Genomic DNA, 221,624 nt, shown 5'->3' with positions numbered 1-221,624 from the left:
GATATATTTCTATATTCCCTAAAGTATTTACAGTGGGAGGTTGATATATACATCCATAATCGGGTACCGTAAAATATCCATCCATAAATGAATAATCTCCACATTTTAAAAGATTATCGAAATCTGCATCTGAATAATAATTACTCGTTTTGACACTCTCTACTTCTTTTTTTAGATTCTTTGAATTATTATTTTCAGTTTTTTTTGAATTACAAGAATTAAAAAAAATGATAATAAGAACTAGAATAAGATTTATTAATTTCTTCATAATTTCTATTTTTAAATTCTCCTAGCTAACAAAAGCCTAAAGCATTTGCTAGCTGGGGCTTTTCTTTTCAATATGTCAAGGAGCATTGTTATTTTTTATGTTATTTATATCATTCAGCTTTTATCTTAGTTTTATATACATACCCCTTTTTACCCTCTTTCGTTTGTACTAACCACCAATCACCTAAATTTTCTAAAATTTGAATTTTAGTTCCTGTAGTTATTTTCTGAAGAATTTCAGAAGATGTGTTTTTCTCTTTTCTTAAATTTGTAAAACCGTCAGGATCACTTATTTTATTTAAATTAAATTTTTCATGAAGCAAATTTATTATTTCATCAATTTTGGAATTTGAAACAATATAACTTTCATAACCATCTTTTTTATTTTCTTGAATTTTATTTTCCGATTCTTGTTTAGTCTCAGAAGAAATTTGTAAATCTATTTCCGAAACAACATAATGATTATTTATTAATGTTTTAACAGCGTTATAATCTTCTTGCTTTATTGCTTGACTCATTAAATCATTTAGCAGAGTAACATCTATCTTGTATCTAGTAATAAAATACTGTAGCCAAGCACTATTTGTATAATATTGTAAATCAAAAAAAGTTTCATTATTTACTAAGTATGATAAATTTTCACTATCAAAATCTTCTGGCAAAGGAATCTCATCAAAATATATTTCAAGCTTTTTCTTGAAATCTTTAATTTCTGGAGTATCCTTATTTAAATCCTTAGGGTCAAAATTAATATTTGTACCTTCATTAAATAAATCAGTGAATTTTATTTCATTTTTCATCTCATTTGTTTGTTTTTGATTAATACAATTTAAAAAATCACTAAAATGGTCTTGTTTAGTTTTTATTTTTTTAAAATTAGGTTCAATAGGATCCAAAGCATTTAATGATAAATATAATGCGTCCCTTTTTGGAGGAATGATAAACCAACCGACAACACTTTCTACGATTTCTTGAGTTTTAGGATTATCTGATAAATTGTTTCTGGTAAAAGCTTTTATTATAATAGTATCATTTCTGATATCATCAATCCTAACCTCATACTTTTCTTTTTTTTCAAAATCACTGGTATAAAAAAGCTGAAAAAGTTTTTTTTCACAGTCTGACTCTTGTCTGGTAGAATTTAAAGAAATTTTATTTTCATTAGATTCCTTTTTTTTTGAACATCCTATTATCGATAGCAAAATGAATAAATATAAAACGATATTGATTTTTCTCATATTTCTAAAAACTATTAACAATTCTCGGAATTGTTGTATTAATAATTGTCACATAATTAGATTGTTTACTTACATCTCTTGTATGCCACCTTCCTACATTTCCATTATGTCTAACCAAAAACTCTGCAACATAAACCATTCCCGCTTCTACAGATGGAAACTTAATATATCTTTTTTTGGAATCAGTTACTTGTGTATTCCCTCCTCTTCCACTCATTCCTTCATTTTCAAATTCTTCCCATATGCCAATTGGAGTGTATTGTGGAAATTTATTATACACTTCACCATCCCAACCATAAGTTGGATGATTATTGTTTGTTGCTTCCATCCCTGGTCCTCCACAATGTTTATATTGTCCTGATTTAAAATGAGAACATTCCCATCTGTACATCATTTCTACATTTTTAGCAATTTCTTCACCATAATTATCATAGATCAATCTTAAAGCTCTTCTAGCATCTTCCAAATTAAATAATTTGTCATCTTTGTTTAATTCTGGTAAATTATCTATCAAAGCAAAAACTTTTATTTCTTCCTTATATTTAGATTCTTTTACTACAATTCGCTCATTACTGGAATACCCTCGTCTTCCATATACTCCTGTAAGTTCAGGAATAACATTTTCTAAGTAATTATTTAAAGCGTGGTAAATAAATTTATAATTTGATGCACTTAAGTCTCCCATTTCACTTCCACAACTAGAATGATTTGTTCCATCAGAATTTCTTATTCCTAAACAACCTATTAAGTCTTTAGATTTCCATGGATCTATAGAAATTGAACTTCTACCTTTTAATGTCATTGCGCCACTCGAAACCTCTAATCTTAAATTTTCTAAAGGTCTCAAATTAGAAACATTATCATCAACAAACCTATATCTAAAACTCTCTTTTCCGGAATGATTCCAAGCTTGCATATATCTTATTCTATATAAACTATTTAAATTATTAGGAGGAATAGGACCTTTACTTGCATAATTCTTATTATTTGATTGTGTATGTCTTGCAACTGTTAAAATAGTAGACTCTGCATTTTCATAAGATTTGTATTTTATATCTTGCTTAAGTTTTTTTATAGCTTCTCCTGTTTTATTTCCTCTATAAACATACATTTTATATAAAGGAAATGCACTTTTACCATTTGGTAATTTTTTGCAATAAATTTTCCCCGCTTCTTTATATTCATTCATCCCATTAAAACCACCATAATCAGGATATGTCTCTATTCTCCCATTCCTATCTACTTTTATTTCGGTAGCAATTTCACTAGTTATATATAAAATAGCTTCTTTTCCTAGTCCTATAACTTTTTCAAATTTCTCTTTCTTCTGCTCCCCGCCAACTTTCGCAACCTTATTAGTAGACTCTACAGGGTCTGGTTTAAAAACTTTGGTATCAACATTAACAACTGCGCTTTTGCTAAAATCATGTGTCTGCAGAACTTCGATTTCAGCAAATAGTTCCTGCTCGTTTCCTTCTGCCCAATTATCTCCGCCTAGACTTCTAGGTATTGAGTCTAATGATACAACTATTGCATGAAGATCTGACTGTATCGTGAAGTTATGGGTAAAAAGAAGATCATTGCTAACCAAATCTTCATCATACAATTTAAGACGAACTTCTTTTCCAACTAACCCCGTTGAATTTATCCAAACTTTAATTTGTTTTTCTTTAAACTTACCTTTTATTTTATGCCCAGCGATGTCAGTCAGATTCACTGAATTGATTTTTCCTTTTACAGCTTTAGGAATTTCAGATGCTTTTGTTTTGGGCTGCTGTACAGGCACATTACTTTTAACAGCCTCTTTTTGAGTTGTTTTGCCTTTATAGGGTGGTACAGGTGTCTCAGTATCTTTAACATCAACATTATTACTCGATATTTTGCCTTTTTTTAAGCCTGTGGTAACATAGTAGGTATGTATTTTGTTTCCCATCGAAGCAATATTGCCAACACTGGGTTTTAATAAAAAGTCAATATCTGCTTTACCATTTTTTACAGCTCCAGAACGGGTCTCAATTATATTTCTCGGGTTGGCATTTCCATGTCCTGCTTTTCCGTTAAGATCTTCTTCCCAAAGTGTTACGTAAACGGTACGTTTTTCCATATCTAAACAATGAACGCGTGCTTTTAGGTTTTGCCCATAAGACAAGGGTTTTGTTAATTTTTTCCCGCTTTTGTCCAATAACTCTATATCCTCAACTTTTGGGTTTTGAGCCGTATGTGTTTTAATATCAAGGCGAGCTGTTTCTTCGCCTCTTTTTACCAAAATTCGAATGCCATTTCTGGTCAAACTCTTTTGAAAGAATGTGTAGGATATTCTCTTGCCTGTTTTATCATTTTCTTTGGTTTTACGCCATCTTCTATTTTCCAGTACATACACTTCCCATTTTACAGGACGCTCAAAATTGGCATTGCCAGCAGGTGCCGTATTTTGATAAGGCAATACCAAAGACATAGCATCACTTACTGTGTAAAACTCTTCAACTCCCACAGCAGGATTAGGATTTCCAATTATTTTAAAATCTGACATACTGTTTTATTTTATTTACAAATAGAATCACTCTCCTCTAAACTCTCCTTAAATTTTGCTGTATCAACCATTGGGTTTAACTGATTGTTTACTTGTGGCTTTGCTTTCTTGGCATTTTGTTTGCTCACTTCTGCTTTTTGACCGTGTTTATCAACAGTAATGCAATCGGCTCCTCCAATAGGACAAGTGGCTTTGCTGTCTTCCAGTAAAATTTTTCCTATATTAGATAATGTTACTTTTTCATAGAAACCGCTCCATTTAGTAATTACTGCCTGACATGGCAAATAATCACCATTTCCGTTTGGCTGCATTTTACATTTCCCAAAGGTATTTTTCTCTAATGTCTGCCCAATTTCTTTGTCAGTAGCAAGGAGTTTTTTATCTGCATCTTTATCATTAGCATAATGCTTTTGCTGCGATTTTACTTTTAATATATCAATTTTTGGCTCTACGCTAAATTTACATTTAAGAGAAGCTCCCTGAACTACTGCATGTTTCTCACTCATTGCCTTACATTTTTGAATATTACACTCGTTTGACTACTCTGCTTTTATTCTTTACTTTTGAGTTTCTTCTTTCTTTAAAGATTCAATTTGTATCATAACTTTTATTGGCTCATCATACTCTATATTGCATTCTAAATTTAATTTTTCGATACAATAGCTATCTTCATCAAGAAAATACAAAGCTTTAAATTTTCCTTTCCAAGGATCAAATCCTAAACTAGTTTTGAATCCAGTATCTATATAATCTCCTTTTTGCTCCACTTTTACCAGATTTGATTCATCTAAAACCAGATCTATCTTTTGCTCCACTACAAACTTCGATTCTTCTCCTTTTTCTAGTGGAAAAACAACTTCATTCTCAAATGAATAGCTCGATGTATAGCTTACATGAATTCCGTTAAAAAAAGCTCTTAAAAAATAATCTGAAGCAAGAGAATCAAATAATGTTTCAGAACTATCTAAAGTATATTCTGTCTGTTGAATATAATTTTCTGCTACCTCTCCCTCAAAATAATCTAGAACTGCTTCTTTTGTATCCTTCCATCGGTTATCTATTTCATCATAATTGTAAATGTCGATCCAATTCCCTGATTCATCTACCACAATTTTTAATGGGTAAAGAACTTCTCCCGTTTTGGCTTCTAATTCAGCCACAACAGTATCTGGCACCTCATTGTTTACCTGAACATTTCTTCGGTCTATTTCAAACAAATGATACTTGTTTCTATCTGTAGCAAGCCATTTTACGCTTACTTTCATTTCAATTGTATCTACTTCATCTCCAAAAACAGTTGTATAGTTAACTTTGTACTCTTTATTAATTTTGTCTGCACCAAATGGCAGTGTATAATTACTTGCTAAGCTTGCTTTTTGAGTTTTTTTCTCGGTCTCTTCCTTTCGTTCTTCAATAGCTTTTTCAGGAGCCAGAATCAAGAACTCTAGGTAACTTTTAAAATCAGCTTCTATTAAATCAGGAATTTCACAGTACATATTATGATACCATCTAAGCTTCTCAGCTTCAATACCAAGATCACGAGCTACACTTTCGAGCGTATCTCCTTTTTTGATTTTATAGGTGCGAAACTTGTCGTAAGACGACTCTTCAGGTTTTTCTCTGTAATACATCTCAAAAAATATTAAACTTTAACCTCTTTCTCTTTGTTTTCAATCTTAGGCTCAAACATAAAACCTTCTTTATCCTTATCTTTTTTATTTATTTTGATTTCTTCTTTCTTCTGCCTTTTACAGATAATTACTGAATTTTCAGTTATTCCATTCATTCCTAAAGTATATTTTGCATCAACATACTTTGCAGCTTGATACCATTTTGGTTGTAAAAAGAAAACCCAGCTGCAGTTTTCTCTGTCCTGCTTTAAATCAATTTTACTATCGGCATTGTGTTCATTATAACCTGAAACGGTATGGTAAAACAAAGCTCCAAAGTCAATTCGTACTGGACCTTTAGATCTTATAGAGGTATATTTTGTGTCACTTTCCTTTTTCTGGATTAATAATGTTATCAGCAATAAATCTTTCATCTGAACATTTTCAATTTCTGGGAAAGGCTCTTTTCTTTCTGGAATTTTCCAAGTGACATATTCTCTTGCAGGTATCTGCATCATATACTCAAAAACAATATAAATTCCAGTTGGAACAAAAAATAAGATAAAATGTGAGCACATTATAAATGTCATTTCAATCCCATTTAATGCTGTATAAATGATCGCAAATAAAACACATGAATAAAGCACAACCAATACCGAAAACAAAAGTTCTACAGCTACAGTTTTTACATTAAACTCTTGAAAATACCATCGATACAGCCATACATGTAAAATCCCAAATAATAAAGTAGCTATTTGGTAAAACATAAACTCATCCGAGAGTTCATTGAATAGTTTATTATATCCTAAAAATGCCACCAAGGCATAAATGAGTGCAAAAGATAAAACATATATGTAAAATTGTTTTTTGTACTTCGTTGCAAATTCTTTTACTTTATCACTAAACAATAAAGTAAGTATACCGCAAAGTGCAATAATCACAACTAAAAAAACAATGAGTTTTACATCGATGAGTGCTAATAAATGTTTTTTAACCATTTTTATATTCGTGTTGTATACCCTAACACAGGTTGTTTGTTAAAATTAAATTCTTCAGTTTCATGATTCAGTATCAAAACTGTTTTTGGCTCTACTTCCATCGGGAAGAAATGCTCATAAAAACAATCTATAAATCTTTTTATTGATCCGTTGTGTATATAATTCTCAAAGGAATTATTGGTGATTGGACCAATTTTTATTGTTAAGTTCATCGAATAATCCATGTATTTGTTCCCACAAATAAAATCGACTCCTAATCTGTTTTCTCCTAAATTAATCTGTTCATTTTCTTCGCTGTACTCTTTTGAACTTGTACTTATATATTCAACTTTTTCCTCGATAATATTCTCCAGACAGCGGCAGGAAAGTTCAATATCTCCAACAATTTTATAAGCGTAAGGGAGTAATTGAATAAACTTTGAAACCAAAACGGCAGGATAATTTTTTGATAATCCCCAGAAATCATAAAAAAAGTCAAGAGGTTTACTCCCATTTAGTTTATACAAAAAGCTTTTCTCAACACTTTCAATTTTTGTTCGGTAATGAAAAATTTCATTTTCAAAAGGATCAAAAAAACTTCGTGCTTCATTCTCCTGATTTTTCTGATGTTTATGTTCTTTAATCATCTGACGAACAGATTTGTCAGCCTTATTCTCAGACAGACTATGCACAAATCCCTCAGGCAAAGAATCATACATGCTGTCACGAGATAAAAGCATTGTGACATAATCATGCCTAATGTAATTATCATCCTGAATTACAGCACCTAAAACATCTTTTCTGAAAGCTCTTGAAAATTGTCCCCGATTTGAAATAGTAATTTCATCAGCAGAAACTTCATGCTTTTCGATTAGTTCATTAGCAATAATTTCTGCACGGATGTCGTACGAAATACTTTCAATTTCTTGTACTAAATTTTCAAGACTTTTTTTATTTTTTTCTTGTGTCTTCATTTATTCGTCCTGCTCCTATATATCGTAATTGAAAATATTCATCATTAAAATTATAAATCCCTAATCCCTTATCTGTACAGGCTAAAATTCTGTCATTATGCAGATATAAAGCCACATCTGAAATGGGATGATCTTTGTCATATCTAAAAAAAACTAAATCTCCCTCACTCAAAAATGCACGTCCTGTAAAAATTTGAATCGATTTTGATTTCCACATTCCAGCTGGATCTTTAGGCAGCGTTACTTTATAAACATCACTGTATAACGATTGGAGAAAATAAGAACAGTCAATTCCTTTTTTAGAAAAACTCTTTTCTTTGTAAGGCGTATTAAGCCAAGAATCAAAATAAGAATAGAGCTTATAATTAGTAATCTTATTGGGCAATACTGCCAGCACAATTGAGTATTTCTCTTTTAGGTATAAAACTTCGTCACTTAGATTTTCAGAATTATCATTTACAATCGTTTTGTTCTTTAAACTCGTTTCTTCCATTTCGGCCTGCTTTTTCAACAGTTCTAAGGAATAATCATATTTAAAGGGAATTTGCGAAATGTACTTTTTACTGGTACATCCAAAACATATTACAAGAATTATCACAACAAATAGCTGCTTCATATAATTTTAATTAGTCGGTTTTTGTAAAACTTAAAAGCCTATTTTTTTAAGGCTAAAAAAAGAAACTGAAATTGAAGTGGTATTTTCTCAGTCTGTTTTAAAATACTATGCAAGTATATCTTTACAAATATAAAATAAATTTCAAAAAAAATATAAGATTATTCATATATTATTAAAAATATTAAACTTATTTTTGCTCACTTACATAATAACAAGTAAAATGAGTATAAAAAAAATAGATATCAGGATTGTACTTTTTTTCACTATCCTTTTAGCAATTGGGATTATTTCCCTTTTCATACAACTCTTTAAGCATGTTGATTGCGATGATGTGAAATACTATATTTTATCAGACCATTCGCAAAGTGAGGAACCAATTGAATTTTATGACAAGACACATAATGCGAAATCATGGAAATGGGATTTTGGGGACGGATCAACTATTGATACTCGAAGACATACTTTTCATACCTATAAAAAACCAGGGAAATATATTGTAACACTTACTATAAATGGTGAATGTATTCAAACAAGGGAACTTGTTCTTAATGACAAATATTTACTTGATAAACTGGGAACTCCAAAAATCATCACCTCAAAAATAATTACTGTTGGGCAGCCAACTTATTTTAATTCTGTATCAGAAAATGCTAAAACTTGGGAATGGGCATTTGGAGAAGGAAGAGGAATTAATGAAAACTCCTCTAATCCGGTTTATACATTTTCAACTCCAGGAGAAAAAACAATAACTCTTGTTATAAATGGAGATTTTAGCCGTGTTGCGAAGAAAGTTATTTATGTACATCCAAAAGCAATAAAGAAGACAAACCCTCTGAACGTTACATCATATGTTTATGAAAAAGATGCTGAGTCTTTTAGTCTTCCAAGAGGGGCTGTTAAAAAAGATCCACTTGAGGATATGCTCCAATATGTGCCCGTTGCTCCAAAAAACAAAACGCAAAAAGACAGTATTCCATCTCTAAAAAAAGCACCAAAGATATCTGAGGATCAATTTGAGATCTTATTAAACAAAGTAGCAGAAGGCAGTAAAGTAAAAGATGATTTTGCAGAATTTTTATGCGATGATCTCGATGTACCAATTGTTAAAAACGATAAGGATTTGATAACTTTTTCGCAATTATGCGCTTCTTTGAAAGGAAAAAAAATAAAAATAGAATCAATACGACTGAACAAAGACAAACAAACTAATTGCATTAAAGGGTTGAATATTAACTACAAAGTTAAAAAATACCTAATATGGACTAAAGATTAAATTGATATGGAGGAAGAAAAAAACATTTTTAGTACTGAGCTTATAAGTGCATTTGAAATCGCAAAAAAAATTGCAAAAAATAATGTAAACAAATACTACTCTGCTTCTCATTTACTAAAAGCCATTTTAAACAGGGATTTGTCTCTATTGAAACGTCTTGAAATCATGGGGAAAGATGTTTATTATCTAGAGGAATGGGCAGAAGTACGCATGGAAGAAGAATCGAAAACAACTAATGTAATCGATACAGAACCAAGCGATTTGATTGATGAAATTATCCAAGAAGCAGAATCAATAAGAATTGTTTTAAATGAGGATGAAATAAGTCTTTATGCAGTTCTAATAGCTATAAGCTCACCTGGCGTAGGCTTTAGTTTTGACCAAATGAAAACGTATCCTATTTCAAGAAATGAATTGTTGGAAAATGAAAATCAGGAATTACCCGAAATCGTAGACATACAAAAAAAAGCAAAAAAAGGATTTCTAAGCAAATATGCCATTCATAAAAATCTGCAAAAAAAATCCAATAAAATAACTGCAATAGGTCGTGAGGCAGAACTCAATACTATTAAAGAAATTTTGTGTCGTTTCTCTAAACCAAATGTTTTATTAATTGGCGATCGAGGCATTGGAAAATCAATTTTGATTGAAACATTAATTCAGAATATAATTGATAATCAAGTTCCTGATATATTAATCAAAACACAGCTGTTTGAATTAGATTTATCTTCGTTAATTGCCGGTGCATCATATAAGGGTGAAATTGAGGATCGCTTAAAAAACTGCATTCAGGAATTACAGCAGTTTCCAAAGGCTATTCTTATTATTGAAGAAATTCATACTTTATTGGATAAAAATGGCGGAGACTCTGGAGTGTCTAACATTTTAAAAAGTGAGATGACAAAAGGTTTAAATATTATTGCAACCTCGACGATTGATGAATTTTCAAAAAGAATAGAAAAGGAACAAGGTCTTGCAGGAATGTTTGAAATTGTAAAACTGACAGAGTCAAATGATGAAACATTGTTTCGAATGATTCGTGAATCAATCAAGATTTATCAGGAACATCACAAGATTCAGATTGACGACGAAACCATTTCAGAATCAATACGATTATCCAGAAGATATTTAAAAGAAAAAAGTCTTCCGGAATCAGCTATTAATCTAATTGATCATACAATGTCCGTTTTAAAAACTTCGGGAGAAACTTTTTTAAAAGGAAAAGAGACACTTCAAAATAAATTAGCGGTTTTAAAAAACAATGATGCCAATTTATCCGAAGAACAATTAATTAAAAAGTGTCACTGGTTTTTAGCAGATATAATACAGAAAACGACTTTTTTAATGATTACCGAAGAAGAAAATGAAACGAAACAATTAGAATCTTCTGAAGCATTAATTAGTCATATAACATTACTTTTAAATACGCTTGAAACGAGAGCTTTAGACAAAAGGAGTCATATTGAAGCTTTTGATCTTTCATTAATTATTGCCCAGAAAACGGGTATTCCCGCTGGTAAACTAAATGAAGAGGAAAAGCAAAAACTAAATAATATTGAAGAGGTTTTAAACCAAAGAGTTATTGGTCAGGATCATTGTATTTCGACCGTTGCAGGTTCAATTTTAGAATCAAGATCAGGATTGAGTAAAGCGGGACAGCCTATTGCCTCTTTCTTTTTTTTAGGTCCAACAGGAACGGGGAAAACAGAATTAGCCAAATCTTTGGCCGAATTTCTCTTTCAGGATGAAAATGCAATTATTAGATTTGATATGTCTGAATTTAAAGAAGAACATTCTGCTGCATTGCTATATGGCGCACCTCCTGGATATGTTGGCTATGAAGAGGGCGGCTTACTAGTAAACAAAATCAGACAAAAACCCTACTCCATTGTTTTATTTGATGAAATTGAAAAAGCACATCCTTCAGTTTTTGATGTTTTTTTACAGATTATGGACGAAGGAAAATTGCATGATCGTTTAGGAAAAGAAGGAGATTTCTCGAATGCAATTATTCTTTTTACCTCGAATATTGGTGCAGATCATATTGTGACCACTTTCAATAACGGTGAAATTCCGACTTCAAATTCCTTAATGGAAATTATGGCAAATTATTTCAGACCTGAATTTTTGGGGCGTTTAACCGAAATTGTACCTTTTGCGCCTATCAGTAAGGAAAATGCTTTGAAAATATTTGAAATTCATCTTAAGAAAGAGTTCATAGATTTATTGAAAAATATCAATATCAAAGTTGAAATTCCGATTGAAACTAAACTTTATCTTGCTGAAAATGGTTACAATGCCAAATATGGAGCAAGACCAATTAAAAGTATTATTAGAACACATTTAAGAAGACCTTTAGCTAAAAAGATAATTTCAGGTGAAGTAATAGATGGAGATACTATTTTTGTTAGTATCGAAAACAACGAAGTGAAATGGGCTAAGGAAGAAATTCATTCTCCATATCAAAGTTAAACAGATTTAAAAGATCATAAAAAAACGCTAAGAAATTAATCTTAGCGTTTTTATTTTTATTCTAAAATCAAGCCAATCTGGCCATCATCTTCTAATTCTGTTTCGACCGAATCATCTTCTGGCAATTCTGGTTTCTCTAGAATTTCTTCAACAGGCTCTTCATAAGGAAGCGGATCTAACAAATTAACTTGTTTTAATTTATCTGCTGTTAACTGGTTTCCTAAAGCTTTAAAACCTTTTACAGCAATAAAATCTTCTACATCAATATGTAAATCTTCTTTCTGAACTCCTTTTACTTTCGCAAAAACTAACTGCGCCAACGGACGATAATCTGTTGATACAATTTCTAATTGCGAATTAGGATGATCAGTAATAAAACTTTCTTCTTTCCCTTCATTTTCAACAAGGAAACGTTTTAAGAAATAACGCTCTTTTTCTCCATCATAATAAATTGCAGAAATAGGTTTTTTAGGCTTCCACTTCTCCAATACAATCATATCTTCCTCAAAATGAGTTGATAATTCAGGAATAATAACTTTTAATTTTCCAGTCTGACTGATTACTAAAATTTTATCACTTGGTTTAAATTCTCCAAGCAATTCCCCTCTAGCATCAACATTTAAACGTTTCACCGTATCATCAAACCAAACTTTTCTTGGCAGTAAAGTCGAAATCCCTTTTTCTTTTAGTTCAATTTTTTTGATTGGATATTTCGTCACTAAATTTCCTTTAGAACTACGTCCTTTAATCGCCAATTTAGCAAAATCAATATCGAATTTCAGTTTTTTAATAGTTCCTATTTGACGCAATAATATCGTTACAACCTCAGCTTCTCCGTTCGGGTTATGTGAAAAATACACCACTTGCGAACCATTTGTTCCGTTTGTTAAATCATAAGCTTTATCGCGCGTTACACCCGAAACATTGAAACGTTTAATATAGGATGGACCTGATTTACCATCACGATACATCATATTGTAAATCGTACGTTTATCGCTCTTGTCAAAAACAGCAGCGTGTATAATATCTTTTCCAATAAAGGTTTTAGCATCTACTTTTGTTATCATTAATGTTCCGTCTCGTAAAAACACAATAACATCATCAATATCAGAACAATCACCTACGTATTCGTCTTTCTTTAAACTTGTTCCTACGAAACCTTCTTCACGGTTTACATATAATTTTGTGTTACGTAAAACAACTTTTGTAGCTTCAACGTTGTCAAAAACACGAAGTTCTGTCTGACGCTCACGACCTTTTCCGTATTTCTCTTTTAATTTGGTAAAATAAGCAATTGCAAAATCGGTTAAATGTTCCAAATTATGCTCTACTTCTTTCATTTCTTCCTCTAACCTAGAAATCAATTCATCGGCTTTATCAGAATCGAAACGTGTAATACGAATCATCGGAATTTGAGTCAAACGCTGTAAATCATCATCATTAATTTCTCTGACAAATGATTTTTTGAAAGGCTCAAAACGATCGTATAAATATTTGTAAAGTGATTCTCTATCTCCATACAATTTGAAGTCGATATACATTTCTTCACGAATGAAGATTTTTTCTAAAGTAGAAAAATGCCACTTATTTTTTAATTCTTCTAACTGAATTTCTAATTCCTGACGAAGTAAATCAACTGTTCTGTGTGTTGAAATTTTCAACATTTCAGAAACACCAATAAACAACGGTTTATTATCTTCGATAACACAACCTAAAGGTGCTACAGAAGTTTCACAAGCAGTAAACGCAAACAAAGCGTCAATTGTTTTGTCTGGCGAAACGCCTGGAAAAAGATGAATTAAAATTTCAACATCGGCAGCAGTATTGTCTTCAATTTTCTTGATTTTGATTTTACCTTTATCGTTGGCTTTCAAAATACTATCAATTAAACTCGATGTATTGGTTGAAAACGGAATTTGCGTAATCACCAATGTATTTTTATCTAATTGCGAAATTTTAGCACGCACACGCACACGTCCGCCACGAAGTCCGTCATTATAATTGGACACATCGGCAATACCTTGTGTCATGAAATCAGGATATAATGTAAAAGCTTTTCCTTTTAGAATTTTGATTGAAGCATCAATTAATTCATTGAAGTTATGAGGTAAAACTTTTGTCGAAAGTCCAACTGCAATACCTTCCGCTCCTTGCGCTAAAAGTAATGGAAATTTTACCGGAAGATTGTTTGGTTCTGCACGACGACCATCATACGAAACGCCCCAATCTGTAATTTTTGGAGAATATAAAACCTCCAAAGCAAATTTGGATAAACGTGCCTCAATATAACGCGAAGCTGCTGCTCCGTCACCTGTTAAAATATTTCCCCAGTTTCCCTGACAGTCAATCAATAAATCTTTTTGACCAATTTGCACCATTGCATCACCAATACTTGCATCTCCGTGTGGGTGATACTGCATAGTGTGACCAACAACATTGGCAACTTTATTGTAACGACCATCATCCAGCTCTTTTAAAGAGTGCATAATACGACGCTGAACTGGTTTAAATCCGTCCTCGATAGCAGGAACTGCACGTTCCAGAATTACATACGACGCATAATCCAAAAACCAGTCTTTGTACATTCCCGTTACTTTGGTAATAACGTCTTCTCCTTCTTCTTCCTGATTTTCGTAAAAATGCTGTCCTTCAAAATTTTTAGCATCTACATTTATAATCTCATCTGAATCATCTTGATTTTCATCAAATTGATTCTCATCTTGATTATTCTCGTCGTCGTTTGGAATTATGTTATCGTCTTCTTCGTCTTTCATATATTTTGTTCAGTATAACTACTAAAAAATTCTTCTATAATTCTTTTATCTTTTAAGCTTCTTCAAGTTCATCAATCTCAACTTTCAAATTCTTGATAATAAACTCTTGTCTGTCTGGCGTGTTTTTCCCCATATAGAAAGATAACAACTGCTCAATCGAAGTATTTTTATCCATCATAACTGGATCAAGACGGATGGTATCTCCAATAAAGTTTTTAAACTCATCTGGCGAAATCTCTCCCAAACCTTTAAATCGAGTGATTTCTGGTTTTGGTTTTAGTTTTTCGATAGCATCTTTTCTTTCTTCTTCAGAATAACAGTAAATTGTTTCCTTTTTATTACGAACCCTAAAAAGCGGTGTTTGTAAAATATACAAATGTCCTTCTTTGATTAACTCAGGGAAAAACTGCAAAAAGAAAGTAATTAATAACAAACGAATGTGCATTCCATCGACATCGGCATCGGTTGCAATTACGATGTTGTTGTAACGCAGTTTTTCTAATCCGTCTTCTATATCAAGTGCAGCTTGCAATAAGTTGAATTCTTCGTTCTCATACACAATTTTCTTCGTCATTCCGTATGAATTCAAAGGCTTACCACGTAAACTGAAAACCGCTTGTGTATTTACATCACGCGATTTTGTAATTGATCCGGAAGCCGAATCTCCCTCGGTAATAAAAAGCGTACTTTCTAAGTTTCTTGGGTTTTTGGTATCTGGAAGATGCGCTCGGCAGTCTCTTAATTTTTTATTGTGAAGATTGGCTTTTTTAGCACGATCTGTTGCCAGTTTTCTAATTCCTGATAATTCTTTACGCTCGCGTTCTGCCTGAAGAATTTTACGCAGTAAAGCTTCCGCAGTTGTTGGATTTTTATGCAGGTAATTATCCAGTTTCGTTTTAATAAAATCGTTAACGAAAGTACGAACAGAAACCGCTGGTGTTCCATCGTCAGAACCCATATCTGTAGAACCCAATTTTGTTTTGGTCTGAGACTCAAAAACCGGTTCCATCACTTTAATACTAATCGCACTCACAATCGATTTACGGACATCTGATGCTTCGAAATTCTTATTGTAAAACTCACGAATTGTTTTTACAACAGCTTCACGATAAGCCGCTAAGTGCGTTCCTCCTTGTGTTGTATTTTGTCCATTGACAAAAGAGTGATATTCTTCGCTGTATTGCGTTTTACTGTGCGTAAGTGCAACTTCGATATCATGCTCTTTTAAGTGGATAATTGGATATTCTAAATCATCTTCGCTGATTGTTTCTTCTAATAAATCACGAAGTCCGTTTTCTGAATAATATTTTTCTCCGTTAAAAATAATAGTCAAACCATTGTTTAAGTAACAATAGTTTTTAACCATTTTGATAACGTACTCTAAACGGAATTTATAGTTTTTGAAGATTGTTTCGTCTGGCGTAAAAGTTACTTTTGTTCCTTTACGTTTTGTAGTTTCAATTATGTCTTCTTCTGAAACTAAATTTCCTGCCGAAAACTCTGCTGCTTTTTGTTTATCATCACGAACAGATTCTACACGAAAATAATTCGAAAGCGCATTTACCGCTTTTGTCCCGACACCGTTCAAACCAACCGATTTCTGGAAAGCTTTAGAATCGTACTTTCCTCCTGTATTCATTTTCGAAACTACATCAACCACTTTTCCTAACGGAATTCCACGTCCATAATCACGAACCGAAACCGTTTTATCCTTGATAGTCACTTCAATAGTTTTTCCAGAGCCCATTACGAACTCATCGATACAGTTGTCTAAAACCTCTTTTAATAGAATATAAATACCATCATCTGGAGAAGAACCATCTCCAAGTTTTCCGATATACATTCCGGGACGCATACGGATATGTTCTTTCCAATCAAGTGAACGAATATTATCTTCGGTATATTGATTTTGCTCTAGCATATGTGAATTTAGGATTTTTTGCTAATGTACCATTTCTTAACAAAAAATGAAAGCGTATTTTCTTTTTGTTATGAATAATAACAGTTTAAATTCTATTTAAATTGATTTTAAAATAAAACAGAGGCTAAAAATATTAAAAAACTGCTTTTTCAGCAAAGAAATACTATTTGATTCCTAGTACTTCCTTCGCTAAAGCAATCATTTCGGGCGTTCCCGTATTTTTGTTTTTTTCATCAGAAAGTTTTACAACGCCCTGCCAATGTAAATTATCAGGTTTTGTATCCGTCAATTTAATTACCATATTCATCGCAGGAAGACCAACATCATTCGTGAAATTCGTTCCAATACCGAAGGACATTTTTATTTTATCCTGACAAAAATCAACGATCGCTTTTACTTTTTCGTAATTAAGAGAATCCGAAAAAACAATGACTTTCGATTTCGGGTCAATTCCCATTTTGGTATAATGCGAAATCACTTTTTGAGCAAACTCAATTGGATCGCCGCTGTCATGTCGAACGCCATCAAAAAGTTTGGAGTATTTTTTATCAAACTGATTGAAAAATATTTCTGTAGTATAAGTATCTGTAAGAGCAATTCCGAGGTCTCCGCCGTAAACTTGTGTCCAATGTTCCAAACTTATCAAATTGGCCATTTTAAAACCATATTGTGCAGCATGAAACATAAACCATTCGTGTGCATGAGTTCCCAACGGACGCTTATTATTGAGCATTGCAAAATGCACATTACTGGTTCCCATAAAACTCTGACCTCCAAAAGTATTCAAGGTTTCATTTACAAGAGCATGAACATCATAAGAATGACGACGTCTTGTACCGAATTCTAAAACGGAAACACCTAGTTTATTGTAATTGTCAATTTTATCCTTGGTAAGATCTTTAATTGCTTCATCATTTAAGCGAATTAAATGATTTGATTTGTAAAACAACTCCGAAATTAAAGACATTAAAGGAACTTCCCATAAAATTGTTCTGTACCAAAACCCTTCAATGGTAACTTTAATTTCTGAACCTTCCTGAGTAATTTGAACTTCAGAAGGATCAAAACTATATCCTTGCAAAAAGTCTAAATAAGTAGGATCAAGATATGGACAATAATGTGACAGATAATTTTTTTCTTCTTTTGTTAAACGAAGATCAGCCAAAGCGTCAACAGAACGTCGAAGCAAATCTGCAAAACCTTCTGGAAAAACATGTTTTCCTCTATTTATAAATCCATAACGAACTTTTGCCTTTGGAAAAAGCCGTATTACAGCATGCTGCATTGTGAATTTATAAAAATCATTATCTAAGATTGATTTCAAAAAAGTAGTCTCCATAGGTTATTAATTCAAATCCTGAATTGCTAAGATACGGCAATTCGATAAAAGGAGAAAACACTGCTAAATAAACCTTTTCAGGATTTACTTTTTAACTATTTTAAATGAAACAATACTGCTGGTATTTACATAAATAGTAATATAATCTCCTATGTTTTTGTCGTAAACTATTTGAAATTCTAAACTGCCTCGTTTTTCTCTTGAGTTTTGAATTTTAACGGGCTGATTTTTTTTATTGAGATAAAAAACTTGATCGGATTTTGAAACATTTTTAATTTCGAAAGTAATTTTATCGCCAAACTTTGCATCAATAATTCCAGAATCCGGTGATTTAATTTTATAATCTTCTTCTATTGTTTTATTGTAAATTAAAGGCCCGTTAAGAAAATCTTCTTTACTTAGTTTATTTCCTAAATATGAGCCTGAATCAGGAAAATGTTTCGCGAAAAAATAATCAGGATTAGTATCAAAATAAACAGGAGTAAAATCATTAACCATTCTTCCTTTGTTACTGTCATAATATCCTTGTCCCCAAGTCACATCAACTAAGCGCCATTTTTTATCAATCAAAACAATATTCCAAGCATGATTTGAAGAAGTTGTTTTTCTTCCAATATCAACTAATCTGGTTTTAGAATCTCCCCGAATTATTTCAGACTTAAGACCAACTAATTCAGCCAAATGTTGGTACAAAGCTGTAAATCCTTCGCAAACTGCTATTCTAGAAGCAAAAGCTTTTTGAAGTATTTTATCATTCAACGCTTTAATTTTTCGTTGCTTTTCTGCTTCTGTTGAATATGAAAAACCTTGTGATTTGGGCGGATTTAAAAAAGTACTGTAATCGTACTTTATATTAAAAGCCATCCAGCTGTAAATTGCTCTCGCTTTATCATAATCAGAACTAAAGTCTGTTTCAATTCTTTCCGCTAGTTTTTCTGTTGACGCAAATTTGTTCGGATATTTTGCAACTATTTTATCAACTTCACTAATTTTTTGAGCAAAAGTGTAATTCAAAAAAATACTGTTTAACAGTAAGAATATAAAAGCAATCTTTTTTTGCGGCATTGATTAAAAACTTGATTTGATAATATCTTTAAGTTCTTTATCTAACTCTGCATTTGAGATTTTATTTTCTTCTAAATCAAAATTCGCATTAAAAGCAGGCAATGAAAAAGTCGCTTTTATTTGTGCTCCATATCTTGGCAAAGCGTTATTTGCAATTTCTAAAACTGATGCACCGCCTCGAACTCCAGGTGAAGTCGCTAATAATAACATTGGTTTATGCTGAAAAATTTCTTTCATTATCCTTGAACACCAATCAAAAAGATTTTTAAATGCTGATGAATAATTACCATTATTCTCTGCCAAAGAAACCACCAAAAGATCTGCACTTTCTATTTTAGCCAAAAAAGCTTTTGCAAGTTCATGCTGGCCAACATGTTTCTCTAAATCAACGCTAAACAAAGGCATTGCAAAATCATTTAAATCTAAAACTTCTACATCAGCATTTTCAAATAGACTTGATGCATAAGTTGCCAAATGTTTATTGATCGACTGTGTACTGTTACTTCCTCCAAAAGCTATTATTTTCATATCGTAGTATTTTTATTTTTTTTGAAACCATATAAGTTATATAAGTTCATTTGAAATTCTTTTTCTTCAATTTATGAAGTCAAACTTTAATTTACTTCTATAACTTACATGGTTTATTTTTTAGACGTTTTCAATTTCAAAAATCTCTTTTTGTATTTCTACAGAGTATTCATTTGGAGAAATACTGCCTCCAAAAGTTTTCGCATAAACCTTAGTGAATTCAGCTCCAAAATATAAAATAATAGCTGAGTAATACACCCAGACTAATATTATTATTACAGAACCAGCTGCACCATATACACTGGCAATTGTCGAATTTCCTAAATAAAGTCCGATCGCAAATTTACCTATCATAAATAAAATTGCGGTGCAGGAAGCGCCAATAAAAGCATCTTTCCATTTAATAACTCCGTCAGGTAAAGTTCGGAATATAATCGCAAAAAGCAACGTAATACTTGCTAAAACAATTACTAAATTTATAATATAAAACAAGTAAACAGTAGTATCTGGCAAATAAAGCTTTAATCGCGCATTTAAAACATCAAGTGTCGCATTGAGCATCAAACTGACAAGCATTAAGAATCCAACAGTTACAATCATCGAAAATGACATTATCCTATTTTGAATAAACTTTTTCAGACCTTTATTGGGTTTTGCTCTTAATCCCCAAATATAATTGATTGAACTCTGAATTTCAGCAAAAACTCCCGAAGCTCCAATTAAGAGCATTATAACCCCAAAGACCGTTACAAATACATTACTGTCTGATAATTGAACATTTTTAATTGCTTCCTGAATTTGTACCGCAGCATTATTTCCAACCAATCTATTGATTTGACCATACAACTGTCCTGTAACTGCTTCTTCTCCAAAAAAAACGCCGCAAATAGTAATTATAATTATCAATAAAGGAGGTAATGCAAAAATGGTATAATAAGATAATGCTGCACTTAACTTTATAGCATTGTCATCATTAAATTCTAAAAATGTTGTTTTTAATAAATACCAGGATTTTGAAAATACATTTTGATTTTTCATCTGCTCATTCTTTGAGATTCTCTCAAATTTAAGCATTTATGAAAAAAAATCAATTCTTGTATTGTGATAGAAATTTATATTTTTTCCATGTCTCAGTTCGAGACTTTTTTATATTCTTGATCGTAACCTAGATTTTTAATTTTCAAAATATTTTTAAATTCCTTTCTTGTTGGTTGTATTAAATAAGAAAGTGAATCTATCATTTTTGCTTTTATCGAAGTAACTGAGTCTAATTTCTTCAAGTCATCTGGCAAATAAATACTCTTAATTTTAAGAATACTCTTTTCTAATGACATTATTTTTATTCTCCAAAAAACAGAATCTCTTGTACTTAAAACTAACTGCCCATTTATACGTTTTATTTTCTGATTATACGACAATCTAAATAATGTATCAACTTCTTTTCTAGACAATTCAATTGAATCACCTTTTTTAAACACATCAAATTTATCTTGTGTATCCTTAGAAATTAACTTTCCGTCAACAAGATCAAATTCAGATTTTAAAGAATCTAGTTTTTGTCTGTGAATCCTGAACTTAAAATAATATTCTTTAGAAATTCTATAATCGTCAATTCTTAAAAGTGTAGAATCTGTTTTAATATATAATCCTTTAAATTTAGAAGGAAAACTATTTAGTTCAGAATCATGAATGGGTTGAGGGTTCTCAAAATAAAATGCTAAACCTCCATATTCTGCTGCTGCATCAGCTTTTTTGCAAGAAATACTTATCGACACTATCGCTAAAAATAAAATCAGCTTTTTCATAACTCATTTATTTATAATGACAAAAAATCCCCTTATCATAAACTGTCCATAAACTCGCTTTTTGATTTGCTGCTTTCAAAGCGCAGTTTGCCCAAGTATTACAGGTATAAAAAAGACTATAACTTCCTTTTGCTTCATAAAAGGCGTCCTTTTTTCCATAACTGTGACCTTCAATCCATTCTGGTTTTGTTGAATTATTAAAACTATCAGAGATATAATTAACTAAGTTTTGATAATTCTCTTTCGAAATTAAAATACGTTTGCAATCCTCTCCTTCTCGCAATTGCTTATAAAATGTAGTATGCATCGCTGATGAACTTACTCCAAATGCAGCCTTTAATGCTGTGCTCGCTTTTAAGTCAGACCATTCTGGCGTATCGAGATAAAAACCTTTGTCGCCCCAGCCAAAAGCAACAAAATTCATTATTGAATCTTTTGATTGGGTTTGACTAAATTGAATTTCATTTCGCCAGTCTTTGATTTCATTTTTTATCGGAACGACAATGTCAGTATGAACTCCGTTTGAAAGTATGTAAATAGGAACAGCATTTTGCTCTTCAACTTGAGCAATATCTGAATTTACGGTTATTTTAGAAATCAGATAAACTGAAAGTATGTATAAAACAAGAAAGCTGAAGATTCCGAAAAGTGTCCAGCCTAGAAATTTGAAAGTTTTTTTTAGCATTTTGATTGGTTTTTAGATTAGTTATTGGTTAATTTTTCTGTAACCAATTTTTGAGCCAAAAATTTAATTGCTGAAATTTATCTAGCAGATTTTGAAGATCGAGCAGATTTATTCTCTTTTTTTTGTCATTCTTAGCGATCCCGAGGCTTCGGGAGAAGGACACGTAAGTAGCTCTATAATGTAAATCTCCAATCCTTGTATAGGCTTCTCCCCAAGCCTAGTGATCGCTCAGCCAGAGAATAGAAACGTAAATAAAAAAAACTGCTGAATTTCTCCAGCAGTTTTAATCTATTCTCTTTCTTCTTTATTCTATTTTCTTAAAAAAAAACTAAACGTTGAAACGGAAGTGCATTACATCACCATCTTTTACAACATATTCTTTTCCTTCAACTTTAAATTTTCCAGCTTCTTTTGCTTTTGCTTCAGAACCGTATTGAACGTAATCTTCGTATGAAATCACTTCTGCACGGATAAAACCTTTTTCAAAATCAGTGTGAATAACTCCAGCCGCTTGTGGCGCTGTAGCTCCAATATTGATTGTCCAAGCACGAACTTCTTTTACTCCAGCAGTAAAGTAAGTTTGCTGTTTTAATAATTTGTAAGCTGCACGAATTAAAACTGATGCTCCCGGCTCAGTTAATCCCATATCTTCTAGGAAAACCTGACGCTCTTCGTAACTTTCTAATTCTGTAATATCAGCTTCTGCTCCTACTGAAAGAATAATAACTTCAGCTTCTTCATCTTTTACTAATTCGCGAACTTGATCAACGTATTTATTTCCGTTTACTGCTGAACTTTCGTCAACATTACAAACGTATAAAACTGGTTTTGCAGTAATTAATTGAAAAGCTTCCATAAGAACTTCTTCATCATTATTTTGAGGAATAATTGTTCTTGCAGATTTTGCTTGCAAAAGAGCTTCTCTAATTCTGTTCAACAAAGCTTCTTCAGTTTGAGCTTCTTTGTTTCCAGTTTTTGCAGCACGTTTTACTTTCTCTAAACGTTTTTCGATCGTTTCTAAGTCTTTTAACTGCAATTCGATATCGATAGTTTCTTTATCGCGAATTGGGTTTACATTTCCGTCAACGTGTACAATATTATCATTATCAAAACAACGCAAAACGTGAATAATTGCATTACACTCTCTAATGTTTCCTAAAAACTGATTTCCAAGACCTTCACCTTTACTTGCACCTTTTACCAAACCTGCAATATCTACGATATCTACCGTTGCCATTTGTACACGCTCCGGTTTTACCAATTCTTCCAATTTATTGATTCTTGGATCTGGAACGTTTACAACACCAATATTAGGTTCGATTGTACAAAACGGAAAGTTAGCACTTTGCGCTTTTGCATTAGATAAACAATTAAATAATGTTGATTTTCCAACATTTGGTAATCCTACAATTCCTGCTTTCATCTGTTGTTTCTATTTATTTTTATTAGACTCCAAATTTCTAGAGTCAAGCCACTAAGCGGTATTACTTAATGGATTATAATTTTAAGTTTTTCTTTCTCTTTATGCCAAATTGATATTTTTGGACTTTAAAATTTTGCAAATATAAGATTTAATAGCTCTTAAGCGAAGTAAAAATGTTTATTAATAAAATTACTTTTATTCAGCAGCTTAATTTTTTTCAAAACTCGAGAAATCATGCTTCTAAATAATAATTTTACACAAAAAAATCCTGAATGAACTTCAGGATTTTTTTGTCATTTTAATCAAAACTACATTTTAAACTCTAACGAACTTACAATTGCTTTTTCTTCATCTGTTGCAGTTAATCCTGAAATATCCCAATAATTGGTCAGGATTTTGTTCTTTTTATTAAAAAGCGATTTCTCTTTAAAAACATCGCTTTCCTTATAAGTAAAATTTTGTTTATTAAAACTTGTTGTTGTAAAACTATTACGCACTTGAATCTTTTTAACTGCATCTTTTAAAATAAGATTATAAGCTATTTCCTCGTTTGAACTCAACAAATAATAATTCTTGCCATCAAATCTATAATCTACTTTTACAAAAGACCTCGTAATATTCTTTGAATTTACTGTCGTCTTTTCTTCTATTTTATCAATATTTTTCGGCGTTGCATCAATTGTGAACTCTAGGATAAGTTTCTTTTCTGGATCGTAAATAATTTCAAAACTATCAATCGCTTCTTTTGCTTTATCTAAAGGTGTAATTGTCATTACATAATAATCTTTATTGTTAGAATGGCCTTTTATAATAAAATCGTACTCCTTCTTTGCTTTTGGATTTAAAAGTGGTTCAAAATATTTTAAATTCGAATAATTTTCCATGATATTATTCAAATTATATCCTTTTAAATCTGCACTTACATCTGTATCTAATATCCCGTAAGATCTATTTTGCTCTACCAAAAGTGTCGTTACCGCTTTTTTCTGATCTCCAACAAACTGAAAATTCACAAGTCCGTCATTATAATAAGAATACTGATTGTCAAGCATAAAAAACTCCTTAACATATACTTTCAATCTATAAGATGCTGCCAACATATGCACAGAATTGGCAACTATTTTTTGAAGTACTTTTTGAGGAGACTGTTTAGACAAAACAACTTCATCTAGTTTATTATCCTTACTGTTTAAGTAAATTACAAAATCACTTTCTTTTATGGAAGCCCATCGAATGGTCAGGCTCTCATAATTAGTTTCAGAAACCTGTATATTAGATCCTCCACTTAACATAAAAACAGCTTTACCATCTTTATTAGTTAATAAAATCTGTTTGGTTTTCAAAACAACAATCGTTGCATTTTCAACAGGTAACTGCGTTTCTACATCTTTTACAATTATTGAATGTTCCTCATTTTGTGCAGAAATACTAGTACCGAATAATACAATACATAGAAGTATAATTTTCCTCATAGGCAATCTTAAATTTTCAACTAAAGTATTAATTTTATTCTTACAAATTAAAAAAAATAAAAACCAAAACACTAAAAACCAACAAAATAGCCCATTTACAAAACCTCAAATTTTGAGCAAAAAAAATCCCAAACGTAATGTTCAGGATGTTTTTTTTTCATTTATTCAGAAAGATTATGCATCTCCGTGTAAAAACGCTTGTCTGTTTAACAAGGTTTCTTCATCTTCTACATGATTATCATCTGGTACACAACAATCAACAGGACATACAGCAGCACATTGAGGTTCATCATGAAAACCTTTACATTCTGTACATTTTCCTGGAACAATATAATAGATTTCGTCAGAAATTGGAGTTTGTGCATCTTCTGCATCAACTTCAGTTCCGTCTGGTAAAATTACTTTTCCTGAAAGACTAGTTCCGTCTTTATATCTCCAATCATCAGCTCCTTCATAAATTGCTGTATTTGGGCATTCTGGTTCGCAAGCCCCACAATTAATACATTCGTCTGTTATAATTATTGCCATTTTATTCTTGATTTCGAGTTAAAAGTTATCAGATTTCCATTAAAAATGTCAAACATTTTATTCGGCTTTGCCTTATAACTTAATATAGCTTATTTTTGTGCAAAATTACAATCAAAACCTTTCATATACAAACATTATGACATTAGAAACAAAAAAAAGTGTTTTTGTTGAATTAGGAAAATTTTTAAGTCAGTTTTCTGAAAAGGAATCCGTGAAAAAATCTGACGTTTTACACAATGAAACTTTTTTTAATGATTTTGAAAAACTAATAACATTATCACAATCTCACAATGGCTGGTATACTCCTGAACAGGTTTTCTTTGCCATAAAATCATGGGCAGATGCTTTAACGGAGGAAAACATTGAAAAATGGCTTTCTAATTATTCGTCTGAATTTGCTCAAAACGATAAAAAAGAAAAAACTGTTGCCTTAATTCTAGCCGGAAATATCCCGTTAGTTGGTTTTCATGATTTTTTATCTGTTATAACTACTGGAAACAGAGCTTTAATAAAAACGTCTTCAAATGATCAGCATTTATTGCCGTTTTTAGCCAAATATTTAATTGCTGTTGATGAAAATTTAAAAGATAAAATCACTTTCGTTGAAGGAAAATTAGAAAATTTTGATGCTGTAATCGCTACAGGAAGCAACAATACAGCACGATATTTTGAGTATTATTTTAAAGACAAACCTTCAATTATCAGAAAAAATAGAAATTCGGCTGCAGTGCTGAATGGAAAAGAAACTCATGAAGAATTAGAAGCTTTAGGTGAAGATATTTTTAGATATTTTGGTTTAGGATGCCGCAATGTTTCTAAACTTTTTGTACCTAAAGGCTATTCATTTGATGCTTTCTTTCAAGCTGTTTTTAAATATCAGGATGTTATTCATTATGAAAAATATGCTAACAACTACGATTACAACAAAGCGGTTTTTTTAATGAGTAATTTTAAATTGCTGGACAATGGCTTTTTGACTCTGAAAGAAGATTCTAGTTATGCCTCTCCTATTTCGAGTGTTTTTTATGAATATTATGAAGATCTTGAAAGTTTACAAAATCGACTTGAAGCTGACGAAGAGCAAATACAATGTATTGTAAGTAATAATTTGATTAAAAACAGTACTGCATTTGGTCAAACTCAAAATCCGCAATTGTGGGATTATGCAGATAACGTTGATACTATAACGTTTTTGTTAACAACAAAGTAATAAAATGTTCAAATATTTCGAATAATTTATCGCTTTTTCAGCTCCTATTGCCGAAATTTGCGTTTTTAAAATTTCGACTATTAACAACAACCATGAAAAAACACAACTACAGCGCAGGACCAAGTATTTTACCTCAGGAAGTTTTTGAGAAGGCATCAAAAGCAGTTTTAAATTTTAATGATTCAGGATTATCGATTCTTGAAATTTCACACCGAAGCAAAGATTTCGTTGCTGTAATGGATGAAGCTCGTTCGCTTGCTTTAGAATTGTTAGGACTTCAAGGAAAAGGATATCAAGCCTTATTTTTACAAGGCGGTGCAAGTACAGCATTCTTAATGGCTCCTTACAACTTGATGAAAGAAAATGGAAAAGCAGCTTATTTAGATTCAGGAACTTGGGCAGCGGCAGCGATTAAAGAAGCTAAGTTTTTTGGAGAAACTGTTATCGTAGGATCTTCAAAAGAAGAAAATTACAACCATATTCCAAAAGGATACGAAATACCATCTGATGCAGATTATTTTCACTGCACAAGTAATAATACCATTTTTGGAACTCAAATGAAAGACTTTCCAGCAACTAACGTTCCTGTTGTCTGCGATATGAGTTCTGATATTTTTTCACGCCAATTAGATTTCTCAAAATTTGATTTAATTTATGCTGGAGCTCAAAAAAACATGGGACCTGCAGGAACTACTTTGGTAGTAATTAAAGAAGAAATTTTAGAGAAAAACGGAAGAGCAATTCCTAGTATGTTAGATTACGCTAAACATATTAAAGCAGAAAGTATGTACAATACTCCGCCTGTTTTTGCAGTATATGTTTCGTTATTAACTTTACAATGGATTAAAGAAAAAGGCGGAATTGCAGCTGTTGAGAAATTAAACGATGCAAAAGCAGCTTTACTTTATGCTGAAATCGACAGAAACCCATTATTCAAAGGTGCAGCTGCTCTAGAAGATCGTTCTAATATGAATGTAACTTTCTTATTGAACAATGCTGATCATACTGCAACATTTGATGCTTTATGGAAAGAAGCAGGAATTTCTGGATTGCCAGGACACCGTTCTGTTGGCGGTTACAGAGCTTCTATTTACAATGCGATGCCAATTGAAAGCGTTCAGGTTTTAGTTGATGTAATGAAAGCATTAGAATCTAAGGTTTAATTTTTTTTCGGTTAATCGTTAATTTGTTTAACTGTTTAATCGTCAAAAAATACTTCCTTTAAAATATCAAAAAAGAAAAATCAAATAGCTGGTTTATCGATTAAACAATTTAACGATTAACCAAATAAACACACAACACACAATGAAAGTATTAGCTAATGACGGAATTTCTAAAAGTGGAATTCTAGCCTTAGAAAAAGGTGGTTTTGAAGTTATAACTACAAAAGTAGCACAAGAACAAGTAGCAAATTTTGTAAACGAAAACAATGTAGACGTAGTTTTAGTTCGTTCTGCAACTAAAGTTCGTAAAGATATTATTGATGCTTGTCCTGGTCTAAAAATTATTGGCCGAGGTGGAGTTGGTATGGATAATATCGATGTTGACTATGCTAAAAGCAAAGGAATTCATGTAATTAACACTCCTGCTTCATCATCAGAATCTGTTGCTGAACTTGTATTTGGACACTTATTTTCTGGTGTGCGTTTCTTGCATGATTCTAACAGAAATATGCCTCTTGAAGGAGATTCAAACTTTGACGGTTTGAAAAAAGCTTACGCAAATGGAACTGAATTAAGAGGTAAAACTCTTGGTATTGTTGGTATTGGACGTATTGGTCAAGCTACTGCAAAAATGGCGCTTGGTTTAGGTATGAAAGTTATCGCTGCAGACAGTTTTATTCCGCAAGTTGATGTAAAAGTTGAGTTTTTTGATGGACAATCTATCACGACTACAATCGTTTCTCAATCATTAGAATCATTGTTTAAAGAAGCTGATTTCATTACATTACACGTTCCTGCTCAAAATGGTTATATCATTGGAGAAAAAGAACTTGAAATCATGAAAGATGGTGTTGGAATCGTAAACTGTGCTCGCGGTGGAGTTATCGATGAAGTAGCTTTAGTAAAAGCTTTAGATTCAGGAAAAGTTGCTTTTGCTGGTTTAGATGTTTTCGAAAGCGAACCAAAACCAGAAATGGCAATTTTAATGCATTCTAAAATTTCTCTTACACCGCACATTGGTGCTGCAACAGGAGAAGCGCAAGACAGAATTGGTACTGAATTAGCTTCACAAATTATTACTTTATTAAGCTAATTAATTATATCTAAATTATTTAGGAGGGATTTATTAACATCGTTTAATAAATCCCTTTCTTTTTTTGATTAAATTTGAGTTCTAATCTAAATTCTTTTAATCATGTTTGAACAATTAACACAATTAGTACAGCAATACGGAGGTAACGCTGTTGTTAACAATACAGCAATCCCAAATGAGCACAATGAAGCAGTAATAAGCGAAACAAGTACTTCAATATTTGCAGGCTTGCAAAAAATTGCATCTGAAGGCGGCGGTGAGCAGCTTGCAGGTTTGTTTAACGGAAGTTCTCCAATAGACAGTTCAAATCCTGTAGTACAGCAAATCACGCAGCAATTAACTGGGAGCTTGGGCGAAAAATTCGGTTTAAGCAGTGCCGATTCTTCTGGTGTTGCTTCAAGCATGATTCCGCAAATCTTAAATTCGTTAGTAAATAAAGCAAAAGATCCAAACGACAGTAGTTTTCAAATTACAGATATTATCAGTTCAATTTCTGGAAACAGCGGACAGGCTTCAAATATTATGGACACTATTTCTAAATACGGAATGCAATTTGGCCTAGACCAAAATAACGATGGAAAAGTAGACATTGCTGATGCTGCAGCTTTAACCAAAAGCGGCGGGTTTAGCGGCTTACTTGGAAAATTATTTGGAAGTAAATAAGACTTTTTGGTTCCAAAATCACAAAGGAACATCGGTTTAAAAGATAAATTATAAATGCTGTTTTGCTAAAAGTAAAACAGCATTTTTTAGTAAAAAACACTTCTAAACATTTACGGCTTCAAGGATCTTTACCTCTTATACAAAAGTTAAATAACAAGCTCTTCTGCTGATTTATTCGTAAATTTAGGTTACAATTTCAGATACCATGAAAAAATATATTTCCATATTCATTTTTATTCTTACGATAGTTGCATGTTCAACGGCATCAAAAAATGTCGCTGTCGCTGACAATCCTGTTAAAAAAGGAAATGATACTGTTAGAATTGCAAATGATTCGTTAGAATATGAAGTTATAATAATAGACAACGGCTTTAATACCTGGCTTGCTTCTAGAGCTTATCCAAGAAATTATCTTTCCTTATCGTATTTAGAAAATAAAAATTATTTATATGTAACTGAATGGAATAACAGAGTTCTGCAGCCGCAGCGTTACAATCCAAATTTATACGAAATGACGATCGATTATCGACGAGATATACATTATGGCTACGAAGTAAATTATCTTATCTATAATTATATGATTTATTTTCAAAATACTTACAAACAAAAGCTTTGGGGTTATGTCCCATCAAGATAATATAGTATATTTGTAATCATTACAAATAGCAATGAATAGATTAAAGAAACGTTGGGGAATAACCTCAAATCTACAAGCCATTATTATACTTATAGTTTTTGCCATTACAGGATCGGCATCTGCTTGGCTCTCTAAGCCTTTTTGCATTTGGTTAGGTATTACCAAAGAAGATTTTGGCTTTTGGTTTAACTTAATTCGTCTTATTATTATTTTTCCAATTTATCAAGTTTTATTGGTCGCTATAGGAACCATTTTCGGGCAATTCAAATTCTTTTGGAACTTCGAAAAGAAAATGCTCAAGAACATGGGACTAGGTTTCTTGTTTAAAGACTAAATTTTCATACGTTCCTTCGAAAAGAAATACGTATAAATCCAAGTAAGTGTAAAAGAAGGAATAATGTCTGTAAACGGAATTATTTCTTCAAGAAAAGTCAAAACTCCAGCCACTTTTCCAATACGTCCTTTATACATTCTGCTCATAATAAGAGCCGCAATTGGTGCCCAAATAACATCTGAAAACTCGCCGATTAAAGGAATTGAAAATGAAATCATACCAATTCCATCCAAAATTAATCCAATTATTAATTTTGACATTCTGTTATCTTCTACAATTGTTGTTTCTTCTATTTCCATCATATCCACAATTATTTTTTTCTAACTACTGCAAATAATACACCAAAATTTCCGTCAGTTTGAATCCACTTTTCCAACGGAACATAAGCTCTCGATACAAAACCGTCTAAATACAGCGCATTTCTACATCCTAAGCTTTTAAAATAAGCCGCAAAATCATAAAAATTTATTTCATTTTTAGACAAAACAAAAACTACATTTCCATTTGGCAGAATCCCAACTCCGTTTCTAATATTTAAGTTAGACGAACCTTCTTTAAATTCTGGATGTATTTTTCCATCAATAATCAACATAGGACCTGATTGCGTTGCATACTTTACTGTTGTATTATTTTTAAACTGTTCCGTTTTACAAATTACAGGTACATTTCCAGTCGTTAAATAAAATACTCCATTAGGTTTTAAATAAAAATTTCCAACATCGTTTGTTGTATCTAATGCTGCCAATGTTTTTTGCTTCTCAATATAAAGTCCTTGAGGCGAATTCTCTTTATTATACATTCCTGCATTCATCGCAAAATCTAAAACCAGATTTTGTTTTTCAATCCAGTCTTTTAAATTCTGAATACTTTTAAATTTTTCACCATTCTCGTTTTTCCAAAACAATCTTAAATCCTGCTTTTTAGCATCAATCGTATACACAATAAAAGAATTTCTATCATAAACTTTTGCACTTATAAAAATGATCAATATTGCCACTATAAGCAGCAATAACTTTAATTTTATATTTAGTAAAACCTTCATAGACACCTTATAAAATTTCATCACTAATTTATATTCTTTTTTGCACAACCCACCTATTTAGTACGTTAAAAATGTTATTCATAAAATTCTGTTACAACCCATTTTTATATCGATAGATTCTTTGTTTCTTTGTAAAAACAGTTTCACTACATGATACACGCAAAAAACATACATAAATTCTACGATAAACTTGAAGTTTTAAAGGGAGTTGATTTACATATTAAAAAAGGCGAAATTGTTTCGATCGTTGGAGCTTCTGGTGCAGGAAAAACGACTTTATTACAAATTTTAGGAACTTTAGACAAACCTGACAGTAATCCTGATTCATCATTAACGATCAATGGCGAAAATGTTTTGAAACTGCAAGATGTTGAAACCGACAATTCAAAAGAAGAGAGAACATTTAAAATCATTACTTGGACAAGTTCAATTTATATCATAATTCTAGCTGTTTTTTTACTGTTTTTCAGAACTAAAATTTTCGACGAAATAATACGATTAATTACAATTGGCGCTTTATTTTTACCAATAGTTTTAATGCTTGTTTATTATACTAGATATTTCAAAAAGAAAAGCAAGAAGGACAAAATACTATCCGATTTTAGAAATTTAAATCTTGGATTTATTTTTCAGTTTCATCAATTATTACCAGAATTTACTGCTTTAGAAAACGTTTGTATTCCAGCTTTTATGGCTAATAAACCAAAAGCCGAAACTGAAAAGGAAGCTAAAAGAATCCTAGAATATCTTGGTTTATCGCACAGAATCAACCACAAACCAAACGAACTTTCGGGCGGAGAGCAACAGCGTGTTGCGGTTGCAAGAGCTTTAATCAATAAACCAGATGTTATTTTTGCCGATGAACCTTCTGGAAATTTAGACACACATTCGGCAGAAAATTTACATCAATTGTTTTTTCAGCTTCGTGACGAATTTGGACAGACTTTCGTAATCGTAACTCACAACGAAGAATTAGCGAATATGGCTGATAGAAAATTAATTATGGTCGACGGCCAAATTAGTAATTAGGTTTTCTAATTATTTGAATATTTCATTTCAACATGAACCAAAAAGAACTTAAAGAATTTCTTGACGAAAAAGTCATTCAATATAATAATCAGGATTTTATTGAAAGTGATCCCGTTCAGATTCCCCATTTATTTACTCAAAAAGAAGATATTGAGATTGCAGGTTTCTTGAGCGCTTCAATTGCTTGGGGAAATCGCAAAATGATTATCAAAAATTCGCATAGAATGATGGAATTAATGGGCAGCACGCCTTACGATTTCGTCATGTCACATTCTGAAGACAATTTAGCCGATTTAGAAACTTTTGTGCACCGCACTTTCAACGGAAAAGATTTTGGCGGATTTATTAAAGGTCTACAGCACATTTACAAAAACCACAACGGACTTGAAGCTGTATTTGCTAAAAATCAGGAAAAAGACAGTTTACAAAAAAGTATAAGCGAGTTCAAAAAAATATTTTTCGAAATCGATCATCTACCTCGAACCCAAAAACATATTTCAGATCCGCTGAATAATTCGGCAGCAAAACGAATTAATATGTATTTACGCTGGATGGTTCGCCAAGACACAAAAGGTGTCGATTTAGGAATTTGGAAATCTATTTCTCCATCCGTATTATCTTGTCCGCTTGATGTTCATTCAGGAAATGTAGCCAGAAAATTAGGTATTTTAGAGCGAAAACAAAACGACGGTAAAGCGCTTGCCCAATTAGATCAAAAATTACGCGAAATGGATGATCAAGATCCTGTAAAATACGATTTTGCTTTGTTTGGTCTGGGGGTTTTTGAAGGGTTTTAGCTGCTTAAATTATTGTTAGGCTAAGTGAAGTCGAAGCAAATAAGCGCTCTTCGACTTCGCTCAGAGTGACAATCAAAGAGATAATACAACATCAAAAATTACAAATTCTACAAAAAACCATCATTTTAACGTACATTTGCACAAAATTTAATGCAAATGAGCACTTTCGAAAAATTCAATCTTCCAAAATCTTTACAAAAAGCAATCGACGAACTGGGATTTGTTACACCAACTCCTATTCAGGAAAAATCTTTCTCTGTAATCATGTCTGGACGCGATATGATGGGAATTGCACAAACCGGTACTGGTAAAACATTTGCCTATTTACTGCCTCTTTTAAAATTATACAAATTTACAAATACCAATACTCCAAAAATTGTTGTACTAGTTCCAACTCGTGAATTAGTAGTTCAAGTTGTTGAAGAAGTAGAGAAACTAACCAAGTATATGTCAGTTAAAACACTTGGAATTTATGGAGGTGTAAACATCAATACACAAAAAAAAGCCGTTTACGAAGGTGTCGATATTCTAGTTGGAACTCCTGGTCGTACAATGGATTTAGCTTTAGACGCTGTTGTTCGTTTTGATGATACTCAAAAGTTAGTAATTGATGAGTTTGACGAAATGCTTAATTTAGGTTTTCGTACGCAATTGACAGCACTTTTGGCAATGATGAAAGCAAAACGTCAAAACATTTTATTCTCTGCAACAATGACAGATGAAGTAGATGATATTTTGAATGATTATTTTGATTTTCCAGAAGAAGTTACGCTTGCAGCATCAGGAACACCACTAGAAAAAATTACTCAAATCACTTATAATGTTCCAAATTTCAATACAAAAGTAAATCTTCTAAAACATTTGCTTCAAACTGATGAAAGTATGGATCGTGTTTTAGTTTTTGTAAACAATAAAAAGATCTCGGATATGCTTCATACCCGAATCGAAGAAGATTTTGAAGGACAATTTGGTGTAATTCACTCTAATAAATCTCAAAATTATCGTTTGAGTACAATGGCTGAATTCCAAGAAGGAAATCTTCGCGGTTTGATCACTACAGATATTATGGCGAGAGGTTTAGATATTTCTAATATTTCTCACGTCATTAACTTCGAACTTCCAGAATTACCAGAATTATACATGCACAGAATTGGTCGTACAGGTCGTGCTGATGCAACTGGAACCGCAATTAGTTTTGTAACTCCTAGAGAGGAAGAATTTAAAATTGAAGTCGAAGTTTTAATGAACCAAGAACTTGAAATTACTGATTTCCCTGAAGAAGTTGAGATTTCGTCTAAACTAATTGAACCTGAAAAAGACAAGCAGCCTATTAAGTTTTTAATGAAAAAAGTAAAACTTGAAGGTGACGGAGCTTTTCACGAAAAATCTAAAAAGAATAAAAAAGTTAATCTTGGCGGACCTTCAAAAACAAAAAAGAAAACGCACGGTTCTGTCAATCGAAATATGTTGAAAACGAGAGACAAAAAGAGAAAAGACAGCAACAAATAAAATTTTAGACGCTAAGGTGCTCAGGGACTAAGGCGCTAAGTTTTGTTTCAAAATTATAAAAGGCTCAAAAGATTCAAAGTAAAACTATGAATCTTTTGAGCCTCTTTATCTTAGTATCTTAGAACCTTAGCTCCTCAGAACCTCAAAAAAACTATATCTTTGTAAAAACCAACCCAACAGGCGAACACAATTGCATTCTTCTTCCTGTGTCAGTAATTTTTCCAGTTGCAATATCTCTTTTAAAAATTACAATATCATTGGTGTACTGATGTCCTACTAAAAGGTAATTCCCAGTTGGATCAATTGCAAAATCTCTCGGTCCTTTTCCTAAAGTACTTTGCTGTTCTACTAATTCTATACTTCCATTTTTTAGAATCTTATAAACCGAAATTGCATTAACATCTACACGATCTGAAACGTATAAAAAATTCCCGTCAGGCGAAATCTTTATCGCTGCAGCACCAGTACCACCTTTAAAACCTTTTGGCAAAATACTAGTTTCCGCAATTACTTTTAAACTTCCTGTTTTGTTGTCATAACTAAACGTTGTCAATGTTCCGTCTAATTCCTGAACCAGATAAACAAATTTACCATCTTTACTAAAAGTCAAATGTCTTGGACCACTTCCAGGCTTTACGTCTATACTTCCTTTTAATGTTAATATTTCATTCTTAGCATTTGGATTGTATTTATAAATAAAAACTTTATCTAAACCTAAATCATTCGCTAAGACAAGTTTTTTATCAGGCGAAAAACAAACCATATGTACATGAGCTTTTTCTTGACGTGCTGCATTTGGTCCTTTTCCCTGATGCTGAACTAATTGTTGCGCCTCAGAAATACTGCCATCAGCATTTTTCTTAAAAACAGCAATGCTTCCACCAGAATAATTCGCTATAATCACATTTTTATCATCATTAATCAAATGACATGGATCTGCTCCTAAAGCATCATTTTTATTCAAAAAAGTAACCTTACCTGAAGCAGCATCATAACCAAAAGCGCTTACAGCACTTTGAGCTCCATTTTCATTTACGGCATAAATAAACTTATTATCTGCAGAGACTGACAAATAACTTGGACTGACCACGTTTTCTGAAGAACCTTTTAATTTAAATTCTCCCGAATCAGCATTAAATTCATAAACGTAAATTCCATTACTTGGGCAGGTATTCGTATAAGTTCCTACTAATAAATTAAATTTATTTTGAGCCTTAGCAGCTGTAAATACTAAAGCTGAAAACAATACTAGATATATTTTTTTCATACTTAATTTTTTGAATACGCTAAAATACGCATTTATATCATTTTTGTTATTACAAATAGAACCTTAAAAGTTACATTTTTCAAAAAGATCTTCCACCATATAAGTGATATAAGTTCATTTTAGAACGCTTAAATATTTTTTACATATAATCTCTTACATGAACTTATATGGTTCAACTAAAAAATTTGTATTTTTGACCAGCATCTTCGCGAAAAACAAAACGTAGTGAAGTAAATCGAAGCCAGAATGCATTTTAAACACCCCGAAATTCTATACTTCCTTTTTTTATTGATCGTTCCAATTTTGGTTCATTTATTTCAATTACGACGTTTTAAAACCTCTTACTTCACCAATGTTCGTTTCTTAAAAGAGCTTGCCATTCAAACTCGTAAAAGTTCGAAAATCAAAAAGCGACTATTACTGGCAACTCGTCTTTTATTACTTACATGTATTATTACGGCCTTTGCTCAGCCTTTTTTTGAAGCCAAAGACAGTAAAAATGCTTCAAATGAAATGTATATTATTCTAGATAATTCGTTTAGTATGCAGGCAAAAGGAAAAAAAGGAGAATTGCTAAAACGAGCTGTTCAGGAATTATTAGAGAATACACCCGAAACGGCTCAATTTTCATTGTTGACAAACACTGAAAATTATTGGAATACTGATATTAAATCGTCTAAAAGTGCTTTACAAAATTTAAAATACAGTGCAACGCCTTTTGAGCTTTCATCGATTATAGCAAAAATAAAAGCACATAAATCAGCGCATAAAAAGGACATTGTAATTATTTCTGATGCTGTTGGTTTAACCGAAAACGACGTTAAAAATATTGATCAGGAGGAAAAACCTTATTTCATAGTTCCTGAAGCAGAACAAAAAAACAATGTTTCAATCGACAGTGTTTACATCAATCAGACATTAGAAAATTTTTACGAAATAACCGTTGACTTATCAGGCTACGGAGAAGATTTTAAACCTATTTCGACTTCTTTATACAATCAAAACAAATTAATTGCTAAAACAATTATCAATTTTGATGCGAAGAAAAAGAAAATCAACTTCACGATACCAAAAGAAGCCTTTCATGGTTATGTTTCTATTGAAGACAATGGTTTAACGTATGACAACAAACTGTTTTTCAGTATTTCTAAAAACAAAAAAACTAACGTAATCAGTATTGGAGAACCTGAAAAAAGTAATTTCTTATCTAGAATTTATACTTCTGCCGAATTCAATTATAATAATTATGCAATTGGTTCTCTAGACTATAATAGTTTAGAAAAACAAAATACAATCATCTTAAACGAATTAATTGAGATTCCGCAAGCCTTGCAAACCACTTTAAAAGCTTTTGTTTCTAAAGGCGGGAATTTAGTTGTAATTCCTTCCGAAAAAAGCTCAATTTCAAATTTAAATTCGTTTTTAGGAAATTTTGGAAAGGTTCAATTTAATACGCTAAAAGCTCAAAATAAATTAATTACCAAAATCAATTTTGATCATCCTTTGTTTTCAGGTGTTTTTGAGAATAAAATCACAAATTTTCAATATCCAAAAACAAACAATTCATTTGATATTTCAAGTCCTTATCCAGCCGTTTTATCTTATGAAGATCAAACTGCATTTGTAACAGCAATTCAAAATCAAGTTTCTGGAATTACCGTTTTTTCAGCGCCAATAAACACAGAGAATTCAAATTTTCAGCAATCACCATTAATTGTTCCGTTATTTTATAAAATGGGACAAAATAATCAAAAAACAGGCGTAAATGCTTTAACCATAGGAAATAATCAACCTTATTTTGTTGATGTTTTACTAACAAAAGATGCAATTCTAGAAGTAAAAGGAACTGACGATTCTTTCATTCCGATTCAGCAGATACTAAACAATAAAGTAAAATTGACTTTTAACGATTTTCCTGAAACAGCTGGAAACTACAGCATTTTTGACAAAAAAGAATGGGTTGAAAATTTAAGCTTTAATTACAAACGGTCTGAAAGCGATTTAAGTCAGGTAAATACCAATATAGTTTCTAACTTTAAAACTGCAGATACGATTTCGACCATTTTTAATACCTTACAAACTGAACGCACAGACAGCCAAATTTGGAAATGGTTTGTTATCTTTGCACTGTTATTTTTAGCATTAGAAATGGCAATCATCAAATTTGTAAAATAGATTAACGACAATTTAAAGGCGTTTCACTTTTTACAAAAATCATTTTACGACAACAAAATATCTACATATGAAAATAATCATCAAAAGCGCCAAAATTATCGACTCAAAAAGTCCGTTTCATAACCAGACTGTTGATCTTTTAATTGCAGATGGTTTAATAGAAAAAATAGGCGTTTCACTTCCAAATGATAATGCAACAGAGGTAAAATTCGATAATCTTCATGTTTCTCAAGGATGGTTTGACAGCAGTGTTTCACTTGGAGAACCAGGTTATGAGGACCGAGAAACTATCGCAAACGGATTAAACGTTGCGGCAAAAAGCGGTTTTACAGCAATTGCTCTTCAGCCAAACTCCTTCCCTATTATTGACAATCAGTCTCAGGTAAATTTTGTAAAAAATAAAGCAAATGGTTTTGCAACAGAAATTTTCCCAATTGGAGCTTTAACAAAAGCCAGTGAAGGAAAAGATATGGCAGAATTGTTTGACATGAAAAAAGCGGGCGCTGTTGCTTTTGGAGATTACAACAAAAGCATTGATAATGCCAATCTGCTAAAAATTGCTTTGCAATACGTTCAGGATTTTGACGGTTTGGTAATTACTTATTCGCAAGACCCAAACATAAAAGGAAACGGCGTTGCAAACGAAGGAATTGTTTCGACTCGTTTAGGATTAAAAGGAATTCCTGATTTAGCCGAAGAACTTCAAATATCTCGAAACTTATTTTTACTGGAATATACAGGCGGAAAACTTCATATTCCAACAATTTCTACAGCAAAATCAGTTCAATTAATTAGAGAAGCTAAAGCAAAAGGTTTAAACGTAACTGCAAGTGCATCTGTGCATCATTTAGTTTTAACAGATGAAAAACTAGATGGTTTTGACACTCGTTTTAAAGTTACTCCGCCTTTACGTACTGAAGTTGACAGACAGGCTTTACTTAACGGAATTGCTGACGGAACTATCGATATCATTACTTCAGACCATAATCCTATTGATATCGAATTCAAGAAAATGGAATTTGATACGGCAAAAAATGGAACTATTGGTTTAGAAAGTGCTTTTGGAGCTTTATTGACTGTTTTACCTTTAGAAACTATAGTTTCAAAACTAACTTCTGGAAGAACTATTTTTGGACTTGAAAACAATACAATTGCCGAAGATTCTATAGCAAACTTAACTTTCTTTACGCCAGAAGGAAAATCGACTTTTACAAAAGAAAATATTCTTTCAAAATCTAAAAATTCTGCTTTTTTAGGAACTGAAATTAAAGGTTCTGTGTACGGAATTTTAAATCAAAATCAACTTGTTACAAAATAATACAATGAACAATACAATTGAAGAAGGAAAATCTATCGCTATTACCAGTTATATTTTAATTATTGGCGTTTTGATAGCGATGTCTATGAATTCTGAAAACAAAAACAGCTTTGCTTCTTTTCATATCCGTCAAGCTTTAGGATTATCGCTTACTTTTATTTCTTTTGGAGCAATTATCAGCAATTTTGACAGCTTTTTTATCACTTTTCCAATGTGGATCTGCATTTCAATTCTTTGGACTTTTGGCATTTTTAATGCGATACAAGGACAGACAAAGCCTATTCCGTTAGTGGGAGCACTTTTTCAAAAATGGTTTAAATCTATCGGTTAACTTAAATTTAAAAAAAACAAATTCGTTGAGATCAGCGTTTTCGCTTTAACGAATCTGTTTTATCAGCGTATAAAATTTGAACTCGGATGATGCAGTTTTGCATGCAGAACGCGGATAAAAACAGATTTTCTACAGTAACATCACCAACAAACTTTGCCAAAGTTGAAAACTGAAAACTGAGACTAAGAACTAACAATTCACAATTAAAAAATGAATCTATCTTTAGAATATAAAATAAGAGAACCAAAAGTTATTTTAGACAAAAACCCTCTTTTGCTTTTATTACACGGTTATGGCAGCAATGAAGCCGACTTATTTTCGTTTGCAACTGAACTTCCTGATAATTATTATATCATTTCAGCAAGAGCGCCTTATGATTTACAATATGGTGCTTACGCGTGGTACGCAATCAATTTTGATGCAGACCAGAATAAATTTTCAGATAATGAACAAGCAAAAACTTCAAGAGATATCATCGCCAATTTTATTGACGAATTAGTTGCTAATTATCCTATTGATGCTAATAATGTGACTTTGATTGGTTTTAGCCAAGGTTCAATCTTAAGTTACGCGACAGCACTTTCTTATCCTGAAAAAATTCAGAGAGTTGTGGCGATGAGCGGTTATTTTAATGAAGAAATCATCAAAGAAGGTTTTGAGAAAAACGACTTTAAAAACTTAAAAATATTCGCTTCACACGGAACTGTAGATCAAGTTATTCCAATTGAATGGGCTAGAAAAACTCCAGCGATTTTAGAAAAGCTAAATATTCCTGTCACTTACAAAGAATATCCTGTTGGTCACGGCGTTGCGCCACAAAATTTCTTCGATTTTAAGAATTGGCTTTCGGTATAAAAGAAAAAAGTGAGATGTAAAATGGTAATACCAAAATACATCTCACTTTTTTACTCTTTATTTTTTTACTTATTGTCCTGTATAAACAATCTTTCCAGCTTTTTTCAAGACATAACCTTTCCACGGAATTAGCTCTAGATCATCTTTTTTCCAAGAATCCCCTTCGGATTTTCTTTCTAAGATGATAGATTCTTTTTGAGTATCAAGAAAAAGCTCTGCTTTGTTTCCATCAAAAATAACATATGCAGCTGTGGTGTATGTTTTTCCATCTTCTGCATGGTTCAATCTTGTACCTTCAAATATTCGGATACATTCTTTTTTTAATGTTGACCAAGTGTAGCCGGCAGAAGCTTTACATCCGTGAGAATCTGAATCTCCACCTACAACTGTTTCTTTTTCTGTCTCTTTAGAAGTTACTTTATCCTGAGAAACCTTTTTTGCACAAGAAAATGTTCCGGCAATAATCAAAAACAAAAATATTTTTTTCATAATCCTATTAAATTTAAATTGATAAAAAAACAGGATAACACAATCCTATTTTTGATACAACCAAGTTTGGTTTACTTCAAAGGTAATATTATCATCATTATCAACAAAATACTTTAACAAGACTTCTCCCCATAATTCACCATTGCTGTAATCAGCAATAATCCAACGGTGGTTTAAAATTTTTACTTTATTGATAATAAATTTGTTTGGTCCTATTTGATCTTGTCCTGTATACGGATTCCCTTTTGGGTTTGCGTTAAAATCTAATAATTTCTCAGTTACAACTGGAATCAATTTTTCAAATAAAATTACTTTTCCACCAGAAGCACTGTTATCAAAGTAATTTTGTGCATTTTCATTATGTTCAAGAGAAAAATAATTTGCATCAGCCAATTGCGTTTTTACCAATTGAATACTGTCTCTTAGCTTTTTAGTCGTTTTATCATATCTTTCCTGCCCGAATTTTACTTCGCTGCTATAAAACATATACGTAAAAACATTCATTAATATCGCAAGGATAAAAAGATAAAGCATTAAGGATTTTTTCATTTTTATGGAATAATTAAATTGTAATTTCTAAGTTATCGTAAGCCAGGAATACATTTTCGGGCAGTTGTTTCTGTACTTCTTCATGAAAACCTAAAACATGGCTGATATGTGTTAAATAAGCCTTTTCGGGTTTTACGAGATTAATAAAATCAAGTGCTTCTTGTAAGTTAAAATGTGTATCGTGAGGCTCAACACGTAAAGCATTCACAACTAAAACTTTTAATCCTTTAAGTTTTTCGACTTCGGCAGTTTCAATTGTTTTTACATCTGTTAGATAAGCAAAATCATCGATTCTATATCCAAAAACCTGCAAATCACCGTGCATTACATTTATTGGAATCGCTATTTTATCACCAACGGCAAAAGGTTTGTCATTTTCGACTTCGATAGTTTTAACGCTTGGTGCGCCGGGATATTTATTTACCGTTTCGAAAACATAATCAAAACGGCGTCTTAAATTACCTAACACACGCTCATGTCCGTAAATTGGAATTTCGCCCTGTCTAAAATTAAACGGACGAATATCGTCTAAACCTGCAGTATGATCTGCGTGTTCATGCGTAAATAAAATAGCGTCGAGTTTACGACATCCGCAGGAAAGCATTTGCTGTCTGAAATCAGGACCGCAATCGATTACAAATGAGTGCTCGTTCCAAGTAATCCAAATGGATACTCGGAGCCTTTTGTCCTTAGCGTCAGTGCTTTTGCAAACAGGATGATCCACTCCGATAATCGGAATGCCTTGAGAAGTACCAGTACCTAAAAAATAGACCTTCAATTGAACTTAATTTTTTTACAAAAATAGGATTATTTCTCTTTCATTAGAAGCCTAATTTACTAACTTTGTAACAAATCTATTTAAAATAAAATGGGTACAGAAATAAAACTCAAAGGTGACAAGGTCATCGAACAGATTCCCTCTATAAAAGACAAAGCTTTACGCATTAATTTAAACGAAAACATTTACGGAACATTTGCAGAAATTGGCGCTGGACAAGAGACAGTTAGACATTTTTTCAGATCCGGAGGTTCTTCAGGAACTATTGCAAAAGCTATGTCTGCCTATGACAAAGATTTTAGTGATGCTATTTACGGAATTGAAACTGACGGCCGTTACGTAACCGAAGAACGTTTAAAAAAGATGTTAACTCTCGAAGGACAAATCATCGAAGAGCGTTTAAGCAGAGAAAAACATCCCACAAAACTTTTCTTTAGTTATGCAAATACAGTTGCAACTATAGATTTTGCGAAACAATTTAAAGGACACGGCTGGGTAGGAATTAGATACCAAATTGAACCAGACGAAGCTTATAACGAAATTATTCTTCACATTCGTTTTAGAGAAACTGACGCTAGATTACAACAAGAAACACTAGGAATTTTAGGTGTAAACTTAATTTACGGTGCTTTTTACAAATATAATGATCCAAAACGTTTACTTCGATATTTATACGATCACTTAGACAAAGATCAATTAGAAATCGATACTATCAATTTCTCTGGTCCTCGTTTTGCTGATGTTGACAATCGTTTGATGAGCTTACAATTGGTTAAAAACGGAATGACTGACGCGGTTATGTTTAATCCTGAAGGAAAAAACATTTTGCCGGCTGCCATTTTGTACAAAAAGAACCTTTTAGCTTTAAGAGGAAGTTTTCGCCCGGTTACAAAGGTAAACATGGACATGTACGAGAAATCGTTGAAGATGTTTCTTGAAGAAAACAAAGTTGAAAAAGATAATACATTGGTTATTTTCGAAATTACACTTTCGAATTTACGTTCTGACGGTGAAATCGACGAACGCGACTTTATGGACAGAGCCGAATTACTTTGCTCACTTGGTCAAACGGTAATGATTTCGAATTTCCAAGAATACTATAAAGTGGTTGAATATTTTGCTAACTATACCAAAGCTCGTATGGGATTAGCAATGGGTGTAAATAACCTTGTCGATATTTTTGACGAGAAGTATTACAGACACTTAAGCGGTGGAATTCTAGAGGCTTTCGGAAAATTATTCTACAGAGATATGAAAGTTTTCCTTTATCCAATGCTGGATGAAAATGGAGAATTAATGAATTCAACTAATTTAAAAGTACATCCTAGAATGAAAGAACTTTACAAGTTCTTCAAATTCAACGGAAAAGTGGTTGACATTACAGATTACGACCCGCACAACTTAGAGGTTTTTTCTCGCGAGATTTTAAAAATGATCAATCAAGGCAAAAAGGGATGGGAACATATGCTTCCGCCGGGTATTGCAGAAATTATAAAAGAACACCACTTGTTTGGATATCATCCTCAAACAGAATTAGAACAAAATGCTTAATTAAAAAAGTCCCTTATTGGGACTTTTTTTTGTTCTAGCTTTTAATTTTACCACAATAATACTATTTCAAAATCTGTGCAGCGTGTTCTTTTGTTTTTACTTTTTCGATTACTTCTTCAATAATTCCCTGTTCATTAATTACGAAAGTTGTTCTGTGAATTCCGTCATATTCTCTTCCCATGAACTTTTTTGGTCCCCAAACTCCAAATGCATTGATTACCGATTTATCTTCATCTGCCAATAACGGAAAAGGAAATTCGTATTTATCTTTAAATTTTAATTGTGCTTTCTGACTATCTGCACTCACACCCAAAAGCTCATAATTATTAGCTTTAAAACGTTCAAAATTATCTCTCAAATCACAAGCTTCAGCCGTACATCCAGGTGTACTTGCTTTTGGATAAAAGAAAACTACTAATTTTTTTCCAGTATAATCTGCTAGTTTATGTAACTTCCCGTCTTGATCTATTCCTGAAAAACTTGGTGCTTTATCGCCGGCTTTTAATGTTGTCATATCTTTTTATTTTAAATTTTAAATTTCAGATTATTGATTAAACAAAGATAACGACAACTCTTAACTCATAACTTATAATTCATTATTTTTACGTCTTTAAAAATAAGGAAATGAATAAAGAAGCTCGCGTGCAATTTGTTATAAACACTTTAAAAGAACTCTACCCTACTATACCTGTACCGCTTGATCATAAAGATCCTTATACTTTATTAATCGCTGTATTACTTTCGGCACAATGTACTGATGTTCGTGTCAATCAAATTACTCCTCTTTTGTTTGCAAAAGCTGACAATCCGTATGATATGGTAAAAATGTCTGTAGAAGAAATCAAAGAAATCATTCGACCATGCGGTTTATCTCCAATGAAATCTAAAGGAATTCATGGTTTGTCTGAAATTTTAATTGAAAAACACAATGGTGAAGTTCCGCAAAGTTTTGAAGCACTAGAAGAATTACCAGCTGTTGGTCATAAAACAGCGAGTGTTGTAATGTCTCAAGCTTTTGGAGTTCCCGCCTTTCCTGTAGATACACATATACATAGATTGATGTACAGATGGAATCTTTCGAATGGAAAAAATGTTACGCAAACTGAAAAAGATGCTAAACGATTGTTCCCTAAAGAAATATGGAATGATCTGCACTTACAGATTATTTGGTATGGACGTGAATATTCGCCTGCTCGAGGCTGGAGTTTAGAAAAAGACATTATAACAAAAACAGTTGGAAAAAAATCGATTATTGAAGAAATGACAAAAGTGACAAAATAGAAAAAGGCACAAAGTTTAAAACCTTTGTGCCTTTTTTATCTTTATTTCTTTACACCTTAAAAATTACATACTGCCTTTTAACGCATTATATTCTTTTGTCATATCAAGCGATCTGTAAACTCCTAAAAGCGTTTTTGTAGCTTCTGAATTTTTTGGTTCAATAGTAAGCACTTTCTTTAAATACGGAATCGCACTGCGGGTTACATCATCTTTTACAGCACTCAATTTATCATATTTCTTCATTTCTGCAGGCGTGGTTCCTAAAGCCGATATTTCATCAGATAAATCTTTTTTCTGCTGCAATTTTAAGTAGGCTAAATTTATATAAGCGTCGATATAATTCGGATTCAATTCCAAAACATAATTATAAATCATTTCAGCTTTAGAATAGTCTTTCTTTTCGAGATAAGAATAAGCCAGGTTATTATTAATTTCAATCTTTTTTGATGGAACAGATTCTGTTCTTGGCTTTTCGTAAACTCCTTGCTGAATAGCGGCTTCTCGGGCTTTTGGCGAAACAAACATATCTTCTTCTTTTGTTTTCTTGTTTGTTGCGTAGTACAAAACTCCTTTTCCTGAAAAGTTAATTTTTTTTAGCTGCTCGTAATATCTTATCGCCGAATCAAAATCCTTGGCATTTACTGATGAAGATGCTGCATTAAATAAGTTCAGTGTATCTTTTTTATCAAACAAATAAACCTTATAACTTTTCTCTGCACTTTCTTTAAATTTACCGGCATTAAAATCTGTCATTGCTCCATTGACCAAATTAGATTTCATTTCTTTTAGTGCCAAATTTGCTTTGATAGTAAACTTAAATTTGCCTGATTCGTTTTCATACAAAAACACATCCTGATAAGCTTGTGATGCCAATGTAAAATTATTAGCTGCATCAATGTTTTTTCCAGCTAAATCCTTTAATACATTTCCTTTTAAAAAGTAATAATCAGATTTATCTTCATCAGAAGCATTGAGTATAAGATATTCTGTTTTATTTAAAATAGTCAAAGCTTCTTGGCTTTTTCCTTTCTCATACAAGGACTGCGCTTCTTTTATTCTATCTTTTTGAGCAAATGCTCCAATTGTTATCAATAGCAAAGTTGATAACATGATTAGTTTTCTTTTCATTTTTGGTTAGTTTGGTTTGGTTGTTAAATAGACTTAATGGCTGTTTATTAAAAGAATGAGCATCAAAAAAAGACACTAAAACTTTTATTTAATACACTCTGGTACGCATATTAAAAAAACAAAAAACTCTTCTTCCATCAAAAGTACAGCAGAAATCAATTAATAATTCTGCCATTATCTACCTGACTTACAACAAACAAAACAACGAAGCGTAATTTTTTTCCATAGATTATTGGTGATTTGGGTTAAACTTTTTTCTTAAATATTAACATTTCTATTTAAAAACCAGCTTTTGAACTTTAATAATAAAAACTTGATATTTTAATAATAAAAATGAAATAAACAATACTTTTTAACTAAACTAAAATTAAATCTCGAATAAATAAACAAAACCCGATCAAAATATGAAATTTTAACAATACCGAATAAAACTATACAAAAAATCTGATATTGTTTATGAAGTAAAAGAGACTTAAATAGCTTTTTTGTCAATTAAAATTTAGAATCTTCAGGTTGATTCAATCAATTAAAGCTAAGTTTTATAAAATAAAAAACTCACTATCTGTATTTACATACAAATAGTGAGCTTTCAACCAAAACGACCATTTGGTTTTCTTTCGAAATAAACATCCGACTGGGCAAGCGGGCTGTTTAATTTGCTATAATTTCAAAACTTTTATTTTCAATTTTCACAACAGTTAAAGCTTGTGAATAATTCAACAAAAAAGAAATTACTTCTTTTTTAGGTTTTAAATCTTTAGCAGCTGCTGCTTTTTTTGAGTAAATTTTCGCCATACCAATAAAATGTTTTATAATAGTATAACGAGCTTATATTCAAAATAGTATTAGTTGGTCAAAATAATTTGATGTTTATCGATAATTTTTCTCAAATTCATCAATGCATAACGCATTCTTCCTAATGCAGTATTAATACTTACATCTGTTAACTCGGAAATTTCTTTAAAACTCATGTCCTGATACATTCTCATTACCAAAACTTCTTTTTGATCGTCAGGCAGCTCCTCGATTAACCTTTTTAAATCTACTTCAACCTGATCTAAAATCATTTTGCTCTCGATGTTTAAGGAATCATCAGACATAATTGAGAAAATCGAAAACTCTTCGGTTTCTCTATACATTGACATTTTTTTAGTTTTGCGAAAATGATCTACAATTAAGTTGTGTGATATACGCATAACCCAAGGCAAAAACTTACCTTCTTCATTATATGAATTGCTTTTTAAAGTTTTGATAACTTTAATGAAAGTGTCTTGAAAAATATCGTTTGAAATATCTCTATCAGCAATCTTCGAATATATAAAACCATATATCTTAGATTCGTGTCTTTTTATCAATGTCGCAAGAGCACCTTCGTTGCCTTCGACATAATTTTTCACTAATAGAGCGTCTGGAATATGCAGATCAGCCATAATACTTACTTTTTTAGGTTCTATAATTTTGGAGTAAATTTTCTAAAAAGTAATTTTATTGTATAGGCGTATCTTTTTTATAATGTTAATATTGTGACCAAATTTAACAAATTATTATTTTAAAAAGCAAACAAATGCAATAATAATTAACATTTTACCGTTAAGTTTTTTAACACATCGTTCTATTTTGTTTTAAATCATTAAAAAAAATGGAAATTTTAGTAAGTTTAATGCTTTTCAAAAACAAGCGTAAATAACTTACAATTAAATATTTACACTGCTCAAATCTGCATTATTTCTAAATTTCGCGGTTAGTTTTTTATTGATATACTCTTACGTAATCTATATAAAACTTTTGCGGAAAAATAGCATCGTCTACTTCTGGGCCTCCAAAATTTCCTCCAACTGCCAAATTCAAAATAATATAAAATGGATTATCAAAAGGCCAGGTATCTTCATTTTTTATAGAAGGATTAAAGGTATAAACTAAAGTTTTATCTACAAAAAATTCAATTTTATCTTTATCCCACTCAATAGCATACACATGATAACCTTCTTCAATATTTAAAAACTCAGTTCTTTTGGTATTAATTGTATTTCCGTGACTGTCTTGCGTATGAAGCGTTGTGTAAACCATGTGAGGATCTCTGCCTATATATTCTAAAATATCAATTTCACCGCTTTTTGGCCATTGCACTTCGTCAATATTAGCACCAAGCATCCAGAAAGCAGGCCATATACCTTGTCCTACGGGCAATTTTGCCCTTGCTTCTATTCTGCCGTACTTAAACTCTTTTTTACCTTTGGTTGTAATTTTTGTCGAAGTATATTTATTTCCCTCTTTTCTGGCTTCGATTACCAAATTACCGTCTTTTATTTCATGATTCGTTTTAGTATAAATCTGCCTTTCATTGTTACCAAAACCACATGAATTTGGACAGCCGTCTCCAAGCTCAAAATTCCAAAATTTTTCATTTATCTTTTTCTTATAAAAACTTTCTTCCCATACCAATTTTCTTTTTACTTCTTAAACTGCAAAAGAGCATTAATAGAACTACTTTATTCATAACTATTACTTTATAAATTTTTAAAACTGTTCTAAAATAGAATATTTCGTAAACAATAGCAGCTTTATAATCGAAAAACTTTGCGACAAAAATTCGGAGCTAACAATGTGATTCTGTTAAAATTTGGAACAATATCCTTAACTAAACTCAATTCAAAATTGATTACTTTTGTAAAAATTGACATTTTTTATGCAAATCGATCTTTCTACACTCGACCCAAAACAAAATATTATAATAAAAGGAGCACAAGTACATAATTTAAAAAATGTAGATGTTGCTATTCCGCGAAATAAACTTGTTGTAATTACCGGTCTTTCAGGATCAGGAAAATCAAGTTTAGCATTTGATACTTTATATGCCGAAGGACAACGTCGTTATGTAGAAAGTTTATCTTCATACGCACGTCAGTTTTTGGGACGTTTAGACAAACCTAAAGTAGAATACATTAAAGGTATTGCGCCGGCAATTGCAATCGAGCAAAAAGTTAATACTACAAATGCTCGTTCTACTGTTGGAACCTCTACAGAAATCTATGATTATATTAAACTTTTGTTTGCCAGAATCGGACGCACTTATTCTCCTATTTCTGGTCAGGAAGTTAAAAAAAACACTGTTTCTGATGTTGTTTCTGATGTAAAAACATTAGAAATCGACAGTAAATGGCTGCTTCTTGCTCCTATTCATCTTGAAGAAGGACGACAGCTAGAAGATAAACTTAAAGTATTATTACAACAAGGTTTTGCTCGTATTCTGGTCGAAAATGAAATGGTGCGTTTGGATGAATTTTCTGCAGAGAACCTACATCAATTAGACAATAAAGATATTTTATTAATTATTGATCGTATTGTTGTAAAGGAAGAGGAAGAGTTTTACAATCGTCTTGCTGATGCTGTTCAAACTGCTTTTTTTGAAGGAAAAGGAATTTGTTATCTTCAGGAATTGGGCTCAGATAAACGATTTTCCTATTCTAATAATTTCGAATTAGACGGTATTACTTTTCTTGAACCAAATGTTCACTTATTCAGCTTTAATAATCCGTATGGCGCTTGTCCTGTTTGTGAAGGTTACGGAAATATAATTGGCATCGATGCCGATTTGGTTGTCCCTAATACTTCGCTTTCTATTTTTGAAAGCACAATTTATCCTTGGCGAGGCGAAAGTATGAGCTGGTACAAAGATGAATTAGTGAAACATGCTTACAAATTTGATTTCCCAATTCACAAACCTTATTTCGAACTTTCTGACAGTCAAAAAGACTTAATTTGGACAGGAAATCAATACTTTCAAGGTCTAAACAGCTTTTTTAAAGAACTTGAAGAGAAAAACTATAAAATACAAAATCGTGTAATGCTGTCGCGTTACCGCGGAAAAACGAAATGTCACGCTTGTCGCGGAAAACGTCTTCGCGAGGAAGCTTCATATGTAAAAATCAACGGAAAAACGGTTTCAGATTTGGTTGATTTACCTATTAAACATTTAGTTACTTTTTTCAAAAACATCGATTTAAATACTTACGAGCAGCAAATTGCAAAACGTTTGATGGTCGAAATCAATAATCGTTTATCGTTTTTAACCGAAGTTGGTTTAGATTATCTTACCTTAAATAGAAACTCTTCGACACTTTCGGGAGGAGAATCGCAGCGTATTAATCTAGCTACTTCGCTAGGAAGCAGTTTGGTTGGATCGATGTACATTCTAGACGAACCTAGTATTGGACTGCATCCAAAAGATTCTGAAAGGCTAATTAAGGTTTTACTTTCGCTTCGTGATTTAGGTAACACTGTAATTGTGGTAGAACACGATGAAGATATCATGAAAGCGGCAGATATGATTATTGATATTGGTCCTGAAGCAGGAACTTTTGGAGGAAAACTTGTAGCTCAAGGAACTTATGAAGAAATCCTAAAATCAGATTCGCTTACTTCTAAGTATTTGAATGGAGATTTAGAGATTTCAGTTCCACAGAGAAGAAGAAAATTCAAAAATCATATTGATATTATTGGTGCAAGAGAGAATAACTTAAAGAATATAAATGTTACTTTTCCTTTAGATATTTTAACTGTTGTAACTGGAGTTTCAGGAAGTGGAAAAAGTACTTTGATTAAGAAAATTCTATTTCCTGCCATGCAGAAAAAACTGGAAAATGCTGCAGAAAAAGCAGGACAGTTTAGTGAAATTAAAGGCTCTTTCTCGCAAATAAAACATATTGAATATGTAGATCAAAATCCGATTGGAAGGAGTTCCAGATCAAATCCTGTGACTTACATAAAGGCTTATGATGATATTCGTGATTTGTATGCTAAAGAAAAATTATCAAAAATAAGAGGTTATCAGGCGAAACATTTCTCTTTTAATGTTGACGGCGGACGCTGTGAAACATGTAAAGGAGAAGGTTCTATAAATGTTGAAATGGTATTTATGGCCGATGTTTCTCTGCCTTGTGAAACCTGCGGAGGAAAACGATTCAAAAAAGAAATTCTAGAAGTTGCTTTCGACAGTCAAAACATCAACGATATTCTTACGATGACTATTGATGATGCTATTGCTTTTTTCGAAAAAAACAAGCAGACAAAAATCACGCAAAAATTACAGCCTTTACAAGATGTTGGTTTAGGATATGTTCAATTAGGACAATCATCTTCTACTCTTTCGGGTGGTGAAGCACAGCGTATTAAATTGGCTTCATTTTTAGTAAAAGGAGCAACAAAAGACAAAGCTCTATTTGTTTTTGACGAACCCACAACCGGACTTCATTTTCATGACATTAAAAAATTAATGGCTTCATTTGACGCTTTAATCGAAAAAGGACATTCGATAATTGTAATTGAACATAATCTTGATTTAATTAAATGTGCGGACTGGATTATAGATTTGGGACCTGAAGGCGGTGAAAATGGCGGTCATTTATTAGCAGCAGGAACTCCTGAAGAGATTGTTAAAGTAAAAGAATCGGTTACTGGAATTTACTTGAAAGATAAACTGTAGTTTTCGACAGTTCAAAAAAAAGCCATAAATTATATCAGCTTATGCTATAATTTATGGCTTTGTTATTTTAAAATTAGGAATGTTTATGCCAATAAACATTTTTCTTCAAAAGGAAAACCATCTTCATCGATGGCAACTAGTACTTTTTTCTGTTTTGAGGCCTCGATTGTAAGATACAGCCATGCAAATGACCATAATCCGAGGGTTAAACAAAAAATAATAAAATTCAAACCGTGGTTAACTGCTTTTCCGCCCTTTGAAAGAACTGCGAAAAGTAATTCATCATTTCTCTCTTCTAATACAAATCCGTTATGAACTTTGTTTGAAATCATATTCGAAAACACCTGTACACTTTGTTCCGGACTGAGCTGATTGTTTTTCATAATCCTTCATTTTGGTTTAGTCTGTATGCGAAATTTCCTAAATTCTCAACAATTCCCAATTAAGTACTGCATTCAAAAACAAACATCAGCAGAGCCTTTTATATTTTATTAAACCATTTAGTTCTTTTTCAATAAACTGGAAAGCCAAAAATTTAACCTAAAATTATATTTTAAAATTAAAACTACAAAATAAACAACTGTTAAAATTAATTCTTTAAAACAGTATATCAATACATTAACAATAAATTAATCTTTATTTCTAATATTGAATGATGAAGGTTTATAATCACTCTTTAAATAATTTTCTGGTATAGTTGTCGTATTACCGTCTCGTAAAGCACTATAATGTGGAGACATAATTTCGATTCCGGCTTCATTAAAGGAGTCTTGAATATTTTGATGTAATGAAGAATAAATCAATGGCTGTTTTGTAGGTTCTTTTGTATAAACGTTTATCTGATACGACACATAAAAGTCATCTAAACTAGTTTGTAAAACAAACGGCGGCGGTGTCTGCTCAATCATTTGTGTTTTTAACGCCGCATCTATTAAAGCCTTATGAATGTCTTTCCAAGGAACGTCATACCCAATTGTAACTGTAGTATGAATTAATAAGCCATTATTAACTTGTTTCGTGTTTGACGAGTAATTGGTTGAAGTACTTGATAAAACTGTTGAGTTTGGGATTGTAATGTCTTCAAATTTAGGCGTTCTAATTCTAGTAACCAGAGCTGTTTTCTCGATTACTTCACCGCTTACATCTCCAATTTTTATAAAATCACCAATTTTAAACGGACGCATATAAGTAATTACCAAACCTGCAACCATATTGGCAATTGCATTTGAAGAACCTAATGAAAATAAAACCCCGACAAATACAGATACTCCTTTGAAAATTGGTGATTCTGAACCAGGTAAATACGGAAAGATAATAACGACCATAAAGGCAAGCAATAGGAATCTAACGATATTAAATGTCGGCATTGCCCAATCATTATAGAAACCGTCAATTTTAATATTCTCTTTTTTAATTTCTTCAAAAAAGAACTTAATCACCTTTATAGCATATCTAAAAATAACAACAATAACTATGATGGTAACTAAACTTGGCAGAAAATCAATAAAGCCCATAACGGCCAATTTTGCCGGCGTTAGAATCCAGCGCAGTAATGTTGTAGTATACGCTTCTGTAGCCGGAAAAATACTAAATAACAGCGGAAGTGAAAGGTAAACTATTAAAACAAGAACAATTCCTTTTACAAAACTATACAACTGCATTACGAGTGCCTGTTGCTTTTGAGGCGATAAAATTTTAATATTATTATAATTAAAGCCTTTAAAATACTTGTCGCTATTTTTTAGAATATAGAGTTTTACTCGGTTAAAAAGTTTACCAACAAAATACAAGATACTTCCAATAATCAAAATCAACAAAGCTGTGTACCCAAGTCTTTTTGGCAGCATCGAATAGTTCTCATTTTGATAAATTATCGCCTTTTTTATTATAGATAAATTACGTTTTGCAATAAACTCCTGTGTTTGATTTTCGGCCTTTGCATCAACGTCAAGAATTGACATAATGATAAAATCATCTTTGTATACTATATCTTGTGAAATATCTGAAGGACTGATTACAAGCGAATCTGAATCAAAAAGCGAATCTTCGTAAAGTTTTCTTATTTTTTCGGTAATCGCTTTCGCTCTGCTTTCGGCAGAAAAAGAACCTACTTTATTATAAACAAAGAATAAAGTGTCCTTGAAAGGATTTACAGGATATTTTACTTGTTTTAGTTCAACTTCAGCATTTTTTGATGTATGCAGGCTGTCTTTTTGAGTAAAAGCAAATGATGAAAATAAAACAATGAAAATCGCTAAAAAACAAAGTAATTTCTTTTTCATATGATGTCAGCTGTAAATGAATATCCTTTCTAACAAATATAAAAACAAAATAGATTCAAATTTAAATTACTTTGCTGTTTCGCAATAAAATCGCGTTAAATTTTAATTCCTATTTTCTTTAAAATCGTATCGATTACTTTATTAATATCCGGTGAAATATTAAACTTATAATTCAGGTATACATATAAAATGGTTACCAAAATTGATTTCAAAGCAATACTAATCAATTGATAAAATGGAAATTCCCAGAAATAAAACAATAGAAACAGTACAAAAGTTAACACAATTGATGAAACTGTTTCTTTTGTAAAAGGATACAAATGAAGTTTCTTTACCACAAAAAGCAGTTTTGCTAAACTATATAAGGTGATTGATAATAAAGTTGCAAAAGCAGAACCGAAGATTCCAAAAATTGGAATAAAAATCATGTTTAAAATGACAGTAAGAACTACAAGCATCAATCCAAGATACAAAACCATTCGGTAGTATTTTGTATTAAAAATAATGGCGTTATTGTTTCCTAAAATCAGGTCGAAATATTTTGATAAACCAATCATAAATACAACTGAAATTCCTCCGCTGTATTCTTTAGGCACTAATTCGTAAAGCTGATTAATGTTGACGAAAATACACAGCATTACAAATCCGCCTACCATTTGTAAATTGATAGAAGTTTTTTTATAAAGTATATTCAATTCATCATACTTATTTTCATGCATTAATTTTGCCGTTATCGGATAAACAATTTGATGCATCGCACGACTTGGCACCGAAATTACCAAAGCAATGTAAGTCGCTACAGAATAGAAAGCAATATTTTCAATCTGCATATATTGATTCAACATCATTTTATCACCATCTAAAAGCAAATTAGCAACACTTCCTGATAAAATAATATAAAAGGTATATATTAATATTTCTTTCGTATTTGTTGGTATTGTAAACTGAAAGGTTGGTTTCTGAATGCTGAATGCATATAACATGGTTATCAAGAATGCCAAAAAATATAAACCTGCTGTTGCGTACACAAAACCTTCTACGCTAAGCCAATCGTAATAAACGCCTATTAACAGAAATAATGAAAATAATCGCAACCCAACTTCTTTTACAAAGTTTCCAAAAACAGAATGCATATTTACTCGCAGCCAGGCATAAAAAATTTCAAAGTATGCCATACATAAGCCTATAAATGGTATTAACCATATATAACTTTTTACGATTGCGTTCTTTTTTGACACGAAGAATAAAATCTCATCATAAAAAACAAGACCAATCAGTAAAATTGGAATTATTAACAGCAAAGGAAATAAAACAGTAAAGGATAAAAAACGGGATTTTTCTTCTTCAGTTTTATATTGCGAATAAAATTTGACTAAAGTATTTTGCATTCCAATCGCAAACAAAGGCATAATTACATTAGCACAAGATGTCACATAATTAGTCAAACCATAAAAGGTTGCCCCCAAAAAAACAGGATACAAATAAAGCGTATTAATGGCTCCAATTCCGAAACCTATATAGGTAATAATAGTGTTTTTGAAAGACTGATTTAAGACAATACCCATTTGCGGATTTATGAATTTAGATTTTAAATTTAGCGTACTATGATTCTTTAATCAACTGTGCTAATTGTTTGGTAAGGTTTTTTCTTGAATATTGCTGTAAACCAACACCATAAGATTGTAATTTTCCTTCCAAAAATTGATTATAAAAGTCCAAAATTACACTTTTTAGTTTCACTTTTTCAGAATAATCAAAAAATACTCCTGTATTGGTTTCTGTAATAATAGCTGCAAAATCAGAACCTTGCGGACCAATCGCAATTATTGGTCGATTTGAGACCATGTATTCAAACAATTTTCCTGGTATAATACTTTTAGTGTCCTCTGAGTTTATTTCGATTAAAAGTAAAACCTGTGACTTTTTTTGATGTGCTATAGCTTCGTGATGCGAAACATATCCCAAAAGATTCAAATAATCATTCAGTTTAAATTCTTCAATCGAATCTAAAACTTCCTGACTTACGGCGCCAATTAATTTAATTTCTAAATGCTTTTTAAAATCAGGTATTTCGTTAACTAGTTCAACAAGACATTCCCATAAAAATTTTGGATTTCTCTCTGATAAAAATGAACCAATGTGTGCTAGAGTAAACTTCGTGTCTAGTGGTTCTTTCTCTACTTTCTCAAGATCATAACCATTTGTAATTACCGATATTGGTTTATTAGTAATAGCCTGAAATTCTGTTTTTGTAGTTTTACTTGTTACAATAATAGTGTCTGCAGTATTAAGAACTTTATGTTCTAAATTTTTGTGCTTTTTTGCAGCATAATTTGACAAACGAAGTGATTTGTGATAACCAATCGTTGTCCAAGGATCACGAAAATCTGCAAACCATTTTACGTTTAGTTTTTCTTTTAATTCTAAACCAATTAAATGCAAACTATGAGGCGGTCCAGATGTTACAATTGTATCAATATTATTCTCTTTAATATATTTTTCAAGATAGGAAACAGAAGGTTTTACCCAAAAAACACGAGCATCAGGAATAAAAAGATTCCCACGAACCCAAAGAAAAGTCTTATCTAAAAATGTCTGCTTTTTTTTATGCGGAAAAATTCCCGAGCTTATCTTCTTCGTTTTATTTTTTGAAAAAATAGAAGCCAATTGATAAGGCTCCCAAATTTTATTCTTTAATACAATTACTTTATCAGATATTTCACTTACCAAACCTTCATCTACAATTGGATAAGTTGGATTCTCTGGAACATAAACAATAGGTTGAACATCAAATTCAGGAAGATATTTTACAAATTTCAACCAACGCTGTACTCCCGGTCCTCCTGCTGGTGGAAAATAGTACGTAATAATTAAGAGCTTCTTTTGTTCCAAGGAAAATTGTTTATTGTTTAAAAGTGTAAATATTTAGACGTTATTTCAAAGCTAATTTCTTAAATACTCTATAAATGATACAAAGGAAAAGCAAACAATTTAAAACTATCCACAAGTTATAAAATGTCCAGACAATTTTATATTCCGTTTTCATACTTGAAAAACTAAAATATTCTCCTTGACTTTCATCATAAAAATCATCATAACCCATCATATAGATTCCGCAAAAAATATATATTACTAAATCAAAAATGAGAAAAAGAACAATTTTAAGAATCTTAGAGAGTTTCATTTTAAAACCAAAGCCTATTACTTAGATTGTTCACGAGACTTCTTACGTTCAAAATAAATTCCGCCAATTAAAAGCAATATCATTCCTATTGAACTAGCTAAGTTAATTACTCCTCCAGTTTTTATAACCTGAGGCTCAAACTTAAACTCAATTGTATGTTTTCCTGCAGGAACTTCCATAGCTCTCAAAACATAATCAACAGGAAAATGATCTGTCAATTGACCATCAACATAAGCATTCCAGCCATTTTTATAATACATCTCAGAGAAAACAGCCAAAGCATCGCCTTTACTATCTGATTGGTATTTAATATAGTTTGGTTTATATTCTACTACTTTAATTGTTCCAGTTGTATCCCATTGTTTTTTCAATCGGGCATTTCTAAATTTACCTTCATGTTCACGAACATTGAATACTGCAACTTTTTTAGTATCAATATAATTTAAAGCTTTCATTACATCGTCTGGTTTATTTACAAGTTTTACTGAACTTACAAACCAAGCGTTTCCATTTGCATCAGGATTAATCGTAGGAATTTGATTTCCATCTTTATCTGCTTGAATAACATACTTAACATTCAACATATTAAGTATCTCTAAATTATTTTTGGCAATTTGGTAATCATATAACTGCTGCATTCTTCTAGGTCTTACTGCACTATATCCACCAATTGTTTTATGAAAATAAGATGATCTTCCCTGCAATTGTCCTTGCGGATCAAAAACACGATATACTGAAGTATCTTTTAAAATTTGTGTATCTGTAGGTGTTTCCTGAAATGGAGCTGCAATTTGAACTGGACTAACAAAATCTTTAGCCGAAACATATTTTTTATCTACAAAGAACAAGTCAAAAATCATCAATACGGCAACAATGATTAAAGCTGTAGTCTGTGAAAATTTATTTTTTATAAATAACCATAAAACTCCAAATGTAACTACAATAAAAAATCCTGAACGAAGTAAATCTGCTGAATACAGAGACATTCTATCTTCTTTTAAAGCATCAACAAAAGCAGGTCCATAACTGTCTAAGAAGTATTTGTCATTCATTCCTGTAAAATGGAAAGAACTTTTTGCAATTACTAAAATCGCAATGATCCCTAAACCAAAAACACCTGTTTGAATTAAAGCTTTTTGCTGTAGTTTCGGTTCTTCTTTAGCTTTAAAGAAAGATTGTAATCCCATTACTGCAAGTACAGGGAAGCATAATTCTAAAATTACCTGAATAGAAGATACTGCTCTAAACTTATCGTACATTGGAACATATTCGATAAAAAAGTCTGTCAGCAGTGAAAAGTTTTTCCCCCAAGAAAGCACTAATGTAAATAATGCTCCGGTAAGGAATACATATTTAATTTTTCTCTCATCAATAAATAAAGCTAAAACTGCCAAAAAGAAAACTACAACTCCAATATAAGCCGGAGCAGAAACGATTGGTTGATCTCCCCAATACGTCGGCATTCCTGACACAAAATCTTCTGCCTGACTAGCTGGTACTCCCTGCTCTAGCATAAACGAATACATTCTGCTGTCGACACCAACATTTTCATGACTGGAACCACCAAAAATTCTTGGCGCAATTAAGTTTAAACTTTCAGCAATTCCATAACTATATTCCGTAATATAGTCTGTTGTCATTGATGCAGTTGTTTCATTTTTAGATCCGTCAGGATTAAAAGTTAACTCGCTTTTATCACGAATACTATACTTTGCATATTCGCTGGTTGCCATTAAATTAGCGGCATTTGCTCCAATAGCAAAAATTCCCGCTACAACCAATGTACCAATTGAAATTAATAACGGTTTATATTCTTTATTCTTTATAAAAGTAAAAGCAAAATAACCTGAAAGTATCAATAAGAAAATCAATAAATAATAGGTCATTTGAAAGTGGTTGGCATTAATTTCTAATGCAACCGCAAACATGGTGAGCAATCCTCCCCAAATATATTTTTTTTGAAAAACGAGTATAAATCCAGCAATAACCAGCGGCATATATGCAATTGCATGCGCTTTTGCATTATGACCAACTCCAAGGATTATAATTAAATAAGTTGAGAAACCAAAGGCAAGTGCGCCTATAAAAGCTTTTAATGGATCTGTTTTTAAAACCAATAACAAACCATAAAACCCAAAGAAATATAGAAACAGATAATCTGCAGGACGCGGTAAAAAACGTAAAACGTCATCAATTTTGCCAATAAAATCATTAGGATAATTTGCTCCTAACTGATAAGTAGGCATTCCTCCAAAAGCAGAATTTGTCCAATAAGGTTCAGTATGTTCAGCAGCCCTGAAGTCATTCTGCTCTTTTGCCATTCCGGTATATTGAGCAATATCTGACTGAAAAATCTGTTTTCCTTGCAGAACTGGATAAAAATAAACTAATGATACAAGAATAAAACCCAGAATTACAAGGGCATGCGGATAGAACTTATTTACTATTTTCAATTTTGGCAGGTTTGGTTAAATGATGAATCCTATTTTTTAGGATACAAACTTAATCTATTTCTTCGTAATCAACATAGTCCCCAACCTTTTTGGTTTCACGAGGATTTTTTGCATTAGCGGTATCGATGATTATCTCATCTTTTGTAGTGTTACGAGTTTGCTGCCAAGAATTATCTTGACTATATTGTTGTTGTCTCTGAAAATTTTCTCCTGCTTTTTCAACTGCTTTTTTTACCAATACTGGCAAAAAGATTCTAGCTAAAAATTTAAAAATATAATAAAATGCTATTATATAACATATAGCTTTTATTAAACCTGAAAAAGATGCTTCTTGCATAATTGTATAATTTTTGTCAAAATTAATAAATCCATTGTTTAAAATTAAAATATCAATCTTAAATAAATAATAAAATATAGTACATTTGAAATGCGTTATAGCTTTTTAATCAAAAAATACATTTATGTTGAAAATTAAAAACTTACTTTCTACATCTCTTCTTTTAATACCACAATTTTTCTTTGCTCAATATACTGATGTAATAAACTCAAATAGACCTGGCGAAACTATGTCTGCTTATGCAGTTGGAAAATCTGTTATTCAAGCAGAAATTGGTGTTTATGGCATTAAAGAAAAACATGATTTACTAAACTACGACGCGAGTGGTTTTGGCACCGATTTTACTATTAGATATGGTGCTTTTCTGGAACAGTTAGAATTTATTGTTGATTTGCAATATCAAATGGAAAACTTTGATACTCCATACACCAGCTACAAAAAAAATAATTTCAGACAAACTGTTTTGGGAGCCAAATATTTGATTTATGATCCTTACAAGAACTACAAAGACGAAGTAAACATCTACAGCTATAGAGCTAATCGCAGTTTTAAATGGCGTGAATTAATTCCAGCAGTTTCTGTGTTTGCAGGGGCAAATTTTATTGGCGCAAACAATCCTTATTATTTCTCTCCTAACAGCGAAATTTCGCCAAAAGTAGCTTTGGTAACACAAAATCTTTTTGGAGGCGGAAGATGGGTTTTTGTAACCAATATTATTGCAGATTATATTGGAACTGATTACCCAAGTTATGGTTACATATTAACCTTAACACACGGATTTAATGCTAAATGGTCTGGCTTTGTTGAAAATCAAGGATACAAAAGCGATTTCTACAGCGATGCAATCGTTCGCGGCGGTGCGGCGTATCTTTTATCGCCAAATATGCAGATCGATGCTTCGATAAGTACTAATTTTAAAAACACTCCATCCGTTTTATATGGCGGTGTAGGTTTTTCTTGGCGTTACGACGGATGGTATAAAGAAAAACAAATCGAGGTTAAAAATAATGAAAGAGCTAAAAAGAATCCTGACAATGAAAAAGAAATCGATTATCAGGCAAGAGAAAGAAAACGCAAAGCTAAATACGAATAAATTTTAATAACCAAACTCTCTAACTAAGGGATTTTTTATAATACCACCTTAATGATTACAATTAAAGAAGCTAAAACTAAAAAAGAACTAACCGAATATATCAAATTTCCGTTTTCATTATACAAAGACAATCCATATTGGGTGCCGCCTATTATTGCTGATGAACTAGAGTCTTTTGATAAAACAAAAAATCCTGCATTTGATAATGCCGAAGCTTACTTTTATCTTGCTTATAAAGACAATGAAATTGTGGGAAGAATTACAGCAATTATCAATTGGACCGAAGTAAATAATCAACATAAAAGAAAAGTTCGCTTTGGATGGTTTGATGTAATTGATGACATAGAAGTTACAAAAGCACTGCTTGAAAAAGTATATGAGTTAGGACGAAAACATAATCTTGAGCATACAGAAGGTCCGATGGGTTTCTCTAATTTAGACAAAGTTGGTGTTCTTACAGAAGGTTTTGATCAAATGGGAACGATGATTACTTGGTACAACAATCCGTATTATGTAACTCATTTTGAGAAACTAGGCTTTCAGGTTGAAAAAGAATATATCGAAAGCATATTTCCTTTTTCGAATGTAAAACCAGAATTTTTCCTTAAAGCACAGGCTTTAATTAAAAAACGTTATGAACTTAGGGCTTTAAATTTCACTAAAACAAAAGATATTATGCCGCATGTCGACAAAATGTTTGATTTGTTTAATGAATCATATGCAAAATTAGCTTCATTTGTTGCAATTTCAGATGTTCAGAAGGAGTATTTTAAAAAGAAATACATCAGTTTTATCAATCCTGAATATATAAAATTTGTAGTCGATAAAGATGATAATTTAGTAGCTTTCAGTATTGTTATGCCAAGTTTTACTGAAGCTTTACAAAAGGCGAAAGGAAAACTTTTTCCTTTTGGTTTTCTTCATCTTTTAAAAGCAAGAAAGAAAAGTAAAGATGTAGTCTTTTATCTTATCGGCGTTCATCCTGATTACCAAAATAAAGGAGTTACGGCAATTATTTTTGATGAATATTTCAAAACTTTCTCTGAAAAAGGAATTGTAAATTGCATCAGAACTCCAGAATTAGCTGAGAATACTGCCATTCATTTACTATGGAAAAACTTTGATCCAAAAATTCACTGTCAAAGAAAAACATATTTGAAATACCTTTAAAGATCTTTAGTTACAAAAATCAATATCTGATTTGAAACATAAAAAAATCCATTCGCAATAAACGAATGGATTTTTTGTATCAATAACATTTTACTATTCTACTTTACAATCTGTCTTAGTCAATGTGTTTTTTTGATCAAACTTCAGTTTGGTTTTATCCTTAAAAGTCACTTTATCATTAGCTTGAATAACATCTCCAAATCCTTCTATTAACGCTCCGTCTTTTTGCAGGAATGCAACTTCTCGCACAGATGAAACTCCTTCTGAAGTAAAAGTATAATCAGCGATAAGCGTATCGCCTTTCATGTTTCCAATTAAAGTTCCTTCATTTTTATCTTTTCCAGATATACTGTAATGTAATTTTCCATTTACCTCTTGGTGCGAGTTTACATTAAAACTCAATTCAATCACATTGCCATTTGCTCTTAAAGCATAACATTGATCACCTGCAGGTTCTTCTATTTGAACCTCTTTTGGAGCGTTTGGAGCAATTTGAACCGGCTCTGTATCTGCTGTTTTTTTACAAGAAACAAAAACAATCAAAATTAGAGTCGTTAGTATAAGTAGCTTTTTCATAATTATTCATTTTATTTTCTGATTACAAATTTAAAGTTACTTCAAATAAAAAAAATCCATTCGTATAACGGAATGGATTTTTTTACATAATTTCCATTTAAGGAAATATTATTTTTTAAATTAACTACGAAACGTCAACAGTTGTACGCTCTGCAATTTCTTTATAAGTTCCGCTAACTAATTTTTCACGAATCGCTTCAAATGCAGTTAATGTTTCTTCAATATCAGCTAAAGTATGTGAAGCTGTTGGAATCATTCTTAACAAAATAATTCCTTTAGGGATAACTGGATAAACAACAATAGAAAGGAAAATACCGTAATTTTCTCTTAAATCGTTTACCATTACCATTGCTTCAGGAATACTTCCTTCTAAATAAACTGGTGTAATACAAGTGTTTGTATCACCAATATTAAACCCTTTATCTTTAAGTCCGTTTTGCAATGCATTTACATTTTCCCAAAGTTTATCTTTGATTGAAGATGAATTACGCAATAATTCTAAACGTTTCAATGAACCAATTGTTTGGATCATCGGAAGCGCTTTAGCAAACATTTGCGAACGTAAGTTGTATTTTAAATAATCAATAATATTTTTATCTGCTGCAACGAAAGCACCAATATTAGCCATTGATTTTGCAAAAGTCGAGAAGTAAACATCAATATCGTCTTGAACTCCCTGCTCCTCACCTGCTCCAGCACCTGTTTTTCCAAGAGTACCAAAACCGTGTGCATCATCAACTAATAAACGGAAATTGTATTTTTGCTTCATCGCAACAATTTCTTTCAATTTACCTTGTTGTCCACGCATTCCAAAAACACCTTCAGTAATAAACAAGATACCACCGCCAGTTTCTTCGGCCATTTTTGTAGCGCGCTGCAGGTTTTTCTCCATACTTTCAAGATCATTGTGCTTGTAAGTAAAACGTTTACCCATATGCAAACGAACTCCATCAATGATACAAGCATGTGAATCAACATCATAAACAATGATGTCATTTTTAGTAACCAATGCATCAATGATAGAAACCATTCCTTGGTAACCAAAATTTAATAAATAAGCAGATTCTTTCATTACAAAAGAAGCCAATTCATTTTCTAATTGCTCGTGGTAAGTTGTGTGTCCAGACATCATACGAGCTCCCATTGGATAAGCTGCTCCAAATTGAATTGCTGCATCAGTATCTGCCTTACGAACTTCTGGGTGATTTGCTAAACCTAAATAATCATTTAAACTCCAGTTTAGGATATTTTTTCCGTGAAATGTCATTCTAGGACCTAACTCTCCTTCTAACTTTGGGAAAACATAATAACCTTCTGCTTGAGAAGCCCATTTTCCTAAAGGTCCTTTATTTTCTTGAATTCTTTCGAATAAATCTTTTACCATAATATAGTGTAGTAATATTTTTAACTTAATCAGCGAGCAAAAATAATCATTATTATTCTAAAATTCAGACAGTCATTTATTTTTATTTTAAAAAAAAGACATGATTCGTAAATAAATTTGCTCCCATTTGAATTCTACAAATCAAGAAAAAAAACTCAAAAACCAAAGTTATCAAGATTGTAGTTTATAGTATTTTTTTTATATTTGATACTCAAAGTATTCTTTTATATATTTTTTCAACAGTCTGATTTAGTTTCACTGCTGTATTTTATTTCTGTTCTTTACCCCCAAATAATTGCCTTTTTTTTGAATAGTATAAACATTTTGAGTTAATATAATTTTACCAAAAAATGATCATTCTACAATTAATTAAGCGAAATATTAGTAACCATTCTATGACTTTTATCATAATAAAAGACAAAATAGTCTTTTATTTTTGATTAAAATTTAAAATGAAAACAAAACCAATTACTTATGGAAAAGAAACATACCATTCAGATTAAAATGAGTCTCTTTTTGAGCTTACTTTTTATTGCTCTTTTTTTAGGAAGCTGCAAAAAAGAGGAAGCTGTAAACTATGCAGATATCATGACCGAAGGAGAAATGAATGCAGAACTTACTGCACCTCCTCTGGTTCCAAAACCAGTTGGAAACAGAACTGCTATGAAGCTAAAACTTAACATGGAAATTAAAGAACAAGAAGGTACAATGACCGATGGCGTAAAATATACGTATTGGACTTTTGGCGGATCTGTACCGGGAAGTTTTATTAGAACGCGTGTTGGAGATGAAGTTGAATTTCACTTAAAAAATCACCCAGACAACAAACTGCCTCACAATATAGACTTACATGCCGTAACTGGTCCTGGTGGTGGCGCAACCTCATCACTTGTAGCTCCGGGACATGAAAAAGTCTTTAGTTTTAAGGTAATTAATCCAGGTTTATATGTTTACCATTGTGCTACTGCTCCAGTAGGAATGCATATTGCAAACGGTATGTATGGTTTAATTCTAGTAGAACCTGAAGGCGGACTTCCTCCTGTTGACAAGGAATACTACGTTATGCAGGGAGATTTTTATACGCAAGGAGAATATGGCGCTAAAGGATTGCAAGCATTTGACATGAACAAAGCTGTAAAAGAAACTCCTGATTATGTAGTATTTAATGGAAAAGTGGGGTCTTTAACAAACGGCGGCGAATTAACTGCTAAAGTAGGCGAAACTGTTCGTTTATATGTTGGTAATGGAGGTCCAAACTTAGTTTCTTCTTTCCACGTTATTGGCGAAATATTCGACAGTGTTCATGTTGAAGGTGGAAGTACAATCAATAAAAATGTACAAACAACCTTAATTCCAGCGGGTGGAGCTGCCATTGTTGATTTTAAAGTCGAAACTCCAGGAACTTTTATATTAGTTGACCACTCTATTTTTAGAGCCTTTAACAAAGGTGCTTTAGGAATGTTGAAAGTGGAAGGAAAAGAAAATAAAAACATTTATTCAGGAACAATTCAAGAAGGTATTTATTTACCTGAAGGTGGAACAATTCAGAAAATGCCTGGAAGCTCAGCTGCAAAAACAGCCATTCCAAAACGTTCTGTTGCTGAAAAAATTAATATTGGAAAAGAAATTTTCGGAACCACTTGTTTTGCTTGTCATCAATCTGAAGGGCAAGGAATTCCCGGAACTTTCCCTCCTCTTGCAAAATCAGATTATTTAAATGCAGATCCAAAACGTTCTATCAATACTATTTTACATGGTTTAACGGGTGAGGTAACTGTGAATGGTAAAAAATACAACAATGTAATGCCGGCTCAAAATTTATCTGACGATGAAATAGCAAATGTTCTTACTTACATTTATAACAGCTGGGGTAATAATAAAACCGAAGTAACGCCAGAAATGGTAAAAGCGCTAAGATAACAGCAACATTTTTCGCATGAAAAAAAACATTTTCATTCTTATTCTTTTCTTGATGCTTACAGGATTAAAAGCTCAAGAATCTGGAATGGTTCCGATAAAAGAGGGCTCGTTTGTCCCTCTTTACGGAGCCACCACCAAAAAACCTGTAGTTGTAAAATCGTTCTACATGGATATTTATCCTGTTACCAATAGTGAGTTTTTAAACTTCATCAAAAAAAATCCTTCGTATACAAAATCTAAAATAAAAGGGATTTTTGCCGACAAAAGTTATTTGTCGTATTGGACTAATGATTTTGATTTTGGAAGTGCAAATCCTAAATCACCAGTAACAAGTGTTTCTTGGTTTGCTGCCAAAAAATACTGCGAATGCCAAGGAAAACGATTACCTACAATGGATGAATGGGAATATGTGGCTATGGCCGATGAAAAAAAAGTCGATGCCAGAACTAAAAAGCAATTCAATGAATACATCTTATCTTGGTATGAGAAATCGAGAACTTACGAAAATCAAATTGGAAAGACTTTCAAAAATTATTGGGGAGTTTACGATATGCATGGTTTAGTTTGGGAATGGACATCAGATTTTAACAGCATTTTTTTGTCTGGAGAATCGAGAAAAGACAAAAGCAGCGACAAGAATTTATTCTGTGGAAGCGGTTCTGTAAACGCAACAGATTTAATGGATTATGCTGCATTTATGCGTTACGCTTTTAGAGGAAGTCTTAAAGCACAGTATTCTACTCGAAATCTAGGTTTTAGATGTGCCAGCGACACAAACCCAAAACGATAACTTAAATTACTTTCAAATGAAAAAAACAATTATAGCTGTATTTATTCTATTATTCTTTTTGCAAAGCTGTAAAGAATCTGACAAAAAAAAGGATTCAGTACCTGTAAACAAAGAGATTAGTGATTTATCTATTTACAATTTGCCTTCAAAATGGACAACTCAGGACGGAAAAGATATTGAATTGAAAAGTCTAAAAGGAAATGTTCTTGTTATGGTTATGATTTACACCAGTTGTAAAGCTGCCTGCCCAAGATTAGTGGCAGATATGAGAGATATTGAATCTAAACTTGATAAAAAAACCAAACAACATGTAAAACTTATTTTGGTGAGTATTGATCCCAAAACTGATACTCCCGAAAAGCTAAAAGATTTTGCAATTGCTAATAAAATGAATCAAGATCCCTGGTTGTTTTTACGTTCATCAGAAGAAAATACTCGTGAGTTTGCTGCAGTTTTGGCTGTTAATTACAAGCAGATATCTCCAATAGATTTTTCGCATTCCAATATTATAAGCGTTTTTAATCCGGATGGAGAATTGATATTCCAGCAAGAAGGTTTGGGCGTAAACAATGATAAAACCATAACAACGATAAATCAAGAAGCAGAAAAAATTTAGAAATAGTAAATAGGTTGATTAGTAGAAAAACAAGAGTAGATTTTAGGAATGGATCGGCTCTTGTTTTTTGTTTACAAAGCTTTTTGATAGATGTCGCCCCGCTGGGGCTCTTACATATCACAGACAAACATTCTATAAATATATTGTCCCTCTGGGGCTTTTTTGTTTTACGAATGATCTTTTCTTATTGAGATCATCATTAAAATATATGCCTCTGATCAATAGCTTCAGAGAAGCTGCATATTTATAGACAATATTATAGTCCCGTTTTAAAGTTCCTGCGGAGCGATCTATAATTCCAAGATGTTGCTACGTTGAAGCTTATACATATCGCAGACAAACATTCTATAAATATATCGTCCCTCTGGGACTTTTTTGTTTTACGAATGTTTTTTTCTTATTTGGATCATCATTAAAATATATGCCTCTAATCAATAGCTTCAGAGAAACTGCATATTTATAGACAATATTATAGTCCCGTTATAAAGCTCCAGCGGAGTGATATATCCTATTCAATAAATTCCAAGATGTGTTGCCACGTTGAAGCTTATACATATCTCAGACAAACATTCTATAAATATATTGTCCCTCTGGGACTTTTTTGTTTTACGAATGATCTTTTCTTATTGAGATCATCACTAAAATATATCCGTCTGATCAATAGCTTCGGAGAAGCTGCATATTTATAGACAATATTATAGTCCTGTTTTAAAGCTCCATCGGAGTGATATATCCTATTCAATATAATTTCAAAATGTGTTGCCACGTTGAAGCTTATACAGATCGCAGACGAGCATTCTATAAATATATTGTCCTTTGGGACTTTTTTATTTTACGAATGTTTTTTTATTATTGAGATCATCATTAAAACTAATCCCAAAACAAGAAGCAAGCTAAATATCAAAATACCTTGATAATAAAATGATATCGTGCCTTTTCCAAAAAAGAAAAGTCCGCCTTGAAAAAACAACAAAACTTCTGTAGCAATATATCCTAAAATAAAACACTTTGCTCCATTTTTCATTACAGAAGAATCACCTGAAAGCATCTTATTTTGGACTAATATTCCAAACAAAAAACCTGTTATAATTCCTAAAGTTGTTAAGTGAATAAAACCAATTACAAAATTTCTAATTTGATGTGAAACTTCGGCAATATTTGGGAAAATTGTCAACAATTGAATTCCTATTTTCAGGAATAAAGAACACAAAGCCAAACTATAAAATAACATTGCGGTTCGATTCAAATTAGCTTTAAAATTGATTATTTGAGGTTTCAGCATTTTGCAGAAGTAAATAAAAGCAAGTAATTGCAATACAACTCCAAGAGTATTAATCCAATTCAAAATGTTATTTTCTACAAACCATCGAATAGGAAATGCAAGTGTTAAAAAAATCGAAACAACCAAAAGAGAGTAAAATATCTTGAACTTTCGTTTATCAATTGCATCTTGAAATTGTTTTAAAAACAAAGCCAAAACGGCAAATAAAAACCAGCCGTTAAACTGAAAATGAAGAAAAAACTGAATAGCTATTTGATAAAATGCACTTTGTTTGCCAAGCGTGCTAACTGCAGGACCTAAACACCAAACTCCAAAAGTGGACAAAACCATAAACAAAACCGACGTTTTTAAAAATCTAACGGCGGGAGTTTTGTCTTTAAAGCTATCTTTCCAAACCAATCTGCAAAAAAGATAACTCAATAAAATGTGCATTGTCGAAAAAATGATCGAAAACAATGCATACCCTTGAACAGGAAAAGTAACCATCATTCCGATAACCGCAATTTCGGTACACCAAAATAAACGACCGTAAATAGGCTTCTCACTTTTTTCTTTCGGAATAAAAAAGTGTACAATTAAAACATAAACCATCATGTAAACCCAGCCCAGCATCGCCACATGAGAATGTGCATGAAGCAGAAAACTATAGTTTATGAAGTTTAAAGGAAAAAGATATACATACCGCATTAATAACCCGAAAATACAAGCAATCAAGAAATTAAAAAAGCAGCAAATAATCCAGTTTTTTTGAGAATACATTTTAAAAAATTCCATTTTAAGAATATTAAAAGTAGTAAATAGTTGCCATAAAAAACACCGATAATACTCAATACTTTGACATTTATCGGTGTTTTCGACTATTAAAATTTAATCGTTATTCGACTTCAACAAATTCTTTCTCTAGAGCAACAGCTTTAGGAAACAGGATATTGTTCTCTAAATGAATATGTTTATGTAAATCTTCTTCAAACTCTTTAAGCATTGCAAAAGTTACTCTGTACGTTGTACAAGCATCTGCAGGAGGTGTATAGTTATTTGTCAAACTCGCAATTTCTCTAAAACGTTCTCCTTCATTATCATGTTCATGCATCATCATTGCAATTGGGTTTGATACAGTTCCAAATGATGGTTGCGATAAAACTCCATCAGATTCTTTTGTTTTAACCATTCTCTTTACAAAAGGAAATAAAACTAACTCCTCTTTTTTCATATGCTGTGACAATTCTCCTGCACAACCTATAAACAACTCATTTATTCTAAATAATTCAGGATGATTTGCTCCGTGTACTTTGCATAATTTATCTAAAAAGGCAAGAAGTGTCTGTGATTTTTCCTCTACATAACGATGATGTGTTTTCTCTATATAATCTGCCAATAAATCTAAAGGCCAAGAATTAAAATCTATAGAACCATTATTTTCTGATTGTAAAACCTCATAAACACTTTGCAGCAAAGCATCAGAATCTATTTTTTGTTTTTCGCATACTTCAGTAACTGTTCTGTTTCCTTTGCAGCAAAAATCAATTCTATATTTTGAAAATACTGCAGCTGTTCTAAAATCCTGAGCTACAAAAGATCCGATTGTTTTATTTTTTAAATTTTCCATGATAATCAATTTTTAATTTTTATTTGTTTTTATTTTTTAAGGTCAGGTCAAATACAAACCAAGCCATTGTTATAAATCCGATTCCGAATATAGAATCTCCTATTGCACGAAGCCATTTTAAGGTAATCATTGCCGGCTGCTGCATTAATTCTGATGAGCGAGCATACCACATACCGTGATCGATACTTTCGATTGCCTGCCATACTCCTATTGGAAGCAAACTCAATATTGCCATCAAGAACAAACCAATATTTAAGCTCCAAAAAGTAATTTTAAGCAGTTTAGTATTCCAGTTTACATTTCTGTATAAACTTCTCAATACAAATAATACTAAACCAATTCCCAGCATTCCATAAACCCCAAACAAGGCAGTATGTCCGTGCAATGGTGTAGTATTTAAACCTTGTACATAATAAAGTGCGATTGGAGGATTGATAATAAATCCGAAAATTCCAGCTCCGAGAAAATTCCAAAATGCTACAGAAATCATAAAATAAATCGGCCATTTGTAATCAGCAATCCATTGTGTTGATTTTGAGATTTTATAGTTTTGATACGCTTCAAATCCAATTAAAGTTAAAGGCACAACTTCTAATGCGCTGAAAGTAGCTCCTAATGCCATAATTGCAGTTGGAGTTCCTGAGAAGTACAAATGGTGAAAAGTTCCTAAAATACCTCCCGACATGAAAATAATCGTTGCAAACAAAACATTCAATGTTGCTGTTTTAGTTTTCAATAATCCTAATCGAACAAACAAGAAAGCAATAACCACCGTTGCAAATACTTCAAAGAATCCTTCAACCCAAAGGTGAACAACCCACCATCTCCAATATTCAGCAATAGCCAGATTCGTTTGTCTTCCCCACATTAAACCGGCTCCATAAAACATTGCAATTGCCGTACAAGAAACCAAGAACAAAATGATTAGATTTTTTTCTTCTGTTTTTTTCTTTAAAACTGGTATTAATGGACGAATCATTAAAGCAAGCCATAAAAACAACCCAATCAAAAGGAAAATCTGCCAAAAACGACCTAAATCAACATATTCATAACCTTGGTGACCAAACCAGAAGTTTTGTACTAAATTCAGTTTCTGCATTACGCCAAACCATTGTCCTGCCATTGATCCCAAAACAATTATCAATAAAGCAACGAATAAGAAGTTTACTCCAAAACATTGAAATTTAGGATCTTTCCCCGAAACTGCAGGTGCAATATAAAGTCCAGTTGCAAGCCAAGCTGTTGCGATCCAGAAAATAGCCAATTGTGTATGCCATGTTCTTGTTACTGCATAAGGTAAAATTTGATCGATTGGAATACCATATAAACCATTTCCTTCAACGCCATAATGAGCCGTTATTATCCCGAACACCATTTGTAAAACCATTAACAAACTAACGATCCAGAAATATTTTGTAACCAATCCCATCGATGGAGTTTTACCTTGTTTAATGATTGGATCTTCTTTTGGAAGCGGAAATTCTTCCTCTTCACCCGATTTTGCATGATAGAACACTAAAATACCAACACTTAAAATCAATAAAATAATACTGACACCAGACCAAGCTAAAAGTTCTTTTGTTGCTTTATTACCTACTAATTCATCTGCAGGCCAATTGTGTGTATACGAAATATCTGAATCAGGACGATTTGTAACTGTTGCCCATGTTGCCCAAAAGAAAAACGCATTCATTTTATGCATTTTCTCTTCATCTTTAATAGAGTTTTTAGGAATTGCGTACTCCTCTCTCAGTTTATCAAATTTTGGATCATTGGTAAAAAGACCTTTATAATATTCGCTCAAACCTTCAATTGCCGCAACACGGTTTTCAGATATAGTAAGAACTCCTGTGTTTGGATCATATCGATTAGTTCGTACATCTTTTTGCAAACGAACTTTTAACGCAGATTGTTTTTCCTCATCAAGTTCATCAAACTTTTTATTGAAGTCTTTTTGGGCAAATTTATCCAGTATAAAAACTGCTTCACGATGCAGCCAATCTGCCGTCCAATCTGGTGCAACGTAAGCACCATGACCCCAAATTGAACCAACTTCCTGTCCGCCTATACTCTGCCAGATATTTTGTCCGTCCTTAATTTCTTCTTCAGAAAAAATAACTTTACCGCTATCAGAAACAATCTCTTTCGGTACCGGCGGAGCCTGCTGATAAATTTCGTAACCGTAATAACCTAATACAGAAAATGATATAGCCATTACAAGAATAAAGACTATCCACAATTTTTTTTCTCTTTTCATTTCTATTTAATTCAATAAAAGACATTTTTATCTTTTATTTGTTTTTAAAAAAACTCCAAACCTTGTTTAAAGGATTCGGAGTTTTGGTTATTTACTCAACAATCAATACACCTTTCATCATGGCCACGTGACCAGGGAAAGAGCAGATAAATGGATATGATCCTTTTTTATCAATTGTAAACTCAATTGTATCTTCTTCTCCTCCTCCTAATAATTTAGTATGAGCAATAATTGAAGCTTTTTCAGATTCTGGAATAAAATCAGTTGCTTTAGCATCATTCGCTTTCAAAGCAAAAGCAGCTTGATCTGTACCTTCTTGAAGAATAACTAGATTATGTCCCATTGCTTCTTTTGGAATTTTACCAACATGTTTTAAAGTAAGCGTGATTGGTTTTCCCGCAACTGCTTTCAATTCATTGGTGCTAAACTGCATTTGGTCGTTTCCTTCAATAACTAATACATTTTCTGCAGTTGAAGTTACTGGAGCAGCTTCTCCTTCAGTAGAAGTATCATTTACTTCTGTAGATTCTTCAACTGGAGCAGTTTCTTTTTTACCGCAAGAAGTTATTGTTAAAAATCCCATTAGGATCAATAGTGAAATTTTGGTTTTTGTATTCATTTTTTACGTATTTATTTAATATTTAATCGTTTATATTCAATGTTTTTAAAAAAAAGTCTCCTGATTTTACTCCTAACGCCAGCTGTTCTAGAGTTGTTTTAGTAAGCATCTCTAAAAGTAAACCTCTAATCTTTTTAAAATCATGATGAACTGGACAAGGATGCTCTTCAGAACATTCTTTTAATCCAATACCGCAGCCTCTATAAATTTTGTCCCCATCAATAGCATCTACAATCTGAATTAATTTTATCGTTTTTAATGCCTCATTCGAAACTTCAAATCCGCCCCCAACTCCTTTAGCAGAATGGATTATTCCGCTTTTAGTCAAAATCTGCATAATCTTGGCCGTAAACGGTTCCGGAGAGTCAATCTCTTTCGCTACATCTTTTATTCCAACCCTTATTCCTTTAGAAGATTTCGTTGCAATAAAAATAGAAGCCCTAATTCCGTACTCACACGCTTTTGAAAACATATCTGATTAATTAATTCCATACAAAATTATTTAATTTTATTATAAAAGACAAATTTATCTTTAATTAATTTTCTAAAACAAAAACTTATTTATAACCAAAATAATTTAGAACCGCTAAAACACTTATTTGACCTAAAATTCAGATAAAAACGAATTTTAATTTTAACTTTGAGAATACTAATTTTTCTAATATTGAAATAATGGCTTTAAGCAACTCAAAAGATCTAAAATTAGCTGTTCTTATCGATGCAGATAATGTACCTTACAGCAACGTGAAAGGCATGATGGAAGAGATCGCAAAGTTTGGCACACCAACTACAAAACGTATTTATGCTGATTGGACAAAGCCAAATGCAAACGGATGGAAATCTGTATTATTAGAGCACGCAATTACTCCTATTCAGCAATACAGTTATACGGTTGGAAAAAATTCATCAGATTCCGCTTTGATTATTGATGCAATGGATTTGCTTTACTCTGGAAAACTCGATGGTTTTTGTATCGTTTCGAGCGACAGCGATTTTACCCGTTTGGCAGTACGTCTTCGAGAATCTGGCATGAAAGTAATTGGTATAGGAGAAAAGAAAACGCCAAGTTCTTTTATTGCTGCCTGCGACAGATTTATATACATTGAGGTTTTAGACGGTGCAATTCAGAAAAAGAAACCTAAAACAGTTGCCGCGGCAGATACTAAAAAACTAGTTGAAAAACCTGCAGAAAAAGCACTTCATAAAATTGACAAACAAACCATCGAACTTATCGAAGCTACTATTGAAGATATTGAAGATGATGACGGCTGGGCGTTTTTGGGAGATGTTGGAAATCTGATCGTAAAAAAGAAACCTGAATTTGACCCAAGGAATTACGGATTTTCTAAGCTTACACCAATGCTAAAATCACTTACAGATATTCTAGAAATCGATGAAAGAGAATCTGACAAAAAAGGCATTAAACACGTCTATGTTAGATTACGATTCAACTAATTAAAATTTTACCTTATTAATACTTTAAAAACATGAGAAAAAAATTCTTTATCTACGGATTCTTATTGTTTCTAATTGTTGCAGCAATTTACTATTATACTGGACGTGGTTTTTTATTAGTAATAATTCTTCCTGTATTATTACTTGTTGGTGCTTACAACGCATCTCAAGAAAAACATGCCATTTTAAGAAATTTCCCGGTTTTGGGATATTTCAGATATTTATTTGAAATGATCGCACCCGAAATTCAGCAATATTTTATTGAAAGATCTACAGATGGAAAACCTTTTTCCAGAAATCAGCGCTCATTAGTTTACCAAAGAGCTAAAAATATTGACTCGAGTACTCCTTTTGGAACACAGCAAAATTTAAACACTGAAAGTTATGAGGGAATAAAACATTCTATTTTTCCTGCTAAAGTTAACGAAGAATTACCTCGTGTATTAGTAGGCGGAAAAGATTGTAAACAACCTTACTCAGCTTCTTTATTTAATGTTTCTGCGATGAGTTTTGGTTCGCTTAGCGAAAATGCAGTTCGAGCTATAAATATTGGTGCTCAAAAAGGGAATTTTTATCAAAATACGGGAGAAGGCGGATTAACGGAATTTCATCTTGCCGGCGGAGGTGATATTACTTGGCAAATTGGTACAGGTTATTTTGGCTGTCGTGATGCTGAAGGAAATTTCAGCCCAGAAAATTTCTCTGAAAAGGCAAATCTTCCAAATGTAAAAATGATCGAAATTAAACTTTCTCAAGGTGCAAAACCTGGACATGGAGGCGTACTTCCGGCAAAAAAAAATACGGAACAAATTGCAAAAATTAGAGGAGTTCAACCGCATACAATGATTCTTTCTCCTCCAGGTCATCATGCTTTTTCTGATTCTAAAGGTTTGATTCGCTTTATTGCACAATTACGAGAGTTATCTAATGGAAAACCTATCGGCTTTAAATTATGTATTGGTAACACAGCTGAATTTGAAGCAATCTGCCACGAAATGATTACCGAAGACACTTATCCTGATTTTATAACTATTGATGGTGCCGAAGGAGGAACTGGCGCCGCGCCTTTAGAATTTGCTGATGGTGTTGGAATGCCATTTGAGCCAGCCTTAATATTCGTAAACAAAACATTGATTGGATTAAATATTCGTGACAAAATACGCATTATAGGAAGCGGGAAAATTATTTCTGGATATTCTATTCTTCATGCAATTGCTTTAGGTGCTGATATGTGTAACAGTGCTCGTGGTTTTATGTTTTCACTTGGCTGTATTCAAGCTTTACGTTGTCATAATAACGAATGTCCAACAGGAGTTGCTACACAAAACAAAATGCTGATGAAAGGTTTGGTCGTTACAGATAAATCAGATCGTGTTTATCATTTTCATAAAAATACACTTCATTCTGCCAACGAACTTTTGGCCGCAGCAGGAAAAACCTCTTTTGCCGATGTAGATATTAATATATTTATGCGTGGTGATGAATTTACAAATTTATCAGAGTTGTATTTCCCAGATAACCTGACAAATGTTACCAAAATAAATTAAACAAAAATGCCTCTTTATTATTAAAGAGGCATTTTTATTATAACTCAAATTTTACCAAAATTATTATTGAGTGCACTCAATAATAATTTTATAAAACACATTGAATAAGTTTAATTCAGTAATTCTGGCAACGTTTCTTTATTTATAATCTGTTTTACAAAAACGGTATTATCATCTGCCAAAAAATAGGCATCAAACTGAATCCCTTCTTCTACCAGATCTTTAGGAATTTGATTTTTCTTTATCATTTCCTTCAATAATTTATCAAACGCAATGCCTGCCGCTAATTTATTAGGAGCATTTTGTTCTAAATTAGTTTCAAATCGCAGTTCAATTTTATCATCATTGATATATCCTCGAGCTGTTGTCAGTGTAACATTTTCAGCTTTAAAAGCTGGCGCTGCAGCATTATAAGAAGTTACAAACTCTTGAAGTTTTTGTTTTGCATTTTTACAGCTTACAACCATTAATACCATTATAACTGCAAGCGAGATTTGAGTGATTTTCTTTAACATAATCTATTTTATTTAATTTTTTGAAGTCTTAAAAGTGCTTCAAGATAGTAATAATCTGCGTAATTTATCGAACAATCTACTTCGCTGTCTGCTGGTTTATGACCTGTTGAATGCAATAAAAAGGCTGAATTTACATCATGGCTTTGGTAATTATCAGAAAGCGAAACAATCATTTTTTTAGCTTTAGTCAAATACTCCTTTTTCAAAATAGGATCTTTTGTATAAGAACTCAATTCTAAAAGAGCCGAAGATACAATTGCTGCTGCCGAAGCGTCTCTTGGTTCATTTGGAATATTTGGCGCATTAAAATCCCAATACGGAATTAAATCTTCTGTTGTCAATTTATCTAAATAAACACGAGTAATTTTATGAGCAAAATCTAAAAATTTTGGATCTTTTGTTTCTCTATAAACCATTGCGAACCCATAAATTGCCCACGCCTGCCCGCGCGCCCACATACTTTCATTACTATAACCTTGAGCTGTTTGACCTTTAATTTTTTTTCCCGTTTCAGGATCATAAATTACCACATGATAAGATGTATAGTCAGGTCTAAAATGGTTGTTCATTGTTGTTTCAGCATGTTTTACGGCAATATCGTATAACTTTTTATTACCTCCGTTTTTAGAAGCCCAAAACAACATTTCCAAGTTCATCATATTATCGATGATCGTATTGTGCCCGCCCATTTTATTGTGCGGCCAAGATTGAATTGTACCTACTTTAGGATTAAAAAGTGTTGCCAGCGTGTCAGCTGTTTTTAATATGATTTCTTTGTAAGCAGGATTTTTAGTCAATCGATATCCATTTCCGAAACTATTAAAAACCTGAAATCCTAAATCATGATCAGCCGCTTTACTTACAGATAAAGGTGTTAAGAGACGTGTAAATTTATCCGCTTCCTTTTCCCATTTTTTGTCTTTTGTAGTTTCATATAAATACCAAAGTTCGCCTGGCCAGAATCCGCTTGTCCAGTCTTTATAATTTACAAAATTCCATTCCTTGCTTCCGTTTGGAACTGTTCTGGGCAAAGTTCCGTTATTCGGAATCACTTTTAATGTTTTTGAAGCCTGCACTTGGCAATAATCAAGCTGTTTTTTTATGTCAAAAGAATCTCCTTTTTGTGCATTACAGTAATTTCCAATAAGAAACAAAGCAAAAAACAAAGCAAAAGTTTTTAAATTCATGTGATTAACTTTTATAGATGGTTTATCGAATAGATAAATTTATAAAATAAAGCAGGTGATTTTAATGTTTGTGCTTTTCTATTTATAAAAAAATCTCACTGCCTCCTATTTCAAGTTTCTCTTTATCAAAGTTCAAAATTTCAACAAAAGGAAATAACTTAAAAGATTAATTGTAATTTTGCTTGAAGCAAAAAAAAAACTTGAACAAAACCAGAATACAATATTCCGTTTTATTTCTGACCGTTATTCTTCTGGGAATTCTTTCAAGGAAAATCTCATTTGTTCCGTTATGGATTGGCGATTTTCTATATGCGATTATGATCTATTTCCTAGTTCGAATCTTGTTTACCCATAAAAAAGCCATTTTTATAATAATCTATTCTCTACTAATATGTTATAGTATTGAGTTCTTGCAGCTTTATCAAAGCGACTGCATCACAGCACTCAGAAAAACACTTTTTGGAAGATACGTTTTAGGACAAGGTTTTCTTTGGAGTGATATTCTTGCTTATACATTTGGAATCACTTTTATCTTTTTAATCGAAAAATTCACTTTAAAATATAACACTCATGAAACTCGTTTTCGCTTCAAATAATTTAAATAAAATCAAAGAGATTCAAAGTATTCTTAACGGATCTATTCAGCTTTTAAGCTTAGAAGATATTGGCTGTCATGAAGAAATTCCAGAAACGGCAGATACTATTGAAGGTAACGCGATTTTAAAGGCTGACTATGTAACTGAAAAATATGGTTACGACTGTTTTGCAGATGATACCGGTTTAGAGGTAAATGCTTTAAATGGAGAACCGGGCGTTTATTCGGCTAGATATGCGGGTGAACAGAAAAATGCTGATGATAACATGAATAAACTTTTGGATGCTCTGAAAAACGAAGAAGATCGCAGTGCACAGTTCAAGACCGTTATTGCATTAAATTTAAATGGCGCTCAGCATCTTTTTACCGGCTTGGCAAAAGGAGTTATTACTATGAATAAAACTGGAAATCATGGTTTTGGATATGATCCGATATTTCAACCCGAAAATTACAGTGAAACTTTTGCTGAATTATCGGCTGAAGTTAAAAATAAAATCAGCCATCGCGCAAAGGCAACGGAGCAACTTATTGATTTCCTGAATAGAACAAAATAATTGTTCAAAATACAACATTTTAATGAACAAAATTGATATTTAAAGACGTTTTTTTTTCGATTTCTTTCCAAAAATCATTTTACACTAAACATAACTTTTTGATAATCAAATCATAACAAATACATAATTCTTAAAAATGCATTAGTTTATCTGAATAATTAACAGTAATTTTGCACCCTATTTTAAAAACACATATGAATAAATTTGAACAATTAGGATTGAATGAATCGTTACTGAAGGCGATTTTAGATCTAGGATTTGAAAATCCGTCAGAGGTACAGGAAAAGGCGATTCCCCTATTATTGGAAAAAGACACGGATATGGTTGCGTTGGCTCAAACAGGGACAGGGAAAACGGCAGCTTTCGGTTTTCCGCTAATTCAAAAAATTGATGCCGACAACAGAAATACACAAGCATTAGTTTTATCGCCAACACGCGAGCTTTGTTTACAGATTACTAACGAACTTAAAAACTACTCTAAATACGAAAAAGGTATTAATGTGGTAGCAGTTTACGGAGGAGCTAGTATTACAGAGCAGGCAAGAGAAATAAAAAGAGGAGCACAAATTATTGTAGCTACTCCAGGAAGAATGCAAGACATGATTAACAGAGGTTTAGTTAACATTAAAAACATAGATTACTGTGTTCTTGATGAGGCTGACGAAATGTTAAACATGGGATTCTATGAAGATATCGTATCTATTTTATCAGATACTCCAGACGAAAAAAGCACATGGTTGTTCTCTGCAACAATGCCGCAAGAGGTTGCTAGAATTGCAAAACAATTCATGAGCGAGCCTGTAGAAATTACTGTTGGAGCTAAGAACTCTGGTTCATCTACAGTTTCTCACGAATTTTACTTAGTTAATGCTCGTGATCGTTACGAAGCTCTAAAACGTTTAGCAGATGCTAACCCAGATATTTTCTCTGTAGTTTTCTGTCGTACAAAAAGAGACACTCAAGCTATTGCTGAGAAATTAATTGAAGACGGATACAGCGCAGCTGCTTTGCACGGAGATTTATCTCAAGCACAGCGTGATGGTGTAATGAAATCTTTCCGTGGAAGACAAATTCAGATGCTTGTTGCTACTGACGTTGCTGCACGTGGTATTGATGTTGATAACGTAACACACGTTGTAAACTACCAATTACCTGATGAAATTGAAACTTACAACCACCGTTCAGGACGTACTGGTAGAGCTGGAAAATTAGGAACTTCTATTGTAATCGTTACAAAAAGTGAGTTACGTAAAATTTCTTCTATCGAAAGAATCATCAAACAAAAATTCGAAGAAAAAACAATTCCATCTGGAATTGAAATCTGCGAAATTCAATTATTACACTTAGCTAATAAAATTAAAGATACTGAAGTTGATCACGAAATTGACAACTATTTACCAGCAATCAACAATGTTCTTGAAGATTTATCTAAAGAAGAATTGATTAAGAAAATGGTTTCAGTAGAATTTAATCGTTTTATTGCTTACTACAAAAAGAACAGAGATATTTCGTCTCAATCTTCAGGAGAAAGACGCGAAAGAAACGATTCTGAACCAAGAGAATTCAATAATAATGGAGCAGTTCGTTATTTTGTAAACATTGGTTCAAGAGACAATTTCGATTGGATGTCACTTAAAGATTACTTGAAAGAAACATTAGATTTAGGTCGTGATGACGTTTTCAAGGTAGATGTAAAAGAAGGTTTCTCTTTCTTTAATACAGATCCTGAGCATACTGATAAAGTAATGGAAGTATTAAACAACGTTCAATTAGAAGGACGTCGTATTAATGTTGAAATCTCTAAAAATGACGGAGGCGGAAGACGCGACCACAATAACCGTGGCGGTGGAAGAAGTTCTGGACCAAGAAGAGAAGGAAACTTTGCTCCAAGACGTGAAGGTTCTGGCGGAGGATTTAGAAGCGACAGAAACTCTGCTCCTAGAGAAGGTGGTTTTAGAAGCGACAGAAACTCATCTGCTCCTCGTAGAGAAGGCGGTTTCAAAAGAAACGAAGGTGGTTCTGATAGATCTCCAAGACGTTCTGAAAGCTTTGGTGATTCACCAAGACCAAGAAGACCAAGAAGAGATTAATTCTTCAATATCTTAAAATACAAAATCCCAAATTCCAGACATAATTGGAATTTGGGATTTTTTTTACTTTAAGAATTTACGTTCTAAAAATGCGTTTTTTAATCTAAAACAATGTATTTTAAACTTCCTCATCCTTTTTTAATTAAATACTAAAAGCAACACTGCTGTCTTTGTTAATTTTCTTATAATTATATTCGAAGACTGCGAAATATTTAATCTCTATTTACTACTTTTAGTGCTTTAAATCAGGATATGAAATATTTCGCAGTTTTCTTTTTTATGCTATTCTCTACCGTTAGTTTTGCGCAGGACATCGAGCCTACAACCCCGCAAAGAGTTTCGGGTTATATTATAAACGACGATAGTAAACAACCTCTTTCAAACGTAAACATCATCAACACTAACAAAGTACGCGGCGCAAAATCTGATGCTAAAGGGTATTTTGAAATTGATGTACAGCCTAATGACACTATTCACTTTTCTTTATTAGGATTTCAATCTCTTAGAATTAGAGTAACAAATGACTGGATAAAAAATAAAGTTACCCGCATTCAGCTTACTGAAAAAGCGATCGCGCTTGAAGAAGTTATTATTGCTCCTTTTACTTTAACAGGATATCTTGAAGTCGACTCAAAATTAATTCCTACAAAAGAAAATTATCGTTACAGTATTTCTGGCCTTACACAAGGTTATGAAGCGGGTGAATATTCTCCAAATGCTTTCGGAAAAGTATTAGGTTCTATTTTCAATCCAGCAGATATGCTTTATAATTTCTTTGGAAAAAACGGAAAAGAGCTCAAGAAACTGAAGGACATGAAGAAAGACGACACGATTAGAAACTTATTAGAAACTAAATACGACCGCGAAACTATTGCTGTACTTTTAGGAATAAGTAAAGATGAAATCCCTGAAATTATGCACCGTTGTAATTATTCAGATGCTTTTATTCAAACAGCAAATGACCTTCAAATTTTAGATGCTATCAGCGGTTGTTACGAACAATATAAAGTACTTAAAAGGAATTAAAATTTTACTCTTACCATAAACACAAGAATCCTCAATTTTAAATTGGGGATTTTTTTTTGCTCTTTAGGATTTTAAAAAAACTATATTTACTTATTAATCAATTAAAAACAACTAAAATAAAAATCTAATGGCAAAAGGTCAGGATGCTAAAAAAACAGCAAAAAAAGAACCGCTAAAAACGGCTAAAGAAAAGAAAGAGGAAAAAAGAGAAAAGAAAAACTCTCCTAAAAGAGACTAGAAATTAGTGGACAGTGGACAGTTTTTTAGTAATCAGAGTTAAAAAAAGTGTTCAGCTTTTGAGTTTTCAGATAACTGAATACTAAAAAACTGAACACTAAATTACTATTATTTAACTGGAATATTAGAAAGAATTTCTAACACAAATTTCCAATATTTTTGAGCAGATGAGATACTAGCTCTTTCATCCGGCGAGTGTGCTCCATGAATTGTTGGCCCAAAAGAAATCATATCCATATCTGGATAATTTGTTCCTAAAATTCCGCATTCTAAACCAGCATGACAAGCAACAACTTTTGGCTGTTCACCATTTTGCTTTTCGTAAATTTCTTTTAAAACTTCTAAAATTTCCGAATTAACATTTGGAGTCCATCCAGGATAAGATCCTGAAAGTTCTACTTCGCATCCAACTAATTCAAATGCTGAACGTAAAGAATTAGCCAAATCAAATTTAGAAGATTCAACAGAAGAACGAGTTAAACATCCTACCAATATTTCCCCGTCTTTTATAATTACACGAGCAATATTGTTTGATGTTTCAACCAAATCATCCATATCAGCACTCATTCTGTAAACACCATTATGAGCCGCGTAAATCGCTCTAATAATCCCTTCCTGAACACCTAAATCCATAACTTTTTCAGGAAGATCAGTCTTAACGATTTCTATAGATAAGTTTGGCTCAGTAGTTTTATATTCGGCCTTAATATCATTAATGATTTCCTGCATATCAAAAAGATATGCTTCATCAAACATTTCAGAAATAATCACCTTTGCAGCACTTTCTCTTGGAATTGCATTTCGAAGACTTCCTCCGTTGATTTCTGCAATCTGTAAACCAAAGTTTTCAAAAGCATCAAACAACAAACGATTCATAATTTTATTAGCATTCCCTAATCCTTTATGAATATCCATTCCTGAGTGACCTCCATTTAAACCTTTTACAGTTATTGAGTACCCAACAGAACCTTCTGGAACTTCTTCATCATGATATGTTCTTGTAGCCGTCACATCAATTCCTCCTGCACATCCTATATCAATTTCGTCGTCTTCTTCAGTATCTAGATTCAATAAAATCTGACCTTGCAGAATTCCTCCTTTTAGGTTTAATGCTCCAGTCATACCTGTTTCTTCGTCGATTGTAAACAAAGCTTCAATTGCAGGATGTGCAATCGTTATACTCTCTAAAACCGCCATGATTGTAGCTACTCCAAGCCCATTATCTGCACCAAGCGTTGTACCGCGAGCGCGAACCCAGTCACCATCTACATACATATCAATTCCTTGCTTATCGAAATCAAAAACAGTATCTGCATTTTTTTGGTGCACCATATCAAGATGTCCCTGCATTACGATTGCTTTTCGATTTTCCATTCCTGGAGTTGCTGGTTTTCTAATGATTACGTTTCTAATTTCGTCTTCAAAAGTTTCTAAACCTAAGCTGTTTCCAAAGTTTTTCATGAACTCGATTACACGCTCTTCTTTTTTTGATGGACGTGGAACTGCATTTAAATCTGCAAATTTGTTCCAAAGTTCTTTTGGTTCCAGATTTCTTATTTCCTGACTCATTATATTTTGTTTGATGTTTAACAATTAAGAGCCTCAAAGTTACAAAGTTTAAAAGTTATTATTATCAAGAATTGCATGAATTAGCACAAATTATAATGACTCTAAAATTAATCAAATTAGTAATTAATGAAAATTCGTGCAATTCACAACGAACTTTTTTCAATCAGTCAAAATTGTAATTATATTTACGTATTCAAAATTTAAACTGTGAAATCAAAATACATTCTGCCATTATTTTTACTCTTCCAAATTATAATTTTAAAGATTCTGCCTTATTTTTCAGATTATATTGAAGGCTTTTACAGTAACAATTTATTTGTTAGGATTTCGCGCTTCTCAAGAACACTTTTAGGAAAAATTCCCTTTTCTGTGGGCGATTGTATTTATGCAGTTCTAATTCTTTCTGCAATAATTTGGTTTTGGAAAATACGAAAAACATGGAGAACAGATTGGAAAGATCATATTTTAACCATTTTAGGTAAAATTTCAATTTTCTACTTTTTCTTTCATCTGTTATGGGCTTTCAATTACTATCGTGAGCCTCTTTTTGCAAAAATGGAAATCAAAAGAGAATATACTGATGCTGATCTTTTAGCTTTTACAAAACGATTAATCGCTAAAACCAATGAAATTCAGTATGAAATCACTAAAAATGACAGCTCAAAAATTGTTTTCCCATATTCTCAAGAAGAATCTTTTAAAATGATTTTAAACGGCTATAACAACTTAGCAAAAAAGCATCCTTACTTTAAATACGAAATTCTGAGCGTTAAAAAATCACTTTTCAGCATGCCATTAACCTATATGGGTTTTGGCGGTTATTTAAATCCTTTTACTAACGAAGCTCAGATTAATGATTTACTGCCTATGTATACCTTTCCGCAAACGACAGCTCATGAAATGGCACATCAGATTGGTTATGCAAGTGAAAATGAATGTAATTTTATTGGAACCTTAGCTTCATTAAATAATGACAATCCTTATTATCAATATGCTGGTTATAGCTTTACATTACGTTACTGCTTAGGAATTTGGAAATATAAAAATGAGAAAATTTTTAATCAATTAAAGAAAACTGTCCATATCGGAATCTTAAAAAACTATCAGGAAAGTGATGATTTTTTTAAAAAGTACGACACTTTTATAGATGAAGGTTTTCACTTTCTTTATGACAATTTCTTAAAATCAAACAATCAGAAAGACGGAATGGATAGTTACAGTAAATTTATAGATTTGATAATTAATTATTACAAAACAAGACCGCTGTAAAAATTCAAGGCAAAAAAAAGCTGAGTCTTGTAACAAAAGTGATTTCAACACTACTAATACTTTTATGACCGAAAACCTAGAACAATCATTTGTTGCGCAATTGCAGGCAAATCAGAATATAATCCACAAAATTTGTCGATTATATACTGCCGGCGAAGATGCACACAAAGATTTGTTTCAGGAAATCACCATTCAACTCTGGAAAGCGTATCCAAAATTTAGAGGCGACAGTAAATTTTCGACTTGGACCTATCGCGTTGCTTTAAATACAGCAATCACTCTCTATCGCAAAACCAAAAGAACTATTTCTACCGTAGATTATGAAAGTCATCAGCATTTTGTAAAAGATGTTGACTATAACTATGAAGAAGAAGAGCAGATTAAACTAATGTACAAAGCTGTTTACCAGCTAAACGATATCGAAAAAGCATTGGTCTTTATGTATTTAGAAGATAAAGACTATCAAGAAATAGCTGAAACTCTAGGAATCAGCGAAGTGAATGCGCGCGTGAAAATGAACAGAATTAAAGGGAAACTTAAAAAAATATTAAATCCTTAAAAATTATTATGAAAGAACTGGATTTACTAAAAAAAGACTGGAAAAAGAACTCGGATTCTTTTGAGCAAATTTCTGAACAAGAAATCTACAAGATGATTCATAAAAAATCTTCTTCTATAGTGAAGTGGATTTTAATTATAAGCATTTTGGAAATTTCCTTTTGGACTTTCTCCAATTTATTTATCAATACTGATGATGTTTTACGAAAAATAAATCATCCAGAAATTGTGGTTACACTTGAATACTTGACTTATTTGAATTATTTAGTAGGATTAATTTTTGTCTATATTTTCTATAAAAACTATACGACAATTTCGACCACAGTCGCTACGAAATCTTTAATGAGCGCCATTTTAAGAACTAGAAAAACGGTTCAATATTATGTTTGGTACAATCTAGGAATGATCGTTGTAACGTCAATTTTAAGTTTCTTTATCGCTTTTGTGTACAATCCCGACATGGCTTTTTTAAGAGATAAATTAGCTCTGAACGGAAAAGCAATGGTGACCACGATAGGAATCTTGATCTTGGTAATACTTGGTTTCTTTGGATTATTCTGGTGTTTCTACAGATTACTGTACGGAACTCTTTTGCGAAGATTGTATGCGAACTACAAAGAGTTGAAGAAAATTGATTTTTAGCTGAATAGCAAAATCTCAAAGCGCCAAAGGTTCAGAGTTTTTTCTCTGTAACTTGTTGTAATCTGTAAAGTTTTTTGAATTTAGACTGGGAGCAAAAAATTAAAATCTAATATTCATTTTCTGGTCCTTTATAGCTCCATCTTCTCATTTCATTAAGCTCTTCCTCGACTTTAATCTCTTCGGCTGGAATTACTTTTAAAAATGACGGATGTTGTTCGATTGCATATTCAACTTTTTCTACAATTTGTTCAATTGTATCGTTTTCATAATCAATCTCAAGCGGTTCTTTTATGATAAAAGACTGCAGTATATTTTTCTTTTTCAAACGAAGTCCTTTTTTATCAAACGAACGACGGAATCCATCAATTACAATAGGAACTACAATAGGTTTATGTTGTTTTATAATATGCGCTGTTCCTTTACGAACTGGCTTAAATGACTTAGTTGTTCCCTGCGGAAATGTTATAACCCAGCCATCTTCAAGAGCAATACGAATATTTTCGGTATCGTTTGGATTAACATCACGTTTCTCAGTAACATCAACTCCTTTTGAACGCCAAGTTCTTTCAACTGTAATTGCGCCAACATAAGCTAAAATTCTTGGCAGTAAACCAGCCTGCATTGTTTCTTTGGCAGCAACATAATACAAATTCATTTTAGGCTGCCACAAATAACCAATGTTCTTAATAGTGTCTTGACGTCCGCTTAAACTTGCGTTAAACACATGAAACATTGCTACAACATCGGCAAAATAAGTTTGGTGATTAGAAATAAACAATACATTATTATCTGGCAATGTTTTAATGATTTCAGATCCTTCAATCTGCAATTCATTAAAACCTCTGTATCTTCGGTGCGTCATAGCTCCCAAGATTCGGATTAACCATTTCTTGATAAATAATATATGTCCGAAAGGATTTCGTTTAAACAATCCCATAACTTTATTTTCTGTTTTCGAGGTTAGGACGCAAACATACAAAAATAAATCGTTTAGCAGTGCTTTTAGGCAATTTCAAAAATAAACTACTATAAATATGAATATCAAATTGTTAAATTAAATATCTCCTATTTTGCTCTCAAAACCAATTTTCAAAACATCTCTCAATTCACTTAAAATCATTGCAGTTGCTCCCCAAACAATATGGTTTTGAATGTTAAATGCCGGAACTAAAACGTCGTTTGCATAAGAAGTTGATAATGTGGCATCGATTATAATTTCGTCGCTTAAAAAAACGGACAATGGCAATTCTATAATTGCAGCGACTTCACGAATATCAGGATAAAATGACAACTCTTCATTTGAAATTCCTAAAAACGGATGCACCAAAAAATTACTAGGTGGAATATACATTGGTGTAAAATCCTTGATTACTTCTATTTTCTCTGGAGCTACACCAATTTCTTCATGCGTTTCTCTTAATGCAGTTTCTCGAAAATCTAAATCTGTATTTTCATATTTCCCGCCAGGAAATGCAATTTGTGACGAATGCACACCATTATAGGCATTTCTAACAATCAAAACTAAATGTGTTTTATCCTTTTTTGGATACAACAGCATCATAACGGCCGCTATTCTAGGATTCTTTGCCTCTAGATTACTATTTTTTAAAGCTTCAAGACGTTCTTTTGGAGCCATTTTCATGTGTGCTAATTCAGCCGGCAGTTCAATCGGAATTAAATTAGGAACAAATTTCAAAAAGTCTTGAAAATCCATATTCAAAGTTTATTTTTGTATTATTAGATTTTATATCTCATTTTTTCACTGATTATTTCTCGCTACATTTCGTTAAATTAATAAAAAATAAATTCATTATTCTTTCTAAATTTGCCTCATCTATCAAGAGATAATCTCATAAAAATTCTGATATATAAAATCTAAACAGAATCTCAAATAAAATATAAATATACTCTAGAAAATGCGGTTCTACAAGTTTTCTAAAGTAAAGCCATAAAAATAAAATGTACAGTAAAGAAGAATCACAAAGAATAAAAAGAGAATTTTGGGTGGCTTTTGCCGAAAAATATCCAAGAAAATGGGTTCTTTATGACACCAAGATAAAAGATTTCTCTTTTAAGTTTTATGTAGACAATAAAAAAGCTCAGGTTTTAGTTGACATCGAACAACGAAGCGACGAAAAACGAAATGCTTATTTTGAAAAATTAGAAGCCTTAAAAAATATTCTTAATGAGGAATTTATCAAAGATTTAGTTTTTGAAAAAAACTACACTTTAGAAAGTGGTAAAACTATTAGTAGAATCTGGGTTGAGAAAACCGGAGTCGGTTTTAGTAATCGCAATAATTGGGATGCTATTTTTGATTTCTTCAACGAAAACATGCATGCTCTAGAAATGTTTTATCTAGAATATGATGAATTTATTAAAGATATTGATGCTTAGAAGCGCTAAAATATTGAGTTCTATTTTTTCTATTAACAAACCTCACAGTTTTTTTAACCTGTGAGGTTTTTTTATTCTTACATCGAAATTGCTGGCATTTGCGCAGAAGTCATCATACTTAACAATTCAGGACGATCAGTTTTCAAATTTTTAAAAAAAGGAGTGATTTTATCATCGTAGCTTCTTTTTGAATATGCATAGATAAGCAATGCTTTTTTATTATTTTTTAATTCAATTTGTTTGTAACGATAAATAATAAACTCTACAATATCAACTTTATCGTTACTTCCAGAACTCAGCACACAATCTATGATACTCTCTTTCCCATCGGGGCTTTTCATTATACTAAAATTACAGACCTTATCAGTTTCTTTTCTCTTATTTAATTCATTCGCTTTCTGCTCTACAGCACTATCTACAGAAACATCCATAGTAAATACGTGAACTGTTAACAGTTGATTAAAATGCTCTACTGTTTCATTTTTAGGAAGATATTCTTGCACATAATAATTCTCATTTGGATGTGCCGTCCATGCTAAAGAAAAATTTGTTTTATTAAAGACTAAAGGTCCTTTCAACCCAATTCTTTCAACGGGTTCTTCACCAATAGTCGAAAAAGACATCAATGAAATTGCGAATAAAAAAAGTATCTTTTTTATCATTATCTAAGGTTTAAAACAGTTACACATTAAAAATATTGTAAACAATAATATGATCATCATAGTTTATATAAAGTTGTTTACGATAATCTTGCTTTTTACGGGTAATTATTGAAAGTTTGCATTCCTTTCCGTCATTGTCTTTACACATAAATGAATACACAATATCAGTATCATTTTCTTCGCGTTCGATATAATCTAATATTTTAAAAAGCTGTATTTCTTGTGAGTACACAACAATCCTGTGTTTGTCTGTATCTAAAACAACCGAAAGATTTACCAAGTCAAGATTGGACCACTCGCCCCATTTTCCTTTTTCTGTTTTTTCTAAGACACTAAAACCCGAGGTTTTAAAATGATAAGACTGACCTTGAGCATAATGCATTCCAAAACCTAAAAACAATAATACTAAATAAGTGCGTATAGAATTCATATAAATTTCTTGCGGGTAATTAAAACTCAAATGTAGCTTTTTCTTTGCGGGCAGATTCAAAATCGGCTATCATTTCTTGAACAATTTGCTCTACAGGCAAAACTTCATGAATTAATCCCGCAACTTGTCCAATCTCTAATTCACCTTCTTCAAGATCACCTTCAAACATTCCTCTTTTCGCTCTAGCTCTTCCTAATAACTGAACCAATTCTTCTTTAGATGGACATTTTTCATACAAATCCTGAACGTCTTGATAGAATTTATTTTTCACTAGTCGAACAGGAGCTAATTCCTTCAATGTCAATTGAGTTCCTCCCTCTTTTATATTAACTATCGTTTGCTTAAAATTATTGTGAGCAGAAGATTCTATTGAAGCTGCAAAACGGCTTCCAACCTGAACGCCATCAGCACCCAAAATCATTGTTGCAAGCATTCCTCTTCCCGTTGCAATTCCGCCGGCAGCAATAATTGGAATCTGTACTTTTTCTTTCACCATCGGGATCAAAGTCAAAGTTGTCGTTTCTTCACGTCCATTATGACCTCCGGCTTCAAAACCTTCAGCAACAATAGCATCAACGCCGGCTTCTTGGGCTTTTAAAGCAAAAACACTGCTGCTTACTACATGAACTACCGTAATTCCTTTTTCTTTTAAAAATGAAGTCCATGTTTTAGGATTTCCAGCAGAGGTGAAAACGATTTTAACGCCTTCTTCGACCACAATATTCATTATATCTTCAATATTAGGATATAACATAGGAATATTAACCCCAAAAGGTTTGTCTGTTGCTTTTTTACATTTTTGAATATGTTCTCTTAAAACTTCAGGATACATTGATCCAGCGCCTATTAAACCTAAACCGCCAGAGTTACTAACTGCCGAAGCCAATTTGTAACCGCTGTTCCAGATCATGCCGCCTTGTATTATTGGGTATTTTATATTGAAGAGTTTGGTAATTTTGTTCATGCAGATTGGGCTGTTATTGTTTGATTATTTTTCCTGTTTTATGCAGACCTTCACTATCAAAAGTATAAAAGTAAAGTCCGCTGGTTAGAGTTTCTACAGAAAGTAATGGATTTTGATTTGTGATTTCTTTTTCTATCAATTTCTGCCCTAAAATAGAGTAAATTGATACTGATGCTTTAGGATTATCGAATGAAAATGAAATATTAGTTTGAACTGGATTTGGATAGACCAAAAAATCAGTCGCAGATTGAAACGTTTCTACACCCAAAGTTGAGCCAAAATTTGGAATTCCGTACCCATAATTATTATCAGGATTTGTATAGCGATCTGCCGACTGCAGTATCATTTGTCTAATTTCTTTGTTATTTTTTGATGGAAAAGCCTGCCATAAACAAGCTGCCATTCCTGCCATTATTGGACAAGCGAAGGAAGTTCCGTTTGCTGTTCCAATATTTCCCGCAGCATTAGATACAACTGCTGCAACACCTTGTGCCATCACATCCGGCTTAATTCGATTATCAAAACTTGGTCCGATAGAACTTGAACCAGCTTTAACTTTTGAAGCATTAACAGAACCTACGGTAATAACTGAAACTGCATCTGCTGGCCCGCCAATGTGCGGTTCGGCAGTTGTTCCTTCATTTCCAGCTGAAGCCAGCACAATCATTCCTTTACTAAAAGCTATTTCAGCACCTCTTGAAATAAAATTTGTCGTGCCATTCATATCGTTGTAAGTATGACTATAACTTGGATCGTCATATCCAAAATATCCTAATGATGTTGTAATAATATCAACTCCAAAAGCATCTGCCTGCTCTGCCGCTTCAACCCAATACGATTCTTCAACAGGATTTTCGCTGGCATTATCTTCTGTAATAAACAAATAATAAGAAGCATCTGGCGCAGTTCCCACCAAAGAATTTTCCGTATAACCGCCCATTGTAGATAAAACTGAGGTTCCGTGACTATTACCAGAATAAAAATCGGCATTCCTGTTTACATAATCGTAACCGCCTAAAATCAAATTATTATCTCTTAAATGCTTAAAAGACTGCGCTGTATTCACTCCTGGAAAACCTCCATCTAAAACGGCTATTATTTTACCTGAACCTGTATAATTTTGCTGATGCAATACTTGTCCGTTCAACATTTGAATTTGATTTGTCGAATTTCCGTAAGCATAATCAATTGTAGTCTTAAGCTTTTCTTTTGTTTGCGTAATAGATTGCACAGCTGCTGGTTTTGCTGTTGTGTTCAAAGCTTTATCAGCAAAAACTATTTTATCAATAAAAACAAAAGCTTTTAATGCTGTAATACTTGCCTGCGTTCCTCTAACATGAAGTGCATTGAGCCATTTTGACTGCGCCATTACAGAAATTCCTGCACTTGCTTTAACCTGATTTACATAAGTTATTTCAATGGGAGCATCTGAAATATTTAAGGCAATATTTTGGTTTGTACGACGGTCTAAAGCTCGTTGTGATAATGTTTGTGATGGATTATTAAAAAAGTCCTGAGAGTTTGGTTTTCCAGTAAAGTAAACCCATGCATCTTCTCCTTGAGCAAATGTCAAAGTAGAAATGAATACTAAAAGAAAAGTATAACAATATCTCATAAATACTTTTTTAAAAGGAAAACCCCGTAAAAAAGTATAAAGCTAAGAAATTACTCCCGAACCAACTAATTCATTTTCTAAATACCAAGCTACAAATTGACCTTCGGTAATAGCAGATTGAGGCTCTTCAAAACGAACATACATTCCGTCATCAAATTGATGCAAAGTGGCTTTTTGTAAAGGCTGACGATAACGAATTCTAGCCATTATTTCCATCGTTTCACCAGTTTTCAAAGTCAGATCTGTGCGAATCCAATGTATTTCAGATTTCCCAACAAACAAGGCTTTTTTAAACAAACCTGGATGATTGCTCGTTAATCCTGTATAAATAGTATTGGTATCAACATCAGTCGCAATAACAAACAAAGGATCTGTGGTACCGCCAACATTTAAACCTTTTCTTTGTCCGTTAGTAAAGTAATGTGCGCCTTGATGATTGCCCATTATTTTTCCCATTGTTGGAAGATATTGCGGTTTTTGAGCTTCTAATTTTAATTCCTCTTCAAGTGATAAACCAGCAGGTTTTTCGATATTGTAAATTGGATCGTTTTTATCAATCTGAACAATTTTACCTTCTTTTGGCTGTAATTTTTGTTGCAAAAATTCTGGCAGACGCACTTTTCCAATAAAACATAATCCTTGCGAATCTTTCTTTTCGGCAGTAACCAATTCCATTTCAGCAGCAATTTCACGAACTTCTGGTTTGGTTAATGCTCCAATTGGGAATAAAGCTTTTGATAATTGTTCTTGCGACAATTGACATAAAAAGTAAGATTGATCTTTGTTAACATCATTACCGGCAATTAATTGATATACCGTTTCTCCATCAACTTCAATTTCGCTTTTTTGGCAATAATGTCCAGTTGCAACATAATCTGCACCAAGACTTAATGCAATTTTCATAAAAACATCAAATTTGATTTCGCGGTTACAAAGCACATCAGGATTAGGAGTTCTCCCTTTTTCATATTCATTGAACATATAGTCAACGATTTTTTCTTTGTATTGCTCGCTTAAGTCAACAGTTTGAAACGGTATGCCAAGTTTTTCAGCAACTAATAAAGCATCATTACTATCTTCTAACCAAGGACATTCATTAGAAATAGTAACTGAGTCATCGTGCCAATTTTTCATAAAAAGCCCAATAACTTCGTATCCTTGCTGCTGTAATAAATAAGCTGCAACACTAGAATCTACTCCACCTGAAAGACCAACAACTACACGTTTCATTTTAAAATGTTTATATTTTACAAGGGTGCAAAGGTAAGCCAAATTATAGATAATTGCAGTAGTTTTAATTGGTTTATATAATCCTGCGGTAGATAAAACTTATTGTTTAATTAATTACTTTTATTATTCAATAAAATTGTCATGCAAAAATACATTTACAGTTTGTTATTCTATTTTGTTTTGATGTCTTTAAGTGCTCAAAAACACTCGCCAACACTGCCCGATTATGAAGCTTTTAAGGCATTTAGAGGAAAACCTTTGTCTGACAAATTTTCGAATATCGAATCTGTTAAAGTCATCTATGATTTACGAAAACAAAAAATGTATTATTTCAACAGTACATTGATTCCGCTTCATTATGATTTTGCACTGAATTATCTGCATTACAATCAAGATTTAGAAGTCTTTAATAATGAAAACTACAGCAATACTCAAAAAGACCGTGATTTTTTACTCGGAAATTTAAACCATATTAAAGGAACTGATAAATGGATTTTTGAACTAGCTGCTTCAGACCACATGCCGATTCCGCTTATAGAACGTTTCTTTAATCTTGTGACAAATTCAACTTTTATTGGAAAAAATTTAAAATTCTATTTGAACAATCCCGAGCAAATGGAATGGTTTCAACAAAATAAATTCAAAATCCCCTGTGTAAAATCTGATTATATTTTTAATGAAATTACATATCAAGAAGTTGTTTCGGGAAGTAATGTCGGGATTCTAAAACAATACAAAATCAAAGATCTAGAAAATAGAAAACCAAACTCGAACGAAATTGTAATTTTAGACGGCACGCCCGATGTTTTACCCAATGTAAGAGGAATAATTGTAAATGAGTTGCAAACACCGCTGAGCCATTTGGTTTTATTAGGCAAAAACCGAAAGATTCCTATTATGGCTTATACTAAGGTTTTTAAAGATGAAAACATCCATAAACTGCTTTCAAAAAAAGTGGAATTAAAAATCGAGGTTGATACTTTTTTCATCAAAGAAACCGATAAAAAGATCGTAGAAAAGGTAAATTCTAAAAAGAAGAAACTTACTATTGACAACACTGTTACTGATCTCGTTGATTTATCTAAAATTCCAAAAAAGGGAGTGAATTATATTGGATCAAAAGCTCAAAACATGGCTTATTTGATTGCTGTTTCGAAAGAAATTCCGTTTAAAACACCAGAAGATGCTCATGCAATTCCGTTTTATTTTTATACAAAACACATTCAGAAAGAATCCATTTCGCCATTAATCAATGAACTTTTAAATTCCACAAAAAAAGATTCAACAGTTTGGGCAAACAAGCAATTGAAAAAAATTCGAGATGCTATTAAAAAAGAACCTGTTGACCCTGAATTAATAGCAAAATTGAATAAAACATTTAAAAATGCTGCTTTTAAAAACTTTAGATTTCGCTCATCGACTAATGCTGAAGATCTAGATGATTTTAATGGCGCAGGATTATACGATTCTAAAACAGGAATTTTAGGCGACAGCATTAAAACTTTCGAGAAAGCTATTAAACAAGTCTGGGCAAGTGTTTGGAACGAGGCTTCGTATAACGAAAGAGAACTTTTTGGAATCGATCAGCATAATATCGCTATGGGAGTTTTAGTGCATCGGTCTTTTCCTGACGAATTAGCCAATGGTGTCATCATTACAAAAAACATCTTTAGAGAAAACTTTCCTGGTATTACGGTTAATATTCAAAAGGGAGAAAACTCGGTTGTAAAACCCGAAAAAGGCGAAATCTGTGAGCAATTTGTCGCTTATCATTTTAATTCAGGAACTAATGATGACGATTTTGATATTGATTACACCTCAATTTCAAATTTAAACAATAATCAGCCTTTACTGAGCCGAAAAGAGATGAGCAGGCTTTTTCTTGTAAGTAGTAAAATCGAAGAAAAAATGTATCGCTACTGGAGAAAAAACACTTATCACCCAGTTGATATTGAATTTAAAATTGTGGGAGAAAACAGGGATCTTTATATCAAACAGGTTAGACCTTTTAACGAATGATCAATAAAAAACCAACAAATCGATTTCGTTTGAAACGGTATTAACCAAAACAATTTTGAAATCGAAATCTTCAATATTAATTTTTTCCTGAATTGCTTTTCTGATATTTCGATTTTCTAAGGAGAAATCATTAATAAGAGGGATTTTCACATCGACAGTATTCAAATACTTTGAAGCCTTTTTATTGACTATCATCGAAGCAGCGATATAAAAACCGATTATTATAAGTTGAAAAAATAAAAGAATCTCTATTTTTTCGAAAGGATACATAATATCTAAAATCGAAAGTGTGATGGTCGCAAAAAGAAAAATTATTGCATTTACTGTAAACGATTGTGTTCTAAATCTTAGAATTGAAAATATAGCAAACAAGCCAAAACCAATTCCTACACCAATTTCAATTTTTGTAAACAAATAACAAAGTGAAAAAGTACAAAGTCCCACGATAACCATCAATGGGTTTATGGTTTCATTATCTTTTCTATTGGAGAAAAAATACAAAAGCAGAATTGAAAAAAACAATAATAAAAATCGTCCAACAAGTTCGTTTAAATCCATTTACTCAAAGTATTAGTAAATCAAATTTAGAAAAAAGTTTGCTACAAATTTCCAATTATATTTTAAACAAAAAAAGTCAGCCACAAATTTCGCTAATTTCTACAAATTTTCATTAAAAAAAATAATTCGTGCAAATTAGCGGAATTCGTGGCAAAAAAATTCTTTATTCTTTTATTGGTTTTGAATCAGCCTGATAACTACTTTTAGGATCACTCATATTTACTTCTTTCAGTAACTTCCCATTAGTATAAAACTGCCACATTCCGGCTTTTTTTCCATTCACAAACTTCCCTTTTGAAGCTTCAGCACCATCAGAATCATAAAAAACAGCGTCTCCGTTATACAAATTATCTTTATAAGTTGTTTGCTCTAGAAGCTTTCCATTTTGTCCATATTTTTTATAAACGCCATCTTTCGATCCATTCTTATAGCTCATTTCTTCGGCAATTTTAGAATCAGGATAATAAATTAATTTTACCCCTTCCAGCTTTCCGTTTTTATAATTTTCAAGCATCATAACTACTTTAGAAGCTTTATGATAATACTTCCATTCTCCCTCACGTGCTTTCCCTACTTCTTTCCCTTCACTTACTTTATTTTTATTCTGATCAAAAAATGTAGTGTAAGAACTTCCATTATTTGCTGTAAAATCGCGTGTTGCAATAACATCGCCTTTTTTTGTATCATCAAAAAATTTAAAAACACCAGTCTCTTTTCCGTGATTAAAAGTCCCTTCATAACGCGGGCGTTTAGAAACTTCATAAGCTCCTTTCCAGACTCCGTCCTTTTTTCCGTTAGAATCAACTTTATTAAAATCTTGAGAAAAAGCTGCTGTACTTATTAAAAATAAAATCCAAATTTTTTTCATAAACTGTTTTTCATTATAACACTAAAAAATGAGTTTTAGTATTGCAAAAGTATAACCATTTTTACTTTTATACTGACTTTTAAAATCTTAAATAGTATTTTAAATTTTGTTTAATCTTTATTAAACAAAAATTCTAGAGAATAAAACATAAAAACACCATAAACAAAAGTCAAAATACTAAAAATCAAAATATTACAACACTAAACAACATAGTTAAATGTATATTAAATTTAATATTTGTTTAATTTTTTAACAAAAAAATTAAACAAAATAATTAATTTAGCAGAACAAACGAAAAAAAACAATATCATGAAAACAATTAAAATTAAATTAATTGCTTTTTTAGCGTTAATTACTTTCGTCACTGTTTCCTGCAACAATGATGACAATTCAAGTCAGAATCCCCAAACAATTGTATCGATTGCGCAAGCAAATCCAAATTTAAGCTCTCTGGTAGCTGCTTTACAAAAAGCAGATTTAGCCACAACATTGAAATCTTCAGGCACGTTTACTGTATTTGCACCCACAAATGCAGCTTTTAGTGCTTTTTTAACAGCAAATGGTTATGCTGATCTAAGTGCTGTACCCGCTCCCGTGCTCAAAGAACTATTACTAAATCATGTTTTGAGCACTACAGTAAAATCAACCGAAATTACAACAGGTTATGTAAAAACATTAGCTAAAGGAGGTGCATCAACCACAAACACGATAAGTATGTATCTTGAAAAGGGAACTGGTGTTGATATTAATGGTGGAAAAGCAAATGGAGGCGCAACAGTTACCATTGCAGATATTCCAGCTTCTAATGGCGTTATTCATGTTGTAGATGGCGTAATTGGACTGCCAACTATTGTGAATCATGCAATCGCCAACAAAAACTTCACTACACTTGTAGTGGCGTTGACCTATAATCCAGCATCTGAATTTGTGGGAATATTATCTGGCACAGCAAGTTCGCCCTTTACCGTTTTTGCCCCAACAAATGCTGCATTCACAAGTTTTTTAACCGAAACTGGCTATTCAGGACTTGCTGCCATTCCCGTTAATGTTCTACAAACAACATTAAAATATCATGTGGTTGCAGGTGCAAATGTACTTTCAACTTCTTTAACAAACGGTCAAATCGTAAGTACTTTTGCTGGACAAAATTTTACTATTGGCTTGACTGGAGGACCTAAAATCACTGACGCAAACAACAGAGTCAGCAATATTATTGCCACAGATGTTCAATGTTCAAACGGAGTCATTCATGTCATTGATAAAGTTTTATTACCAAAATTTTAAGCACAAAAAAACCGCTGTTTAACAACAGCGGTTTTTGATATTAAAATAAAAATTATTTCTTTTTATTCTGAGCTTTTGCAGCTTCTTGTTGTTCCATTACATCTTGAAGGCGCTGTTGAAACTTACTTGGTTTCTTTGGCTCTCTCAATTTGTTTTCTTGAATTTGAGCATGAATTTTATCGCTGTCTACAATGTAGTTTTTAATTACAAACATAATTCCTATTGTAATTAAGTTAGAAATAAAGTTGTACAAACTTAAACCAGAACCATAATTATTGAAGAAAATTAACATCATTAATGGCGAAACATAAATCATGATTTTCATCATTTTTGCCATGTCCGGCATACCTTCTTGCTGAGGCGCTGCCATTTGTTGATCCCCTGAAGTCATTTTCATGTAGAAGAAAATTGCGATTGCAGCCAAAATTGGAAACAAACTAATATGATCTCCATACATTGGAATAGTAAAAGGCAACTTAGCAATTGCATCAAAAGATGATAAATCGTCTGCCCAAAGGAAGCTTTTTTGTCTCAACTCAAATGCAGCTGGGAAGAATTGAAACGATGCATACATAAACGGAAGCTGAATCAATGCCGGAATACATCCTGCCATTGGGTTTACTCCTGCTTTATTGTAAAGCTTCATTGTTTCTTGTTGTTTCTTCATTGGGTCTTTTTTGAATTTTTCTCCCAACTCTGTAATCTCCGGACGTAAAACTTTCATTTTAGCCTGCGACAAGAATGACTTATAGGTAATAGGCGACATTGCCAATTTGATGATTATTGTAAAAATGATAATCGCAATCCCTAATGATAATCCCATTGTTGAGCTTAAAAATCCGAACAACGGAATAAAGATCCATTTATTAATCCAACCGAAAATTCCCCATCCTAACGGAATGATCTTTTCGAAATTTTTATCGTATGATTTTAATATTTTATAATCTGCTGGACCAAAATATAAACTCATTTTATAATCAACCTCTCCATTTGAAAAAGCTAAAGGAAGGTTTGCTCTAAATTGTTTTGTAAAAACCGTATCTATTTTTTCATCTTTAACTAAATCATCTGATTGTAGTTTAGATGTTGCAAACGGTTTTTCTGAAGATAAAATAGTAGTAAAGAAATGCTGTTTAAAAGCAATATAACTTACTTTTTCTGGAGTATCTTCTTTACCTTGACCATGATTGCTTACAGAACTGTATTTAGAATCATCATATTTATAATCGATCTGTGCGTAACGATTTTCATAAGAAATACTTTTTTCATTTCTGTATGTTTTCAAATCCCATTGCAAATTCAGTGGCTTAGCAGAATTTAAAACTCTATTTAATCCTTGTGAACGAATATCAAAACCTACTAAATAATCATTTGGTTTCAATACATATTTATACTCTAAAAACTCATTAGCTCCCGCTTTCAAACGCATCGATAAAACCTGATCTGCACCAACTTTTTCTAATGTTGGTTCAAAATACAAATCTTTAGAATTTAATGTTCTGTTATCTGTCGTAAGAAGTTGTAAATTTAAGTTTGAATTATTATTCTTGATTAACTCAACTAATTGACCTGAACCTTTTTTAAGTCTTTCGAATTCTTTAAGCGTAGCTTCAACTATATAACCTCCTTTATTAGCGATTTTAAGTTTAATCTTTTCGTTTTCAATTGTTGTAAAAGACTCTTTTGCAGAAGGAAGTGTAGCTGAATATGCGAAACCACCTAAAGTTTTTTGCAATTGTGCTAATTGTACAGTATCACCAGGAGTTGCAGCAACGGTTGATGCAACAGCAGTTTTTGCTTTATCAACCTGAGCTTGAGCTTCTTGTTTAGCAACTAATTCTTTCTTGGCTTTCTCAGCAGCAATTTCTTTCTCAGAAGGCTGATTTTGATACATAATCCAAATCAAAATTCCGAATATCAATACAAAACCAATGATTGAATTAAGGTCTAATTTTTTTTCTTCCATTATAATTTAAAAAAGTTATTCGTTGAAGCTTATTAGTAATGAGTTTCACTCAAAAGTTACATCTTCTAGAATATTAATTATTATTTTTTATGTGCATTTACTGCTGCTGCCACAAAGTTTACGAAAATTGGATGTGGGTTTGCAACTGTACTTTTATATTCAGGATGGTATTGAACACCAATAAAGAATGGGTGATTTTCAAGCTCTACAATCTCTACTAATCCCGTATCAGGATTAACTCCAGAAGCTTTTAAACCTGCTTTTTGTAATTCATCAGCATACTTATTATTGTACTCATAACGGTGACGGTGACGCTCTGAAATTGTTGTTTCACCATATATTTTATGTGCTAAAGTATTTGGTTTAATATCACATTTCCAAGCTCCAAGACGCATTGTACCGCCTTTGTCCGTAACTGTTTTTTGCTCTTCCATTAAATTCACAACTGGATGAGCCGTTTTATCGTTCATCTCTGTTGAGTTGGCATCAGCATAACCTAAAATATTTCTAGAATATTCGATAACAGACATCTGCATTCCTAAACAAATTCCGAAAAACGGAATGTTATTTTCACGTGCGTAACGAACTGCTTCAATTTTTCCTTCAATACCTCTTTCTCCAAAACCTGGAGCAACCAAAACTCCATCAAGAGTTCCTAATTTCTCCTCGATATTATCAGAATTAATATGCTCTGAGTGAATAGAGATTACGTTAACTTTAGTTTCATTTGCAGCTCCTGCATGAATAAACGCCTCTAAAATAGATTTGTAACAATCCTGCATTTCTACATATTTTCCAATCAAACCAATATTTACGGTATGTTTTGGATTTTTTAATCTGCGTAAAAAAGTATTCCAGTTTTTTAAATCTGGAGATGCTTTTTTAGGTAAATCTAATTTTTTCAAAGCCACAACATCTAATCCTTCTTCAAGCATTAAATTTGGAACTTCGTATATTGTTGAAGCATCGATCGATTGAATTACGGCTTCTTTTTTAACATTGCAAAACAAAGCTAGTTTTTGACGTAATTCTTGAGACAATTCATGCTCTGTTCTACATACTAAAATATCAGCTTTGATACCGCTTTCCATCAACGTTTTTACAGAGTGCTGTGTTGGTTTTGTTTTCAATTCACCTGCAGCAGCTAAATAAGGAACTAGTGTTAAATGAATAACAATTCCGTTATTTTCACCTAATTCCCAAACTAATTGACGAACAGATTCTATATAAGGTAATGATTCAATATCACCTACAGTTCCACCAATTTCAGTAATAACAATATCGTAATCACCAGATTTACCCAGCAATTGCATTCTGTCTTTAATTTCGTTTGTAATATGAGGAACAACTTGAACTGTTTTTCCTAAAAACTCTCCTCTTCTTTCTTTTTCAATTACCGAAAGATAAACTCTTCCTGTAGTTACGTTATTAGCCTGAGAAGTAGGAACATTCAAGAAACGTTCGTAGTGACCTAAATCTAAATCTGTTTCAGCTCCATCATCAGTAACATAACATTCTCCATGCTCATACGGATTCAAAGTACCTGGATCCACGTTAATATACGGGTCAAATTTTTGAATTGTTGTACGATATCCTCTTCCTTGTAACAATTTTGCTAAAGATGCCGCGATAATACCTTTTCCTAATGAAGAAGTCACACCTCCTGTAACAAAAATATATTTTGTTTGATTCATTCTGTTGTTGTTTGTATGTAGTTGTGTAAAAAACTTGGCAAAAGTACAAATTTAATTAGACAATTTATCAATTCGAGAATGAGATAATTTGCAAATTTTTAAACAGAACGATTACTTGGTTTTGTAATCGATAATTTTAACTTTTTATTAGATATTTTTTTGAGGATTATCTCTAAAAAGACACAAAGGAGTTTATTTTATATAAAATTCGATTTTAATAAGGCTTGCTTTTGTTATGAAGCGAATGCACTATTCTAAAAACTTAATGGAATAGCCCATTTTTCCCATAAATCTACATTTACACCTTTATTTTTAGCTGAAATATAGCTCGCCGCGTTTTTAAAAACAGCTATGACTTCATCTTTGACAGCTGAAACATCTTCCTGATTTCCTGTAACTTTAAGCACTTCTATATTTAAACTATCAGCCTTACTTATTCCTATTAGAACATATACCTTTCGACCTATTGCTTTCTTTCCTAACACCCTAGAATTCCTTAATTCCTTTGCCATATAATCAACGTATTTTGAACTTAACACTCCTTTTTCACAAAGTAAATACTCTTTATCTTTATAAATAAATTTAGGCTTTTCGTCAACATCGTTTACTGCCATGATTGAACCATTTCTAAAATTCGGACAATTTTCTTTTATTGCATTTAATGCTTCTCCGTCATTCAATAAATAAGCTTTATAAAAATGCTCACATGCGTTTTCGCGCTCTCCCAGTGCTAGCTCAGAAGCCGCTAGATTGTACCAAAAATTTCTGTTTTTTTCATCCAGCTTTACTGCTTGTGAATAAATATCTTTTGCCAGTGTAAAGTTATTTTCTGAAAAAGCTTTTTCGCCGTCAATCATAACTTTCTTTTCATCACTAGTCTGAGAAAAAGAACTTTGAGTAAATAAAAGAAAGAGTAAATGCAACTTTAAAAAATTTCCAACATTTCTTTGCTTTAATTTAAAAACTGATATTTTCATTTGTCTTTTTTTTAATAACTCTTTTCATTTCCAAATTAACAAAGACTATTTCAATTTATATCTCAAGTTATCAAAAAATCGTTCTATTAATCTTCTATCTTCCGTAACAATTTCTGCAGTTCCTTTTGCTTCGGCATGAAAGTTTAATTCTACTCCATAATTAGTTTTCAAACCTGATGGCAGAATAACATCGACAAGATAAGAATTGATTTTATTCTGGTTATCTGAAAGCGTTTGTTGATTTGTTGCAAGCGAAATCCTTTTCACCTTTCCTTTTATTGAGCCATACTCATTATACGGATAATTATTCAACTTAATAATTACACCTTGCCCAGCCTTTACTTTTCCTGCACCATTTTCTGGTAAATTAACTTGACCTATTAATTGGTTATTATCTGGGACGATTTTAAACAATTCTTGCCCTGATTGAATATAGTCGTTACTTTTTATAAAATTCAAAAAATCAACTTTACCATTAATAGGAGAGACAAAAACATAAGTACGTTCCCATTTTTTTACTGCATCTATCAAATCATAGTAACTGTTGAACAAATTAATAACTAGTTCTCTTTCTTTTACTGCTTTTTCAATAGCGATAACTTGAGTTTTGTTTTGGGTTTCCTTTATTTGATAATTTGCATTATTAATTTCTTTGTCAATAGCATTGTAATCTAAAATACTATTGGCTTTTGCAATAATAGATCGCTCAATATCTGCTTTTGAAGTTACTTCTTTTTCAAACAAAATTGAATCCTTTTTAAAAAGACTCTGTGAAATGTTATATTTGATTTCTTGATTTTTAAAATCGCTTTTTAATTGAGAAAACTTACTTTGCTGTAACTCTAATAACTTTTGATTTATCTGTTTTTGAAACTCATAAGGCTGTTGTACTGAATAATCTAAATATTGATATAATGAATTTAAAAAATTAAAGTATTTGTTATTTATTTCACCTAAAGATAAATTTTCAGGAAACAAATGACGATGTTCATTGTAAGTAATCTGATGAATATTAGTTACATAAAGTAATTTATCCAATACCTGAACATCATCTAAATTTGCTTCATTCTTTATATACGCTAAATATGTTCCTGCATTTATTTTTACTCCTGATTTGTTTTTTAATAAAATAATATTTCCTGAAGTCGAAGCAATTAGCTTTACTGGAGCTTGTTGTGTATTGATAACAATCTGCCCGGATAAAATTGATGGATATTTAATTAACCAACCAAAGAGAAGTAAAAGTAAAACCAGCCCAATAACAATTCCAGTGATTGTTGCACCAAATTTAGTTGGCATTCTTTCGATTATTGAAGCAACTTCTTCTGTTCTATTTTCATTAAGTGTTTTATGGAATCCTTTACTAGCCATTTACTGTATCTCCTATTTGCGTTTTAACTAATTGATAATAGTGCCCGTTTTCGCGAGTCATTAACATATCATGATTTCCTATTTCGGTGATATACCCATTTTTCAATACTATAATTTGATCTGCTTTGCGAATTGTACTTAATCTATGCGCTACAACAATTACAGTTTTATTTTTAAATATTTCTTCCAATGCAACAACAATTTTTTGTTCATTAATGACATCAAGTGAATTAGTTGCTTCATCAAAAAACAGGTAATCAGGATCTTTATACAAAGCTCTTGCAATAAGAACACGCTGTTTTTGCCCACCGCTCAAGCCTCTTCCATTTTCTCCCATCATTGTTTGATAACCTTTTGGCATTGCTTCAATTTCAGTTGCTATATTTGCAGCTGTTACCGCTTTTTTCAATCTTTCATAATCAATATTTTCATCGTCTAAAACAATATTATTTTGAATAGTATCACTAAAAATTTTACCATCCTGCATTACTGCACCACAACTTTCTCTCCATTGTTTTAAATTAATATTCTGGATATTTAAATTTCCCATCGAAAGTTCTCCATGAGTGGGTTTGTACAATCTTAGAATTAACTTTAACAAAGTGGTTTTACCACTTCCGCTGTCACCAACAATTGCAGTAACCTTACCTTCAGGAATCATGAGCGATAGATTGCTTAAAATATAATCACCATTACGACTATACTGAAAACTTACATTTCTTAAAAACAAACTTTTATTCTCTGGCAGTTTTATATTATTATTAATATCATTTTCTTCTTCGTTCTCTAATTCATGAATTTCATTTAAGCGTAAGAAACTTATCTTAGCATATTGCCCTGATTGGATAAAAGAAATAAACTGCATAACGGGTCCATTTAACATTCCAATTATAAATTGAGTAGAGATCATTACCCCAAAAGTTATATCGCCTTTGATTACAGATTTCGCACAATAAAAAGTAATTACCAAATTGGTTAATTGATTGATAAATTGCGCTCCCAGATTTTGGGCATTTGTAATTCGTAATATCTTTTGATCAATTTTAAACAATTGAACCTGCAAGGCTTCCCATTTCCATCTTTTCTGCTTTTCGTAATTATTGATTTTAATATCCTGAATACTTCCTATCGTTTCTACCCAATAACTTTGATTTTTAGTATGAACATCAAAATACTCCCAATCCAGTTTTTTTCTAAACCTCAAAAAGAATAAGACCCAGCTAATAAATAATATACTCCCAATGACATAAATCAAACATAAAATAGGGCTGTATATAAACAAAATAATTCCAAAAATGAAAAAGGTTAAAATGGAAAAAATAAAATTGAGAGAATTATTCATTATAAAATCACGAATACGTTCATGATCTTGTGCTCGCTGTAAAATATCTCCAATTAATTTATTCTCGAAGAAAGTAATTGGCAGTTTCATTAATTTAATTAGATAGTCTGATATTAATGAAATATTGATTCTTGAGGTTAGATGAAGCAAGATCCAATCACGTATCATATTGCTTAGCAGAATACTGACAATGATTGTGATATTAGCAATTAGAACAAGATCAATAAAATCTAAATCGTTAGTCTGAATTCCAACATCTATAACAGCTTTTGAAATAAAAGGTAAAAAAGCCTGTAAAACTGTTACGATCAGCATTACCACAAATAAGTTTATAAAACTTTTTTTGTAGGGGGTAAAATAACCTAAGAAATTTTCAAATGTTTTGCGGCGTTCTAACTTGTCATCGATAGATCGCTGTTTAAAATCAGCCATTGGCTCTATGGCTAAAACCGCTCCGGTTTCAGATTCTTTCAGCCAGCTATTCTTAAAATTTTCATAAGAGTATTTCAATAAACCCTTTGCAGGATCTGAAACAAATACTTGTTTATGGTTTATTTTGTAAACTACAATAAAATGATTGTCTTGCCAGTGTACAATACAAGGCAGCGGAATTGTTTTTAAGGTATTAAAATCTATCTTAATACTCTTAGTACGCAAACTAATTTTTTCGCAGGCATCACTTAAATCTAAAAAACTAACTCCTTCTCTAGTAATACCGCATAAATCGCGTAAAAAAGGCAGGCTGTAAAACCTGCCATAGAATTTAGCAATTATTTTTATACAAGATGGACCACAGTCTTTGGCATCAAGTTGATACTCGTGGGGAAAATTAAACATTTATATATCTTATTTTTTTAGTAATTCAAAAATCTCTCCGCCATGAATTCATATCTGATCAAGCCCGCTTTCTTATCCCAATAAAAAGATTTCAAAAAATTACTGCCATAACTATTACAATTTAATTTATCTTCAAAAAAATAAACATCTGAATATTCTAGTTTTACGTGATCAAAATTTACTTTTTTAGTTATCATTTTATTTGCCCCTGAATTAGGGGAAAATTCTAATCCAAAAATTCTAAAAAAAGGCAGTGCTTGTTGATTTGGCTGATCTTTACTAATCATCATAATCCCTTCACAAAAATCTTTACTTTTACAAGCCTTTGACCTTAAATTAAGTTTTAACATATTATTCTGAATAGTCCCTATTTCAACCCACTTACAATCTTTATTCCCAAAAGTTTCAGACTTATCTGTTACTACAAGAGAATCAATATTACCTAAATTGCTTTTAAAAACTATAGTTTGATCTTTTTCGTAAACAGAGAACCACGCACGCTCTTCTTTTGTCAGGTTGGTTTCCACACATTTACCACAAGAATTTATAACAATAGAAAACAGAATAATGAATAAAAAAAATCTTCCTCTTTTGAGAATAATCATTTTATAATTTTTAACAATTCGAAAATCTCTCCCTCATTTGTATCATAACGAATCAAACCTTCTTTTTTGTCCCAATCAAAAGATTTTAAATAGTTGTTACCTCCATTACTCGCATTTATATTATCTTCAAAATGATAAACTTGACTACATAGAATATTTGTTGTAGTTAGATTAATTTTTCTGAACTTTGAAGCATCTTCTGTTAGCTCACCTTTTTGATTTAAACCGAAAAGACTGAAGCTTGGTAAATAGCTTACGTCAATTTTATCTTTACTTATATATATTTCTCCATTACAATATGGGGCATTATGACAAACTTTAGATTCGATAGTGATAAACATTATATTGGGCTGCATAGGGCCTATACCATAATAATTGCAATCTTTATTATTATGCGTTTCAATTTTTTCTGATACTAATAAAGTATCCAAATTACCTAAATTACTCTTAAAAACTATTGATTGACCTTTTTCATAAACAGAGAACCACGCACGTTCTTCTTTTGTCAGGTTGGTTTCTACACATTTACCACAAGAATTTATGACAATAGAAAACAGAATAATGACTAAAACAATTATTCCTCTTTTTAGAATAATCATTTTGTAATTTTTAACAATTCAAAAATCTCTCCCTCATTTGTATCATAACGAATTAAGCCTCCTTTTTTATCCCAATAAAAAGATTTTAAAAAAACGAGTGTAACATTTTTTGCATTTAAACCATCCTCAAAATGATAAACTTCATTATATATAGTCTTTACTGTAGACAACTTAAAGTTTGTTACTTTCGAACTCTCATCTTTAAGATTACCATCCTGGTATAAACCAAAAGCATAAAAACCTGGAAAACATTTTTCATTTTCTTTGTTTTTACTAATTGATATACCTGCATTACAATTTGATTCGTTTTTACAATTTTTACGTTTAAGTGTAATATTCATTATGTGTGGTTGAATTGGGCCTATACCATAATAATTACAATTTTCATTACCATGTCCTTCATTCTTTTCATGAACCAGTAAGGTATCTAAATTACCCAAATTACTTTTAAAAACTATGATTTGCCCTTTTTCATATGCTTTGAACCATATACGCTCTTCATCTGTTAAATGTGTTTCTATGCATTTACCACAAGAATTTAAAAAAAACAAAAATGAAATTGAAAACAAAATAATTTTACTCTTTATCATCTTAATTTTAACTGGACAATACTTTTAAAGCTACTATCATCACACCTATTCTTAGCTCTTTAATTATATCCATTTACATCCTTTATTTCTTCTATCCTTCTTAAAACATACTTTATATCAGCATCATTAACAATTCCTGTACATCCTGTCGCTCCATCACATCCTAACCTTACATTCTCTGAATTTAACAATCTCATTTTTCTCCACAATTCTTGAGATTTTATAAGATTTTCTTTTTGCGCAATATTAACTTTTAAGGCGTTAACAAAAAAAGAGTTATTCTTTACTTTTAAGACCATATCTCTATCTACCTTAATATATTTTTCCAACATTCCAATTTTATCTTTTACTACCTTATTTAAAAGACTATCAGCAAACTGAAGCCTCTCACCAGTATTCATATTATAATCATAACTTGTATATCCCGTATCTCGAGAGAACTTATGAGTATTATATATATAAATGGGATCATTTTTGTCTACTATCCTAGCAATTTCTTTATTTTCGCGCTTAATTGAATCTGTTTTTTTGTAAATTTCAAATTCATTTCTAACTTCAAAATAATTATTAAATAATATAATTAAAGTAATAAGCAAAATTCCATTCAATATTATGGAAATGATTGTGTATTTTTTCATATTTTTTTTCTTCTGGAACATATTCAAAAAAAGACATAACTGCCTCATATAAATATTAATAATCATTGTAATCTTACTATTTAAGCCCCAAATTTATTAATTCAGTTTTAGATTCTTCAGGAGTTAACGATCTTCCATAAATAAAAGCTTGTGCTTCGAAATACCTCCTCTCCATTATTCCTTTTTTAGGATCAGCATTTCGATACGCATCTTCTATGACTTTATTTGCCATCTCTACCCCACCTGACTTCATACCATTAAGAACTGCTGTTAATATACTATCTGATGAATTTCCTCCATTGTATGCCATATCAAACAATGCAAAATACTGACTTCTATTAAACATTCCTGTCAAATCCATATTTTCAATTTTTTGATTCAATACATTTTCTGTTTTAATAATATCTTGAGCAAAATAAGATATTGCTTGGTCAAAAGTAATTGTTTTTGGATCTGTGGACGTTATTAATCCAGGATGTAATTTATGACCAAAACCAATTGTAGCAGTACCATTTATAGACCCATCGTTATCATAAACAGATAATGACAACTGTTCATACAAAGCTATAGCTATTGCTCCTTCAACATTAATCTTCATATTTGGCTGAAAAGGATTGTTGTAATCATATTCTTTTTTGATTGGATCCCAATCTTGAATTGGATCCAAAATCATTCCCGAAAAATCAATTTTATTAAAACCATTTACTACTTGATCTCTTGTAAAAGCACTTAAAATTGCAGATGTACGAGATTGAGTTGCGCCGTATGAACCTCCACCATTATTTGTAGTGCCAGAATTATAATACGAATAGTCAAGTTCTAAAATACCATTATTATAAACAACTCCTTGCGGAATAGTACTTGGTCCCTTATAGTTATTAATTACGGTAACATTGTTTAGCAAAATAGCACCATAAGCTGAATCATTTAGAGTTCTCCCCAAAGGAGTCAATTCATTAGATAAAAATGCACTAATTGTATTCCAAGAAAATTGAGGGTTTGTTGCAATACCATCAGTTACAAAATTTAGAAACCTATAAATGTCATTTGGATTAGCAGTTACTAAACTATTTGTGTCTGAAATCCAACCCGAATAATAATTATTGTTATTATTATTTCCTGAACCACTCCCATAAGAGCTGCCGCTATAAGATGAGTTATTATAAGAAGAACTTCCATAAGAACCTAATTGGGAAAAATTATTAGCACTTCCGCTGACAAAAGGACCTTGCCCAAACCCAGTCATCCCAAACCCGCCGCCGCTGGAATAATCAAAATCCGTATCATCTGAAGGTCCTAATTGATCCAGTGTATTAGCACCACCTCCAAGAATATGCATTTTTTCTTCTCTTTTCATATTATTCTCTAATTCTGAAAAATTTACCTTTCTAGTTTTCATATAATATTAATAAAGTGTTAATTCCTACGAATATATTATTTTTTGGATATAAAAAACAATAACTGTATTTTTTTTCTTATTTTATTAAATAATAACCACAATATACCAAATCAAAAGAAATTATAAAATGACAATTAATATTATTCTAAAACAAAAAATCTCATCGTACTTGATGAGATTTTGAAAAACTAAATTTTACTTTAAAGGCTTAGGATACTGCTTCTTAATATTACGAATCAACTCTTCCAAGCCATTTAATTTTAACTCATAGATCAACTGAAGCTGCTGCCCTAATTCTCCTTTTGGAAATCCTTTATTATGATACCAAACGACATAATATTCAGGTAAATCTATTAAAAAACGACCTTCGTATTTTCCGAAAGGCATTTTGGTGTGCGCTAATTTTATAAGAAGTTTTTTGTCTTGTTCCATAGTTTAGAAGAAAAAAAGAAGCAAGAAGAAAGAACTGATCTTTCTTCTTGCTTCAATTATATGCAAAGCTATTCTATTTTTTTATTTTTCTTCTGCCACAGATTAAAAAGATTTAAATGATTTTTTTTCGCTACGAATTACACGAATTAACTTGTAAAAATTTGTATCAAAAACAGAATAATAAAATCTGTGCAAATCCTTTTAATCTGTGACAAAAAATCTAATCTTATTCTATAAAACTTAGTCCTGATAACTATTAGGATAGCCTCTCAGTCCCGAAGCTTCGGAATAGTCTCTTAGTAATGCCATCTCACAAATGCTTCCATAGCCGCGTAAGTAGCCAAACCTAATTGGTGGTACAAAGCTGCTGTTTCTGCATTTCTGTCTTCAGCTCTCTGCCAGAACTCTCTAGCATCTGTTCCTTGAAAAACAACTCCATCTTTTTGAGATTGGTGTTTGAAGATTCCATGACGTTTTGCCAAAACTTGGTCTGGACTCATTGGCACGGCCATTTCAACCTCGTCAATTCCCCATTCTTGCCAAGCTCCACGGTATAACCATAACCAACAGTCATCCATGAATGATTTTGGTTTTAAAGCTTTTACTGCTTCAAAAATAGCATCTAAACAAACTTTGTGTGTTCCGTGTGGATCTGCTAAATCTCCTGCTGCATAGATTTGGTGCGGTTTAATTTTTTCAATCAAATCCATTGTTAACTGAATATCTTCCTGTCCAATTGGTTTTTTCTCAATTGTACCTGTTTCATAAAACGGAAGTTCCATGAAATGAATCTGCTCATCTGGTAATCCAACAAAATGACTTGTTGCTCTCGCCTCACCTTTTCTGATCAATCCTTTAATATAACGTACTTCAGGAATATCAATTTCACTATTCTTTTTATTCTCTAAGAATGTTTGTGCTTTTTTGTAAATGTTATCGGCTTCTTCGCTTTTGATTCCGAATTTCTCGTTGTAATCAATTACGAATCTAGCAAAACGCAGTGCTTCATCATCAGCAACAGCAATGTTTCCAGAAGTTTGATATGCTACATGCACTTCATGTCCTTGCTCTTGCAAACGCATAAAAGTTCCTCCCATACTAATGATATCATCATCTGGATGCGGACTGAAAATCAAGACACGTTTTTTAGCAGGCTCTGCTCTTTCTGGACGATTTGCATCATCTGAATTTGGTTTCCCGCCTGGCCAGCCTGTAATTGTATTTTGTAATTTATTAAAGATCTTAATATTAGTATCGTATGCCGGACCTGAATCAGCTAATAAATCGCTCATTCCGTTTTCGATATAATCAGCATCTGTAAGCATTAAAATTGGTTTTTTAAGATCTAATGCCAATCCTAAAACTGCTTTTCTTGTTAATTTATCAGTCCACTCAATTTTCTCAACAAGCCAAGGTTTGTTGATTCTTGTCAGTTTTGAAGAAGCTTCTTTATCTAAAATAAAAACGGCATTATTGTGTTCTTGTAAGAAAGAAGCTGGAACACGATTTGTAACTTCGTCTTCAACTGATCTTTTTACAATATTTGCTTTTCCTTCACCCCAAGCTAATAGGATAACTCTTTTAGCTTCCATTATTTTTTTAACTCCAAGCGTAATTGCAGTTCTTGGTGTGTTGTTCAATCCAAAAAAGTCTTTACTTGCAGCTACTCTAGTAATATGATCTAAAGCTACTAAACGTGTTTTAGAGTTTTGAAGCGAACCTGATTCGTTAAAACCAATGTGTCCGTTTCCTCCAATTCCTAAAATCTGCAAATCGATTCCGCCTAAAGCTTCAATCTTTGCTTCGTATTCGTGGCAATAGTCAGCAATTTGTTCTTTAGTTAAAAGTCCATCAGGAACATGTGCGTTCTCTGGTAAAATATCGACATGATCAAAAAGTAATTCTTTCATGAAACGAACATAACTATTGATAGAATTTGGTTCCATCGGGTAATATTCATCTAAGTTGAAACTGATTACGTTTTTAAAACTCAAGCCTTCTTCTTTATGCAATCGAACTAACTCTGCATATAGTCCTTTTGGAGAAGAACCTGTTGCAAGACCTAGAATACAAGGTTGATTTTCTTTTTGTTTCGATTGAATTAAAGCTGCAATTTCTTGAGCAACTGCTTTTGAAGCTTCGTTTGAATTTTCAAAAACAACCGTGTTGATGTTTTCGAATCGCTTTTCGAAACCTGTTGCTTTGTCGATTTTACTTTTTAACATGATATAGTAGTTTATTTTAATTTCTCATTAATTTACCAACTTCTATATTTATGACCTTTTACTGCATAAAAAAGAATCATTAAATAGGATGGCAGCAGCATTAAATAAGCAATTTGGTTTCCGCTTTTAGAAACCGCCTGCGTTCCGTCTGCTATATTTGATGCATTTATAGTTTCTGTAATTAGACCGTAAAACAAAGGAAAGATTGCACCGCCAATGATACCCATAATCAAAATGGCACTTCCTATTTTAGTATATCCGCCTAGATCTTCAAGCGCCATTGGCCAAATTGCAGGCCAGCAAAGTGCATTTGCCAATCCAAGTAATGCTACTAAAAGTATTACAACTGGCAAATTTGGAACTCCTGGCAATTGTACCATTATATTTGGTGAGATCAAAACGATTGCTAAAACCAAAATTATACCTAAAACCCCTGAAGCTTTTAAGGCAGTTACCTGAGAAAGGTATTTTGGGATTAGTGATATTCCTAAAATATATCCTACAACCATTGCCGACATTGTAAATGAAGTTAACTTTAAATAAAAATTTCCTTCATCACCATAAACTCCCAATTGTTTTCCGAAACCTCCGATAGAATCTCCGGCTAAAACTTCAGCTGCTAAATAAAGCATCAAAGTTACAACTCCTAATACTAATTGTGGGCGTTTGAATGCGTTTTTAATTTGCTTAAAAATACTCAAATTTGTTATATTTCCATCTTCATCAAGATCAATTTCAGGAAGCGGAGACAATTTTACCAATATTGCAAGAACAACAATAATCAACCCCATATAAATATATGGTGTCTGTAATTGCAATGCGAGCGCATTTAAAGCATTTGCTTTTGAAACTGAATCGAGCAGCGCAATTTTATCTGCAGTGAAATCCTGCATGTTTGACAACACTAAAGCTGTTAATATAATAGGTGCAACAAATCCAGCAAGTTTATTAGCAATTCCTAAAACACTAATTCTTGCTGCCGCACTTTCTCTAGGTCCAATTACGACTACGTATGGGTTTGCTGCTGTTTGTAATATAGCCAAACCAGTTCCCATGACAAATAAAGCGATTAAAAACAGTAAAAAAGTTCTGCTTTCTGCTGCGGGATAAAACATAAATGCTCCGGCAGCAATGATGAGCAAACCTAATGAAATACCATTTTTATATCCTACTTTTTCAATTACCCAAGATGATGGAACTGCCATTACAAAATAAGCTATATAGAAGGCAAAAGTTACAAAATAGGCTTGAGAAGAGGTTAATTCGCAAGCTAATTCAAAAAACGGAATTAGTGGTCCATTTAACCACGTTACAAATCCGAGAATAAAAAATAAAGCGGTCAGTATGACCATCGGAATAATTGCACTCCTTTTGTTTATTTGTATGGCACTTTCAATGTTTGACATAATACTTTTGGGTTGATAGTTAATAGATTTTTATATTTTCAACCTAAATTTAGTACCAACACTCACAATCGGTATGCGTATTTTATGCATTTTTATGCATTTTTTTTGCACTGCAAAAGTAATCTAATATGTTGTATTCTGTCCTAAATTAGATATGAATTTTTTGTTAATTTTTATTCCCAGTTCAAAACTGGATAATATTTTTTAAGATATTCTTTTACTTCTGCAATATCTTCTTTTGCGGTTAAATCGGGAACATGTTCTGAAAATGGAATTCCTAATGTTGTTCCTGGGTTTTCTTTTACTGAGTTCAAAAGTACTGTAGGAAGCTCTTTCTCATCACGTTCTGGATTTACCGGACAATTTTTAAGATGCGTATATAAAGTACTTCCGTTAAATTTAAAAGCATTCATACTTACTCGTATTTTTCCATCAACATCTTTATAATTTTCTAAATCTGCTGCTGTTGGTTTCTCTAGAATATCTAATAATTGATTATTCTCGTCTAGTTTGGCGATTGCGAAACGCGAAATTCTTTCAAGCGGAAAATCAAGTGCATCACGATCGTAACTGATAAATGCGTTTGGACTATTTGTCTCTCTAAGTGCTCTCAAAGCTTCTGCAGAATATAAATTATCGCTGTTACAAACTGAATATTCTTGCAGGTTTAATTCAGGAAACTGCATTACAGCTTGAAACAAAGCATCGGCAGTACCAAATGGTTTTACTCTTCCTTCAGGAATATACTGTACTGCAAATGAAATATTGAGTCCATGAAAATCATTATCTACATTTTTACTTCCGTAAAACTCTTTAAACAACTCTCCCTGCTCTCCAATAATAATATAGATATTTGTGTAACCTGCTTTTTTTGCATTTAATAAAAGATAATCTAATAAAGGTCTCCCGCTAGAGCCAACACCAATTAAGCCTTTACTTCTCTCGTTGGCTTGTGCTATTTCTTCGGGTGATAAATTATCTAAAACTGCTTCTTTTTTCATGCGGGATGATGCTCCGCCCGCAAGAATAACTAAATTGTTGTGCATATTTATTTTTTAAATTTCGATATTTTCTATAGTTCTTACTCCTGGATCTACATTTACAGCGTAGGCTTCTTGAGCTCCTGCACTTAAAATAGCTTCGATTACTGAGTCTTCAATTTGCGGATCTGCAATTACTACAATGCTTCCGCCGCCGCCAGAACCTACAATTTTAGCTCCGTAAGCACCTGCTCGCAAGGCAGCATTAATCATAGCATCAATTCGAGGAACTGTAATTTTCAATAAATCACGCAAAACTTCGTGATGCTGATTCATTAATTCTCCAATTTTTTTAAGATCTAAAACTGGTTTTTCAAACTCTTTTAAAGCTTCTTTTGTGTAGTGATAATTTTTAAGAGCGGCTTCAAAAAACGGAATTAAACGATCTGGCAGACAATTTCGATAACGATCAAAATCTTCAATTTTTGAGGCATGAAGATCAAAATCAGGGAAATTTTGTTTGACAATACCTATAGACATCAATGCATTTCCTTTTATTTCTCCAATCAAACCAATTGTTTCTTTAGGAACACCTGAAACTCCTGTAATTAACCCTTTTAATCCTGTTCCGATAATTCGATAAGAGAAAGGTTCTTTTGTATTAATATACACGATATTCCCTACTCCAATACTAAAATGATCCATCATTCCGCCCGGTTCGCCATGTTCTAAAACTTCAGATTCGTATCCTAATTTCGACAGGAATTCAGGAGTTACTTCATGATCAACTCCAAAAGCATCGATTAAAAAACGAATCCAAGCCATCAATAAGGCTGACGAACTTGATGTTCCAGAGTTTATAGGAATATCACCGGTAATTGTAATATTATAACCTGTGTTTGGCACACAACCGTATCTGCGCAATACGCGCAGCGACGAAGCAAAGTAATCGCGAGGCTCTAATTTCTCAAAAGCTGCGTTAATATCAATAGTTCTAACTTCATCAATGTCGATCATGTTTAGAACAAAAGTATTGGTGTTATTTTGTTCTGCGGTTAGTTTTATATTTCGATCTATTGCACAGGCAATAACCGGTAATCCTAAATAATCTTGATGATCTCCAAAGAGACATGTCCGACCTGGGGCTAATGAAGTAATTTTTTTCATTTAAAAAGAGTCATTAAGTCATTACTAAACAATAGTTTATAATGATTTCTTGGTTATGGATATTTTTTTGATTTTCAATTTTAACTCCACGAAACTATAGATTATATTTTTATAAAACAAGTAAAATTAAAAAAATGTGCTCGAACACACCGTAAAAATGTCCTCGAGCACACTAAATAATTATGAAGTCCTATTTTAAATAATCAAATCAAAGTTTCTATATTTGCTTATATGGATAAAAAGTACACAATTAAGGATATTGCAAAAATGGCAGGAGTTTCTAAAGGAACTGTTGACAGAGTCTTGCATAACAGAGGGAAGGTTTCTCCTACAGCGCTTGACAAAATAAACGAGGTTTTGAATGTGATTAACTATGAACCTAACTTAATTGCTCGTAATTTAAAAAATAATAAGATTTATCGTATTTGCGTTTTACTGCCTGATCCGGGAATCGATCCGTACTGGCTGCCTTGTGTAAATGGTATTCAGGATGCCAAAACGGAGTTTAAAGCTTACAGTGTTATTATTGAAACACATTATTTTAATCCAGAAAGCACTAAATCGTTTTTAAGTACTAACGAAAAAATCATCAATCAATCGCCTGATGCTGTTTTAATAGCGCCTTTATTTCATAAAGAAACTCTTGAAATTATCAAGCAGTACGACGAATTGAATATTATGGTTAATACTTTTAATAATCAGGTTGAATCTTCTTCTATTAAAAGTTTTGTTGGGCAAGATTTGTATAAAAGCGGTCGTGTTGCTGCGAGTTTAATGAATTTGATTTTACCAAATGGTGAAATTGCAATTATACATATTGATGAAAGCCTTAAAAATGCAGTTCACATGCAGAAAAAGGAACAAGGTTTTAGAAATTATTTTGAAGAGAAAAATCTTTCCGATTTCTCTTTAACGACTTTAAAACTAAAACACTCAAATATCGAAACTAAGTTTACCGCTTTTCTAGAAGAACATCCTAATTTAAAAGGCATTTTTATCACGACTTCCAAAGCGTATCAAATTGCTTCTCTATTAACTTCTGCAAAAGACAAAAAAATTGCAATTATTGGTTATGATTTAATTGAGAAGAATGTAAACTTCTTGAATCAAGGATTAGTTCATTTTTTAATTCATCAAAATCAAAAAAGACAAGCTTATTTAGGTGTCAGTACTTTGGTTGAACACTTTTTATTTAGAAAAGATATTCCTGAAACTATTTTACTTCCTATCGATATTATTAATGTCGAAAATGCTTCGTTTTACGCTTAATCCGTTTTGTTACGAAGACAGTAGTTTTCTTTTAAAATCATATATACACTAAAAATCTAATCTGCTAAATCCGCAAACCAAAATGGCACGCAAATTTAGCAGATTAGATTTTTTTATTTAAAACCTCCCAACCTCTGCCTCTTTGAAGCTTTGCTCCTAAAAAAAACTATTTCATCAAAATAAATCTGCCAAAAGAAGAAGCGGTATGAAAATTAGGCGTTTCAGTATTTGGATTCACCCATGAAATCCAGGTTGGCTCGTATGCTCCATTTTCTGCTTTAGAAAATTTAGCTCGGTACACACCGGTTTCAATTGTGTTATTTTGAATTAAATCTAATTCTTCAAGTGATTTTACACTGATCTTACCTTCAACAGTAAAAGACTTTTCATCTTTTGAAGCTTTTAAATGTAAATTGTCTTTGGGCCAATTCCAATTAAAATCAAATTTTCTGTCTGGATAAGCCTCAAAATCCATAGTTCTTGTTTCAGTATCCATTTCGAGACAATAATAAGGAGTTAGTTTCTCATCTTTTCTAAAAAAGAGTTCTACTCTATCTGAGTTTCCGATACTATCAATACTATCATCTTTTTTATCGATATAAACATCAGTATCAAAAACTCTAAAATTAAAAAAGAGATTTTCTAGATCCCAGCAAGCTCTAAATTCAATTTTAGAAATAGAATCACTTTTCCAAGGAGAGCAAAAATCAGTCAAACAGTTTGCTTTTTCCCAAGTATTAAAATCTAAAATTTCATCAGAATTTCGCCCTTGTTTCTCTACTAAAATTACTTGATATTCTTTCACAATTACATTTCTTAAAATTTGTTAATTTTTTATTTCTTCAAAAACCAAAAATGAAACAAAAAAACGTCATTATTTTTTGCTTTTTTCGAGATCACTAAAGTAGTTTAAAATTCAAGAAAAAAACACACCACAAATAAAAATAAAATTGCCTGAAATTATTTTAAAGCGATAAGAAAAGCCTGATGAATTATCATTTAGCTCATATTATCATTACGAATTTCATAAAGTTTTAATAAAACAACACCAACAATACATACAAACAACTGTTTCAAGTAAAAAACCCTCAATTTTACTGATCTTTTTAATCGCTGCTTAATTTATAGATATTCCATCTTTTTAAGTAAAAAAAAATGTTTTATGTAATTTTATGTGCTCGAGAACATTTTTTTTATGTGTTCGAGCACATTTTTTGTGTTTTTTCTTGTTTAGTAAAAATATAATCGATAGTTTCGTTATATAATAATCTTAAAAATAAGTTAATTAAAGTCTTTTTCAAGCATTTTTCACTCTTATAAAAATGACCAAAAACGGGAAAAAACTCTAAAATTAGGTCAAAAATAAAGGGGGTATTTATAGACGAAAAACGACTCAATTATAATTCGGAAAAAGAGGAAACCTAAATTTAAAACCAAGTAAAAAGAAAAGAAAACCTACAAAACAAAAAACACAATTTTTATTAACCAAAAAAACCAATTAAGAGTATGAAATTATTAACCCAAAAAAAACCTAGAGACTTTCGGATTAACAATTTATCCGGGAAAGAAATTAAACTCACGATTCTTTCGTTGTTAGTTTTCACATTTCAAGCTTCGGCAGCGACTTCTGTAAGTGTGTCTTCTAAAAACAATACTTCGTTGTTTTTTGAAAAAACGGTAAAGGGTAAAGTAACAGATCAAAACGGACTTCCCCTGCCAGGTGTAAACGTGACAATAAAAGGCACCAAAACGGGTGTACAAACTGATGTTGATGGAAGTTTTGCTATTACAGTTCCAGATAATGCTACTAAACTTATTATAACATACATTGGTATGGAAGATCAGGAAGTAACAATAGGAAGCGCGCCTCTAAAAATTGTCATGAAAGAAGCTGGTCAAAAATTAGAGGAAGTTGTTATTGGATATGGAAAAGCCAGAAAAAAAGACCTTACAGGTTCTGTGAGCTCTGTTGGAAAAGACAATTTAAATTTAGGAGGAACTATTGCTAATGTTGGACAAGCTCTTCAAGGTCGTGCTTCTGGAGTTCAAGTACAACAAAACAGTTATGCTCCTGGAACTACTCCAAATGTTGTTATTAGAGGAGGAAACTCCATTAATAATTCAAATGGACCTTTATATGTTGTTGATGGTTTTATTACAAGTTCAGGAGGTTCTATCAGTCCAAACGATATTGAAAACATTCAGATCTTGAAAGATGCTTCTTCTACTGCTATTTATGGTTCAAGAGGAGCAAATGGTGTAATCTTGATTACGACTAAAAAAGGAAAATTAGGTAAAATGCAGGTTGAAGCAGAGATTTCTGATGGTTTTCAGAACATCATTAATAAGCCTACATTACTAACAGGTCAGCAATTTGTTGATATTCAAAATGCAATTCAACTTGAAAACGGAAGACCTCCTCTTTTTCCAGCGAGTCTTCCTGTAGCGAATACGAATTGGTTTGATGCAGCAACACGCCCAGGTGAAGTACTAAACAGATCTCTTACTTTTAGCGGAAGCGATCAAACATCTAAATTTTTTCTTTCTGGAAATTATATCAAACAAACCGGAGCCATTGAAAATACTGATTTCGAAAGATACAGTGTGAGAATGGGAGGTGAAAAAAGATTTAACAGCAAATTAAATATGGGTACCAATTTTTATGGTGCCGCGACAGAAGGAAACAATAGTGACTTTGGAGATAATATTCTATCGCCAATGTTTTCAATTCAAACTGCCTATCCTAATCTCCCGATCTATAATGCAGACGGAACTTACAATAAATACTTAGGTAAGGATAATGCATTAGCCCTTTTATTAGAGCCAACCGATCATGTTATTAATAGAATGGTTAATGGTAATATGTTTTTAGATTATGAAATCATCAAAGGTCTAACGTATCATTTTGGTGCGGGTGCTGAATGGCAGGAAAACATTCAAGGAAAATATACGCCAAGAACATTAACTGCAGGAGCTGCTTTGAAAGGAACTGGTTCTGAAGAAAATAAAACTTATTTTAGATGGAGTACTGAACAATATTTGACTTATAAGTTTAATATTAAAGAGCAGCATGCGATAACAGCAATGATTGGTACTTCGAATCAAAAAGATACTTACGAAAGAATGAAAGCTTCTGGATCTGGTTTTTCTAGTGATGTATTGACTTACTATAACCTGCAAGGTGCTGAAGTGTATTTGAAACCAGAAACACAAAAATTGGAGACAAAATTAACTTCTTATTTTGGAAGGTTAAACTATGCCTTTAATGATAAATACTTGGCTTCTTTTACGTTGAGAAGAGACGGTTCTTCTCGTTTTGGACCAAATAATAAATACGGAACATTTCCTTCTGGTGCTGTTGCATGGAAAATCTCTAACGAATCTTTTATGCAAAAATTAGATAAGATTTCTGAACTTAAATTAAGAGTAAGTTACGGTATTACAGGAAATGATGGTATTGGAGATTATGCATACATGAACACACTAAAATCTTGGGGTGCAACAATTGCTCCTGATAGTTTCGTAGGTGCCAATGAACCTGAAAATTTACCAAATCCTAATTTAAAATGGGAAGAAACAGCACAAACCAATATAGGTTTAGATATGGGATTTTTAGACAGTAAAATAACTGCAACTATTGATGTCTACAAAAAGAGAACTACTGACGCATTGATCAGAGTACCTGTTGGCGGATGGTGGGGCTTTGAAAACCAAACCATGAACTCTGGAGTTATTGACAATAAAGGTATTGAACTAGGAATTACCACTACAAACTATAGAAATGATAAATTCCTGTGGACAACTTCCTTGAACGTTGCTTACAATAAACAAGAAGTTGTATCTCTAGCTGATAATGTAAAAATTATTAGTACTAATACTTCTAACCCAAGCGGAACGGTTTCTGGAAGAGAATTTACAAGATTAGAGCCAGGAAAAGAAATGGGAGTATTGTACGGATTTAAATATGCCGGTGTAATCAAAACTGGAGAAGTTTATGCTCCGCAGCCTTTGTCTAAACCAGGAGATCCAAAATATGAAGATCTAGATGGAAATGGTTTAATTACAGCTGAAGACAGAACATATTTAGGAAATTCTACACCACATTACATCGCAGGTTTCAACAATGATTTTAGATTTGGAAACTTTGACATGAATATCTTTTTCCAAGGAGCATTTGATTATTCTGTTTATAATATGACAAAAATGGTTGGAGAATCCAGTACAAGTACAGATGCTTTAAATCGCTGGGTAGCTGGAACTAATGAAAACACAGACATTCCGAGAGACGGTTACTACAAAAGTACTTATGGCAGTTACGTAAATTCAAAATTTGTTGAAGATGCATCTTACGTTCGTTTGAAAAATGTTTCTATCGGATATTCTATTCCAGAAAGTGCATTAAGACAAGTAAAATTTATAGATAATATTAGATTGTATGCTATAGGACAGAATTTATTGACCATAACAAATTATTCTGGAAACGACCCTGAAATAAATGGACATACAAGCAGCTCTACAGCACAAAACATTGGTGGAGGAATTGATTTTAACTCTTTCCCAGCTTCTAGAACGTTTATTTTAGGCATAAAAGTGACTATTCACTAGTCTAAAAAGCTTTTTTAGTAACATTTAAATTTATTAAAATGAAAAAACATACAATATTATTACTATTACTAGCTGCTGGAGTACAATTTTCCTGTAATCAGGATCTTGAACCCACGGTATATAGTAGCTTGACTAACACCAATGGGTATCAAACAAAATCAGATGCTATTGCTGCAGTCAACTCCGTTTATGGCAGATTAAAAGGACCTTCGGTAGGCGATAACTTTTCGTACTGGGCAACTAGACACTTTGCTTTAACAGATATTGCTACAGATTTAGGTCATTGCCAATTTGGTGGAGATCCGGGACAATTGTCATTAGGAACTTGGAATTCCAGTAACGGATTACTTAAGGAAGATTGGCTTGCAATGTACAAATTGATTGCCAATGCAAATAATGCGATTTTTAATATCGCAAAAATGTCTGGGATAACTGCTGCCGAAAAGGCTCAATTTATCGCTGAAGCCAAATTTTTGAGAGCATCTTCGTATATGGACTTAACAGATGCTTGGGGACCTGTAGTTTTAATTACGGAAGCTAATTTAGGAAACCCAGGTTATCTAGAACAAATAGCTCCGTCATCAGTAGAAGAAATAGATGCTTTCCTGATCAAAGAATTGAATGAAGCTGCAGATGTGTTACCTTTAAATTATATGAATAATCCAATTTATGGTACAAACGATGTAGCACGTGCTACTAAAGGCGCTGCACTTACATTATTGGCGAAGTTATACCTGCGCAGTCACGATTGGCAAAAAGTAGCAACACTTACACAGCAAGTAATGAACTTGAACCAGTATAGTCTTTATCCGTCTTATCTAGGATTATTTAAAGAAAGTAACAAATGGTGCTCAGAAAACATCTTTTCTTCGCTGAGTGATGCTAATGTAAATGGAACAGAATTATTGAACCATTTTGGACCAACAGATCATCCAGTTGTACAAAACAGATGGCAGTATTACACTGTAAACTGGGATTTCTTCAACACTTTTGGTGATGAAGATGATAGAAAAAAATGTTTCTTTCCAGAGTTTATGGGATCAGATGGCTTATTGCACAAACAAGCACCAACTTTGGGCGCACAGCCGCCTGCAGGTGTACTTTATATGCCGGATGTAGCAACTAGAAAATATGCCGATGATGAAACTACAACGTATTATGACGGTCATAGTGTGAACATTTTACGTTATGCAGATGTATTATTGAGCAGAGCTGAAGCCTTAAACGAAATTAGTGGTCCAACTGCTGAAGCTGTAGATCTGATTAATCAAGTAAAAGGAAGATCACATGCAAAACTTTTAATTTTGGCTAATCATACTCAAGCCTCTTTAAGAGATGCAATTTTACAAGAAAGAGGATGGGAACTTTTCTATGAAGGGAAACGTCGCGCCGATTTAATTAGAATGAACAAATATGATGTTCTGGTAAATGCTTATCACCTTAGAGTTGGCGAAGCAGCGTTAGTTAAAATGCCGCAAAACAAATATTACACATATCCGCAAAGTCAAGTTGATCTTAATCCAAAATTGAGTAATGCTGACAGGCAATAAATAAAATTTAAATCAGGAATAGACAGCATAATCGCCTGTCTATTCTTGATTTTTTTACACAAAAGCACTTTTCTGTTTCATTCAAAAAAGCCTTTATAATGATCAAAAAACTAATTTTAAAATGGAGCTTTATTTTTGCAATACTTGCATTAGCAAGCTGTTCTAAAAAACAAGGTAATTATATCACAAATATCAATATTGGGACTCATAGTAACAACGAATTGAAAATTCAAATCGATGTTACTACGAATGACGATGTACAGGTATATGCCGAATATTGGACTGCTAAAAATGGAAGTAAAAACAAGATAATTTCTCCACTTTCAAAAAAAGGTCTCTCACATTCTTTAGTGCTTCTTAACATTATTCCTGAAACTGATTACAATTTTAAATTAATTACAGTACAAGGAAATGAAAAAGACAGCAGTAAAGTGTACAATTTTAAGTCAAGAAAACTGCCGGAATGGCTTCAAAAGAAATTCAAAGCAAATAGTCCAAAACCAGAACTTTTACCGCAAAACTTCAAAAAAGGTTTTATGCTTCTGGCAAAAAGAGAAACTCCGGGAACAGCATTTATTGTTGATTACAAAGGAAATATAAGATGGTATCATACGGTAGAAAATACTGGTTTTAAAGTAACGCATTTCACCCAAGATCAAACCATAATTTCTATTCTAGGAACCAATGATGAACCTACAAGTTATGGCAGCGAAATTCTAGAAATTAACCTGCAGGGCGATACCTTAACACATATTAAAAAAGGACAAGGCGATCTTAAACAAGTTATTCACCACGAAATCATAAAAAAATCAGCAAATGAAATCGTTACTTTATTTGTTGATGCTAGAATAACAGACTTATCTTCAATTGGAGGAAAAAAGAAAGACACTATTAATGGTGACGGAATCCTGATTTTAGATAAAAAAGGAAAACAAATTTGGAAATGGAGCGTTTTCGATGATCTCGATCCAATGAAAGACAAAGCTTTATTGAAAACTAAAAAAGACTGGATGCACGCCAACAGTCTAAACTATGATAAAGACGGTAACTTTTTAATCTCTTTTTATAACAACGGACAGATTTGGAAAGTCGATTCTAAATCTGGAAAAGTAATTTGGAAATTAGGAAGAAACGGCAATATGAAAATGGCTAAGGATAGTGATTTCTCGCAAGCGCACGCGGCACACATTAATCAAGATGGAAGTTTAATGTTTTTTGATAATGGAGTAGACAAAAAACAATCTTCGGTTTTTGCACTGAAAGTAGACGAAAAAAATAAAGCAGTACAACTTGATTTCCATGTAAACCTGCCAAAAGATATTTACAACGATAGAATGGGAAGCGCCTATATGATCAATAAAGATCTCATATTGGTTTGCTGTTCTAAAAGACATATAACGGTTTTAACCAACAAAAAAGGAGTATTACTTTGGGCTTTAGAGTCGGAAATACCTCCTTACCGTGTACAATTTATTCCAGAAGAAAACATGAAACCTTTTCTTTTAAATTAAAAATTTTAGTCATGAAAAAAATAATTCTTATTGGACTCTTTTCAGCATTGCCAATTGTTGTTTTCAATTCCTGCAATACTTCAAACTCTCAGACTTTGGCTGCCAAGACTACAGCTGATGATGAAGGTTATATTACTATTGATACTTCTAAAATTCCAGATGATGAATTTGGAGAATCTGTACGTTATGGCCGTGAATTGATGCTAAAAACTGCTTATTATATTGGTCCAAATGGTATAAAAGGGAAATATTTAGGCAATAAAATGAATTGTACCAACTGTCATCAAGATGCAGGTACAAAACCTTATGCTTTCAATTTAATGTCATCACATGATAATTATCCGCAATATCGCGGGCGCGAAAACAAAGTGCTTACGCTTGCTGAACGTGTAAATAATTGTGTAATGAGACCGCACTCAGGGAAACCGCTTCCGCTTGACGGAAAAGAAATGGTTGCCTTTTTATCCTATTTTAAATGGATAAGTAAGTTTGTTCCAAAAGACGGAAAATTTAAAGGTGCTAAAAACTTAGAAATTGAATTTCCAGATGTAGCAGCAAGTCCGGAAAGAGGAAAAGCTTTGTTTGCTGAAAATTGTTCTCGTTGTCACGGAAATAATGGTGAAGGCGTTTATAATGCCGACAAATCTAGTTACACCTACCCGCCTCTTTGGGGAAAATATGCTTATCAGCCCGGCTCAAGTATGCACCGCGTTATCAAACAAGCACAATGGCTAAAAAGCAATATGCCGTATGATAAAGTAACTTTAGGAAAACCATATCTTACTGATGCCGAAGCACTAGATATTGCTGCCTACGTAAATAATGATGCTATTCATGAAAGACCAAATCCTAAAACATTTGATTATCCTAATAAAATGGGAAAACCTATTGATTATGCACACAGTCCATTTAGTGATAATTTTTCTGAAGAGCAGCACAAATACGGACCATACAAACCTATTATCGCCTATTGGAAGAAAAACGGATGGAAAGCCGTTTACTAAATATCAAAGCATACTTTTTAACTTGAACATAAAAACACAATGAAACTAAACCTAAAAAACAGACAAATACTAAGCAGTATATTGATTATGTGCCTTTTCATTTTCAGTATTCCTTTGACTGCACAAATAAAATATACTGACGGAAACGACAGCTGGAATCCTAATTTACTAGGAAATCATCGTGTTCTTGTCAACTTTTCCGGTACAGGAAATATCGCTAAAACGACCATAGAATGGCGTAGAAGAGATGAAAAACCCGAACTTAAAAAAATTATTGTTCAAGATGCCGCAGGCAAAGAAGTTCTTAATGTAAAAACGGAAAACATCAACCGCGAAAACGGAACAATTTATTTTGAACCAATTTCAGGTAAAGGAACATACTACGTTTATTATATGCCTTACATTGACGAAGGCACAGCCAATTATCCAAAAGGAATTTATGCTAAGGCTGAAAACAAAGCAGATGCGCAATGGATTTCTAAAATAAAAACAGGTTTAAAAGACAATTGTACTGTTACCGAAATTCAAAGTGTAAATGCTTTTAACAGCTTTTATCCAATGGAAGTAATTGCAACAGCTGCCGAAACATCAGCAATTATTGCTAAAAATAGCGGCAGTACATTTCTTGTTTTCCCTGAAGACAGACTGCATTCCATCCGAATGAAAAGTGATTTACCACAACGCTGGATCGAAAAAGGAGTACAAAACAATTTTTCTGATACGGCAAAGAAAGGCGAATATTTAGCTTTTCAATTAGGAGTATATGCCCTTGAAAACTTAAAAAATGTAAAAGTATCTTTTACTAATTTAGTGAGTACAACTGGAGCGACAATTGAAGGTAAAGACATCAGCTGTATCAACACTGACGGAACAAAATATGACGGCACTCCTTTTACTAATACTGTTTCTGTTTCAAAAGGAAAAATTCAAGCAATGTGGTGCGGCATTGATGTTCCGCAAACTGCTGCTGCCGGAAATTATACAGGAAAAGCAACAGTTACCGCTGACGGAAAGTCTACATCAATCACACTTCAAATAACAGTAACTAATGAAGTTACTAAAAACGGAGGCATTGACAGTCCTGAAAAAATGACGCGTTTAAAATGGTTAAACTCTACATTAGCTCAAGAAAATACTGTAATTGCACCTTATACTCCACTAGTAATAAAAGATTCTGAAATCTCTTTGTTAGGTCGTAAACTGGTTTTGGGAGCAGATGGTTTTCCTGCTCAAATACAGACTTTTTTCACGCCGGAAATGACAACAGTCACTACAAAACCAAACGATATTTTAAGCGCTCCAATAACATTCCATTTTGTAGATGCAGCAGGAAAAGAATCATTACAATGGAAAAATAACGGTTTAAAATTCACTAAAAAAGAGGCTGGAACTGTAGCTTGGGAAAGTACATCTACTTCAAAATCACTTCAAATGGATGTAAATGCTTCTATAGAATTTGACGGTTTTTTACACTATTCCGTTAAAATTACTGCTTTAGAAGACGCTTCATTTAACGATATTAATTTTCAGCTGCCAATGCAGCCGACATCTGCAAAATATATGATGGGACTTGGTCAAAAAGGCGGAGATCGTCCTGCATCTTTTGACTGGAAATGGGATGTAACGCATAAAAACCAAGATGGTGCATGGATAGGAAGTGTAAATTCTGGATTGCAGTTTTCATTAAGAGATGAAAAATACAGCCGTCCGTTAAACACCAATTTCTATTTACAAAAACCATTATTATTACCAACTTCTTGGGGTAACGAGAACAAAGGCGGAATCACCATTACACCAAATCAAAAATCTGTTTTAGTAAACGCATACAGCGGCGCTCGCAGCATGAAAAAAGGAGATGTTTTGTATTACAACTTTACTTTATTGATCACTCCGTTTCACACCATAAATACCGATTTTCAATGGGATAATAAATTTTATCATAAATACAGCCCAATCGATTCTATTGCTCAAACTGGTGCAACAGTAATTAATATTCACCATGCAAATGCAATCAATCCTTACATCAATTATCCTTTTATCGAATTTAAAAAGATGAAAGACTATGTTGATGAAGCACACCAAAAAGGTTTAAAAGTAAAAATCTACAATACTGTTAGAGAAGTTTCGAATAAAGCTTATGAAACTTTTGCTTTAAAAAGCTTAGGACATGAAATTTATTCTCCAGGAAAAGGCGGCGGATTCTCTTGGCTTCAAGAACACGTAGGCGATGATTATATTGCTGCTTGGTTTGTTCCTGAAATTAAAGATGCTGCAATTGTAAACAGCGGGATGAACCGTTGGCATAACTACTATGTAGAAGGAATGAACTGGTTAACGCAAAACGTTGGCATTGACGGAATTTATCTTGATGATGTTGCTTTTGACAGAATCACTATGAAACGTATTAAAAGAGTATTGACAAAAGATGGTCACCCAGGAATTATCGATTTGCACAGTGCTAATCAATACAACAAAAGCGATGGTTTTAATAACAGCGCCAATTTATATATGGAACACTTTCCATACATCAATAAACTATGGTTTGGAGAATATTTTGATTATGAAAAAGGACAACCTGACTTTTTCTTAACTGAAGTAAGCGGAATCCCTTTTGGATTAATGGGTGAAATGCTTCAAGACGGAGGAAATCCATGGAGAGGAATGGTTTACGGAATGACAAACAGACTTCCGTGGAGTAGTAATGCTGATCCTAGAAATATTTGGAAATTATGGGATTCTTTCGGAATCAAAGGTTCTGAAATGATTGGATATTGGAGCGAAAACTGCCCAATAAAAACAAGTAATGATAAAGTATTAGTAACTGTTTATAAAAAGAACGGAACAGCTTTAATTTCTATTGCAAGCTGGGCTGATACTGACGTAAATGTAAAACTGAACATTGACTGGAAAAAACTAGGAATAAATCCTGCAAAAGCAACAATTACTGCTCCAGAAGTTGAGAATTTCCAGCCTGCAAAAACTTTTACTGTAAAAGATGAAATTCCAGTAGCAAAAGGAAAAGGATGGTTATTGATTATTAAATAATCAATAACTCAGATTTTAAGCTCCAGCGGAGCGTAATATTTATAGCGTTTTTCTACAATTTAATTAAAAGTTCCAGCGGAGCGATATATTAATTTGATTACAAAAAATATCACCCCTCTGGGGCTTATTTGAAACAAACACTAATTTCTATAAATATAACGTCCCGCTGGGACTTCGTAATATTATAAAAACTAAATAAATAGCTCTCCATATGAAACTAAGGCCATTTTTATCGATTTTGCTTTTTGGAAGCCTGTTTGTCAATGCACAAAATAAACCAACTATCAAGGAATATAAAAAGGTGTTTACAACCTATCCTTTTTCAGATCCAGATCCAATTCCCAAACCTGATACAAAAGTTTATCCGTACTATCGTTTCGATGGTTTTACAGATAAACCTGTACAAAAGGAATGGAAAGTTGTTGAACTTGAAAACGATTACATTAAGCTGACGATTCTGCCGGAAGTAGGTGGAAAAGTTTGGTCGGCAATAGAAAAATCGACTGGAAAAGATATTGTTTACAACAACCATGTTATCAAGTTTAGAGATATTGCGATGCGCGGTCCGTGGACAAGCGGAGGCGTTGAAGGTAATTATGGTATTATCGGACATACTCCAAATTGTGCAACTCCTGTAGATTACACCACCATAACTAGAGAAGACGGAAGTGTAAGCTGTATTATTGGTGTTTTAGATTTACTAACCCGCACCTCATGGAAATTAGACATCAATTTACCAAAAGACAAAGCTTATTTTACTACTAATTCATTTTGGTTTAATTCGACCGAGTCCGAACAGCCTTATTATACTTGGATGAATACTGGTATAAAAGCGGCAGGAAATTTACAGTTTATATTTCCGGGACAAAGCTACATTGGTCATAATGGGGAACATAACGAATGGCCAATTGATAAAAAAAATGGCAAAGATTTATCGTATTATAAAAACAATGATTTTGGCGGTTACAAATCGTATCATGTTTTTGGGAAATACAATGATTTCTTTGGAGGTTATTACCATGACGAAGATTTTGGAATGGGAAGATATGGCAACTATGATGATAAACCCGGCAAAAAAATCTGGATTTGGGGATTGTCTCAGCAAGGAATGATTTGGGAAAAACTACTTACAGATACTGATGGTCAATATGTAGAAGTACAAAGCGGCCGATTATTCAATCAAGCAAGTGAAGGCAGTAATTTAACTCCTTTTAAACAGCGTTCTTTTGCACCGTATCAAACCGATTCTTGGACAGAATATTGGTTTCCAGTAAAACAAACTAAAGGTTTTGTAAAAGCTAATAATTATGGCGCCGTAAACGTAAAAAATGAAAACGGATGGTTAAAAATCTACTTCTCCCCGCTTCAAAAATTAAATGAAAAATTGGAAGTTTTTGACAATGGAAAAAAAATCTATTCCAAAGATATTTCCGTTAATACCTTACAAGTATTCAAAGATTCTATTCAAACTGCGGTTGATCAAAATAAATTAAGATTGACAATTGGAGGCAATAAACTGGTTTGGAATTCGGCACCAGAAGACGGCAACCTAAACCGTCCTTTAGAAGTCCCAAAAGATTTTGACAACAATTCAATTTACGGATTATATCTGCAAGGCAAAAACTACATCAGCTTTAAAGATTATGTAAAAGCTGAGGAAAAACTAAACGAATGTCTTAAAAAAGATCCTAACTATGCTCCTGCCCTTTCTGATCTTGCCTTATTGCAAATTCGCAAATTTCAATACAAAGATGCAATCGCTTCAGCCAGTAAAGCCTTATCTATAAATACTTACGATCCTGCTGCAAACTATTATTATGCATTAGCCAATATGCATTTAGGAAATAACATTGATGCAAAAGACGGATTTGATATTGCTGCCGCAAGTGCTGAATATCGAAGCGCCGCATATACTGCTTTAAGTCAAATTTATTTCGGTGAAAATGAGCTGACAAAAGCTGCTGAATATGCTGAAAAAAGTCTACTCAACAATCAAAACAATCTAGAAGGATTACAGCTTTTGGCCGTTATATATCGTTTACAAAACAATAAAGACAAAGCGGTTAAAATCTTGAATAAAATAACCAATGTTGATCCGTTAAATCATTTTGTGGGATTTGAAAATTTCCTTTGGGCAAATTCAGATACTGCAAAAACACATTTCACTTCATTGATAAGAAACGAAATGCCAGAGCAAACTTATCTTGAATTAGGAATCTGGTACCAGCATCTAGGCCGTAAGGACGAAGCTTTGAAAGTTTTCTCGACGGCGGCTCCAAATGCTGAAATTATCTATTGGAAAGCATATTTAGAAAACAAAGCCGTTGATTTAAGTAAAATTCAACCCGGAATCAGTTTTCCGTTTCGACATGAAACCGCAGTTATACTTGAAGATCTTATTCAAAAAAATGACCAATGGCAGTTAAAATATCACTTGGCTTTAATTGAGTGGAATCGCAATAATCTTTCAAAAGCAAAAGAACTTTTTAATCAATGTGGTTCTAAACCTGCTGATCCAGCTTTTTATGCTGCAAAAGCATCTTTAATGAAAGACAATCCTGAAATCGTAACAGCAAGTTTACAGCAAGCTCTAAAACTAGATAATCAAGGATGGAGATACAATAAGTTATTAGCAGAACATTTTATCAGTCAAAAACAATATGACAAAGCACTTGCCATAACAGAACCTTTTTATAAAAAGCATAAAGAGAATTATTTAATGGGAATGTTGTATGCTAAAACTTTGCTTCTTAATAAAAAATACAGCGCAGCAGATGCCTTTTTGACCAAACTAGAAATCCTTCCGTTTGAAGGTGCAACTGCAGGAAGACAATTGTATCATGAAGCTAAACTGATGCAGGCTTTAGCCGAAATGAAAAACAAACAATACAAAAAAGCATTACAATTAATTGCCGATGCTAAATTGTTTCCAGAAAATTTAGGTGTTGGAAAACCTTATGACGAAGATATTGACGAAAGGCTTGAAAACTGGCTGGATTATCAATGCTATACAAGCTTAGGTAATTCGGATAAGGCCAAAGAATCGTTACAAAAAATTGTTGCTTTTAATCCAAAAATTGACAATACTGTTATGAACTTTTTACCTGCAAATCAGCTTATTTCAGCTTGGGCTGTCGAAAAAACTTCTACATCAAAAAAAGCAGAAGAATGGATTCGAAATCAAGCTAAATTATACCCTGAAAACAAAATTGTTCAATGGAGTTTACAAATGTACACTCAAAAACAATCCGATATTTTAACAGCCGACGAAAAAGACGGAGAAGTTAGAATTATAGAAAAGCTCTAAAAAACATATAACTTATACAAAATGAACAAGCTATTTTTAAAATGCACCCTTTTTAGTATTGCTTTATTAGCGTGCCAAAACATTCAGGCTCAAAATGCTGAGAAAGATAAAGATCCTTTATCTATTTACAGAGCAACTCCAATAAAAGTTCACGATTTGGTACACACAAAATTGGAAGTGTCTTTTGATTATGGAAAAAGGCATTTGTACGGAAAAGAATGGCTTACTTTAAAACCGCATTTCTATGCAACAGATTCGCTTACTTTGGATGCGAAAGGGATGGATTTTAAAGAAATTTCGATCGTAGAAGGAAAGAAAAAAACACCTTTAAAGTACACTTACGACAACGAACAGCTTTTTATTAAACTGGACAGAAAGTATAAAGGTTCTGAAAAATATACCCTTTTTATTGATTATACGGCAAAACCAGCAGAACTGAAAAGTAAAGACGGCGAATCGATTACAAACTCAAACGGATTGTATTTTATTAATCCTGACGGAAAGGGAGATAAACCAACACAAATATGGACTCAAGGCGAGACTGAAGCTTCGTCTTGCTGGTTTCCGACAATTGACAAGCCAAATCAGAAAACAACATCTGAAATTGCTATGACAGTTCAGTCAAAATATACCACTTTGTCAAACGGTAAATTAACTGCACAAAAAGTAAATAAAGACGGTACCAGAACGGACACTTGGAAAATGGAACAGCCAAATGCACCTTATTTGTTTATGATGGCTGTTGGTGATTTTAAAATCTATAAAGATTCTTATAATGGTAAAGAAGTCAGCTATTATTTAGAGCCAAAATATGCACCTTATGCCAAACAGATTTTTTATAAAACGCCAGATATGATGAATTTTTACAGTAAAATGCTTGGCGTAGAATATCCTTGGGCAAAATATTCGCAAATTGTTGTGAAAGATTATTTTGGAGGTGCTATGGAAAATACTTCAGCAACAGTTCATGGCGAATATGTACAAAAAACAGAACGAGAATTATTAGATGATAATCAAGAAAGTACAATTGCTCACGAACTTTTTCATCAATGGTTTGGAGATTATGTAACAGCTGAATCATGGTCAAACTTAACCATGAATGAATCATTTGCCACTTTTGGAGAAGTACTTTGGCACGGTCACGACGCTGGACAAGATGCGGAAGACAGATCCCGTTATGAGAAACTTCAAAATTATTTTCGTTCTCAAAAAAATGGCAACAGTCCTATTTTAGCACGTTTTCATTACAAAAACGCAGACGATATGTTTGACAATATCAGCTATTCTAAAGGTTCTATTATTTTGTATGCCATGAAAAATCAAATGGGTGATGAAGCATTTTTTAAAGGATTAAATCATTATTTAACAACTAATGCTTATAAATCTGGCGAACCGCATCAGCTGCGTTTATCGATGGAGGAAGTGACTGGAAAAGATTGGCTGCCTTATTTTGATCAATGGTATTATAATGCTGGAAGTCCGATTCTGGATGTGAATTACAAATACGTTAACGGAAAAATCATCATTACTATCACTCAATCTCAGGATAGTGCTGTACAAACCTTTACATTGCCTTTAAAAGTTGATTTTTATGTAAACGGAACTAAAACAAGAAAGGATATTTTAATTCATAAAAGAGAACAAAGTTTCAGTTTTGACCTTCCTTCAAAACCTGAATTTATAGATTTAGATCCAGATAAAATCTTAGTTGGTGAAGTTAATGTAGATAAAAAAACTGCTTCTGATTATTTGTATCAATACAAAAATGTTCCTGTTTATTACAACCGAATTGAAGCCATAAAATTTGCCTCAAAAGATAAAAGTCGTGATTCGCAGCTTGTATTATTGGCAGGTTTAAAAGATCAGCAGGACGACTTGCGAACATTAAGCATCAAAGGAATTGATTTAGGTGATCGCGATGTAAAAGATGATGCTGTTAAAACTTTGCTTGACATTGCAAAAAATGACAAAAAAACAAACGCCAGAGCAGCTGCTATTGTAAAATTAGCTTCAACAGGAGATTCATCTTATAAAGGGCTGATGATTGAGAGTACAAAAAATCAATCTTATAATGTAATTGCTGCTGGAATTTATGGCTTATCAAAATTCTCAACTCCAGAATCAGATCAAGCCTTAAGCTCTTTAGATGATGATACAAAAAATCATGTAACACCAATAATCAAGAAATATAATAACCAAAAATAGACTTCATAAACCCTTTATTAAATTAACTCAAATTGCATATAAAGTTGAGATATTTAATGATCAGAATTTTGAAATAACATAAAAAAAACATGCATAAACTTTTTCTAACATACGCCTTATTCTCGATAATAACCATTTGTACCGCGCAAAACAAAGTCAAAAAAATAAATGTAAAAGACTACGGAATTACGGCTGGTACGAAAGAAAATCTAACTTCAAAAGTTAACAAACTTATTGAAGGATTAGGAAGCGAGGCTGTAGAAATTATTTTCCCAAAAGGGCGATATGATTTTTATCCAGATAGCAATTATTATAAAACCTACTACGAGAGTAATACTTATGATGCAGCCGTTAGAAAACTAGCAATACTTATAAAAGATAAAAAAAACATAACCATCAATGCACAGCAGTCAGATTTTGTTTATCATGAACACATGCAGCCCTTTACTTTAGACAATGCCGAAAATATTACGATTAAAAATGTAAATATCGATTGGGATGTTCCTTTAACTTCTGAAGCCGAAGTTATAGAAGCCGATGAAAATCATATCGTTATGAAGATTGATATTACGCAATCTCCATACAAAATTCATGAAAAAGGATTAACGTTTGTAGGCGAAAATGCCAATGAAAATTGGGCGTTATCTGGCGGTTCATGGTTAATTGAATTTGATAAAAACCACATAATTCCAGCAAATACAGGTGATAATGGCTGTGTGAAAGGAGATCTAAAAAATGTAAAATACAGCGAGATCAAACCTGGCTTGGTACTAATGCAGGGAAAATTTACAAAAACTCCCGCAGTTGGAAATTTTCTTATACTAAGACATGGTACAAGAGATCATGCAGGAATATTTTTATTTCATAGCAAAAACACCAAATTAGAGAATATCAATGTGTATCACACTTCTGGTTTGGGTATTTTATCTCAATACTGCGAGAATATCGAAATGCGAAATGTGAACATGATTCCAAACCCGCATAAAAATCGCTATTTGAGCGGTCACGATGATGGATTACATTTTATGGGATGCAAAGGAGAAATCGTAATTGATAATTGTGATGCACAGGGCTTAATGGATGATCCTATTAATATTCATGGAACTTACGTACCAGTGATACAAAAAGTTGATGACTATGCTGTAAAATGCAAATTTGGGCAGGATATGTCGCACGGATTATTATGGGCAGTTAAAGGCGATAAAGTAGGTTTTATACAGAAGAAAGAAATGGGAACTTTAGCTTATGGCACTGTTTCTAGTTTTGAACCTTTAGATGTTGATCATTTCATTATTAGATTTAAAGAAAAAATTCCAACTGATCTCGATACTGGTTTTGTTTTAGAAAATCTGAGCTGGACTCCAAATGCTACAATTACAAACTGCTTTGTTGGCAGTAATCGAGCTCGAGGTTATTTAATTTCAACTCCAGGAAAAGTAACTATCGAAAATAATATTTTTGAAACAAGCGGTTCAGCAATTCTTATTGCGGGAGATGCTAACTATTGGTACGAAAGTGGTGCTGTAAAAGACATTACAATCAAAAATAATGAATTTAGATATCCTTGTAATTCTTCCTATTATCAATTCTGTGAAGCTATAATTAGTATCTATCCTGAAATTCCAAAGCCAAATGAGTCACAGCCATTTCATAAAAACATAAAAATAGAAAACAATAGTTTCAATCCGTCAGACTATCCTATTCTATATGCTGTATCTGTAGATGGATTGACCTTTAAAAACAATACCATTAAACGCAGTTTTGCATTTACACCTTGGTATCCTGAAAAGTATAATTTTAGAATTGAGGCCTGCAAAAATGTCGAAATCAGCGGTAATAAAATAGGAAAAGAGGTTTTAGGAAAAAATATTCTTCTAAAAGGAATGAAACGAGAAGAATTAAATCTAAAAAACTCGGAATTGAGTGTTGAAATCGCAAAACCAATTTAAATTTTCATTTCCGAATTTAGAATAAAATAGACCATACAGTACGTTATAATTTACCACTTAAAAAAAGAGATTAATTCTGAAAAAGAAGAAGTCTATTATTATCTGCAGAAATTATGACACAGCTGCTCAATTCAATTAATAGAAAAATAAACGTATCGTTTTTATATAAAACCTTTTTATGGATAGAAAACATACTATTAAGGATATCGCTAAGATGGCAGGAGTTTCAAAAGGAACTGTTGACAGAGTATTGCACAAACGTGGAAAAGTTTCACCGCTTGCCCTCGAAAAAGTAAATGAAGTATTAAACGTAATTAATTACGAACCCAATCTCATTGCCCGAAATTTAAAAAACAATAAAGTTTATCATATTTGTATCCTGCTTCCCGATCCAAAAATAGATCCATATTGGCTTCCTTGTTTAAAAGGAATTAAAGAAGCTGCACAGGAATTTAAAGCCTACAATTTACTTATTGAGACTTTTTATTTTAATCCAGAAAAGACAAGATCTTTCTTGAGCATCAATGAAACTATTATCGAAAAATCGCCTGACGCAGTTTTATTGGCTCCGCTTTTCCACAAAGAAACACTCGATGCGATAAAAAAATACGAATCCTTAAATATTATTGTAAATACCTTTAACAATCAGGTCGAATCGGCTGCGGTCAAAAATTTTGTTGGACAAGATTTATATAGAAGCGGTCGTGTCGCTGCAAAATTGTTAAGCACAATTCTTGACAAGGGACACATTGTTATTATACACATTGATGAAACCTACAAAAATGCAATTCACATGCAGGAAAAAGAAAGAGGATTCAAATCTTTTTTCAGTCAAAAAAGTAATTTAGAATATAAGCTTACCACCTTAAAACTAAAAAACCCAAATCTAGAAGTTACTTTAAAAAACTTTATCAATGAAAATCCTGACTTAGCAGGCGTTTTTATAACTACTTCTAAGGCTTATCAAGTTTCTAAGATTATCAGTAAAATTAAGGACAAAAGAATACGTATTATCGGCTATGATTTGGTTGATGAAAACGTAACCAACCTGAATCAAGGTGTAATCGATTTTCTGATTCATCAAAATCAAAAAAGACAGGTTTATCTAGGCATTATATATCTTATAGAGCATTTTCTGTTCCGTAAAGAAACGCCGGCAGTAACATTATTGCCAATCGATATAATTAATTCTGAAAATGCTGAATTCTATCGCGCATAATTTTCGTTCAAACTGAAATTCCAAAATAAACTTTCAGTTTGAACTTCATTTTTAAATACTGATTACAAATATTCTATTCCTGTATTAAAGAATTTTTTAATCAACCTCGTTCCAAATTACTCTTCACAATTACTTCTAAAACAATCTATTTTTACTATAGATCAGTCTAAAAATTTACCATCTTACTTTACATTTTAATACCGACAAAATCAGACTGAAAACATCCAAAAATTCATCTCTGATTTTAGTAAAATTTCAATGCAAAACAGAAAAAAAATCAGGTCATTTCCTAAACTCAAAAAATTAGAAAATACTCGATATTCTATCCTTTTAAAAAACTACTGGCATTCAAACTTTTATTTTGGAATTAACCTTGATTTCAGGTCCTTTTTCATTTATAATAAAACCATAATTATGCAAAAAAACACATAATTCAAACTAATAAAAAGTTTAGTTTATTAGTAACCTTTTTAATTCATAATTGCGATATTCTCATAAATACAAACATCTATTTTTCATTTTTTAAAGATTAAATATTTAGACTGAAAATCTGACTAAAATTAAGAACTCAGCTTGAAGGCTGTTTTCTTAAAAATATCGTATCTATTTAAGTCAAAAAAAACAGTTTGCATAATTTTATGTGCTCGAGAACACGAATATTGTGTGTTCGAGCACATTTTTTGTGTTTTTTCTTGGTTAATAAAAATATAATCGATAGTTTCGTCAAATAATAAAGTTTTTAAGCGATTTTTTTCGCTCTTTTTTAATCTATTTAATACTCTTTTTAGTCCTTAAAAAACACAAAAAATAAAGACTAAAAAACTTAAGTAATTAAAATAAAAACGACCAGACAAAAAACACATTTAGTAACCAAAACCAAATCAAGAGTATGAAGAAAGTATTCTCAAAAAAACCTGAAAATTTCAGGTTGCATACTGTTCTTGAAAAAACTTTAAAAACAACATTGTTATCTCTGTTGTCCTTAAGCTTTCAAATCACAACTGCGGCACCTGCAAAAGAAATTTCGACAAACGAAACCAGTTTTCTAGCATTTCAAAAAATTGTAAAAGGTAAAGTTGTAGATGAAAAAGGAATTCCTGTTCCTGGAGTGAATGTTAATATAAAAGGCACAACAAAAGGAGTACAAACTGATATGGATGGAAGTTTTGCCATCGATGTTCCTAATGACAGCGCTATTTTGATCTTTACCTTTATGGGAATGCAGGATCAGGAAGTTCCAGCTGGAAACGGTATTCTGAAAATTGTTATGAAAGAAGCCGGCCAGCAAATGGACGAGGTTGTAGTTGTAGGATACAGCAAAGTAAAAAAAGAGAGTTTGACTGGTTCTTTGCAAACTTTAGACAATAAAAAAATCGTTGACGTTACAACACCAAATGTTGAAAACATGCTGGCTGGAAAAGCTACTGGTGTATTTGTAAACACAGGCGGCGGACAGCCGGGAGCGGCAGCAAAAGTTATTATTAGAGGTAGAACCACAGTTAACGGAAGTACAGATCCTTTATGGGTAATTGACGGAGTTATTGTAGGGAATACTTCTGCAAATGTGAATCCTGCTGATATCGAAACTTTAACGGTTCTTAAAGATGCAGCTTCTACTGCAGTTTATGGATCACAAGGAGCAAATGGTGTAATTGTAGTAACGACAAAAAGTGGAAAAAATGGAAAATCTACGATTAATTTTTCTGCTAAGACCGCGATGACTTCTATAAACAATGGAAATTTCAAAATTATGAACGGCGCTGAATTATATGATTTATATGATTCATTTGCTAACAAAGAAACTTTTCAAAATGTTTGGTGGTGGAAACCTGAATTAAGAAACAAAAACTTTGACTGGTGGGATAATGCAACTCAAACGGGAATTGCACAGGATTACAACTTATCGTTCAGTGGTGGAAGTGAAACTTTTAAAAGCTATGTTTCTGTTGGACTTTACAATGAAACTGGTGCTATAAAAGGATACGACTACAAAAAATACAACGGTCTTATGAAGTTTGAATACAAACCAAGCAGTTGGTTTACTTTAAGACCTCAAGTTAATTTAACTAGAGAATCTGTTTTAGACAAACAACATGATGTATATGCTTTATATGCAAATATGCCTTGGGACAGTCCTTATTTAGCAGATGGCTCTTTAGTAGGAAATGCACCAAACCCAACTTGGGTAAACACAACTGGATCAAATTATTTATATGATTTACAGTGGAACAGCAATGAATCTGAAGCATACACAGTACGAACTAATCTTGATTTTGATATTAAGTTTACAAAATGGTTAACTTTTTCATCTGTAAACAATTACATATTTGGTAATTCAAATGCAAGTTATTATACTGATCCAAGATCAGCAAATGGAGTTGCTGTAAAAGGAAGAATTGAAGACAACTTCGATACCTATAACAGAATTTACACCAATCAATTATTAAAATTCAACAAATCATTTGGCAGCCATTCGTTTAATGCTGTTGCTGGTTATGAGTGGAATGAGTACAATAAAAAATTCAGTCAAGCAGTTGCAACGGGAATTCCTCCAGGAATTGTAGCTCCTGATGCTGCAGCGGTTCCTGAAAAAGTAGCGGGTGGAAGATCTCAATGGGCGGTTCAGTCTTTATTATCAAATGTAAATTATTCGTATGATAATCGCTATTTAGCACAAGTGTCTTTTCGTCGTGATGGAGCATCAAACTTCGGAAAAAATGCACAATATGGTAATTTCTATTCTATAAGCGGTGGATGGAACATTCATAATGAATCGTTCTTTCATGCAGATTACATCAATAACTTAAAACTTAGAGCAAGTTATGGTTCAGTAGGAAACAGACCTAACAGTTTATATCCTCACCTGCCTTTGTATTCTTTCTCAAAAAGCAGTTATAATGAAAGTCCGGGAGCTTTAATCTCACAGTTGGCTAATCCTGATTTGAGCTGGGAAAAAACTTTTACCGGAGGTGTTGGTGTAGATGTAAGCTTCTTTAAACGTGTAAATATTACTTTAGACTACTACAATAAAAATACTTCTGATTTATTATACCAAGTGCCTCTTCCAGGTGTAATTGGAGTGAACAGTATTTGGAGAAACGTAGGAGCTGTAAACAATAGAGGTTTTGAGGCTTCTGTTAATGTTGACATCATCAAAAATGAAAACTTAAACTGGTCGATAGATGCCAATATTGGTACTAATAAAAATAAGGTAACAAAACTTTACGGTGATAAACAAGAAATCATTGTAGGTGACGGAAGTGGTGCTGCAGGTTCGGCAAACAAACTTTTAAAACCAGGAAACGATGTCGACAGCTGGTACGTAACAGAGTGGGCAGGCGTTAATCCTGAAAACGGAAAACCACAATGGTATACTACAAATACTGCGGGCGAGCGTGTAAAAACAAGTGATTATGGTGAAGCTTCTAAATACAGAAAAGTAGTTGGAGCTTATACTCCAGACTTTTTTGGAGGATTCTCTACAAGTTTAAACTACAAGAAATTTGATTTTGCTGCTATTTTCAGTTATTCAGTTGGCGGCGAAATTTACAATTATGCGAGAGCAGAATTTGATTCAGATGGTGCTTATAATGACAGAAATCAAATGCAACTTCACAGCGGATGGAGCCGTTGGGAAAAACCAGGAGATATTGCGACTCATCCACAGGCACTTTATGATAACAACAGCCAATCAAATAAAGCATCATCACGTTTCTTAGAAACGGGTACGTATTTAAAAATGAGAAGTATCACTTTTGGATACAATATGCCGATTGAGCGTCTTAATATTTCAAATTTAAGATTATATATAGCTGGAGAAAACTTGTTTACCATCAGTCATTATTCTGGTGTTGACCCTGAACTCCCTCCTACTTACAACTCAGCAAATCAACAATATACTATTACAGGTGTAGCAACACAAGTATATCCTTCAACGCGCAAAATTGTACTAGGACTTAACGTAACTCTTTAAAACAAAATCATGAAAAAAATATTTATATTATGTATGGCAATTAGTTTTCTGTCCTCATGTGAGTTAGACAGAGAGCCATTTGGTTCCTACACAAAAGACAAAATCGAAGAAGATAAAGTAGCAGCTGTAGAAGTTTTATTAAACGGCTGTTACGCACAATTAAAAGGCTGGTCTGATGTTATGCACAGAGTTGGAGAATATCCAAGTGACAACATCATGATTAGAGGAACATCTACAGATTCATTTTACTCTTTTATTTCCTATCAACATATTCCAGACAACGATAGATTATCTGTTTTTTGGAACAACAGTTACAAAATTGTTTCGCAGTCAAGTGATTTAATTAAAATGATTAAGGAGGGAGAAAGCGCAACTGTTGACCAACAACTTGGTGAAGCGTATTACTTAAGAGGAATGATCTATTTTTACTTATGTCGTACTTATGGAAGACCATATTCTCAATCGCCTGAAACTAATTTAGGTGTGCCAATTGTAAATGGTTTACCTGCAGATGTAATTAATCTTGTTTTACCAGATAGATCGACTGTAAAAGATACTTATGCGCAAGCAATCAGTGATCTAAAAAAAGCAGAATCTTTAATGACTGTTGACAGATCAGCAGCTTATGCAACAAAAGAAGCTGCTCAGGCAATGCTTTCAAGAGTATACTTATATATGAGTGGTACTTATCAAAATCCAAATCAAGATTATGCAACACTATCTATTGAATATGCAAACAAAGTAATTGCTAGTGGAAAGTATAAATTATTGAGCCGCGAAAGTTTCATGAAATCCAATACTTATGCACCAGATTCTGATGAGCAGACAGAGACTATTTTTGCTGTTAAACGTGTAGCTTCAGAATTTTCAGGTTATGATCATTATTATGGAATTGGCGGTATGTATGCTAATATTCAAGGTCAAGGATGGGGAGAAATGTACGCAAGTGCAAAATACTTAGATCTATTAAGAAAATCGGGTTTAAAGAAAGATGCTCGTTGGGCTTTTATTGATCCGCAATACGATACAGACGATGCTGGAAACAAAACTCAAGCATTCCGTTTTATCTACGACATTAAGAATACTGCCGGCACTCAAACTGGTTATAACTATATGCAGCAGCCTCTTAAAACAAATTCTAATGGTTCATATTATATCACCATCGGAAGTACAGATTACAACTTAACGGTAGTAAACGCAGCCGAAAATCAGTATTCAATTGTGTACGAAGGAAAAACATATACAGGTGAAAAAGATTATATGATGTTGTTAAACAGAGTTTATCCTATGTATTATGTCACAAAATGTTCTTTGCAAAACAATGATTCTCACTTGTACTCTCCTCCTATTTCAAAATTAGATGAGATGTATCTGAATATGGCAGAAGCTTATGTTAAAAAAGGAGATTATAACAGTGCATTGACGAACTTAAACATTATTCGTTCAAGATCAATCGTTGGCGGCGGCTATACTTCATTAGACAATACAAATGCAGTACAGCGTGTAGACGAAGAACGTCAATTAGAACTAGCTTTTGAAGCACACCGTGGTTATGATGTTTATAGAAACGGACAAACTATGACACGTCACTATCCAGGACCGCATTTACCAATGGTTGAGTGGCCGGCTTCAAGCCCTAGAGTAGTACAATATATTCCGCAGTCAGAAATAAATGCTTACCCAGGAACACTGACTCAAAACCCATAATTGTTTAGAATTGTTTTTGTTTTTGAAGCCTCTCTAATTTGGTTCATTAGAGAGGAGCTTCAAAAAAAGAAAAACCTAAATTACCTATAACTATGAAAAACATATTCTGCTTAATTCTTGCTTTAGCCGCTTTTTCCTGCACAGCCGGCAACGACGCTTTTAGCGAAAAAACAAGTTTAGAGAATCCAAAAACAAAAATTTCATTACCGCTTGCTGGTAACGCATACAGCTCTAAACATGTAGACGAAAGCAATACAATTACGGATAACGGTATTGAAAACTGGACAAATTCTGATGAGTATTTCACCGCCTATTTTAGAGTTTCAAAACCAGGAACTTTTCAAATTACTATAGAAGAATCTGTACAGGTTTTTGGAAAATCAGAACTTGAATTTTCAATTAATAATGAAGCTAAAAGAGTCAAATTTACGGCATCTAAAAAAGCAGTTACAGCGGGAACTTGGAAAATAAACCAAGAAGGATATGTTGCAGTCAAAATAAAAGGAATCAGCAAAACAGGTGATCGTTTTCCATCGATTAATCGTTTAACGATTTCAAGTGATGATTACGATGCGAAAATTGCTTTCGTTCCTAACAACGAAGGAAACTTCTACCATTGGGGGCGTCGCGGTCCATCTGTTCACTTAAACTATCAAGTTCCAGAAAACACGAATGCAAAATGGTATTACAATGAACTTACTGTTCCTGAAAACGAGGACAAAATTGGTTCTTATTTTATGGCAAATGGTTTTGGAGAAGGATATTTTGGAATTCAAGTAAATTCAGCTTCCGAAAGAAGAGTTCTATTCTCGGTTTGGAGTCCGTTTACCACAGATGATCCAGCCAGTATTCCTGAATCACATAAAATTAAAATGCTTAAAAAAGGTGAAAATGTACATACCGGCGAATTCGGAAACGAAGGTTCAGGAGGACAGAGTTACCTAAAATACAACTGGAAAGCAGGAACTACTTATAAATTTTTATTACAAGGATTTCCACTAAACAACAACACAACAACTTATACCGCTTACTTTTACGCGCCAGAGCAAGGAAAATGGCTTTTGATTGCAAGCTTTAACCGTCCGCAAACCAATACATATTTAAAAAGATTTCATTCATTTCTAGAGAATTTTGTTCCAGAACAAGGTGATTTTTCTCGTAAAGTCTTATTCAACAATCAATGGATCTGCGACGAAAAAGGAGTTTGGTCCGAAATTAATTCAGCTCGTTTTACAACTGATAATACAGGTGCAAAAGAATACAGAATGGATTTTGCAGGCGGACTTGACGCTAACTCTTTTTATTTAAAAAATGGAGGCTTTTTTAATAACTATACAACACCAAAAACAATTTTTTCAAGACCTTTAACAAATAAAAAGCCGGAGATAAATTTTGAAGCTTTACCTTAATTGGTCTTAAAAAATCACAAATACAAAAACAATAATTCCCGATAATCAGCATTTAGATTATCAAACATTTTCAAATCAAATTAATTCAAATTATGAAAACTAGTATTTTAAAATTCATGTTAGCTGCCTGTCTTTTGTTTGGATGCACAATCGCGTCAGCACAAATGATCAAAACCAAAACGCCGGCTCGTGCAAAAGGACAACAAGATGTACTGCAATTAGCAACTACTCCAATTCCAACTGTTCGTGTAGCCTTTATTGGTTTAGGAATGCGTGGTCCCGGAGCTGTAGAACGTATGACACATATACCAGGTGTCGAAATTGTAGCACTTTGCGATATGCTTGAAAAAAACACACAATCGTCTAACGAAATTTTAACCAAAGCTGGTTTTCCAAAAGCACAAGAATTTTTTGGAGATGAAAATGCTTGGAGAAAAGTTACAGCATTACCAAATGTTGATTTAGTTTACATCGCTACAGATTGGAAACACCATGCACAAATTGGAGTTCAGGCAATGAAAGACGGAAAACACGTTGCTATCGAAGTTCCAGGTGCTATGACAATGAAAGAAATCTGGGATCTTATCGATACTTCAGAAAAAACTCGTAAGCACTGTATGCAGTTGGAAAACTGTGTGTATGACTTCTTCGAGCTTACCACTTTAAACATGGCACAACAAGGTTTATTTGGTGAAATTCTTCATGCTGAAGGTTCTTACATTCACGGATTACAACCATTTTGGGGAGAATACTGGAATAACTGGAGAATGGATTACAACATTAAACACCGTGGAGATATCTACGCAACACACGGTATGGGACCAGCTTGTCAGGCATTAAACATTCACCGTGGAGACAAAATGAATTTCTTAGTTTCTATGGATACTAAAGCAGTTGGAAATCCTGCTTACATCAAAGAAAAATCAGGTAAAGAAATTAAAGATTTTAGAAATGGAGATCACACTATGACTATGATTCGTACTGAAAACGGAAAAACAATCCAAATTCAACACGACGTTACTTCTCCTCGTCCGTACAGTAGAATGTACCAATTAAGCGGTACAAAAGGTTTTGCAAACAAATATCCATTAGAAGGATACGCTTTAGACGGTGCAGCATTAAGTGATGATGTAAAACCAAATCACGAAAAATTAAGCGCTCACTCATTCGTACCAGAAGATGTAAAAAAAGCATTAATGGAAAAATACAAACACCCAATTGTAAAAAATATTGAAGAAAAAGCTAAAAAAGTAGGTGGTCACGGCGGAATGGACTTCGTAATGGATTACCGTTTAATTTACTGCCTTCAAAAAGGACTTCCTTTAGATATGGATGTATATGATTTAGCAGAATGGTCTTGTTTAGGACCTTTGACAGAAATTTCTCTTGATAACGGTTCTGCACCAGTTGAAATTCCTGATTTCACTCGCGGCGGATGGAATAAATTAAAAAAATTAGAATTCGCGGAATAAATTTATTGGTTAGTTAGTAGAAGCAAGAGGGCGCAATTTTATAGCGCTCTTTTGTTTATTAAAAAGATTTTTAATTACTTTGAAAAATGAAAAAAGTTTACTACACCCTCCTATTTGCCTTTTTTACACTGCTCTCTGCATCAGCACAGCAAAAACAAACTTTCGCTATAAGCGGAGGAGATTTTTTATTGAATGGAAAACCAATACAGATTCACTCAGGTGAAATGCATTATTCGCGTATTCCACAGCAATATTGGCGTCATCGTCTAAAAATGATGAAAGCCATGGGATTAAATGCCGTTGCTACTTATGTATTTTGGAATTATCATGAAACTGCTCCTGGTGTATGGGATTTTAAAACAGGAAATAAAAACTTAGCCGAATATATAAAAACAGCTCAAGAAGAAGGCTTATTTGTAATTCTTCGTCCAGGTCCATATGTATGTGCTGAATGGGAATTTGGCGGTTACCCTTTTTTCTTGCAGAATGTTCCTAATATGGTTATTCGCGGTAACAACGCAGCATATTTAGCAGCTACAAAAGCTTACTTTACACAATTGTACAATCAGGTTAAGGATTTACAAATTACTAAAGGCGGTCCTATTATTATGGTTCAGGGTGAAAACGAATTTGGTTCGTATGTTGCACAGCGAAAAGATATTCCGTTAGAAGAACATAAAAAATATAGTGCAGCTGTATTTCAGCAATTAAAAGACCTTGGTTTTGAAGTTCCTTTTTTCACTTCAGACGGAAGCTGGTTATTTGAAGGCGGTGCATTGCCAGGTGCATTACCAACTGCAAATGGTGAAGGTGATATTGCAAAATTAAAAGAAGTTGTAAATCAATTCAATAATGGTCAAGGACCTTATATGGTTGCCGAATTCTATCCAGGATGGTTAGATCATTGGGCAGAACCTTTCCCAACGCAAAAACCGGAACAAACCGCTCGTCAGACTAAAAAATATTTAGACAATAAGATATCGTTCAACTATTATATGGTTCATGGCGGAACTAATTTCGGATTCACTTCTGGTGCTAATTATGACAAAGAACACGATATTCAGCCTGATATGACATCATACGATTATGATGCTCCAATAAGTGAAGCAGGATGGGCAACTCCTAAATACAATGCTTTAAGAGAATTGCTTAAAACAAGCGAAACTCCTGCAGTTCCAGAAAAAATGCCAATTATCGAAATTCCGAAAATAGCATTAACAAAAACGGTTGATTTAGCTGATTTAAAAGCAAAAATAAATCCAGTATACGAAGATACTCCACAAACTTTTGAGCAATTAAATCAAGGCGATGGATACGTTTGGTACAGTAAAAAGTTCACGCAGCCAATCAGTGGAAAACTAGAATTAAAAGGATTACGTGATTATGCGATCGTTTATGTTAACGGTAAAAAAGTAGCAGAATTAAACCGATACTATAAAAAATACGATTGCGAAATCGAAGTTCCTTTTAACGCTACTTTAGATATTGTAGTCGAAAACATGGGACGTATTAATTATGGATCTCAAATCAACGAAAACAACAAAGGAATTATAAGCCCTGTTATTATTAATGGTCAAACTATTACCGGCGATTGGGAAATGTACAAATTGCCTATGAGCCAAGAACCAGATTTGACAGCTTACAAAAATTCAGGTAAAGCAAACCGTCCAACTTTATACCAAGGTACTTTTACGCTTAGTAAAACAGGAGATACCTTTTTAGATATGCGTGATTGGGGTAAAGGGATTGTGTTTGTAAACGGAATCAACATTGGCCGTTATTGGAGTGTTGGACCACAGCAAACTCTATACCTTCCAGGATGCTGGCTTAAAAAAGGCAAAAACAATATTGTAATTTTTGAGCAAAAAAATGAGACGCTGCAAAAAGAACTTAAAAGTATTGCAACTCCAATTTTAGAAGATTTAAGACCTGAAAAAGGACAATAATCTAGAAAACAAAAAAAAGCCATTCAAACAAATGAATGGCTTTTTTAATACCTATATAAAATTACTTCCAGTTAAAAGTAACTCGTTTTTCAATGTCAGGATTTAAGCTTAAAAAAACTGGACAAGTCATCGCAGCGCGCTCTAAAATTGTTCTGCTTTTCTCATCAGCAACACCGTTCATTTCAAAAACAATTTCGATTGCACCAATGCGTCGCGGTTCAGCGTTCATAATTTTAGTCACTTCAGCAGTCGAATCGATTAGATTAACTTCCATATCGCGAGCTTTAATTCCCATAATCGTCATCATGCAGCTTGCCAAAGCATTTGCTACAGTATCTGTTGGAGAAAACGCCTCTCCTTTTCCGTTATTATCTAAAGGTGCATCAGAGATAATTTCACTTCCTGATTGCACATGTATTGATTTTGTTCTTAATTCACCTAAATAAGTTACTTTTGATGTCATAGTATTGTTTTACAATTATTTAAATTCTTTTTTTATGTTTTTAGTTATTGTGGAGATTACTGATCTAATCCTAATTTAAAAAGTTTTCCATACGCCAATGCTGCTTTATGAACCTGAACCAGCCAGTCTTCTGCAGCATTATCATCTGCCCCATCCGAAATGTATTTTAAACATAAAAACGGAATATCTTCTTTCATCGCAATCAGTGCTAATGCATAAGCTTCCATATCTACGACATTATATAAGACTTCAGAATGCCCCATTTCAAAACTATCTCCAGTTCCGCAGATTCCTTCCTGTAAACCATCCATTTTTAAACCATATTCAAAAACGGTCGGCAGACCAGAAAATGGAGTCTCATAGAGCTCATATCCTAAACCTCGAACATCCATATCTCTTTGTATAAATTTAGTACAGCAGACAATATCACCTTTCTTAAAAAAATTACTTCCAGCAGATCCAAGATTAACTATTAATGAAGGCTTTTTATGCTGCAAAACTTTCGACAATTCGTAAGCAGCATTCACCTTCCCAATTCCGGTCATAATCGTATTACATCTTTCAAAAACCTCGGCAGCTTCGGCTTTCAAAGCAAAAAAAAATAATATATCCTCTATTAAAAATGACTGTTCGTGGTTTATTTTTACCATCAATTTATTTTAATTTTTGAGATACAAAAATACCATTTTTAATCTGTCACGATAATCTATATCACTATTCTTTTAAAAAATCACAAATAAAAAATCCGTGTTGCAAAAAAGCAGCACGGATTTTTTATTCTATATCCTAAATTAAATAATTAGTAAACTTTCACATCTAATTTACTGGATTAATACTAGTATTAATTTGCAGTTTTTAAAGTTAAATCAGAATCATAATATAAAATATAGACCCCTTTATTAGCATGTCCGCCATCTTCTTTTTTATAAAACTGAAACTTATTCTCCACTTGTTGTGTAGTCATTAAATCTGCTGTTTCTTGATATGTTTTTCCTTGAACCAAACGCATCATCGTATCAAAAGTCACATCAAATCCTCTTGTAGCATATGTATTTGGATAGATTTTATTCTTCAATCTATAATCCTTCTTAAAGATTGAAACCGCCTGATCATCACTGTCACGAGTAACTGAAGGATACATCAATTTAAGTTTCACCAAATTATCAAAACTAATCTCATCTGTATCAAGCGTACTGTTTGGTTCTAAAATTACCAATTGCACCTGACATGTTTTCTGTGCATCCAGCAGCGCTTTTATCGTTGTTTTTATCATCGCCGTATTTGCCGTTTCCATCACCACATAATTCATTCGGTTTGGCAGTAACAAGCTTTTCAAATTAGCAGCGTCTAAACCTCCTGCCTCAGTCAAAGCTGCAAAAACAACTCCTTTTTGATTTTGTTTAATATAACTAATAACTGATTCTTTTTTCTTGTCTACAACGGCAACAATATTACCATTTTTACCACGCATATAATCAAAAACAGTATTTCGAACAACCTCATTTGATGGTATCGTCTGGTATAAATTTTCGATTGGGTTCGCCGCATCTTTTGATAATGGCGAAATAACCGGAACATTATACAATCTTAATGTATTTGCAGTAGATTCGGCATTATTTTGATAAAATGGCCCAACAACAGCATCAGCATCTTGCAGTTTTGGAATTAAACTTGAAATATTCGACGTTGTTTTTGTTTCCTGCGAATCATAAATCGAAACATCAATTGGAAGTTTTAAAACTTTAGCTGAATCGATCGCCATCATTGCTCCTGAGTAAAAATCAAGAGTCATATTCAGAAATTTATCCGTTTTCAAGCGTGAAGCAGTTCCAGTTGTATCGCTTTGCAATTTAGCCAAATTAAACGGAAGCAGTAAAACCACTTTTTTACGATCTCCCTGTCCTCTTTTTTTACTAAGTTCTACTATTTCAGGATTTACAGAAACAGTTTCAGATTTTACTTTGTCTACGATTTGTATTCCTCCAGGGCTTTTATTTTCCAGCACTTTTTCAATAGGCTGCTGTTGCACAATGATTGGTGAAGGTGCTAAATATCCCGTTGGAACTTTTAAAACCATTCCTTCTTTTACACCTTCTGAAAGCGCAGGATTAAGTGCCGTTAATTCTTCTTGCGATAAATGAAACGTTCTAGATAAGCTGTAAAAAGTTTCTTTTGGTTTTACCTGATAATCCATGTAGCTGACTGCTTTTTTTGCAGGTTCAGCAGTTTTTTTAACTTCTTCATGCTTCGTAACATTTGCCGCAGTACTTTCCGTTTTAGGAGCTGTTCCTGTAATCGTTAATCGATATCCAACTGGCAGATTTGAAACGATATCCGGGTTTCTTTTTTCTAAATCTTCAACCGTAGTTTTATATTGTTTTGCAATAGAATATTTAGTTTCTTTCGGCAAAACATCATGGTATACAAACTTTTCCTGTACTTTCTCTTTTGTTTTTTTATCTGCTGTCAACATTGCTTTTGAAGCAGATCCTTTTGCCGGAATTACTAATTTCTGACCAATTTGCACGCCCGTTTTTTCAAGAAACGGATTTGCTGCTTTTAATGCTTCATCAGAAATATTATATTTTTTTTCAATGCTGTAAAACGTCTCTTTTGGCTGCACTTCATGAATAATCTCTTTTGAACTTTCGGTCGTTTTTACCGCAGCAGTTGTAGTTTTTGCCGCACTTTTAACAGCAGTTGTAGGAATTAATAAAACTGAATTGGGTACTAAACCTCTTCTTGCATCTGGATTTAATTCGTAAATATCAAAAGGCGTAACCTTAAATTTCTGCGCAATCTGATTAATTGTTTCTCCATTCGAAACAGTATATTTTACTACCTTCTCCTGAGAAAAAGCAGAACAGGTTACAAAAAAAACAAGGAATAATAAGGTCGAAAAATACTTCATAATATGGCTTAAAACAATTTAATTTCTAATTCAATTAACAAGATAATAATTTCTTTTATACAAGATTCAAGCCACTTGTCGAAACTTGCGTTTATTATCTAAGATCAACTTCTAATTTTGCAATAATAATGTTCTTATATAACTCATCTTCCTCTTTTTTCTTGCATTGATACAAAACTTCTTCCATATTTTTAAACTTATCTGAGTAAACATAATATGAAAGACTGTTTATATTAAAGAAAAAGCTGGCATTAAAATCGCCAGAATCAATGAGTTTCATGATGAACTTATCACGCAGCATTGAGTCTGTAAATATACCTAAAACTAAGTAATAGCCGTTTGAAACTTCTCGAAGATTATCATAAACTTCAACTTTTACAGTTTTGTCGCTTTTAAGCGGGTTTTCTTCTAATTCACGCTTCATTTCTTCTAATGAAACCACCTTTGACACACCTGCAAAATTTGACTTTTTAACTGCTTCATCCTGATACTTTTTCAATTTTACAAGCGCCAATTTATCATCAAATTTTCTGGCTTCCATACTATAATAAGCAGCTTTACTAATGTGACGCTTTACTTCTATTTTTTTCTGAGTATCCAACGAATCTATTTTTGCAATCAGCAATTGATTTTGTACATCTCCTTTTTCCTGCTCAATCTTATAGCGCTTTACTTCTTCAATCGAAAGTCTTTGCTGTATCGATGTTAGATTGTTGTTTTTTTCGCTTTCGCGGATTTTCTTTTTGTATTCCTGATTTTCTTCAACGGCAATTTTCTCCACTTTGCTCATTAAACCAGCATAAGCTTTTCGATTTTCAGCCAGTTCTTTTTTCAACTGCGACGATAATTCACTTGTTTGCGAAATACTCGCATAAGACTGCTTTTCTAAACGTTTTGATTCATCAACATTTAAAATATCCATTCGCTTTAATTCTACCAAATCACTATTCATTGTATTTACCAACGAATCTAACTTAGCCATTAAAACATCCTGTACATTTTTATTAGCCTCCAGAACCAATCGTAATTTTTCGACTGAATTTTCTTTTGAACCATTCATATCATTCAAATTAACCTTTAAATCATTAATTTTAATAATCTTCTGATTCATCTCTTTCTGAATAACAAGTCTGTCTTTCAAATCAGTAATTTCTACCGTTTTAGCTTTAGTTTTCTCAACCACAACTTGTTTTTCGGCCAAAGCAAGCATCAATTCCTCATTTTCATTTGTTGGCTTAACTTCTTTTGTATTAATCGCTAATTTATTACCAACAACTAATCCGTTTACAATTTCAGGATTTTGCGATTCTAATTGATCAATTGAAATACCGTATTTTTTAGCAATCGAAAATTTAGTTTCTTTTGGCTCAACCACGTGAAATAAAGTTTCCTGATTGATAACACGAACTCTTCCGTCTAAAGTTTTGCGCTTGTTCGGAATTATAATTGACTGTCCAATCTGTAATCCGTTTTGCAATAAATCCTTGTTTTCATTTTCTAAATCTGAAACCGATACATTATATTGTCTGGCAATACTGAACAGCGATTCTTTGGCCGCAACCAAATGTGCAGCTTTTGAAGAGTTTGCATTCTCTGTTTTAGAAATATTTAAAGGATTTGGAATACTTAATTTTTGACCAATTTGAAGTCCGTTGGCAAGAATTGGATTTGCATTTTGAATTGCTTCTACAGAAACATGATATTGTTTTGCTAAGCCAAAAAGAGTTTCTTTTGCGCCAACAATATGAGTAATCTGCTGGTCTAGTTTTGTTTTTTCTGCAGAATGAACTAGAATCTTAATAATCTGATTGTCCTGAATTCCATTTTGCGATTCGGGGTTGAGTTTGTAAATCTCATCTATAGAAACCTTATACTTTTGGGCTATAAAATAAGCAGTTTCTCCCTTTTGAATTTTGTGCTCAATAATTAAGTCTTGTGCAGTTATTTTGTTAAAAGACAAAACAAACACAAGAGAAATCGTTAAAAATTCTCTCATAAATAGTAGGTTTAAAAAATTAAGGCGTTACAAATGTAACGCCTTAATTTGAAAAACAATACTATTCCCACTCAATTGTTGCTGGTGGTTTTGAGCTGATATCGTAAACTACGCGGTTCACGCCTTTTACTTTATTTATAATGTCATTTGACACTTTCATCAAGAAATCGTAAGGTAAATGAACCCAGTCAGCAGTCATTCCATCTGTTGATTCTACAGCTCTAAGCGCTACTACTTTTTCATAAGTACGCTCATCACCCATCACACCAACACTGTTTACAGGAAGCAAAATTGCTCCAGCCTGCCAAACTTTGTCATATAATCCCCAAGATTTTAATCCTTCGATAAATACTGCATCTACATCTTGTAAAATTTGTACTTTCTCTGGAGTAATATCTCCTAAAATTCTAATTGATAATCCTGGTCCTGGAAAAGGATGTCTTCCTAACAATTCAGGATCTATACCTAAAGTAGCTCCAACTCTACGAACTTCGTCTTTAAACAACATTCTAAGAGGTTCTACAATTTGTAATTTCATATAATCAGGCAATCCACCTACATTATGGTGTGATTTAATAGTTGCAGATGGTCCTTTTACCGAAACAGATTCAATTACGTCTGGGTAAATAGTTCCTTGTGCTAACCATTTTACATCTTCGATCAAATGTGATTCATCATCAAAAACTTCGATAAATACACGTCCGATAGTTTTACGTTTCGTTTCAGGATCGCTGATTCCTGCTAATTCAGAAAGAAAACGATCTCCTGCATCAACACCTTTTACATTCAATCCCATTCCTTTGTATTGATCTAATACACTTTGGAATTCGTTTTTACGTAAAAGTCCATTGTTTACGAAAATACAGTACAGATTTTCACCAATTGCCTGGTTTAATAAAACCGCCGCAACTGTAGAATCTACTCCACCAGATAATCCTAAAACAACTTTATCGTTTCCTAATTTCTCTTTTAATTCTCCCACCATTTCTTCAACGAAAGCATTTGGTGTGAAGTTTTGAGGAACTTCGGCAATTTTTACTAAAAAGTTCTCCAGCATTTTCGATCCATCAGTAGAATGGAAAACTTCTGGATGATATTGAATTCCGTAAGTTGTTTCGCCTTCAATTTTATAAGCGGCAAATTCTACGTCATGTGTGCTTGCTAATTTTACACCATTTGTTGGAAGTGCCTTAATACTATCACTGTGGCTCATCCAAACTTGGCTGTTTTCTGAAACGCCTTCAAAGAAAACTTCATTCTCTTTTATATAAGATAAATTAGCTCTACCATATTCTCTAGTGTTTGAAGCTGCTACTTCTCCACCGCTGAAATGAGCTAAATACTGCGCTCCGTAACAAACGGCAAGCATTGGAAGTTTACCTCTAATTTGAGATAAATCAGGATGTGGAGCATCTTCTGCACGAACAGAAAATGGGCTTCCACCTAAAATTACTGCTTTATAAGCTGATAAATCACTAGGAAAGTGATTGTATGGGAAAATTTCGCAGAATATATTTAATTCGCGAACTCTACGCGCAATAAGCTGAGTATATTGCGATCCGAAATCTAAAATAAGTACGTTGTGTTGCATGCGCAAAAATACTTTTTATATTCGAAATTGAAAAATCGGAGCGTTGAAAAATAAATATTTTTTTTCAACGTTCCGTTTTTTGAACGAAAAGACTCAGAGTAACAGAAATTCAGAGGTTTATAAATTCACAAAAAAACATTTGCTTTATTCCTTTGAACCTTTGCATCTTTGAACCTAAAAAAAGAGAAATCCAAAAACCAAAATATTTCGTATCTATCGAAAAACCCAAACTAAATTTAAATATGAAATCAAAAATTATTGCAATCACCCTTTTACTAGCAGCGTCACTAACATCTTGCGATGCTGTTGACGATTTACTAAGTTTTAATATCTCAAATGAAACTTCTATTAAAATCAAAAGTACATCTCCAATCAATCTTCCTTCAGAAATAATTACTCCAGATGTAACCACAAATTCATCGGCAGAATTTGAAAACAATAAAACAAAGGCAAGTTTAGTAAAAGATGTAAAACTTCGATCTTTAAAATTAGCTATTGCTGATCCTTCAGATAAAACTTTTACTTTTCTAAAATCTGTTCACTTATATATTTCAACAACAGATTCTGATGAAATTGAATTAGCTTATCAGGATAATATAAATGCAACAACAAACACGATTGATTTAATTTGTACGGATAAAAAATTAGATCAATACATCAAAGCAGATAAATACAAAATCAGAACTAAAGTTACCTTAAAAGAAACGCTCACAAAAGATGTTACTGTAAAAGCCGAAATGAAGTTTAGAGTTACGGCGGATCCATTTTAGAAAAAGATTCAAATGCTCAAAGCAGCAAAGGTTCAAAGGCAAACGAAGTATAAACTTTGTCCCTTTGAACCTTTGCTGCTTTGAATCTAGCGCTTACGGCGCTACTCTTTCGTAACAATAATCGAAGCCTTAAAACCAGCTGCAAGATTATCCCAATAATCATTGGTTACTAATTGTCCTTTATCGTCGTAAACTCGAATTTCGGCAGTATTTCCTCCCAAAGTACCTATATTTAAAGCTTCGAAATCTAATTTATTAAAACCGTTTACCAAGTCTATTTTAACCTCTTTAAAATTAGAATCTAAAAATATCTGACTTCTAATAACACTATCATTAGACGAAACTTTTACTAAATCGCCGTCAATAGCTCCAAAATCACGTAATTTCACGATAAAATACTGCGATTTGGTTCTAAAATCTCCTAAAGAAATATTTTTCTTAACCAGCGTGCCACGGCCTTCTCTTAAACCAGCATCTTTTAAAGCTTTGTTTATATCTTTTTCCATTTTTGCTACATATTGATCGCCTGGATTGGCAAAATCAGTTTCTGTAGACATGGTGAACTTACTTTTTTCCTGTCCGATCTGGAATTGAGATGTTGGCGTTATACTTTTATTTTCAAAAATATTTGGTGCTTTTATACTTGGAACATCTGCGGTTTCTGCCTGCGGATTTTTGACTTGCGGAATTGGTTCTTTTTTCTTTGCGCCAAACTTAGGTGCCGGAATCGGCTTCATCTTGCCTCCAAATTCAGTTTGCGCTGAAACTGTTAGAGCTGTAAAAAATAATATGAAAAATAAAAGATGCTTCATTGAAAAAGTGTTATCGAATCGGCTTTAAAATTTTTATAAAATCGTAAGTCAAGCATCACAAAAATAGCATAAATAAGTTTGGCGCGACAACTTTAAGACTATTATAACAATATATTAGGCTAATTTTTGGAAGCAAAAAACCTGCCAAAAATCTCAAACAAATATTCGGCAAAACATTCATAACCAAAATTAATCCTACATTTCACAAATAAAAACTAACATTATTTCTTTGATAGTAAACAACTTATTACTAACTTCAAAACTTAAAAAAAGTTATTCTAAAATTTCAAAAAAAATAACTTCTTCCTAAATAAAAACCAGACGGCTAATTCTTTTAATATTATAAAATTCTAAAAAATGGATTATATCGATTATTATAAAACATTAGGTATTACCAAATCTGCTACTGATGCCGATATCAAAAAGGCATATCGAAAACTGGCACGAAAATATCATCCCGATTTAAATCCGAATGATAAAGAAGCGGAACAAAAGTTCAAGGAAATAAACGAGGCAAATGAAGTTTTAAGCAATCCCGAAAATCGCAAAAAATACGATAAATACGGAAAAGACTGGAAACATGCCGATGAATTTGAGAAAGCAGGTTATGACCCAAATCAGCAGCAATATTCGAGACAGCAGCAAGGCGGGAATCAAAGTTATACTGATTTTGGCGGAGGTAATTTTTCAGAAAGCGATTTCTCAGATTTCTTTAATTCTATGTATGGCGGTTCTGGAAGAGGTTCAAGAGCTCAGGCAAAATATAGAGGACAAGATTTTAATGCAGAATTACAGCTTGATTTAGCATCTGCTTATACCACTCACAAACAAAACTTAAATGTAAACGGTAAAAATATCCGAATTACAATTCCGGCTGGTGTTGAAAACGGACAGATTATAAAAATTCCAAATCATGGTGCGCCTGGAGCAAATGGCGGACCAAACGGCGATTTGTACATTACTTTTATAATTAATAACAGTTCTGATTTTAAACGTGAAGGCAATAATTTATACGCCGATGTCGATCTGGATTTATACACGGCAATTTTAGGCGGAGAAATTTATGTTAATACTTTTGATGGAAAAGTAAAAATAAAAGTAGCACCCGAAACTCAACCTGGGACCAAAGTAAAACTTAAAGGAAAAGGATTTCCTGTTTATAAAAAAGACAATCAGTTTGGTGATTTATATATAACGTATACTTTAAAATTACCGACTAAATTATCTGAAAAAGAAAAAGAATTATTTGCAGAATTAGCTAAACTAAGAAATCATGAATAACAAAAGCTTAATCTTAATAAAACAATTTTGTTTGTATAACGAAATTGAAAATACTTTTATAAAAGAGCTGCATAATTATGGCTTAGTCGAAATTGTTGTCGAAGAAAACGAAGAATATTTACAGCCTGAGCAACTGCCTGCTATAGAAAAAATGATTCGTATGCACTATGACCTAAAAATTAATTTTGAAGGAATTGATGCGATTTATCACTTACTTAACAAAATCGAAATTTTACAGCAGCATCTTACCAGCACACAAAATAAACTTCGAATTTATGAAGAGCATCAAAAATCATAAAATTTAAAAGTTATAACACTTTGGGCATAATTAATTTTAACACATAGAAACATGGTCTATGATTTATCAAAAAAAAGGCGTTTCACTTATTTAAAACACACATAGTACAGCTATGTAAGAGAAATGTGTTTCTTTTTGTATTCTTTTTAAAATATAAAATCTACCCGATAACGATCGAAACTATGTGTTTAAATATTTTTTTAGAAATTACACCCAACAGGTAAATTATACTTTTAAAATATCACAAAAAACAATAATTATCAATGGGATTTCAAACAATTACGACTCTTTTTACCAAGCATATTTTATAAATTGCAACACATTAATTAACCTGAATTTGTTTTTAAAAACTCTAAGAACAATTCAAAAAAACATACAAAATGAAAAGAGAAAACATCTTAACAGGATCACCGTGGGAAGACAAAATGGGATATTGCCGCGCTGTAAGAATTGGCAATATCATTGAAGTTTCCGGCACTGTTGCAATTGTTGACGGCGAAAATGTTAAAGCAGACGACGCTTATGCACAAACCTATAACATTCTTGAACGTGTAGAAAAGGTTTTGCAAGATTTGAATGTTGGAATGAAAGATGTTATTAGAACTCGAATTTTTACTACCAACATTTCTACTTTTGAAGATGTTGCCAGAGCACATTCTGCTTTCTTTAAAGATGTAAAGCCAACAACTGGTTTTTATGAAATAAGTAAATTAGTTGCTCCTGAATATTTAGTTGAAATTGAATTTACAGCTGTTGTACAATAGTTTTTTTGCCGCTAATTTCACGAATTCCCACTAATTATTTTTTTGTTTTGCCACTGATTAAAGGATTTTAAAAAATTTCTTTTGTTTTCTTTAATAAAAAAAACATTAATTCGTGAAAATTCGTGAAATTCGTGGCAGAGAAAAATTCAAACACAATTAATGATTTCCCAAAACCTAAAACAATTACCGCTTTACATTCTAAAATGGATTTTTATCTGCGGTTTAATCGGTATACTTTCAGGATCTGCATCTGCTTTCTTTTTAGTTTCCTTAGAATGGGTTACGCAATTTAGAATACAGCACTATTGGATTATTTGGCTTTTGCCTTTTGGTGGATTTTTGGTAGGCTTGAGTTATTATTATTGGGGAGAATCTGTTGTAAAAGGCAATAATTTACTACTTGAGGAATATGAAAAACCAAAAAAAATAATTCCTTTTAAAATGGCTCCTTTAGTACTTTTAGGAACCTTAATTACACATTTATTTGGAGGTTCAGCCGGCCGCGAAGGAACTGCAGTACAAATGGGAGGCGCGATCGCTGATCAATTCACCAGAATTTTCAAATTAGACAATTCTGAACGCAGAATTCTAATAATCCTGGGGATCAGTGCAGGTTTTGCTTCTGTTTTTGGAACACCTTTGGCAGGCGCAATTTTTGCGTTAGAAGTTTTATATTTCAGTAAAATCAATTTTAAAAGCATAGTCTTATCATTTCTTGCAGCGTATGCTGCTTATTTTACGGTAGAATTTTGGAAAATTAAACATACTCATTACAGCATTCCTATAATACCCGAACTAAGTATCTTGAACATCTTTTACACTTTATTAATTGGCCTTCTTTCAGGTTTTGCAGCTTTACTTTTTTCAAGAAGCACCCATTTTTGGAGTTCGCTTTTTTCAAAAAACATTAAATATCCTCCGCTTCGTCCTGTTATTGGAGGAACAATTTTAGCCATTGCAATTGCAGGATTTGGTTTTACTAAATTCTCTGGATTAGGCGTTCCTATAATCGTTGAATCATTTTCAAACCCAAGTCAGTGGTATGATTTTTTACTTAAAATTTTATTCACAGGATTCACCTTAGGAGCAGGTTTTAAAGGCGGCGAAGTAACTCCATTATTTTTTGTAGGAGCAACTCTAGGGAGTGCTTTATCTTTAATTATCCCGATGCCTATCGCACTTTTAGCAGGAATAGGATTTGTATCTGTCTTTTCGGGAGCGACCCATACTCCTATCGCCTGCACCATTATGGGAATGGAATTATTTGGCATTGAGCCCGGAATATTTATCGCAATTGGCTGCACAATTGCTTACTTTTCTTCAGGTTCAATTGGTATTTATAAATCGCAGATTGTTAAAGGAGCTAAATATAAGCTGTACCAAAAATGGCTTTAATTTAGTCTTTATCAACATTTTCAATTATCATTTGTAATAAAAAATAGGATCAAAAACTAACAATTGATAAAAGTGTGTTAATCTATAAAATGATTTCAACATTACATTAAAAAAATGTAAATTCGCACACTATGAAAATACAAGATATTCAAGCAATACAATTGTTGCTTGCCGCTCCAAAAAAAATCGCAATAATTCCACATAGAGGCCCAGATGGCGATGCTATGGGATCTACATTAGGTTTATATCATTTTTTACTCAAAAATAATCATCAGCCAACTGTAATTGCGCCGAATGATTTTCCTGATTTCTTAGCTTGGCTGCCAGGCTCAGAAACCGTTAAAATCTTTGAAAAAGATACTGAAAACTGCACCAAAATATTAGAAGAAGCCGAGTTAATTTTTACTCTTGATTTCAATGCTCTGCATCGTGTAGGCGAAATGGAACACACTTTGGCTCGATTAACTGCACCTTTCATTATGATTGATCATCATCAAAAACCTGATGATTATGCAGCTTATACTTATTCTGATACTTCATATGGATCTACTTGTGAAATGGTTTATAACTTTATTTCCTTTTTAAACAAAAAAGAAGATATTGATAAAACTATCGCAACTTGTATTTACACTGGAATTCTGACCGATTCTGGCTCATTCCGCTTTCCGGGAACAACAGGAAACACACACCGAATTATTGCAGAATTAATTGATTTAGGCGTAGAGAACACTCAAATTCCAGTTTTATTATTTGATAACAGTTCGTACAGTCGTTTGCAATTATTAGGACGTGCACTTCAAAACATGAAAGTTTTAGAAGAACATCAAACATCATATACATCACTTACACAAGACGAATTAGATTCGTTTAATTATGTAAAAGGTGATACTGAAGGAATTGTAAATTACGGATTAAGTATAAAAGGTATTGTTTTTACAGCTATTTTTATAGAAAATAAAGACGAAAAAATCATCAAAATTTCATTCCGCTCACAAGGAGGTTTTGATGTAAACCAATTTGCTCGCGACCATTTTAACGGCGGAGGCCACAGCAACGCAGCTGGCGGAAGATCTGAAACAACAATGGAAGAAACGCTTAAAAAGTTTGAAGATTTAGTAAGTAAACTAAAAATATAACCCCGTATGAACTACTTAAAAATTAGTATTTACACACTGCTTTTTACTGTTTTACTGGCAGGCTGTAAACATCACGAAGAAGCTCGAAAACCAATTTCAAGAGCTTCGGGTACTTTTATGAAAAAATCAGCCGATAGAAACAAAAAACTGGTTGCAAATGAAGAAGATGTTATCAAAAAGATCATAAAAACAAATCCAAAAGTAAAGTACTACGCTACTAGAAAAGGATATTGGTTTTCTTATGATGAAAAAAATAATACTGATACGGCTACACCAAAAAAAGGAGACATTGCCTATTTTAATTTAGAAGTAAAAGACATCAATGGCAAAATCATCTATTCAGAAGCTGATCTTGGCCCGCAGACTTATTATGTAGACAAACAAGATATTATGATGGGATTACGTGACGGAATCAAATACATGAAAAAAAATGAAACTGTTACCTTTTTATTTCCATCACATATTGCTTACGGATATCACGGCGATAATAAAAAAATAGGACCAAATCAGCCTTTAATCTGTACTGTTACACTTCGTAATTTTGTTCCTGATCCAGCAGCCGCTCCTGCGACTGCCGCCACACCAAGACAAGCTGTAAAAAGTACAACACCAGTTCCAGCAGCTTCACCAAAAAAAGACACAATAAACCCATAAAAAACATTAAAAAAAATGAAAAAAAGTATTTTAGTTTTATTACTAACAGCTGCTTCGTTTTACTCTTGTAAAAATGAAAACAGCAGCCTTCCTGATGGTTTATATGCCGATATTGAAACGAACAAAGGACATATAATTGTTGAATTAGATTATAAAAAAGCGCCTGTTACTGTGGCCAACTTTGTAACCTTAGCTGAAGGTAAAAATGAGTTTGTTACCAAAGATTACTTAAAAAAGAAACATTTTTATGATGGTTTAAAATTTCATAGAGTTATAGAAAATTTCATGATTCAGACTGGAGATCCTGAAGGAACTGGTTCTGGAGATGCTGGTTATAAATTTAAAGATGAAATCTCAGATTTAAGATTCGACAAAGCTGGTGTTTTAGCAATGGCAAATAATGGTCCTGGCACAAACAGCAGTCAATTTTTTATTACTCATACTGAAACTCCTTGGTTAGACGGAAAACATACAATTTTTGGCCATGTTGTTGACAAAGGTCAAGAAGTAGTAAACAAAGTTGTACAAGGTGACAGTATTGTTTCTGTTACTATTGTTAGAAATGGAGAAGCTGCCAAAAAATTTGATGCAGAAAAAGTACTTCACGATTATTTTGCAGAAGCTTCACAAGAAAAAAGTAAGTTTGCAGGAGTTCAAAAAGAAAAAGTAGATTATTACGCTTCTATAAGACCTAAAGCAACAAAAACACACTCTGGTTTAGAATTCATAATCACTGAAAAAGGGACAGGTAAAAAACCAGCAACTGGCGCTCACATATACATTCATTATGCAGGTTTCTTAGAAGATGGAACTTTATTTGATTCAAGTATTGAAGACGTAAACAAAGCTTTTGGAAAATTTGATGCAGCGAGAGCTGAAGCAAAAGGTTATCAGCCAATTCCTTTCACTGCAGGTCGTAAAGATGGTATGATTCCTGGTTTTATCGAAGGTATCGAGCAGCTTTCTTTTGGAGATAAAGCAGTCCTTTTTATTCCTGCTCATTTAGCGTATGGAGAAACTGGAGCTGGCGGTGTTATACCACCAAATGCAAATATTATTTTTGAAGTTCAATTATTAGAAAAACCATAATTATAAAACTTGTAATTATTATTTCTTGACTTAAATTTAAAATGCAATGAAGTTTAAACTTTTATTTTTATTTTGTTTAGCGGTTGTAAATATTCAAGCGCAGACTACTAAAAAACCAGCCGCAAAACCCGCTGCTAAGCCAGCAGTAACAACTGCAAAACCTGCAGCTAAACCTGTCGCAAAACCAAACCCTGATGAGGGAATCTTTGCTACTATCTCTACAACAAAAGGAGACATCGTTCTTTCATTAGAATATGTTAAAACTCCTGTAACTGTAGCTAATTTTATTTCTCTTGCAGAAGGAAAAAATCCTAATGTAAAAGTGGAGAGACTTAAAGGAAAACCATTTTACGATGGTTTAAAATTTCATAGAGTTATAAATGATTTCATGATTCAAGGAGGAGATCCTGACGGAAATGGTTCTGGAGGTCCTGGATATTCATTTAAAGATGAATTTGTCGAAGAATTGAAATTCGAAAAAGGCGGTATTCTTGCAATGGCTAATTCTGGACCTGCAACAAATGGCAGCCAGTTTTTTATTACCCACAAAGAAACTCCATGGCTTAATGGTAAACACACTATTTTTGGACATGTTGTATCTGGAATGGATAATGTAAATAAGATTGTTCAAGACGATATAATGACAAAAATTACCATTACTCGTAAAGGTGCAGCAGCTAAAAAATTTGATCCTGTAAAAGTCCTTACGGATGATGCTAAAAAACAAGAAGCTAAAAAAGCCGAAAGTCAAAAAGTAATTAAAGACAAAGCTGCTTATTTTGCTGCAAATAAGGCTAAAGCAACTACAACAGCTTCTGGCTTAAAATATGTGATTACACAAAAAGGAACTGGCGTAAAAGGTACTGAAGGTTCTTCAATTTACTTTCATTATGCAGGTTATTTTGAAGATGGAAGTCTTTTTGACAGCAGCATGAGCAGTGTAGCAAAAGCTTATGGCAAATACGACGCAAGCAGAGACGCTCAAGGCGGATACAAGGCTTTTCCTTTTACAGTTGGTAAAAAAGATGGTATGATTCCTGGATTTATCGAAGCTTTAGATATGATGACAGACGGAGAAAAAGCAATCTTCTTCCTTCCTTCAAACCTAGCTTATGGTGAAAAAGGAGCTGGAGGCGTAATTCCGCCAAACGCAACTTTGATTTTTGAAATTGAAACGTATCAAAATCAACCAACAAAATAATACTTTCAAATTCCTTTTTTGAAATAACAGTTAAAGTTCCCAAAAGTTCAAATCTTTGGGAACTTTTTTTATTCCTGCCAAAAACATTCTTCTGCAAAATCCTTAAAATAGCACTAAAACACAAACCTAAAACAAGTACAATGATAACGTTTGCGTATATTTTCTATTAATTCCTAAACAAAATACCTTACCTTTGCCCGCTTAATTTTTTCAAAACAAATCATAAAGATGTTACAAAACAATGTATTAAAAGGAGTGTTTTTAGTTGCTTTAGGAGCTACAACTTACGGAATGTTAGCTACTTTCGTAAAAATGGCTTACACTGAAGGATATACAACAGCCGAAGTTACAACTTCTCAATTTATACTTGGTATACTTGGTATCTTACTTATAAATGCTTTTCAAAAAGTAAAAAACAAAGGAACCGCTGTAAAAGCTTCATCAAAAAACATATTCAGTTTAATGCTTGCGGGAACATCATTAGGAATGACAAGTTTGTTTTATTATCTCGCAGTAAAATATATTCCAGTTTCTATAGGTATCGTATTATTAATGCAAACTGTTTGGATGGGAGTTTTACTTGAAATAATTTTAGAAAAAAAACTGCCTTCGAAACAAAAAGTTGTTGCGGTTTTAATTGTTCTTGTTGGAACAGTTTTAGCTACTAATATTATCAATAATGATGTTGCACTAGATTGGCGCGGAATTGTTTGGGGTGTGTTAGCTGCTGCATCCTTTACTACAACAATGTTTACTGCTAATCGTGTCGCTACAGAAATTTCATCGGCTCAACGAAGCTTATATATGCTTTTGGGCGGTGCAGTAATTATATTCTCCTTTGCTTTTTTTACGCAAACTGGTTCTTTCAATCTTGATATTTTCTTTAAGTGGGGAATTATTCTAGCTTTATTTGGTACAATCATCCCTCCTATGTTACTGAACTTAGGTTTTCCGTTAACGGGAATTGGATTAGGCAGTATTGTTTCGGCATTAGAATTACCTGTTTCTGTAATGATGGCTTATATTTTATTGAATGAAAAAGTGATTTTTTCTCAATGGATTGGAATAGTTTTAATTATTCTGGCGATCATTATTATGAATGTAAATTTTAAACGCGGCAAATAAGCTTCTAACTCTCTGTTAAAAAAAAGCACCTTGTAATGTTATAATTGTTAATTTTTTTATAAATTCGTGATAAACTACTATCTATCATGAATTTACCTTGGCATTTATATTTGATGGCGATTCTTTATATACTTGCAGGACTAAATCATTTTAGAAATCCTGGAATGTATATTAAAATTATACCTCCTGTATTCAAAAACCCCAAAGTAATAAATATTTTAAGTGGAGCAGCCGAAATACTATTAGGCATACTTCTAACGCTTTCTTTTTCGACACATTTTGCTGCTTGGGGAATTATTGCATTATTAATTGCAGTTTTTCCAGCCAATTTGTATATGTATCAAAATAAAAAAGCAAGTTTTGGTTTACCAAAGTGGATTTTATTTGTACGTTTGTCCTTACAGATCGTTTTGATTTTTTGGGCATTCCAATACACCCAATATTAATCAAATCTATTAATCTAAAATTATTTAATTATGAAAAAATTATTTGCAGAGTTTTTTGGAACTTATTGGCTTGTTTTTGGTGGTTGTGGAAGCGCGATTTTTGCTGCAGGAATTCCTGAACTAGGAATTGGATTTGCGGGTGTTGCTTTAGCATTTGGTTTAACTGTACTAACAATGGCTTACGCAGTTGGTCATATTTCTGGCGGACATTTTAATCCAGCTGTGTCTTTCGGATTATGGGCTGGCGGTAGATTTCCTGCAAAAGATCTTATTCCGTATATCGTTGCACAATGTGTTGGCGCCGTTGCTGCAGCTGGAACATTGTACACAATCGCTTCTGGAAAAGCAGGATTTGTAATTGATAATACTAAAGCGGGAGCTTTTGCTTCAAATGGTTTTGGAGCTTTCTCACCTGATGGATATTCACTGCAATCTGCTTTTATAGCTGAGTTTGTTCTAACATTGTTTTTCTTATTAGTAATTTTAGGTGCAACAGATAAATTTGCAAACGGAAGATTTGCTGGTATCGCAATTGGTTTGGCTTTAACTTTAATTCACTTAATAAGCATTCCTATTACAAATACATCTGTAAATCCTGCGAGATCATTATCACAAGCAATTTTTGTTGGCGGCGAGCCTCTTTCACAAGTTTGGTTATTCTGGGCTGCTCCAATTTTGGGTGCAATTGTAGCTGGATTTATTTATAAATCATTATTGCAAAATCACGACGCTGCATAATTTAACTCGTATAATTATTAAATCTTAAAACTATGGAATTTTTATATTTCTTACTTATAGGAGCAATTTCAGGCTGGCTTGCGGGTCAGATCTGGAAAGGTGCCGGCTTTGGATTATTTGGTAATATTATCGTTGGAATCATTGGCGGCTTTGTTGGCGGTTGGATTGCCGGCAAACTCGGTATTGGCGGCGGCGGACTTTTATGGCAGATTATTGTTGCTGTGGGAGGTGCTTGGGTATTACTTTTTATAATCAGCTTGATAAAAAAAGCTTAAAACAGCATCGCTTAAAAATAATATTTAAAGAGGAAATCAGATATACAAGTATTTGATTTCCTCTTTTTTTTTAAAGGAAGAACACTTCATATCTATTAAAACCAATTTGTTATGAACGAAATTATTTCTTATTTCAGCACCATTCCATCATCACATCGCAGTTTAATTTTAGTGGGAGGCATTGCTTTTTTTTGGATAATAGAGAATACTTTTCCTCTCTTTCAAATGAAATACCATAAATGGCAGCATGCAGGAATCAACTTCTTTCTGACATTTACGACTATAATCGTCAATTTTGTACTGGCTTTTATTTTAATAAAAACTGCGAGTTGGACAACCGAAAATCATTTTGGCATTCTACAATGGCTGCCCGAAATCCCTATTTGGCTTTATACCATTATTGGACTGCTCTTATTAGATTTAATAGGCGCTTATTTAGTTCATTTTATTCAACATAAAGCAAAATTCCTGTGGCGCTTTCATGTTATACATCACACAGACACTTGGATAGACACAACAACTGCAAACAGACATCATCCTGGAGAAAGTATAATTCGATTTGTATTTACGACTCTTGGCGTTCTTATTGTCGGCAGTCCTATGTGGATGGTTTTCCTCTATCAAACATTATCTGTAATTGCAACTCAGTTCAATCACGCCAACATTTCGCTGCCAAACAAATTAGATATTTTCTTAAGTTACTTTATAGTTTCTCCAAATATGCACAAAGTACATCATCACTATGTATTGCCTTACACAGACAGCAATTATGGTAATATCTTCTCTGTTTGGGATCGATTATTTGGAACTTTTACCACTTTACCAAAAGAAGAGTTAATTTACGGAGTAGATACGCATATGCAGCCCGAAGAAAACAATCAATTAAAGAATTTATTAAAAATTCCGTTTCAAAAACTGCGATCCTTTAATTCCGAAAAAAAACAGTAAAAAAAACATACTTGATCGAACCAACTAATTATTTTTTTTATTAATATTGATACATAAAATGAAAATCAATCTATTAATCATTAACCTCTATTTTTGAATTAATTTTCACGAGATGAAAAAGAGTAACCGCAAAGAATTGAATTGGGAACAAACCGAGAAGCTTGTTTCATTAGCCTTAGAAGAAAAAAATCCATTTGAAGTCATAAAAAAAGAATTTGGGTTGGCAGAAAAAGAAGTTCTTGAAATCATGAAGAAGAAAATGCCTCTTGAAAAATTTGAGATGTGGAAAAAGAAAGCCATTGCCAATAAACCAAAACCAAAACCCGTTAAAATTGATGATTTTGATGAAGATTTAGATGGTAAATACTATATAAAAAACAAATTCGACTAAAATTAAAACTCCTGTGCGTCAGGAGTTTTTTTTATTTATTTTTAGTCCGTTCTATTTTATTTCTTTCATCTATTCGCTTCACTTAGATCATAAAAAATATTTAACACGTAGAAGTATCAATTTTATGTCTGAAAAAGATACCAAAGAGAAGTATTTTTCTTTCGCAGCTATGTCTATTTTAAATAAGTGAAATACCTTTTTAAGCGACCAATAACTACGTCTCTATGTTAAAAATAATCTCAACATTGGGTTATTTTTATTTTATTGTAACATTTTTACTTTTTTTTAGTCAAATACGTATAACTAAACTTAAACAAATGAAAAAAATACTTTACACTTTAGCTCTTGCTATAACACTTTGGAGCTGTAAAACAGGAAGTTCCTCTGCCGCAAAAAGCAATGTTGTAGACGTTAACATAAATCTTGTTGATGTAAAAGACGACAAAGTTTTAGTAACGGTAACTCCGCCGCAAATCAAAACAGATGAGATCGTTTACAGTATTCCGAAAACTGTTCCAGGAACTTATTCTACTGATAACTACGGAAAAAATTCAGAAGATTTTAAAGCTTTTGATGCAAAAGGAAATGCTTTAACAGTTAAGAGAATCGACGATAACTCATGGTCTATTTCGAATGCAAAAGCGTTAAAAAAAATCACGTATTTAGTTAATGACACTTTCGATACTGAAAAAGGAACTGGTTTTGGCAATGACGATATTTTCTCGCCTGCAGGTACTAACATCAATGCAGGAGTTAATTTTCTAGTAAACACACATGGATTTGTAGGGTATTTTCAAGACAAATTAGAGATTCCTTATAAAGTTACTATTACGCATCCTGAAACACTTTGGGGAGCAACTTCTATGACAGATCAGGATCCGAGCAAAACAAGCGATGTTTTTACAACTCCACGTTATGCTGTTTTAGTCGAAAATCCTATTATGTATTCTAAACCAGATTATACTGAGTTTAATGTAAATGGTATGGATATTTTAATTGCGGTTTACTCGCCGACTGGAAAATTTACTGCCGAAAGCATCACACCGGAAATGAAAACAATGATGACGGCGCAGAAAAACTTTTTAGGAAAAGTAAATGCGAATAAAAAATATACTGTTTTATTGTATTTATCAACCTTAGCAAAAGATGATGCACACGGTTTTGGAGCTTTAGAGCATCCAACAGCAACTACTGTAGTACTGCCAGAATCAATGCCTAAAGAAAAACTGGTAGAATCAATGAAAGATGTTGTTTCTCACGAGTTTTTTCATATCGTAACCCCATTAACTATTCACTCAAAAGAGATCCAGTATTTTGATTATAATGCGCCAAAAATGTCTGAGCATTTATGGATGTACGAAGGTGTAACAGAATATTTTGCCAACCTTTTTCAAATCAATCAAGGTTTAATTAACGAAGGTGAGTTTTACTCTCGTATTGCTGATAAAATTGAGCAGTCTAAAAGTTTAGACGACACAATGTCTTTTACTAAAATGAGTGCCAATGTTTTAGAACAGCCTTATAAAGATCAATACTTAAATGTGTACCAAAAAGGAGCTTTAATTGGTATGTGCATTGACATTATTATTAGAGAAAAAAGCAATGGAGAAAGAGGAATTCTTGATTTAATGCATAAATTATCTAGTGAATATGGCGTTGATAAACCATTTAATGATAATGAATTGTTCGCTAAAATCACGCAGTTAACTTATCCTGAAGTAGGTGAATTTTTAAACAAATATGTAGCAGGAACTACTCCTATTCCTTATGATTTTTATTTAGCGAAAGTTGGTGTAACTAAAGCTGTTGAGAAAAAAGCGGCGCCAGTATTTATTAAAGGACAAACTCCATACATTAGTGTAGATAAAAAGACTAAAGAAATTGCAGTTCGTTCTGATGTTGGAACTAATGAATTCTTTAAAAATTTAAATCTAAAAGGCGGTGATATTATTCTTTCAGTAAACAACAAATCTTACTCTTTAGATAATATCTACGATCTAATAACTGAAAGTGAGAACTGGAAAGAAAACGATCCAATTACTATAAAAATTAAGCGCGGCGGCAAAGAAGAAACTATAAAAGGAACTGTAAAACTACCTTACGAAGAATCTGAAACTTTTAAAGCTACTGATGCTTCAAAAGAAAAACTTAAAAATGCTTGGTTGAAAGGTTAATTTCCTTTTGACTGAAAACAAAAAAACCGACAAGTGATTGTCGGTTTTTTTTATACTGTAGTTTGCCAGGTTTGTCAGGCTGAGCGGAGTCGAAGTCATCGCAAGTTAAATTAGCACTGAGTTGGAGTTGGAGTTGGACTTCGACTCCGCTCAGCCTGACAAAAAAGAGTTTATTTCTTCACTGGAAATTTCCAAGCAAATTCATCTTTATCATTGATGATTGCTCCAATTTCGAATTTAACAACTTCATCAAATTCTGTTTGAAGAATAAACCAATTGTCCTCGTTGAAATAATTCTCAAACGTATCAAAAGTTTCTTGGGTATATTTTGTTATTCCTTTTGCTGCAAAATCTTTCTTTACATCAGCAATTTTTCTTCCGATTAACTTGAAGCCAAAAACTTCTAAATCATTACTAGAAGCTACTATATAACCTAACTTCAAGTCTTCTTCTTGATAAAATGTTAATCTCATTTTGTATGCGTTATATACAAAAATCACATTATCATCTTCGTCGTTATAGTTTTTATCAGGTTTTCCTAAAACAGCTGTTACATCGTTCTGCTTCATACCGAAAAGCAGTTTATCAATTCCTGATTTTAAATTTATTTTCATAATGATTTTTCTAATATTTGAAATGCAAATTTCGTGAACTTTTTTACAAATCAGTAGTTTTTCTTATTTATTAATTTCATTACTTTTTGACAAGCTAATTTTCATTTAAAGTAATCGTGATTCGTTGGGGTAATTATTCAAAATTAAAAGTTCATTGAACTGTAACTTAGAATTTAAATCAGGTATTGCTAAGAAACATGAAGGGAAATTTTTTAAAAAAAAATCCTTTAAAAAAGCAGACCTGTTTCTGGTTTCAAAATTTGATAATGGTATTATTCAATTTTCTTAAAAACTAAAATTTGAGTACAATTGTCATCGAGACAATGAATTTCCAGCGTTGAACCAATAGTTACAATTGCATTTTGTAAACTATTTTTTGGATTACCAATAAATCTATTATTTGAATTAATACTGAAGCCAAGGTCTGTTGTAAATTCATGAATAGTATTTAACTCCTTGATTTTATTATAACCAAGTCCTGTTGTATTTTTATGATAATTTGTTTTGATATTTAAAATACGTGTTTTTATTACCCACTTACTTTCTTGCTTACTATTTTTATAGGATTCTATATAAAAAGGGACAACGTATTTGATAAAAAAAAAGGACGGAAAAATTACAAATGCAGATCCGAAAAAAAACATGAAATCATAATTAGATGACAAAATTTGATCAATCAAACTCTCAATTATACAAAATAGCAAAATGCACACGGGAAGAACTACAAAAATAATTGCAAACATATGTGTTCTAAATCTGCTCTTAAGAATAACTTTATCATCTTTTGTTAAAGGAATTTTTTGAATGCTCATTTGCAAATAATCTTAATTTATACAAATGTATTATTCTTTCGCCAAAAAATTCATTTTATTCAACGTCAATTCTACTCCCCTAACCTTTCGAATTACCCATAAAACTAATACTATTTGTAATCAACGAGTTAATAGTAAACATATCAAATAATGAGAGCTGCGCAGGATAGCAAATTCCGTTGAAATTTTTGTCTTTATTCTGACTTTATCTAGATATCTTTACTTTTTATAAAAATCAATGTATGAAAAAAATATTCTTTATATTCTTTGTTTTAAACTCTCTTTTTAGTTTCGCTCAAAAGGTTGAAAGCAGCAGATTATCAAAAGAACAAATAATTCAAAAGGAACTAAACCAGCTTTCAGATTTCCCAATCTATCGAGCATTTGAATATAAAGATAAAGGTGGTGTTTATGGTTTGGTTTTAACCGAAAATCAACAAGCTGTATCTAAAAAAGACACATTAAATACAAAAATAAAAGCTATTTGTGTACTTAATGATCATGGCGGATTTTTAGAAAAATGGAGAATCAACGATTTGCTTGAAGATTACGATCCTAAAGAAACCAATATTTGGTTCTGGACAAAATACTGCAGTACAAAAGATCTTGACGGCGACGGATATATAGATCCCGTTATTGTTTACGGAACAAGAACGGAATATGATGAAATAAGACGTGTAAAAATTATTACAGTTTACAATAACAAAAAGTATGTGATTCGGGCTGTAGAATGTGATCTAGATGATTGTAGAAGTTTTAAAAAGGATACGAACTGGAATTTACTGCCTCAGAAAATAAAAACTTACATTGATCAATTAATAGTCAAAATAAGAAAAGAGCAAAATTTATTATTAAAGGATGGATAGGATTAAATAATCAATTTTTAAAATTCCAAATTCCAATAATGATGGTCAAGATTTTAAAGGAATCAAATCTATACTTCCTTTTTTCTTCTGTATTTTTTAGAAGGAGATAAAATCCAACCCTGTACTATTTTGTGAAGCTAATGGCTCTTTTTAAAGCTTATTCTTTAAGTTTTCTTTTACCTCATTAAACCATTCGTTTCTTAAAATACTTAAAACAATAGAATCACGGCGAACATCGCTGTTTACTGTTGGCATATGACTGCGCAAAACGCCTTCGACTTTACAGCCAATACTTTTCATTGCCGCCACACTTCTTTCGTTATTATTGTCTGCACGAAATTCTACGCGCTCCATTCCTAAAGTTTCAAAAGCAAATTGAAGCAGTAAAAACTTGCAGTGTTTATTAAGTCCTGTTCCTCTAAAAGCAGAACCGTACCAAGTGTAACCTAATTGAAGTGTTTTGTATTCGAGATTAATATCGTAAAAACGTGTTGAACCTGCGTATTTTTGAGTTTTTTTATCAAAAACTATAAAAGGAAATTCTTTTTGATTTTCTCTAGCTTTTACAGCGGACTGAATGTATTTGATCAAATTTTCTTTTCCATCAGCACCAACTAAAGAATATTTCCATGTTTCAGGTTCATTAATTGAGATTTCTAATAAATTTTCAACATCTGATTCTTGAAGTGATCGTAATAAAACAACCTCATCTTCTAAAATTATAGTATCTGAAAAAGAAAAATTGGATACGGCCACGGTTTGCTTTTTGGTTATTCTTTATAAAATCTTCGCGCTTTTAGCAAAACTTTTATCGCGAAGAAATTCATAAACATATTGAACTGAAAAATTTATTCACTCATTTCATCATAACGCTCCGGAACTTGCGGATCGTACAGCGGACATTTAAATTCCAGCATCAAATCGACCAATTGATTCATGGTTTTTCCTTCGGTGCCATAACAATCTATTTTGACACTTTGCGGAGTTGTAATAACTTGGAAAGCTCCTTTTCCTGCATTATTTTTCCAGCTGTTTTCATCAATTCTTTCCCATTTTGAAAAGACAGAATTAATGCGATTTATAATTACCTCAACAGGAAGTTTTTCCAGGCCGATAACTCCTTCTTTTTCAACAAGAGCTTCGTAAACCTCATGATGGTTTAAGTAAATTTCGTCTAAATATCTCCAAAAAAGCAGTTCGTACATAATATCAGTATTTTATAAATTACAGAAACACAACACAATGTGTCTAAGATGACAAAAGACGCACTGTAGTGCGTCTCTATGATTATTTAATATTTAAAAATTCAAAACCTTTATAAACAGACGCACTGCCGTGCGCCTCTACGATTATAATATTCAAAAAAACTTTATAGCTCTGAATCTTTGCCTCTTTGAATCTTTGAACCTCAAAAATCTAATATTCGAATGTTCCGTATTCGCTGGTAATTGTTAGTTTTTTAGCATCAGCTGCTTCTACTCTACCTACGATTTGTGCATCAACATTAAATGATTTAGAGATGGCAATAATATCTTGTGCAATATTTTCAGGAACATAGATTTCCATACGGTGACCGCAATTGAAAACCTGATACATTTCTTTCCAATCTGTTTTTGATTGTTCTTGAATTAACTTGAACAATGGTGGAACTGGAAATAAATTGTCTTTTATAATGTGTAAATTTTGAACAAAATGTAAAATTTTAGTTTGCGCGCCTCCGCTGCAATGTACCATTCCGTGAATATCGTTTGGTGTATATGTATCTAAAATTTTCTTGATAATTGGTGCGTACGTTCTAGTTGGCGAAAGCACTAATTGACCAGCATTTATTGGGCTGTTTTCAACTTCATCAGTTAAATTAATTTGACCTGAATAAATTAATTCTTCTGGAACTGCCGCATCGTAACTTTCTGGATATTTTTTAGCCAAATATTTCCCGAAAACGTCATGACGTGCAGAAGTTAAACCATTGCTTCCCATTCCGCCGTTATAACCTTTTTCGTAAGTTGCCTGACCAAAAGAGGCTAAACCAACAATTACATCACCAGCTTTAATATTAGCATTATCAACAACATCGCTGCGTTTCATACGAGCGGTAACAGTTGAGTCTACAATTATTGTACGCACAACATCTCCAACATCTGCAGTTTCACCACCAGTTGAATGAATAGTAACGCCAAAAGATTTTAATTCGTTGATTAATTCTTCTGTTCCGTTTATAATTGCCGAAATAACTTCGGCAGGAATTAAGTTTTTGTTTCTTCCAATGGTAGATGAAAGCAAAATATTATCTGTAGCTCCAACACATAATAAATCATCAATATTCATGATTAAAGCATCCTGAGCAATTCCTTTCCAAACAGAAATATCTCCAGTTTCTTTCCAATACATATATGCCAAAGATGATTTGGTTCCCGCTCCGTCTGCATGCATAATCAAGCAATGCTCTGAATCTTGCGTTAAGTAATCTGGTACAATTTTGCAAAATGCCTGTGGAAACAAGCCTTTATCAATATTTTTTATAGCGTTATGTACGTCTTCTTTTGATGCCGAAACACCTCTTTGTGCATATCTTTTGCTAGAATCTGAACTCATGAAAATTAGTTTGTGTTGATGTGGTGCAAAGATAATCCCTTTTTTTAATTCTTTGACTTATTCGATTATATGATTCACAAAAAAAATCGGCAGAATCTAATTTCTGCCGATTTCCCCTGATTAACTATTTTGAAAAAATTGGTCTTTTAAGTTTATTTCCAATCCGGCATTGCAGCGTTTTGGAATAAAGTCGTCCTTGTTGAACTATCAGATATACTTGCTGTTTGAATGTTTTTAGCAGATAATCCATCATTCGACGTATTTACAAAGATGACTTTTGCTTCATTTGGTGAGAATTTGACATCTAAGTCATTAAAACCATTCTCTTTTTGAGTATCTAATTCTGCCGAAGTATTTGTTGATACTGTGTAAATAAATATTCTCGAATCTAATCGTCGGTAGGTCGAATTTTCGAAACCAGAAACGTCTTTGGTATAAACTACTTTATTATTATCGATCGTAATACCAAGACCGCTTGCTGCACCTTTTTCACCAGAAAGTATTTGATACAAGACATCTCCAGCCATATTTATAGCATATATTTCGACATTATAACCTGAAGCATCATTTACTTTTAGTACAATCTGACTTCCGTCCTGACTCCATTCGCACTCCGAAATAAACTTACCATTTGGTGTTTTAAATATCTGGACTAAACCTGAACCATCTGAGTCTATACGGAGAAGCTGATCAAAATTAGGATAAATTATCTGCCTTCCGTTTGTGCTCCAGCAATAATTAACATGATCCATATTAAATCCGGCAATTGGAATAAAGTTGGTCACTTTTTTCACATCTGTACCATCAGGATTCATGGTAAAAATTTGATTTAATGAACCATCAGAACTTATGTAAGCAATTCTATTGATACTCAAATTTTTTCTCGGTCTGTAACTATTAATTGATGATGGTGACAGTTGAAGTTCATTTCCAGCCTCATCTGCAGTATAAATAACATTATTATTTTTTACTTTTTTAACATACAAATATCTCGGATTTGGAAATGCCAATGTTGTAAAAGAGGTTATTGCACTATTTGTAGGTTTATTGATTCCGTCATTTGCCGACACTTGCCAATAGTATTTTGTACTATAATCTAAACCTGTAATTTTTAAAGTTGTAGCCTTAAGATCAGAATAGGTTTTAACTTCATCAGTCGTTCCGTTTTTAACAGTAACTTGAAACGTCATTGGATCTTTTTCTGGATCAGTCGAAGTCCAAGTCAAGTCTAAACTTAAAGCCTGAGAGGTTGCATTATCCAAAGGAGCTGTAAGCGTAGGAATTTCTGGTGGTTTATTATTTGCTGTCGATACTTCTAACTCAAAAATAATTTCTACCGGAACATCTTTTTCAACTGTTGCGGGTTGAAATCTGGCAATAAATCCATCTTTCTGCGCTTGAAAAGAATATTTTCCTACTGGTACTTTTTCCATAATAAAGTAACCATCTTTATCTGAGAATACAGTGCTTGTTGTTGGGCTCGATAAAACTCGGGCATTTGCGATCCCTTCGTAGGTTCGAATATCAACAACTCTTCCTTTTACTACTGCTGTTCCTGTGTCGTCAACTTGTTCTTCACTACAAGACATCAAAAGAATAAAGCACGCCAAAATTTTTAATCCTATTTTCATTTGAGACATAATTTTATTAAACTTATATTGTATTTACTCCTGTAATCATTTTATAAAGAACCCGGAAATATCACGAGGTTTTATTATTTCTTCTTGTACTTATAACTTTTTGGGAAATAATAGGTCAATCCTAAACCAAACCGCCAGTAGTAATCATCTCGAACGCCGCTGACTAAGTAATCTACATTATCGCTAAAAGGGACATTAAACTCTCCAAAGGCTTTTATTCCCAGATAATTTGTTGCGAGATATTCGACTCCGCCGCCAAACTGAACTTTACTGGCTATATTTTCGTATTTTTTATTGAATTCAACCCCGGTTCCAGCAAAAATATAAGGGGTAAATACATCACGAGGTAAGATTAAACATTCTAAATTGAGGTCTAAGGAAAGATATCCTGCGTCGAGCTTATTTTTGTTTGCCAGCCAAAAAGCATTTGATGAAGCACTTAATGCAAATGTTGGTGTAAAGAAAAATTTCGCGGCACCTCTAATCAGCGGTTTCGGAACTGGATTTGCATAATCACCCTGCATTAAGGCAACTCCGCCAGAAGCTTCCAATCCAAAACGAGCTCTTCTTTCACTTAAATTTCTATTGTATAATTGTGCCAAATCGGCTTCACTTTTTTCTTTATCATATTCTGCTACAAAAGAATCAACTTGATTTTTAGGCGCATTTACTTCCCATAGTTTATCTTTAATTCCGTCTACAATAAGACCTTCAACGGCTTTTTCGATTGCTTCGGTAACTGCCAACTGAATAGGTTCGTTTCTAGTAAAACCAGTTTCTACTTCTAAAAGTCGGTTTAGATTTACATATCTAAATAAACTCGCGTCTACACTTTGAGACAAAATAGTTTTAGACACATAAACCGTATTTAAGATTTTTCCGTTAGAAGTTGAGACTAATCTTAAATACACTGTAACACGATCTTGTCTATAACGAGTAGAACCACCCGCACCAAAGTATCTTGCACCAAAACCACCTGTTATAATATTAGTATCATAAGAAATAATTCCGCCTTCGAGCAAAACTCCCGCAAATAAAAGCGGTGTCAAAACGGATTCATTAGCTTCTGTTTTTGAGGCATATTCCTGACGTGTGGAACGGATAATGTTTCGTTCATTTAAAAGGTTACCCAGATTCTCACGTTCTATGGGTATAAACCACTTAGAGTCTTCCAGCGCTTTAATTAAAATTGAAGTTGCACCTTGAGTAACCGCAGTACTAAAAGTACTTCCTAACTCAGTAGCTTTATACTGCCCGGTCTGATCTTTAAATTTGTAAACCCCAACAACAATTTGTTCTTTAGGTTTAGGCATATCGACTAATGCGGTAGTTGCAGGAGTATTTTCTCCAAATACTGCCTTTTGAACTCCTACAGGCTGGTTAAAATAAGCTCCACATCCTGAGAATAGGCAAGTTATTAAAAGTATAAAAAGGGGACTTTTATTCATAATAAGTTATTTACAGTAAAACATGAACCTAATTGACGTATAAGAAAAAAAACAAGGAACCACAATCTATCGAGGTGGTATAATTACTTGTGTTTGTTCGCCTGTATCGATATCTAAAATATCTACTACCATTCCTAAATTAGAATTGTAAATATCAACAGACAATGTTCCAAAGACATATGTTCCTGGTTTTAGTCCGCCGCCAGTTCCTGTTCCAGTACCTGTGCCTGTCCCCGTTCCTGTTCCTGTTCCGGAACCTGTTGGTGATCCAAATTGATCATCGAATAACGAATTTGAAATCCTGTTTAAAAGCTGATTATTCAAAGTACTTTTAAAACGTTCCAAATCAGTCTGTTGTTTATATCCTGACGTTGGATCTTCTTTAAAATCATTTTGTGCTTGGGCAGAACTAAGCAGCCATTGATAATTAAAAGTATCGCCACCACTAAAAGCAGGATTAATAGGTTTATAAGCCAGATCTTGTGCATTTGAGACCGCACTAAAACCTGCTAAACAAACTAGTAAAGCTAAAGTTTTCATATTGATATAATTTTATTTCCTACATTAAAAACACAACTCTTCTTGACACAAAACGTTCCTCAATTTTAGTATTGAGTTATAATTTTGCTTTGTTTTTCGAGATCCTTAAAATATTTAAATGCTTTAGAAGCGGCTGTATCAGCCATATATTTCAAGAAATCTTCATCTGGACGTGAAATAAATTCTTCAATTATTTCGCCATCCACTAAAATCGTAATTTTTGTTGTGCGCCCAAAAGTCAACTCCTCTTGAACAGTTACGATTTTACTGGTATTAATTTTTAGTTTCGAATATTGCGAATAAAAATAATCGTAAAAATCATTTCCCAGTTTTGTTTTAGTGTCATTAGCAACAATTCCAATCATTTCGATTCCGTCTTGTGGAATAGCTTTTCCGGAATCTGATTCTTTTTCATCTCCAAAAACAACTCTGTCTTTACCTATAATGGCATTATTTTCATCATAAATTAATAACAGTATTATGATCTCATCCTCTTTTGTAAAATTGACCTGCGTTTTTGATAGTTCAACTTTTTGAATGGGTTCTAATGTGACTCTGCCGTCTTGTCCGTTATTTGATTTATTTGAACCTGATTTGCTTTTTTTGAATACTGTCAACTTATACGAGATATTCTTGAACTCAGATTTTAAATTCTCTACGGTTCCTGTAATAGCAAGAAGATTTTCAATTTCTTTTACTTCTATCTTAGCTTTTACTTCTTTATAAACTACCTGCGAGAATCCTGATTCAGAAAAAAAAAGGGCAAAAAAAACAATTCCTATGTTCCAATACTTTTTCATAATTCTAACGATTGAATATAAATATTGTTCCTGAATTTCCAGATTGATTAATAATCAAATCTTTAGATATAGAATTTGAACCTGAATTAAAAACCGTTAAATTACTGCCGTTCTGATTTATTGACATTGAAGCGACTCCTCTTGTGTACAAGGAATAATCGCTTATATAATTATTGTTGCCTGTCTGCGTGTAGGATTGATTGATTTCGTCAGCTTTTTTGTAAACATTCATATAATTGGTATTGCCTGTTTGCTGAGCGATTACATTAGCATTATTGCTGATAATGGTTAAATTGGCCTGATTGTAATTTCCAATTTGTGAAACCGTTACAATATTTCTGCTTTTAATGTATTGGTTTATTTGATTTTGATTGCGATTGTTCATTTCATTTAAAACGTAATCACTTCTATTCCCATCAATTGATTGAGAGAATAAAATTCCTGTAATGGATAGGAAAATATAAGTGGCAAAACGTTTCATAATTGTGGTATTGTGGTAAAAAAGAATTCTAATAAAAAAAGGAAGAATTTAATAAATCAAATTCTTCCTTTTCTTGGTTCTATTTAGTTAGATTGGATTACTATACTTCCGTTTAGGAATCCAGTTTGAGTAACTGTACTAATATGGTCATTTCCAAATTGAGCAGTTGCTGCAAAGTTTCCAATTCCATATTGTTCAATACTAGAGTAGTTATCCCATCCTAATTGCAATGTAGCGGCATTGTTGAAGAAACCTACTTGAGTAGTTGCTGCAGTGTTGTCATCTCCAAATTGCAATGTTGTTGAATTATTAAATGCTCCAAATTGAGTAGTGTAAGCATCATTAAAATTACCTACTTGTAATACATCAGAATTGTTGTAAGCTCCGATTTGAGTAGTAACTGCTAAGTTTCCAACCCAGATTCCTTGTGCGATAGTTGAACTGTTGTCGTCTCCAATTTGAGTTACTACAGCAACGTTTCCTGCTCCTAATTGTGCAACACTAGACTCATTATCATCTCCGTATTGTCCAACAATTGCAACGTTTGCAATACCTATTTGATCAACATCTGAATTGTTTGATGCTCCTACTTGGATTACCAACGCACCATTTAACAAACCTAACTGATCTACATCACTCACATTACCTTGAGCGAACGCTACACCTGCAAATAGCATCGCGGAGATGCTTAAAATTACTTTTTTCATAATAAATATATTTAATTGGTTATTAATACAAATTATTATGTAGGTATATGCAATTTGGGGAGAAAATCTGGGGATTTTAACCTTCATTTGAGAATAGTTTTTTCTGCTAATTCTCTCATTTTCATATTCAAAATTAGAAAACTTCTCGATAATCAAAACAGGTATAAATACGTATTTTACAAGATCTTAATCTGTTTTCGATGAAATGCGAAACTATAACGACGAACTACTCTATTTGAATTTTACCTTAATAAGAAAAAAGTTACTTTTTACATTTTCCTTACATTTATGCCAAAACAAAAGATATACTTCAGTCCAAAAACAGTTATATTAACATAATCACAAAAAAAGCCTGTCTTTTTACAGACAGGCTTTAACTTAATGTTAATGAAAGTTATTTAGTAAACAACAATTCTCTGTATTTAGTTAAGGTCCAGCTTTCATCATCAACCAAAAGCTCCAATTTATCACAGTGGTTACGAATGTCTTCAAAATAAGGTTTTACTTTATCACAATAAGCTTCTGCCGTTTTTTGTGCATCAGTTAAATGATTTGCTTTCTTTCTTTCGTTTGTCATTGCTAATACTTTAGAATTGATTCCTTCTATATGACCCGAAATTTCTTTTATTAAAATAATCTGCTCTTTAGCAATCGTTTCAAATTCCTTTCCGAAGATCTCTTTTAAACCTTTTACATTTTCGATTAATGTATTTTGATAACGTATTGCAGTAGGAATAACATGATTTCTAGCGATATCACCTAAAACTCTACCTTCAATCTGAATTTTCTTCGTGTATTCTTCTAATTCTATTTCGTAGCGTGCTTCGGCTTCAACATGGTTAAAGATGCCTAATTCAGCAAATAAATCCAAAGCTTGCTTAGAAACTTTAGCTTTAATAGCTTCTGGAGTAGTTTTAAAATTACTTAAACCTCTTTTTGCTGCTTCTTTTTCCCAAGCTTCGCTATATCCGTCACCTTCAAAAAGTATTTTTTTAGATTGTTTGATGTATTCTCTCAAAACATTAAAAATAGCATCATCCTTTTTCATGTCTTTAGACTCGATCAAAGTTTCTACTTCATTTTTAAAATCTATTAATTGTTTTGCCACAATAGCATTTAAAGTAGTCATTGAATTGGAACAGTTAGAATTTGAACCAACAGCTCTAAATTCAAACTTATTTCCTGTAAAGGCAAAAGGCGAAGTTCTGTTTCGGTCTGTATTATCTAATAATACGTCTGGAATTTTACCAACTACATTTAATTTAAGATCTGTTTTTTCTTCTGGAGATAATTTTCCAGTTGTTACACTTTCTAATTCTGACAGTACTTTTGTTAACTGTGCACCAATAAATACAGACATAATTGCCGGCGGCGCTTCATTTGCACCTAATCTATGATCGTTACTTGCTGTTGCGATAGAAGCACGAAGCAAAGTTTCATTATCATTAACTGCTTTGATTGTATTAATAAAGAAGGTTAAAAACTGTAAATTGCTCATTGGCGTTTTACTCGGACTCAATAAATTAACTCCTGTATCTGTTGCCAGCGACCAGTTATTGTGTTTTCCTGAACCGTTTACTCCTTTAAAAGGTTTTTCATGAAATAAAACTTTAAAATCATGACGTTCTGCAACCTTTTGCATTACATCCATTAATAAAGAGTTATGATCTACCGCAAGATTTGTTTCTTCAAAAATAGGTGCAAGCTCAAACTGATTTGGCGCAACCTCATTGTGACGAGTTTTTACAGGAATTCCTAATAACATACATTCTTGCTCTAAATCTCTCATATAAGTAAGTGCACGAGTTGGAATAGAACCAAAATAATGATCATCTAACTGCTGTCCTTTTGCCGAAGTATGTCCTAATAAAGTTCTTCCAGTCATCATTAAGTCAGGACGAGAATTTGCCAAAGCTTTATCAATCAAGAAATACTCTTGCTCCCAACCTAAAGTTGCTGTTACTTTTTTTACGTTTTTATCAAAATATTTACAAACTTCTGTAGCTGCTTCATCAATTGCAGATAAAGCTCTTAATAAAGGTATCTTATTATCTAAAGCTTCTCCTGTATAAGCAATAAATACAGTTGGAATACATAAAGTTGTTCCATATATAAAAGCTGGCGAAGTTGGATCCCAGGCTGTATAACCTCTGGCTTCAAAAGTATTTCTGATTCCGCCGTTTGGAAAACTTGAAGCGTCTGGTTCTTGTTGTACCAATTGTGCACCTCCAAATTTTTCTACAGGGTCACTGCCATCATACGAAGTTTCAAAAAATGCATCATGCTTTTCAGCAGTTGTTCCTGTAAGAGGCTGAAACCAATGCGTATAATGTGTAACACCTTTTGCCAACGCCCATTCTTTCATTCCCATGGCAATATAATCTGCCAGTTTTCTTTCGATTTTAGTTCCATGCTGAATAGCATCTCTTACTCCCTTTAAAGCATCTGAAGTTAAATATTGCTTCATGGCTTTTTCATTAAACACATTTGAACCAAAAAGATTAGATTTTCTACCAATCTCTTCAAAATGTACCGGCTTTCTTGTAGAAGCTTCTTGCAAAGCTTGGAAACGTAATGTTGACATGTATATAATTTTAAAAATTCGTACTAATTTTCATTGAAAAATGATCGACAAATATAAACAATAAAATCCCCTGTTTTAAACATAAATTCGAGAATTTTGAACAACGATTTCTCAACAGAAGACACTTTTTTCAAAGAATAATGAATCTGTTATAAAGAATTGTAACAAAAAACAATAGTATTACTCAATAAATAAACATTTTTTCATAATTCCTTAACCTTAAAATTCAAAAAGAACCCCAAATTATTACGAATTTATTTTTTTAAGGTGTTAAAAATTGCTTTTTTAAAAATATACCCCTCTCAAAATTGCGCTTCTCAAAAAAATTATAGTCCGATAAACAAAATAGCCCCCTAATTTTTAGGACTAAAAAAATAAATCTATATTTGACCCAGCGAAAAAACAAAAAAACAAAATTATATTATTATGGCTAAAATTAAGTTAGAGTACATTTGGTTAGATGGATACGAGCCAACTCAAAATCTTAGAAGTAAAACTAAAGTTGAAGAGCATGAAAATTTCAAAGGAACATTAGAAGAACTTGGAAATTGGTCATTTGATGGTTCGTCAACAAGACAAGCTGAAGGTGGATCTTCTGACTGTTTATTAGTTCCTGTTGCAATTTACCCTGATCCAACTCGTATTAACGGATATTTGGTAATGTGTGAAGTTATGTTTGCTGACGGAACTCCACATCCTTCTAACGGAAGAGCTACGATTGATGATGATAATGATGATTTCTGGTTTGGTTTCGAACAAGAGTATTTCATCATGGATACTAAAACTTTATTGCCATTAGGTTTCCCTGTTGGAGGTTATCCTGCTCCACAAGGTATGTACTACTGCTCTGTAGGTGGAAAAAACACTCACGGAAGAAAATTAGTAGAAGAACATGCTGATTTATGTATCGCTGCCGGAATTAACTTTGAAGGTATTAACCAAGAGGTTGCCTGCGGACAATGGGAATTCCAATTATTCGCTAAAGGTGCTAAAAAAGCTGGAGACGAAATTTGGGTTGCTCGTTACTTATTAGATCGTTTGACTGAAAAATATGGTTACTATATTGAATACCACCCAAAACCACTTGGAGATACAGACTGGAATGGTTCAGGTATGCATGCTAACTTCTCTAATGAAGTATTAAGATCATGTGGAGACCAAGCTACTTACGAAAGAATTTGTGAGGCTTTCCGTCCTGTTACTGCTGAGCATATCGCAGTTTACGGAGCTTACAATGACCAACGTTTAACTGGTAAACACGAAACTGCTTCTATTCACGATTTCTCTTATGGAGTTTCAGACAGAGGATGTTCTATCAGAATTCCTTTAATGACTGTTCAAAAAGGATGGAAAGGATGGTTGGAAGACAGAAGACCAGCTTCAAACGGAGATCCATACAAAATTGCTGCTAGAATTATCAAAACTGTTAACTCAGCGCTATAATTCAAAGCTTACATTATATTCTAAAAAGTGCCTTCGTAATTGTTGGCACTTTTTTTTATTAATCCGTTTACGCAATATTGTCAGTTCGAGCGGAGTCGAGAACCCGTACAGTATTTCGACTTCGCTCAATATGACAAAACCATAAATTTGAAAGTAACTTTTCAATAATTAATTTTCAAGTTAAACTTCAAAACTTATCTTTGTAAATCATTTAAAAAATTCATCATGATAGTCTGGACTTTCTTTTTGTTAGCCGTAATTTTTATTCTTGCTTTAGATTTAGGTGTATTCAATAAAACACCCCATATCATCAGCACCAAAGAAGCCAGCAAATGGACCTTAATTTGGGTTACTTTATCCTTTCTTTTTTCAGGAGTTATTTATTGGCTGTACACTACAGACTATATCGAAAACCCTGATAATTTAAAACCAACCGTAGCCGCAATGAAATTCATTACCGGTTACTTAATTGAGTTATCCTTAAGTGTAGATAACATTTTTGTAATTGCTATTATTTTTGCTTCATTCAAAATTCCGCAAAAATACCAGCACCGCGTATTATTCTGGGGAATTTTGGGCGCAATTGTTTTCCGTGGTCTAATGATTTTCTTCGGAGTAATGTTGATCAATAAATTTACTTGGACGACTTATTTATTTGGAGCCTTCTTATTATTTACAGCAATAAAAATGTTGTTTTCAGGCGAAGACGAAGATTTTCAACCTAAAGATTCTTTCGTTTACAAAGCATTAGGAAAAATCATTCCGATTACCTCTCATATGGAAGGCGAAAAGTTTTTCATTTCGACAAAAACAGCCAAAAGAGCCGCAACACCATTATTTGTTGCTTTGATTGTAATTGAAGTAATGGATGTTTTATTTGCTGTTGATAGTGTTCCTGCAATTCTAGCCATTACATCTGATCCGTTTTTAGTATTTAGTTCTAATATTTTTGCTATTCTTGGACTGCGTTCTATGTACTTTTTCTTAGCCAATATGCTGGCGAAATTCAGTTATTTAGAATACAGCTTAGTTGCTATTTTAGCCTTTGTAGGATTAAAAATGTTACTGCACGATTTTATCCACGTACCAGAATGGGCTTCTTTAGGATTTATTGCACTTTCGCTTTTAGTTGGAATTATGGTTTCACTTAAATTTGGTAAAGAAAAAGAACTTACTGATAACAGCGAAGAATAATACTTTTCGAAACATATAGATATAAAAAAAAAAGGAAATCTTACGATTTCCTTTTTTTTATAATTAACTAGTTTAACTTCTTAATATTACTATCATCAATGTTGTACTTCTCAATGACGTTGTAATAATTTGAGGAATCAAATTTGTTTACAGATTTAGCAGTAATAATAGGATCTAACCCAGGAACAACTACAATACGAAATATTTGCTTAACAACTAAATCTGGCGGAATAGGATTAGTATTCAATCCAAAACCTTCAGTATACAACCTAACATTATCCTGAGTAAAATCAAACTTGTAAGCAAAATAAAGACCTCCATCATTGTAATAATGCGATTCAGGAAGAGGAACCCAAATATCACGACCAGTTTTAGGATCGGGTCCACCGTATCGGTATACCAAAACAACATCACCTAAGTAAATTTGTTTCCTAAAATTAAAATAATTCTCCGAATTAGCAGTCGCACTAAAATTAACATTTTCAATTTCAAAAACATCAGCAACTATTGCATCTCCCGGAGGTCCCGGAGGCCCTTCTGGTCCTTCACAACTTGTAAAAGCGATTAATCCAACAACCGCAAAAAGGGTAAGTATCTTTTTCATAATTTTTATTTTTTAGATTTATAAAGGTATTCCAAAAACCAAACCAAAAAAAGTTTTTAGTTGGCTTTGAAACGAGATTTTCATTTATTTTTTTGCAACAACCTGATTTTTAAGCAGTATTTTATTAAAAAATAATACATGATACGGCAGCGAATTTTCCCAATATTCCCAAGTATGTGCTCCCGGGCGCTCTGTATAATCGTGTTCTATTTTATCGTAAACCATTCTGCGATGCAATTCTCTATTCGGTTCAATTAAAAAATCATCAACACCGCAATCAATTATTAACGGCAGTTTATTGTCTTTTATTTTATCCAGCATTCCCATAACAGCATGCTGTGCATACAATGCCGAATTATCGCTTTTATCTCCAAAAACGGGCTGCATCAATTTTACCACTTGTGCCGAAGATTCTCGATTAAGCATTGTACCCATATCTACTGCCCCGCTCATGCTTCCCGCTGCACAAAACAAATCAGGATGTTTGGCAGACAAATACAAAGCTCCATGTCCGCCCATTGAAAGTCCTGTTATTACTCTACCGCTTCTATTGTTGATCGTTTTATAGGTTTTATCCACTTTCTGAATTACTTCCTGCGTAATAAACGTTTCAAACTGACTTCCTGGATTTACAGGACTGTCTAAATAAAAACTAAACGTTTCGCCCTCTGGCATTACAATAATTATATTGTATTGATCTGATAAATTTTGAACTAATTTTTTATTTGGAGTATTTTTTAACCAATCACCAAAATGTCCGTAAGCGCCATGCAGCAAATACATTACCGGAAAAGCCGATTTACTTTTAGCATACGAATTGGGCAAAACTACAGCTGCTTTGTACGTTTTACTCATTGCTGTGCTGGCAATTTGCAGTGTGTCTACTTTTGCCGCGTACGACATTGACGAAACACATAAAAAAACGGCAAAGACCCAAATTTTAAAGTTTTTCATTTTTATCATTTTTCGATTAAGGAATGTAAATATACCTTTTTTCAAAATAATTATATGAAAAATCCGACCAGTTTTCACTAATCGGATTTATTTTCTTTTGCCACAGATTGCACAGATTTAATAGATTATTTTCTCTTAAAGCTGGTCTGCTACTAATTACACAAATTTTCGCGAATTTATTTTTTGCGTGACTTATATAAAGATTCTAAAAATCTCTATAATTCTTTAATCAGTGGCAAAAAGTGTTAAGCATTCTCTACAAACTAATTCGTAAAAATTCGTGTAATTGCTTCGCCTATTCGCTATCGCTCGGGTCGTTGCAGCAAAAAACTAACTAATTATAATTTTATGCTCGTGACGATATTGCGAAGCACTTTTACCTGTGTATTGTTTAAACGATTTACTAAAGTGACTGAAATTATTAAAGCCGCTTTCGTAGCAGACTTCGTTTATACTGATTGCTTTTTCGGCCAATAATTTTGAAGCATGAACCAAACGATATTCATTCACAAACTCCGTAAAAGTTTTATTCGAAATCTTTTTAAAATAACGACAAAATGAAGGTGTAGTCATACTCACCAAATTCGAAACTTCGTCAATAGCAATCGATTCTTGAAAATGATCTTTTACATAATTAAAAATTACATTCATACGATCACTATCTTGCGTTTGCAGTTCTAACGAAAAACCATCTGCGTTTAAAATGGTGTATTCTTCAGAAGATTCAAGTTCATCCAAAACACTCAAAAGTGTCAGCAAACGTTCAAACGGAAGCTGATGTTCCATCATTTCTATTTTCTTTCCAATTTGTTTTTTAGTCTCACCGCCAAAAGCAATTCCGCCTTTAGACTGACTTAAAATATTTTGGATTTTCTTCATCTCTGGAACTACAAAAAAGTCATTTCCTAAAAATTCAGGTTTAATATGAATGACTGTTTCGTTTGTATTTCCCGTATTTTCATTTGTAAAACCGCAATGCGGTAAATTAGAGCCTATCAGAATCAAACTGCCATTTGTGTAATAAGAAACGTGGCTTCCTATTTGTCTTTTTCCTGCTCCGCCGTTTATATAAACCAACTCAATTTCTGGATGATAATGCCATAAATGAGCTTTGCTATTGGTCTTTTCGGCGTGTTTAGTATAGGTAAAAGAACTTCCGTATGAGCTAGTTATCACTTCAAGAGCTGGGGCAATTGTCTTCATGATAAAATCTTTAAAAAATAATAGCAAATTTAACAAAATCACCTAAAATAATTTAAATTTTAACCTATAACGGTTTCGTAACTGAGGATTTTGCACAAAAACACTCAAAAACGAAAGCTTGAAAATAAGAGAAAATCACCGTTTTTTTCATAACTGATATTTTTCTGAATGTTTTTTTTCTAAAATCGTATTTAATCAAACGTTTTTATGGTCATCTAGTATTTTTTGTAAGAATACAGGAGTTTGTAAAAAATATTAACAATCTTAAATCTTTAAAAAATAACAACTGAATTAACAAAAACACCTACAATAATTCAAATTTTAACCTATAACGGTTTCGTAAATGAGAATATAGCATATAAATTGGAAAATAGAGTAAATAAAAAATAAGCATCACTGAAGTAATTTTACATCAGAAAATTAGAGATAACAATTTAAAACGAAATACTATGAAAGCGATTTTAAAATTAAGTTTAGTGTGTGCGGTACTTTTATCAGGAATCAGTACTTATGCAATTGATGGAAATGAGGACTTTAATCTTCATGTATTGAAAAACGGAAAAATGATCACTTTTGGTCTTAACCAAGTACAAAAAGCAAAATTAGCGATATACGATAAAGAAGGAAATTTGTTCTACTCTGAAAACGCTGCTGGTAAAGATGGAATTTTAAGAACTTTTGATTTACAAGATTTTCCAAACGGAACTTACTTTTTAGAAGTTGAAGACAATTCTAAAAAAGTAAGATATGAAATTATCGTAAACGATGATTTAACAACATTATCTTCAAAAGCAATTTCGGCAGTTTACAAATCAGATTCTTCTGCAAAAAATACAAGCGTAGCAATACGCTAAAAAAGTTTATACTCTCATACAGTATAAAAATGAGGTTAGATAGTTAGTAAAGTTAAAAAACGTAAGTTTTAAAAACAGCTCTTTGTGGTTACTGAGCTGTTTTTTTTGTGCCTAATTTAATTTTAACCGCAAAGTACGCGATGCTTTTATCATGATGATTTTTATAACAAACTCCAGTAAATCAACACTATCATGTTTTTAAACAAAACATTAAAGAATAACAAGCGAATTAACCAAAACATAACAAATAGCGCAAAATTTAACCTATAACGGTTTCGTAAATGAGAATATAGCATATATATTGGAAAACAGAGTGGATAGAAAATAGCAACCGAGAGCCTAATTTTACATTCAGAAATTTGAGATAAATAATTAAAACTAAATAGTATGAAAAAGATTTTAAAATTGAGTTTAGTATGTGCAATACTTTTATCAGGAATAAGTTCGTATGCAATTGACGGAGGTAACGCTTTCAATTTGCACGTATTAAAAGCTAATGGAAAAGTAATCACTTTTGCTTTAAATCAAACTCAAAAAGCAAGCCTTAGTATATACGACAAAAACGGAAGTTTAATTTATTCTGAAAATGCTTCTGGTAAAGAAGGAATTTTAAGAACTTTTAGCTTAGAAGAATTTCCTGCTGGAACTTATTTCTTAGAAATTGAAGACAGCGTTAAAAAAGCAAGACATGAAATTACAATAACAAACGAAAGTTCGCTTTTATCTTCAAAAGCTCTTTTGACTGCTTATTAAACAAAAAATAAGCGCCGAAATGCGCTGTAAAATTTATACTTTGTTTAAAGTATAAGGTTAGATAGTTAGTAAAGTTAAAAAACGTGATTGTTTTAAAACAGCTCTTTGTGGTTATTGAGCTGTTTTTTTTGTGCTTTATTGAAATAAGATTTTAACCACTAAGAATCAACCGCAAAGTTCGCAAAGAGTTTTAGACAAAGCTTTGCGAACTTTGCGGTTTTATAAATTCAGCATTTTAAAAATCATTGCGTGCTTTTCGGCTAAACTCACATAATACATGTAAATAAAATCTTAATTCAATGTAAATTCAAAATCAAGAAAAACATTGAAAAATAATAACCAAATTAACAAAAACAGTAAACAATACTCATATTTCAACCTATAACGGTTTCGTAAATGAGAATACAGCATCGAAATTGGAAAATAGAGTTGTTAAAATAAGCGTACTCCTGTAGTAATTTTACATCAGAGAATTAAACTAATAATTTAAAACTAAGTATTATGAAAAAGATTTTAAAATTGAGTTTAGTATGTGCAGTACTTTTTACAGGAATGAGTACGTATGCAATCGATGGAAATGAAGACTTTAATCTTCATGTAATAAAAGCTAACGGAAAGCTTATAACATTTGCTCTTAATAAAGTGCAAAAAGCAAATCTGGCAATTTACGACAAAGACGGATCTCTAATTTATTCTGAAAATGCTTCAGGTAAAGACGGAATTTTAAGAACTTTTAATCTTGAAGAATTTCCAGAAGGAACTTACTTCTTAGAAGTTGAGGATAATGTAAAAAAAGTAACTCATCAAATTACAATTACAGATGATGCAACTGTATTATCAAAAAAAGCAGTTTCATCAGTTTACAAAGCAGGTTTTTCTGCAAAAAATACAAGCGTAGCAGTACGCTAAAAAAGTTATACTTCTCATAAAGTATAAATCAAGGTTAGATAGTTAGTAAAGTTAAAAAACGTAAGTTTTAAAAACAGCTCTTTGTGGTTATTGAGCTGTTTTTTTTTGCTTTAAACTCAAGCAAAACTCATTCTTTATTTTTTTTTGAAAAACTATTCTTAATAAATGTATAACACTGGTTTTTATGTCATTAAAAAAATGACGTAAAAAAACATCCAAAACACCAGTAATTACGTATATAGTGTAAACAAAATACAGAAATAGTTTTAAATCAGCATTTTACACCATCAAAAAAGAGCTTTTTTTGCATAAAATTAAATTTGTATTTGTAGTTTTGCGCGTTCCACATTAGTAATAAACATTAAAAAAAACATGACAAGATTTACCAAAACAGGGTTAGTTGCGGCCTTTTTTTTAGCAACTGTATTTTCTTATGCCATTGATGGAAAAGGAGATTATATTTTGAACATTAAAACCGGAGACGGAAAAGTAGTAAGTTTTACTTTAGACACTGTTCAAAAATCATCATTTTCTATCTACGACGAAAATCACAATTTACTTTATGCTGGAGAATCTGCAGCAAACAAATTAGAGGTTTCAAAAACAATAAGTCTTGAAGGTTTTCCAGCCGGAACTTATGTTCTTGAAGTTAAAGCAAATGATAAGGTTGCAAAACATGAAATTAAAATTGCTTCTAAAAAAGTAAAAACCGTAAAGTTAGACGAATCAGTAAATGAAAGTCCATCTTTTCGCCGCTAATTTTTTGCCCTAAAAATTAGAAAGCATCAGCCGCGGCTGATGCTTTTTTTATTTATTCACTTTCTTGGTTTCGCAAAGTATTCCCAATTTGAACCAATTTCCAAAACACATTAGAATCTATAGGAATTGGAATTTTTTGAGTTTCATTTTTTAAATCGTCCTCATAAATTGACGAATGCAAAACGGCATAACATAAATCTAATAAATCTATTGCAGTAAAACTTTGCTTAAACTCAAATCGCAATTCTTCGCTGTTTGCAAAACACACATTTCCCGTTTCTTTTTTATCGAGAAAAAATAAACCATATCGATTTGCAATTCGTTTTACTATTTCAGGATTTAATATAATAGCTTCATTCGAGGTTTTCTCAAAAAGGGTGTCAAGCGTAAAATAAGTTTCATTTCCGTCTAATGAAATTTTTAAAATAAGCCTTTCCAAATCAGCGTTGCGAAGGTCTTTTTCGCTGCTTTGTTCGACACTAAAATTAATTATTTTGTCAAAATATTGTTGAACTGTCATAATATTCTTAACTTTATATCTCTAAAATTATAATTTATCTTTTGTATAAATGAAATATTTATTCTGATAAATCGTTTTTCATTATAAGAAATTTTCTATTTAATACGTTAATTCGTTTTCGACAACAAAATAAAACCGATAAAACTAAAAAAAACATCGACAAAATACACGTTATATACTTGATTTAGATATATTTGCAAAAATAAAAAATTAGTAACCAAACCATTCATTTAAACCAATATTCATGAAAGAAAAACTAGCTGTTCTTGTGCTATTGACTGTTTTTTCACTTCGTGTTTCTGCTCAAAATGAAAAACCTTTCATAACAGATAAAATAAGCGACAAATATGCTTATGTTGATGTGATAAAAACATACGAACGAATTGCGGCAAAAGGCTACAAATCTGTCGACTTATTTCAAAAACTAGGAAATTCATCTTATTCTAACTACAAACTAGATAAAGCTGCTGCGTGGTACGGTGAACTTTTTGCCATAACATCTGACCTGGAGCCCGTTTACTATTATCGTTATGCAGAATCTTTGCGATTTATTTGTCAAAATGAAAAAGCCGATGCTGTTATCGAAAAACTAAATAGTAAGCCAAAAGTTATTACAAGAAAAAAGGTTTAAAACAGTAATAGTTTATAAAATACAAAAGCACCCATTTATAGTGGATGCTTTTTTTTCTATTTACTTTTTTATAATCTTTTTAGTAATCTCGGTTCCATTAATTTTAGCTTTCAAAATATAGGTTCCTTGATGCAAATTGGATATATCAATTTTATCACCATTCAAATCAGATCTACCACTTACTAATCGGCCATTTAAATCAAAAATTTGAATATCTTCAATTTCGCTGTAATCTTCAGTATAGAAATTCACAAAGTTTTTTGAAGGGTTTGGGTACAGATTTAAGGATTTTCTTTGATCTACGGAAACTGTGCTTAAATTTTTTGCAAACTTATACAGTTTATTATCTTTAGAATAATATAAATAATCATTGTAAGCAAAAGGTTCAAGAATATTGTCTAATGAACTAATATTTTCCGTAGTTTGTAGAGTATTATTTAAGATCCATCCTTTCCTTTCAGTATTTTTCTCTCTTGAATTCATAATAAAATATTCATCCTTATTAATTTTCAAAATACCCCCTCTATTAATGTCACGGAATATCACGGGTCTTTCTAAATCATTCGCCAATGATAATTCTTTAACATTAGACACAACATTTGTAGATAAATCCATCGAAACCAAGGATGTTCCTCCTGTTGAATTGAATGAACTAAAAAGCAAAGAATTCTCTGTTTTCACAAAATTAGAAGGAAAAAAGTATTGCATACTTGTCTTATCATAAATAGGAAAAATATCATGGCTTTCTGAATTAAATTTCAATAGCGTCAAGTTATTAATACTTGAAGTAAAAAACATTAAATAGAAGCTACCATTTACTTCAATAATATCGCTAAAATCAACCAGTTTAGAATCTTTATTTTTAGTATTTCCAACACTTTTAGTATTTGCAAGAGTTCCATCAGTTTCAAACAAAAAAAATCTACTAACAAAATATAATTTATTTTTATATTCTATATATTGACTCAAAATAGAAGTTCCTCCGTTGGTCGATCCACCTTCAGTAGATTTTCCGGAACCGTTTCCATCAATTTCTTCTGTTATTGGAAATGTTCCACCAGAAGTTCCATCACTTCTCCAAACTCTTGAATTATTACTCCCTTGCGGCTGAAATGTAAATATAAAAGTATTATTACACTTTCCTTGAAATGAAACTCTGTTCCAAATAGAGAAATCATTCTTTATCATTACAGTACCAACTGCTGTTCCATCTGTTTTCCAAAGTTCTATGGTATTATCTACGTTTCTAATGATAAAAAAAATTGTATTTCCTACAGTAGTCAATCTTGTCACTCTGCCATTGAGAAAAGTTGTTATTTTTTCAGGAACTTCTGTTTTACCATTTATTTTCCATATTTCTCCATTAGAATCTACATCTTTGGCAATAAAATATAGATCATCATTTAAAATAGTTGATGTCTGTTTTAAATTTGCAACCGTCGAATTACCACTTCCTACATTAATATCTTTTAACAAGCTTGTATTAGAAGTTGTTCCGTCACTTTGCCATATTTCTTTCCCCGTACCAGTTTCATAACCTTCAAAAAAAAACTTTTTATTAAAGTGAACTGAACTCATCGGAGTACCAGGAGAAAAATTATAAATTTCTTGTTGAGCATTAACTTCAGTAAATAAAAAAATAAAAAAAAATAAAAGTAGTTTTGTTTTCATATAAGTCTCTTTAATAAAATTACATCAATATCGTTAATCAAAAAAAAAGCTTTTTGATTAAATTTAACAGTAAATATATAACGATTTATATTACAAATATCATTTTACAAACAAAAAACGCATTCGACAGTTAAATCAAATGCGTTTTTATTATTTAAAAAAAAGAATATCTACATATTCCTTCTATACTGCCCACCAACTTCAAACAATGCCGAAGTAATCTGACCTAAAGAACAAACTTTTGTAGCTTCCATTAAATGGTCGAATAAGTTTTCGTTTTTAATAGCCGCTTCTTGCAGTTTACTTAAATGCTCGTTTACTTTTGCTTCATGAAACTGGTGTAAATTATCCAGCATAGTGATTTGATATTGTTTTTCTTCTTCGGTTGCACGAATAACTTCTGCCGGAATTACCGTTGGTGAACCTTTTGAACTCAAGAACGTGTTTACACCCACAATTGGGAAATCTCCGTTGTGTTTCAACGTTTCGTAATACAAACTTTCTTCCTGAATTTTAGAACGTTGATACATCGTTTCCATTGCACCAAGAACTCCGCCGCGTTCTGTAATTCTGTCGAATTCTTGTAAAACTGCTGCTTCAACCAAATCAGTTAATTCTTCGATAATGAAGGAACCTTGAATTGGGTTTTCGTTTTTGGCTAAACCTAATTCTTTATTAATAATCAGCTGAATCGCCATTGCGCGACGCACAGATTCTTCTGTTGGCGTTGTAATCGCTTCGTCGTAAGCATTCGTGTGAAGCGAATTACAGTTGTCATAAATTGCGTATAAAGCCTGTAAAGTTGTTCTAATATCATTGAAATCAATTTCCTGCGCGTGTAAAGAACGTCCAGAAGTCTGAATATGATATTTCAACATTTGTGCTCTTTCGTTGGCTCCGTATTTGTTTTTCATAGCTTTTGCCCAAATTTTACGCGCCACACGACCAATTACAGAATATTCCGGATCTACTCCGTTAGAGAAGAAAAACGATAAGTTTGGTCCAAAATCGTTAATATTCATTCCGCGGCTCAAATAATATTCCACGTAAGTGAAACCATTAGAAAGCGTAAATGCCAATTGCGTAATTGGGTTTGCTCCTGCCTCGGCAATATGATATCCTGAAATCGAAACGGAATAGAAATTACGAACATTTTTAGTGATAAAATATTCCTGAACGTCTCCCATTAAACGCAAAGCAAATTCGGTTGAAAAAATACAAGTATTCTGCGCCTGATCTTCTTTTAAAATATCCGCCTGAACTGTTCCACGAACTTGCGATAGTGTTTTTACTTTTATCTCATTATAAACTTCCAAAGGTAAAACCTGATCTCCTGTAACGCCCAAAAGCATTAATCCTAAACCATTATTTCCTTCTGGTAAGTCGCCTTGGTATTTTGGTCTTTCAATACCTTTAGCTACATATATTTTGTTGATTTTTACCTCAACTTCTTTTTCTAATTCGTTGGCTTTAATGTACAATTCACATTGCTGATCGATTGCCGCATTCATAAAAAAGCCTAACAACATTGGCGCTGGCCCATTAATCGTCATACTTACAGATGTTAAAGCATGCACCAAGTCAAAACCTGAATACAACTTTTTAGCATCGTCTAAACAACAGATTGAAACTCCCGCATTTCCAATTTTTCCATAAATATCTGGACGTAAATCTGGATCGTTTCCGTATAAAGTAACACTGTCAAAAGCAGTCGAAAGTCTTTTTGCAGGCAATCCAGCACTTACATAATGAAAACGTTTATTGGTTCTTTCTGGTCCGCCTTCTCCCGCAAACATTCTCGACGGATCTTCGCCTTCTCGTTTAAACGGATACAATCCCGAAGCAAACGGAAATTCTCCAGGAACATTTTCCTGTAAATTCCAACGTAAAATATCTCCCCAGCCTTCATATTTAGGTAAAGCAATTTTCGGAATCTGTAAATGTGATAAACTTTCAGAATGTGTTGCAATCTTAATTTCTTTATCACGAACTTTAAAGGAGTAAACTGGATTTTTGTATTTAGCTACTTTTTCATCCCAATTCAGGATAATTTCCCAATTGTACGGATCTAGATCCATTTTTACTTTATCAAACTGATTTAGTAAAAGATTTAAAAAGATTCTGTTTTCATCTAATCCTTCGACTGCGCTCAGGATGACACTATCGTCATCAATTCCTGCTTTAGTAATTTGAGGAACTTTACCAGAAACAGATTCTATGGTTTTGAAAATTCCGTATAATTTCTGCGCTGTTTTTTGCTGCGAAACCGCAATCTCATCATAAGATCTATTATTCTCTGCAATTTCAGATAAATAACGTGTTCTGTGTGGCGGAATTACAAAGATTTTCTCGCTCATTTCTTTTGTAATCTCAAAAGTCGATTTCAAATCAGAATCGGTTTTTTCGACTACTTTATCCATAATCGCTTTATAAAGCGTGTTCATTCCTGGATCGTTAAACTGCGAAGCAATTGTTCCGAAAACAGGCATTTCGTCAGGATTTTTATCCCATAAATTATGGTTTCTTTGATATTGTTTTTTTACATCGCGTAAAGCATCAAGTGCGCCGCGTTTATCGAATTTATTTAAAGCTACTAAATCAGCAAAATCAAGCATATCGATTTTTTCCAATTGTGTTGCAGCTCCAAATTCTGGAGTCATTACATATAAAGAAACATCAGAATGATCCATAATCTCAGTATCAGACTGACCAATTCCTGAAGTTTCCAGAATAATCAAATCGTATTTTGCTGCTTTCAAAACCTGAATTGCTTCGGCAACATATTTCGACAATGCTAAATTAGATTGACGAGTTGCCAGCGAACGCATATATACACGAGGGTTATTTATAGCATTCATTCGGATTCTGTCTCCTAAAAGTGCTCCTCCAGTTTTTCTTTTTGATGGATCGACAGAAATTAATCCGATTGTTTTTTCAGGAAAATCAATTAAAAAACGACGTACTAATTCGTCTACCAAAGATGATTTTCCTGCTCCGCCCGTTCCTGTAATTCCTAAAACCGGAATTTTAGAATTGGCATTGCTTTCGTGAATTTTATCAAAAACAGGTTTTGCAATCTCAGGAAAATTCTCCGCTGCCGAAATTAATCGAGCAATTGCTGTTGGAACTTTATTTTCGATATGATCGATTTCTCTATTTAACTTATCTCCAATAGGAAAATCAGCTTGTTGAACCAAATCATTAATCATTCCTTGAAGTCCTAACGAACGTCCATCATCTGGTGCATAAATTCTGGTAATACCATATTCGTGTAATTCCGAAATTTCGCTTGGCAGAATTACACCACCGCCGCCGCCGAAAATCTTAATATGTCCTGCTCCTTTTTCGCGAAGCAAATCATACATATATTTAAAATACTCATTATGTCCGCCTTGGTAAGAAGTCATTGCAATTGCATTAGCATCTTCCTGAATTGCGGTATTAACCACTTCTTCGACACTGCGGTCGTGTCCTAAATGAATTACTTCGACTCCAGTTGACTGAATAATACGACGCATTATATTGATCGCAGCATCATGACCGTCAAAAAGAGAAGCAGCTGTGACAATTCTTACTTTATTTTTAGGAATATATGGTATTTGTTGTTCCATTTTATGAATATGATAATTTTAAGGGAGCAATTTACAAAATATTTTAATATTTGGTTACTGTAATAGCTTTATGTTAACAAAAAAAGATTCACTATTCTAAAACTACTAGGGTAACAATTTAAAACTCTTATTGATCTATACTATATAAACCTAAAACATGGCAATTTTGATAAATCCATATTTAATAAAGCAACTCATTTACAACATCTTAAAGTAATTTAGCAAGGTAGAAAAAGCCCCAAATTTTTACCAAACTTAAAAATCTAATTAGTAACGTAAAAATTTAAAAAAATGAAAACTACATATCACCTAAGTATAATTATTGCTCTTAGTTTTATTATCGTATCTTTTAATAAGTACGAAAATGTTGAGTCTAAGAATCATAAATCTAACGTATTGGCTTTTTACAATAATTCAGGTAATGATGATGTAAAAGACAATGTTTCAAACGAATTTTTCAAGAAATATACTGATTTAAAAAAGTATAAATCTGATGTCATGTCCTTATACAAAAATCGATCTCTTGGAACTATTTGGTACGACGAGAATGAGATCAATAAATTTGGTACTGTTTTATATGAAAAAGCAAAAAAAACAAACGATTTGGTTATTCCTTACCAAAAAGAAATAGACCAGCTTTTTGATTCTTCATCAGAAACCAATCTCTCTACAACCGATGCTGATATGCTTTTAAGTTCTTTATACATTGTGTATGCTCAAAAAAACAATTCAGATTCAAACAAAAAATTGTCTTATGATGCCATGTTGAAAGATTTTCTAAACTACAGTACAATCGAAAATGCAACAGCAAAAACGGAAGGTAATGGAAATCTTTATAATCAATATTATAAACTGCAAGGCGTTTTACAACAGTATAAAAAAATAGAAAAATCTAATAAATGGAAACCTATTACCACAGAAACTCCATATAAAGATTTACGTCCAGATGCGGTTTCAAACACAATTGCTCAAGTTAGAACACGTTTGTATTTATTGGGCGATTTAAAACAGGATTCTAAAAGTGATGTTTACGATCGTGAACTGATGGATGCTGTAATGAAATATAAAGTTCGTAATGGTTTTAAACCAAATTACATTCTGGCAGAAGAACATATTAAGGAAATGAATATTCCAATTTCGGATAAAGTAAAAACCTTGGTACTTAATATGGAAAGAGTTCGTTCTATTTCGGCTGAGCTGGTGAACAATGACGAATATATTATGGTAAATGTTCCGTCGTATGAATTGATTTACGTTAAAAACGGAAAAATTGAATTAACCTCAAGTGTATTTGTAGGTTCTCCTTTAACTAAAACTACCATTTTTAACGGTCAAATCGAAAGAATTGTTTTTAGTCCGTACTGGACTGTGCCGCAAAGTATAGTTGAAAATGAGTTAAAATTAAAAATAGCTGCCAATAAAAATTATCTTGCTGAGCATAATATGGAAATGGTAAACGGTCAGATACGACAAAAACCGGGACCTGAAAACTCTTTAGGTTTAGTTAAATTCATGTTCCCAAATCCAGACGATATTTATATGCACGACACACCATCTAAAACTTTATTCGATTTTGAAAAAAGAACTTTCAGTCATGGATGTATTAATGTAAAATTAGCTAAAGAATTAGCCGTTGCCATGCTGAAAGATTATCCTGAATGGACAAAAGAAAAAATAGACAGCGCAATGGCAGGAAAAGCAGAAAACAGTTTCAAACTTTCTAAAAAAGTACCAATTTATATCTGCTATTTTACTTCGCTTGTAAATGAAAACGGAGAAGTTGGCTTTTTTCAAGATGTTTACGAAAAAGATGCTGATTTAACTCCTGAAAAAACATCTGTTGCTGTAAACTAAATTTAATTTAAAAATTAAAAATCAATCGGAAATTCATTAAGTTGAGCTTCCGATTTTTCTTTATTTACTGGACACGCCGTAATATAATATTGCAAAATATACTCTTTGTTTTTAGTTTCCAAAGAATTAAAAAACAAACTATCAATGTACTAAAAGTCTATATTTTCTTTGGAAAATCTGCTTTATTAAGCTATTGTTTTTTTTGAATTAAAACATGTTTTTTACTGGTGCATTTAATAGTCGTATTCATATATTTGACAAAAATATTCTTATGAAAAAAATTGCCCTATTCTTATTGCTAACTGTAATCAGCAGTGCATCTTATGCTCAAAAAGCAGACACCAACAAGAAAAAAGTTAAGATAACGATTCCAAAATCTGACTTTTTCAAAAACATTAAAACATACAATATCATTGTTCAAGGAGACGATACTTGGAACGCAGATTATGCTGACAAGACCACAAAAACTTATGAGCATAATGTAGTAAAAAACACTATTGAAGATTACTCTAAAAAAGATGTATCAAACCCAGATGTTCGTGTTTTAATGGGTTACAAAGGATCAACTTACAAAAGAGCTGATAATGGTACTTATGTTTTAGACGGTGATTTTAAATATTTGGTTTTAGGAAAAAACAATGAAATCATATATGAAAAAGGCACAAATGCTAAAATGTATTCTGGAACTTACGTAAACGGAAAACCAAATCAAAGTTTAGCAAGTGATCTAAACAACATTGGATATAAATATCTTAATGATAATAATATCTTTACAACTGAAAAAGAACTTACATTAAACTACGGCGTATTCGAAAAAGCAGATGAATTTCCTGAGCTTATCGAGTTTAATACTAAAACAAATGAATTTTTAGACAAGATTGCAAGCAATTCTATAGACCAATCTTATCTTACAGAACTTGAAAAATTCTACTTGGGTTATGTGGGTAAAGAATACAAAAAATTAAAGCCAAAAGATTACAATAAAGTAATTTACTTAAACTTATCGCTGACACAATTGTTTCTTTTAAATTTCAACAAAGCTTTAGAATATCTTGAAACTGCAAAGCAAGGTGCAGGTATGATGAGTTTGTGGCCAGATGAAGCTAAAGCAAACATTGCAAGTTTAATGACGGTAAACCAAAATAACTTTACCGCAAAAGTTGAAAACCCAACATTTGACTCGGCTTACTATATCTATATTAACGGAACTGTTTCTCAAAACGGAAAAACACAAACTGGAAAACTTAAAACGGATCGATTTGCTAATCGTACAGAAGGAAGTATTCTAGCATCAAATGATCCAACTGAATCAAAAGTTTGGATCTATAAAGATAACGGTGAAACTGATTTTGTTGTAGTAAACGATAAAACAACTATTACTACGGATAAAGGATTAGAATTGAAATTTATTAAATATAATGGTGTTTTTATTTTAGTAGAAAAAACAGCAGATTCATCTTTTAAGAAATACGAATCTTCTGCAACTGAAATTTATGCAGAGAAAGACGGAAAGTTTGAACTAAAACAATAAGTTCATTTTTTTTTATATACCAACTAAAAAGATTCAACTAAAATGTTGAATCTTTTTTTTTGCAGTATTGTCGTCTCTTCTTTTCATCAAATTACTATCTCCAAGAAATTGAAAGCTGTTCTAATGTTAATTATAAAACAAATTGTTACAGCTCCTCAAATAAAATTGTGGCTTTATTTTTGAATAAGTAGTATTTTTGAAACTTAAATAAAAACCCTATAATGAAAAAGATTTTAATTCTGTCTCTCCTATTTTCTCTAAGTTCTCAGGCTCAGGTAAAAGAAACCTTATCTCAAAAAATATCAAAACTATCTACTAAAGTTTCAGGAGTTGGCGGCGTTGATATTGCATCTGGACTAAAAGAAGCTTTAAATAAAGGAATTACAGAACAAGTAAGTAAATTAACCGCCGTAGATGGTTTTTATAAAAATGAAGCTGTAAAAATTCTAATGCCCGAAGAACTGCAAAAAGTCGATGCAACTTTAAGAAGGGTCGGATTAAGTTCTCTTGCCGATGAAGGTGTTAAAATGCTGAATCGTGCTGCAGAAGATGCCGTGAAAGAAGCAACTCCAATCTTTGTTTCGGCAGTGAAAAATATGTCGATTACCGATGCAAAAAACATTTTACTGGGAAATGAAAGCGCTGCAACAACTTATTTACAAAGCAACACAACTAAATCTTTATACGGAAAATTTAATCCCGTAATTAAAAGCTCATTCGAAAAAGTGGGTGCCGATGTGGTGTGGAAAAACATTATAAATAAATACAACACAATCCCGCTTGTAAAAAAAGTAAATCCAGATTTAACTGACTATACAACAACTCAAGCTTTATCTGGTGTTTTTAAAATGATCGCTGTCGAAGAAAAAGATATTCGTACTAACATTAGCGCAAGAACAACGCCTTTATTGAAAAATGTTTTTGCAATGCAGGATAAAAAATAGTTTTTTTGTTTAACTGTTTAATCGTTTATTCGCGCAATCGAACAAACGATTAAACAGTTAAACAATTAACCGATTAAACCAAAAAACGAAATGCAAAAAATAACCATTCTGATTCATTGTAAAGACCAAAAAGGAATTATCGCTGCAGTGACAACTTTTATTGCTAAAGTTGAAGGAAATATCATTTACATTGATCAGCATGTCGATGTAGAACAAAATGTCTTTTTTATGCGATTGGAATGCGAATTGACCAATCCGAAAACTACAATTGAAGATTTTAAAACTGATTTTGATCAATCGATTGCCACTGATTTTAATATGTCTTGGGATTTGTACAATCAGGAACAAAAACCAAAAATGGCATTGTTTGTTTCTAAATACGATCACTGTTTATTTGATATTTTAGGACGTTACAGCGCTGGTGAATTAAACATTGAAATCCCGCTTATTATCAGTAATCATAATGATTTAAGATCAATTGCTGAGCGATTCGATATTCCGTTTCATTGCGTGCCTTTTACAAAAGACAATAAAGAAGAAGGCGAAGCCAAACAAATTGAACTTTTAAAAAGATATCAAATCAATTTTATTGTGTTAGCGCGCTATATGCAGATTATCACACCAAATTTGATTTCGCTTTACGAGAATAGAATCATAAATATTCACCATTCGTTTTTGCCTGCCTTTCCGGGTGCAAAACCATATCATTCGGCTTTTAAACGCGGTGTAAAAATTATTGGTGCAACAAGTCATTATGTTACCGAAGAATTAGATGAAGGACCAATTATCGAACAAGATATTGCAAGAGTTTCTCATATTCACTCTGTTGAAGATTTTATAATGAAAGGCCGCGATTTGGAACGTATTGTTCTTGCAAGAGCCATCAAACTGCATGCAGAGAGAAAAACAATGGTTTATAGTAATAAGACAGTTGTTTTTTCTTAAGGTTCAAAGAGGCAAAGGTTCAAAGGGACAAAGGTTTTTCTTTATAATAAAACAAACCCGACAGGTTTTAAAATCTGTCGGGTTTATCATTTTTTTACATTTTTACATATCAAACAAACCGGATTAAAGTCCGGCACAACAATATAAATCAAGCCGAAGGCTCTTTTAAAGTTCTGAAGAAAAAAATTATATTGTAGAGCTGGACTTCAGTCCAGTTTAAATAAAAGACAATAATAAAAAACCGACAGGTTTCAAAAACCTGTCGGGTTTATCATTTTTTTACATTTTTACATATCAAACAAACCGGATTAAAGTCCGACACAACAATATAGATCGAGCCGAAGGCTCTTTTAAAGTTCTGAAAAAAAATTATATTGTAGAGCTGGACTTCAGTCCAGTTTAAATAAAAGACAATAAAAAACAAACCCGACAGGTTTCAAAAACCTGCCAGGTTTATCATTTTTTTACATTTTTACATATCAAACAAACCGGATTAAAGTCCGACACAACAATATAGATCGAGCCGAAGGCTCTTTTAAAGTTCTGAAGAAAAAAATTATATTGTAGAGCTGGACTTCAGTCCAGTTTAAATAAAAGACATAAAAAAACAAACCCGACAGATTAAAAACCTGTCGGGTTAATTTTTAAAATCATGAAGCAAACCTTTGAACCTTTGCCTCTTTGAACCTTTGCCTCTTTGAACCTCAGAACCTTTGCTCCTTTTTTTAACGAACCACAATCGACAATCTTGGATCATCAAAAGCGTCTACTTCAGCCATTGTTAAACCAAGAGCGTTTGCAACTCCTTCTCCATATGCTGGATCTGCTTTGAAACAGTTTCTGATGTGGCGAATCTGAATAAACTTTTGAGCACCTCCTACTTGTCCCGCAGTATTTTTAAACAACAATTGTTTCTTTTCTGGAGTTAACAGGTTGAATAATAATCCTGGCTGCGTGAAATAATCATTATCATCATCTCTAAAATTATATGCCCATGCATCGCCGTGAAGTTTCAATGGCGGCTCTTTAAATTCTGGCTGTTCTTGCAATTCACCAAAACTATTTGGTTCATAATGTTTTTTCGATCCGTTATTTCCATCAACACGCATTGCTCCGTCTCTATGGAAAGTATTATAAGGACATCTTGATGAGTTTACAGGAATTTGAAAATTATTTACTCCTAAACGATATCTATGTGCATCTCCGTAAGAAAACAAACGAGCTTGCAGCATTTTATCTGGTGAGAAACTAATTCCAGGAACAACATGCGCCGGATTAAATGCGGCTTGTTCTACTTCGGCAAAATAGTTTTCTGGATTTTTATTCAATTCAAATTCTCCAACTGGAATCAATGGAAAATCACCTTTCAACCAAACTTTAGTCAAATCAAAAGGATGAAAACGATAATTAGCAGCTTGTTCTTCGGTCATAATTTGAACAAACAATTTCCATTTCGGAAAGTTTCCTTCTTCAATAGCATCAAACAAATCACGCTGGTGGCTTTCTCTGTCTCCTCCTACTAATTTTGCAGCTTCTTCATCAGAAAGGTTATCAATTCCTTGCTGCGTTACAAAATGAAATTTCACGTAATGTCTTTCATTTTGTTTGTTTATAAAACTAAAAGTATGACTTCCAAAACCGTGCATTTGTCTGTACGATCTCGGAATACCTCTATCACTCATTACTATTGTAACCTGATGTAAAGCTTCTGGCAGTAAAGTCCAAAAATCCCAATTGTTATCAGCACTTCTCAAATTGGTTTTTGGATCACGTTTTACAGCATGATTTAAATCAGGAAATTTCATTGGATCACGGAAAAAGAATACAGGCGTATTGTTTCCTACTAAATCCCAGTTTCCTTCGTTTGTATAAAATTTCAAAGCAAAACCTCGAATATCTCTTTCTGCATCTGCAGCACCTCTTTCTCCAGCAACTGTAGAAAAACGAGCAAACATCTCTGTTTTTTTACCAATTTCCGAAAACAAATCGGCTCTGGTATATTTAGTAATATCGTGAGTTACTGTAAAAGTTCCGTAAGCACCAGAACCTTTAGCATGCATTCGTCGTTCTGGAATAACCTCACGATCAAAATGCGCCATCTTTTCTAAAAACCAAAAATCTTGTAACAAAACTGGTCCGCGAGGGCCCGCAGTTTGAATGTTTTGATTGTCTGGAACGGGAGTTCCAGTAGCAGTTGTTAATTTTTTGTTTGATTCCATATTGCTGATATTTAATGTTTTATCAAATATACGAACTTATCCTTAGTATATTAATAATCAAAATTGATTGTTATTATATTTTAATAATAAAAAACTATATAACGTTACAGAAAGCTCAAAATCAATGTCTAAAAAATCTTAACGTATGTCCAACAAAGTAATAACAAAACCTTAACAGCAAAGCATCCATATATACCTGATCTTTGTAGTGTAATAAACTGGTTATTTATTATTTTGGTTTTGGTTAGTTAAATGATGCCGGCGTCTTCGAGATGCCGGCATTCTTTTTTGGGGTAAATTCCAAATAAAAAAATCTCAAATCCCAATTTAAACAAGTTTGCATTTTTGAATTTAGAATTTGAAAATATTGGATTTTTAAATTAAGACATTAACTTATATTCAACAAAGTAATAACAAGACCTTAACACCATAATATTGATATATGTCGGACATTTGTAATGTAATAAACTGGTTATTTATTATTTTGGTTTTGGTTAGTTAAATAATGCCGGCGTCTTCGAGATGTCGGCATTTTTTTTTGTTTTATTTTGTTTCTTCCAAAAGCTCGAGAGAAACAAACCATCAATTTGGATACAACAATTAGAGATTTGGCTACTTCGAAAAAATAATAACGCTAGATCTTTGCCTTATCAATTTTAATCTAATACAAAAATTATGAGTGCAATAAAAGAAATGAATTTGGGAACTCAAGGATTAATTATTCCTAACATCGGTTTAGGCTGTATGGGAATGAGCCAAATTGCAGGAAACGATATTTATGGTAAAGCGGACGAAACTGAATCTATAAAAACAATTCACCGTTCACTTGAATTAGGCGGTAACTTTTTAGACACAGCAGATTTATACGGTCCGCTGGCAAATGAAAGACTAATTTCAAAAGCGATAAAAGGAAATCGTAATGCTTACAAAATTGCTACAAAATTTGGCTTTGAAATTAACGACAACGAAGAGCTTACCTGGCAGTTTAATGGCAAAAAGGAATATGTCAAAAAAGCTGTAGAGCGTTCTCTTAAAAATCTTGGAACAGATTATATCGATTTGTATTATTTACACCGCGTTGATCCTAATACTCCAATAGAAGAAACAGTTCAAGCAATGTCAGATTTAGTAAAAGAAGGAAAGGTTGGATATATTGGTCTTTCTGAAGTTTCTTCTGAAACAATTAAAAAAGCGCACAAGATTCATCCTCTAACTGCAGTTCAAAGTGAATATTCTCTTTTTGAAAGAAGCATTGAAGAAGACGGAATTATAAAAACATTAGAAGAACTTCAAATTGGCGTAGTTGCGTATTCTCCTTTAGGAAGAGGATTTATTTCGGGTGAAATACAACATCCTGAAGACTTACCCGAAAATGACTTTAGAAGATCAATTCCTCGTTTTCAAGGAGAGCAATTTTACAAAAACATTGAACTTTTAAATGAAATAAATGGTATTGCTCACGAAAGAAAAATTACAGCCTCACAATTGGCGTTAGCATGGATCGCTTCTAAAGGCTTTTTAGCAATTCCGGGTACAAAACGAGTAAAATATGTTGAACAGAATATTGAAGCGGCACAACTTGTCCTGACTACTGAAGAATTGAATAGATTGGAAAGTATTATACCAATAGGAACAATTACTGGAAATCGTTATGATGAAGCTGGAATGAAATCTGTTAATCTATAGGAACTCAGAAAAAAATCTACAGGAAAAGTTATCTTTACAAGAGCTTTTCCTGTATTAAACCTAAAGCCATGAAGAAAGAAGATCATACTCCGCATACTATAAGTTCTATTTCGGAATTACATCAATTGTTAGAAATTTCAAAACCAGATCATCCTTTGGTAAGTTTTGTAAATCTGAAAGATATAAATTGTCATTTTGATAACAATCTAAAGAGCGTCATTTACAGCTTTTATACGATTTCGATTAAAAAAGGATTTAAGGGAAAAATGAGATACGGTCAAAACTATTATGATTTTGATGAAGGTGTTATGACATTTATGGGACCAGGTCAAATTATTTCTACAGAAGTTCCAATGGATACAACTATAAATGGCTCAATGCTGGTGATTCATCCTGATTTTATTCAGAGTTATCCTTTAGCAAAAAAAATTAAAGAGTATGGTTATTTCTCTTATGCCGTTAATGAAGCACTACATCTTTCTGAAAAAGAAGAAACAATGATTACTGGAATTATGAAAAATATCGAACAAGAATATCTTTCATCTATAGATGCTTTCAGTCAAGATGTAATGGTTTCACATATTGAACTGCTTCTTAATTACTGCAATCGTTTTTACAACCGGCAGTTTATTACCCGAAAAAATGCAAACAACACGCTTTTAAACAAATTAGAGATTCTTCTTTCTGAATATTTTGAAAGTGATAAAGTCCAAAAATTAGGTTTGCCAACTGTAGCTTACATTTCAGAACAATTAAATGTTACGCCAAATTATCTTAGTGATATGTTACGCTCATTGACAGGACAAAGTACACAGCATCATATTCACAATAAAATTATTGAAAAGGCTAAAGAACTCCTTACCACGACTTCACTAAGTGTGAGTGAAACTGCATATAAATTAGGTTTCGAATATCCGCAGTCGTTTAATAAATTATTTAAAAGCAAGACCAACGTTTCGCCTTTAGAATTTAGAAGCTCTTTTAATTAATTTTTCAATCGTTCGTGAAGTAATTTAAAATACGCGAAAGCCTTTAATAATCGGCTGCCGTGCCAAGAGAACATTTCTCCGTCAACGAAGATTGTTTTAGCATGATGCGTAAACCTTCCAATTTCAAAAGCGTCTTCTTCTTTAAAAGGATAAGGTTCTGATGAAAGAAAAACAACATCTGGATCGCCTTCCAGACGCATTTTTTTAAGTTCGATTTCAGGATAACGTCCTTTATCTTCGTAGATATTCTGAAAATGATTTAGTTTCAGCAATTCATTTATATAAGTATCATTTCCGGCGACCATATATGGATTTTTCCAAATAAAATACGCCGCTTTTTTTACTTCAATATCCTGAATATATTTTTTGAAATCGCTCAAGGCGAAAGTTAACTTGTCGTTCCACTTTTGCGATTCAGTTCTGCAATTGAAGATTTTACCGAAATCTGAAATCATCTGAAAATTATCTTCTATAGAAACAATATTGGTAACCCAAACCGGGCAAATTTCTTGCAGCTGATTTACTATTTCTTCTGTATTCTCCTCTTTATTACAAATGATAATATCAGGCTGTAAAAGTTTTATTTTTTCAAAATGAATTTTCTTAGTACCGCCGACAATCTTCTTAGTAGATTTTAAATGATACGGATGAACACAAAATTTTGTGATTCCGATTATTTTATCTTCTAAACCCAAATCATAAAGCAATTCAGTTTGAGATGGAACCAGCGAAATAATTCGTTTGGGAGCTGTTTCAAAAAAATGAACGGTTCCTATTTGATCTGTTAGTTGTTTCATGTTTAAAATTTCAAGTTGGATTGCGTTTTCTATCACAGAGTTACGCAAAGTTTTTTACCTCGAATTGCACAAACTTTCACTAATTTAACTTCGTGCAATTCGCGGCGAACAATTTTAAACCTCAAACTTTAAACGAATAATCTCTTCCATTTCTTTTTGAACTGATAAAGCTTCTTCTCTAGCCTTTTCAGCAAAGTCGGTTCCTTTAGAAGCATATATAATTGCTCTTGCGGAGTTTACCAATAAACCAATTTTATCGTTCATTCCGTATTTGCATACTTCAGACAAACTTCCGCCTTGAGCGCCAATTCCTGGAACTAACAAAAAGCTGTCTGGAACAATTTTTCTGATATCAGCAAAATATTCTGCTTTTGTAGCGCCAACAACGTACATTAAATTTTCACTGTTTTTCCATTTTTTAGAAGTCTCTAAAACTTGTTTGTATAATTCTGTCCCGTTTGTGTTTAAAGTCTGAAAATCGAAAGCACCTTCGTTAGAAGTTAAAGCTAACATAATAGTATGTTTATTTTCGAAAGCTAGAAACGGCTCAACAGAATCTTTTCCCATATAAGGAGCAACAGTTACACTATCAAAATTTAAATCTTCAAAAAAAGCTTTGGCATACATGCTCGAAGTATTTCCAATATCGCCGCGTTTAGCATCGGCAATTGTAAAAATCTCTGGATGCTTTTCGTTGATGTAATTGATTGTTTTTTGCAATGACATCCATCCTTTTATTCCGTATGCTTCAAAAAAAGCAGTATTTGGTTTGTAGCCAACTGTTAAATCATGAGTGGCATCGATTATCGCTTTATTAAATTCAAAAATTGGATCTTCTGTTTCTAATAAATGCGCTGGAATTTTATTTAAATCAGGATCTAAGCCAACGCATAAAAATGATTTTTTTTGAAGAATTTGTTCGTGTAGTTGTTGTGTTGTCATATTACATTTTAAGAGTGTTGCAAAATTACAAATAATATTAGTTTTTGTTTCAGGTTTTAGGTTTGAAGTTTCAGGTTAATTCTTTGCCACGAATTTCACAAATTTCACGAATAGAATTTTTGTTAATAAAATTTGTGCAACTCGCAGCAAAAAAACTTCACGTTTCGCCCTTCGACTTCGCTCAGGGTAACAATGTAATTGCTTAAAATTTTAAATTTTAATTATCTAATTGTCCTATTATCTAATTAACATTGAATTCTTATAACAACTGCAAAAAATTATGTAAGAAAAAAGAAGCTATTCTTTTTAATTTTGAAAGGAACTCTAAAAAAACAGACCGTTATGACCCCAAATATTGGAATATCAACAAAAAATTTAAAAAAAAGTACAAGTATATTAGCGACTATTTTATCTAATGAAATGATTCTTTATGTAAAAACCAGAAAATTTCATTGGAACATTTCGGGAAATAGTTTTATGGAATTACATAAATTGTTTGAAGAGCAATACCGAATTTTAGAAGCTCAAATCGATGAAGTTGCAGAACGCATCAATCAGCTTGGCGAGAAAACAATCGGGACAATGAAAGAGTTTATAGAAAATTCAACGCTTAAAGAATCTCCAAAGGAATATGCGTCGCAAAAACATATGCTTGAGGAACTTCTAGAAAATCACGAACAGTTGGTAACTGAATTTCGATCTTATATTCCGATTTTTGAAGACGAAGCCAATGATGCCGGCTCTGCAGATTTTGTGACGAACTTATTGCAGGAACATGAAAAAATGGCTTGGATTCTGCGTCGCTATCAAGTTTAAAAAAAGCTTGAAATGTGAATTATGCAACGATTTCCAAAATAAATATAACACGAAACTCAATATTAATAGGCAACTTTACCATGTAAAAAGGACCCCACATTCTATTTACAGAAATAAAAAGGCTTGGTTGAATAAAACAGAATCTGAAGTATTAAAATGCTTTTCTGACCGTTGATGATTTAATTTTTGCTAAAGATAAAAGTTGCGACGTACCAAAAACTTTAGCAAATACAGGAAAAAAAGAATTTTATCAAATCCTGTCAGAATTATGAAACTTTCTTATTCGATCAGAAGTACCGTCTAGTAGCAAAATATTAGACGGTATTTTTTTGAAAATTTAGTTTTTATACGTTAATATTTCCTTAATACAACGAGTAAGAAAGACTATAAGCCAAAATAAATTAATTATCTTTAACCAAATTTGTATAAAATGAAACTGTTTATAAAGTTTGACATTAACACCATTTGCTCTCTTTATCTGAAGCAAAATCTCGAGCAGCAAAATATAAATTTTACTACTTTGGGTTTTGGAGAAATCGAAGTTGATGATAGTCTAGATTCTGATGCACTCGAAGCTTTAAAAAACAATTTAAGCCCTTGCGGATTTGAAGTTGTTGAAAATCAAAAAAGTGTTTTAGTTCAAAAAATTAAAGATGCTATAATTGAGCTTGTTTTCATGGAAGACAATAACAATTATAAAAGTTCCGTTTTCTTAGCAGAAAAACTAAATCATAGCTACGGATATTTATCGAACGTTTTCTCTGAAGTGACTTATTCTTCTATTGAAAACTTCATCATTTTACAAAAAATTGAAAGAGCAAAACAGTTAATTATTATTAACGAAATGAGCTTAACAGAAATCGCGTTCTTATTAAATTATTCAAGTGTTGCACATTTAAGCACACAATTTAAAAACACAACCGGCATTACGCCATCAGCTTTTCAGCGAATAATTAAGAAACGAAGAGAAAATTTAAAACAAAACTAAATACCACATAAAAATGCAAAACGCATTACATATTTTACTTGCAGATGATGATGAAGATGATCGTCTTTTTTTTAAGGATGCTTTCGAAGAAGTAAAAGTACAAACCAACGTAAATTTTGTTCATGACGGAATGCAGTTAATGGATCATTTGATGAACCCAAATACTAAAATTCCAGATATTTTATTTCTCGATTTGAATATGCCTAAAAAAACAGGAAAAGAATGTTTGATCGAAATCAAAAAAACAGAACATCTTAAAAACATTATTATCGCCATTTATTCAACTTCATCATCTGAAGAAGATATTGAAGATACTTTTATTCAAGGTGCCAATATTTACATTAAAAAACCAAGCGATTTTAATACGCTTAAAAAAATAATTAACGAAGTTGTGACTGTAAACTGGCACTATCATACATCAGGATTAAATCGTGATAATTTTTTACTGCGTCTAAAATAATTGTACATCAATGAAATGGATCCCAAATTTTAATTCTTCAAACTCTTTGAGAGTTATTTTTGTAATCGCAGTTTTCATTCTGTTATTTCTTTCCTCTATTGCATACAAGCACAATCAAGATTTAAACGAATCGAGTAAGCTTGTTATGCATACTTATGAGATAAATATTCAGCTGGAGCGTTTAATGTCGGCGATTAAAGATGCCGAAACGGGTCAGCGAGGTTATATTATTACTAGAAATGCACGATTTTTAACACCTTATATTTATTCGCGTGATAAAGTAAACACTTCCTTTATCACGTTACGAAAATTAACGGCTGATAATCCTGTACAGCAGGAAAACCTTCGTAAACTTTTTAAGCTAATTATTCAACGTTTCGTTTCGTTTGAAAACTGCTTAAAATACAGCGATCCTAAAACATACGATAAACGCAGACTTGACAATCATATGTTTGGCGGTCGAATCCTGATGGAAAACATTCGTTTTAAGGTTGACGAAATGAATGATATGGAGAAAAAATACTTAAACAAAAGGCTGAAAATCTATGATGCCGAAATATCTTTAAGTCCGCTTTTTTCTATTTCATTATTCTTAGTCGCTATGAGCTTTATTTTACTGGCTTACAGACAAATAAGCAAAGATTTCGAGCGTTTGAAAATTTTCAATAAGAAACTCTTAATTTCCAGCGGTTTAATAGCTCAATCTGAAACAATTGGTAAATTCAGCACGTGGCAATGGGATTTAGACTCCAATAAAATCGATTATTCTGATAATCAATTTCGATTATTAGGTTATGAGCCAGGTTCATTTGTACCTGAAAAAGATACTTTTTTAAATTTTGTTCATCCTGATGATAAAGAAACGGTTGCTAATTCTATTGAAGGAATCATAAACAACGGACGTCTTCCTTTTGTTTATTATAAAATCTTACTTCCAAGCCGCGAAGTCCGATATTTTAAGTCAACAGGAAAATTATTAACGGATCAACAGGGAAGTAAAATTTTACTGGGAATCAATTTTGATATTACTGATGAGCATCTGTTGAATATCGAATTACAGGAACGTAATAAAGAATTAGAAAAAAGCAATAAAGAACTGGCTTCTTTTAACCATGTTGCCAGTCATGATTTGCAGGAACCATTGAGGAAAATCCAAACTTTTATTTCGAGAATTTCTGATGCTGACAAGGCTGTAATGTCTCAAAGCGCCAATGATTACATTACTAAAATTCAGATTTCGGCCAAAAGAATGCGTGTTTTAATTGATGATCTGCTTTTATTTTCAAGAACAAATACGACTAAAAAAGAGTTTATAAAATCGCAGTTAAATGAATTGCTTCAAAATGCTGAAGCTGAATTAACAGAAATTATCGAGGATAAAAAAGCGGTTATTACGGTTTCAAAACTGCCAAAATTATCTGTGATTCCGTATCAAATAGAACAGCTTTTTATCAATTTAATTGGAAATTCATTAAAGTACAGCAAACCTAATGTTACTCCCGAAATTGTAATTGAGAGCACTAAAGTACTTTCTGAAGATTATCCTGAATTGCTGGATCAAAATGTAAAAAAATACCACAAGATTACTTTTACGGATAATGGAATGGGATTTGATCCTCAATTTAAAGACACTATTTTTATATTATTTCAACGTTTACATTCAAAAACAGATTATCCTGGAACCGGAATTGGTTTGGCAATCTGTAAAAAAATTGTCGACAATCATAAAGGCTTTATTATGGCAGACAGCGAGCCGGATAAGGGTTCGGTTTTTACCATTTTTCTTCCTGATTAATCTTTCAAAAAACACAACTTAAAGCACTGCGAAATAACGTTATATAATTTCTTTATGGGAATTATATAACGTTTCTTTTTTATGGTGTAAAGCAAAATACACTATTCCTCGCCAACTTTGTAATATAATACTTTATGAAGTAATAATGAGAGCAATACCTATACTAAAGGGAGCATTTTTTAAAGTGTGTTTTTTTTTGATTATCATTTGTGTTTCATCATGCAAAAAAAATAATCCAATTGAAACGACATTGAAGAAAAATGAAACTTTTGCAAAAAATGAAAAGGAAGAAACGGAAGCCTTTTTTTTTATAGCTACTGCTAATGTAAGTAAAGCAATTATTTCAAAAAGTAAGATTGCACAACAAAAAAGTTCAGAAAGTTCAATAGCAATTTTGAGTTTGAAAATCGAAAGACAGCAAAATCGGTTATTAGAAGATGTAAATGAATTAGCGACTAAAAGGCTCATTATTATATCCGAAATAGATGCGCCGCATCGAAGAGACACTTACAATCTGGTTAACGTAAATGCTTTTGATTTTGACACTGTTTATTTAAAGTTGATGAAACAATATTTGGAAGAACAAATCGAATTACTGGAATCGATCTCTAAAGAAACAAATGACAAAACTATTTTAAAATTAGTATTGACCTATTTACCTGAACAATTTGATCTTTTAAGAGAAACGGAACTCAACCTGAAAAAAGAAATAAACTAATAGTTTGCCATTTTATTGGCAGCTATTTTAATAATGAAGATATAAATACTAAAGACTTTTTAAAGGCTGGAAACGTAAAAAATGAACCCTTTTTAAATTAAATATATTAATCACTAAAATTCAATTATTATGAAAACGAGTAACACCATTTTAGGAATTGTTGGAGCTGCTGCGGCAGGAGCATTATTAGGAGTATTATTTGCACCAGATAAAGGCTCAAATACTAGAAAAAAAATCAAAGATAAATCAAGAGACTACGGCGATAATATCAAACATAAATTTGACGGCGTTGTACACACAATCACTTCAAACGGTAAAGAGATTATTCAAGAAGGAAAAGCAAAGTTTAATGAAGCAAAAGAAGACTTTAATGCTTTAAAAGACGAAGCTAAATCTGCAAAATCAAATTACTAAAAGTGATTCTTTCAAACCATAAATACCAATATCATGGAACCAAATGCAACAACAAATGAGGACCTAAATCTTTATGAAAAAGCCGAAAATTATACCAAAACGAGTTTAGAATTACTAAAACTTAAAACGGTATCGTCTGTGGCAGATGTAGTTTCAACACTCACATCAAAGATTGCGGTTGCGGTTGTTGTTGCATTTTTTTCCTTGTTTCTAAATATTGGTATTAGTTTATGGATTGGAAAAGAACTTGGAGAATATTATTATGGCTTTTTTATTATGGCACTTTTTTATTTAATTGTCGCCATTGTGATTCACAAAATGCACCATACTTTAATTAAAACTCCAATTGGAAATACAATTGTTTCCAGTATTCTAAAAGAAACTAAAAACTGATTTATTCCATTAATAACTAAAAAAGACTACTATGGAGGCTATTTACACTATTGATGAATTGAATCAGAAAATACAACAGCTCGAAAACAGACAAGGTACTGAATGGCATTCTATTAAAGAAGAAATCGAGGATATTAAAGATAACTTAAAACCCATTAATCTAATTAGGAATACGGTTGAAGAAATCAATGAAACAATTGGTTTCAAAAGTCATTTGGCGCAATCAGCGATTAGTATTGGAATTGGTTTTCTAGCTAAAAAACTCGTAGTAGGAAAAACCCCTTCAACATTTAAAAGCATCTTCGGATCATTGTTGCAGCTTGTTGTAACCAATTTAGTTTCGAAACCACATGAACCCTCACGTGAAACAGCAAAAGAGGAATCATGACATAATGAACCATCATAAAGAGTGATTGTCTAACTTAATACATATGATTATGGAAAAGTTAAATGAAATAATAATCAAAAATAGTGTGAACATCTACTCTACCCTATATAAATGTTTTGAATTTACAAGAGTATTTTTAGGTATCTAACTTGTTTATACGTTTTAAATTATAACAAATGATTAAACGGTTAATACATCACTATAGTTAAGGTGCTAAGATTCTTAGGCTTTAAGGTACTGAGATTCTAAGTTTTTTTCTTAAAAACTTAAACTTATCTTAACCCAAAAGCGCGAGTTTCACAAAAGTGAAACTCGCGCTTTTTTATTCTCTAAAATACATCTCAGGAAAAAAAAAGCCTTTGTGCCTCTACACCTTTGCACCTTTGCACCTCAAAAAAAAACCTCAGAACCTGAGTATCTCAGCCCCTTTAATTATAATTTTGATAAATAGGAAATTTCAAGCCCACATAAAGGTTGCAACCTTTAGAATTGTTTGAAAATAAATTGCTGATTAATGATCCTGAACCTATAAATAATGGGCCGGCTCTAAAACCAGTTCCAACTTGCGTTCCGCCATATTCCATCCAAGTCACAGGAACGTAAAAACTAAATTTTCCGTCTTCAAATCTAGGCGTAAATGTAACCGAATTGGCAATTGCAGTTCCGTTTGTTTTTTTAGCATCAACCAATCCAAAATCTCCGCTTAAATTCAGATAAAACTTATTATTAATATTCCAGTCAAAATTGGTGTGTAAAGCAGTTGGTAAATTGGCCTGCATTCCTTTTCGTGATGCTGTTTTTACATAATTGGCATCAAAGAATTCAAAAATATTATCGGCATTATCAATATCATCCTGCGTAACTCTTCCTGACAAATCGTACGTGTTCTCGACCATATTTTTATAATTAAGCTTTCCAATATCTGTTATAGAAACTGCAGTTTTAAACTTATATCGATTTCCTCTGCAAGTATGGCAATTGGTACGATATTCATAAGTAAATCCTAAATCAACGCCCACACCAGCCGAAGTTCCATCAAACTTAGGATCATTACCATTTTGATAGTCATAACTTGCCGCTGTTTTTAATGTTCCCGTTGAGTAATATTCACTCAAAGCCGGATTTACATTGTTTTTATTAAAAGCAACACTCAAATTATTTCCGTTGATGTAACCATTTACTCCTGCCAGCAAGTATTTCAGCGTAACACCGCCTTTTATAAAATGTTCTTCTTCATCAAGTAAAACTGTACCATAACTGGCTCCAATCTCTGCCCACGAATTGGTAACAGCATTTGGATTTCCTCCAGTTATTAAAAAACTATTTGAAACATCTAGATCTTTATTTACCTCATCAACAAGTTGACCATTTACATCGACAACATTGGTTACACTTCGAACACGCGTAAAAAGTGCAACGCTGTGAGCGGGAGTAATATTGAACATAACGGACGGACCTAAAATATCGACATTAAAATTCCCTTTATTATTCGCTTTAATATTCTTCTTTCCGTCTCTTTGCAAATCAAAACTGCCATCTAAAATCTCGGCAAAATTAACTCCATACAAATCATTCTGTCCGGTTGCACTAGCCGAAAACACATTAATATCAACTTTGTATTTAGAATCGACCACAGCCGACGGGTTAAATAACACACCTTGAATTCCTGCATAATTATCATCCCGAAATCCAAAATACGATTGTCCTTGGACATAAAAAAAGCTTCCAAAGAAGCAAAATAATAGTAAAGTTCTCTTCATAAATTAGTTTTAAACAATTGGTTAGTTACACCTTTTATGGTTGAAAAGGCACACAAATATTAAAAGAAAAATGTTAAAAAAAAACTTTTTTTCTAACGAACAAAGAGCCAAAGATGCAGAAAATCAAAGGTTTTAAGATTTTTCTTAGAATTGAGAAAAACCAAAATATTGCTCATGATTGAAACTATGCAAGATATTTCGGGAGCTGTATTACGGGAAATGATTTGTAAAAAATTGGTTATGAAAAATGAATTGTAAATACATTGCGTCCCAATGGTTGAAATCATTGGCTATATACAAATAAGAATTACTCGATTTATTACAAAAAAAAAGCCGAACATATTGTTCGACTTTTAATATAGTATAAGTTCAAAGAGAGAAAACCTTAAAACCTCTGCATCTTTGTACCTCTGTACCTTTTTTAACCTCAGATTAAAAAACCTCCGAAGCTTCTTTCAATTTCTCCATATTGTTAACCAACTGAAGCTCGGCAACAATTTTATGAATATCACCATTCATGATATTTCCTAAATCGTAAAGAGTTAAACCAACACGGTGATCAGTTACACGACCTTGCGCATAGTTGTACGTACGAATTTTAGCCGAACGGTCACCAGAACTAACCTGAGAAGTACGTTTTGTAGCATCTTCCGCTTCTTTCTTAGCCAATTCCATTTCGTACAAACGAGAACGTAAAACCGTTAACGCTTTATCTTTATTTTTATGCTGCGATTTCTGATCTTGACATTGCGCCACTAATCCTGTTGGAATGTGCGTTAAACGTACTGCCGATTTCGTAGTATTCACCGATTGTCCTCCAGGTCCTGACGAACAGAAGAAATCTACACGAACATCGTTCATATCAATTTGTACATCAAACTCTTCTGCTTCTGGTAAAACCATAACAGTAGCTGCCGATGTATGCACACGACCTTGCGTTTCTGTTTGAGGAACACGTTGTACACGGTGAACACCTGCTTCAAACTTTAAAGTTCCGTAAACATCCTCACCCGAAACCTCAAAAATAACCTCTTTGAAACCTCCAGAAGTTCCTTCGTTCATATCTACAACCGAAGTTCTCCAACCTTGAGATTCACAATATTTAGTATACATTCTGAATAAATCTCCTGCAAAAATACTTGCTTCGTCTCCACCCGTTCCCGCGCGAATCTCCACCATTACATTTTTAGCATCTTCAGGATCTTTAGGAATCAACATAAATTTGATTTCCTCCTCTAGCTGCGGCAAACGCTCTTTGGCTTCGTCTAGCTGCATTTTGGCCATTTCAACCATATCTGCATCGCTTCCGTCAGCAATAATTTCGTTTGCTTCGTCAATATTTGCTAAAACAAGAATGTATTCTTCTCTCTTTTCAACCAAAGCTTTTATGCTTTTATATTCTTGGTTGAGTTGCACATAACGTTTTTGATCAGCAATTACATCCGGCTGAATAATCAAATCCGAAATCTCATCAAAACGCTGCTTTACATATTGAAGTCTATCTAACATTTTCTAATTCCTTTTATTGGACTGCAAAATTACAAAATTTTTGTGGAAAATTCTAGTGGTTATTTTTTGGGAATTTTGACAAGAGAATTTTGAGTTTTTTTGTCGTAAATCAGGTGTTTTTACTTGGTGATAAATTTAAATTAAATGCGATGTTTGTTTTTATAACTAAATTACCACTTACATAAAAAAAGCACCTGTGCTCTTAGGGCTAGGGCAATTGATTTAAAGAGATGTTTTACGGTTTCCTGCAAATTTCAGAAGTTTAATATAGTTATGTTTATAATGATTATTTTATAATCGTTTTTCACGCTTAATTCATTCATTTGAAATAATAAAAAACTAGAGAAATATTCGTGTCTTTTCAATTTTAAGTAGATTATAAAAACTTTATTATACACATATTAAGTG

Annotated in this window: 186 protein-coding genes and 3 pseudogenes; 89 read left to right on the top strand and 100 right to left on the bottom strand. The window is 32.5% G+C overall.

Translation table 11 applies throughout. The features are described 5' to 3' along the window. The 8 genes and pseudogenes from B0A81_RS21720 to B0A81_RS03050 form a co-directional block, all read right to left on the bottom strand. Positions 1-268, bottom strand: a pseudogene (locus B0A81_RS21720) (hypothetical protein); the annotation flags it as partial. Positions 269-377: 109 nt separating this feature from the next. Then, positions 378-1,505, bottom strand: coding sequence for an SH3 domain-containing protein (locus B0A81_RS03080; protein WP_089056650.1), 1,128 nt, complete (start codon positions 1,503-1,505; stop codon positions 378-380). A 4-nt stretch (positions 1,506-1,509) separates the two neighbouring features. Further along, the gene (locus B0A81_RS03075) at positions 1,510-4,035 is read right to left on the bottom strand and encodes a hypothetical protein (RefSeq protein ID WP_089056649.1); all 2,526 of its coding nucleotides are present in this window, start codon (positions 4,033-4,035) and stop codon (positions 1,510-1,512) included. An 11-nt stretch (positions 4,036-4,046) separates the two neighbouring features. After that, the gene (locus B0A81_RS03070; RefSeq protein ID WP_089056648.1) at positions 4,047-4,541 is read right to left on the bottom strand and encodes a DUF4280 domain-containing protein; all 495 of its coding nucleotides are present in this window, start codon (positions 4,539-4,541) and stop codon (positions 4,047-4,049) included. Positions 4,542-4,592: 51 nt separating this feature from the next. Further along, positions 4,593-5,666, bottom strand: a complete 1,074-nt coding sequence (locus B0A81_RS03065; protein WP_089056647.1) for a LysM peptidoglycan-binding domain-containing protein — start codon at positions 5,664-5,666, stop codon at positions 4,593-4,595. An 11-nt stretch (positions 5,667-5,677) separates the two neighbouring features. Continuing rightward, positions 5,678-6,643 (bottom strand): TssN family type VI secretion system protein, encoded by a 966-nt coding sequence (locus B0A81_RS03060; protein WP_089056646.1) that lies wholly within the window; start codon positions 6,641-6,643, stop codon positions 5,678-5,680. Positions 6,644-6,645: 2 nt separating this feature from the next. Then, complete coding sequence (locus B0A81_RS03055; protein WP_089056645.1) at positions 6,646-7,596, bottom strand: type VI secretion system baseplate subunit TssG; 951 nt, start codon at positions 7,594-7,596, stop codon at positions 6,646-6,648. Then, positions 7,574-8,212 (bottom strand): C40 family peptidase, encoded by a 639-nt coding sequence (locus B0A81_RS03050; protein WP_089056644.1) that lies wholly within the window; start codon positions 8,210-8,212, stop codon positions 7,574-7,576. The genes B0A81_RS03055 and B0A81_RS03050 overlap by 23 nt, the downstream gene beginning before the upstream one ends. 220 nt (positions 8,213-8,432) lie before the next feature. On the opposite strand from B0A81_RS03050, the gene B0A81_RS03045 reads away from it, so the two are divergent. Together B0A81_RS03045 and B0A81_RS03040 are read left to right on the top strand one after the other, a co-directional pair. Then, positions 8,433-9,485, top strand: coding sequence for a PKD domain-containing protein (locus B0A81_RS03045; RefSeq protein ID WP_089056643.1), 1,053 nt, complete (start codon positions 8,433-8,435; stop codon positions 9,483-9,485). Positions 9,486-9,491: 6 nt separating this feature from the next. Next, complete coding sequence (locus tag B0A81_RS03040; RefSeq protein WP_089056642.1) at positions 9,492-11,957, top strand: AAA family ATPase; 2,466 nt, start codon at positions 9,492-9,494, stop codon at positions 11,955-11,957. Between the two features lie 56 nt (positions 11,958-12,013). Here the strand turns inward: B0A81_RS03040 and B0A81_RS03035 are convergent, their stop codons facing one another. The 11 genes from B0A81_RS03035 to B0A81_RS02985 form a co-directional block, all read right to left on the bottom strand. Then, the gene (locus tag B0A81_RS03035) at positions 12,014-14,731 is read right to left on the bottom strand and encodes a DNA gyrase/topoisomerase IV subunit A (protein ID WP_089056641.1); all 2,718 of its coding nucleotides are present in this window, start codon (positions 14,729-14,731) and stop codon (positions 12,014-12,016) included. A gap of 52 nt (positions 14,732-14,783) precedes the next feature. Continuing rightward, on the bottom strand, positions 14,784-16,652 hold the full coding sequence (locus B0A81_RS03030) for a DNA topoisomerase IV subunit B (RefSeq protein WP_089056640.1): 1,869 nt from the start codon (positions 16,650-16,652) through the stop codon (positions 14,784-14,786). 163 nt (positions 16,653-16,815) lie between these two features. Continuing rightward, a complete protein-coding gene (gene pncB, locus B0A81_RS03025) occupies positions 16,816-17,991 on the bottom strand; it encodes a nicotinate phosphoribosyltransferase (RefSeq protein WP_089056639.1) in 1,176 nt (391 codons plus the stop codon). Between the two features lie 84 nt (positions 17,992-18,075). Continuing rightward, complete coding sequence (locus B0A81_RS03020; RefSeq protein WP_244281243.1) at positions 18,076-19,005, bottom strand: transglutaminase domain-containing protein; 930 nt, start codon at positions 19,003-19,005, stop codon at positions 18,076-18,078. A gap of 54 nt (positions 19,006-19,059) precedes the next feature. After that, positions 19,060-19,584 carry an NADPH-dependent FMN reductase gene (locus tag B0A81_RS03015; RefSeq protein WP_089056637.1) on the bottom strand — a complete coding sequence of 175 codons (525 nt, stop codon included), beginning with the start codon at positions 19,582-19,584 and terminating at the stop codon, positions 19,060-19,062. A 120-nt stretch (positions 19,585-19,704) separates the two neighbouring features. Continuing rightward, on the bottom strand, positions 19,705-20,622 hold the full coding sequence (locus B0A81_RS03010) for a YihY/virulence factor BrkB family protein (protein WP_089056663.1): 918 nt from the start codon (positions 20,620-20,622) through the stop codon (positions 19,705-19,707). A gap of 92 nt (positions 20,623-20,714) precedes the next feature. Further along, a complete protein-coding gene (locus B0A81_RS03005) occupies positions 20,715-21,389 on the bottom strand; it encodes a hypothetical protein (RefSeq protein ID WP_089056636.1) in 675 nt (224 codons plus the stop codon). 7 nt (positions 21,390-21,396) lie between these two features. Next, entirely contained in the window at positions 21,397-22,074 is a 678-nt protein-coding gene (locus B0A81_RS03000; RefSeq protein WP_089056635.1) for a TIGR02117 family protein, read from the bottom strand. 328 nt (positions 22,075-22,402) lie between these two features. Then, positions 22,403-23,497 carry a redox-regulated ATPase YchF gene (gene ychF / locus B0A81_RS02995; RefSeq protein WP_089052424.1) on the bottom strand — a complete coding sequence of 365 codons (1,095 nt, stop codon included), beginning with the start codon at positions 23,495-23,497 and terminating at the stop codon, positions 22,403-22,405. Positions 23,498-23,805: 308 nt separating this feature from the next. Then, positions 23,806-24,969 (bottom strand): hypothetical protein, encoded by a 1,164-nt coding sequence (locus B0A81_RS02990; protein WP_089056662.1) that lies wholly within the window; start codon positions 24,967-24,969, stop codon positions 23,806-23,808. 174 nt (positions 24,970-25,143) lie between these two features. Further along, positions 25,144-25,497, bottom strand: a complete 354-nt coding sequence (locus B0A81_RS02985; protein WP_089056634.1) for a 4Fe-4S dicluster domain-containing protein — start codon at positions 25,495-25,497, stop codon at positions 25,144-25,146. Positions 25,498-25,633: 136 nt separating this feature from the next. On the opposite strand from B0A81_RS02985, the gene B0A81_RS02980 reads away from it, so the two are divergent. The 6 genes from B0A81_RS02980 (at position 25,634) to B0A81_RS02955 (ending at position 30,597) form a co-directional block, all read left to right on the top strand. Continuing rightward, a complete protein-coding gene (locus B0A81_RS02980) occupies positions 25,634-26,707 on the top strand; it encodes an acyl-CoA reductase (protein ID WP_089056633.1) in 1,074 nt (357 codons plus the stop codon). A gap of 92 nt (positions 26,708-26,799) precedes the next feature. Continuing rightward, the gene (gene serC / locus B0A81_RS02975; RefSeq protein ID WP_089056632.1) at positions 26,800-27,870 is read left to right on the top strand and encodes a 3-phosphoserine/phosphohydroxythreonine transaminase; all 1,071 of its coding nucleotides are present in this window, start codon (positions 26,800-26,802) and stop codon (positions 27,868-27,870) included. A gap of 142 nt (positions 27,871-28,012) precedes the next feature. Further along, entirely contained in the window at positions 28,013-28,963 is a 951-nt protein-coding gene (locus B0A81_RS02970) for a D-2-hydroxyacid dehydrogenase (protein ID WP_089052428.1), read from the top strand. 102 nt (positions 28,964-29,065) lie between these two features. After that, positions 29,066-29,626, top strand: a complete 561-nt coding sequence (locus B0A81_RS02965) for a DUF937 domain-containing protein (protein ID WP_089056631.1) — start codon at positions 29,066-29,068, stop codon at positions 29,624-29,626. A gap of 205 nt (positions 29,627-29,831) precedes the next feature. Further along, on the top strand, positions 29,832-30,263 hold the full coding sequence (locus B0A81_RS02960; RefSeq protein ID WP_089056630.1) for a DUF6146 family protein: 432 nt from the start codon (positions 29,832-29,834) through the stop codon (positions 30,261-30,263). 31 nt (positions 30,264-30,294) lie between these two features. Next, positions 30,295-30,597, top strand: a complete 303-nt coding sequence (locus B0A81_RS02955; RefSeq protein WP_089056629.1) for a DUF6787 family protein — start codon at positions 30,295-30,297, stop codon at positions 30,595-30,597. Here the strand turns inward: B0A81_RS02955 and B0A81_RS02950 are convergent. Further along, the gene (locus B0A81_RS02950; protein WP_165768028.1) at positions 30,594-30,896 is read right to left on the bottom strand and encodes a hypothetical protein; all 303 of its coding nucleotides are present in this window, start codon (positions 30,894-30,896) and stop codon (positions 30,594-30,596) included. The genes B0A81_RS02955 and B0A81_RS02950 overlap by 4 nt on opposite strands. Positions 30,897-30,907: 11 nt before the next feature. Next, positions 30,908-31,639, bottom strand: coding sequence for a phosphodiester glycosidase family protein (locus B0A81_RS02945; protein WP_089056628.1), 732 nt, complete (start codon positions 31,637-31,639; stop codon positions 30,908-30,910). Between the two features lie 150 nt (positions 31,640-31,789). Here B0A81_RS02945 and B0A81_RS21940 point away from each other — a divergent pair. From B0A81_RS21940 to B0A81_RS02930, 4 genes and pseudogenes are all read left to right on the top strand, one after another. Next, positions 31,790-32,002: pseudogene (locus B0A81_RS21940) on the top strand (ATP-binding cassette domain-containing protein); the annotation flags it as partial. A 216-nt stretch (positions 32,003-32,218) separates the two neighbouring features. Continuing rightward, positions 32,219-32,668, top strand: a pseudogene (locus B0A81_RS21935) (ABC transporter ATP-binding protein); the annotation flags it as partial. Between the two features lie 32 nt (positions 32,669-32,700). After that, positions 32,701-33,465: a TIGR02757 family protein gene (locus B0A81_RS02935; protein ID WP_089056626.1), complete on the top strand. Its 765-nt coding sequence runs from the start codon at positions 32,701-32,703 to the stop codon at positions 33,463-33,465. 156 nt (positions 33,466-33,621) lie between these two features. Further along, on the top strand, positions 33,622-34,974 hold the full coding sequence (locus B0A81_RS02930; protein ID WP_089056625.1) for a DEAD/DEAH box helicase: 1,353 nt from the start codon (positions 33,622-33,624) through the stop codon (positions 34,972-34,974). A 151-nt stretch (positions 34,975-35,125) separates the two neighbouring features. Here the strand turns inward: B0A81_RS02930 and B0A81_RS02925 are convergent, their stop codons facing one another. Continuing rightward, on the bottom strand, positions 35,126-36,241 hold the full coding sequence (locus B0A81_RS02925; RefSeq protein ID WP_089056624.1) for a lactonase family protein: 1,116 nt from the start codon (positions 36,239-36,241) through the stop codon (positions 35,126-35,128). Positions 36,242-36,487: 246 nt separating this feature from the next. On the opposite strand from B0A81_RS02925, the gene B0A81_RS02920 reads away from it, so the two are divergent. From B0A81_RS02920 to B0A81_RS02905, 4 genes are all read left to right on the top strand, one after another. Next, positions 36,488-38,416: a vWA domain-containing protein gene (locus B0A81_RS02920; RefSeq protein ID WP_089056623.1), complete on the top strand. Its 1,929-nt coding sequence runs from the start codon at positions 36,488-36,490 to the stop codon at positions 38,414-38,416. Positions 38,417-38,483: 67 nt separating this feature from the next. Next, positions 38,484-39,734, top strand: coding sequence for a dihydroorotase (locus B0A81_RS02915; protein WP_089056622.1), 1,251 nt, complete (start codon positions 38,484-38,486; stop codon positions 39,732-39,734). A 4-nt stretch (positions 39,735-39,738) separates the two neighbouring features. Then, positions 39,739-40,065 carry a hypothetical protein gene (locus B0A81_RS02910; RefSeq protein WP_089056660.1) on the top strand — a complete coding sequence of 109 codons (327 nt, stop codon included), beginning with the start codon at positions 39,739-39,741 and terminating at the stop codon, positions 40,063-40,065. 210 nt (positions 40,066-40,275) lie between these two features. Continuing rightward, a complete protein-coding gene (locus B0A81_RS02905) occupies positions 40,276-40,920 on the top strand; it encodes an alpha/beta hydrolase (RefSeq protein ID WP_089056621.1) in 645 nt (214 codons plus the stop codon). A 69-nt stretch (positions 40,921-40,989) separates the two neighbouring features. On the opposite strand, the gene B0A81_RS02900 is transcribed toward B0A81_RS02905, so the two are convergent. From B0A81_RS02900 to B0A81_RS02890, 3 genes are read right to left on the bottom strand one after another with little or no spacing between them, the layout of a single operon-like run. Continuing rightward, positions 40,990-41,409, bottom strand: coding sequence for a hypothetical protein (locus B0A81_RS02900; RefSeq protein WP_244281242.1), 420 nt, complete (start codon positions 41,407-41,409; stop codon positions 40,990-40,992). Positions 41,410-41,454: 45 nt separating this feature from the next. Beyond that, positions 41,455-41,958 (bottom strand): hypothetical protein, encoded by a 504-nt coding sequence (locus tag B0A81_RS02895; protein WP_089052439.1) that lies wholly within the window; start codon positions 41,956-41,958, stop codon positions 41,455-41,457. A gap of 13 nt (positions 41,959-41,971) precedes the next feature. Next, positions 41,972-42,736, bottom strand: coding sequence for an MBL fold metallo-hydrolase (locus B0A81_RS02890; protein ID WP_089056620.1), 765 nt, complete (start codon positions 42,734-42,736; stop codon positions 41,972-41,974). Positions 42,737-42,826: 90 nt separating this feature from the next. Here B0A81_RS02890 and B0A81_RS02885 point away from each other — a divergent pair, with 90 nt between their 5' ends. Next, positions 42,827-44,287 (top strand): TonB-dependent receptor, encoded by a 1,461-nt coding sequence (locus B0A81_RS02885; protein ID WP_089052441.1) that lies wholly within the window; start codon positions 42,827-42,829, stop codon positions 44,285-44,287. 61 nt (positions 44,288-44,348) lie between these two features. On the opposite strand, the gene bcp is transcribed toward B0A81_RS02885, so the two are convergent. Beyond that, on the bottom strand, positions 44,349-44,801 hold the full coding sequence (bcp, locus tag B0A81_RS02880) for a thioredoxin-dependent thiol peroxidase (RefSeq protein WP_089056619.1): 453 nt from the start codon (positions 44,799-44,801) through the stop codon (positions 44,349-44,351). A gap of 110 nt (positions 44,802-44,911) precedes the next feature. Between bcp and B0A81_RS02875 the strand changes: the two genes are divergently transcribed. Further along, positions 44,912-45,568 carry an endonuclease III domain-containing protein gene (locus tag B0A81_RS02875; RefSeq protein ID WP_089056618.1) on the top strand — a complete coding sequence of 219 codons (657 nt, stop codon included), beginning with the start codon at positions 44,912-44,914 and terminating at the stop codon, positions 45,566-45,568. A 63-nt stretch (positions 45,569-45,631) separates the two neighbouring features. On the opposite strand, the gene B0A81_RS02870 is transcribed toward B0A81_RS02875, so the two are convergent. The 4 genes from B0A81_RS02870 to B0A81_RS02860 all read right to left on the bottom strand — a co-directional run bounded on the left by B0A81_RS02870 (position 45,632) and on the right by B0A81_RS02860 (position 49,138). Continuing rightward, positions 45,632-46,696, bottom strand: a complete 1,065-nt coding sequence (locus tag B0A81_RS02870) for a tetratricopeptide repeat protein (protein ID WP_089056617.1) — start codon at positions 46,694-46,696, stop codon at positions 45,632-45,634. Positions 46,697-47,347: 651 nt separating this feature from the next. Then, entirely contained in the window at positions 47,348-47,491 is a 144-nt protein-coding gene (locus tag B0A81_RS21590; protein WP_165768026.1) for a hypothetical protein, read from the bottom strand. Positions 47,492-47,541: 50 nt separating this feature from the next. Continuing rightward, on the bottom strand, positions 47,542-48,126 hold the full coding sequence (locus B0A81_RS02865; RefSeq protein WP_089056616.1) for an RNA polymerase sigma factor: 585 nt from the start codon (positions 48,124-48,126) through the stop codon (positions 47,542-47,544). A 319-nt stretch (positions 48,127-48,445) separates the two neighbouring features. After that, entirely contained in the window at positions 48,446-49,138 is a 693-nt protein-coding gene (locus tag B0A81_RS02860; RefSeq protein WP_317044398.1) for a glycoside hydrolase family 16 protein, read from the bottom strand. Positions 49,139-49,382: 244 nt separating this feature from the next. On the opposite strand from B0A81_RS02860, the gene uvrA reads away from it, so the two are divergent. After that, complete coding sequence (gene uvrA, locus B0A81_RS02855; RefSeq protein WP_089056615.1) at positions 49,383-52,178, top strand: excinuclease ABC subunit UvrA; 2,796 nt, start codon at positions 49,383-49,385, stop codon at positions 52,176-52,178. Positions 52,179-52,261: 83 nt separating this feature from the next. Here the strand turns inward: uvrA and B0A81_RS02850 are convergent, their stop codons facing one another. From B0A81_RS02850 to B0A81_RS02820, 6 genes are all read right to left on the bottom strand, one after another. After that, positions 52,262-52,561, bottom strand: coding sequence for a hypothetical protein (locus tag B0A81_RS02850; RefSeq protein WP_089055078.1), 300 nt, complete (start codon positions 52,559-52,561; stop codon positions 52,262-52,264). 246 nt (positions 52,562-52,807) lie between these two features. Then, entirely contained in the window at positions 52,808-54,460 is a 1,653-nt protein-coding gene (locus B0A81_RS02845; protein WP_089056614.1) for a mechanosensitive ion channel family protein, read from the bottom strand. Positions 54,461-54,555: 95 nt separating this feature from the next. Continuing rightward, complete coding sequence (locus tag B0A81_RS02840) at positions 54,556-56,025, bottom strand: oligosaccharide flippase family protein (RefSeq protein ID WP_089056613.1); 1,470 nt, start codon at positions 56,023-56,025, stop codon at positions 54,556-54,558. Positions 56,026-56,062: 37 nt separating this feature from the next. Next, positions 56,063-57,352, bottom strand: a complete 1,290-nt coding sequence (locus B0A81_RS02835) for a glycosyltransferase family 4 protein (RefSeq protein ID WP_089056612.1) — start codon at positions 57,350-57,352, stop codon at positions 56,063-56,065. Between the two features lie 309 nt (positions 57,353-57,661). After that, positions 57,662-60,097: a YfhO family protein gene (locus B0A81_RS02825; RefSeq protein ID WP_089056610.1), complete on the bottom strand. Its 2,436-nt coding sequence runs from the start codon at positions 60,095-60,097 to the stop codon at positions 57,662-57,664. Positions 60,098-60,146: 49 nt separating this feature from the next. Beyond that, on the bottom strand, positions 60,147-60,434 hold the full coding sequence (locus B0A81_RS02820; RefSeq protein ID WP_089055084.1) for a DUF4834 family protein: 288 nt from the start codon (positions 60,432-60,434) through the stop codon (positions 60,147-60,149). A gap of 124 nt (positions 60,435-60,558) precedes the next feature. Here B0A81_RS02820 and B0A81_RS02815 point away from each other — a divergent pair, with 124 nt between their 5' ends. Together B0A81_RS02815 and B0A81_RS02810 are read left to right on the top strand one after the other, a co-directional pair. Next, positions 60,559-61,527 carry a transporter gene (locus B0A81_RS02815; RefSeq protein ID WP_089056609.1) on the top strand — a complete coding sequence of 323 codons (969 nt, stop codon included), beginning with the start codon at positions 60,559-60,561 and terminating at the stop codon, positions 61,525-61,527. Between the two features lie 51 nt (positions 61,528-61,578). Then, positions 61,579-62,697, top strand: coding sequence for a GTP cyclohydrolase (locus B0A81_RS02810; RefSeq protein WP_089056608.1), 1,119 nt, complete (start codon positions 61,579-61,581; stop codon positions 62,695-62,697). A gap of 93 nt (positions 62,698-62,790) precedes the next feature. Here the strand turns inward: B0A81_RS02810 and B0A81_RS02805 are convergent, their stop codons facing one another. Both B0A81_RS02805 and B0A81_RS02800 read right to left on the bottom strand, forming a co-directional pair. Then, positions 62,791-63,273 (bottom strand): hypothetical protein, encoded by a 483-nt coding sequence (locus tag B0A81_RS02805; RefSeq protein WP_089056607.1) that lies wholly within the window; start codon positions 63,271-63,273, stop codon positions 62,791-62,793. Between the two features lie 124 nt (positions 63,274-63,397). After that, complete coding sequence (locus tag B0A81_RS02800; RefSeq protein WP_089056606.1) at positions 63,398-64,657, bottom strand: aminotransferase class I/II-fold pyridoxal phosphate-dependent enzyme; 1,260 nt, start codon at positions 64,655-64,657, stop codon at positions 63,398-63,400. A gap of 504 nt (positions 64,658-65,161) precedes the next feature. On the opposite strand from B0A81_RS02800, the gene nirK reads away from it, so the two are divergent. From nirK to B0A81_RS02785, 3 genes are read left to right on the top strand one after another with little or no spacing between them, the layout of a single operon-like run. Beyond that, positions 65,162-66,577, top strand: coding sequence for a copper-containing nitrite reductase (gene nirK / locus B0A81_RS02795; RefSeq protein ID WP_394364136.1), 1,416 nt, complete (start codon positions 65,162-65,164; stop codon positions 66,575-66,577). A gap of 16 nt (positions 66,578-66,593) precedes the next feature. Continuing rightward, positions 66,594-67,367 carry a formylglycine-generating enzyme family protein gene (locus tag B0A81_RS02790; RefSeq protein ID WP_089056604.1) on the top strand — a complete coding sequence of 258 codons (774 nt, stop codon included), beginning with the start codon at positions 66,594-66,596 and terminating at the stop codon, positions 67,365-67,367. A gap of 16 nt (positions 67,368-67,383) precedes the next feature. After that, positions 67,384-67,983, top strand: coding sequence for an SCO family protein (locus tag B0A81_RS02785; RefSeq protein ID WP_089056603.1), 600 nt, complete (start codon positions 67,384-67,386; stop codon positions 67,981-67,983). Between the two features lie 832 nt (positions 67,984-68,815). On the opposite strand, the gene B0A81_RS02780 is transcribed toward B0A81_RS02785, so the two are convergent. From B0A81_RS02780 to B0A81_RS02760, 5 genes are all read right to left on the bottom strand, one after another. Beyond that, a complete protein-coding gene (locus B0A81_RS02780; RefSeq protein WP_244281241.1) occupies positions 68,816-70,039 on the bottom strand; it encodes a cbb3-type cytochrome c oxidase subunit I in 1,224 nt (407 codons plus the stop codon). A 100-nt stretch (positions 70,040-70,139) separates the two neighbouring features. Then, a complete protein-coding gene (gene ric / locus B0A81_RS02775; protein WP_089056602.1) occupies positions 70,140-70,871 on the bottom strand; it encodes an iron-sulfur cluster repair di-iron protein in 732 nt (243 codons plus the stop codon). Positions 70,872-70,890: 19 nt separating this feature from the next. Further along, positions 70,891-73,128 carry a nitric-oxide reductase large subunit gene (locus B0A81_RS02770; protein WP_089056601.1) on the bottom strand — a complete coding sequence of 746 codons (2,238 nt, stop codon included), beginning with the start codon at positions 73,126-73,128 and terminating at the stop codon, positions 70,891-70,893. Between the two features lie 91 nt (positions 73,129-73,219). Continuing rightward, positions 73,220-73,747 (bottom strand): azurin, encoded by a 528-nt coding sequence (gene azu, locus B0A81_RS02765; protein ID WP_089056600.1) that lies wholly within the window; start codon positions 73,745-73,747, stop codon positions 73,220-73,222. A gap of 22 nt (positions 73,748-73,769) precedes the next feature. Beyond that, positions 73,770-74,219 carry an RrF2 family transcriptional regulator gene (locus tag B0A81_RS02760; protein WP_089056599.1) on the bottom strand — a complete coding sequence of 150 codons (450 nt, stop codon included), beginning with the start codon at positions 74,217-74,219 and terminating at the stop codon, positions 73,770-73,772. A gap of 200 nt (positions 74,220-74,419) precedes the next feature. Here B0A81_RS02760 and B0A81_RS02755 point away from each other — a divergent pair, with 200 nt between their 5' ends. Next, a complete protein-coding gene (locus tag B0A81_RS02755) occupies positions 74,420-75,202 on the top strand; it encodes an NYN domain-containing protein (protein ID WP_089056598.1) in 783 nt (260 codons plus the stop codon). A gap of 32 nt (positions 75,203-75,234) precedes the next feature. Beyond that, entirely contained in the window at positions 75,235-76,749 is a 1,515-nt protein-coding gene (locus B0A81_RS02750) for an FMN-binding glutamate synthase family protein (protein ID WP_089056597.1), read from the top strand. Between the two features lie 110 nt (positions 76,750-76,859). Here B0A81_RS02750 and B0A81_RS02745 read toward each other — a convergent pair whose 3' ends face one another. Together B0A81_RS02745 and B0A81_RS02740 are read right to left on the bottom strand one after the other, a co-directional pair. Then, complete coding sequence (locus B0A81_RS02745; protein WP_089056596.1) at positions 76,860-77,264, bottom strand: hypothetical protein; 405 nt, start codon at positions 77,262-77,264, stop codon at positions 76,860-76,862. 8 nt (positions 77,265-77,272) lie between these two features. Then, positions 77,273-78,451, bottom strand: a complete 1,179-nt coding sequence (locus tag B0A81_RS02740; protein ID WP_089056595.1) for a glycoside hydrolase family 88 protein — start codon at positions 78,449-78,451, stop codon at positions 77,273-77,275. A 182-nt stretch (positions 78,452-78,633) separates the two neighbouring features. Here B0A81_RS02740 and B0A81_RS02735 point away from each other — a divergent pair, with 182 nt between their 5' ends. From B0A81_RS02735 to B0A81_RS02720, 4 genes are all read left to right on the top strand, one after another. Continuing rightward, positions 78,634-79,047: a ribosomal maturation YjgA family protein gene (locus B0A81_RS02735; protein WP_317044397.1), complete on the top strand. Its 414-nt coding sequence runs from the start codon at positions 78,634-78,636 to the stop codon at positions 79,045-79,047. After that, entirely contained in the window at positions 79,022-79,600 is a 579-nt protein-coding gene (locus B0A81_RS02730) for a non-canonical purine NTP diphosphatase (RefSeq protein ID WP_089056593.1), read from the top strand. Before B0A81_RS02735 ends, B0A81_RS02730 begins: the two co-directional genes overlap by 26 nt. Positions 79,601-79,794: 194 nt before the next feature. Beyond that, positions 79,795-81,690 carry a DEAD/DEAH box helicase gene (locus tag B0A81_RS02725; RefSeq protein WP_089056592.1) on the top strand — a complete coding sequence of 632 codons (1,896 nt, stop codon included), beginning with the start codon at positions 79,795-79,797 and terminating at the stop codon, positions 81,688-81,690. Positions 81,691-81,942: 252 nt separating this feature from the next. After that, positions 81,943-82,716: a carboxypeptidase-like regulatory domain-containing protein gene (locus B0A81_RS02720; protein WP_089056591.1), complete on the top strand. Its 774-nt coding sequence runs from the start codon at positions 81,943-81,945 to the stop codon at positions 82,714-82,716. A 345-nt stretch (positions 82,717-83,061) separates the two neighbouring features. Here B0A81_RS02720 and B0A81_RS02710 read toward each other — a convergent pair whose 3' ends face one another. Continuing rightward, positions 83,062-84,522 carry an aminoacyl-histidine dipeptidase gene (locus B0A81_RS02710; protein ID WP_089056590.1) on the bottom strand — a complete coding sequence of 487 codons (1,461 nt, stop codon included), beginning with the start codon at positions 84,520-84,522 and terminating at the stop codon, positions 83,062-83,064. A gap of 207 nt (positions 84,523-84,729) precedes the next feature. On the opposite strand from B0A81_RS02710, the gene B0A81_RS02705 reads away from it, so the two are divergent. The 3 genes from B0A81_RS02705 to B0A81_RS02695 all read left to right on the top strand — a co-directional run bounded on the left by B0A81_RS02705 (position 84,730) and on the right by B0A81_RS02695 (position 86,991). Continuing rightward, entirely contained in the window at positions 84,730-85,791 is a 1,062-nt protein-coding gene (locus B0A81_RS02705) for a DUF3810 domain-containing protein (protein ID WP_089056589.1), read from the top strand. Between the two features lie 64 nt (positions 85,792-85,855). Further along, complete coding sequence (locus B0A81_RS02700; protein ID WP_089055107.1) at positions 85,856-86,350, top strand: RNA polymerase sigma factor; 495 nt, start codon at positions 85,856-85,858, stop codon at positions 86,348-86,350. Between the two features lie 8 nt (positions 86,351-86,358). After that, positions 86,359-86,991 (top strand): hypothetical protein, encoded by a 633-nt coding sequence (locus B0A81_RS02695; protein ID WP_089056588.1) that lies wholly within the window; start codon positions 86,359-86,361, stop codon positions 86,989-86,991. A 106-nt stretch (positions 86,992-87,097) separates the two neighbouring features. Here B0A81_RS02695 and B0A81_RS02690 read toward each other — a convergent pair whose 3' ends face one another. Further along, on the bottom strand, positions 87,098-87,928 hold the full coding sequence (locus tag B0A81_RS02690) for a lysophospholipid acyltransferase family protein (RefSeq protein ID WP_089056587.1): 831 nt from the start codon (positions 87,926-87,928) through the stop codon (positions 87,098-87,100). Between the two features lie 117 nt (positions 87,929-88,045). After that, positions 88,046-88,705 carry an NUDIX hydrolase gene (locus B0A81_RS02685; RefSeq protein ID WP_089056586.1) on the bottom strand — a complete coding sequence of 220 codons (660 nt, stop codon included), beginning with the start codon at positions 88,703-88,705 and terminating at the stop codon, positions 88,046-88,048. Positions 88,706-88,950: 245 nt separating this feature from the next. Here B0A81_RS02685 and B0A81_RS02680 point away from each other — a divergent pair, with 245 nt between their 5' ends. Next, positions 88,951-89,388, top strand: a complete 438-nt coding sequence (locus tag B0A81_RS02680) for a DUF4268 domain-containing protein (RefSeq protein ID WP_089056585.1) — start codon at positions 88,951-88,953, stop codon at positions 89,386-89,388. A gap of 77 nt (positions 89,389-89,465) precedes the next feature. Here the strand turns inward: B0A81_RS02680 and B0A81_RS02675 are convergent, their stop codons facing one another. From B0A81_RS02675 to mnmA, 5 genes are read right to left on the bottom strand one after another with little or no spacing between them, the layout of a single operon-like run. After that, on the bottom strand, positions 89,466-90,050 hold the full coding sequence (locus B0A81_RS02675) for a hypothetical protein (RefSeq protein WP_123922151.1): 585 nt from the start codon (positions 90,048-90,050) through the stop codon (positions 89,466-89,468). Positions 90,051-90,069: 19 nt separating this feature from the next. Next, positions 90,070-90,480: a hypothetical protein gene (locus tag B0A81_RS02670; protein WP_089056657.1), complete on the bottom strand. Its 411-nt coding sequence runs from the start codon at positions 90,478-90,480 to the stop codon at positions 90,070-90,072. Positions 90,481-90,499: 19 nt separating this feature from the next. Then, the gene (locus B0A81_RS02665; protein WP_089056583.1) at positions 90,500-91,444 is read right to left on the bottom strand and encodes an NAD(P)H-dependent flavin oxidoreductase; all 945 of its coding nucleotides are present in this window, start codon (positions 91,442-91,444) and stop codon (positions 90,500-90,502) included. Between the two features lie 13 nt (positions 91,445-91,457). Continuing rightward, complete coding sequence (locus tag B0A81_RS02660) at positions 91,458-93,059, bottom strand: S8 family serine peptidase (protein ID WP_089056582.1); 1,602 nt, start codon at positions 93,057-93,059, stop codon at positions 91,458-91,460. 42 nt (positions 93,060-93,101) lie between these two features. Continuing rightward, positions 93,102-94,289 (bottom strand): tRNA 2-thiouridine(34) synthase MnmA, encoded by a 1,188-nt coding sequence (gene mnmA / locus B0A81_RS02655; RefSeq protein WP_089056581.1) that lies wholly within the window; start codon positions 94,287-94,289, stop codon positions 93,102-93,104. Positions 94,290-94,430: 141 nt separating this feature from the next. Here mnmA and B0A81_RS02650 point away from each other — a divergent pair, with 141 nt between their 5' ends. After that, on the top strand, positions 94,431-96,308 hold the full coding sequence (locus tag B0A81_RS02650) for a PEP/pyruvate-binding domain-containing protein (protein WP_089056580.1): 1,878 nt from the start codon (positions 94,431-94,433) through the stop codon (positions 96,306-96,308). Here B0A81_RS02650 and B0A81_RS02645 read toward each other — a convergent pair whose 3' ends face one another. Next, positions 96,309-96,866, bottom strand: coding sequence for a DUF4956 domain-containing protein (locus tag B0A81_RS02645; RefSeq protein ID WP_089056579.1), 558 nt, complete (start codon positions 96,864-96,866; stop codon positions 96,309-96,311). It abuts the gene before it with no gap. 163 nt (positions 96,867-97,029) lie between these two features. Next, a complete protein-coding gene (locus tag B0A81_RS02640) occupies positions 97,030-97,734 on the bottom strand; it encodes a toxin-antitoxin system YwqK family antitoxin (protein WP_089056578.1) in 705 nt (234 codons plus the stop codon). A 309-nt stretch (positions 97,735-98,043) separates the two neighbouring features. Here B0A81_RS02640 and B0A81_RS02635 point away from each other — a divergent pair, with 309 nt between their 5' ends. Next, positions 98,044-99,018: a fasciclin domain-containing protein gene (locus B0A81_RS02635; protein WP_089056656.1), complete on the top strand. Its 975-nt coding sequence runs from the start codon at positions 98,044-98,046 to the stop codon at positions 99,016-99,018. A gap of 52 nt (positions 99,019-99,070) precedes the next feature. Here B0A81_RS02635 and yidC read toward each other — a convergent pair whose 3' ends face one another. The 15 genes from yidC to B0A81_RS02560 all read right to left on the bottom strand — a co-directional run bounded on the left by yidC (position 99,071) and on the right by B0A81_RS02560 (position 117,246). Next, a complete protein-coding gene (yidC, locus tag B0A81_RS02630; RefSeq protein ID WP_089056577.1) occupies positions 99,071-100,984 on the bottom strand; it encodes a membrane protein insertase YidC in 1,914 nt (637 codons plus the stop codon). 80 nt (positions 100,985-101,064) lie between these two features. Beyond that, positions 101,065-102,678, bottom strand: coding sequence for a CTP synthase (locus tag B0A81_RS02625; RefSeq protein ID WP_089056576.1), 1,614 nt, complete (start codon positions 102,676-102,678; stop codon positions 101,065-101,067). Positions 102,679-102,932: 254 nt separating this feature from the next. Next, entirely contained in the window at positions 102,933-103,655 is a 723-nt protein-coding gene (locus B0A81_RS02620) for a tetratricopeptide repeat protein (RefSeq protein ID WP_089056575.1), read from the bottom strand. Positions 103,656-103,700: 45 nt separating this feature from the next. Next, a complete protein-coding gene (locus B0A81_RS02615) occupies positions 103,701-105,026 on the bottom strand; it encodes an HlyD family efflux transporter periplasmic adaptor subunit (protein WP_089056574.1) in 1,326 nt (441 codons plus the stop codon). Continuing rightward, entirely contained in the window at positions 105,019-107,205 is a 2,187-nt protein-coding gene (locus tag B0A81_RS02610; RefSeq protein WP_089056573.1) for a peptidase domain-containing ABC transporter, read from the bottom strand. The genes B0A81_RS02615 and B0A81_RS02610 overlap by 8 nt, the downstream gene beginning before the upstream one ends. A 17-nt stretch (positions 107,206-107,222) precedes the next feature. Next, positions 107,223-107,810, bottom strand: a complete 588-nt coding sequence (locus tag B0A81_RS02605) for a hypothetical protein (protein ID WP_089056572.1) — start codon at positions 107,808-107,810, stop codon at positions 107,223-107,225. Beyond that, on the bottom strand, positions 107,807-108,409 hold the full coding sequence (locus tag B0A81_RS02600; RefSeq protein ID WP_089056571.1) for a hypothetical protein: 603 nt from the start codon (positions 108,407-108,409) through the stop codon (positions 107,807-107,809). The genes B0A81_RS02605 and B0A81_RS02600 overlap by 4 nt, the downstream gene beginning before the upstream one ends. Beyond that, entirely contained in the window at positions 108,406-108,999 is a 594-nt protein-coding gene (locus tag B0A81_RS02595; RefSeq protein WP_089056570.1) for a hypothetical protein, read from the bottom strand. Before B0A81_RS02595 ends, B0A81_RS02600 begins: the two co-directional genes overlap by 4 nt. A gap of 59 nt (positions 109,000-109,058) precedes the next feature. Further along, positions 109,059-109,637 (bottom strand): hypothetical protein, encoded by a 579-nt coding sequence (locus B0A81_RS02590; RefSeq protein ID WP_123922150.1) that lies wholly within the window; start codon positions 109,635-109,637, stop codon positions 109,059-109,061. Positions 109,638-109,713: 76 nt separating this feature from the next. After that, a complete protein-coding gene (locus tag B0A81_RS02585; RefSeq protein ID WP_089056568.1) occupies positions 109,714-111,036 on the bottom strand; it encodes a glycoside hydrolase family protein in 1,323 nt (440 codons plus the stop codon). 195 nt (positions 111,037-111,231) lie between these two features. Further along, positions 111,232-111,468, bottom strand: a complete 237-nt coding sequence (locus B0A81_RS02580) for a DUF3820 family protein (protein WP_031454937.1) — start codon at positions 111,466-111,468, stop codon at positions 111,232-111,234. A 296-nt stretch (positions 111,469-111,764) separates the two neighbouring features. Beyond that, complete coding sequence (gene nagB / locus B0A81_RS02575; protein ID WP_089055122.1) at positions 111,765-113,693, bottom strand: glucosamine-6-phosphate deaminase; 1,929 nt, start codon at positions 113,691-113,693, stop codon at positions 111,765-111,767. A 32-nt stretch (positions 113,694-113,725) separates the two neighbouring features. Further along, positions 113,726-115,099 carry a sugar MFS transporter gene (locus B0A81_RS02570; RefSeq protein ID WP_089056567.1) on the bottom strand — a complete coding sequence of 458 codons (1,374 nt, stop codon included), beginning with the start codon at positions 115,097-115,099 and terminating at the stop codon, positions 113,726-113,728. Between the two features lie 173 nt (positions 115,100-115,272). Beyond that, on the bottom strand, positions 115,273-116,145 hold the full coding sequence (locus B0A81_RS02565; RefSeq protein ID WP_089056566.1) for a sugar phosphate nucleotidyltransferase: 873 nt from the start codon (positions 116,143-116,145) through the stop codon (positions 115,273-115,275). 9 nt (positions 116,146-116,154) lie between these two features. Continuing rightward, positions 116,155-117,246, bottom strand: a complete 1,092-nt coding sequence (locus tag B0A81_RS02560) for a mevalonate kinase family protein (protein ID WP_089056565.1) — start codon at positions 117,244-117,246, stop codon at positions 116,155-116,157. A 231-nt stretch (positions 117,247-117,477) separates the two neighbouring features. On the opposite strand from B0A81_RS02560, the gene B0A81_RS02555 reads away from it, so the two are divergent. Beyond that, complete coding sequence (locus B0A81_RS02555) at positions 117,478-118,515, top strand: LacI family DNA-binding transcriptional regulator (RefSeq protein WP_089056564.1); 1,038 nt, start codon at positions 117,478-117,480, stop codon at positions 118,513-118,515. Positions 118,516-118,681: 166 nt separating this feature from the next. Here B0A81_RS02555 and B0A81_RS02550 read toward each other — a convergent pair whose 3' ends face one another. After that, positions 118,682-119,320: a sugar-binding protein gene (locus B0A81_RS02550; RefSeq protein ID WP_089056563.1), complete on the bottom strand. Its 639-nt coding sequence runs from the start codon at positions 119,318-119,320 to the stop codon at positions 118,682-118,684. A 701-nt stretch (positions 119,321-120,021) separates the two neighbouring features. On the opposite strand from B0A81_RS02550, the gene B0A81_RS02545 reads away from it, so the two are divergent. The 14 genes from B0A81_RS02545 (at position 120,022) to B0A81_RS02480 (ending at position 149,417) form a co-directional block, all read left to right on the top strand. Beyond that, the gene (locus B0A81_RS02545) at positions 120,022-123,120 is read left to right on the top strand and encodes a SusC/RagA family TonB-linked outer membrane protein (RefSeq protein ID WP_089056562.1); all 3,099 of its coding nucleotides are present in this window, start codon (positions 120,022-120,024) and stop codon (positions 123,118-123,120) included. 38 nt (positions 123,121-123,158) lie between these two features. Continuing rightward, entirely contained in the window at positions 123,159-124,670 is a 1,512-nt protein-coding gene (locus tag B0A81_RS02540) for a RagB/SusD family nutrient uptake outer membrane protein (RefSeq protein ID WP_089056561.1), read from the top strand. A gap of 98 nt (positions 124,671-124,768) precedes the next feature. Next, positions 124,769-126,181, top strand: a complete 1,413-nt coding sequence (locus tag B0A81_RS02535) for an aryl-sulfate sulfotransferase (RefSeq protein ID WP_089056560.1) — start codon at positions 124,769-124,771, stop codon at positions 126,179-126,181. Between the two features lie 11 nt (positions 126,182-126,192). After that, positions 126,193-127,185, top strand: a complete 993-nt coding sequence (locus B0A81_RS02530; RefSeq protein WP_089056559.1) for a c-type cytochrome — start codon at positions 126,193-126,195, stop codon at positions 127,183-127,185. A 39-nt stretch (positions 127,186-127,224) separates the two neighbouring features. After that, positions 127,225-130,230 carry a glycoside hydrolase domain-containing protein gene (locus B0A81_RS02525; RefSeq protein ID WP_244281239.1) on the top strand — a complete coding sequence of 1,002 codons (3,006 nt, stop codon included), beginning with the start codon at positions 127,225-127,227 and terminating at the stop codon, positions 130,228-130,230. Between the two features lie 211 nt (positions 130,231-130,441). Beyond that, positions 130,442-133,537 carry a DUF5107 domain-containing protein gene (locus B0A81_RS02520; RefSeq protein WP_089056557.1) on the top strand — a complete coding sequence of 1,032 codons (3,096 nt, stop codon included), beginning with the start codon at positions 130,442-130,444 and terminating at the stop codon, positions 133,535-133,537. A gap of 21 nt (positions 133,538-133,558) precedes the next feature. Beyond that, positions 133,559-135,742, top strand: coding sequence for a M1 family metallopeptidase (locus tag B0A81_RS02515; protein ID WP_089056556.1), 2,184 nt, complete (start codon positions 133,559-133,561; stop codon positions 135,740-135,742). Between the two features lie 89 nt (positions 135,743-135,831). Beyond that, positions 135,832-137,691 (top strand): alpha-1,3-galactosidase-related protein, encoded by a 1,860-nt coding sequence (locus B0A81_RS02510; protein ID WP_089056555.1) that lies wholly within the window; start codon positions 135,832-135,834, stop codon positions 137,689-137,691. Positions 137,692-137,869: 178 nt separating this feature from the next. Beyond that, on the top strand, positions 137,870-138,910 hold the full coding sequence (locus B0A81_RS02505) for a LacI family DNA-binding transcriptional regulator (RefSeq protein ID WP_089056554.1): 1,041 nt from the start codon (positions 137,870-137,872) through the stop codon (positions 138,908-138,910). 889 nt (positions 138,911-139,799) lie between these two features. Next, positions 139,800-142,883, top strand: coding sequence for a SusC/RagA family TonB-linked outer membrane protein (locus B0A81_RS02500; RefSeq protein ID WP_089056553.1), 3,084 nt, complete (start codon positions 139,800-139,802; stop codon positions 142,881-142,883). Positions 142,884-142,892: 9 nt separating this feature from the next. Next, complete coding sequence (locus B0A81_RS02495; RefSeq protein ID WP_089056552.1) at positions 142,893-144,590, top strand: RagB/SusD family nutrient uptake outer membrane protein; 1,698 nt, start codon at positions 142,893-142,895, stop codon at positions 144,588-144,590. A 92-nt stretch (positions 144,591-144,682) separates the two neighbouring features. After that, complete coding sequence (locus B0A81_RS02490) at positions 144,683-145,999, top strand: DUF3472 domain-containing protein (protein WP_089056551.1); 1,317 nt, start codon at positions 144,683-144,685, stop codon at positions 145,997-145,999. 116 nt (positions 146,000-146,115) lie between these two features. Then, positions 146,116-147,471, top strand: coding sequence for a Gfo/Idh/MocA family protein (locus B0A81_RS02485; RefSeq protein ID WP_233207134.1), 1,356 nt, complete (start codon positions 146,116-146,118; stop codon positions 147,469-147,471). Positions 147,472-147,557: 86 nt separating this feature from the next. Then, complete coding sequence (locus B0A81_RS02480) at positions 147,558-149,417, top strand: glycoside hydrolase family 35 protein (RefSeq protein WP_089056549.1); 1,860 nt, start codon at positions 147,558-147,560, stop codon at positions 149,415-149,417. 61 nt (positions 149,418-149,478) lie between these two features. On the opposite strand, the gene B0A81_RS02475 is transcribed toward B0A81_RS02480, so the two are convergent. From B0A81_RS02475 to guaA, 5 genes are all read right to left on the bottom strand, one after another. Continuing rightward, a complete protein-coding gene (locus tag B0A81_RS02475; protein WP_089056548.1) occupies positions 149,479-149,880 on the bottom strand; it encodes an OsmC family protein in 402 nt (133 codons plus the stop codon). Positions 149,881-149,936: 56 nt separating this feature from the next. Next, positions 149,937-150,530: a 5'-methylthioadenosine/S-adenosylhomocysteine nucleosidase family protein gene (locus B0A81_RS02470; RefSeq protein WP_089056547.1), complete on the bottom strand. Its 594-nt coding sequence runs from the start codon at positions 150,528-150,530 to the stop codon at positions 149,937-149,939. Positions 150,531-150,721: 191 nt separating this feature from the next. Then, entirely contained in the window at positions 150,722-152,791 is a 2,070-nt protein-coding gene (locus tag B0A81_RS02465) for a LysM peptidoglycan-binding domain-containing protein (protein ID WP_089056546.1), read from the bottom strand. A gap of 94 nt (positions 152,792-152,885) precedes the next feature. Next, complete coding sequence (locus B0A81_RS02460; protein ID WP_089056545.1) at positions 152,886-154,787, bottom strand: LysM peptidoglycan-binding domain-containing protein; 1,902 nt, start codon at positions 154,785-154,787, stop codon at positions 152,886-152,888. 61 nt (positions 154,788-154,848) lie between these two features. Continuing rightward, positions 154,849-156,378: a glutamine-hydrolyzing GMP synthase gene (guaA, locus tag B0A81_RS02455; RefSeq protein WP_089056544.1), complete on the bottom strand. Its 1,530-nt coding sequence runs from the start codon at positions 156,376-156,378 to the stop codon at positions 154,849-154,851. 242 nt (positions 156,379-156,620) lie between these two features. Here guaA and B0A81_RS02450 point away from each other — a divergent pair, with 242 nt between their 5' ends. Continuing rightward, positions 156,621-157,148: a hypothetical protein gene (locus tag B0A81_RS02450; protein WP_089056655.1), complete on the top strand. Its 528-nt coding sequence runs from the start codon at positions 156,621-156,623 to the stop codon at positions 157,146-157,148. A gap of 101 nt (positions 157,149-157,249) precedes the next feature. Here the strand turns inward: B0A81_RS02450 and B0A81_RS02445 are convergent, their stop codons facing one another. Further along, a complete protein-coding gene (locus B0A81_RS02445; protein ID WP_089056543.1) occupies positions 157,250-157,960 on the bottom strand; it encodes a hypothetical protein in 711 nt (236 codons plus the stop codon). Positions 157,961-158,317: 357 nt separating this feature from the next. On the opposite strand from B0A81_RS02445, the gene B0A81_RS02440 reads away from it, so the two are divergent. The 15 genes from B0A81_RS02440 (at position 158,318) to B0A81_RS02370 (ending at position 171,875) form a co-directional block, all read left to right on the top strand. Further along, the gene (locus B0A81_RS02440; RefSeq protein ID WP_089056542.1) at positions 158,318-159,241 is read left to right on the top strand and encodes a DnaJ C-terminal domain-containing protein; all 924 of its coding nucleotides are present in this window, start codon (positions 158,318-158,320) and stop codon (positions 159,239-159,241) included. Then, positions 159,234-159,539 (top strand): chaperone modulator CbpM, encoded by a 306-nt coding sequence (locus B0A81_RS02435; RefSeq protein ID WP_089056541.1) that lies wholly within the window; start codon positions 159,234-159,236, stop codon positions 159,537-159,539. Before B0A81_RS02440 ends, B0A81_RS02435 begins: the two co-directional genes overlap by 8 nt. Positions 159,540-159,919: 380 nt before the next feature. Next, entirely contained in the window at positions 159,920-160,303 is a 384-nt protein-coding gene (locus B0A81_RS02430; protein ID WP_089056540.1) for a RidA family protein, read from the top strand. 159 nt (positions 160,304-160,462) lie between these two features. After that, positions 160,463-161,698 carry a voltage-gated chloride channel family protein gene (locus B0A81_RS02425; RefSeq protein ID WP_089056539.1) on the top strand — a complete coding sequence of 412 codons (1,236 nt, stop codon included), beginning with the start codon at positions 160,463-160,465 and terminating at the stop codon, positions 161,696-161,698. A 131-nt stretch (positions 161,699-161,829) separates the two neighbouring features. After that, positions 161,830-162,834 (top strand): DHH family phosphoesterase, encoded by a 1,005-nt coding sequence (locus B0A81_RS02420; RefSeq protein WP_089056538.1) that lies wholly within the window; start codon positions 161,830-161,832, stop codon positions 162,832-162,834. 6 nt (positions 162,835-162,840) lie between these two features. Beyond that, positions 162,841-163,488 carry a gliding motility-associated peptidyl-prolyl isomerase GldI gene (gldI, locus tag B0A81_RS02415; protein ID WP_089056537.1) on the top strand — a complete coding sequence of 216 codons (648 nt, stop codon included), beginning with the start codon at positions 162,841-162,843 and terminating at the stop codon, positions 163,486-163,488. Positions 163,489-163,503: 15 nt separating this feature from the next. Then, positions 163,504-164,577, top strand: a complete 1,074-nt coding sequence (locus B0A81_RS02410; protein WP_089056536.1) for a peptidylprolyl isomerase — start codon at positions 163,504-163,506, stop codon at positions 164,575-164,577. 46 nt (positions 164,578-164,623) lie between these two features. Beyond that, a complete protein-coding gene (locus tag B0A81_RS02405) occupies positions 164,624-165,778 on the top strand; it encodes a peptidylprolyl isomerase (RefSeq protein WP_089056535.1) in 1,155 nt (384 codons plus the stop codon). A 228-nt stretch (positions 165,779-166,006) separates the two neighbouring features. Beyond that, the gene (locus tag B0A81_RS02400) at positions 166,007-166,903 is read left to right on the top strand and encodes an EamA family transporter (RefSeq protein WP_089056534.1); all 897 of its coding nucleotides are present in this window, start codon (positions 166,007-166,009) and stop codon (positions 166,901-166,903) included. A gap of 86 nt (positions 166,904-166,989) precedes the next feature. Continuing rightward, complete coding sequence (locus B0A81_RS02395) at positions 166,990-167,349, top strand: DoxX family protein (RefSeq protein WP_089056533.1); 360 nt, start codon at positions 166,990-166,992, stop codon at positions 167,347-167,349. Positions 167,350-167,379: 30 nt separating this feature from the next. Then, positions 167,380-168,087: an aquaporin Z gene (gene aqpZ / locus B0A81_RS02390; RefSeq protein ID WP_089056532.1), complete on the top strand. Its 708-nt coding sequence runs from the start codon at positions 167,380-167,382 to the stop codon at positions 168,085-168,087. 32 nt (positions 168,088-168,119) lie between these two features. Next, the gene (locus tag B0A81_RS02385) at positions 168,120-168,362 is read left to right on the top strand and encodes a GlsB/YeaQ/YmgE family stress response membrane protein (RefSeq protein WP_089055158.1); all 243 of its coding nucleotides are present in this window, start codon (positions 168,120-168,122) and stop codon (positions 168,360-168,362) included. A 111-nt stretch (positions 168,363-168,473) separates the two neighbouring features. Next, positions 168,474-169,310 carry a sterol desaturase family protein gene (locus B0A81_RS02380; RefSeq protein WP_089056531.1) on the top strand — a complete coding sequence of 279 codons (837 nt, stop codon included), beginning with the start codon at positions 168,474-168,476 and terminating at the stop codon, positions 169,308-169,310. A gap of 112 nt (positions 169,311-169,422) precedes the next feature. Further along, positions 169,423-169,701, top strand: coding sequence for a DUF2805 domain-containing protein (locus B0A81_RS02375; protein WP_089055159.1), 279 nt, complete (start codon positions 169,423-169,425; stop codon positions 169,699-169,701). Between the two features lie 317 nt (positions 169,702-170,018). Next, positions 170,019-171,875 (top strand): M61 family metallopeptidase, encoded by a 1,857-nt coding sequence (locus B0A81_RS02370; protein ID WP_089056654.1) that lies wholly within the window; start codon positions 170,019-170,021, stop codon positions 171,873-171,875. Between the two features lie 170 nt (positions 171,876-172,045). Here the strand turns inward: B0A81_RS02370 and B0A81_RS02365 are convergent, their stop codons facing one another. Both B0A81_RS02365 and B0A81_RS02360 read right to left on the bottom strand, forming a co-directional pair. Beyond that, entirely contained in the window at positions 172,046-172,489 is a 444-nt protein-coding gene (locus B0A81_RS02365; protein WP_089056530.1) for a hypothetical protein, read from the bottom strand. A 272-nt stretch (positions 172,490-172,761) separates the two neighbouring features. Continuing rightward, entirely contained in the window at positions 172,762-173,301 is a 540-nt protein-coding gene (locus tag B0A81_RS02360) for a hypothetical protein (protein WP_089056529.1), read from the bottom strand. 242 nt (positions 173,302-173,543) lie between these two features. On the opposite strand from B0A81_RS02360, the gene B0A81_RS02355 reads away from it, so the two are divergent. Next, a complete protein-coding gene (locus tag B0A81_RS02355) occupies positions 173,544-174,167 on the top strand; it encodes a M949_RS01915 family surface polysaccharide biosynthesis protein (protein ID WP_089056528.1) in 624 nt (207 codons plus the stop codon). 150 nt (positions 174,168-174,317) lie between these two features. Here the strand turns inward: B0A81_RS02355 and B0A81_RS02350 are convergent, their stop codons facing one another. The 10 genes from B0A81_RS02350 to B0A81_RS02305 form a co-directional block, all read right to left on the bottom strand. Further along, the gene (locus B0A81_RS02350; protein ID WP_089056527.1) at positions 174,318-174,923 is read right to left on the bottom strand and encodes a GNAT family N-acetyltransferase; all 606 of its coding nucleotides are present in this window, start codon (positions 174,921-174,923) and stop codon (positions 174,318-174,320) included. Between the two features lie 92 nt (positions 174,924-175,015). Next, a complete protein-coding gene (locus B0A81_RS02345) occupies positions 175,016-175,372 on the bottom strand; it encodes a hypothetical protein (RefSeq protein ID WP_089055166.1) in 357 nt (118 codons plus the stop codon). A gap of 211 nt (positions 175,373-175,583) precedes the next feature. Next, positions 175,584-176,762, bottom strand: coding sequence for an AIR synthase related protein (locus B0A81_RS02340; RefSeq protein WP_089056526.1), 1,179 nt, complete (start codon positions 176,760-176,762; stop codon positions 175,584-175,586). Positions 176,763-176,914: 152 nt separating this feature from the next. Further along, on the bottom strand, positions 176,915-178,393 hold the full coding sequence (locus tag B0A81_RS02335) for a carboxypeptidase regulatory-like domain-containing protein (protein ID WP_233207100.1): 1,479 nt from the start codon (positions 178,391-178,393) through the stop codon (positions 176,915-176,917). Between the two features lie 83 nt (positions 178,394-178,476). Continuing rightward, the gene (locus B0A81_RS02330) at positions 178,477-179,850 is read right to left on the bottom strand and encodes a CsgG/HfaB family protein (RefSeq protein WP_089056525.1); all 1,374 of its coding nucleotides are present in this window, start codon (positions 179,848-179,850) and stop codon (positions 178,477-178,479) included. Between the two features lie 66 nt (positions 179,851-179,916). Beyond that, the gene (locus tag B0A81_RS02325) at positions 179,917-180,390 is read right to left on the bottom strand and encodes a curli assembly protein CsgF (RefSeq protein WP_089056524.1); all 474 of its coding nucleotides are present in this window, start codon (positions 180,388-180,390) and stop codon (positions 179,917-179,919) included. 65 nt (positions 180,391-180,455) lie between these two features. After that, positions 180,456-181,190: a curli production assembly/transport protein CsgE gene (locus B0A81_RS21785; protein ID WP_233207102.1), complete on the bottom strand. Its 735-nt coding sequence runs from the start codon at positions 181,188-181,190 to the stop codon at positions 180,456-180,458. Positions 181,191-181,194: 4 nt separating this feature from the next. Then, positions 181,195-181,671, bottom strand: coding sequence for a hypothetical protein (locus tag B0A81_RS02315; RefSeq protein WP_089056523.1), 477 nt, complete (start codon positions 181,669-181,671; stop codon positions 181,195-181,197). 83 nt (positions 181,672-181,754) lie between these two features. After that, a complete protein-coding gene (locus B0A81_RS02310) occupies positions 181,755-182,378 on the bottom strand; it encodes a hypothetical protein (protein ID WP_158234883.1) in 624 nt (207 codons plus the stop codon). Positions 182,379-182,772: 394 nt separating this feature from the next. Beyond that, complete coding sequence (locus B0A81_RS02305) at positions 182,773-184,962, bottom strand: glutamine synthetase III family protein (protein ID WP_089056521.1); 2,190 nt, start codon at positions 184,960-184,962, stop codon at positions 182,773-182,775. A gap of 426 nt (positions 184,963-185,388) precedes the next feature. Between B0A81_RS02305 and B0A81_RS02300 the strand changes: the two genes are divergently transcribed. After that, on the top strand, positions 185,389-186,405 hold the full coding sequence (locus tag B0A81_RS02300; RefSeq protein WP_089055173.1) for a glutamine synthetase beta-grasp domain-containing protein: 1,017 nt from the start codon (positions 185,389-185,391) through the stop codon (positions 186,403-186,405). 225 nt (positions 186,406-186,630) lie between these two features. Then, positions 186,631-187,599, top strand: a complete 969-nt coding sequence (locus tag B0A81_RS02295; protein ID WP_089056520.1) for a TerC family protein — start codon at positions 186,631-186,633, stop codon at positions 187,597-187,599. A 67-nt stretch (positions 187,600-187,666) separates the two neighbouring features. Here B0A81_RS02295 and B0A81_RS02290 read toward each other — a convergent pair whose 3' ends face one another. The 3 genes from B0A81_RS02290 to B0A81_RS02280 all read right to left on the bottom strand — a co-directional run bounded on the left by B0A81_RS02290 (position 187,667) and on the right by B0A81_RS02280 (position 190,360). Further along, the gene (locus tag B0A81_RS02290; RefSeq protein ID WP_089056519.1) at positions 187,667-188,203 is read right to left on the bottom strand and encodes a hypothetical protein; all 537 of its coding nucleotides are present in this window, start codon (positions 188,201-188,203) and stop codon (positions 187,667-187,669) included. An 84-nt stretch (positions 188,204-188,287) separates the two neighbouring features. Continuing rightward, complete coding sequence (locus tag B0A81_RS02285; RefSeq protein WP_089056652.1) at positions 188,288-189,157, bottom strand: alpha/beta hydrolase; 870 nt, start codon at positions 189,155-189,157, stop codon at positions 188,288-188,290. Positions 189,158-189,487: 330 nt separating this feature from the next. Then, the gene (locus tag B0A81_RS02280) at positions 189,488-190,360 is read right to left on the bottom strand and encodes an AraC family transcriptional regulator (RefSeq protein ID WP_089056518.1); all 873 of its coding nucleotides are present in this window, start codon (positions 190,358-190,360) and stop codon (positions 189,488-189,490) included. Between the two features lie 449 nt (positions 190,361-190,809). Between B0A81_RS02280 and B0A81_RS02275 the strand changes: the two genes are divergently transcribed. The 4 genes from B0A81_RS02275 (at position 190,810) to B0A81_RS02260 (ending at position 193,635) form a co-directional block, all read left to right on the top strand. Next, positions 190,810-191,214 (top strand): T9SS type A sorting domain-containing protein, encoded by a 405-nt coding sequence (locus B0A81_RS02275; RefSeq protein ID WP_089056517.1) that lies wholly within the window; start codon positions 190,810-190,812, stop codon positions 191,212-191,214. 387 nt (positions 191,215-191,601) lie between these two features. Continuing rightward, a complete protein-coding gene (locus B0A81_RS02270; protein ID WP_089056516.1) occupies positions 191,602-191,967 on the top strand; it encodes a T9SS type A sorting domain-containing protein in 366 nt (121 codons plus the stop codon). A 501-nt stretch (positions 191,968-192,468) separates the two neighbouring features. Then, positions 192,469-192,876, top strand: a complete 408-nt coding sequence (locus B0A81_RS02265; protein WP_089055179.1) for a T9SS type A sorting domain-containing protein — start codon at positions 192,469-192,471, stop codon at positions 192,874-192,876. 372 nt (positions 192,877-193,248) lie between these two features. Beyond that, complete coding sequence (locus tag B0A81_RS02260; RefSeq protein WP_089056515.1) at positions 193,249-193,635, top strand: secretion protein; 387 nt, start codon at positions 193,249-193,251, stop codon at positions 193,633-193,635. Positions 193,636-193,687: 52 nt separating this feature from the next. Here B0A81_RS02260 and B0A81_RS02255 read toward each other — a convergent pair whose 3' ends face one another. Further along, positions 193,688-194,155, bottom strand: a complete 468-nt coding sequence (locus B0A81_RS02255) for a type ISP restriction/modification enzyme (protein ID WP_089056514.1) — start codon at positions 194,153-194,155, stop codon at positions 193,688-193,690. 244 nt (positions 194,156-194,399) lie between these two features. On the opposite strand from B0A81_RS02255, the gene B0A81_RS02250 reads away from it, so the two are divergent. After that, positions 194,400-194,786, top strand: a complete 387-nt coding sequence (locus tag B0A81_RS02250; protein ID WP_089056513.1) for a flagellar motor protein MotB — start codon at positions 194,400-194,402, stop codon at positions 194,784-194,786. Between the two features lie 60 nt (positions 194,787-194,846). On the opposite strand, the gene B0A81_RS02245 is transcribed toward B0A81_RS02250, so the two are convergent. Next, positions 194,847-196,457 (bottom strand): T9SS type A sorting domain-containing protein, encoded by a 1,611-nt coding sequence (locus tag B0A81_RS02245; RefSeq protein WP_089056512.1) that lies wholly within the window; start codon positions 196,455-196,457, stop codon positions 194,847-194,849. Between the two features lie 170 nt (positions 196,458-196,627). Beyond that, positions 196,628-200,068, bottom strand: coding sequence for a methylmalonyl-CoA mutase family protein (locus B0A81_RS02240; RefSeq protein WP_089056511.1), 3,441 nt, complete (start codon positions 200,066-200,068; stop codon positions 196,628-196,630). A gap of 291 nt (positions 200,069-200,359) precedes the next feature. On the opposite strand from B0A81_RS02240, the gene B0A81_RS02235 reads away from it, so the two are divergent. The 4 genes from B0A81_RS02235 (at position 200,360) to purU (ending at position 205,342) form a co-directional block, all read left to right on the top strand. Continuing rightward, complete coding sequence (locus tag B0A81_RS02235) at positions 200,360-201,922, top strand: L,D-transpeptidase family protein (protein ID WP_089056510.1); 1,563 nt, start codon at positions 200,360-200,362, stop codon at positions 201,920-201,922. A 271-nt stretch (positions 201,923-202,193) separates the two neighbouring features. Then, a complete protein-coding gene (locus B0A81_RS02230; RefSeq protein WP_123922148.1) occupies positions 202,194-203,453 on the top strand; it encodes a hypothetical protein in 1,260 nt (419 codons plus the stop codon). A gap of 221 nt (positions 203,454-203,674) precedes the next feature. Next, on the top strand, positions 203,675-204,397 hold the full coding sequence (locus tag B0A81_RS02225; protein ID WP_089056508.1) for a DUF4197 domain-containing protein: 723 nt from the start codon (positions 203,675-203,677) through the stop codon (positions 204,395-204,397). Between the two features lie 90 nt (positions 204,398-204,487). After that, a complete protein-coding gene (purU, locus tag B0A81_RS02220) occupies positions 204,488-205,342 on the top strand; it encodes a formyltetrahydrofolate deformylase (RefSeq protein ID WP_089056507.1) in 855 nt (284 codons plus the stop codon). A gap of 725 nt (positions 205,343-206,067) precedes the next feature. Here the strand turns inward: purU and B0A81_RS02215 are convergent. Next, the gene (locus tag B0A81_RS02215) at positions 206,068-207,561 is read right to left on the bottom strand and encodes a catalase (RefSeq protein WP_089056506.1); all 1,494 of its coding nucleotides are present in this window, start codon (positions 207,559-207,561) and stop codon (positions 206,068-206,070) included. 675 nt (positions 207,562-208,236) lie between these two features. Here B0A81_RS02215 and B0A81_RS02210 point away from each other — a divergent pair. Together B0A81_RS02210 and B0A81_RS02205 are read left to right on the top strand one after the other, a co-directional pair. Continuing rightward, entirely contained in the window at positions 208,237-209,247 is a 1,011-nt protein-coding gene (locus B0A81_RS02210) for an aldo/keto reductase (RefSeq protein WP_089056505.1), read from the top strand. 68 nt (positions 209,248-209,315) lie between these two features. Further along, the gene (locus tag B0A81_RS02205; RefSeq protein WP_089056504.1) at positions 209,316-210,236 is read left to right on the top strand and encodes a helix-turn-helix domain-containing protein; all 921 of its coding nucleotides are present in this window, start codon (positions 209,316-209,318) and stop codon (positions 210,234-210,236) included. On the opposite strand, the gene B0A81_RS02200 is transcribed toward B0A81_RS02205, so the two are convergent. Both B0A81_RS02200 and pyrF read right to left on the bottom strand, forming a co-directional pair. Next, a complete protein-coding gene (locus B0A81_RS02200; protein ID WP_089056651.1) occupies positions 210,233-211,033 on the bottom strand; it encodes an ABC transporter substrate-binding protein in 801 nt (266 codons plus the stop codon). The genes B0A81_RS02205 and B0A81_RS02200 overlap by 4 nt on opposite strands. A gap of 114 nt (positions 211,034-211,147) precedes the next feature. Beyond that, positions 211,148-211,975, bottom strand: a complete 828-nt coding sequence (gene pyrF, locus B0A81_RS02195; RefSeq protein WP_089056503.1) for an orotidine-5'-phosphate decarboxylase — start codon at positions 211,973-211,975, stop codon at positions 211,148-211,150. A 342-nt stretch (positions 211,976-212,317) separates the two neighbouring features. On the opposite strand from pyrF, the gene B0A81_RS02190 reads away from it, so the two are divergent. The 8 genes from B0A81_RS02190 to B0A81_RS02155 all read left to right on the top strand — a co-directional run bounded on the left by B0A81_RS02190 (position 212,318) and on the right by B0A81_RS02155 (position 217,947). Continuing rightward, positions 212,318-212,791, top strand: coding sequence for a Dps family protein (locus B0A81_RS02190; RefSeq protein WP_089056502.1), 474 nt, complete (start codon positions 212,318-212,320; stop codon positions 212,789-212,791). 430 nt (positions 212,792-213,221) lie between these two features. After that, positions 213,222-213,779: a helix-turn-helix domain-containing protein gene (locus B0A81_RS02185; protein WP_089055193.1), complete on the top strand. Its 558-nt coding sequence runs from the start codon at positions 213,222-213,224 to the stop codon at positions 213,777-213,779. A gap of 13 nt (positions 213,780-213,792) precedes the next feature. Then, entirely contained in the window at positions 213,793-214,239 is a 447-nt protein-coding gene (locus B0A81_RS02180; protein ID WP_089056501.1) for a response regulator, read from the top strand. A 10-nt stretch (positions 214,240-214,249) separates the two neighbouring features. Next, positions 214,250-216,034 carry a sensor histidine kinase gene (locus B0A81_RS02175; protein ID WP_089056500.1) on the top strand — a complete coding sequence of 595 codons (1,785 nt, stop codon included), beginning with the start codon at positions 214,250-214,252 and terminating at the stop codon, positions 216,032-216,034. Between the two features lie 196 nt (positions 216,035-216,230). Beyond that, a complete protein-coding gene (locus B0A81_RS02170) occupies positions 216,231-216,752 on the top strand; it encodes a DUF4142 domain-containing protein (protein ID WP_244281236.1) in 522 nt (173 codons plus the stop codon). A 129-nt stretch (positions 216,753-216,881) separates the two neighbouring features. Beyond that, on the top strand, positions 216,882-217,166 hold the full coding sequence (locus B0A81_RS02165; protein WP_089056498.1) for a YtxH domain-containing protein: 285 nt from the start codon (positions 216,882-216,884) through the stop codon (positions 217,164-217,166). 33 nt (positions 217,167-217,199) lie between these two features. Beyond that, positions 217,200-217,559, top strand: a complete 360-nt coding sequence (locus B0A81_RS02160) for a hypothetical protein (RefSeq protein WP_089056497.1) — start codon at positions 217,200-217,202, stop codon at positions 217,557-217,559. Positions 217,560-217,590: 31 nt separating this feature from the next. Continuing rightward, a complete protein-coding gene (locus tag B0A81_RS02155; protein WP_089056496.1) occupies positions 217,591-217,947 on the top strand; it encodes a hypothetical protein in 357 nt (118 codons plus the stop codon). A gap of 428 nt (positions 217,948-218,375) precedes the next feature. Here the strand turns inward: B0A81_RS02155 and B0A81_RS02150 are convergent, their stop codons facing one another. Further along, the gene (locus B0A81_RS02150; protein WP_089056495.1) at positions 218,376-219,707 is read right to left on the bottom strand and encodes a DUF5723 family protein; all 1,332 of its coding nucleotides are present in this window, start codon (positions 219,705-219,707) and stop codon (positions 218,376-218,378) included. A gap of 432 nt (positions 219,708-220,139) precedes the next feature. Next, complete coding sequence (gene prfA / locus B0A81_RS02145) at positions 220,140-221,216, bottom strand: peptide chain release factor 1 (RefSeq protein WP_089056494.1); 1,077 nt, start codon at positions 221,214-221,216, stop codon at positions 220,140-220,142. Positions 221,217-221,624: the final 408 nt, after the last annotated feature.

The organism is Flavobacterium plurextorum, assembly GCF_002217395.1.
GTDB classification, from domain to species: Bacteria; Bacteroidota; Bacteroidia; order Flavobacteriales; family Flavobacteriaceae; genus Flavobacterium; species Flavobacterium plurextorum.
The sequence above is the reverse complement of the archived record's forward strand: the minus strand, read 5'-3'. Positions and strand labels throughout refer to the sequence as shown.

Bases quoted from the DNA above. Each gene is read 5' to 3' on its own strand.
- B0A81_RS02905 (WP_089056621.1), top strand. From the start codon at position 40,276: ATGAATCTATCTTTAGAATATAAAATAAGAGAACCAAAAGTTATTTTA.
- B0A81_RS02620 (WP_089056575.1), bottom strand. From the start codon at position 103,655: ATGAAAATATCAGTTTTTAAATTAAAGCAAAGAAATGTTGGAAATTTT.
- B0A81_RS02970 (WP_089052428.1), top strand. From the start codon at position 28,013: ATGAAAGTATTAGCTAATGACGGAATTTCTAAAAGTGGAATTCTAGCC.
- B0A81_RS02380 (WP_089056531.1), top strand. From the start codon at position 168,474: ATGAACGAAATTATTTCTTATTTCAGCACCATTCCATCATCACATCGC.
- B0A81_RS02465 (WP_089056546.1), bottom strand. From the start codon at position 152,791: ATGAAGTATTTTTCGACCTTATTATTCCTTGTTTTTTTTGTAACCTGT.
- B0A81_RS02205 (WP_089056504.1), top strand. From the start codon at position 209,316: ATGAAGAAAGAAGATCATACTCCGCATACTATAAGTTCTATTTCGGAA.
- B0A81_RS02440 (WP_089056542.1), top strand. From the start codon at position 158,318: ATGGATTATATCGATTATTATAAAACATTAGGTATTACCAAATCTGCT.
- B0A81_RS02490 (WP_089056551.1), top strand. From the start codon at position 144,683: ATGAAAAACATATTCTGCTTAATTCTTGCTTTAGCCGCTTTTTCCTGC.
- B0A81_RS02885 (WP_089052441.1), top strand. From the start codon at position 42,827: ATGGGTACAGAAATAAAACTCAAAGGTGACAAGGTCATCGAACAGATT.
- B0A81_RS02285 (WP_089056652.1), bottom strand. From the start codon at position 189,157: ATGAAAAACTTTAAAATTTGGGTCTTTGCCGTTTTTTTATGTGTTTCG.
- B0A81_RS02585 (WP_089056568.1), bottom strand. From the start codon at position 111,036: ATGAAAACTAGAAAGGTAAATTTTTCAGAATTAGAGAATAATATGAAA.
- B0A81_RS02515 (WP_089056556.1), top strand. From the start codon at position 133,559: ATGAACAAGCTATTTTTAAAATGCACCCTTTTTAGTATTGCTTTATTA.
- B0A81_RS02730 (WP_089056593.1), top strand. From the start codon at position 79,022: ATGAAACTCGTTTTCGCTTCAAATAATTTAAATAAAATCAAAGAGATT.
- B0A81_RS02850 (WP_089055078.1), bottom strand. From the start codon at position 52,561: ATGAAAAACAATCAGCTCAGTCCGGAACAAAGTGTACAGGTGTTTTCG.
- B0A81_RS02845 (WP_089056614.1), bottom strand. From the start codon at position 54,460: ATGAAAAAGAAATTACTTTGTTTTTTAGCGATTTTCATTGTTTTATTT.
- ric (WP_089056602.1), bottom strand. From the start codon at position 70,871: ATGGAAAATTTAAAAAATAAAACAATCGGATCTTTTGTAGCTCAGGAT.
- B0A81_RS02960 (WP_089056630.1), top strand. From the start codon at position 29,832: ATGAAAAAATATATTTCCATATTCATTTTTATTCTTACGATAGTTGCA.
- B0A81_RS02625 (WP_089056576.1), bottom strand. From the start codon at position 102,678: ATGAATCAAACAAAATATATTTTTGTTACAGGAGGTGTGACTTCTTCA.
- B0A81_RS02760 (WP_089056599.1), bottom strand. From the start codon at position 74,219: ATGTTTTCAAAAGCGTGTGAGTACGGAATTAGGGCTTCTATTTTTATT.
- B0A81_RS02920 (WP_089056623.1), top strand. From the start codon at position 36,488: ATGCATTTTAAACACCCCGAAATTCTATACTTCCTTTTTTTATTGATC.
- B0A81_RS03010 (WP_089056663.1), bottom strand. From the start codon at position 20,622: ATGAAAAATCAAAATGTATTTTCAAAATCCTGGTATTTATTAAAAACA.
- B0A81_RS02150 (WP_089056495.1), bottom strand. From the start codon at position 219,707: ATGAAGAGAACTTTACTATTATTTTGCTTCTTTGGAAGCTTTTTTTAT.
- nirK (WP_394364136.1), top strand. From the start codon at position 65,162: ATGAGTCTCTTTTTGAGCTTACTTTTTATTGCTCTTTTTTTAGGAAGC.
- B0A81_RS02360 (WP_089056529.1), bottom strand. From the start codon at position 173,301: ATGAGCATTCAAAAAATTCCTTTAACAAAAGATGATAAAGTTATTCTT.
- B0A81_RS02400 (WP_089056534.1), top strand. From the start codon at position 166,007: ATGTTACAAAACAATGTATTAAAAGGAGTGTTTTTAGTTGCTTTAGGA.
- B0A81_RS02470 (WP_089056547.1), bottom strand. From the start codon at position 150,530: ATGGTAAAAATAAACCACGAACAGTCATTTTTAATAGAGGATATATTA.
- B0A81_RS02370 (WP_089056654.1), top strand. From the start codon at position 170,019: ATGAAAAAAATACTTTACACTTTAGCTCTTGCTATAACACTTTGGAGC.
- B0A81_RS03035 (WP_089056641.1), bottom strand. From the start codon at position 14,731: ATGAAAGACGAAGAAGACGATAACATAATTCCAAACGACGACGAGAAT.
- B0A81_RS02345 (WP_089055166.1), bottom strand. From the start codon at position 175,372: ATGTACGAACTGCTTTTTTGGAGATATTTAGACGAAATTTACTTAAAC.
- B0A81_RS02180 (WP_089056501.1), top strand. From the start codon at position 213,793: ATGCAAAACGCATTACATATTTTACTTGCAGATGATGATGAAGATGAT.
- B0A81_RS02460 (WP_089056545.1), bottom strand. From the start codon at position 154,787: ATGAGAGAATTTTTAACGATTTCTCTTGTGTTTGTTTTGTCTTTTAAC.
- B0A81_RS03080 (WP_089056650.1), bottom strand. From the start codon at position 1,505: ATGAGAAAAATCAATATCGTTTTATATTTATTCATTTTGCTATCGATA.
- B0A81_RS02330 (WP_089056525.1), bottom strand. From the start codon at position 179,850: ATGAATAAAAGTCCCCTTTTTATACTTTTAATAACTTGCCTATTCTCA.
- B0A81_RS02340 (WP_089056526.1), bottom strand. From the start codon at position 176,762: ATGAGTTCAGATTCTAGCAAAAGATATGCACAAAGAGGTGTTTCGGCA.
- B0A81_RS02555 (WP_089056564.1), top strand. From the start codon at position 117,478: ATGGATAAAAAGTACACAATTAAGGATATTGCAAAAATGGCAGGAGTT.
- B0A81_RS02750 (WP_089056597.1), top strand. From the start codon at position 75,235: ATGAGAAAAAAATTCTTTATCTACGGATTCTTATTGTTTCTAATTGTT.
- B0A81_RS02535 (WP_089056560.1), top strand. From the start codon at position 124,769: ATGATCAAAAAACTAATTTTAAAATGGAGCTTTATTTTTGCAATACTT.
- B0A81_RS02930 (WP_089056625.1), top strand. From the start codon at position 33,622: ATGAGCACTTTCGAAAAATTCAATCTTCCAAAATCTTTACAAAAAGCA.
- B0A81_RS02430 (WP_089056540.1), top strand. From the start codon at position 159,920: ATGAAAAGAGAAAACATCTTAACAGGATCACCGTGGGAAGACAAAATG.
- B0A81_RS02895 (WP_089052439.1), bottom strand. From the start codon at position 41,958: ATGAAAAAATCCTTAATGCTTTATCTTTTTATCCTTGCGATATTAATG.
- B0A81_RS02570 (WP_089056567.1), bottom strand. From the start codon at position 115,099: ATGTCAAACATTGAAAGTGCCATACAAATAAACAAAAGGAGTGCAATT.
- B0A81_RS02235 (WP_089056510.1), top strand. From the start codon at position 200,360: ATGAAAACTACATATCACCTAAGTATAATTATTGCTCTTAGTTTTATT.
- B0A81_RS02910 (WP_089056660.1), top strand. From the start codon at position 39,739: ATGAACAATACAATTGAAGAAGGAAAATCTATCGCTATTACCAGTTAT.
- B0A81_RS02710 (WP_089056590.1), bottom strand. From the start codon at position 84,522: ATGAGTCAGGAAATAAGAAATCTGGAACCAAAAGAACTTTGGAACAAA.
- B0A81_RS02230 (WP_123922148.1), top strand. From the start codon at position 202,194: ATGAAAAAAATTGCCCTATTCTTATTGCTAACTGTAATCAGCAGTGCA.
- B0A81_RS02645 (WP_089056579.1), bottom strand. From the start codon at position 96,866: ATGGATTTAAACGAACTTGTTGGACGATTTTTATTATTGTTTTTTTCA.
- B0A81_RS02840 (WP_089056613.1), bottom strand. From the start codon at position 56,025: ATGGGTATTGTCTTAAATCAGTCTTTCAAAAACACTATTATTACCTAT.
- B0A81_RS02590 (WP_123922150.1), bottom strand. From the start codon at position 109,637: ATGAAAAAATACACAATCATTTCCATAATATTGAATGGAATTTTGCTT.
- B0A81_RS03005 (WP_089056636.1), bottom strand. From the start codon at position 21,389: ATGAAAAAGCTGATTTTATTTTTAGCGATAGTGTCGATAAGTATTTCT.
- B0A81_RS02870 (WP_089056617.1), bottom strand. From the start codon at position 46,696: ATGAAAAGAAAACTAATCATGTTATCAACTTTGCTATTGATAACAATT.
- nagB (WP_089055122.1), bottom strand. From the start codon at position 113,693: ATGTTAAAAAGTAAAATCGACAAAGCAACAGGTTTCGAAAAGCGATTC.
- B0A81_RS02610 (WP_089056573.1), bottom strand. From the start codon at position 107,205: ATGTTTAATTTTCCCCACGAGTATCAACTTGATGCCAAAGACTGTGGT.
- B0A81_RS02525 (WP_244281239.1), top strand. From the start codon at position 127,225: ATGAAACTAAACCTAAAAAACAGACAAATACTAAGCAGTATATTGATT.
- B0A81_RS21590 (WP_165768026.1), bottom strand. From the start codon at position 47,491: ATGGCGAAAATTTACTCAAAAAAAGCAGCAGCTGCTAAAGATTTAAAA.
- B0A81_RS02740 (WP_089056595.1), bottom strand. From the start codon at position 78,451: ATGAATTTAAAAACTTTTGCTTTGTTTTTTGCTTTGTTTCTTATTGGA.
- uvrA (WP_089056615.1), top strand. From the start codon at position 49,383: ATGCAAATCGATCTTTCTACACTCGACCCAAAACAAAATATTATAATA.
- B0A81_RS02990 (WP_089056662.1), bottom strand. From the start codon at position 24,969: ATGAGGAAAATTATACTTCTATGTATTGTATTATTCGGTACTAGTATT.
- B0A81_RS02355 (WP_089056528.1), top strand. From the start codon at position 173,544: ATGAAAAAAATATTCTTTATATTCTTTGTTTTAAACTCTCTTTTTAGT.
- B0A81_RS02595 (WP_089056570.1), bottom strand. From the start codon at position 108,999: ATGATAAAGAGTAAAATTATTTTGTTTTCAATTTCATTTTTGTTTTTT.
- B0A81_RS02810 (WP_089056608.1), top strand. From the start codon at position 61,579: ATGATTACAATTAAAGAAGCTAAAACTAAAAAAGAACTAACCGAATAT.
- B0A81_RS02295 (WP_089056520.1), top strand. From the start codon at position 186,631: ATGATAGTCTGGACTTTCTTTTTGTTAGCCGTAATTTTTATTCTTGCT.
- B0A81_RS02240 (WP_089056511.1), bottom strand. From the start codon at position 200,068: ATGGAACAACAAATACCATATATTCCTAAAAATAAAGTAAGAATTGTC.
- B0A81_RS02635 (WP_089056656.1), top strand. From the start codon at position 98,044: ATGAAAACAATTAAAATTAAATTAATTGCTTTTTTAGCGTTAATTACT.
- B0A81_RS02305 (WP_089056521.1), bottom strand. From the start codon at position 184,962: ATGTCAACATTACGTTTCCAAGCTTTGCAAGAAGCTTCTACAAGAAAG.
- B0A81_RS02805 (WP_089056607.1), bottom strand. From the start codon at position 63,273: ATGAAAAAGCTACTTATACTAACGACTCTAATTTTGATTGTTTTTGTT.
- pncB (WP_089056639.1), bottom strand. From the start codon at position 17,991: ATGGAGACTACTTTTTTGAAATCAATCTTAGATAATGATTTTTATAAA.
- B0A81_RS02560 (WP_089056565.1), bottom strand. From the start codon at position 117,246: ATGAAAAAAATTACTTCATTAGCCCCAGGTCGGACATGTCTCTTTGGA.
- B0A81_RS02640 (WP_089056578.1), bottom strand. From the start codon at position 97,734: ATGAAAAAAATTTGGATTTTATTTTTAATAAGTACAGCAGCTTTTTCT.
- B0A81_RS02820 (WP_089055084.1), bottom strand. From the start codon at position 60,434: ATGCAAGAAGCATCTTTTTCAGGTTTAATAAAAGCTATATGTTATATA.
- B0A81_RS02670 (WP_089056657.1), bottom strand. From the start codon at position 90,480: ATGAATTCTATACGCACTTATTTAGTATTATTGTTTTTAGGTTTTGGA.
- B0A81_RS02225 (WP_089056508.1), top strand. From the start codon at position 203,675: ATGAAAAAGATTTTAATTCTGTCTCTCCTATTTTCTCTAAGTTCTCAG.
- B0A81_RS03075 (WP_089056649.1), bottom strand. From the start codon at position 4,035: ATGTCAGATTTTAAAATAATTGGAAATCCTAATCCTGCTGTGGGAGTT.
- B0A81_RS02275 (WP_089056517.1), top strand. From the start codon at position 190,810: ATGAAAGCGATTTTAAAATTAAGTTTAGTGTGTGCGGTACTTTTATCA.
- B0A81_RS02435 (WP_089056541.1), top strand. From the start codon at position 159,234: ATGAATAACAAAAGCTTAATCTTAATAAAACAATTTTGTTTGTATAAC.
- B0A81_RS02265 (WP_089055179.1), top strand. From the start codon at position 192,469: ATGAAAAAGATTTTAAAATTGAGTTTAGTATGTGCAGTACTTTTTACA.
- B0A81_RS03045 (WP_089056643.1), top strand. From the start codon at position 8,433: ATGAGTATAAAAAAAATAGATATCAGGATTGTACTTTTTTTCACTATC.
- B0A81_RS02865 (WP_089056616.1), bottom strand. From the start codon at position 48,126: ATGGCTGATCTGCATATTCCAGACGCTCTATTAGTGAAAAATTATGTC.
- B0A81_RS02605 (WP_089056572.1), bottom strand. From the start codon at position 107,810: ATGATTATTCTCAAAAGAGGAAGATTTTTTTTATTCATTATTCTGTTT.
- B0A81_RS02215 (WP_089056506.1), bottom strand. From the start codon at position 207,561: ATGGAATCAAACAAAAAATTAACAACTGCTACTGGAACTCCCGTTCCA.
- B0A81_RS02980 (WP_089056633.1), top strand. From the start codon at position 25,634: ATGACATTAGAAACAAAAAAAAGTGTTTTTGTTGAATTAGGAAAATTT.
- B0A81_RS02185 (WP_089055193.1), top strand. From the start codon at position 213,222: ATGAAACTGTTTATAAAGTTTGACATTAACACCATTTGCTCTCTTTAT.
- B0A81_RS02165 (WP_089056498.1), top strand. From the start codon at position 216,882: ATGAAAACGAGTAACACCATTTTAGGAATTGTTGGAGCTGCTGCGGCA.
- B0A81_RS02505 (WP_089056554.1), top strand. From the start codon at position 137,870: ATGGATAGAAAACATACTATTAAGGATATCGCTAAGATGGCAGGAGTT.
- B0A81_RS02420 (WP_089056538.1), top strand. From the start codon at position 161,830: ATGAAAATACAAGATATTCAAGCAATACAATTGTTGCTTGCCGCTCCA.
- B0A81_RS02510 (WP_089056555.1), top strand. From the start codon at position 135,832: ATGCATAAACTTTTTCTAACATACGCCTTATTCTCGATAATAACCATT.
- B0A81_RS02290 (WP_089056519.1), bottom strand. From the start codon at position 188,203: ATGAAAAAGATACTTACCCTTTTTGCGGTTGTTGGATTAATCGCTTTT.
- B0A81_RS03000 (WP_089056635.1), bottom strand. From the start codon at position 22,074: ATGCTAAAAAAAACTTTCAAATTTCTAGGCTGGACACTTTTCGGAATC.
- B0A81_RS02375 (WP_089055159.1), top strand. From the start codon at position 169,423: ATGAAAAAGAGTAACCGCAAAGAATTGAATTGGGAACAAACCGAGAAG.
- B0A81_RS02450 (WP_089056655.1), top strand. From the start codon at position 156,621: ATGAAATCAAAAATTATTGCAATCACCCTTTTACTAGCAGCGTCACTA.
- B0A81_RS02915 (WP_089056622.1), top strand. From the start codon at position 38,484: ATGAAAATAATCATCAAAAGCGCCAAAATTATCGACTCAAAAAGTCCG.
- B0A81_RS03015 (WP_089056637.1), bottom strand. From the start codon at position 19,584: ATGAAAATAATAGCTTTTGGAGGAAGTAACAGTACACAGTCGATCAAT.
- B0A81_RS02365 (WP_089056530.1), bottom strand. From the start codon at position 172,489: ATGAAAATAAATTTAAAATCAGGAATTGATAAACTGCTTTTCGGTATG.
- B0A81_RS02815 (WP_089056609.1), top strand. From the start codon at position 60,559: ATGTTGAAAATTAAAAACTTACTTTCTACATCTCTTCTTTTAATACCA.
- azu (WP_089056600.1), bottom strand. From the start codon at position 73,747: ATGAATACAAAAACCAAAATTTCACTATTGATCCTAATGGGATTTTTA.
- B0A81_RS02245 (WP_089056512.1), bottom strand. From the start codon at position 196,457: ATGAAAACAAAACTACTTTTATTTTTTTTTATTTTTTTATTTACTGAA.
- B0A81_RS02530 (WP_089056559.1), top strand. From the start codon at position 126,193: ATGAAAAAAATAATTCTTATTGGACTCTTTTCAGCATTGCCAATTGTT.
- B0A81_RS02385 (WP_089055158.1), top strand. From the start codon at position 168,120: ATGGAATTTTTATATTTCTTACTTATAGGAGCAATTTCAGGCTGGCTT.
- B0A81_RS02935 (WP_089056626.1), top strand. From the start codon at position 32,701: ATGAACCAAAAAGAACTTAAAGAATTTCTTGACGAAAAAGTCATTCAA.
- B0A81_RS02310 (WP_158234883.1), bottom strand. From the start codon at position 182,378: ATGAAAAAAGTAATTTTAAGCATCTCCGCGATGCTATTTGCAGGTGTA.
- B0A81_RS02900 (WP_244281242.1), bottom strand. From the start codon at position 41,409: ATGAAAAAAATATTTTTGTTTTTGATTATTGCCGGAACATTTTCTTGT.
- B0A81_RS02675 (WP_123922151.1), bottom strand. From the start codon at position 90,050: ATGATAAAAAAGATACTTTTTTTATTCGCAATTTCATTGATGTCTTTT.
- B0A81_RS02680 (WP_089056585.1), top strand. From the start codon at position 88,951: ATGTACAGTAAAGAAGAATCACAAAGAATAAAAAGAGAATTTTGGGTG.
- B0A81_RS02160 (WP_089056497.1), top strand. From the start codon at position 217,200: ATGGAACCAAATGCAACAACAAATGAGGACCTAAATCTTTATGAAAAA.
- serC (WP_089056632.1), top strand. From the start codon at position 26,800: ATGAAAAAACACAACTACAGCGCAGGACCAAGTATTTTACCTCAGGAA.
- B0A81_RS02925 (WP_089056624.1), bottom strand. From the start codon at position 36,241: ATGAAAAAAATATATCTAGTATTGTTTTCAGCTTTAGTATTTACAGCT.
- B0A81_RS02425 (WP_089056539.1), top strand. From the start codon at position 160,463: ATGATTTCCCAAAACCTAAAACAATTACCGCTTTACATTCTAAAATGG.
- B0A81_RS02985 (WP_089056634.1), bottom strand. From the start codon at position 25,497: ATGGCAATAATTATAACAGACGAATGTATTAATTGTGGGGCTTGCGAA.
- B0A81_RS02700 (WP_089055107.1), top strand. From the start codon at position 85,856: ATGACCGAAAACCTAGAACAATCATTTGTTGCGCAATTGCAGGCAAAT.
- mnmA (WP_089056581.1), bottom strand. From the start codon at position 94,289: ATGAAACGTGTAGTTGTTGGTCTTTCAGGTGGAGTAGATTCTAGTGTT.
- B0A81_RS02210 (WP_089056505.1), top strand. From the start codon at position 208,237: ATGAGTGCAATAAAAGAAATGAATTTGGGAACTCAAGGATTAATTATT.
- B0A81_RS02540 (WP_089056561.1), top strand. From the start codon at position 123,159: ATGAAAAAACATACAATATTATTACTATTACTAGCTGCTGGAGTACAA.
- B0A81_RS02260 (WP_089056515.1), top strand. From the start codon at position 193,249: ATGACAAGATTTACCAAAACAGGGTTAGTTGCGGCCTTTTTTTTAGCA.
- guaA (WP_089056544.1), bottom strand. From the start codon at position 156,378: ATGCAACACAACGTACTTATTTTAGATTTCGGATCGCAATATACTCAG.
- B0A81_RS02325 (WP_089056524.1), bottom strand. From the start codon at position 180,390: ATGAAAACTTTAGCTTTACTAGTTTGTTTAGCAGGTTTTAGTGCGGTC.
- B0A81_RS02790 (WP_089056604.1), top strand. From the start codon at position 66,594: ATGAAAAAAAACATTTTCATTCTTATTCTTTTCTTGATGCTTACAGGA.
- B0A81_RS02445 (WP_089056543.1), bottom strand. From the start codon at position 157,960: ATGAAGCATCTTTTATTTTTCATATTATTTTTTACAGCTCTAACAGTT.
- B0A81_RS02720 (WP_089056591.1), top strand. From the start codon at position 81,943: ATGAAATATTTCGCAGTTTTCTTTTTTATGCTATTCTCTACCGTTAGT.
- aqpZ (WP_089056532.1), top strand. From the start codon at position 167,380: ATGAAAAAATTATTTGCAGAGTTTTTTGGAACTTATTGGCTTGTTTTT.
- B0A81_RS02565 (WP_089056566.1), bottom strand. From the start codon at position 116,145: ATGCACAACAATTTAGTTATTCTTGCGGGCGGAGCATCATCCCGCATG.
- B0A81_RS02725 (WP_089056592.1), top strand. From the start codon at position 79,795: ATGAATAAATTTGAACAATTAGGATTGAATGAATCGTTACTGAAGGCG.
- B0A81_RS02410 (WP_089056536.1), top strand. From the start codon at position 163,504: ATGAAAAAAAGTATTTTAGTTTTATTACTAACAGCTGCTTCGTTTTAC.
- B0A81_RS02745 (WP_089056596.1), bottom strand. From the start codon at position 77,264: ATGTTAAAGAAAATCACTCAAATCTCGCTTGCAGTTATAATGGTATTA.
- B0A81_RS02495 (WP_089056552.1), top strand. From the start codon at position 142,893: ATGAAAAAAATATTTATATTATGTATGGCAATTAGTTTTCTGTCCTCA.
- B0A81_RS02650 (WP_089056580.1), top strand. From the start codon at position 94,431: ATGCAAAAATACATTTACAGTTTGTTATTCTATTTTGTTTTGATGTCT.
- B0A81_RS02520 (WP_089056557.1), top strand. From the start codon at position 130,442: ATGAAACTAAGGCCATTTTTATCGATTTTGCTTTTTGGAAGCCTGTTT.
- B0A81_RS02755 (WP_089056598.1), top strand. From the start codon at position 74,420: ATGGCTTTAAGCAACTCAAAAGATCTAAAATTAGCTGTTCTTATCGAT.
- yidC (WP_089056577.1), bottom strand. From the start codon at position 100,984: ATGGAAGAAAAAAAATTAGACCTTAATTCAATCATTGGTTTTGTATTG.
- B0A81_RS02800 (WP_089056606.1), bottom strand. From the start codon at position 64,657: ATGGTAAAAGATTTATTCGAAAGAATTCAAGAAAATAAAGGACCTTTA.
- B0A81_RS02945 (WP_089056628.1), bottom strand. From the start codon at position 31,639: ATGAAGGTTTTACTAAATATAAAATTAAAGTTATTGCTGCTTATAGTG.
- B0A81_RS02405 (WP_089056535.1), top strand. From the start codon at position 164,624: ATGAAGTTTAAACTTTTATTTTTATTTTGTTTAGCGGTTGTAAATATT.
- B0A81_RS02685 (WP_089056586.1), bottom strand. From the start codon at position 88,705: ATGGATTTTCAAGACTTTTTGAAATTTGTTCCTAATTTAATTCCGATT.
- B0A81_RS02785 (WP_089056603.1), top strand. From the start codon at position 67,384: ATGAAAAAAACAATTATAGCTGTATTTATTCTATTATTCTTTTTGCAA.
- bcp (WP_089056619.1), bottom strand. From the start codon at position 44,801: ATGACAACATTAAAAGCCGGCGATAAAGCACCAAGTTTTTCAGGAATA.
- B0A81_RS02660 (WP_089056582.1), bottom strand. From the start codon at position 93,059: ATGAGATATTGTTATACTTTTCTTTTAGTATTCATTTCTACTTTGACA.
- B0A81_RS02480 (WP_089056549.1), top strand. From the start codon at position 147,558: ATGAAAAAAGTTTACTACACCCTCCTATTTGCCTTTTTTACACTGCTC.
- B0A81_RS02475 (WP_089056548.1), bottom strand. From the start codon at position 149,880: ATGACATCAAAAGTAACTTATTTAGGTGAATTAAGAACAAAATCAATA.
- B0A81_RS02600 (WP_089056571.1), bottom strand. From the start codon at position 108,409: ATGATTATTCTAAAAAGAGGAATAATTGTTTTAGTCATTATTCTGTTT.
- B0A81_RS02255 (WP_089056514.1), bottom strand. From the start codon at position 194,155: ATGACAGTTCAACAATATTTTGACAAAATAATTAATTTTAGTGTCGAA.
- B0A81_RS02955 (WP_089056629.1), top strand. From the start codon at position 30,295: ATGAATAGATTAAAGAAACGTTGGGGAATAACCTCAAATCTACAAGCC.
- B0A81_RS03070 (WP_089056648.1), bottom strand. From the start codon at position 4,541: ATGAGTGAGAAACATGCAGTAGTTCAGGGAGCTTCTCTTAAATGTAAA.
- B0A81_RS02950 (WP_165768028.1), bottom strand. From the start codon at position 30,896: ATGGAAATAGAAGAAACAACAATTGTAGAAGATAACAGAATGTCAAAA.
- B0A81_RS03055 (WP_089056645.1), bottom strand. From the start codon at position 7,596: ATGAAGACACAAGAAAAAAATAAAAAAAGTCTTGAAAATTTAGTACAA.
- B0A81_RS02500 (WP_089056553.1), top strand. From the start codon at position 139,800: ATGAAGAAAGTATTCTCAAAAAAACCTGAAAATTTCAGGTTGCATACT.
- B0A81_RS02665 (WP_089056583.1), bottom strand. From the start codon at position 91,444: ATGAACAAAATTACCAAACTCTTCAATATAAAATACCCAATAATACAA.
- B0A81_RS02155 (WP_089056496.1), top strand. From the start codon at position 217,591: ATGGAGGCTATTTACACTATTGATGAATTGAATCAGAAAATACAACAG.
- B0A81_RS03030 (WP_089056640.1), bottom strand. From the start codon at position 16,652: ATGCTAGAGCAAAATCAATATACCGAAGATAATATTCGTTCACTTGAT.
- B0A81_RS02175 (WP_089056500.1), top strand. From the start codon at position 214,250: ATGAAATGGATCCCAAATTTTAATTCTTCAAACTCTTTGAGAGTTATT.
- B0A81_RS02395 (WP_089056533.1), top strand. From the start codon at position 166,990: ATGAATTTACCTTGGCATTTATATTTGATGGCGATTCTTTATATACTT.
- prfA (WP_089056494.1), bottom strand. From the start codon at position 221,216: ATGTTAGATAGACTTCAATATGTAAAGCAGCGTTTTGATGAGATTTCG.
- B0A81_RS03060 (WP_089056646.1), bottom strand. From the start codon at position 6,643: ATGGTTAAAAAACATTTATTAGCACTCATCGATGTAAAACTCATTGTT.
- B0A81_RS02315 (WP_089056523.1), bottom strand. From the start codon at position 181,671: ATGAAACGTTTTGCCACTTATATTTTCCTATCCATTACAGGAATTTTA.
- gldI (WP_089056537.1), top strand. From the start codon at position 162,841: ATGAACTACTTAAAAATTAGTATTTACACACTGCTTTTTACTGTTTTA.
- B0A81_RS02250 (WP_089056513.1), top strand. From the start codon at position 194,400: ATGAAAGAAAAACTAGCTGTTCTTGTGCTATTGACTGTTTTTTCACTT.
- B0A81_RS02615 (WP_089056574.1), bottom strand. From the start codon at position 105,026: ATGGCTAGTAAAGGATTCCATAAAACACTTAATGAAAATAGAACAGAA.
- B0A81_RS02695 (WP_089056588.1), top strand. From the start codon at position 86,359: ATGAAAGAACTGGATTTACTAAAAAAAGACTGGAAAAAGAACTCGGAT.
- B0A81_RS02485 (WP_233207134.1), top strand. From the start codon at position 146,116: ATGTTAGCTGCCTGTCTTTTGTTTGGATGCACAATCGCGTCAGCACAA.
- pyrF (WP_089056503.1), bottom strand. From the start codon at position 211,975: ATGACAACACAACAACTACACGAACAAATTCTTCAAAAAAAATCATTT.
- B0A81_RS02300 (WP_089055173.1), top strand. From the start codon at position 185,389: ATGGCTAAAATTAAGTTAGAGTACATTTGGTTAGATGGATACGAGCCA.
- B0A81_RS02335 (WP_233207100.1), bottom strand. From the start codon at position 178,393: ATGAAAATAGGATTAAAAATTTTGGCGTGCTTTATTCTTTTGATGTCT.
- purU (WP_089056507.1), top strand. From the start codon at position 204,488: ATGCAAAAAATAACCATTCTGATTCATTGTAAAGACCAAAAAGGAATT.
- B0A81_RS02190 (WP_089056502.1), top strand. From the start codon at position 212,318: ATGACCCCAAATATTGGAATATCAACAAAAAATTTAAAAAAAAGTACA.
- ychF (WP_089052424.1), bottom strand. From the start codon at position 23,497: ATGAAAGCAGGAATTGTAGGATTACCAAATGTTGGAAAATCAACATTA.
- B0A81_RS02545 (WP_089056562.1), top strand. From the start codon at position 120,022: ATGAAATTATTAACCCAAAAAAAACCTAGAGACTTTCGGATTAACAAT.
- B0A81_RS02780 (WP_244281241.1), bottom strand. From the start codon at position 70,039: ATGGAATTTTTTAAAATGTATTCTCAAAAAAACTGGATTATTTGCTGC.
- B0A81_RS03040 (WP_089056642.1), top strand. From the start codon at position 9,492: ATGGAGGAAGAAAAAAACATTTTTAGTACTGAGCTTATAAGTGCATTT.
- B0A81_RS02270 (WP_089056516.1), top strand. From the start codon at position 191,602: ATGAAAAAGATTTTAAAATTGAGTTTAGTATGTGCAATACTTTTATCA.
- B0A81_RS02580 (WP_031454937.1), bottom strand. From the start codon at position 111,468: ATGGAACAAGACAAAAAACTTCTTATAAAATTAGCGCACACCAAAATG.
- B0A81_RS02770 (WP_089056601.1), bottom strand. From the start codon at position 73,128: ATGAAAAGAGAAAAAAAATTGTGGATAGTCTTTATTCTTGTAATGGCT.
- B0A81_RS02690 (WP_089056587.1), bottom strand. From the start codon at position 87,928: ATGGGATTGTTTAAACGAAATCCTTTCGGACATATATTATTTATCAAG.
- B0A81_RS02200 (WP_089056651.1), bottom strand. From the start codon at position 211,033: ATGAAACAACTAACAGATCAAATAGGAACCGTTCATTTTTTTGAAACA.
- B0A81_RS02280 (WP_089056518.1), bottom strand. From the start codon at position 190,360: ATGAAGACAATTGCCCCAGCTCTTGAAGTGATAACTAGCTCATACGGA.
- B0A81_RS02965 (WP_089056631.1), top strand. From the start codon at position 29,066: ATGTTTGAACAATTAACACAATTAGTACAGCAATACGGAGGTAACGCT.
- B0A81_RS21785 (WP_233207102.1), bottom strand. From the start codon at position 181,190: ATGAAAAAGTATTGGAACATAGGAATTGTTTTTTTTGCCCTTTTTTTT.
- B0A81_RS02875 (WP_089056618.1), top strand. From the start codon at position 44,912: ATGAATAAAGAAGCTCGCGTGCAATTTGTTATAAACACTTTAAAAGAA.
- B0A81_RS03065 (WP_089056647.1), bottom strand. From the start codon at position 5,666: ATGTATTACAGAGAAAAACCTGAAGAGTCGTCTTACGACAAGTTTCGC.
- B0A81_RS03050 (WP_089056644.1), bottom strand. From the start codon at position 8,212: ATGAAGCAGCTATTTGTTGTGATAATTCTTGTAATATGTTTTGGATGT.